This is a genomic window from Aestuariibacter sp. A3R04 (assembly GCF_018860805.1).
Taxonomy (GTDB): domain Bacteria; phylum Pseudomonadota; class Gammaproteobacteria; order Enterobacterales; family Alteromonadaceae; genus Alteromonas.
On the sequence record NZ_JAHKQR010000002.1, the window covers coordinates 1 to 230686 of the forward strand.

The 230686-nt window shown below is 47.4% G+C and carries 196 protein-coding genes and 1 other RNA gene (1 of these 197 cut by a window edge); 79 read left to right on the top strand and 118 right to left on the bottom strand.

What is annotated here, in order from left to right:
* Positions 1-105: 105 nt before the first annotated feature.
* From KO518_RS03320 to KO518_RS03345, 6 genes are all read right to left on the bottom strand, one after another.
* A complete protein-coding gene (locus KO518_RS03320) occupies positions 106-1746 on the bottom strand; it encodes a hypothetical protein (protein WP_216024419.1) in 1641 nt (546 codons plus the stop codon).
* Complete coding sequence (locus tag KO518_RS03325) at positions 1743-3608, bottom strand: hypothetical protein (RefSeq protein ID WP_216024420.1); 1866 nt, start codon at positions 3606-3608, stop codon at positions 1743-1745. The genes KO518_RS03320 and KO518_RS03325 overlap by 4 nt, the downstream gene beginning before the upstream one ends.
* Before the next feature lie 22 nt (positions 3609-3630).
* A complete protein-coding gene (locus tag KO518_RS03330; RefSeq protein ID WP_216024421.1) occupies positions 3631-5031 on the bottom strand; it encodes a hypothetical protein in 1401 nt (466 codons plus the stop codon).
* Between the two features lie 116 nt (positions 5032-5147).
* Positions 5148-6680 carry a diguanylate cyclase gene (locus tag KO518_RS03335; protein WP_216024422.1) on the bottom strand — a complete coding sequence of 511 codons (1533 nt, stop codon included), beginning with the start codon at positions 6678-6680 and terminating at the stop codon, positions 5148-5150.
* 325 nt (positions 6681-7005) lie between these two features.
* Complete coding sequence (locus KO518_RS03340) at positions 7006-8562, bottom strand: sugar porter family MFS transporter (RefSeq protein WP_216024423.1); 1557 nt, start codon at positions 8560-8562, stop codon at positions 7006-7008.
* Positions 8555-9565 carry a LacI family DNA-binding transcriptional regulator gene (locus tag KO518_RS03345; RefSeq protein WP_216024424.1) on the bottom strand — a complete coding sequence of 337 codons (1011 nt, stop codon included), beginning with the start codon at positions 9563-9565 and terminating at the stop codon, positions 8555-8557. Before KO518_RS03345 ends, KO518_RS03340 begins: the two co-directional genes overlap by 8 nt.
* 489 nt (positions 9566-10054) lie before the next feature.
* Between KO518_RS03345 and KO518_RS03350 the strand changes: the two genes are divergently transcribed.
* A complete protein-coding gene (locus tag KO518_RS03350; protein WP_371742234.1) occupies positions 10055-11317 on the top strand; it encodes a sugar MFS transporter in 1263 nt (420 codons plus the stop codon).
* Entirely contained in the window at positions 11314-13848 is a 2535-nt protein-coding gene (locus KO518_RS03355) for an exo 1,3/1,4-beta-D-glucan glucohydrolase (RefSeq protein ID WP_216024425.1), read from the top strand. The genes KO518_RS03350 and KO518_RS03355 overlap by 4 nt, the downstream gene beginning before the upstream one ends.
* Before the next feature lie 160 nt (positions 13849-14008).
* Here KO518_RS03355 and KO518_RS03360 read toward each other — a convergent pair whose 3' ends face one another.
* From KO518_RS03360 to KO518_RS03370, 3 genes are all read right to left on the bottom strand, one after another.
* Positions 14009-14698, bottom strand: a complete 690-nt coding sequence (locus tag KO518_RS03360) for a hypothetical protein (RefSeq protein WP_216024426.1) — start codon at positions 14696-14698, stop codon at positions 14009-14011.
* Between the two features lie 247 nt (positions 14699-14945).
* Entirely contained in the window at positions 14946-17885 is a 2940-nt protein-coding gene (locus tag KO518_RS03365; protein ID WP_216024427.1) for a TonB-dependent receptor, read from the bottom strand.
* 68 nt (positions 17886-17953) lie between these two features.
* The gene (locus KO518_RS03370) at positions 17954-20623 is read right to left on the bottom strand and encodes a glycoside hydrolase family 16 protein (RefSeq protein ID WP_216024428.1); all 2670 of its coding nucleotides are present in this window, start codon (positions 20621-20623) and stop codon (positions 17954-17956) included.
* Between the two features lie 349 nt (positions 20624-20972).
* On the opposite strand from KO518_RS03370, the gene KO518_RS03375 reads away from it, so the two are divergent.
* From KO518_RS03375 to KO518_RS03390, 4 genes are all read left to right on the top strand, one after another.
* Positions 20973-22568, top strand: coding sequence for an ABC-F family ATPase (locus tag KO518_RS03375; protein ID WP_216024429.1), 1596 nt, complete (start codon positions 20973-20975; stop codon positions 22566-22568).
* A gap of 110 nt (positions 22569-22678) precedes the next feature.
* Positions 22679-23533 carry a patatin-like phospholipase family protein gene (locus tag KO518_RS03380; protein ID WP_252735875.1) on the top strand — a complete coding sequence of 285 codons (855 nt, stop codon included), beginning with the start codon at positions 22679-22681 and terminating at the stop codon, positions 23531-23533.
* Between the two features lie 127 nt (positions 23534-23660).
* The gene (zntR, locus tag KO518_RS03385; RefSeq protein ID WP_216024431.1) at positions 23661-24083 is read left to right on the top strand and encodes a Zn(2+)-responsive transcriptional regulator; all 423 of its coding nucleotides are present in this window, start codon (positions 23661-23663) and stop codon (positions 24081-24083) included.
* A complete protein-coding gene (locus KO518_RS03390) occupies positions 24080-25234 on the top strand; it encodes an SO_0444 family Cu/Zn efflux transporter (RefSeq protein ID WP_216024432.1) in 1155 nt (384 codons plus the stop codon). Before zntR ends, KO518_RS03390 begins: the two co-directional genes overlap by 4 nt.
* A gap of 27 nt (positions 25235-25261) precedes the next feature.
* Here KO518_RS03390 and KO518_RS03395 read toward each other — a convergent pair whose 3' ends face one another.
* The 3 genes from KO518_RS03395 to KO518_RS03405 form a co-directional block, all read right to left on the bottom strand.
* On the bottom strand, positions 25262-28942 hold the full coding sequence (locus tag KO518_RS03395; RefSeq protein ID WP_216024433.1) for an AAA family ATPase: 3681 nt from the start codon (positions 28940-28942) through the stop codon (positions 25262-25264).
* Positions 28939-30159, bottom strand: a complete 1221-nt coding sequence (gene sbcD, locus KO518_RS03400) for an exonuclease subunit SbcD (protein WP_216024434.1) — start codon at positions 30157-30159, stop codon at positions 28939-28941. Before sbcD ends, KO518_RS03395 begins: the two co-directional genes overlap by 4 nt.
* Positions 30160-30368: 209 nt before the next feature.
* Positions 30369-32135: a DUF885 family protein gene (locus KO518_RS03405; protein ID WP_216024435.1), complete on the bottom strand. Its 1767-nt coding sequence runs from the start codon at positions 32133-32135 to the stop codon at positions 30369-30371.
* 218 nt (positions 32136-32353) lie between these two features.
* Here KO518_RS03405 and KO518_RS03410 point away from each other — a divergent pair, with 218 nt between their 5' ends.
* From KO518_RS03410 to KO518_RS03430, 5 genes are all read left to right on the top strand, one after another.
* Complete coding sequence (locus KO518_RS03410; RefSeq protein ID WP_216024436.1) at positions 32354-33574, top strand: Xaa-Pro peptidase family protein; 1221 nt, start codon at positions 32354-32356, stop codon at positions 33572-33574.
* A 52-nt stretch (positions 33575-33626) separates the two neighbouring features.
* The gene (locus tag KO518_RS03415) at positions 33627-34226 is read left to right on the top strand and encodes a YigZ family protein (protein WP_216024437.1); all 600 of its coding nucleotides are present in this window, start codon (positions 33627-33629) and stop codon (positions 34224-34226) included.
* Positions 34227-34342: 116 nt separating this feature from the next.
* Entirely contained in the window at positions 34343-35005 is a 663-nt protein-coding gene (locus KO518_RS03420) for a hemolysin III family protein (protein ID WP_216024438.1), read from the top strand.
* Positions 35006-35331: 326 nt separating this feature from the next.
* Entirely contained in the window at positions 35332-37398 is a 2067-nt protein-coding gene (locus KO518_RS03425) for a right-handed parallel beta-helix repeat-containing protein (protein ID WP_216024439.1), read from the top strand.
* 42 nt (positions 37399-37440) lie between these two features.
* Positions 37441-38886 carry an oligosaccharide flippase family protein gene (locus KO518_RS03430; RefSeq protein ID WP_216024440.1) on the top strand — a complete coding sequence of 482 codons (1446 nt, stop codon included), beginning with the start codon at positions 37441-37443 and terminating at the stop codon, positions 38884-38886.
* Here the strand turns inward: KO518_RS03430 and KO518_RS03435 are convergent.
* Complete coding sequence (locus KO518_RS03435; RefSeq protein WP_371742235.1) at positions 38881-39051, bottom strand: helix-turn-helix domain-containing protein; 171 nt, start codon at positions 39049-39051, stop codon at positions 38881-38883. The two genes, KO518_RS03430 and KO518_RS03435, sit on opposite strands and share 6 nt — an antisense overlap.
* An 88-nt stretch (positions 39052-39139) precedes the next feature.
* On the opposite strand from KO518_RS03435, the gene KO518_RS03440 reads away from it, so the two are divergent.
* Positions 39140-39370, top strand: a complete 231-nt coding sequence (locus KO518_RS03440; protein WP_252735878.1) for a hypothetical protein — start codon at positions 39140-39142, stop codon at positions 39368-39370.
* 106 nt (positions 39371-39476) lie between these two features.
* Here KO518_RS03440 and KO518_RS03445 read toward each other — a convergent pair whose 3' ends face one another.
* The 4 genes from KO518_RS03445 to KO518_RS03460 all read right to left on the bottom strand — a co-directional run bounded on the left by KO518_RS03445 (position 39477) and on the right by KO518_RS03460 (position 42974).
* Positions 39477-40316 (bottom strand): class II glutamine amidotransferase, encoded by an 840-nt coding sequence (locus tag KO518_RS03445; RefSeq protein ID WP_216024442.1) that lies wholly within the window; start codon positions 40314-40316, stop codon positions 39477-39479.
* 84 nt (positions 40317-40400) lie between these two features.
* A complete protein-coding gene (locus KO518_RS03450; protein WP_252735879.1) occupies positions 40401-41204 on the bottom strand; it encodes a polysaccharide pyruvyl transferase family protein in 804 nt (267 codons plus the stop codon).
* A 71-nt stretch (positions 41205-41275) separates the two neighbouring features.
* On the bottom strand, positions 41276-42067 hold the full coding sequence (locus KO518_RS03455) for a Stf0 family sulfotransferase (protein WP_216024443.1): 792 nt from the start codon (positions 42065-42067) through the stop codon (positions 41276-41278).
* 16 nt (positions 42068-42083) lie between these two features.
* Positions 42084-42974 carry a glycosyltransferase family A protein gene (locus KO518_RS03460; protein WP_216024444.1) on the bottom strand — a complete coding sequence of 297 codons (891 nt, stop codon included), beginning with the start codon at positions 42972-42974 and terminating at the stop codon, positions 42084-42086.
* Positions 42975-43054: 80 nt separating this feature from the next.
* On the opposite strand from KO518_RS03460, the gene KO518_RS03465 reads away from it, so the two are divergent.
* A complete protein-coding gene (locus KO518_RS03465; protein ID WP_216024445.1) occupies positions 43055-43828 on the top strand; it encodes a sulfotransferase family 2 domain-containing protein in 774 nt (257 codons plus the stop codon).
* Positions 43829-43855: 27 nt separating this feature from the next.
* Here the strand turns inward: KO518_RS03465 and KO518_RS03470 are convergent, their stop codons facing one another.
* The 4 genes from KO518_RS03470 to KO518_RS03485 are packed head-to-tail and all read right to left on the bottom strand — an operon-like array spanning position 43856 to position 48568.
* Positions 43856-44854, bottom strand: a complete 999-nt coding sequence (locus KO518_RS03470) for a hypothetical protein (protein WP_216024446.1) — start codon at positions 44852-44854, stop codon at positions 43856-43858.
* Positions 44854-45981, bottom strand: a complete 1128-nt coding sequence (locus KO518_RS03475; protein WP_216024447.1) for a glycosyltransferase family 4 protein — start codon at positions 45979-45981, stop codon at positions 44854-44856. Before KO518_RS03475 ends, KO518_RS03470 begins: the two co-directional genes overlap by 1 nt.
* A 36-nt stretch (positions 45982-46017) precedes the next feature.
* Positions 46018-47337: an O-antigen ligase gene (locus KO518_RS03480; RefSeq protein WP_216024448.1), complete on the bottom strand. Its 1320-nt coding sequence runs from the start codon at positions 47335-47337 to the stop codon at positions 46018-46020.
* On the bottom strand, positions 47321-48568 hold the full coding sequence (locus tag KO518_RS03485) for a glycosyltransferase (protein ID WP_252735880.1): 1248 nt from the start codon (positions 48566-48568) through the stop codon (positions 47321-47323). Before KO518_RS03485 ends, KO518_RS03480 begins: the two co-directional genes overlap by 17 nt.
* Positions 48569-48897: 329 nt before the next feature.
* On the opposite strand from KO518_RS03485, the gene KO518_RS03490 reads away from it, so the two are divergent.
* Positions 48898-49314: a 3-phosphoshikimate 1-carboxyvinyltransferase gene (locus KO518_RS03490; RefSeq protein ID WP_216024449.1), complete on the top strand. Its 417-nt coding sequence runs from the start codon at positions 48898-48900 to the stop codon at positions 49312-49314.
* A 106-nt stretch (positions 49315-49420) separates the two neighbouring features.
* Here the strand turns inward: KO518_RS03490 and KO518_RS03495 are convergent, their stop codons facing one another.
* The 3 genes from KO518_RS03495 to KO518_RS03505 are packed head-to-tail and all read right to left on the bottom strand — an operon-like array spanning position 49421 to position 53404.
* Complete coding sequence (locus KO518_RS03495; protein ID WP_216024450.1) at positions 49421-51637, bottom strand: polysaccharide biosynthesis tyrosine autokinase; 2217 nt, start codon at positions 51635-51637, stop codon at positions 49421-49423.
* A gap of 16 nt (positions 51638-51653) precedes the next feature.
* Positions 51654-52208 carry a polysaccharide biosynthesis/export family protein gene (locus KO518_RS03500; RefSeq protein WP_216024451.1) on the bottom strand — a complete coding sequence of 185 codons (555 nt, stop codon included), beginning with the start codon at positions 52206-52208 and terminating at the stop codon, positions 51654-51656.
* Entirely contained in the window at positions 52208-53404 is a 1197-nt protein-coding gene (locus KO518_RS03505) for an outer membrane beta-barrel protein (protein WP_216024452.1), read from the bottom strand. Before KO518_RS03505 ends, KO518_RS03500 begins: the two co-directional genes overlap by 1 nt.
* Positions 53405-53681: 277 nt before the next feature.
* Between KO518_RS03505 and KO518_RS03510 the strand changes: the two genes are divergently transcribed.
* The gene (locus KO518_RS03510) at positions 53682-55139 is read left to right on the top strand and encodes an undecaprenyl-phosphate glucose phosphotransferase (protein ID WP_216024453.1); all 1458 of its coding nucleotides are present in this window, start codon (positions 53682-53684) and stop codon (positions 55137-55139) included.
* 66 nt (positions 55140-55205) lie between these two features.
* Here KO518_RS03510 and KO518_RS03515 read toward each other — a convergent pair whose 3' ends face one another.
* The 4 genes from KO518_RS03515 to KO518_RS03530 all read right to left on the bottom strand — a co-directional run bounded on the left by KO518_RS03515 (position 55206) and on the right by KO518_RS03530 (position 58409).
* On the bottom strand, positions 55206-56126 hold the full coding sequence (locus KO518_RS03515; protein ID WP_216024454.1) for a hypothetical protein: 921 nt from the start codon (positions 56124-56126) through the stop codon (positions 55206-55208).
* A gap of 14 nt (positions 56127-56140) precedes the next feature.
* The gene (locus tag KO518_RS03520; RefSeq protein WP_216024455.1) at positions 56141-56803 is read right to left on the bottom strand and encodes a hypothetical protein; all 663 of its coding nucleotides are present in this window, start codon (positions 56801-56803) and stop codon (positions 56141-56143) included.
* Entirely contained in the window at positions 56790-57338 is a 549-nt protein-coding gene (locus KO518_RS03525; protein WP_216024456.1) for a sigma-70 family RNA polymerase sigma factor, read from the bottom strand. The genes KO518_RS03520 and KO518_RS03525 overlap by 14 nt, the downstream gene beginning before the upstream one ends.
* Before the next feature lie 162 nt (positions 57339-57500).
* Positions 57501-58409, bottom strand: coding sequence for a hydrogen peroxide-inducible genes activator (locus KO518_RS03530; protein WP_216024457.1), 909 nt, complete (start codon positions 58407-58409; stop codon positions 57501-57503).
* Between the two features lie 197 nt (positions 58410-58606).
* On the opposite strand from KO518_RS03530, the gene KO518_RS03535 reads away from it, so the two are divergent.
* Positions 58607-59584: a universal stress protein gene (locus tag KO518_RS03535; protein ID WP_216024458.1), complete on the top strand. Its 978-nt coding sequence runs from the start codon at positions 58607-58609 to the stop codon at positions 59582-59584.
* 72 nt (positions 59585-59656) lie between these two features.
* On the opposite strand, the gene KO518_RS03540 is transcribed toward KO518_RS03535, so the two are convergent.
* The 5 genes from KO518_RS03540 to KO518_RS03560 form a co-directional block, all read right to left on the bottom strand.
* Positions 59657-60928 (bottom strand): inorganic phosphate transporter, encoded by a 1272-nt coding sequence (locus KO518_RS03540; RefSeq protein ID WP_216024459.1) that lies wholly within the window; start codon positions 60926-60928, stop codon positions 59657-59659.
* Positions 60929-61210: 282 nt separating this feature from the next.
* Positions 61211-61933, bottom strand: a complete 723-nt coding sequence (phoU, locus tag KO518_RS03545) for a phosphate signaling complex protein PhoU (RefSeq protein WP_216024460.1) — start codon at positions 61931-61933, stop codon at positions 61211-61213.
* 11 nt (positions 61934-61944) lie between these two features.
* Positions 61945-62751 (bottom strand): phosphate ABC transporter ATP-binding protein PstB, encoded by an 807-nt coding sequence (gene pstB / locus KO518_RS03550; RefSeq protein WP_216024461.1) that lies wholly within the window; start codon positions 62749-62751, stop codon positions 61945-61947.
* Positions 62752-62759: 8 nt separating this feature from the next.
* Entirely contained in the window at positions 62760-64334 is a 1575-nt protein-coding gene (gene pstA, locus KO518_RS03555; RefSeq protein WP_216024462.1) for a phosphate ABC transporter permease PstA, read from the bottom strand.
* Positions 64327-66495: an ABC transporter permease subunit gene (locus tag KO518_RS03560; protein ID WP_216024463.1), complete on the bottom strand. Its 2169-nt coding sequence runs from the start codon at positions 66493-66495 to the stop codon at positions 64327-64329. Before KO518_RS03560 ends, pstA begins: the two co-directional genes overlap by 8 nt.
* Positions 66496-66657: 162 nt before the next feature.
* Here KO518_RS03560 and KO518_RS03565 point away from each other — a divergent pair, with 162 nt between their 5' ends.
* From KO518_RS03565 to ppx, 3 genes are all read left to right on the top strand, one after another.
* Positions 66658-67170, top strand: coding sequence for a glycine cleavage system protein R (locus KO518_RS03565; protein WP_216024464.1), 513 nt, complete (start codon positions 66658-66660; stop codon positions 67168-67170).
* Positions 67171-67241: 71 nt separating this feature from the next.
* Entirely contained in the window at positions 67242-69311 is a 2070-nt protein-coding gene (ppk1, locus tag KO518_RS03570; RefSeq protein ID WP_216024465.1) for a polyphosphate kinase 1, read from the top strand.
* 9 nt (positions 69312-69320) lie between these two features.
* Positions 69321-70850, top strand: a complete 1530-nt coding sequence (ppx, locus tag KO518_RS03575) for an exopolyphosphatase (RefSeq protein ID WP_216024466.1) — start codon at positions 69321-69323, stop codon at positions 70848-70850.
* 8 nt (positions 70851-70858) lie between these two features.
* Here the strand turns inward: ppx and KO518_RS03580 are convergent, their stop codons facing one another.
* The 5 genes from KO518_RS03580 to tkt all read right to left on the bottom strand — a co-directional run bounded on the left by KO518_RS03580 (position 70859) and on the right by tkt (position 77505).
* The gene (locus KO518_RS03580) at positions 70859-72019 is read right to left on the bottom strand and encodes a GGDEF domain-containing protein (protein WP_216024467.1); all 1161 of its coding nucleotides are present in this window, start codon (positions 72017-72019) and stop codon (positions 70859-70861) included.
* Between the two features lie 229 nt (positions 72020-72248).
* Positions 72249-73148, bottom strand: coding sequence for a fructose bisphosphate aldolase (locus KO518_RS03585; protein ID WP_216024468.1), 900 nt, complete (start codon positions 73146-73148; stop codon positions 72249-72251).
* A 118-nt stretch (positions 73149-73266) separates the two neighbouring features.
* Positions 73267-74445 (bottom strand): phosphoglycerate kinase, encoded by a 1179-nt coding sequence (locus KO518_RS03590; RefSeq protein ID WP_216024469.1) that lies wholly within the window; start codon positions 74443-74445, stop codon positions 73267-73269.
* A 29-nt stretch (positions 74446-74474) separates the two neighbouring features.
* Positions 74475-75488, bottom strand: coding sequence for an erythrose-4-phosphate dehydrogenase (gene epd / locus KO518_RS03595; RefSeq protein ID WP_216024470.1), 1014 nt, complete (start codon positions 75486-75488; stop codon positions 74475-74477).
* A gap of 22 nt (positions 75489-75510) precedes the next feature.
* Positions 75511-77505 (bottom strand): transketolase, encoded by a 1995-nt coding sequence (tkt, locus tag KO518_RS03600; RefSeq protein WP_216024471.1) that lies wholly within the window; start codon positions 77503-77505, stop codon positions 75511-75513.
* 341 nt (positions 77506-77846) lie between these two features.
* Between tkt and metK the strand changes: the two genes are divergently transcribed.
* Together metK and KO518_RS03610 are read left to right on the top strand one after the other, a co-directional pair.
* Positions 77847-78992 (top strand): methionine adenosyltransferase, encoded by a 1146-nt coding sequence (gene metK / locus KO518_RS03605; protein ID WP_216024472.1) that lies wholly within the window; start codon positions 77847-77849, stop codon positions 78990-78992.
* 247 nt (positions 78993-79239) lie between these two features.
* The gene (locus KO518_RS03610; protein ID WP_216024473.1) at positions 79240-79737 is read left to right on the top strand and encodes a hypothetical protein; all 498 of its coding nucleotides are present in this window, start codon (positions 79240-79242) and stop codon (positions 79735-79737) included.
* Between the two features lie 196 nt (positions 79738-79933).
* Here KO518_RS03610 and KO518_RS03615 read toward each other — a convergent pair whose 3' ends face one another.
* The gene (locus KO518_RS03615) at positions 79934-80476 is read right to left on the bottom strand and encodes a hypothetical protein (protein WP_216024474.1); all 543 of its coding nucleotides are present in this window, start codon (positions 80474-80476) and stop codon (positions 79934-79936) included.
* 134 nt (positions 80477-80610) lie between these two features.
* Between KO518_RS03615 and KO518_RS03620 the strand changes: the two genes are divergently transcribed.
* Together KO518_RS03620 and KO518_RS03625 are read left to right on the top strand one after the other, a co-directional pair.
* A complete protein-coding gene (locus tag KO518_RS03620) occupies positions 80611-81807 on the top strand; it encodes an ABC transporter substrate-binding protein (RefSeq protein ID WP_216024475.1) in 1197 nt (398 codons plus the stop codon).
* A gap of 164 nt (positions 81808-81971) precedes the next feature.
* Positions 81972-84638: an ATP-binding protein gene (locus KO518_RS03625; RefSeq protein ID WP_216024476.1), complete on the top strand. Its 2667-nt coding sequence runs from the start codon at positions 81972-81974 to the stop codon at positions 84636-84638.
* Here the strand turns inward: KO518_RS03625 and betI are convergent.
* Positions 84610-85206 (bottom strand): transcriptional regulator BetI, encoded by a 597-nt coding sequence (betI, locus tag KO518_RS03630; protein WP_216024477.1) that lies wholly within the window; start codon positions 85204-85206, stop codon positions 84610-84612. The two genes, KO518_RS03625 and betI, sit on opposite strands and share 29 nt — an antisense overlap.
* 94 nt (positions 85207-85300) lie before the next feature.
* Positions 85301-87679: a TonB-dependent receptor domain-containing protein gene (locus KO518_RS03635; protein WP_216024478.1), complete on the bottom strand. Its 2379-nt coding sequence runs from the start codon at positions 87677-87679 to the stop codon at positions 85301-85303.
* Positions 87680-87977: 298 nt separating this feature from the next.
* Between KO518_RS03635 and KO518_RS03640 the strand changes: the two genes are divergently transcribed.
* Complete coding sequence (locus KO518_RS03640) at positions 87978-88946, top strand: hypothetical protein (RefSeq protein ID WP_216024479.1); 969 nt, start codon at positions 87978-87980, stop codon at positions 88944-88946.
* Between the two features lie 134 nt (positions 88947-89080).
* Here the strand turns inward: KO518_RS03640 and KO518_RS03645 are convergent, their stop codons facing one another.
* Together KO518_RS03645 and KO518_RS03650 are read right to left on the bottom strand one after the other, a co-directional pair.
* Positions 89081-89239 carry a lasso RiPP family leader peptide-containing protein gene (locus tag KO518_RS03645; RefSeq protein ID WP_216024480.1) on the bottom strand — a complete coding sequence of 53 codons (159 nt, stop codon included), beginning with the start codon at positions 89237-89239 and terminating at the stop codon, positions 89081-89083.
* Between the two features lie 10 nt (positions 89240-89249).
* On the bottom strand, positions 89250-89891 hold the full coding sequence (locus KO518_RS03650) for a PEP-CTERM sorting domain-containing protein (RefSeq protein WP_216024481.1): 642 nt from the start codon (positions 89889-89891) through the stop codon (positions 89250-89252).
* Between the two features lie 541 nt (positions 89892-90432).
* Between KO518_RS03650 and KO518_RS03655 the strand changes: the two genes are divergently transcribed.
* Positions 90433-91980, top strand: coding sequence for an asparagine synthetase B family protein (locus KO518_RS03655; protein ID WP_216024482.1), 1548 nt, complete (start codon positions 90433-90435; stop codon positions 91978-91980).
* Between the two features lie 20 nt (positions 91981-92000).
* On the opposite strand, the gene KO518_RS03660 is transcribed toward KO518_RS03655, so the two are convergent.
* The 4 genes from KO518_RS03660 to KO518_RS03675 all read right to left on the bottom strand — a co-directional run bounded on the left by KO518_RS03660 (position 92001) and on the right by KO518_RS03675 (position 95830).
* Entirely contained in the window at positions 92001-92435 is a 435-nt protein-coding gene (locus tag KO518_RS03660; protein ID WP_216024483.1) for a lasso peptide biosynthesis B2 protein, read from the bottom strand.
* Complete coding sequence (locus KO518_RS03665) at positions 92435-92701, bottom strand: PqqD family protein (protein WP_216024484.1); 267 nt, start codon at positions 92699-92701, stop codon at positions 92435-92437. The genes KO518_RS03660 and KO518_RS03665 overlap by 1 nt, the downstream gene beginning before the upstream one ends.
* Before the next feature lie 8 nt (positions 92702-92709).
* The gene (locus KO518_RS03670) at positions 92710-94371 is read right to left on the bottom strand and encodes an ABC transporter ATP-binding protein (protein WP_216024485.1); all 1662 of its coding nucleotides are present in this window, start codon (positions 94369-94371) and stop codon (positions 92710-92712) included.
* A 61-nt stretch (positions 94372-94432) separates the two neighbouring features.
* Positions 94433-95830, bottom strand: coding sequence for an undecaprenyl-phosphate glucose phosphotransferase (locus tag KO518_RS03675; protein ID WP_216024486.1), 1398 nt, complete (start codon positions 95828-95830; stop codon positions 94433-94435).
* Positions 95831-96657: 827 nt separating this feature from the next.
* On the opposite strand from KO518_RS03675, the gene KO518_RS03680 reads away from it, so the two are divergent.
* Positions 96658-97380 carry a hypothetical protein gene (locus KO518_RS03680; RefSeq protein WP_216024487.1) on the top strand — a complete coding sequence of 241 codons (723 nt, stop codon included), beginning with the start codon at positions 96658-96660 and terminating at the stop codon, positions 97378-97380.
* Positions 97370-98734 carry an O-antigen ligase gene (locus KO518_RS03685; protein WP_216024488.1) on the top strand — a complete coding sequence of 455 codons (1365 nt, stop codon included), beginning with the start codon at positions 97370-97372 and terminating at the stop codon, positions 98732-98734. Before KO518_RS03680 ends, KO518_RS03685 begins: the two co-directional genes overlap by 11 nt.
* Here the strand turns inward: KO518_RS03685 and KO518_RS20165 are convergent.
* The 5 genes from KO518_RS20165 to KO518_RS03710 all read right to left on the bottom strand — a co-directional run bounded on the left by KO518_RS20165 (position 98700) and on the right by KO518_RS03710 (position 105014).
* A complete protein-coding gene (locus KO518_RS20165) occupies positions 98700-101651 on the bottom strand; it encodes a CHAT domain-containing protein (RefSeq protein ID WP_216024489.1) in 2952 nt (983 codons plus the stop codon). The genes KO518_RS03685 and KO518_RS20165 overlap by 35 nt on opposite strands.
* Positions 101652-102119, bottom strand: a complete 468-nt coding sequence (locus tag KO518_RS03695; RefSeq protein ID WP_216024490.1) for a hypothetical protein — start codon at positions 102117-102119, stop codon at positions 101652-101654.
* A complete protein-coding gene (locus tag KO518_RS03700) occupies positions 102106-103581 on the bottom strand; it encodes a peroxidase family protein (RefSeq protein WP_216024491.1) in 1476 nt (491 codons plus the stop codon). The genes KO518_RS03695 and KO518_RS03700 overlap by 14 nt, the downstream gene beginning before the upstream one ends.
* A 73-nt stretch (positions 103582-103654) precedes the next feature.
* On the bottom strand, positions 103655-104254 hold the full coding sequence (locus KO518_RS03705; protein ID WP_216024492.1) for a hypothetical protein: 600 nt from the start codon (positions 104252-104254) through the stop codon (positions 103655-103657).
* On the bottom strand, positions 104247-105014 hold the full coding sequence (locus KO518_RS03710) for a sigma-70 family RNA polymerase sigma factor (protein ID WP_216024493.1): 768 nt from the start codon (positions 105012-105014) through the stop codon (positions 104247-104249). The genes KO518_RS03705 and KO518_RS03710 overlap by 8 nt, the downstream gene beginning before the upstream one ends.
* A gap of 220 nt (positions 105015-105234) precedes the next feature.
* Here KO518_RS03710 and KO518_RS03715 point away from each other — a divergent pair, with 220 nt between their 5' ends.
* Positions 105235-105756, top strand: a complete 522-nt coding sequence (locus KO518_RS03715; RefSeq protein WP_216024494.1) for a hypothetical protein — start codon at positions 105235-105237, stop codon at positions 105754-105756.
* 13 nt (positions 105757-105769) lie between these two features.
* Here the strand turns inward: KO518_RS03715 and rnpB are convergent.
* The 3 genes from rnpB to zapE all read right to left on the bottom strand — a co-directional run bounded on the left by rnpB (position 105770) and on the right by zapE (position 108212).
* Positions 105770-106118, bottom strand: an RNA gene (gene rnpB, locus KO518_RS03720) — RNase P RNA component class A.
* A 100-nt stretch (positions 106119-106218) separates the two neighbouring features.
* The gene (locus tag KO518_RS03725) at positions 106219-106941 is read right to left on the bottom strand and encodes a YebC/PmpR family DNA-binding transcriptional regulator (RefSeq protein WP_216024495.1); all 723 of its coding nucleotides are present in this window, start codon (positions 106939-106941) and stop codon (positions 106219-106221) included.
* A gap of 167 nt (positions 106942-107108) precedes the next feature.
* Positions 107109-108212: a cell division protein ZapE gene (gene zapE, locus KO518_RS03730; RefSeq protein WP_252735918.1), complete on the bottom strand. Its 1104-nt coding sequence runs from the start codon at positions 108210-108212 to the stop codon at positions 107109-107111.
* A 302-nt stretch (positions 108213-108514) separates the two neighbouring features.
* Between zapE and KO518_RS03735 the strand changes: the two genes are divergently transcribed.
* The 3 genes from KO518_RS03735 to KO518_RS03745 all read left to right on the top strand — a co-directional run bounded on the left by KO518_RS03735 (position 108515) and on the right by KO518_RS03745 (position 111691).
* Positions 108515-108952 (top strand): ZapG family protein, encoded by a 438-nt coding sequence (locus KO518_RS03735; RefSeq protein ID WP_216024496.1) that lies wholly within the window; start codon positions 108515-108517, stop codon positions 108950-108952.
* An 80-nt stretch (positions 108953-109032) separates the two neighbouring features.
* Complete coding sequence (locus KO518_RS03740; protein ID WP_216024497.1) at positions 109033-110403, top strand: DegQ family serine endoprotease; 1371 nt, start codon at positions 109033-109035, stop codon at positions 110401-110403.
* A 280-nt stretch (positions 110404-110683) separates the two neighbouring features.
* Positions 110684-111691, top strand: coding sequence for a trypsin-like peptidase domain-containing protein (locus tag KO518_RS03745; RefSeq protein ID WP_216024498.1), 1008 nt, complete (start codon positions 110684-110686; stop codon positions 111689-111691).
* A 48-nt stretch (positions 111692-111739) separates the two neighbouring features.
* Here the strand turns inward: KO518_RS03745 and KO518_RS03750 are convergent, their stop codons facing one another.
* Positions 111740-111964, bottom strand: a complete 225-nt coding sequence (locus tag KO518_RS03750) for a hypothetical protein (RefSeq protein WP_216024499.1) — start codon at positions 111962-111964, stop codon at positions 111740-111742.
* Between the two features lie 373 nt (positions 111965-112337).
* Between KO518_RS03750 and KO518_RS03755 the strand changes: the two genes are divergently transcribed.
* Genes KO518_RS03755 through KO518_RS20175 form a run of 4 tightly spaced genes read left to right on the top strand, consistent with a single transcriptional unit; the run spans position 112338 to position 115496 of the window.
* Positions 112338-113186, top strand: a complete 849-nt coding sequence (locus KO518_RS03755) for a MipA/OmpV family protein (RefSeq protein WP_216024500.1) — start codon at positions 112338-112340, stop codon at positions 113184-113186.
* A 57-nt stretch (positions 113187-113243) separates the two neighbouring features.
* On the top strand, positions 113244-113567 hold the full coding sequence (locus KO518_RS20170; protein ID WP_371742243.1) for a DUF3019 domain-containing protein: 324 nt from the start codon (positions 113244-113246) through the stop codon (positions 113565-113567).
* Positions 113567-114271, top strand: coding sequence for a response regulator (locus KO518_RS03765; RefSeq protein ID WP_216024502.1), 705 nt, complete (start codon positions 113567-113569; stop codon positions 114269-114271). The genes KO518_RS20170 and KO518_RS03765 overlap by 1 nt, the downstream gene beginning before the upstream one ends.
* A gap of 1 nt (position 114272) precedes the next feature.
* Positions 114273-115496, top strand: a complete 1224-nt coding sequence (locus tag KO518_RS20175) for an ATP-binding protein (RefSeq protein ID WP_216024503.1) — start codon at positions 114273-114275, stop codon at positions 115494-115496.
* 9 nt (positions 115497-115505) lie between these two features.
* Here KO518_RS20175 and murA read toward each other — a convergent pair whose 3' ends face one another.
* From murA to KO518_RS03805, 7 genes are all read right to left on the bottom strand, one after another.
* The gene (gene murA, locus KO518_RS03775; RefSeq protein ID WP_216024504.1) at positions 115506-116768 is read right to left on the bottom strand and encodes a UDP-N-acetylglucosamine 1-carboxyvinyltransferase; all 1263 of its coding nucleotides are present in this window, start codon (positions 116766-116768) and stop codon (positions 115506-115508) included.
* A 13-nt stretch (positions 116769-116781) separates the two neighbouring features.
* Positions 116782-117039, bottom strand: a complete 258-nt coding sequence (locus tag KO518_RS03780; protein WP_216024505.1) for a BolA family protein — start codon at positions 117037-117039, stop codon at positions 116782-116784.
* A 26-nt stretch (positions 117040-117065) separates the two neighbouring features.
* On the bottom strand, positions 117066-117374 hold the full coding sequence (locus tag KO518_RS03785; protein WP_216024506.1) for an STAS domain-containing protein: 309 nt from the start codon (positions 117372-117374) through the stop codon (positions 117066-117068).
* On the bottom strand, positions 117371-118030 hold the full coding sequence (locus KO518_RS03790) for a phospholipid-binding protein MlaC (RefSeq protein ID WP_252735881.1): 660 nt from the start codon (positions 118028-118030) through the stop codon (positions 117371-117373). Before KO518_RS03790 ends, KO518_RS03785 begins: the two co-directional genes overlap by 4 nt.
* A 90-nt stretch (positions 118031-118120) precedes the next feature.
* Positions 118121-118594 carry an outer membrane lipid asymmetry maintenance protein MlaD gene (gene mlaD / locus KO518_RS03795; protein WP_216024508.1) on the bottom strand — a complete coding sequence of 158 codons (474 nt, stop codon included), beginning with the start codon at positions 118592-118594 and terminating at the stop codon, positions 118121-118123.
* A 9-nt stretch (positions 118595-118603) separates the two neighbouring features.
* Entirely contained in the window at positions 118604-119380 is a 777-nt protein-coding gene (gene mlaE, locus KO518_RS03800; RefSeq protein WP_216024509.1) for a lipid asymmetry maintenance ABC transporter permease subunit MlaE, read from the bottom strand.
* A complete protein-coding gene (locus tag KO518_RS03805; RefSeq protein ID WP_216024510.1) occupies positions 119377-120177 on the bottom strand; it encodes an ATP-binding cassette domain-containing protein in 801 nt (266 codons plus the stop codon). Before KO518_RS03805 ends, mlaE begins: the two co-directional genes overlap by 4 nt.
* Positions 120178-120657: 480 nt before the next feature.
* Between KO518_RS03805 and KO518_RS03810 the strand changes: the two genes are divergently transcribed.
* From KO518_RS03810 to KO518_RS03860, 11 genes are all read left to right on the top strand, one after another.
* Complete coding sequence (locus tag KO518_RS03810) at positions 120658-121614, top strand: calcium/sodium antiporter (protein ID WP_216024511.1); 957 nt, start codon at positions 120658-120660, stop codon at positions 121612-121614.
* A gap of 1 nt (position 121615) precedes the next feature.
* The gene (locus tag KO518_RS03815) at positions 121616-122587 is read left to right on the top strand and encodes a KpsF/GutQ family sugar-phosphate isomerase (RefSeq protein ID WP_216024512.1); all 972 of its coding nucleotides are present in this window, start codon (positions 121616-121618) and stop codon (positions 122585-122587) included.
* Positions 122587-123141 carry a 3-deoxy-manno-octulosonate-8-phosphatase KdsC gene (kdsC, locus tag KO518_RS03820; RefSeq protein ID WP_216024513.1) on the top strand — a complete coding sequence of 185 codons (555 nt, stop codon included), beginning with the start codon at positions 122587-122589 and terminating at the stop codon, positions 123139-123141. Before KO518_RS03815 ends, kdsC begins: the two co-directional genes overlap by 1 nt.
* On the top strand, positions 123138-123701 hold the full coding sequence (lptC, locus tag KO518_RS03825) for an LPS export ABC transporter periplasmic protein LptC (RefSeq protein ID WP_216024514.1): 564 nt from the start codon (positions 123138-123140) through the stop codon (positions 123699-123701). The genes kdsC and lptC overlap by 4 nt, the downstream gene beginning before the upstream one ends.
* The gene (gene lptA / locus KO518_RS03830) at positions 123670-124227 is read left to right on the top strand and encodes a lipopolysaccharide transport periplasmic protein LptA (protein ID WP_216024515.1); all 558 of its coding nucleotides are present in this window, start codon (positions 123670-123672) and stop codon (positions 124225-124227) included. The genes lptC and lptA overlap by 32 nt, the downstream gene beginning before the upstream one ends.
* 2 nt (positions 124228-124229) lie before the next feature.
* A complete protein-coding gene (gene lptB / locus KO518_RS03835; protein ID WP_216024516.1) occupies positions 124230-124955 on the top strand; it encodes an LPS export ABC transporter ATP-binding protein in 726 nt (241 codons plus the stop codon).
* A gap of 89 nt (positions 124956-125044) precedes the next feature.
* Complete coding sequence (locus KO518_RS03840; RefSeq protein ID WP_216024517.1) at positions 125045-126532, top strand: RNA polymerase factor sigma-54; 1488 nt, start codon at positions 125045-125047, stop codon at positions 126530-126532.
* Positions 126533-126563: 31 nt separating this feature from the next.
* Positions 126564-126851 carry a ribosome hibernation promoting factor gene (gene hpf / locus KO518_RS03845; RefSeq protein WP_216024518.1) on the top strand — a complete coding sequence of 96 codons (288 nt, stop codon included), beginning with the start codon at positions 126564-126566 and terminating at the stop codon, positions 126849-126851.
* 3 nt (positions 126852-126854) lie between these two features.
* On the top strand, positions 126855-127298 hold the full coding sequence (ptsN, locus tag KO518_RS03850; protein WP_216024519.1) for a PTS IIA-like nitrogen regulatory protein PtsN: 444 nt from the start codon (positions 126855-126857) through the stop codon (positions 127296-127298).
* 48 nt (positions 127299-127346) lie between these two features.
* Positions 127347-128192, top strand: a complete 846-nt coding sequence (gene rapZ / locus KO518_RS03855; protein ID WP_216024520.1) for an RNase adapter RapZ — start codon at positions 127347-127349, stop codon at positions 128190-128192.
* A complete protein-coding gene (locus KO518_RS03860; protein WP_216024521.1) occupies positions 128192-128464 on the top strand; it encodes an HPr family phosphocarrier protein in 273 nt (90 codons plus the stop codon). The genes rapZ and KO518_RS03860 overlap by 1 nt, the downstream gene beginning before the upstream one ends.
* Positions 128465-128474: 10 nt before the next feature.
* On the opposite strand, the gene KO518_RS03865 is transcribed toward KO518_RS03860, so the two are convergent.
* From KO518_RS03865 to KO518_RS03880, 4 genes are all read right to left on the bottom strand, one after another.
* Positions 128475-129617, bottom strand: a complete 1143-nt coding sequence (locus KO518_RS03865) for an ROK family transcriptional regulator (protein ID WP_216024722.1) — start codon at positions 129615-129617, stop codon at positions 128475-128477.
* Positions 129618-129694: 77 nt separating this feature from the next.
* The gene (locus KO518_RS03870) at positions 129695-130924 is read right to left on the bottom strand and encodes a glycerate kinase (protein ID WP_216024522.1); all 1230 of its coding nucleotides are present in this window, start codon (positions 130922-130924) and stop codon (positions 129695-129697) included.
* 19 nt (positions 130925-130943) lie between these two features.
* Positions 130944-132518: a sodium:solute symporter gene (locus KO518_RS03875; protein ID WP_216024523.1), complete on the bottom strand. Its 1575-nt coding sequence runs from the start codon at positions 132516-132518 to the stop codon at positions 130944-130946.
* Positions 132519-132610: 92 nt separating this feature from the next.
* Positions 132611-135049, bottom strand: coding sequence for a TonB-dependent siderophore receptor (locus tag KO518_RS03880; RefSeq protein WP_216024723.1), 2439 nt, complete (start codon positions 135047-135049; stop codon positions 132611-132613).
* A 197-nt stretch (positions 135050-135246) separates the two neighbouring features.
* Here KO518_RS03880 and KO518_RS03885 point away from each other — a divergent pair, with 197 nt between their 5' ends.
* From KO518_RS03885 to mgtE, 3 genes are all read left to right on the top strand, one after another.
* On the top strand, positions 135247-136548 hold the full coding sequence (locus tag KO518_RS03885) for a trehalase family glycosidase (RefSeq protein ID WP_216024524.1): 1302 nt from the start codon (positions 135247-135249) through the stop codon (positions 136546-136548).
* Positions 136549-136565: 17 nt separating this feature from the next.
* Positions 136566-136751: a hypothetical protein gene (locus KO518_RS03890; RefSeq protein WP_216024525.1), complete on the top strand. Its 186-nt coding sequence runs from the start codon at positions 136566-136568 to the stop codon at positions 136749-136751.
* Between the two features lie 105 nt (positions 136752-136856).
* The gene (mgtE, locus tag KO518_RS03895) at positions 136857-138215 is read left to right on the top strand and encodes a magnesium transporter (protein WP_216024526.1); all 1359 of its coding nucleotides are present in this window, start codon (positions 136857-136859) and stop codon (positions 138213-138215) included.
* 37 nt (positions 138216-138252) lie between these two features.
* Here mgtE and KO518_RS03900 read toward each other — a convergent pair whose 3' ends face one another.
* The 7 genes from KO518_RS03900 to rplM all read right to left on the bottom strand — a co-directional run bounded on the left by KO518_RS03900 (position 138253) and on the right by rplM (position 143350).
* On the bottom strand, positions 138253-138720 hold the full coding sequence (locus tag KO518_RS03900; protein WP_371742237.1) for a ClpXP protease specificity-enhancing factor: 468 nt from the start codon (positions 138718-138720) through the stop codon (positions 138253-138255).
* Complete coding sequence (gene sspA, locus KO518_RS03905; RefSeq protein ID WP_216024528.1) at positions 138717-139349, bottom strand: stringent starvation protein SspA; 633 nt, start codon at positions 139347-139349, stop codon at positions 138717-138719. Before sspA ends, KO518_RS03900 begins: the two co-directional genes overlap by 4 nt.
* Positions 139350-139459: 110 nt before the next feature.
* Positions 139460-140194 carry a cytochrome c1 gene (locus KO518_RS03910; RefSeq protein WP_216024529.1) on the bottom strand — a complete coding sequence of 245 codons (735 nt, stop codon included), beginning with the start codon at positions 140192-140194 and terminating at the stop codon, positions 139460-139462.
* Positions 140191-141456 carry a cytochrome b N-terminal domain-containing protein gene (locus KO518_RS03915; protein WP_216024530.1) on the bottom strand — a complete coding sequence of 422 codons (1266 nt, stop codon included), beginning with the start codon at positions 141454-141456 and terminating at the stop codon, positions 140191-140193. Before KO518_RS03915 ends, KO518_RS03910 begins: the two co-directional genes overlap by 4 nt.
* A 2-nt stretch (positions 141457-141458) precedes the next feature.
* Positions 141459-142088 carry a ubiquinol-cytochrome c reductase iron-sulfur subunit gene (gene petA / locus KO518_RS03920; protein WP_216024531.1) on the bottom strand — a complete coding sequence of 210 codons (630 nt, stop codon included), beginning with the start codon at positions 142086-142088 and terminating at the stop codon, positions 141459-141461.
* Between the two features lie 428 nt (positions 142089-142516).
* Complete coding sequence (gene rpsI / locus KO518_RS03925; protein WP_216024532.1) at positions 142517-142909, bottom strand: 30S ribosomal protein S9; 393 nt, start codon at positions 142907-142909, stop codon at positions 142517-142519.
* A 12-nt stretch (positions 142910-142921) separates the two neighbouring features.
* On the bottom strand, positions 142922-143350 hold the full coding sequence (gene rplM, locus KO518_RS03930; protein ID WP_216024533.1) for a 50S ribosomal protein L13: 429 nt from the start codon (positions 143348-143350) through the stop codon (positions 142922-142924).
* A 407-nt stretch (positions 143351-143757) separates the two neighbouring features.
* Here rplM and KO518_RS03935 point away from each other — a divergent pair, with 407 nt between their 5' ends.
* On the top strand, positions 143758-144654 hold the full coding sequence (locus tag KO518_RS03935) for a hypothetical protein (protein WP_216024534.1): 897 nt from the start codon (positions 143758-143760) through the stop codon (positions 144652-144654).
* Here the strand turns inward: KO518_RS03935 and KO518_RS03940 are convergent.
* The 11 genes from KO518_RS03940 to djlA form a co-directional block, all read right to left on the bottom strand.
* Positions 144644-145075 (bottom strand): MazG nucleotide pyrophosphohydrolase domain-containing protein, encoded by a 432-nt coding sequence (locus KO518_RS03940; protein ID WP_216024535.1) that lies wholly within the window; start codon positions 145073-145075, stop codon positions 144644-144646. The genes KO518_RS03935 and KO518_RS03940 overlap by 11 nt on opposite strands.
* Positions 145053-147239 carry a GTP diphosphokinase gene (gene relA, locus KO518_RS03945; protein ID WP_216024536.1) on the bottom strand — a complete coding sequence of 729 codons (2187 nt, stop codon included), beginning with the start codon at positions 147237-147239 and terminating at the stop codon, positions 145053-145055. Before relA ends, KO518_RS03940 begins: the two co-directional genes overlap by 23 nt.
* Before the next feature lie 6 nt (positions 147240-147245).
* Positions 147246-148589 carry a 23S rRNA (uracil(1939)-C(5))-methyltransferase RlmD gene (gene rlmD / locus KO518_RS03950; RefSeq protein ID WP_216024537.1) on the bottom strand — a complete coding sequence of 448 codons (1344 nt, stop codon included), beginning with the start codon at positions 148587-148589 and terminating at the stop codon, positions 147246-147248.
* A 3-nt stretch (positions 148590-148592) separates the two neighbouring features.
* Positions 148593-148979: a holo-ACP synthase gene (gene acpS, locus KO518_RS03955; RefSeq protein WP_216024538.1), complete on the bottom strand. Its 387-nt coding sequence runs from the start codon at positions 148977-148979 to the stop codon at positions 148593-148595.
* Between the two features lie 3 nt (positions 148980-148982).
* Positions 148983-149726, bottom strand: coding sequence for a pyridoxine 5'-phosphate synthase (gene pdxJ, locus KO518_RS03960; RefSeq protein WP_216024539.1), 744 nt, complete (start codon positions 149724-149726; stop codon positions 148983-148985).
* 75 nt (positions 149727-149801) lie between these two features.
* Positions 149802-150488, bottom strand: coding sequence for a DNA repair protein RecO (recO, locus tag KO518_RS03965; RefSeq protein WP_252735888.1), 687 nt, complete (start codon positions 150486-150488; stop codon positions 149802-149804).
* A gap of 12 nt (positions 150489-150500) precedes the next feature.
* The gene (locus KO518_RS03970) at positions 150501-150773 is read right to left on the bottom strand and encodes a hypothetical protein (protein ID WP_252735889.1); all 273 of its coding nucleotides are present in this window, start codon (positions 150771-150773) and stop codon (positions 150501-150503) included.
* Positions 150766-152499: a single-stranded-DNA-specific exonuclease RecJ gene (gene recJ, locus KO518_RS03975; protein WP_216024541.1), complete on the bottom strand. Its 1734-nt coding sequence runs from the start codon at positions 152497-152499 to the stop codon at positions 150766-150768. The genes KO518_RS03970 and recJ overlap by 8 nt, the downstream gene beginning before the upstream one ends.
* 2 nt (positions 152500-152501) lie before the next feature.
* A complete protein-coding gene (locus KO518_RS03980) occupies positions 152502-153275 on the bottom strand; it encodes a DsbC family protein (protein WP_216024542.1) in 774 nt (257 codons plus the stop codon).
* 150 nt (positions 153276-153425) lie between these two features.
* Positions 153426-154340 (bottom strand): site-specific tyrosine recombinase XerD, encoded by a 915-nt coding sequence (xerD, locus tag KO518_RS03985; protein WP_216024543.1) that lies wholly within the window; start codon positions 154338-154340, stop codon positions 153426-153428.
* Positions 154340-155182, bottom strand: coding sequence for a co-chaperone DjlA (gene djlA, locus KO518_RS03990; RefSeq protein WP_216024544.1), 843 nt, complete (start codon positions 155180-155182; stop codon positions 154340-154342). The genes xerD and djlA overlap by 1 nt, the downstream gene beginning before the upstream one ends.
* 355 nt (positions 155183-155537) lie before the next feature.
* Between djlA and lptD the strand changes: the two genes are divergently transcribed.
* From lptD to KO518_RS04025, 7 genes are all read left to right on the top strand, one after another.
* Positions 155538-157781, top strand: coding sequence for an LPS assembly protein LptD (lptD, locus tag KO518_RS03995; RefSeq protein ID WP_216024545.1), 2244 nt, complete (start codon positions 155538-155540; stop codon positions 157779-157781).
* Positions 157782-157840: 59 nt separating this feature from the next.
* On the top strand, positions 157841-159121 hold the full coding sequence (gene surA, locus KO518_RS04000) for a peptidylprolyl isomerase SurA (protein WP_216024546.1): 1281 nt from the start codon (positions 157841-157843) through the stop codon (positions 159119-159121).
* Positions 159122-159135: 14 nt separating this feature from the next.
* The gene (gene pdxA / locus KO518_RS04005; RefSeq protein ID WP_216024725.1) at positions 159136-160122 is read left to right on the top strand and encodes a 4-hydroxythreonine-4-phosphate dehydrogenase PdxA; all 987 of its coding nucleotides are present in this window, start codon (positions 159136-159138) and stop codon (positions 160120-160122) included.
* Positions 160119-160940, top strand: coding sequence for a 16S rRNA (adenine(1518)-N(6)/adenine(1519)-N(6))-dimethyltransferase RsmA (rsmA, locus tag KO518_RS04010; protein WP_216024547.1), 822 nt, complete (start codon positions 160119-160121; stop codon positions 160938-160940). The genes pdxA and rsmA overlap by 4 nt, the downstream gene beginning before the upstream one ends.
* Position 160941: 1 nt before the next feature.
* Entirely contained in the window at positions 160942-161319 is a 378-nt protein-coding gene (gene apaG / locus KO518_RS04015) for a Co2+/Mg2+ efflux protein ApaG (RefSeq protein ID WP_216024548.1), read from the top strand.
* Between the two features lie 39 nt (positions 161320-161358).
* The gene (locus KO518_RS04020; RefSeq protein WP_216024549.1) at positions 161359-162174 is read left to right on the top strand and encodes a symmetrical bis(5'-nucleosyl)-tetraphosphatase; all 816 of its coding nucleotides are present in this window, start codon (positions 161359-161361) and stop codon (positions 162172-162174) included.
* Between the two features lie 226 nt (positions 162175-162400).
* Positions 162401-164425, top strand: coding sequence for a methyl-accepting chemotaxis protein (locus KO518_RS04025; protein ID WP_216024550.1), 2025 nt, complete (start codon positions 162401-162403; stop codon positions 164423-164425).
* A gap of 58 nt (positions 164426-164483) precedes the next feature.
* On the opposite strand, the gene KO518_RS04030 is transcribed toward KO518_RS04025, so the two are convergent.
* From KO518_RS04030 to phoB, 18 genes are all read right to left on the bottom strand, one after another.
* A complete protein-coding gene (locus tag KO518_RS04030; RefSeq protein WP_216024551.1) occupies positions 164484-165389 on the bottom strand; it encodes a DMT family transporter in 906 nt (301 codons plus the stop codon).
* A gap of 111 nt (positions 165390-165500) precedes the next feature.
* The gene (locus tag KO518_RS04035) at positions 165501-166229 is read right to left on the bottom strand and encodes an AraC family transcriptional regulator (protein ID WP_252735891.1); all 729 of its coding nucleotides are present in this window, start codon (positions 166227-166229) and stop codon (positions 165501-165503) included.
* Between the two features lie 17 nt (positions 166230-166246).
* The gene (gene lysC / locus KO518_RS04040; RefSeq protein WP_216024552.1) at positions 166247-167596 is read right to left on the bottom strand and encodes a lysine-sensitive aspartokinase 3; all 1350 of its coding nucleotides are present in this window, start codon (positions 167594-167596) and stop codon (positions 166247-166249) included.
* Between the two features lie 33 nt (positions 167597-167629).
* The gene (locus KO518_RS04045) at positions 167630-168076 is read right to left on the bottom strand and encodes a DUF192 domain-containing protein (protein ID WP_252735892.1); all 447 of its coding nucleotides are present in this window, start codon (positions 168074-168076) and stop codon (positions 167630-167632) included.
* 70 nt (positions 168077-168146) lie between these two features.
* Positions 168147-170759: a bifunctional aconitate hydratase 2/2-methylisocitrate dehydratase gene (acnB, locus tag KO518_RS04050; protein WP_216024553.1), complete on the bottom strand. Its 2613-nt coding sequence runs from the start codon at positions 170757-170759 to the stop codon at positions 168147-168149.
* Between the two features lie 173 nt (positions 170760-170932).
* Positions 170933-171262 carry a PQQ-dependent sugar dehydrogenase gene (locus KO518_RS04055; protein WP_256444225.1) on the bottom strand — a complete coding sequence of 110 codons (330 nt, stop codon included), beginning with the start codon at positions 171260-171262 and terminating at the stop codon, positions 170933-170935.
* 14 nt (positions 171263-171276) lie between these two features.
* On the bottom strand, positions 171277-171924 hold the full coding sequence (locus tag KO518_RS04060) for a class I SAM-dependent methyltransferase (RefSeq protein WP_216024555.1): 648 nt from the start codon (positions 171922-171924) through the stop codon (positions 171277-171279).
* A gap of 308 nt (positions 171925-172232) precedes the next feature.
* The gene (locus KO518_RS04065) at positions 172233-173546 is read right to left on the bottom strand and encodes a lipopolysaccharide assembly protein LapB (RefSeq protein WP_216024556.1); all 1314 of its coding nucleotides are present in this window, start codon (positions 173544-173546) and stop codon (positions 172233-172235) included.
* A 5-nt stretch (positions 173547-173551) separates the two neighbouring features.
* A complete protein-coding gene (locus KO518_RS04070; protein ID WP_216024557.1) occupies positions 173552-174160 on the bottom strand; it encodes an energy transducer TonB in 609 nt (202 codons plus the stop codon).
* Positions 174161-174163: 3 nt separating this feature from the next.
* Positions 174164-174571, bottom strand: coding sequence for a biopolymer transporter ExbD (locus KO518_RS04075; protein ID WP_216024558.1), 408 nt, complete (start codon positions 174569-174571; stop codon positions 174164-174166).
* A 23-nt stretch (positions 174572-174594) separates the two neighbouring features.
* Complete coding sequence (locus tag KO518_RS04080) at positions 174595-175119, bottom strand: MotA/TolQ/ExbB proton channel family protein (protein ID WP_216024559.1); 525 nt, start codon at positions 175117-175119, stop codon at positions 174595-174597.
* A 3-nt stretch (positions 175120-175122) separates the two neighbouring features.
* Complete coding sequence (locus KO518_RS04085) at positions 175123-176493, bottom strand: MotA/TolQ/ExbB proton channel family protein (protein ID WP_371742238.1); 1371 nt, start codon at positions 176491-176493, stop codon at positions 175123-175125.
* A 6-nt stretch (positions 176494-176499) separates the two neighbouring features.
* A complete protein-coding gene (locus KO518_RS04090; RefSeq protein ID WP_216024561.1) occupies positions 176500-177258 on the bottom strand; it encodes a DUF3450 domain-containing protein in 759 nt (252 codons plus the stop codon).
* Between the two features lie 172 nt (positions 177259-177430).
* Entirely contained in the window at positions 177431-180073 is a 2643-nt protein-coding gene (locus tag KO518_RS04095) for a TonB-dependent receptor domain-containing protein (RefSeq protein WP_216024562.1), read from the bottom strand.
* Positions 180074-180197: 124 nt separating this feature from the next.
* On the bottom strand, positions 180198-182972 hold the full coding sequence (locus KO518_RS04100; RefSeq protein WP_216024563.1) for a hypothetical protein: 2775 nt from the start codon (positions 182970-182972) through the stop codon (positions 180198-180200).
* 302 nt (positions 182973-183274) lie between these two features.
* Positions 183275-184237, bottom strand: coding sequence for a PstS family phosphate ABC transporter substrate-binding protein (locus KO518_RS04105; protein ID WP_216024564.1), 963 nt, complete (start codon positions 184235-184237; stop codon positions 183275-183277).
* Positions 184234-185532 carry a phosphate regulon sensor histidine kinase PhoR gene (gene phoR, locus KO518_RS04110; RefSeq protein WP_216024565.1) on the bottom strand — a complete coding sequence of 433 codons (1299 nt, stop codon included), beginning with the start codon at positions 185530-185532 and terminating at the stop codon, positions 184234-184236. The genes KO518_RS04105 and phoR overlap by 4 nt, the downstream gene beginning before the upstream one ends.
* Positions 185533-185614: 82 nt before the next feature.
* Entirely contained in the window at positions 185615-186304 is a 690-nt protein-coding gene (phoB, locus tag KO518_RS04115; RefSeq protein ID WP_216024566.1) for a phosphate regulon transcriptional regulator PhoB, read from the bottom strand.
* 198 nt (positions 186305-186502) lie between these two features.
* Here phoB and KO518_RS04120 point away from each other — a divergent pair, with 198 nt between their 5' ends.
* Entirely contained in the window at positions 186503-188230 is a 1728-nt protein-coding gene (locus tag KO518_RS04120) for a sensor histidine kinase (RefSeq protein WP_216024567.1), read from the top strand.
* A 99-nt stretch (positions 188231-188329) separates the two neighbouring features.
* Positions 188330-189238, top strand: a complete 909-nt coding sequence (rdgC, locus tag KO518_RS04125; protein WP_216024568.1) for a recombination-associated protein RdgC — start codon at positions 188330-188332, stop codon at positions 189236-189238.
* Between the two features lie 42 nt (positions 189239-189280).
* Here rdgC and KO518_RS04130 read toward each other — a convergent pair whose 3' ends face one another.
* Entirely contained in the window at positions 189281-189658 is a 378-nt protein-coding gene (locus tag KO518_RS04130; protein WP_216024569.1) for a helix-turn-helix domain-containing protein, read from the bottom strand.
* Between the two features lie 159 nt (positions 189659-189817).
* On the opposite strand from KO518_RS04130, the gene KO518_RS04135 reads away from it, so the two are divergent.
* Positions 189818-190816 carry a YhdH/YhfP family quinone oxidoreductase gene (locus KO518_RS04135; RefSeq protein WP_216024570.1) on the top strand — a complete coding sequence of 333 codons (999 nt, stop codon included), beginning with the start codon at positions 189818-189820 and terminating at the stop codon, positions 190814-190816.
* 69 nt (positions 190817-190885) lie between these two features.
* Here KO518_RS04135 and KO518_RS04140 read toward each other — a convergent pair whose 3' ends face one another.
* Complete coding sequence (locus tag KO518_RS04140) at positions 190886-191458, bottom strand: helix-turn-helix domain-containing protein (RefSeq protein WP_216024571.1); 573 nt, start codon at positions 191456-191458, stop codon at positions 190886-190888.
* Between the two features lie 112 nt (positions 191459-191570).
* Here KO518_RS04140 and KO518_RS04145 point away from each other — a divergent pair, with 112 nt between their 5' ends.
* Positions 191571-192752: a benzoate/H(+) symporter BenE family transporter gene (locus KO518_RS04145; RefSeq protein WP_216024572.1), complete on the top strand. Its 1182-nt coding sequence runs from the start codon at positions 191571-191573 to the stop codon at positions 192750-192752.
* Between the two features lie 37 nt (positions 192753-192789).
* On the opposite strand, the gene KO518_RS04150 is transcribed toward KO518_RS04145, so the two are convergent.
* Positions 192790-193626 carry an HDOD domain-containing protein gene (locus KO518_RS04150; RefSeq protein WP_216024573.1) on the bottom strand — a complete coding sequence of 279 codons (837 nt, stop codon included), beginning with the start codon at positions 193624-193626 and terminating at the stop codon, positions 192790-192792.
* A gap of 354 nt (positions 193627-193980) precedes the next feature.
* On the opposite strand from KO518_RS04150, the gene KO518_RS04155 reads away from it, so the two are divergent.
* Positions 193981-195672: a Zn-dependent hydrolase gene (locus tag KO518_RS04155; RefSeq protein WP_216024574.1), complete on the top strand. Its 1692-nt coding sequence runs from the start codon at positions 193981-193983 to the stop codon at positions 195670-195672.
* 62 nt (positions 195673-195734) lie between these two features.
* Here KO518_RS04155 and KO518_RS04160 read toward each other — a convergent pair whose 3' ends face one another.
* The 4 genes from KO518_RS04160 to folB all read right to left on the bottom strand — a co-directional run bounded on the left by KO518_RS04160 (position 195735) and on the right by folB (position 197856).
* Positions 195735-196106, bottom strand: coding sequence for a histidine triad nucleotide-binding protein (locus KO518_RS04160; protein WP_216024575.1), 372 nt, complete (start codon positions 196104-196106; stop codon positions 195735-195737).
* Between the two features lie 96 nt (positions 196107-196202).
* On the bottom strand, positions 196203-197003 hold the full coding sequence (locus KO518_RS04165; RefSeq protein WP_216024576.1) for an undecaprenyl-diphosphate phosphatase: 801 nt from the start codon (positions 197001-197003) through the stop codon (positions 196203-196205).
* Between the two features lie 2 nt (positions 197004-197005).
* A complete protein-coding gene (folK, locus tag KO518_RS04170; protein ID WP_216024577.1) occupies positions 197006-197503 on the bottom strand; it encodes a 2-amino-4-hydroxy-6-hydroxymethyldihydropteridine diphosphokinase in 498 nt (165 codons plus the stop codon).
* The gene (gene folB, locus KO518_RS04175) at positions 197503-197856 is read right to left on the bottom strand and encodes a dihydroneopterin aldolase (RefSeq protein ID WP_216024578.1); all 354 of its coding nucleotides are present in this window, start codon (positions 197854-197856) and stop codon (positions 197503-197505) included. Before folB ends, folK begins: the two co-directional genes overlap by 1 nt.
* Positions 197857-197999: 143 nt before the next feature.
* On the opposite strand from folB, the gene plsY reads away from it, so the two are divergent.
* Together plsY and sstT are read left to right on the top strand one after the other, a co-directional pair.
* On the top strand, positions 198000-198599 hold the full coding sequence (gene plsY / locus KO518_RS04180; protein ID WP_216024579.1) for a glycerol-3-phosphate 1-O-acyltransferase PlsY: 600 nt from the start codon (positions 198000-198002) through the stop codon (positions 198597-198599).
* Between the two features lie 137 nt (positions 198600-198736).
* The gene (gene sstT / locus KO518_RS04185) at positions 198737-199954 is read left to right on the top strand and encodes a serine/threonine transporter SstT (RefSeq protein ID WP_216024580.1); all 1218 of its coding nucleotides are present in this window, start codon (positions 198737-198739) and stop codon (positions 199952-199954) included.
* A gap of 46 nt (positions 199955-200000) precedes the next feature.
* Here sstT and KO518_RS04190 read toward each other — a convergent pair whose 3' ends face one another.
* Positions 200001-200621, bottom strand: a complete 621-nt coding sequence (locus tag KO518_RS04190; protein ID WP_216024581.1) for a hypothetical protein — start codon at positions 200619-200621, stop codon at positions 200001-200003.
* 551 nt (positions 200622-201172) lie between these two features.
* On the opposite strand from KO518_RS04190, the gene KO518_RS04195 reads away from it, so the two are divergent.
* Entirely contained in the window at positions 201173-201853 is a 681-nt protein-coding gene (locus KO518_RS04195; RefSeq protein ID WP_216024582.1) for a PEP-CTERM sorting domain-containing protein, read from the top strand.
* Between the two features lie 130 nt (positions 201854-201983).
* Here KO518_RS04195 and KO518_RS04200 read toward each other — a convergent pair whose 3' ends face one another.
* From KO518_RS04200 to KO518_RS04215, 4 genes are all read right to left on the bottom strand, one after another.
* The gene (locus KO518_RS04200; RefSeq protein WP_216024583.1) at positions 201984-203297 is read right to left on the bottom strand and encodes a carbohydrate porin; all 1314 of its coding nucleotides are present in this window, start codon (positions 203295-203297) and stop codon (positions 201984-201986) included.
* A 396-nt stretch (positions 203298-203693) separates the two neighbouring features.
* The gene (locus KO518_RS04205; RefSeq protein WP_216024584.1) at positions 203694-204932 is read right to left on the bottom strand and encodes a beta-propeller fold lactonase family protein; all 1239 of its coding nucleotides are present in this window, start codon (positions 204930-204932) and stop codon (positions 203694-203696) included.
* 244 nt (positions 204933-205176) lie between these two features.
* A complete protein-coding gene (locus KO518_RS04210; RefSeq protein WP_216024585.1) occupies positions 205177-207153 on the bottom strand; it encodes a glycoside hydrolase family 127 protein in 1977 nt (658 codons plus the stop codon).
* Between the two features lie 198 nt (positions 207154-207351).
* A complete protein-coding gene (locus tag KO518_RS04215) occupies positions 207352-210162 on the bottom strand; it encodes a bifunctional aconitate hydratase 2/2-methylisocitrate dehydratase (protein WP_216024586.1) in 2811 nt (936 codons plus the stop codon).
* Positions 210163-210755: 593 nt separating this feature from the next.
* Here KO518_RS04215 and KO518_RS04220 point away from each other — a divergent pair.
* Positions 210756-212708: an alpha/beta fold hydrolase gene (locus tag KO518_RS04220; protein WP_216024587.1), complete on the top strand. Its 1953-nt coding sequence runs from the start codon at positions 210756-210758 to the stop codon at positions 212706-212708.
* 55 nt (positions 212709-212763) lie between these two features.
* On the opposite strand, the gene tsaD is transcribed toward KO518_RS04220, so the two are convergent.
* A complete protein-coding gene (gene tsaD / locus KO518_RS04225) occupies positions 212764-213777 on the bottom strand; it encodes a tRNA (adenosine(37)-N6)-threonylcarbamoyltransferase complex transferase subunit TsaD (protein ID WP_216024588.1) in 1014 nt (337 codons plus the stop codon).
* A gap of 235 nt (positions 213778-214012) precedes the next feature.
* Between tsaD and rpsU the strand changes: the two genes are divergently transcribed.
* The 9 genes from rpsU to tmpT all read left to right on the top strand — a co-directional run bounded on the left by rpsU (position 214013) and on the right by tmpT (position 223322).
* Positions 214013-214228, top strand: a complete 216-nt coding sequence (rpsU, locus tag KO518_RS04230; protein ID WP_012517258.1) for a 30S ribosomal protein S21 — start codon at positions 214013-214015, stop codon at positions 214226-214228.
* Positions 214229-214318: 90 nt separating this feature from the next.
* Positions 214319-214765: a GatB/YqeY domain-containing protein gene (locus KO518_RS04235; protein WP_216024589.1), complete on the top strand. Its 447-nt coding sequence runs from the start codon at positions 214319-214321 to the stop codon at positions 214763-214765.
* 83 nt (positions 214766-214848) lie between these two features.
* A complete protein-coding gene (gene dnaG / locus KO518_RS04240) occupies positions 214849-216624 on the top strand; it encodes a DNA primase (protein ID WP_216024590.1) in 1776 nt (591 codons plus the stop codon).
* 293 nt (positions 216625-216917) lie between these two features.
* Complete coding sequence (rpoD, locus tag KO518_RS04245; RefSeq protein WP_216024591.1) at positions 216918-218756, top strand: RNA polymerase sigma factor RpoD; 1839 nt, start codon at positions 216918-216920, stop codon at positions 218754-218756.
* Positions 218757-218862: 106 nt separating this feature from the next.
* Positions 218863-219753 carry a LysR family transcriptional regulator gene (locus tag KO518_RS04250; RefSeq protein WP_216024592.1) on the top strand — a complete coding sequence of 297 codons (891 nt, stop codon included), beginning with the start codon at positions 218863-218865 and terminating at the stop codon, positions 219751-219753.
* Positions 219754-219845: 92 nt separating this feature from the next.
* Positions 219846-220841, top strand: coding sequence for an N-acetyltransferase DgcN (dgcN, locus tag KO518_RS04255; RefSeq protein ID WP_216024593.1), 996 nt, complete (start codon positions 219846-219848; stop codon positions 220839-220841).
* Positions 220841-221827: an N-acetyl-D-Glu racemase DgcA gene (gene dgcA / locus KO518_RS04260; protein ID WP_216024594.1), complete on the top strand. Its 987-nt coding sequence runs from the start codon at positions 220841-220843 to the stop codon at positions 221825-221827. Before dgcN ends, dgcA begins: the two co-directional genes overlap by 1 nt.
* Positions 221828-222001: 174 nt before the next feature.
* Positions 222002-222532: an NADPH-dependent FMN reductase gene (locus KO518_RS04265; protein WP_216024595.1), complete on the top strand. Its 531-nt coding sequence runs from the start codon at positions 222002-222004 to the stop codon at positions 222530-222532.
* Positions 222533-222686: 154 nt separating this feature from the next.
* Entirely contained in the window at positions 222687-223322 is a 636-nt protein-coding gene (tmpT, locus tag KO518_RS04270; protein WP_216024596.1) for a thiopurine S-methyltransferase, read from the top strand.
* Positions 223323-223377: 55 nt separating this feature from the next.
* On the opposite strand, the gene KO518_RS04275 is transcribed toward tmpT, so the two are convergent.
* Positions 223378-226485: an efflux RND transporter permease subunit gene (locus KO518_RS04275; RefSeq protein ID WP_216024597.1), complete on the bottom strand. Its 3108-nt coding sequence runs from the start codon at positions 226483-226485 to the stop codon at positions 223378-223380.
* Between the two features lie 2 nt (positions 226486-226487).
* On the bottom strand, positions 226488-227546 hold the full coding sequence (locus tag KO518_RS04280; RefSeq protein WP_216024598.1) for an efflux RND transporter periplasmic adaptor subunit: 1059 nt from the start codon (positions 227544-227546) through the stop codon (positions 226488-226490).
* A gap of 354 nt (positions 227547-227900) precedes the next feature.
* Between KO518_RS04280 and KO518_RS04285 the strand changes: the two genes are divergently transcribed.
* The 4 genes from KO518_RS04285 to KO518_RS04300 all read left to right on the top strand — a co-directional run.
* Complete coding sequence (locus KO518_RS04285) at positions 227901-228290, top strand: hypothetical protein (RefSeq protein WP_216024599.1); 390 nt, start codon at positions 227901-227903, stop codon at positions 228288-228290.
* Positions 228291-228369: 79 nt separating this feature from the next.
* A complete protein-coding gene (locus tag KO518_RS04290; RefSeq protein ID WP_216024600.1) occupies positions 228370-229137 on the top strand; it encodes a class II aldolase/adducin family protein in 768 nt (255 codons plus the stop codon).
* Between the two features lie 64 nt (positions 229138-229201).
* Positions 229202-230386 carry a mandelate racemase/muconate lactonizing enzyme family protein gene (locus KO518_RS04295; protein ID WP_216024601.1) on the top strand — a complete coding sequence of 395 codons (1185 nt, stop codon included), beginning with the start codon at positions 229202-229204 and terminating at the stop codon, positions 230384-230386.
* A 150-nt stretch (positions 230387-230536) separates the two neighbouring features.
* Positions 230537-230686, top strand: partial view of a carboxymuconolactone decarboxylase family protein gene (locus tag KO518_RS04300; protein WP_216024602.1) — the 5' portion only. The gene runs 195 nt beyond the window's last position; 150 of the gene's 345 nt are visible here — the first part of the coding sequence; it begins with the start codon at positions 230537-230539; its stop codon lies beyond the right edge, outside the window.

The window sequence follows — 230686 nt, forward strand, 5'->3', positions numbered from 1 at the left end:
AATATCATGGGCGTTAGCGGTCTCATATCTGCAATGAAGACATAAGAGTTGTGGAAACACTCATTCAAAAACTATAGTGGACTTAGAATTACTGTATTATTCAATTTAAAAACAGCAACCATAAATATGAGTTTTCACACGGTCTGTGTTAAAAGCGTCTTCTGCATCTCGATATTTTACTCGCGCAGAGGCAACATTCTGCTGTCTCACATCGAGCTCTTCAAAATAGTTTGTCAACGCTTGTTTCTCAGTCTTCAAGGCTGTTTCCGTCAATTGCACTTCACTTTCGAGATTTTTAATCTCAGCATCTTTGGCTTTAATACGAGCGGCATAATCTTCGTAGGTAGAGGCTATTCGCTTCCTAATCCGCTGCTCAATGTTGCTGCTTAAATTATCCGTCTGTGTGCCTGTGGAACTACCAAATAACATACTCTGCGCTTGTTGCGTTGCTTGCTGCATGCCCGCCAAATTTCCTATGACATCTTCTGCCGTTGTCATGCCAGACGCTAATTTTGCGGCACTGGTTAACAGGTTAGTGCCTACTTCTTTATACGCCTTCAACATTTCGCTGGGGTCATTGTCGTAGTTTTTAAGATTCCAGTTACCAATATCGTCTTTCACAAATACCATGCTGGTTTTGCCATTCCCCTGGGCAAATGCGGTATTGATTTTCGACCAGTTGTTGTCGTTAATCAGCCTTTCAATCATGCGAGTTCTACTTTGCACGGGCCATTGGCGACTTTTTCTCGGTGTGGCATCTAGCCACTCGAAAAGGTTTAAATAGTCTGTACCTTCGGATTCCCTTAAAAACACACTGGTGGGCAAGAGTTCCGCCTTGGCTTCACCTCGCTGTTGCCGAACAATGGCATCAGTGCGAGCAAGTATTTCGTTGCCTAATTCAGCAACAGTTACCGCAGCTCTTGCAATGGCGATGCGGGTGCGTTTAGAGCTCGGCAAAATAGCCACGTGCGTCGTTGCCCAATGCTCTGCCCCTTCCGTTAAAAGCTTACCAACATTGGCAATGCGAGTAAGACAGTCTTCGGTGACGCCTAAACCCTCATCGCTTTGAGTGTCTTTGGGCGATTTCAGCAAGGTTTTTCTGCATTCCAGAATATTCTTTTTACCTTGATCAATCTGCGATGCATCTTTGTTGTAAATATAATTAAGTACGCTAAGTACGTTTAGCTTCACATCCGCCAATTGCGGACAGATTTGATGTGGTTGATCTTCTTTTTTTGTGGGTATGGTGGTGTATTCATATGGTTGTAAAAAATCGAATTCAAGATGTTCAATAACGTCAACAGCACCCGGTCGCTTTTTAATGAGCGGAGGATCCAATTTCCTTATGGGGAACAAACTAAACCAGTTGTGATCCTTTTCCGGGAAAATAGTGGAAAACAACCTGTCAACGGTTGCGGGCGACTTGTGAACAGATTCCAGAAGGTCTATTTCAGAGTCGAATTTTTCTGGGGCAGTACACTGCTTTATCATCTCATTCGGGTGTTCGGTACCAAACTCGCTGCGCGTACCAAAACAACCCAACCTGCACTCACTGATCTGAATTGCACGGGTTATATTTTCCAGAACATGGGCAGTGAGATTGATGGTGCCTATTAACTCCGCCTTTTGCACTTCCAGGGTTTTGCTAAGGGGGCCATCGTACACTTCCACATCTATTCGCATAGACCCTGCGGCAAGAGCCATAACAGGAAATAGTGATGTTGCAATTAAAGTAAGTACTTTCATAATGCCTCTCCTTGGCAAGATAAACCAGGTACGCTGACAATCTGGTTGTCATCGTGTAGCGTTGCTTCAACGGCTTTAGTCAGTTCACACAATGAAGTTAGTTGGTCACCATCCGCCGCCGCTTCAAGCAAATGCTTTTTCTGTGTCAACGCTTCTTTGGCTTTGCTCAGCCGTAACTCAGCCTCAACCACAGGCAGCAGTTGCGGTTCATTCGCTTGGTGAGCGTTTAAAACTTGCTGTGATAACTGCTTGAGTACTTGTGTAATGGGTGAATTGTCAACGTACATGGCCATAATAAGCCTTTCATCCTGATCGAAGGTACGCCACCCTTCAGGCCCAAGTACCTGGAAGCCTTTGTGTTTGCTCATCTCGCAATTTATTGTCTCTGTTTGCTTTGCAAGCATTGCTTTGGGATCTATATCTGAAGCCGAAGAAGATAATTCCACGCCTGTTGCTGCTTGCAATTTTGCGTTCATTGCGGTGCGAATTGAGGCTAATACACCTCCATAGTTGTTATCGCCATTGAGATAACTGTTTTCAGCCACTGCCGCAATTAAAACGCCGCTTTGATCTATCAGCGCTTTTGCAACATTATCTTTATTCGCGAGAAGCAGTAACTTTTTCCCTTTATCAAAGTCCAGCGAATCAGGGAGATTATCAACGCGACTTGGAAGCTGCGCAATAGAAGCCAATATTGTATCAACTCTCTCTGATAACTTCTTTTCTAACGCCTCTCTGTGCTCTGGTGTTAAATCTTTGAAAGTACCATCTGCATCACCTTTTGTTTTATCCTTTAGCCAATCTAGCACCGGGGTAAAGTCAGTGGTAATGTCTTTCAGTTTTGTAGTTTTTTTCTTAGCATCATCCACAAACACTTGAGCAAACTGTTTTGAAAAAGGCGTTGTCCCATCTGAGCCCGCTATATTCGAAATGTCTTTGTTACTAACAAGAAATGTAGACAAGGCATCAACGTAAGCATTTTCGTTAGCGTTAAAGTCCAACTTTGGGGTTAACTGCCCTGTTATCATTCCATCCCATTTTACTTGTGGTGTCGGGTCGCTCAGAAAACTGTTGGCTAAAGAAGTGGAATTAACGGCGCTGTCCAAATTTTCTTTCATTTTCTGGATAATCAGAGCTTTTAGCCATTCGAGCGACAATGCGTTGAGCTTCGCATTCAAGGCGTCTTTGTTTGCATCAATTAGCGCAGTTCTTTTTTGAGTCAACGCTTCTGCAATGTCCGTTTTAAATGCGTCGTCGAGGACATCTTTGCTTTTAAGAATGTCGTCACTTAGTGAACTGTCAAACTTTCCGTCGTCTGCAATATCCCTTTCTTCCAGCACTTTTAACAATTCAACATGCACAAGGTCTTTTACGCGGGATTGCTCACCAACGAGTTTAAGGATCCTACTGTACTCTTTCTGCAGGTTTAGATAGTCATCCCATGCTTGTGCTTTTTCTGCTTTAGCCTGGGTTTCATTTTCAGATACGTATCGATATCGCTTGATATTTTCATCATAAATCACAGCGGCCCCTAACGGGTCTATTTCCCAACTCTTTAAGCTTCCTGATTCGAACTTGATGTTGTTCATGGACGTGTTGGCTTTACCCGTCATGGTAAACCGATATAACCCATCTGATGCAGGCACATTCGGATGTTTGCCATCTTGGCCTTTGCAATAATCGAATACCCTAAAATAGTAGGTGGTCCTGAAAGCGACGTTTTTATCCTGAAACCTGGGGTCAGACCCAGTTCTGATGTGATGCTCTGGTGCAACACTGCAACCGACCAACATAATAGTGGCAACGCTAATGGCAACTTTGGGCTTTATTAGCTGCGCTAACCTGACTGTCTTTCTCATCATCCTTCCTTAGATTTTTAATAAATTAATACAACCCCACCGCTCTGCGCAGCACAGCCAAATGTTCGTTGTCGGAAGGTACTTCGGCAGCCTTCCAATAGGCCGTGTGGGTGAAGCCATCTTTTATTTTTGAATAATCCAGTACAATTTCTTCAATGGGGGTTTTAGACATATCGCTTGGGGGGGTCATGGTGCCATTTGCCACGTCAAACGATTCAAAGCTATAGTTGCGGCTTACCGGCCCTGAGATTAGATCACCTTTAATATAGCCGTCGTGTGGCATGTAAATATTCGTCCACTTCACGGCGGCGAATACTGCACCATGATGCAGGTAGTATTTATCATCGCCTCCGTAATACCAGGCACCGTGCTCGGTGAGCGGCGGAGAAGTAGGTAACTCCCTATCCAGCTTGCGCTTTACGAAATTTTCCCGATTTTTATAAAGCAACACATCGGCATAGGTAAGGGGTGAACCCAGGGTAATAAAATCTGAAATCAGCCAGTTATTGTCCGGGTCGTTGTCGGTAAGTGAACTGAAAAGTTGTCGCTGCGTTTGCCAGTACGCGCCAGCATCAAAAGCCTCTGTACCGCAGCTTTTGGCAAGTTCTGTTAACGCGTTGCAATGGTTACGCGATGCTTCGCTCAAGGGGGTGGGAATGTCGTCGTGATCTTTAAATTTATTATGCCGTGCCCACAAGTGAGTAATGATATCGTAGGCCACATACGACCCTAAGCTATGCCCCACAAGTACAATTCTGTCGTAGTCACCGGTTTGATGAATACGCTCCAGTAACTCCACACCGCCCTTTCGAATGGCTTGCCTGATGGCTATGTTGGCAGGTTTTGCCTGAATGTAACGGGCAACATCACCAAAGTAATGGGTGAAGAAGCTGCGGGCTTTCGCGACAAGGAACGCCCAACCTGCACTGGCTGCTGTGACAAACGTCAGGGTCAGGCCCGACAGATCATCCGAACTACTGGCAATATTACGCCACCACAACGCGAGAAAAAAGCCGAAGACAATAAGCCCCCACAGGATAAACCAAAGTGGCTTTAGCGTATTGGCATGGTTGTCATAGCGGCTGGGTAAACAGAAAAGCAGCGCGCTGATCCACCCCCAAAAATGTTCCCATTTTGTGCCTACTGTGCGATGCGCCCAATAGTATTCAAAAAAGTCCGTACGCTGAACCGGTTCTTCTTTGCCACTGGCTTGTGGCCTGTCTGTGGTAAGGCGTCTCTGCTCGAAAGATTCACTAACTGAACTGGGCTTGTTCCAAAAGTGGGGAGAGGTGAGGTTTGGATCCTGTTTCCAAACATGGGTAACAAACTCTCTAATGGTATCCATTGGGCGTTGTTCACCCATACCATGAATAACCACTACTGCCTGCTTTTTCGCGCTATTTGCGTTAGCTGATGACGTCGCCATTGCCTGTTCCCTTTAGCAAAATTTATCCTGCTCTAAGCAACTGGCAAGTACTTCAATTGATTTTGTTTAAATATCAAACAGAACACATTGCAAGTCAACGGCTAATTTTAGGAAATTTACAGCGTCGAAGTACCTTTGGATGCCTGCTTGTGTTCATACATGTTGGCATCGGCTTGTTTAAGTAGCATTTGGATACTGTGATGAGGTTTCTCTACAGCATAACACCCGACACTGGCGCTGATGCGTACACTACCTGATTCAGTATTTAGCATAAACGACTGGCATCGGCTTTGCAGCCTCTCAAACAAACGTTGTGATTGCTGGCGATCAGGGCAGTGGCTTAGAACAACAAATTCATCACCGCCATAACGCCCGATAAGATCCCGCTCCCGACACACCGCTTTCAAACTCGTGGCGACCTTCATAAGCGTTGCGTCACCGGTTGCATGACCGTAGCGGTCGTTAACTTGTTTGAACCGGTCTAAATCAATAAATAACAACGTGAGTACCCCACCTTCCCGGGCGTGGCGGGTAAGCATTCTGTCAGCTGCGGTTTCCCAGCCCCGCCGGTTGAGAACCGGGCAAAGACTGTCATAGCTTGCGTCCCTAAATGCACGTGTTCGGTCGATATTCAGCTGACGTACTTTTTCTGACACCGCCACGGCCAGAAGAACGGCCTCAATGGTAACGGCAATCACAAGACCATAACGATGTAAAAATGGATTAATATCATGAAGATAAACCCGCAACACCATGGAAAAAAACATAACCAAAAGTGATACAAGCACAAGCTTTGCCGCAGGCACCCGCATTTTTACAGCGAAAACGGTTGCCCCAACTATACCGGCTATGCCCGCCAGGGTTAATGTTCCCATAAAGCTGCTGTACTGCAGTGTGAGATTTTCAGGTAAAATGGCCTGCAACACGGCCAGCGCCAACACGACGATGCCCACAATACGCAACGGTATGAAAAACGGTTTACGCAATAAACGCCCAAAATCCAGAAGACGAATAATGAATCTCATTCCCGTAAACACGATAAGCCCTGCAAACAGCATTTTTACACGTAAATCGTTGACCCATATTGCCCCTGGGAAAACGATGTTCAACATGCCTTCCTGTATAAAGAAAAACATACCCGCAGACGCAATATAGGCACTGTATGCATAAAACCCGGCATTGTGCATACTTCGTCCCAACACGCCCACAAAGATAACCAAAGCCAGACTGAAGCCGAAAAAACCACTCATCATCAGTAAGTGAATGTGTTCCCGTTCATAAAAATCAGGTACTGAATCTAGTCGAGGATAAATAAAGCGACTGCGTTGCACGTTGAGAATTAATTCTACATCGTATTGCCCGGCGGGCAGGAGAAAGGCTTTACTGGCGCTATTTAACGTGACAAATTCCTCCCCCTCAGTATTTACAGCGGTGGCCTGCCTGGCAACGTCGAGCCGAAAACTTAGCACGGCCTGCTCAGACAACTGACAGTAGAGAATAACGCGGTGTTCGCCACGGTTGACGGGAATAGATGATGGCATGCTTTGTTTTGAAGCTGACGTATTACACCCAGCGATAACATCAAGGGGGAAAATGAACAACAACAGACAAAAGCCAATGCGAAACCAGTTTAAAGATATGGCGGACAATTTAGATTGTTCCCATGAATACATCGCTTCCCTACTACTACTTAAGACGAGCTATTAAATTGATAGTACTCACAAGAAGCCTAAAAATAAAATACTATTACCCCTTGATAAGATCACCAAATCACTTCTTGAAGACACTGGAAAATGTCTCGTTTTTACAAGGGTTAACCCATTTTGGCAATCACAGTCTACCGCGTCACATATAAAGTTCAGCGAAGTAAAACCCAAGGCCACACAGGCACCGGAATTTCATCCTCTTCCAACTTACAGCTTAGGCGAAAAAGCAGGTAATCACCAGGCGTCCCCAGCATATATCACAGTAATATCATTGTAGCTTTTTGCTAATCTGTTCAAGAGATAAACCCTTAGTTTCAGGGAAGAGACGAATAACCAATACCAGGCTGATCAAAGCCAGTACACCGTAAACGGCAAAGGTGAATGCCGCACCAAACTGTGATAATTCCCATGGAAAGACAAACTGAACCAAAAAACTGGCCAAGGCATTTACAACACCCACTAATGACAACGCAAGCGCCCGTGACTGATTGGGAAAAATTTCGGCGAGCATTGTCCACATTACCGGTCCTAATGACATGGCAAAAGAAGCCACAAACGCCATTATGCCAAAGAGCACAAGTGGTGCATTCATATCAATGCTCTTGCTCAATAACAATGCCTCGTGTTGTTGGAACATCGCATCACCTGCGGCTGATGCTACAGCTTGTTTAAACGCGATATCAGAATCAAACGCAATCTGGGAAACCGGACCCAAAGCCTCTGCCAATTCAGGGACTATAGCGGCCAGCTCAGCAACGGCATCTCTATCGAGATAAAACTCAGCCTGACTAAACCCGTATGTACACACAGCCATGCTCAGCGCCACCCCACACAAACCGGTAATGAGCAATGGTTTTCGCCCCCATCTGTCTATGGTGTACATAGCGACTAAGGTGAAAACTATATTCACCAGTCCTATCCAGATAGCTTGCATAAAGGCCGCATTTGTACCTACGCCACTTTGTTCAAAAATTGTTGGTGCATAAAAGAAAATAACGTTGATACCGGTGACCTGTTGAGAAATGCCGAGTATAAGGCCGATTAGGAGAGGAAAGCGCAATGCCGGTGTAAACAGAGCTCGAGCCCCCTCCCGCCAATGCCAGCTACGTTCGTTTAAGGATGTCATTATCGCATTTAACTGCTTGATGGCGTCATCACCGGAAAAGAGCCGATTGACTACCTTTTTCGCCTGCTCATCACGGCCTTTTAGCAGCAGCCAACGAGGGCTTTCAGGCACAAAGAAAAGCAAAATAAACCACGCCAGAGCAGGCACCACTTCAAGGCCTAGCATAAACCGCCACGGCGCAGAGCTAATTCCCAATGACGCAACCCACCCCGCATCACTTTCGCTCAAATTGAGAAAGAAATAATTGCTGAAATACGACAAGGCAAAACCAAGTACAATGTGCAACTGGTTTACCGACACCATTTTTCCGCGGTGTTCAGGCTCACTAATTTCCGAGATATATACAGGCGCAACAACCAAGGAACAAAACGCCATTCCACCGATAAACCGGGCTACAACGAGCATGGTGTAATGGGTAGCCAGGGCTGAAGCGATAGCGGAACAAAGATACAGCAAAGCAATGTAAAGCAACGTTGTTCGCCGTCCCAGAGCATCACTGACCACGCCAGCCACAGTCATGGCCAGCAAAGCCCCCAATGTGGGTGAGCTCACTACAAACCCCTGTTGCCATGGGGTCAGTGAAAACGCGCTATCGATGAAACCAATAGCACCGGATATCACACTGGCATCAAAACCAAAAATAAACCCGCCTAAGGCTACAACAAGGGTATAATACAAAGTAGGTGATAACTTACCCATTTGGCGGCCGCCCTAATGACCCTCTTTCAATTAATTCAGGAAGGAATAAATGGGTAATATGCTCGTGGCGCCTGATATTGTAGACCTTGTCTAACACCCAGTGCGCAGCCATCTCTCCCATGGCTTTGATCGGGTTATTAATGGTGGTCAGTTTAGGGAACAAATAACGGGAGAAAAGTACATTGTCAAAACCGATAACCGACAAACTGTCGGGAATGTCTCGCCCGGCTTCCCTGGCAGCCGTCATGGCCCCTGATGCCATTTCGTCGTTAGCGCAAACCAGTGCCGTTAACTGGGGGGATTGAGTTATCAGGGCCTGAAAACCGGCATACCCGCTGGATTCGTGATAATCACCTTCGTAAACCACCGCCTTGTCAGGGTTTATTCCCACAGTGGCTAAAGCTCGACGATGGCCAGCTAACCGATCGGAGGCATCTTTTTTAAACAGCGGGCCGCTGATATAACCAATTTCAGTGTGACCACACTGAATAGCAGCCTGGGTTGCGATGTATCCGCCCTGCTCGTTGTTTACTACAAAACACTGTGATTCCATCCCCACAACGCTGCGATTGATAATTGCAATGGGTAAATTGCTCTGCCCGAGTGCTGTCAGGTATTCGTCAGACACAGCTTCGGCATGAAGGATCAGTGCATCACAGCGTCGACTCTTGAGAAAATCAATGGCTTCGACTTCACCGGTTGCATCCACGTGGCCGGCAGAAATAATAACGTGTTTACCATGCTGCTTTAGGGTACCTTCCACCGTACTCATTAAATCACCAAAATATGAACCGTGAAGCTCCGATACCAACAACCCGACACTGTTTGTTCGGTTCGATGCTAAGGACTGAGCGATCGCATTGGGTTTGTAGCCCAGCGCATCCATTGCTTCAAGGACTTTTTTCCTGGTTTTATCACTGACACTGGCATGCCCGTTCATCACTCTTGATACGGTAGCCAGCGACACCCCCGCCGCATCAGACACCTGATAAATTGTTGCCATAATATTGAGACTGCTATTGTTTTTTACACACTGTAACGATTATTGCACCTTAACACTAGAACCGTGCTCATACCTTGCGGTTTTACAGGCCTTTAATGTACGGCCGACAAGTTTAAGTATGCCCATTAGCATAGGATAATCTACCTAGCCGTACCGCCCCTAAATATAACCAATAGTCCACTCAACGTTACCTCTATAAAGCCAAATAAAGTAGCCATTAACATCGGAACCTAACATAAAGTCCCGTTTCAACGAAGACTATATCGTGGACAAGCGAAAACTATGCATAGCAACTCAGCTTGCGACATTATGGTAATTGAGTAGATTTATCCTGGGAACGGCGCTAACACTATTTTTACATTGAAAATGTAACACCATCGTGTAATCATCACCCCATGTAAGCGCTTACAAAAAATACTTAAAATTGAAAGCGCTTCCAATTGTTAATTTACCATTAAAAATAAAAATAGCCAACAAAGGGGATACGCTTTGGAGACACCGGCGATTTCAACGAATAATAGCGAAACGGGGGCATCACCTAAGCAGCCGTACCACTTTGCCCTTTTCGCGCTCACGTCACTGTTTTTTATGTGGGGATTTATTACTTGCTTGAACGATATTCTCATTCCTTATCTGAAAGGCGCCTTCGACCTCAGCTTTACTCAGGCAATGCTCATTCAGTTTTGCTTCTTTAGCGCTTACTTTATCGTTTCGCTGCCAGCTGGCATGATCGTTTCAAAAATTGGCTATCAAAAAGGTATTGTGCTTGGGTTAAGTATTAGTTGTGTAGGGTGTATTTTGTTCTACCCTGCTGCGGCGTATGAAGTGTATGGCATTTTCCTCTTCGCCCTGTTTGTACTCGCTTCAGGTATCACCATTTTGCAGGTTTCTGCCAACCCCTATGTGAGTGCGCTGGGTGATCCAAAAACTGCCTCATCGCGGCTTACATTGACCCAGGCATTTAATTCTTTTGGCACGACCATAGCGCCGTTTTTCGGTGCATACCTCATTTTTGGCAGTTCGGGGGAACACGGAGGCACCGCAACAGCCTCGGATGTCCAACTTCCTTATCTCATTCTTGCCCTGGCCCTTTTGCTCTTGGCCATGACATTCATGTTTCTGAAACTCCCCAAACTTCACCACGAAAATAACGGTGCAGGGTTATTTTCAGGTGGTGCCTGGCAACACAAACACCTCGTTTTAGGCGCTGTAGGTATTTTTATGTATGTAGGTGCTGAAGTCGCCATTGGCAGCACGCTTGTCAGCTATCTCGCAGACACATCTGTCAGGGGGCTGTCTGAAAGCCAGGCGTCTAAAATGATTGCATACTATTGGGGCGGTGCCATGGTCGGGCGCTTCATAGGCGCACTGGTGTTGCAAAAAATCGCCGGTGGCACTGTGCTGGTTTTCAATTCGCTGGTTGCCATAGGGTTAATCGTGGTGTCAGTGAACACGACTGGGAATATCGCCATGTGGAGTATTCTTGGCGTGGGTTTATTTAATTCCATAATGTTTCCCACTATTTTTAGCCTTGCACTACAACAGCTGGGCAAAGATACGCCCCAAGGCTCCGGTATCTTATGCTTAGCCATTGTTGGCGGCGCCATTATTCCCCTTTTTCAAGGCATGCTGGCTGACAGTATGGGTATTACACTATCGTTTTTACTGCCAGCGGCATGCTATTTCTACATTGCGTATTACGGCTTATTGGGAAGCCGCGTACATTCATCTTTGCACGAGGAATCACAATGAAACTCAACTGTCTCACCTCAACCATAGCCGTGATAATACTGGCAGGTTGTTCTGACTCTCCCCAGAATACTGCTAGCCAGAGCACAAGTGAAAGCAAGGCATCTGCTGTCTGGCCAGCTTTGGATATTGCCGTCAAGCCCTCTAAGGACGTTGAAGACAAAGTGTCAGCTGTAATGGCCACGATGACACTGGAGCAAAAAATAGCGCAAATGATCCAACCTGAAATTCGCAATATCACCGTAGAAGAAATGCGTCAATACGGCTTTGGTTCTTATCTCAATGGAGGAGGATCATTCCCTAATGGTAACAAACACGCCACCCCTGAAGAATGGATACAGCTTGCTGAAGACATGTATCAGGCATCCATTGACGACAGTTTGGATGGTTCCACCATACCGACCATGTGGGGCACCGATGCCGTACACGGACACAACAATGTAGTGGGCGCTACCCTGTTTCCTCACAATATCGGTTTGGGTGCAGCAAATAATCCGGCGCTAATGGAGAAAATTGCTCACATCACAGCGAAAGAAGTAATGGCAACAGGCATCGACTGGGTATTTGCTCCTACTGTTGCAGTCGTGCAGGACGATCGTTGGGGCCGTACCTACGAAAGTTACTCTGAGAACCCTGAAATTGTCAGGGAATATGCCGCGTCGGTTGTCAAAGGTCTGCAAGGCCCGGCTGATGCAGATTTCCTGGGCGACCAACGGGTGATCAGCACGGTTAAACACTTTGTGGGTGATGGTGGTACTGTAGCCGGTGACGATCAGGGCGACAACATTGCCAGTGAACAGGAACTGTTCGATATTCATGCCCAAGGGTATGTGGGTGGTTTAACCGCAGGAGCGCAATCGGTCATGGCATCGTTTAACAGTTGGCATGGTGATAAATTGCATGGTCACAAATACTTGCTTACCGACGTTCTTAAAACGCGGATGGGGTTTGATGGTTTTGTCGTTGGAGATTGGAATGGCCATGGTCAGGTAAAAGGCTGTACAAATGATGATTGTGCGCAGGCCGTCAAAGCTGGCCTGGATATTTTCATGGTGCCAGGTGACTGGAAACAACTGTACTATACCACCATCGAACAAGTGAAAAACGGCACCATACCTTTGGCACGAATCGATGATGCTGTACGGCGAATCCTACGGGTAAAAGTGCGCGCGGGTCTTTTCGACAAACCCAGTCCGGCGGCACGGCCACTTTCCGGCAAACGCGATCTGATTGGACACCCGGACCACAGAGAGGTAGCGCGACAGGCGGTAAGAGAATCACTGGTGTTGCTCAAAAACAAGCAACAGTTGCTACCACTTAAATCGGGACAACAGATTTTGGTCGCAGGTGATGCAGCCAATAACATAGGTAAGCAATCCGGAGGCTGGACCATTACCTGGCAAGGCACCAACAACACCAATGAAGACTTCCCCGGCGGCTCATCCATTTTTGACGGAATCAGCACTCTCGCCAACGAAGTGGGCAGTAAAGCCACACTTTCTGAAGATGGTAGTTACACAGGTAAACCAGATGTGGCAGTGGTTGTGTTTGGTGAAGAGCCGTATGCAGAAGGTCACGGTGACAGAGAAACCCTGGTTTATCAACAGAACAACAAACGGGATCTCGCTTTGCTGGAAAAATTCAAAAGCGAAGGGATTCCGGTCGTATCTGTGTTTATCAGTGGCCGTCCGATGTGGGTTAACCCTGAATTAAACGCCTCAGATGCATTCGTGGCAGCGTGGCTGCCAGGCTCTGAAGGCGCTGCCGTTGCTGATGTACTCTTCGGCAAACATGACTTTACCGGTAGACTGCCGTTCTCATGGCCTGCCACACCGTCTCAGGTGGTGAATACCGGCGATGAAGATTATGCGCCCTTGTTGCCTATTGGTTTCGGTTTGAGCTTGGAAGATGCCAATGTACTTGTTGATGATCTCGATACAACGCTTGCCCAACAAGTAAGCTCTGGCCAGCCTCTTACGCTGCTTGACGGCGCGGTTCAGGCACCATGGGTATTGTGGCTTCAGTCAGGTGACCAATTACTGAGCGTAAACGCCAGTACACATACAATTGGCGCACTGACATACCGCACCAGTGATAAAGTCATTCAGGAAGATGCCAGAACCCTGACATTTGATGGCAGCGAACCTGCTGCCCTGCGCTTTGCCAGCAAAAGCTACTTTAGGGAAGACGTGAGCTCATATGTAACCGACAATACTGTATTGTCTTTGAGTGTTAAACGACACAGTGATATTACAGGGCCTCTCACTGTAAGTATGAATTGTGAAAGTGAAGGTGATGCGGCTGGTAGCTGCTCTGCCACTATTGATCTAGCTGCACCTCTGGCAGCACTTCCCATAGACAAATGGCAAACCATTACCATCCCTACGGCATGCTTCACCGCTCAAGGTATCGACTTTACTGGTTTGGTTGTCCCGCTGGAAATTGCCAGCGCGTCGGCTGTAGAACTGAGTATTGCTGAAGTTGCAATTGCACCGCATAGTGGTGACAACCTCACAATACAATGCACCGAATAAGCTGATTTAACACCTAAAAAAGCCCGCTACCGGGCTTTTTTGCATTTTGCATTTTGCATTTTGCATTTTGCATTTTGCATTTTGCATTTTGCATTTTGCAGCTCAGAATATCAGCCATTTCTGCGCGCCAATGCTAGGGAGAATACGCATGACTACATGATCAATGAAAAGGACAAGTAGGGCAAGGCCTTGACACTTCCCTTTCAAAGTGGGCCCCTGAAGCACCATAGCTTCTCCACGATTCGGTATTCACCAAAGTATCTCCGCGATAGTAGTCCACAAAGAACCTTTCGCCATTATCAAGACCTCTACTCAGCGCTTCACCGCCAATTCTGGTCCACAAACTTAGAGATTCACCGCTTCCTGCCCAGCTACACATGTTGCCACTGCATTTAATCGTTATCCTTTCAAGTTTATCATCCCAGTTCGAGGGTAATTGAGCCCCTCGTGAAAATTTGGCATACTTTCTGTGTTTCTCGTACTCAGCTTCCATTGAGGAAAGAAATAGAGATAGCTTATTAACGGGAACCCCAAAAAAATTGGCGAACTGAGATTGGAAATTATTAAATACGACTTGCCTTTCGCTTTCAGTATATGACTCTGGGTATTTAAATTCAGGCAGATGAAATATGGCAGGATGATTAGGAGAGATAATACCATTTTTATAATTAAAAAAGTTTTCTCTGGCTTTTACCATAGACAAGTCTGACATACCAAACTGCTCAGCTATATTTCTTATGTACCTGGCTGCTTCGTTTTGGTTCAAACCCTGCTCAGAAAAGCGCTCCTCATTTGCAAGCGAATTAAACGAAAAAAAAACAAACATCAGTAATAAAAAATTAGACTTCATACTCACTCTCCATGTAAGAACAGTCTTGGATATTGACGATGAACGTTAGCAACGCGCTTCAAATTTGTCAATTAAGAAACTTCCAATACAATTAGACTCAGATACTAATGAAAATGTTTTAGCCGTTCAACTAAAAATATGAGGCTCGATACTATTTAGCAAACGCAGAGCCTGTTAAACGATAGTGCGGGATGCAAAAAAAGCCGCTTCGAAAAGCGGCTTCATCCATATATACGAACTTTAAGAGTTAGAATGTGTAACGAGCACCGAGGGTATAGCGAGGGCCGTACTGACGAGCAAACAGGAACTGCTCTTCAAACCGGCCATAACCACGTTCGGTTTCATTGTTAATATTCACGCCCTCAACAAACACAGTGAAGTTTTCGTTGAAGTCATAGTTAATACTCGCATCCCACTGCCCGAAACTATCAAACTGAGTAGCCGGGTTGTCTGATGACCCCTGAGCCTGGCCTATGCCCACAACGTAATCTGAACGCCAGGCATAAGTGACTTTTACCGATAAACCTTCTTTCTCGTAGAAGACCTGGAAGTTTGCAGAGTCACTGATCCCCACCAATGGATTTTGCGGTTCCAAATCATAAGGGTCATACTCAACATCCCCATCTACGATGGTGCCGTTGACGCCCACACCAAAACCGGTGTCGCCAAAGGTATGCTGAACAGCCAACTCGATACCATCCACGGTTTTCGTGTCGTCGAGGTTTCGTGGTTTCGTCACGCGCCAGGAAATAAGCGGGTCGCCAGATTCAGGTTCTACCACGCCATTAGCATCGGCATAACCATTATCAACAAAATAGCCGTAAATTGCAGAGTCGGTTGCCTGTATACCGTCCGCTTCAAGAGCAGATACGGCTTCGTTCCAACGGGCACCTTCGTAGATATCAAATAATCCATCGAAGGTCTCCTCTGAAGACTGATAATCGATATAGTTTTTCACTGATTTCCTGAAAAGACCTACCGATGCATAGCTGGATTCGTCGTAGTACCATTCCAAGGATAAATCCAGGTTGGTAGACTCGTATGGCAGCAAGCTGGTATTCCCTTCTGACACAGTTCTGGCCCCAATTTTGGGACTACCGCTAAACGAACGGCCACCCTGCAATAACCCAATCGGTGCACGTGTGATAGATTTACCCCACGAGAAGCGGGCAACCACATCGTCAGTGACATCAACTTTTACGTCGAACATTGGCAGAAGCACATCGTATTCACCGGTAAAATCTTGTAATTCCAGCTCAGGTTGAAACTCGGTGATCCACTCAGATGCAGCGACCCAGTTTACCTGAATTGGCACTCGCACTTCTGCTGAACTCGGTACTTCTGTTTCTTCATAGCGTACGCCTGCGTTCACCTGAACGTAGTAACCTTTTACATCAAAATCCCACTCTGTTTGCACGTAGATGGAGTCGGTTGTTTCTTCCACCAGGCTTACTGACGGGTCACCGCTGAAGTACGGATCAGTTGAATATACGTTACTTTCGCCTGTGACATCCGCCGTCAGATACGCCAGCTGCCGCGTGATAGCTTCGTCGAAGCTGTAGGTATAGTAGTAATTAGGATTTAAGTCAGAACCACCACCGTCAAACGCATCAAGGAAATCACCAGTGTCATTTCTTACGAACATGCTGTCGGGGAATATTTCCGTATATGACGGGCTAAAGCCCGGGCCACCCCGCAGTCCACTCCATGCAGTAAACCCACTTAAGGTTTGTTCTGTTCTCGCTACACCAAAATCCACTTTCACAAGGGGAATATCAAATGCAGAGTTATACCAGGTGCCATCGAGCTGGAATTGTTGAATTTCAGATTTTCCTGGTGAGTAAATAAACTGGCTGAAGTTGGAATCAATCTCGCTCGGCATAAGCTCATTGGTACCGTTATTCCAGTTTACATAAACGCTGGGTACTTCTCCTGAACGGTAGTCATAGACTTTGGAAATCAGTTGATCAGAACCGAGAATGATTTGACCTGCGCTACCCAGCCCATCGTCGTGGCCGTTGTCGGTTTCATTGCTGGAATCGTGGTAGTCCAGGGAAACTTCCCAGTCGTCGTTAATTTGCCATTCGAGGTTGATACCTATGGAGCGGGCATCAACTTGCGTTGTATTCCGACTGGCAGTAAACGAACCATCATCACCACTGATATCAGCGTATACCGCGGTACCATTTTTATCCAATTCATAGGCATTAATGTTGGCACCAAAGTTGTTCCAAATTCCCCAACCCACAGTATTTGTGCCTGTGGTGGCCCGGGAGGCAGTATAATCCACTGTGGCGGTAAAGTTGTCCACCGGACGGAATTGGAAAGTGACCTGGGCATTGGTACGTTCGCGCTGGACATCGTTGATGCTGTAGTTCATGTCCTTAGGAAAGAAGGCGACATCAGTCAGGTTTGTCCTGTTGTCGATGACGTTTTCAGCATCGAGTTCAGGCAGCGCATCGTTTTCCTGCAATACCCAGCCTTGTGCGCTGGCAGCCTGTTGTTGGAAATCCCGTTCCTGATGCGAAAAAGATACGCCAATACCAAACATGTCGTCATTAAAGGTGTTGCTGAATACTCCAGCGATTTCCGGTGTGATGTCATCGCCCGCTTCATTTGACGTATCCATGATACCTTTAGCGGAAATAGAAAATTGCTGCCCAGGCCTTGCCAGCGGACGCATGGTGAGAATATTTACGGTGGCGCCCAAACCACCACTTGGGTTTTCGGCCCGTGCTGTTTTTTGCAGCTCAAGGGTGTTTACCCCTTCTGAGGAAAGGTTTTCCAAATTATAAGAACGGGTAAAACCCGTACCCGGCATTTGTCGCCCATTCAACGTTACCAGGTTAAACTCCGGACCAAAACCACGCACTGTGATTTGGCTACCCTCGCCGTTAGAACGACTAATGGTTACCCCGGTAATACGTTGTAATGCCTCGGCCAGGTTGGTATCGGGAAATTTACCCAGTTCCTCCGCAGAAATGGCGTCAACCACACCACTTGAACCCCGTTTTAAGTCCATCGACCGCATTAAGCTGCCGCGAATACCACTTACCTGGATCACTTCCATTTCAGGGTTGTCAGCTTCTGTACTTTCTTGTGCTGACACCGGAGAACTAAGCGCTGTACCCATGACTACGGCTAAGGCAGTAGCAAGAGAAGATTTTTTAAATACTGTGTTTTTCATAATAGCCCTACTGAATCTTGGTGGCTTCTCATTGCCGCCAGCCTTCTTGCTGGCGGCGGCCTCTATTTCTATTCTGCTGCGATTTCAGCGTTATCTATACGGTACACCGCGCCTTCCCCTTGTCCCCAGGCAGGGAATACCATGACAACGTTAATTGCGCTTATATCCAGACCCGCGTCATACAACGTCTGCAATGGAAAGGTGTAGGTTTGCCATTCACCAGCAACAGGATCTGCACCTTCGAGACTGGAAGAAAGTGGCAGTTCTACAGCGGTTGAAGCACCAATGGATTCAATTTTGAATAACCAGGGAGCTGAGCTGTCATTTGGCATTGCACTCACTTTCATTTCAAAGTGAACTACGCCGGTGCTCAGTAAGGCTGAAGCGTCAAAAGAAACGTCTTCGTCGGCTAAGAAACCCATTACCGTAGGTTGTGAACCAATTCTGAATTCTGCCACGGTGCCGTGAGCATCATCGTCAGTTTCTTCGGTAGGCGTAGAGCCACCACAACAGTCCCAAATTGTCCACTGAGAGGCAGCACTGTCTGCAAAGAGTGTAAGTTCAGACGATGGCAGAGCTCCGGCGTCCGGGTGATAAATTTTCATGTTATCTAGGCGATACACAGCACCTTCACCACTGCCCCAAGCCGGGAAAATCATGATGACGTCAATGGCACTGAGATCGAGCCCAGCAGCCTGAAGATCTGCAAGCGGATAGGTATAAGTTTGCCATTCACCAGCTGTCGGCGCTGCTCCCTCTGAACTTTCAGAAAGAGGGAGTTCTACCGCTGTCGCCGCGTCGTTAGACTCCACTTTAAACAACCAGCTCGCACTGGCGTCATTTGGCATGCTGACAACACGCATGTCGAATTGTAAAAGCCCACCATCTGCAAGGGCTGTGGCATCAAAAGGAGTATCACCACCGCCCGCTTCTGAACGAGTAATAAAGCCCATTACCGTAGGTTCTGCACCAATGCGGAATTCTGCGGTAAGGCCGTGTTCTTCGTTATCCATTTCTTCAGTGGGGGTTGAGCCACCACAGCAATCCCACATTGGCCAGTTCACATTCATGCTATCTTCAAAGATAACTAACTCAGGATACGAGTCCTGCGATAATTCAACGTTCGTTAAACGATACACCGCGCCTTCGCCTGTGCCCCACTCGGGGAACACCATCACTACATCGATAGCGCTCAGGTCAAGACCGCCATCAGCAAGTGCGGAAAGGGGAAACTCAAAAGACTCCCACTCGTTCGGGCGAGGTGATGTATTGCCAATATCACCCGGACCTACATAACCACTCATCAATGGCACGGAGACTTCAGTGGTTCCTTCAGCACTTTCCAGTTTGACGAACCAGTTGGCAGAAGCATCATTTGGCAACGAGGTTATTTTCAGGTCGAATTTGACACTGCCAGTATCAGCCATGGGCGAGGCATCAAATGTTTGTGCCTGTCCTTCAGGGTCGGTAATAAACAGCTCACGGCTAATGAAGCCCATCACCGTAGGCGTGGCACCAATGCTAAACTCGTAAACCTGTCCCTCGTCAGCATCTTCCACTAGCGCGGGTGTGGAGCCGCCGCAGCAATCCCATGCCGGCCAGTTTGGGTTTGGCGTATTGTCAAATATGGTGAGATCTTGCGCTATGCCAGTAGAGGGCGGCGAAGGAATGGGTGCTGCGCCTTCTACTAATGCATCGTCAAATGATTCATAGCCAGGCCGGATGGTTTCACAGCCCTTGCCTGTATCAGGGTCGGAAGCACACTGGTAAACACGAACATAATCAACTTCATAGGTGTTGCCATTAGCAAATGCGTCGGCGTCAATACCCAACTCATTTACATTTGATGGCCAATCGCCACCCACTGCAAAATTAAGAATGAGATAGAATTCTTGATCAAAAGGCGCATTGTCCCAGAAGGTAGTAAGCTCGCCAGTTCCCTGCTCATAGTACTCAGCATACCACCCACGGTGAGACAGCCCTGTAGCTTCGCCTTTGCTGTTGTATCGCACTTCAGAACGACGTTGTGTGGCGTACAGATAATCATCCATATACCAGCGAATTTCTCCCTCCTGCCATTCTACCGCATAGGTGTGAAAATCATCTGCGGGGTTAGCACCGTCGGGTAGTTTATACGCTTTGCCTGAGCTGTCATTGTTCGGCCATTCCTGCCCATAATGCAATGTACCGTGGATATAGGCTTCGGGGTTGCCGTCGGCATCCATTGCCTTTAAGTTCACCGATTCAAGAATGTCAATTTCACCAGAACGGGGCCAGCCACCGTAAACTTCATCAGTTGGCATCATCCAAAATGCAGGCCAGCTGCCCTGACCTGCTGGCAGTTTTGCCCGCATTTCAATACGACCATATTTAAAGTCTGCTTTATAGCGCGTGTTGAGTCGTGCGGATGTATAAGGTTTGTCGGCACCCTCTTCAGCGGGTAAAGCAACAATATTTAAAATGCCATCAGCTACGAAACTGTTTTCATCACTATCGGTGTAGCATTGTGATTCATTATTGCCACCGCCGTCACAGTTGACTTCGTGAGTCCATTTGTTCTCATCGATGCTGGTGCCGTCAAATTCATCACTCCATACCAATTCCCAGTCTGTGACGGGCTGGGTTGGCTCAACAATCGCTAAGTCCGTTGAGGTAGACGCTCCGCCCCCACAGCCAAAGAGGGTTGTGACCGAAATCGCAGCAGCCAGCCGTGTAAGTTGAGTTGTTTTATTAGTCATTATTTTCAGCCTGATACTAATTAAGTCGCAGTACATGCCGAGAAAACCAAGCGCCGGCATTTTGTAAGCGCTTACAAAAAAGAGAAAAATAAATGCCTTCATTTTTGAAAGCGCTTTCATTACATTAATCCACCGTTGAAGAAAGGTCAATATTGTTCTCATTTTTTTAACACTTTGGTTACGAAACAGCCAATTTTGAGTGCAGAGGACAAGCCGTCGGCAGATTGCTGCAGATTTAGCCAAAATGTCCTCGACACCTGTGTCCTGATTCTTTATATTGCGCGCCCGCAATGCATTAATCCTGCATTAATCCAGCATATAATTCACCGCTTAATACTTGGAATTTATTTTGATTACCACTGCCAACGTTACGATGCAATTTGGTGCTACACCATTGTTTGAAAATATCTCTGCAAAATTCGGCAACGGAAACCGATATGGTCTGATTGGCGCGAATGGTTGCGGTAAATCCACCTTCATGAAAATTTTAAGCGGTAAATTAACGCCTTCAGCAGGCAATATATCCCTTGCTCCAGGCACGAAATTGGGGATCCTTAACCAGGATCAATTCGCCTTTGAAGAGATGTCCGTCGTCGATGCGGTTATCATGGGTGACCGTGAACTGTGGGAAGTCAAACAGGAAAGGGACATTATTTACAGCAAAACAGAAATGAGCGAAGAAGACGGTATGCGTGTTGCTGATTTGGAAACCCAGTTTGCCGAAATGGATGGTTACACGGCCGAAGCGAGAGCTGGCGACATCCTTATTGCAGCCGGCATTGAAGAAAGCTACCACTTTGGCTTAATGAAAGAGGTCGCGCCAGGCAAAAAGGTGCGCGTTTTACTCGCCCAAGCGCTGTTCGCCGAACCCGATATTCTGTTGCTCGACGAACCTACCAACAACCTTGATATTTATACCATAAACTGGCTGGCGGAAGAGCTGAATAAGCGCAAATCTACCATGATCATCATTTCTCACGACAGGCATTTTTTAAATTCAGTGTGTACGCACATGGCCGACATTGATTATGGTGAACTGCGTATTTATCCAGGCAATTATGATGCCTACACCCAAGCGGCAGCATTAGCTCAGGAACAACTGCATCAGGAAAATGCCAAAAAATCGGCAGAAATAGAAGAATTACAGAGTTTTGTAGCGCGCTTTTCAGCCAACGCCTCCAAAGCAAAACAAGCTACCTCTCGCGCTAAACGCTTGGAAAAAATAGAGTTGACCGAAATAAAAGCATCAAGCCGTCGCAAGCCGTATATTCAATTTAAACAACACAAAAAATTGCACAGGTTAGCTATTACACTGGAAGACATCGGTCATGGATTCCCCGAACTTCCATTGTTTTCAAAAGGCAACCTGTTACTCGAAGCGGGCGCTCGTCTGGCTATAATTGGCGAGAACGGCGCGGGTAAAAGTACTCTGCTTAAATGTCTGATAGATGAATTGAAGGTTAACGAGGGTGTGGTTAAATGGGCAGAAAATGCCGCAGTGGGCTATGTCCCTCAGGACAGCAACCGCGATTTCGCCAACGACATGACCTTGTTTGAATGGATGTCGCAGTGGCGTGGCCCTAAGCACGACGATTTGCAGGTTAAAGCAATGCTTGGTCGGTTGCTTTTCGGATCTGATGATTTTAACAAGAAAGTCAGCGTATGCTCAGGCGGTGAGAAAAACAGGCTGCTCTTCGGCAAGCTGATGCTGCAGGATATTAATGTTTTGGTGATGGACGAACCCACCAACCACCTGGATATGGAATCCATTGAAGCGCTAAATATTGCCTTGGGCAATTTCGACGGCACGGTTATTTTCGTGAGCCACGACCGTGAGTTTGTTTCATCACTGGCCACACAAATTATTGAAATTAAAGATAAGCAACTCAATAGCTTTGAAGGCTCGTACGAGGAATTTCTCGCCCATTGCGAGAGTGCAGCCTGATACTCAACTACAGCTTCCAACTGCCTCCTCTCACTACAAGCAGTTGAAAGCTGGCAGTATTGTCGACTTATCAACTACACTCAAGACTAATGGGAAAATGGAGTCTCGTCTTGTCTGTATCACAATTCTTCCCCAACCAAATCGTACCTATTCTGGCTGGTGGCGGTACCCGTCTGCCAGCACATATTGGCATTTTACAAGCTTTGGAGGATCTCAACATAAGCTGTCGTCATATAGTTGGCGTATCCGGTGGCGCTATCATTGCAGCACTCTTTGCCAACGGCCACTCAGTATCAGCAATGAAAGCGTTGGCGCTCAACACCGACTTTCGTCAATTTGCCGATTTCTCATTCTGGCGACTATTGAGGCAGGGCGGACTGGCATCAGGCGACTACTTCGAACAATGGCTCGACACGCTGCTCGAAGGTGCCACCTTTGCGACTATTTCCTCCCCGCTTTCCATACTGGCTACCGATGTCAACGGCGGCGGACCAGTAATATTTAACCAAACGCACACACCGGATGTAAAAGTAGCTGCAGCGGTGCGGGCGTCCATGTCTATCCCGTTAATTTTCTCGTTTAAACAATACGAAGATAAGTTATTGGTCGACGGTGCCATTCTCTCTGAAGATGCGCTGTTCAAAGACTGGCAGGAGGACGGCACGCTGTCGGTATGTTTCCGCTTACAAAGCCGGCAAAAAAAGGAGGACCTGGATGTTAAGCGTCGTTTCGCCCTTCCCTTTTACTTGTTGTTGTTAGCCAGAACATTTATGTCAGCGCTATCCAGGGAATATGTTCATGCTGAATTTTGGCAACGCACTATCCTTATCGATACCGGCGAAGTCTCGGCCGTCGATTTTAACGCCTGTACAGACGACAAACAAAACCTGTTCGAAATAGGTTACAACACCACCATGGCTTACTTGCCAGCAAAACTTCAGCGCGAATTTGCAAAATTAGGCTAGGGACCTGGGTACTGTTACCCGCTCCCCATCTCTCTACTTTGCCGATTAATATCAGTTTCATCTGTTTTTTGCGACCACTTACAGGAAACTTGACTCTGGAGTAAGCTCCAGGGTTTATACTCAAGTTATGAATACAGAATTTCTCAAAATTGGTGAGCTAGCCAAGCGCACCGGCCTAACGGTAGATACTATCCGCTTTTACGAAGAGCAGGGCCTGATTCGACCTAGCCGTCGTTCTGCCGCCGGCTATCGCCAGTTTTCACAGCGGGACTTGGAAAAACTTCAGTTTATCCAGCGCACCAAGGCTGTAGGTTTTACATTAAAGGAAATCGGCGAACTGCTGGCACTGAAACTTCATCCCGACGACCATACCTGTATGGAAGTGAAAGAAGTGACTGAGCAGAAAATTGACGAAGTATCGAAAAAAATTAATGAACTAGAGAAGATCCGCAGTTCGCTCCGGCAACTTGCTATTGCCTGCGATGGCGGCCCGCACAGTGCAGAGCACTGCAATATTTTGCAGCTCCTTGATTCGGATAGGCCTTTATGACAGATATCACTATTTTTATTACCAACTTTCTGGCGTTGTTCGTTGAATCAGCGCCCTGGTTACTGTTGGGCTTGTTAGTGGCAGGGATCATGCACGAGCTGGTTCCCATTAGTTTGCTGCAAAAACACATGGGGAAAAGCAGTGTTGGCGCGGTGATTAAAGCCGCATTTATAGGCGCACCATTACCCTTGTGTTCCTGTGGTGTGATCCCCGCGGCATTAGGTTTGCGACGAAGCGGTGCATCCCGTCCTGCCACTGTGTCGTTTCTGGTATCCACCCCTGAAACCGGCGTAGATTCTGTGTCTGTTTCATACGCTTTACTTGGCCCGGTTTTCGCTATTATCCGGCCCCTCGCCGCGGTTATTAGCGCAATTTACGCAGGCATAATGGTGAAGTTTTTTGCAGAAAAAGACAGACCGCTTCACAAAATACAATCGTGTCGTTCAAAAAAAGTCGCTCACAACAAAGATAACGAACACTCAGCGCACCACCATGAACACAGAGGCACTGACAGCTGTTGTGAGACGACTAACACATCGAAGGGAAGACCGGGCAAATTTGCGTCATTGCTACAGTTTTCCACTGGGAAGTTACTCGAAGACATAACCCTGTGGTTGTTGGTCGGATTGTTACTGGCTGCAGCAATTCAAACCTGGGTACCCACGTCTTTTCTAACGTCCTGGGGTGACGGCTTTCTCGCCATGCTAGTTATGGCGCTAATTGGAGTGCCTATGTACATTTGTGCCACGGCATCTACACCTCTTGCCGTTGGTTTTCTCTCTGCGGGTCTTTCCCCTGGAGCTATACTGGTGTTTTTACTCGCAGGCCCGGCTACCAACGTATCAACCATGGGTATGATCGGCAAGGAAATGGGAAAACGCACATTGGCGATTTACATTTTCTGTATTCTGTCTTCCAGTATCGGTTTGGGATACCTGCTTAACCTGATCACAGACGCGTACGGTCTTGGCCGGTTTATTCCCACAGGGGAAGGCCATCATATTCACGGTGGCGGCGTTGAAATGGTTTATGCGTTGTGCGCCGTTTTGTTAGGGGCGTTGATAGCGCGCAACACGTGGCAAAATGGTATGAAAAAATGGGCGCGAGCGAAAACCACAAAAAAAGCCAACAATAATTCGTGTTGTCACTAGGCGCCACACATACTGGCGCTCTGTATTTCAAGACGGAATATGTTGAAATTCAGGCGCCAGCACGCTGAGACCCAGACCGCTGCGTTTATTCACTTTAACCTGTGTAGGAATGCGTTCTTTCATGGCTTCGATATGGCTAATCACGCCAATCATCTTGCCGGACGCGTTTAGGTTATCCAAAGCATCCAGCGCTACGTCCAGCGTTTGCGCATCCAGTGTGCCAAAACCTTCATCGAGAAACAAAGAATCAATACTGGTTTTGTGACTGACGAGATCGGAAAGGGCCAACGCCAGTGCCAGGCTTACCAAAAAACTCTCTCCTCCTGACAGCGTGCGTGTATCCCGTTCCACATCGCCCTGCCAGGTATCAACAATCACTAAAGCTAAGTCTTCCCCTGATTTTCTGGTCAGTTGATAACGCCCTTGCAATCGCGTCAACTGTCGGTTGGCCAGTACCAGAAGGTTATCCAGCGTGAGCCCTTGAGCAAAGGTCCGGAATTTACTCCCGCTAGCAGAGCCAATGAGGCCGTGTAATACCGATAATGTACTAAAGCTGGCTTCTTTGTCGGAAATTTCGACCATAAGCCCTTGATGCTGTTCACGCAATTCACTGTCACGTTGAAGTCTGGCTGTCATGTCAAAGCGCTGATTGAGCAAGATATCTCGCTGTTTGTTCAACGCATCTAACTGTTGCAATACTTGCTGATGTGCCACCTCCTGCCATCTTGTCGCTTCCGAGCGGCTCTGCCATTGACACAAGCGCTGCCGAGCTTCTTCAAGCAAAATTTCCGCTTTTCTTACGGCGGTATCCAACGTGCTCTTCAATGCCTGTAACTGCGCATATTCATCTGGTGTTAGCAAGGCATTAAGAAACAGCACATCGTTAGCATAACCTGCAGTATTTCTCGCCTCCAGCCATACAGCTTCCTGTTGCTGGCATCTTTCTTCAATTTTTCTCGTCACTTTCACCGCTTCTTGCCACACGGTTTCAGCGCGTCCGTAAGCCTCTCGCATGTTGGCTTGCTTGTCCGAGGACTCGTCCCTTTCTTCACTCAGTGTTTGCAGGTGTCGCGACAGTTCATCCATAACAGTACTAACCTGTTTATCGCCAAACAAAGCCACACGGGCATCCGTGGCTTTTTTAATCACACTTTCAACGGCCGATATCTCTTTTTGTAATTCCGTTAACTGCTCCTGGCAGTCAGCCAGCGCACCTTGTAGCGCTTTTCTGTCTGCGTGCAAAGAAACAAGGCTTTTCTCGATCTGTTGCGCTTGCTGTTGATTTTTCAGCCACTGCTCCCGCTCAGCTTCCCGCTGCGCCAGCCAGTCTTCGGCATCACTAACAAACGTAAACGCAAAACCAGCTTTTTGTACATCTTCAATAAGTGGTGTAACTATCCGCTCTTTGTCAGCCTCTAAAGAAGCGATAGTATCGTTTAACGTTTTCTGCTGCGTGACGCCATGATTAAAATTCTGTTGTTGCAGCGCTAAGTCTCCGTGCAACGCTTTGCTGGCTTGCTGACATTCTCGTGCAAGGTCGCGCTTTTCCTGCCAGCGTGTCGTCGCGTCTTTTATCGCATTAAGGGAGGCAGTCAGTCGCCTCTGCTCTTCCGTCAAATTAGTTTCAAACTTATCTAAAAAAGCAATATCCCTTAGTTCGCCATGAACACCCAGTTGCTCGCAGTAGCCAGTCCAGCGTGAAGATAAACCTTCCAAATCACTTTCACACTCTTGCAGTGTCTGTTCAATTTGCACCAAGCTTGCTGACAACACACTGCACTTGTCGCTGGCGGCAACGCCATCGCGCTCGGCTTCTGCCAGACGATGCTGAAGCTGAGCTTGTCGTTGCATGGTTTGCTCCACATCAATATGGCAACTGACATCAACGGCTTGCACTTTTTCTCCACACAGAGGACATGGCTCACCTTCCTGAAGCTGCTTGCGGTAAATCGCCAACTGCTCTTCCTGGGAAAGCAATGCCGCAATGTCTTTCAATGTCTCATTCACCTCTGCCCAACGCGCCCGCATTGCACTGCGGGTTGCCGTGGCACTAGCCAAAGCATCTTCGTCTTGCTTTTGCTGTTTACGCAGTCCGGCTTGCTTCTCAGTGAGTGCTATGGCCCGGTGTTGCAGCGCCTTAGCTTCGGCCAAAGGACGCCATAAACACTGCTTCTCAGACAACTGCTTTTCAAGGGCTACTTCTGAAGACTCGGCTAACAAACTATCGAGGTATGCCCTGGCTTCCGCGCATTGTTGTTCAGCACATTTTTCAGTTTCTACAGCTTGTTCAAACCGTTTCTTCGTCTCTGTCTGTAAAGCTTGCCATTTCTCAATTTCACGGCTCGCGTCATCATGTTTTTTCTTTATTTCAGCAATGCTCGCTATCACATCACATCCCTGTTCAATTCGAATTCGCCAGCCGGGAATCTTTTCCGCCAGTACAGCGTGATGCGCATGAACGCAGGAATATTGCTCACAGGCAGCCTTTGTAGCTTCAGCCTTTTCAACATGCATATCTGCCTCAGCCAAAGCCTTGCGGTGTTCTGCACATTTGTCTTTCGCGCGTTGTCGAGCGGTTACTAAGTCAGATAAATGTTTGTTCTCTGCTACTATCTGAGCATCCAGGGGATTGACTTTTTCCTCGATGAATACCCGTTGAGTGTCGTATTCATGTTGCGCTTTTTGCCACTTTGCATGCGCAGCTTCCGCCTGAGCATTAGCTATCGCCAAGGTCTTTGCAAGACGCGACTTTTCTTCCAGCGCCTCTGCTACCAGTTCTGCTTGCTTGTCCCGTTCGCTTTGTCGCTCCTGTAACAGCGCCCAAACCGGGCGCAACTGCTGAGCGGGTTCGCCATCAGCTAGTTTCTGCAACTTGTTGACGTTGTTCTGTTTGTCCTGTCGTGCATTTTGCAAAGCTGCAGCCGCTTGCTCCAGTGCCGTTTGTCGTTGCTCAACGCCCTCCCACCAGCGCAGCCCTTGTTGCCACACACCGATATCGTCACCCACTACCTGCAATTGCCCACTGACGGTTTCCAGTTGCTCTATGAGGCCCTTGTGTTCTGCTTCATCTAACAATTGAACCGCGTCAACTTTTGTTCGCAGCAGGGCCAATGCTTGCTCTTCTGCTTTGTAGGCTTCGTGCACCCGCTGGGAAATCAAACCATATATTTCTGTTCCGGTAAGTTCTTCCAGCAATTCTGCGCGCTCACTTTCCTGAGCATTCAAAAAAGCGGCAAACTGCCCTTGTGACAAAAGCATTGATTTAGTGAAACGGGCAAAATTCAGCCCTGTAATCCTTTCTATTTCCTCGGTTTTAGGCCTTATCTGAGACGCGAGTATTTTCTTACTGACAACTTCGGCCAGCTCAACCTCTGCCTGTTGCAAATTCCCGTCTGGTTTCCCCCTTGCCCGTCGCATACTCCAAAAAGCGCGATAGGCAGTATCTTTCACAGAAAATTCTACCTCAGCGAGACACTCGGCAGTCCCTCTTGTCATGATTTCATTGGAGGAAGACGACAGTTGACCTAATCGCGGCGTTTGGTGATACAACGCAAGGCAGATGGCGTCGAGCAATGTTGTTTTTCCTGCCCCAGTGGGACCTGTAATTGCAAACAAGCCATTGTCTGAAAAAGGGGGATGAGTGAAGTCAATTTTCCAATCGCCTTTTAAAGCATTCAGGTTTTTTAAACGCAGTGACAAAATTCTCATTCACCCTTATCCTCATCCAAAGAGGCCACCACTTCTGCAAAGCGCTGGCGAAGCCGAGTATTGAGTGCTGGGTCGAGGGAGTTGTCCAACGCCTGTAAGCGGCGCTCAAACACTTCGTGAGGCGTTAACTCTGTCAGGCTTTCTTCGCATTCACGGCCCATGGCTTGTGCCTGTGCTGACCTGATGCGGCGCAACTGCAGTACTTCCACAGGCAGAGAGGATACCATTGACTGAATTCTTTGATGAAGATCCGTCATATAGCCTTCACTGGTCACCTCAATGCACAACCAAGTTACATTTTTGGCCCCCTTGTACGCTGCCAGTTGCACTTCAATTTCAGCCAAATTGCCCCGCAGCACTGCCATGGGTTGAAAGCGGGGAACCGGCACCGGCAATATCGCGGTTCTCCGATTGCCCTGAAAACTTACGATCAATACTTGTTTTTGCGTCGATACTTCATCGAAGCTCAAAGGAATAGGCGAGCCGCTGTAGCGAATATGCTCGCGTTTAGCCACCACTTGTGGACGGTGAATATGCCCGAGTGCGATATAGTCAGCGGGGGGAAAACCGTCTGCCGAAAACCCTTCCAGTGTACCAATATAAATGTCTCTAACGCTATCTGACTGGCTTACACCTAACGCAGTAAGGTGACCTGTTGCGATAATAGGTATTGCCAATCCCAGGGCATCTCTGCGCTCACAGGCCTGTTCGAAAAGTGCGTGATAGTGGGCGGAAATAGCTTCGCCCAACCGAGCCTTTTTGTCGTCGCCTGATTGGCCCGCCTCACTGGAAATGAGGTCGCGTGGACGCAAAAACGGCACCGCACACACTAACGCGGCGACCTGACCAGTGGTGTCTTTAACTTCAATAAGCTGCTGCGACAAGTCCTCTGTGCACGCCGCTACCACAGTCGTATTTAAATGCTGTAACAAGCCCCTTGTTTCATTCAGTACAGAAACAGAATCGTGGTTGCCACCTAACACAATAAGCGCACAACCCGTTGCCTGTAAAGACACAACAAACGAGTGGTACAATTCCCGGGCATAGCTCGGTGGCGAGGCGGTATCAAAGACATCTCCGGCAACGATGATCGCCTGAATTTCGTGAGTCTGTACAATAGTTAGCAGCCAATCGAGAAAAGCCTGATGTTCATTTTTTCTGTTTTGATTAAAAAAGCTCTGGCCCAGGTGCCAGTCAGAAGTGTGAAGGATGTTCATACTACAGCAAACTAAATGGAATTCTCGTCACCTTATCACAGGAGAATAGAAAATCTCCACAGCAGGCAGGGACCTTCCTCTACTCACCATTTTTCACGCACCATTCTATTGATGTATACCGCTTAACGAGTCTCTGGTTAACCGGAACACCGGGTTAAGTGTGGGGATATTTCGCCACGACTTACTGCCTTGTAAAATGACAATGTGGCTTAATAAGGTGACGGCCCGCCTTCTTCAATGAATCGATCAATTCGCTTTTCTAGCACCGACAGTGGCACCGAGCCGAGCTGCAGCACAGTATCGTGAAAATGTCGGATATCGAACTTTTCCCCCAACGCCTTTTCGGCCCTGGCCCGACAAGACTCCATCGTCATTTGTCCAAGATAATAAGACAGTGCCTGACCTGGCCACGCGATATAGCGATCAATTTCCGTCGTCACTTCGTGCACTGAAAGCGCAGTATTGTCTTTCATGAATTGTAATGCTCGTTCCCGGCTCCATCCTTTGGCGTGAATACCCGTGTCTACCACCAAGCGCGCTGCACGCCACATCTGATAGCTCAACATGCCAAAGATTTCGTAAGGCGTGTGATACATGCCCATTTCTTCACCCAACTTTTCCGAATAAAGTGCCCACCCTTCGCCATAGGCAGAAACGTAGGTCTCACGTCGAAAAGCCGGAATATCCTCATTCTCCAATGAGAGCGGCATTTGAAATGCGTGTCCTGGGGCTGACTCATGCAATGTTAGCGCGGGTAGCGAATACAGAGGGCGTGAAGGCAAGTCGTATGTATTCACCAGATAAATCCCTGGACCTCCCCGCCCTGCCGTGTAAAAAGGAGCAATATCATCAGGCACAGGCAAAATAGCAAAGCGCGCCCGTGGCAAGCGGCCAAACCAGTCATCGGCGACGGCATCGAATTCCTTGGCAGTCCACGCGGCTCTGTCTAACAAGGCCTGCGGCGTTTCAACATAAAACTGAGGGTCGGTTCTTAGGAAAGTCAGAAATGCTGACAAATCGCCTGAAAAATTCACCTCTTCCATGACATCATGCATACGGGCTCGAATTTTCGCTACCTCCTGTAAGCCGATGTCATGAATGTCTTCCGGCGTTAAATCCAGAGTGGTATATTTCTTTGCCTGAGCTTTGTAATACGCTTTTCCATCGGGTAAATCGTAGGCTGCAATAGACGGCTGTGCATTGGGAATATAGTCGTCAACCAAAAACGTCAACAGTTTTTCATGTGCTGGGACCACAGACTTTTCAATTGCCGCCAATACCTTCTTAGTAATGCTTTTTCGCTTCACTTCATCCATTCTGGCGGGAAATTTCTTAAGCGGTAAAAAATAAACGTTGTCTTCGCCTTCATGAGTCACTACCGAACGCACAGATGACTCGCGGCCTTGCAATGAAATCTTTGGCAATGTGAATTGTCTGGCCAGCCCCAATTTCATGTTTTCAATTTGTTCATCGAAATAGCGGGGCATGTCGTTAAGCCAGGCAATGTAATTCAGGTAGTCCTGTTCTGAATGAAAAGTCTCTCTGGCGAGGTAGGTTAAATCGCTCCAGAATGCAGTATCACCTAACAGTGGTTTTTCATAGGTCTTAAATGTCTGATCAGCAAGCAGAGTTTCAATTTGATTTCGATAAACGGCGTAATTGGTCTTATTCACATCAGACAACGCGGCAGTATTAATACCGTTTAAATCTCGTAAGACCTGCTGCCACATACTAAATTTTTGATTCTGCTTGGTAATACTCACATCTGGTAGCGATGATGGAATAGCCCGGGTGTCGCTGTTTTCATCTACTGAACTCTGATTTTTTCGCCACTGCCATTCACGGGTATAGATGTCTTCAAACTGACGATTGACATCTCGTTGTAAAACCTGTGTGCTCGCCCTTGCTTGCTCGGCCAGGCCCATACCTGCCAACAACACAGCGACAACCAATATTGCTTGTAAACCTCGTTCCACGGTGATCTCCTCTTGTTATTATTTTGCCTGCCAGTCGATTTAGTTTTTATTGTCGTCACTTGTGCCTAGGCCAACGCTTTTTACAGTATGCCCAGCCAAGTAGCAGTATCACAAGGAAAGACATCATATATTCTTGCTTTTCTAACGCAAGGTTGCTGTTTCCTGTGTGTGACCTGCTATAGTGCGCGACAGACCTCGTTCACTATGCTGGAGAAAAAATGCTACCTAAAGGCATTGGCGGAAAAACCCCGGAACAAGCACTAGCAGATTTACACAATATGACATTGACGTGTAACCCTATCGGTACGCCGGAATACCTGTCGCGTATCGCTGCAGCACAAAACCGTATGCGCGAGCTAGGCATCAGTGCCTTATATGTAAACGCGGGGACAAACTTATCGTACTTTACCGGGCTTGACTGGTATGCCAGTGAACGCCTTGTTGGTGCGATTCTTCCCGAAAAAGGGGATATTCAATACATTGCTCCGGCGTTTGAACGCGGATCCATCGAAGAAAAAATGGTGATTCCCGGTGTATTTCATGGCTGGCAGGAGCACGAGAGCCCCTATGCCTTATGCGCACAGCTTGTTAAAACGCTAAACTTAGGCCACGGCAAACTGGCCATTGATGAATCTACGGCTTTTTTTATCGCCAACGGGTTACAACGGGCCCTGCCGACGATGCCCATTGTTGATGGTAGCGTTGTAACAGCACACTGCAGAATGCACAAAAGTGAGCATGAACTTGCGTTAATTCAACGGGCCATGGACATGACCCTCACGGTTCACAAAGCCGCAGCAAGTATTCTTCGCGAAGGTATGTCCACCACGGAAGTCGAAGCCTTCATTCATGAAGCCCATAAAAAAGTAGGAGCTTCATCGGGATCTTATTTTTGTATTGTTTTGTTCGGCGGCGCAACGGCGTTTCCTCATGGGGTGAAGAACGCACAAGTCTTAAAACCCAATGATTTAGTACTTATTGATACCGGTTGTCGGCTGCATGGCTACCTGTCCGATATTACTCGCACCTATTGCTTTGGCAGGGCTACCGAAAAACAAAAGATCTTGTGGCAAGCAGAGAAAAATGCACAGTTGGCAGCATTTCATGCTGCCACCCTCGGTGCCAGCTGCGGCAGTGTTGATGCTGCAGCCAGAAGTGAATTAGCAAAATACGACTTGGGGCCTGAGTATGATCTTCCCGGTTTGCCACACAGAACCGGCCATGGAATAGGTATGGACATTCACGAGTGGCCCTACCTGGTTAAGGACAATCCACACCAACTTGCCGCTGGTATGTGTTTTAGCAATGAACCGATGATTGTGGTACCTGGTGAGTTTGGTATTCGCTTAGAAGACCATTTTTACATGACAGAATCTGGTCCGGTTTGGTTCACTCGGCCAGCACACTCGCTGGACGACCCATTCCATCTTCAGCAATAATGAGAAAAGAATAATCGAGGTACAATCAGGCGAGGACATTAGTAATAATACAATGAGTTATGATATCCCCAAAGAACGACACGAAACATTACTTGAGATAAAGAAAAGTAAGTTCTACGCCTGTGCGGACTTTGTTGACTCCCGGGAGGCAGCAATGACATTTCTAGCTGATATCAAGTACCGCTATCCCGATGCAAGACACCATTGCTGGGCATATATGCTGGGAAGCCCCACTCAACCCACCAGTGCCGCCATGTCAGATGACGGCGAGCCCTCTGGTACTGCAGGCAAGCCTATTCTCAACGTATTACAGCACAAACCTATCGGCGATATTATGATGGTGGTCACCCGCTATTTCGGCGGTGTAAAACTGGGAGCAGGGGGACTTGTGAGAGCATACTCTGCCGCCGCTCAGCAAACGATGGAAACTCTGCCCGTTAAAACCCGTGTCCCCCTTGAGACCAGGCAAGTTTGTACTGACTTCGCCCACGAGCAGTTTTTACGCCACTGGGTGTCTACCGTATCCGGCGACGTGGTGGCGTGCAAGTACTCTCACGAAGTTACACTTACCCTGGCCTTTCCCACCCATGCACTAGACGCCCTGCAACAATTATCAGCGAGCATGGGCTTTAGCGTATCCCAGCCAACGTAACAAACAGGCAGATTTCCCTTGTCATGACCCGTTGTCAGATGACTCTCCTGTTGCAATAAAGGTGTACAAGTGTACGCTGAAAATTTACACTACCGAAAATCATACAGGAGACCGCCATGGAAAATGATAAAAATGCGCGTGTCGCACCAAGATTATACAACCGCGCATACAGTGCAGTGGAAGAGTGGCTAAACAGCGTAAGCCATGGTATTGGGTGTGTGGCTGCCATTGTAGGTTTGGTGTTTCTGTTGTTCCGCGCAGAGCATCCCCTCGCGGTTACTGCCGCCGCCATATACGGCGTGACTCTTATTCTTATGTTTCTCAGCTCCACGCTTTACCATGCCATCTCGCATGGCAAAGCAAAAGGAATGCTTAAGTTATTCGATCACAGTGCTATTTATCTGCTCATAGCCGGTACCTACACACCATTAATGTTAGTCAGCATCGGCGGCTGGCTTGGCGTAACGATGACCGCGGTCATATGGGCGTTGGCGCTAGCGGGAGTGGCTTTTAAGCTTATCGCTCAACATCGTTTTCCCAAAGTGTCTGTGGCTACTTACCTGCTCATGGGGTGGATAGCGCTGGGTATGATCTACCCCTTGTACATGGCATTGCCTGGTGCAGGACTCTGGCTGCTATTTGCCGGCGGCTTGTTGTTCAGTATAGGCGTGATATTTTACGTCGCCAAAACCAAGCCCTACACCCATGCAATCTGGCACCTTTTTGTGTTAGGTGGGTGCAGTTGCCATTTTTTTTCAATCTATTATTTCGTCGTCTAACTCGTTGAAAAACGGCTGTGGTTAACGTGTTTTTTTGGCCAGCCTGTTCCTGCAGCTGCTCCAGTTCCACTGCTCAACCAGGTGATGCATCGCGTGCAAACAAGACGACAAACCTTAAAAAGAGCTGTCTGCAATCAGCAACATCATTGGCTGCTGACAAATCATCCCCCCGGCACAACTTTCCTCGAACACCTGCATTGGTTTACTGTGTCCCTCGTCCGCCCGCTGTCCGCAGCCGTGTTTATCATTAAAGTTAGCGATTGGTATCAGACTTGCTAACTGTGCTCAGACAATGTTATCTGGTGCGGGAGTTGGAGTTTTTGAACATGACAAATCATTGTCCCTATCGCTTTCCTTTTTATGCCTGTTGGATGCTGTCAACATTGGTCCCCTGCCTGCTTTTTGGTTGTACTAAAGCCATATCCGAAAATCGCCCCGGCTATTTGCCTGGTCAACCCGGTGGCTACATACTGGAACAACTGCATAAGCAAACGCTCCCTACCCTCCCCAAAACGCGGGAAATAGTAGAAAATGCAGCAGATACCTCTCGCTTCGCCGCCCGTCTAGCATCCATCTCACAGCACAATTCTAACCACGCAGCCAGGCTACTCTTACTCATGGAAAGTGGCACCCTGCTTACAGATGCCGTAGTGGCATTGATTGGCGAAGAGAAAGACGAGAACGAAATGGGCAAAATAGTGGATGTGGCGATGACCTTGTTTCCACTTCAACAAAACCAGATCTATCGCGCACTACTTGCTAACTCGCCACTGCGTTCAACCTTAGTAGATAAGTGGGCCAAAACCAAAGGGGTTCTCACCGTACCTACCTATCCGGCACCAGACGAAAACGGAGTGTTTATTCAGCCCCTTATCGAATCTGCCAGTATTACGCTCAGCGGGATTTCTCAACATGCCCATGGCCAAATTTACTACAAGGAAACCCATGCCGACGGCTGGAAACCGGGTCGCGATCTGGAATGGGAGCCAGTGCAAGGAGTGCTTACAGGGCCATTAGTTCACCTGAAACCCAATACCCGCTATGACATCAAAATCACTGTGTTGCAAGACAACCAGCAAGTGCGAAACGTACTGACTCACTTCCAAACCCGGCCCGACTCCCCACCCATAGACGAAAATAAGGTTTATCGGTTATCAGACATTTACAAAGGTGGCACCCTAGACCTCAACGCACTGAATATTCAAGGCTCAGCGGGCGGATACGCGAAAATCGTTGGCGATGAGAATACCGTGATACGCCCAGGAAGAGGCGACAAATATGGCATTTACCTGGGAGACAACAGCTACATATACTTTGAAAACATTACCATTGAGGGCGCTCGGGTACATGGTGTTTACGGCGAAAACACCCACCATATTTGGCTCAACCAGTGCGATATTTCGGGCTGGGGTCGTTCGCCTAACATTCTCAAAAACGGAATCGCATACGAGCAGGAAAACGCCCAGCCAATTAACTATGACTCAGGCATTTACTTTCGCCGGTCTGGTGTGATCACTGTGGAGAATTGTTACGTGCACGGGCCTAAAGCCAAAGCTAATGACTGGTCTTTCGGACATCCCAAAGGACCAACTGCATTTTTAGCACATGCTAACCATCCAAACGTAGCTTTTAAAGGTCAAATAATCTTACGAAACAACCGTTTTGAAGGCGATCCATCCCATCGCTTTAACGATATCATTGAAGGTAGAAAAAACGGCGAGCCACTCGGTGGGTTTGTCAGAGATTCAGCCATTTACAACAACGCGCTTACCTATGCCAACGATGATGCCATCGAAATCGATGGCGGCCAGCAAAACGTGCTGGTGTACAACAATGATATTTCTCATAGCTATACGGGTATAAGCATGACACCGGTTCGCGTGGGGCCGTCTTACGTATTTAACAATTACATTCACGATCTTGGTGATGAAACAGGTAAGCAATGGGCTGCCATAAAAATGGGGGGGCTGATGACTGGCCCGGTGGGAAAAAGCATCGTCCTACAAAATTTGATCACCGTTGATCGAAACGGCCTTACTGCTTCTCGTTTCCGCGCCGACGATACCTTTTGGACATACGCTCGCAATAACGTGGTTATCACCCGAAAAAACAACAACATGGTTGGATTCAACATTTTCGATCCCCAGGGGTTTTCCGGTTCTGTCTTTTGGCAAAACTACTTATACAACCTCGCACTGGAAAAACCTAAAATAGAGAGTGATATACTGACAGATTACGAATTCGACGAACCCAAACTGAATAAACAGATAGCAGAAGCTTTATTCGCAAAAGGAAAATCTGTGTTACTGCCTAACAATGATAGTAATCACATCAATAACTTCTCGCAAACAACAGAAGATAAAGCACAAACTATTATTGGTATCACCGAGTAAACAAATCGTGCATGCAAAAAGTAAAACAGGGACGTGCCAGCCATGTCGTTAAAAGCAAAATCGCTAAAAGGCGCCTTCTTCAACCTTTCAGCCAACGGCGCTGGGCAACTGGTAAATTTTGTTGTCTACGCCATCATGGCCAGGATCCTCGGTGTCGAAGAGTTTGGTCTGGTAGCCATTTGTCTGATGGTCGTGGATTTTTGCAATTTATTCGTTACCGTGGGGGTCTCTCAAAACCTCATTCAGCGAAAGCACTGGGATACCGACTTTGCTAATGCGTCTTTCTGGTTCTTGATAGAGGTATCGCTGGCCATTACCCTACTGATGTTCACCATTGCGGTGCCCATCGCATGGTATACCTACTCAGAATTGGCCGCACAACTCATCGCAGCATTGGCAATTATCCCGCTCACCAATAGTATGCGCTTAGTTCCTAAAGCAAAAATGGAGCGGGATTTTGCCAACAAACGGTTAGCGGCTTATGACACCGCAGGCGTGGTCGTTGGCGGCTTGGTATCTGTCGCCACGGCATTGACTGGTTTTGGTGCCTGGGCGATTATTTTCGGCAAAATTATACAGACATTTGTTGCCACATTGCTCACTTGGTATGGCTCTGCCTTCAGACCCCAGTGGACACGAGGCAAACACTTCTTACCTGAAATTTTCCAGTTTGCCAAACCCCTTATTGGCATGTCGTTCCTCAACTTTTTTTCACAGCGTACGTCAAACATCATTATTGCTGCTTTTCTCGGTGCAAGCACGTTTGCCTACACGTCTGTGGCCCGCCAGGGTTTCTCTGTACTAAATAACCTGACGTTCCAGCCTCTCAACAGAATTGCACTGGCCGGTTTGTCCCGGGTAACTGATGATACCTTGCCACTTACATTTTCCCGTGTGGTGAGTATGACCGCGTTATTCGTGACACCGGTATATTTTGGGGTTGGTGCGGTGGCACACCCATTCATAGCGGTGGTGTTTGGCGATAAATGGGTAGACAGTGCCTATTTGCTGTCCATCCTTGCCTTGCAAACCCCCTGCAACGTAATGGCCTATTATTTACCCAGTTTGCTTATTGCCCGAGGTTTACCGAACCAAGCGTTTAAGCTCAACCTGATAAACCTGATATTCAACTTTGCGCTACCTCTGGCAGCGGTTCCATGGGGGCTTTTCGCAGTAATAGCCGCTTTGGTTGTAGCGAATTACATTACCCTGCTCATTAAGTTTACGCTGGTACAAAAGGTACTCAACATCAGGTTAAAAGAGACCATTTCACAAACCTGGATGTTCACATTAAGCGGTGCACTGATGTTTGCGGCTGTATTGTTTACTGAACGCAGTGGTGTCATTGGCACTGAAAACCCGTTCATCGTTTTACCTGTGTTAGTTTCCCTTGGTGCGGCATTGTATGGCGGAACCCTGTTGCTTTTCTTCCGAGGAAAAACCCTTGCTGTTATCCGCGAATTTAAAACCCAAAAGAAAACATCATAGCGCCATATTTCGCTCAAACTGCTGGCTCCACTGCTTAGGCGAATACCCGTACATACGTTTAAACTCACGGCTGAACTGAGAGGTACTGACGTAGCCGACTTCCATTGCCGCGGTATTAACCGAAGTTCCGCCAGCGATGCGCATCGCAGCCGCTGGCAAACGCACTCGTGTTTACGTGTGCCACCCTGGCGCTTCCAATACGTCGTTGATTCGTGAAAACGCCAGTTTGGCGACAAGGCTGAGCTGGAAACTAATGGTTAAACTTGGCATGGCGCAGACCGCCGAAAAAGGGGCCTACCCAGAGGTAATGTGTGCCACTGAACACGGACTGAAAACCCGAGCCTATTACGGTCCGACCGGACTGCTGAACTTTGGAGGCCCGGTGGGTGAATGCACTTTGCAGCCCTTCGTAGTAGACAAGCCTGTAATGACCAAACTATGGGCCTTATCAGAGCAACAAACCCACTGTTCCTGGATAATCTGATAGTGCCAGCAATACTATCCTATTCATGGCGGAATACGTACAAAGGGCAAATAAGACGCACCACACTTAACAAGTCTTATATGCTTAGTGTGCGCTGTATTCTTGCCTAATTCCAGTCTATCGGCATATTAGCCGGGCTCACCATAGCGGCTTCACTTTTGTGTACGGGCACATCCACTTTTCCACTGGCAATAATTTCGCCCAGTTGCCATAACCTCCACTCACCTCGCTCGTAAATGTCCCATTCTTCGTCGTGGGTCAGGGGTTCAGTAGCAATAATACTCACTACATCCTTTGGCGTCGTTTCGGCGGCAAAGTCTATTTTTACTTCCACATCTTTTAGGCACGCCGGGCCAAACGGCGCGCGACGGGTAATACTCGCCAGTTTTGTACTGCAAAAAGTGAATAGCCAGTCACCATTGCTCAAGAGGCAATTGAAGACGCCTTGCTGAGCATATTCCTGACTCAATGACACCAGTAAATCACCCAGTTGACGGGGCATGGCGTCCCGTGGCAAGGTATTGCGTACTTGATTCATTAAATCGCAAAACAGCTCTTCGCTATCGGTACCACCGACAGGCTCATACATGCCTTGAGAACGGGTAAAACCTGGGATTTGACCATTGTGCGCGAACACCCAGTAGCGTCCCCACAACTCGCGGGTAAAAGGGTGGGTATTTGAAAGGTGAATATTCCCTACGTTAGCTTGGCGAATATGACAAACAGCGGTCTTGCTCTTAATGGGCAACTTACTCACAAACTCGGCAATTTGAGAGGTGGCGCAAGGCTCGGGATCATGAAAAAGACGTACGCCCTTCCCCTCGTAAAACGCGACACCCCAGCCATCTTTATGCGGACCAGTTTCTCCCCCACGGCGGGTTAACCCAGTAAAACTGAAACACAAATCAGTGGGGGTATTGGCACTCATTCCGAGAAGTTCGCACACAGCTTGTCCTTACTACAAATCGCTATGCGAAGAGAATAGCCAACCTGCTCGCGCTATTCAACTGCTCTTGCCGGGATTTCACGGCTACCACAGATCAAAAGGGAAAGCCTGGTAGAGTTTATCTGTAATACGGGTAAAGTCTGGGGGCGACGCCAAAGTCATCGCTATCCCTTCTTCCAGGCTTGTGGCCACTGGGATCTCATACCGACCGGTTCCTTGGTAGTAATCTTCGTATTTAAACATGGCTTCACCGCTGTTTGATTTGTAGAACACCGCAGGTATGCCATAAGCTTCGGCGATAATAACACCGTGAAGACTGCTGGAAATCACCCGTTTGCTGTTCACTATGGCCTCAATAAATGACCCTGGATATTGCATTGGTGACACCAGGTGTTGTTCGAAGCCTGTATACTGCTCCATGTTGTCGTTCATGTGATTAATAATAATAAAGGGGTGTTTATCTGGCTTTTCCATAAGTCGCTTGTTGTAAAAATACGGCAATAATAAGGCTGGATCACCGTATACTTCAGGTACTTCAATACCGCGATTCATCAAGTATTGCCGTGTTAGTGGTCCTCTCACGGCCCGCACGTCCAGGTGTTCAAACTGGATAACTTTATCGCCCATTTTCTGGTTGTAGCCGGTCCCCCATAACGCATCCCCGTTGCGGGCAAAATGCAGTACAGATCCAACGCTTACCAACTTAGTGTTCGGATCGCGTTTATCACTGACCAACTTTCCCTTCATAGCCAATACACGTTTGACCAAATCATAGGCGACGTAATCCCCTATATTGGGGCGATGATCTTTTTTCGACTGCCACCAGTAAATCCGTTTCTTCTCTTGTAACAGTATCTGCTTTTCAGCCCATTGATTTAACATTTTCATCTTCCAAATACCTCAACTGCGGTGCGACGCCCAGCACAACTACCTTAGGAGACACTTTGTAACAGCACCTGTCAGGACAATTTCTTCGACAACTTGTGCCACATACTCTCGGGGTTGTAGCGCAACAACTCATTGTCGCCATCAAATTCCTGTTGAAATTTGGTCAACCACTGTTTATTCAGTTCACTTCCCTGACTTTTCGTTACTGGCACTTGGGGGATTTTTCTGGTATCCACCGCCACGCCCATAAAATCTGCAATTCTGAGTACCGCATTTGCCGTATTTGCTTTTACGTCGGAGAAGTGTATTTGCATATATCGGCGACCAGAAGCTGACAACGCATATTGCCACGACGCATTTTCCATACACACGCGGCGCAGTCCGTCGTCAATATCAGAAAACCTGTACTCAGGTTCATTGCGCGTGTCGCTCTGGCCTGAAATCCATGAACCGGTTTGTCTTGCTATGGCCAAAGACACCGCTTGCGCCATCACGTCTTCTCTGGTTAACAGCACAAAATGCGGATTAGGCAACATTTCACAAAGCGCAGAAAAACCACCAAACCGCGCGATGTGACTATAGTGAATTTTTATTCCAAAGACGCCATTTGGCGACGTGCGTTTGGCCATAACATCCTCCAATACCCCAGACAGAGAGCGCCGATTAAAGCGCTTTTTCCACTCACTTAGATTGTGCTTGTTAACGTACTCCAAGGGGAATCCGAAGGCATCGGTTTGTCTGAGCACATGGCCTAACATATGACTTCCCGAACGCACCGTTGACGCAATAACCAGGGTTTTGCTGGTTTGTGTTTGATGGGGATAATCGTATTCTGCCGAAAATTGATCCTGATACAACTCCATAACCAACTCCTCTGTCTTATGTGACGACAGTTTGTTTTTTTTGCGAACCTATTCGCTGACGCACTTTTTTCGCGGTCACTGCAATTATATGACTGACAGTGATCCGGAGCCCGGCCAGCCGAACAGAAGTCATTACCCATTTAAGCTTCTGACGCTTTAAGGGCAGGTAAACCAGTAATTGGGCTGCCACCCTTCTGCGGTAATTCTCCTCACCTAAAAATTGTTTGTGTTTCTCTGCTGATCGCAGCCTGATTAACGCAGCTTCCGGGGTCATTTTGGCGACTCTTGCGCCAATGCCATCCATGTTCATAAACCGATAGAGAAAAATAGGTTTGGGAATGTTTGCCAGCGAATATCCTTGCTGATGTAGCCGTACGTACATATCCCAATCTTGCCCATTCGGCAGGGTTTCATCAAAGCGTTCTTTTAACGCGATGTGTCTTCGAATACTAAAGCCGCTCATGCCACAGTATTGATTACCGGTACGCAAAATCGATAGCTCTACCTGCTCAGACGGTTGCACATACACTTCGTCTTTTCTACCTAAATTCTGGTACCCGCTCACCACGGCATCTGCGCCGCTTTCATAGGCTTTTTTGTGCTCCAGCAGATAGTCGGGTAACCAGACGTCGTCATCGTCGAGAAACGCAATTACGTCGCCCTGCGCCCGCTCAACACCAATATTCCTGGCTTTGTTCGCCCCCGACGATTCACTGAGGTAGTGATAGTGAAAGTGAGGCTTGTCAGAAAAACCAGCAACAATTTCCTCATATGGCAAGGAAGATGCATCATTAACAACAATAACTTCCAGCGGCTGCTCAATTTGCGCATAAACACCATCAAGCGCCTCTTTTAGTTCTGCTGGTCGGTTAAACGTTGTAATCACAACACTGAATTTGAAGCTCATCGGGATCCCTGTGAGTTAACAAGTTTCTATCGGGGAATCTATAAAGAGTACCCGGACCTGGAAAGAACGGAGCAAGAATCATGCAAGAAATGTTTAAAAGGCAATTGGAAAGCTTTTTGGAACGATATCCGAAAATATTTTTCTGCCATGTGCCTAAATGTGCCGGAGTGTCACTGTCCAACGCTATATATCGCGCAATCTATCCAGTGTTTCTCAAAGCAACACGCTACAGCGGTCATATCTCTTTACCCGGCAGCCGTCAGTGTGAATCACTGCTTGGTATTAACATGATGACAGCAAGAGAAGCTCAGCTGATATTTCAGCTCAGTAACCACAACCAGTTATTCACCACGGGGCACTGCGTGGCCAGACCTGAAGTAGTCAGTGAATTTTACAAAGACTGGCACTTTTTAACCATACTCAGAAACCCGGTTGACCGTTTTATTTCTGAGTATGTTTACAACCGTTTTAAAGCCTCAGAGTGGCAAAAAGACGACCGCGAAATAGAGGCTTACCTCGCTTCTGAAAAAGCAATTCATTCAGCTTTGACCTACGCCCGATACTTTTCAGGCATACAGGATGTGAAGGATATACTGGCTGCTCCTGAGGAAGCCATTGCTCGTTCTGTTGCAAATTTGCGTCGGTTTTCTGTGGTCGGTACGTTGGACAAGATGGCAAAATGGGAAGCGGATTTCAATCAACGTTTCAACGCCAGTTTGCAAATAGGTAGTAAAAACGCCAGTCCAAACCGACGCGCATTGGCTTCTATCACCGATGATAAAAAATTAATGGAGAGCATTACCGCACTGAGCCAAATTGATACGGCGATTTACGAGCAGGTAAGTGCCTGGTAAGGGGTAAGGCGAGTTAGTCGCGACGCGTCAAGGCGTAAGCACCACCCGCCAAGACTCCCGAATGGCTTCTTCGCCGTAGCGCTCAACGGCTTGGTTTAATACGCTGGAGGGATGTTCATATTGCAGTGTCGACAACTGCTCTGCCAAATTTTCTGCATCAATGATTTTCACAAAGGGAAACTCTCTGGCTTTCATTCTGGCAAAGGCGGAATCAAAACACAGTACGTTAGCCCCCATACTGATTGCCATATAAAACGTACCTGATGAAATCATTGCATTGTCATCGTGAGCCATAATCACAAAGCGGGTATCTGAGACCGCTTGCTCCAGCGTTTCATCCTGAACAAATTCGTTATTCCAATCCACTTGCAATCCTCGTCGTTCTATCAATTGATAAAGTAACATTGCATACTGCTTGTCTGCGCAAAATCCCAACACGCGCAGCGCTTTGTCCACCGGCCAAACCGACAGTAATTTGTCCAAACGCTTGTATGGTTTTATGGAACCAAAATACAAAAAGTCGGTATCCCGTTGAGTATCACTTGTTATATTCAGGGATTGTTTAATATCCCTATCGCGAAAATACAGTGGGTGTTTAACCACACTGCTGTCGATGTTGGATGTCATTTCAAGCGTCACTATCCGGTCTGCAACGGTTTGAAGCAACCAAATAACAAACCGGTAAAAATGTGATTTTGCGGAAATATTGTGTGGCTTGTAATTGTGCCTCACCCACACCACTTTGTTACTAAAAAGACGCAATGAAAGTAAAGTAAGTACGAAGGCAATGAGGAATACTCCTCGCCTAACTACTCCTTCCCCCTTTCTGAAGGGTTGATCTTCATACCAATTTAAAACCAGCCAGTTTTCACTGCGGGAAAACATATGAGCAGGACGGAAGAGACCTTTGAACGGATACAACTCGTAACCTAGGTCTTCAAATGTCTCTTTAAGACGGGCTATCACCCCATTACTGTGCTCAAACGGGTACAAAAAAAGCCTGGCTTTTGCTGGCATGTGATTCATTAACCTGCAGATATCGGCTGTACTGGAATACCCAATGCCAAATTGTTTGCAATGGTATAGGTATCGTCTGAAATAGCATCCCAATTGAAGGTACTTAAAAATGCTTCTTTGTTAATAGCCAGCGCCAAGCTGTCGATGTTTGTTAGTTTATTGGCGAGCGCGTCCGTGTCACCTACCTTGAAATAAGCATCATCAGGTAAACCAATATCTGTATTAGGGGTAATGTCGCTGAGCAACACTTCTGTACCGGCACTGATGGCTTCTAATGCCACAATGGGCAACCCCTCATGATAAGACGGCAACACAAATACCCGGGCAAATTTATACAGTGCAATCAGCTCAGCGCCTTGACGACGACCGGCGAAAATAATGTTCTCACTGGCTTGTTCTTCCAGACTCCTAGAATAGTCGTCTTCGTGGTCTGCACCGCCGACAACTACCAATTTGAGGTCTGTATTCGCTTTCCTGTGCGCATCGACTAAGTCGTGAAACCCTTTCTCAGGAACGAGACGCCCCACAGTAAGTACATACTTACCTGGTTGTATACCAAGGTCTTTAGGCAAGGCCTCAGCAGGTATTTCCGTATTCATATCGGTTTTCGCCCCGTTTGGCACAAACACAATACGATTAGCCTTGCCAGTGAAGCGCTGTCTTAAGCTTCTGGTTAACGACTGCCCAACCACAATGGCACGGTCAGAAAACTTCACTGCCATGTTTTCACCAAACATCAGTACTTTTTTTGCAAACTGATTCCACTTCTGACGGTCGTAATCTGCCCCATGGTGCGTGACCATCACTTGCATACCCAACAGTTTGGCCAGCGGAGTAAATAGTGCAGGGCCAATGCCATGAATATGTAAAACATCAGGTTTTACCACAAAGCGTGCGTAGAAAATGGCTAAAAAAGTATGCAAAAACGTTTCGATAAATTTGTGTTTCACTGTCCATACAGAACGAAGCTTAACCCCTTCGTACTCATCCCGGGATGCATCGACATAGGGCGAGCGGCAGATCACTGTGACATCCATGCCTGACTTGACCAACCGCGGATAAAGTTGCTGACAGTGAGATTCTATCCCACCCATAACATCCGGAATTCCTCTTAATCCAACGGCACATAATTTCATAGTATTCTCCAATATCTCAGTGAGTACTGAGAAAGATCAGTTAGCCAAACGAGACGCAAAGGCAGGCGAAGCAAACCAGTCGTTGCGTGGGAGTTTCACCGGTCCGATGGCGTTGCCAATTAAAATGGCGAAAAGAATCAGCCCCTCGATATTCCAAAGAGGCATTGTGGCAAAGTTCATAATGAGGAACCCCACCATGGAAGAACAAAGCATCAGAGAAAATTGCCTGTTCTTATTTCTGTAAGCATGCTTCAACAAACTGAGCACGGCGATCAGGAACGCGAGCAGACCCACAAGACCGTACTCATACAGATATGATACGTATGTGTTGTGTGCGTATTTAGGAAACACGCCTGCCCATGATTCAGGGCCCCAACCAATGATTTGATGAATGAGAGAACCATTGACGTAGTCGTAGATATACATACTCCACAAATAGACACGTGCAGAGAATATATCGCGCTGGGCATCTGAATAATAAAACGGGGCTTTTATCAGTTCATCCAAACTGGTCAAAAAGACAACCACATCCGCAAAGCGGTCTTGCATGGTGTAAAAGGCAACAAGAAACAGCACACTTAAACCGAATATCGCGGTGACAAAGAACACAGCTTGATGACGAGTAGGTACCCTGGCAGCCATGGCGGTATAAGCAAATAAGGCAGCGATGGGCAGAATGGCCAGCACCGAAGTCCTGTAATTCACCAGCACCAGCACAGCGCAACCAAGTATAAACAAGGGCCCGCGAAAACGAATGTAGCCAGGGGACAACAATCCAACAACGAGTATAAACCCCGCGATAATCATGGAGAACGCTGCTTCGTGGTTGTACCCGCCAATATAACTGGCAGAACCGTCTGCTTCCGTAGCTTTCACCTCCCCCAAAATCACTGACATGATGGCCAGTGACACAGGTAGGAAAAAAGCCACAAGCAGTTTTCTTAACGCAAAATCTTTGTCTGTTTTTCGAATTGCCATGAACATAGCGCAGGTCACGGAAAGGAAAAATACCCACTTAACCATGACGTTTATCAGACCACTTACACTGCCGTTGATCAGCCCACTGAGCACAATAACAGCAATAAAGCCATACAGGGGCACAAGGACGCGTAGCTGAAAAACCCTGGGCGGGAGCAACATCAAGCCGGATAACGCGATACCAATAGACGCCAGAGCGTTAATTGAAAATCCAGCCACCAACGGCGTATACGTAATCTGATGAAAAGCAGCCAGGAAAAAGCGCAACCACACTGCAATAACAACAAAGGCGAGATACTTGTTGCACTTTTTCCTGACTGCCTGATAGACCAACCACGCACTCAGCAGAGCAAAGGCGACTTTAACTAACAGAAACATGCGCGGCCCCCGCTTTGTTAGTAAGTCCTAACACTTCCTGCAAGCGCTGTTTGAAAAGCGTATTGCTGAACGTAGTAGCTCGTCCCATACTGCGTTTGGCATAGTTGTCTACCTGGTGTTCGTCAGCCATAAAATTAAGTGCGTCGGCAACGGCCTGAACATTATTGACTTCGCAAATACAGCCGAATGCCTCTGCTTTGAACCCTTTCACTGAATAGGGATACTCACCGGTAAGTATTTCGGCAGGGCCTGATTCACAGTTCGTCGCCACCACAGCTTTACCCAAACACATGGCTTCAGCAATAGCATTGGGAAACCCTTCTGCGTTGGAGGTAGACACGAAAAAAGTGCCGTGACGAATATAGGGGTACGGGTTGCTTTTAAAACCCAGTAAGTGAACCCGATGAGAAATTCCTAAAGCATGCGCTTTCGCTTCCAACTCCGACTGTTCCTCACCCTGCCCCAGTATTACAAGATCATGGGTCAACCTGGATGCCGCCAGCGCTTCCAGCAATAATGTAAAATTCTTGTTTTTCACCAATCGCCCAGTGGCAACGATGTAGGGTCGTGCAGGTAAATCATCTACCCATTCGTTCGCCATGGCATTAATGGTGTTTATGTTATAGGGGTTATAAATGGTGTGGACACGGTTCTCTGCTACGCCAAAGTGTGCCACCAGGTCTGCTTTTACTCCTTCAGATACCGCTATTACAGCGTCAGCAGACGGATAAACCATGCGAATCAAGCATTTAGATATAAGATCTTTTATGCCACCAGACAAATGGCTGCTGGTATTCACACGCTCACTAATGATGGCCCGATAACCCAGTTTTTTTCCAATTTTCACATTGAGCAGGTTAGCGCGGGTAAGAAAACTCAGGCAGATAGAAGGATTTATCGCACTCAGCAGTTTTTTTAACGCACTATACCCATTGTGCAAACTCCCTTTGGTATCAAGGACATGCTTTTGAACATACCTTGGACACTGCTGAGCCTGCGGCACGTCATCCAACAAAATGAGGTGCACGTCAAGGTCTCGAGCCGCGAAGTCTTTTTCCATAATAGACAGAAGCTTACACATAACACGCTCAGCCCCACCCCCTTCTAAGGAGTTAATGATAAACGCTATGGCGGTGTTGGCCTGGTTCATAGGTGTTCCTCGTAGACTGTCGTCGCGGCAAATAGCCAGGTTTGATACGGAATTTAACTGACTTCCTTCTTTTTTATTCATCAAGTGTGCCAACTGTTTCTATCGACCCATCAGCTATCCGAAAAGCCAAATAGAGCCCCCATCCCCTTCTTTAAGGAATTCAACTAAGCCACTGTAAATAAATAATAAAAGCAAAAAAAAAGGAAGTAGTCAGAAAGTAAAACAACTTTACACTCACGGTTTTTCTGGTCTAAGCGTTACACTTTCGTCTCCATTTCCTGGCCATAGAGAAGAATGTGTTGCTGGTTAGCTACAGTAACTCCCGTGAATAAAAGAACATCTTCGAGGCGTGAAATATGGCATTAATAGGGTATCATTATGGGTTTGCTAAACACGTAAAGAGAATCACTGTGAGCGAAGATCGCCATCCTGTACACGAATCCCAGGCAATAGAGCGTCTGTTGAGTAAAATGTCTCCCGAGACTGCTGCATCTTTCAGCGAATCGCAGCTTATCGCAATCAACAAAGCCCTTGGCGGCAGAAGCTGGGCCCGTCACAAGGTCGACGTGCGGGGCACCATAAATATTTGGCGTTCCAGTTTCTATTTTGTTTTCCTAGCCGGCAGAAACCGCCGGGAACTATCGCGACTGGAACAGCAAATAAGTCGGGCAACACTGGCCTTAATGCTCGCACTGTTTGTTACCTTCAGCACTTTGTTTGGCCTGCTGGTCCTCTATTTGATTAAATCGGCCCTGGGCATTAACTTGTTCGAAAATTTTTCCTTAGGAATTTGGACCTGGTTTAAGGCGAACATTCTCAACCATTAACCCGGAGATGAAAACGGCGCGTTTGCGCAGGACTTTAGTATTACTGTCCAAAGGTATTGCGCCGTCCGTTGCTCATACCCAATGACGCTGTGAAAGCCTTTGTCCACTAAGTTGCGCTATAGCCATATTGATCATAGAACCCACCATAGCGGGCGGAAACGTCTGACTTTTTCAAATCAACCTGATTTAACACCACGCCATCCACACGATGACCCACTTGGAGAAAGCGCCCCAGCCCGTTGTTAATCAGCTTTTCACTAGTACTATCGGCTTTCACCACGTAAAGCACAGAGTCACAGCTTTTGGAAACCACCATGGCATCAGACACCGCCTGAGTGGGCGCGGTATCAACCACCACGTATTTGTACCTGCGCTTAAGCGTCTCAATAAGGGCGTTAAAGCCGTCACCGGCCAATAACTCTTGGGGGTTGGAAGGAATACTGCCCGCACAAATCATATCAATACCCGATTGTTCATCATGCACCACACACTCCGCCAAATCGTGGGTTTGCATAATAAGATTAGAAAGACCCGGCTGATAATTAGGCACGTTAAATCGCTTTCCCACCGCCGGACGCCTTAAGTCGGCATCGACTAGTATAGTTTTGTCCAGCTGACCCAAAGCGAATGACAGATTTATTGATACAGTGGTTTTACCTTCTTTCGGTACTGATGATGTCACCAAAATAGCCTTGTGTCGCCTGTCATGATTAATCAACGATAAGCTCGTTCTCAGCGTTCTGACAGCCTCGCTAAACTGATGATGCTGGTGATTGAAAAACGTCCGCAGCGCCAGTGCCGTTTTGCGTTTCACCGGAAGAGCTGGAATGAGTCCGAGCATGCGCTGACCGAGTTTTTTCTCCACGTCATCTATAGAGCGAACACCACTGTTCATGGCCTCGAGGAAGAACGCCAGCAACACACCAAAGCCAAAACTCACTGCGAATGCGGCTGCGATTAACATGGTTTTATTTGGTGCTGTGGGATTATTCGGCACAGGGGCCGGATCCAGTACTCGGGCATTTGCCGATTCAAACCCGCCCATTTCACTGGTTTCTTTTAACCGGGTAAACATAGAGTTGTATAATTGTTGGTTTATATCGACTTCCCGCTGTAAACTTCTGCGCTCATTTTCCAGTGTCGACAGCTTCCGGTATTCAGCTTTTGCCTTGGCAACCTCCGCCTGCAAAGTAGCCACTCGCTCCTGAGACGCCTGATACTGAGTGGTAATACTTGAAATCAAATCGCGAATTTGTTGTTGCAATGTGTTACGTACAGATGACAACTCGGCGTTTGCAGCTATCATTTGCGGATGCTTGGGGCCAAAAACCTTACTGAGCTCAGACACCCGGCTCATAGCCTGTGCTTCCTGGCGCCGTACACTCTGAATGCTGGGGTGATTAAGCACTTCCGGCAACCTGGCTAAAGCATGGTAATCGGCACCGTTCTGCTGGGTCTGTTGGTAAATCGCGCGGTTCTGCTTTAATACAGTCTCTGCTTTTAGCAACTGCTCACTGCGCTGCTCCAATTCCTCAGCCGCCAGCCCTACCACGCCATTGGACAAATTAACTAACTCGTTTTCTTCGTAAAACGCCGACAAGTCAGCTTCCGCTTTTGTTAACTTGTCCCGCAGCCTTTCCATACTTTCGGTGAGGAAAGACGTAGCTTTGGTAGTCATTTCTACTTTTGCCTGCAGGTAGTTTTCTACGTACACATTGCCCATGGTAGTGGCAATGGCTGCCGCCAAGTCAGGGGATTCACTGGTCGCAGTGATGGTGATAACCTGCGTGTTTTCCACTAGTGACACTGCTATTGACTTCATCAACTTGTTTATTGCAGCGAGTCTGCGTTTCTCAGCCCTTTGCTCATCGGTTAGCGGCGGCTGATGCCTTTTGTTCTTCACAGGCAATTTGGTCACCAGCCACTGCTTGACCCGATCAACCAGCGTTGGGGATTGTTCAGCAACAGGCATGAAAACAGGGTCATTTGACAAATCCAATTCGTCTACCGCGCGGGCCGCTACCTGACGTGACTGAAGAATTTTATACTGAGTGCGCATGTAATCCTTGCGGGACGTATCCGATTTATACACTTCCTCAATAGACATCACATTGGCCACAGATGACTCAATAAGTAAACTGGCCGTTGCAGAATACACTGGCGTTAGTTTCGTCACAACTGAGGCCACCAATACCGTAAAGAGCATTGCCAGAACAAAAATCCGTCCCAGATATCGTTTTAATACCTGCCAGTAATGCGCAAAGTCAATTGTTTCATCGTCAAGGATACCCGCCTTCGTGGGATCCATCTTGCTTGATGACATCGGTATTCCTTATTTATCAGAAAAATCGTTGAGGGATAGTAATGATATCGCCGGGCTGTATGCGATGACTCACAGGTACTTCCAGCGTTTCCGTGACCTGCTGACCCTCTCTGACAATGATAATGTCGGAGTGAGACGCCCTTTCGGTGTAGCCCCCCGCCAGTGCAGCAGCTTTATTCACCGTAAGACCCGGTTGATACGGATAGCCTCCGGGCCGCTTCACTTCACCATCGATAAAAAATGGCCGGTATTCAACGATAGACACAGCCACTGAAGGTTCCACTAGGTAGTCACCTTCAAGGCCACCGTATATTAGCTTTTCAACTTCAGATAATGTGAGTCCTACCAACTTGAGTTCGCCGAGAAACGGGTAATTAATTTTGCCGATATCAGGCACGCGCGTTTCCATGGTCAACTCACTTTGTCCAAACACGCTAATGAGAATTTTATCGCCCACACCCAACTGGTAAGAACGCATATCCGGATTGACTTCCTGAGCCTGCACGATGAAATGGCAAAGCAAAAAGATAGCAACAACAAGCCAACGACTGCCCAGCACGTTTACACTCATTACAAGTTCACCTTTGCCATCACACCATATACACTTCTGTCGTACTCAATCTCCTGCCGATTGCTGTTTCGCTGGCTCAACGAATAATAAAGTCCAACAGTTAACCAACGTCTGAAGACATAGTCGGCCTGCATTGTTACTTTAGTCGCCTCGTCGTCGCGTAAATCCTCAACATCACCTACATATTCATCATTCATGAAAGCCAGGGTGGCGGTTGTAGAAAACCGCTCCAGCCAACTGTGTTCCCACATTGCGGCATAATCCCGGCTGCGAATAAAGTCAGCTTCACCGTTTGTTTCCCTGGTGTCTTGTTTCGTAGAGAAGGTGAGCTGGGAATAACTGTAGGGCAGCCAGCGCATCCCCACCTCCCAAGCCATACCGGAAAAATCATCTCGCGTTGCTGCATCAAAGGTTTTTTCTTTATAGCCCAACTTGGCAAAACTGTTAGTAGCGGCATTTACGTTCCAGGAAACGCCAGCCAGTATGCTGTGTTCGGTGCTGTCCAACGGCTTGTTGGGACTGGTGGAAATATCGTAATTAATGTCGTTTCGATCAGCATCTACAATCAAATTTGTGCCGTCGAAGAGGCGGTAGGTAAATTCCGCCCCTACTTTAGTCGCACTTCTGTCGCGAATCAGGTACAGTTCGCTGTCATTGTCGTAGTCTAACGTTTCATAAGCGGCTGACAGATCTACCTTGCCAAACGATGACACTGCACCATAGGAATAGATAGTGCTCACTTCGTTGTTTTTATACGTGTCCACGGCGGTCAACGCATTGCCAAAACCGTTTGAAAAACGCCGACCGCGCTCGTCGTGTCCGGCCTCATGCTGAAACTTTGCAACCAACCGATGGCGATCACTAATGGTGAAATTCCCTTTTATATGGGCGAAATGGTCCGTGTAGTTATCCGCATGACTAGCATGGTATTCACCTCTTTCCAACCGATAGCCCATAGTGATGTCGTGCCCATCAACAGTGGTATAAGCACTCACCTCCGGCGATATGACCGTCACCCAACTCGTCTTATTTTCGTCGTTTTCACTGGCATAGGTGACATTGTCAATGTGCGCGACATCCGTGGTTAGAACCGGCTTGAAATCGAACTTCCCTAATCGAACAGTTCCTTCTTCCTGTGCTGCCGCCGAAAGCGAGTACAAGGACATGAGAATGGCGCTTGAAGTCCGTTTTGACATAGGTTCTCCGCATAAGTGATTTAAAACGTAGAGTACGACCATGTCGCACAGCAACACCGCAGCGTCAACGTGATGAACCGCTGCGTTATGAAGGTGCGCATGCGATTTATGTGCCAGTACCCCGCAGGCGCAGTGATGACTTAACCGGCTCAATTCAATTGGTATGAGAAATGCAAAAGACCTTGTATTCAGCCATTGCGAATGTCGCAAGCAAGTACCGAAAAAAGCTCCACTCTACTGAATTTATTGGCTTTTGTTATTTTTTGGAGATACCCGGATGAAATTCAATCTACTGCACAATCAGACGCTGATAAGAGACAACACTGCTGGCACTCGTTCTCGCAACGGCATCTCGAGTTCTCATCAAAGTAGCTTTTCCACCCTATATCGCCTGATTGATCTGGCCGTCATTTCACTGTGTTTTTTCGCAGCGCTCTATTATTATTCGGTGGCCTTGTCTACTTCTGCGCTTCTACTTCTTTTCACCAGTGTAGTGGTCTATCAACTGTCTGCGGAAGGGTTAGATTTATATCGCTCCTGGCGTTCGAGCCACATAACCGCCATGATTAGAACTGCGCTGTACGCAGGTGCAATTAGCTTCTTCGTTACACTTTGTGTTGGTTTTTTTCTTCCACCAACTGGCCAGTTACCCACCCAGGAAACTGGAATTTGGTTCGCCAGTGCTCTTGTGACATTGTCTGTTTGGCGCATTGCAATGCGTCAGGTGTTGTTCTCAATCAGACGGAGCGGACTGAATAGCCGTTCAGCTATCATCATAGGCGCAAATGACGTCGCGCTGAATATGGCTAACCAAATGATAGAAAACGATCAATTGGGCATTCACTTTCAGGGAATGTACGACGACCGCCCCATGGCGCGTGTGGACGAGCAATGTCGGCAGCATTTAAACGGCAGTATTGACCAGGCCATAGAGATGGCGCGACGACGTCAGGTGGATTATATCTACATTGCCTTGCCCACAGCGGCAGAAGAACGCATTAAAGCCATTCTTGAAAAGTGTAGCGACACTACGGCGAATGTCTATCTGATCCCGAACTTTTTTATGCATACGCTGTTGCACTCTCGGTGGCAAAGTGTCGGTAACGTTCAAGCACTGAGTATTTACGACACTCCTTTTCAGGGCGCCAGTAATATATTAAAACGCGTTGAAGACGTGGTACTAGGTAGTGTAATTCTCGCGATGTTAGCCCTTCCCATGCTCGCCATCAGCGCAGCGGTGAAATTGACGTCACCGGGTCCGGCCATTTTCAGACAAAAGCGCTACGGACTAGACGGTAAGGAAATTACCGTCTATAAATTTCGCTCCATGACCACCCAGGATAACGGCGAGATAGTAAAACAAGCCACCAAAAACGATCCTCGTGTCACCCCATTAGGCGCTTTTTTACGCCGTACATCGCTGGACGAATTACCCCAGTTTATTAATGTGTTACAGGGCAGAATGTCGATTGTCGGGCCGCGGCCTCACGCAATCGCCCACAACGAACAATATCGGAAATTGATCACAGGTTATATGCTTCGTCATAAAGTGAAACCAGGAATTACAGGTTGGGCTCAGGTGAACGGTTTGCGAGGCGAAACAGAAACCGTGGATAAAATGGCCAAGCGCGTGGCCTATGACTTAGATTACATGCATAGATGGTCAGTTATTTTCGATCTTAAAATCATTTTTAAAACCATGACTGTCGGATTCAAAAGCCCCAATGCTTATTAGCTTTCATCCCCACCGCCGTGAAGCAGAACTCCTTGTGTTCTGCTTCACAATTTAATAGCTGAGTTGTTAAAAATCGTAGATATGAGCTTCAGTTAGCAGTTTGTCTGCGGATATTTTGTCCTGCACACATGCATTGACCTGGCGCTTGTCAAAGACGTATATCCGATCCTGAGATTGTCGATTTTCATCCCGCGAAAAACTTTTTAAAACAAATGTGATGTGCTGTTCGGCAGGTAGTGCCCGCATACCGCCACCAAAACGGCACAAGGCGTCTCCTACCCCCGTTTCAAAGCTACTAAGAAATGCTTTCAAAGCCTCTTGTTGCGCTTTCTCCCGAGCAGCAATTTCTTCACTGCGCTGTTGTTCAAATGCATCAGCCCGCGTCTTGAGTTTTTGTTCACGTTTGGTCAACGATGCCAGCTCTTTTTCCATTTCCTTGAGCTCGTTTTTAATCTCTTCCTGCCGCGATTTATCACCACGACTGGCTTCAAATTCAAGATCCCGTTTACGTCGTTCGATCTCACGACGCTCCCAGGCAATCTCTCTTTGATCGCTGCGCAAATCGTGAATCTTTTCAGATGTTTCAGCAAACGCTTCTTCAAATCGCTCTGCCGTCTCCTCGGCAAAGGATTCCCACTCGTGACTTAACTCAATATCTACGTCACCACCGTGTACAATTACCGGCACCTCCGGAAGCGGTGGAATGGGCGGAATTTGACTGATAAACTCAGACATGTGATTAGCCCACCCACTGCTGCCCGACGTGGTTACTGTAAACACCACACCCTGTCCTGCCAGGTAAGTGGCATCCAATGAACGGTAGCGAAGCCCCTTGTCAGGCTGTTGCTGTTTGAGTGAGGTATCAATAATACCTTTCACTATCTCAATTTCTTTCTCAATTCCTGAATACGCTTCCGGACTATCTGCAACAGATGCTCCGGCAGTGAAAAACATGGCCACAGCCAACACAGTTCGTTTCATCATCATTCTGCCTCTTTAGATTACTCGCCGGATACAGGAGGCATTATATAGCCGCCTTCCAGCGCATCGATTTCGTCTTTAAGGTGGTTCAGTTGTCTTGCCATAAAGCGCTGATCATCGTCACGTTGTTGATTGATAAACTTCACAAATTCAGCAAAGTCTTCCCGTCGTTCCTGCCTGCTCGATGACAACAAATACTGAGTAAGCTGGGCGGCGCTTTCTTTCTGTTGTAGCGCAATGGCATCAACATATTTGCCAAACATTTCCTGATTAGCGAGTTGATATTGATTGAGTTTGTCATCCACCATGGCAGCTATCTCTTGCTGACTCGGGCCCGACCTGGCGAAACCAAAACTCATACGCCCGTCATCAACCGACACCTGGAAACCGCTAAGTACCATTACTATGGCAGCAGCAGAAGAGCTAAAGGATAGCGCTGGTAAACCTTGCCATTGCCACCACCTGGCCTTTTCAGGCATGGTAAATGTACTGCTTTTATTCCACTGTGGCACAGCGACTTGCTCAAATTGCTCAGCCATCATTGACACCTGATTCGCCGCGGCGACTTGCTCAGCGAATTCACTGTCGTCAATACACAGTTTTTCAAATGCCTGTCGCTCATCTGGTGTCAGACCGTCATCCAACCACTTGGCCAATAATCGTTCTTTGTCATGCTTGGGCATGCTCTACCTCCAAATCCAACTTTAACCTGGACAATGCGCTATACAGACGCGACTTAACAGTATTCGGTGACAGCCCCATTTGATCGGCAATTTCATCGAAGGTGAACTGTCCAAAAAACTTCAGTTCTACCACAGCCTTTTGGGACAGGGGCAGTCGCTGCATGGCTGCCAGTAAAGACTGGCTCGTACTGTCGTTCAACACTTCTCCTTCAGGTGTTGCCCGTCCACATTCCGGCTCAGGCACATCGTCCATCGATTGCTCTGGTTTGCGCTTGCGATAAAACTCGATACAACGAAAATGGGCAATGCGAAACAACCAGCCTTTGAACGCACCGTCACCGCGGTAGTTAGCCAGACTGCGAAACACAGACACAAAAATATCCTGCATCAGATCCGCGGCGTCCGCCGGGTTCCCGGTCATTCTCAGGCCGTAGTGATAAATTGATTTTTCATAGCGAGTAACCAGTGCCATCCACGCCCGTTTGTTTCCCTTTAGGGCTTGGGCAACCAATTGCTCGTCGTGTTTCTCAAACACGTGTCATCCTCGTGCAATACTTGTTGTTATTGAAGCAATGGTTACGTAATCTGCCCACCGCAATGGGGTTTGGCGTTTTGGCATCACTTCCCGCGTTTCCAGTAATAATGTCGATACTTCCCGCAAGAAAGTTTGCGCTTTTTTCTATTTTTTTCTTACTGTCTATTTCAGGGCAGGAATGGGTAGCAGGGGAGCCAGAATTTCCCCCACACGACGGAACAACCTCATGCGGGTTGTGCCTGATCGCCACACCAAGCCGATCTCGCGAAATGCCTGGTCTTCAGCGGGTAAAGACACCAATTCCGTATTCTTAATGATATTTTGGTTGAGCGCCAGTTCAGGTAAAAACGTATAACCGAGTTTGCTGTTTGCCAATTGCACAAGGGTGTACAAACTACTCGCCGCCAAGGAACTAACTTGTTCCCTGTGTTGCAGATTACAAGCACTGACGGCATGGCCTGTCATACAGTGCTCCTGCTGCAAAAGGAAAATACTCTTGTCTGGCAATGCGGAAATATCGAAAGGATCGGGTAACGACGATGCCAGCGCTTCGTGGGCAATGAGGTGAAAAGGGTCGTGACCAATGACCATTTGCTTGCAGCCCGGTGTTTCCATGGGCAACGCAAGAATAAGTAAATCCAGCTTGCCATCAGATAACTGCTGAAGCAAATTTTGCGTGGTATCTTCCTGCAATTCAAGGGCGATATCCGGTAAAAACGCATTGAAGCTGCCAATCATACCTTCGAAAAGAAAAGGTGCTATGGTAGGAATAACGCCGAGTTTTAGTTTCCCTTTCTCCCAATTCCCAGCGTTTTGTGCAAACTCCACAAGCTCACCAGCTTCTTGTAGTAAGACCTTGCTTCGCTCAACAATTTCCAACCCCAGAGAAGTAAACACAAAGGTTTTGTGCTCCCGTTCCAGTAGCTGGCTGCCAAAATGTTCTTCGAGGTTTTGAATAGCTGTACTCAGGGTAGACTGACTAACATTGCAACGGTGGGCAGCACGATGGAAATGTTGCTCCTGATAAAGTGTTACCAAATAGTGGAGGTGCTTGAGGTTAGGCCACTTCATGTTGAAACCTTAATAGATTAGAAAACACAATATCAATCTAACATGCAGATTAAGTGGGCACAAGGAAACGCTGTCATAGTGATACAAACATTGCTGCTTCTCTGGATGATGTAACGAAAGATTCACCCACTCATTCGTGTTCACTGGGCGATGAGCAGTCTATAATAGGGCTATTGCGTAAACAGAGCAGGTAAATCATGAGCAAAGGGCGCTTCTCTAACATTCTTTGTATTTTGCACGATACACACGACCAGGACCCACTTATCGCTCAGGCTATGCATGTCGCCAGAGTTCACCAAGCTTCCTTAACCGTAATGCTGTCACTTGACGCGCTTCCACCCAACGCCCAAATGGTAATGCAGTCATTTGAGTATCTGGAGTCTCAATCAACCATGGCGCAGTCGGCCCAAACCTGGCTTGATACTAAAATAGCCCAATGGGGAGATGAACTCCCGATCATGGGCGTCGTTGCCATTGGCGAGCTGTTTCTGGAAGCCGTAAAGTATGTTGTAACTCACAATATCGACCTCGTAATCAAGCGAAGCCAACACGGAATCCTCAATAACCTTACCGGTAGTGATGACCGCCATATGTTGAGAAAGTGCCCGTGTCCGGTTTGGATAGTGCAGCAGAAGAAAGAGAAAAAATACTCCCAAATTGTAGCAGCGGTGGATGTAAACTATCACTACCCTACCCACGAAATTGCAATTCGCAAACAATTAGCACTGGATATACTGAACTATGCAGCGCATATCGCGCTTCTGGAACACGCTCAACTTCACATTGTTCACGTGTATGACTCTGTACCGGAAAACATTCTGCGAAATGGGTTTATCAGTGTCAACGAAAATGTCCTGCAACAAAATCTTCAGGCCATTCACGAAGAGCGGGAAACTGAAATTATGCGCTTGCTTGGTATATTGCAATTGGATATTGGAGAGGAGCAATACAAGCAACTCGCACCTTGCCTTCATCTGATAAAAGGTTATCCAAGAAGGGAAATTGCCAAAACCAGTAAACAGTGTCAGGCAGATGCAGTGGTAATGGGTACGCTTTCCCGTCTGGGTGTGCCCGGGTATATCATGGGCGGCACCGCTGAAGAGACCATCGTACAACTCGATTGTGCCGTCATCGGGCTAAAACCGGAAGGTTTCGTGACTCCCGTGGATGTTTAATGCTAAAAATAGCAGTTGCCATGAAAAAAGCCGACGAAAACGTCGGCTTTTTTCTGCGGTATAGCGCTGATATCAGACCACGCCAAACCACGCTTTAAGACTGAAGAAACAAGCAATCGCGAGGATTGCACCTGCAGGTAATGTGATGATCCAGGATACGACAATATTTCTCACAATGCCGAGGTTTAGCGCCGATACACCTCTTGCCATACCTACCCCCAACACTGCGCCTACCAGTGTCTGTGTAGTTGAAATCGGCAACCCTGTTCCAGAGGCAATAACCACTGTACATGCTGCTGCAAGCTCTGCAGCGAAGCCCCGGCTAGGTGTCAGATGTGTGATCCCCTGACCTATCGTTTTTATAACCCGATGACCGAATAAAGCAAGCCCGGCTACAATACCTAAACCACCAAGCGGGAGGATCCACGGCGCCAACTCCGCACTCGTGTTAATCTGACCACCTGATGTCACTACGCTGACTACCGCAGCCAGCGGCCCAATGGCATTAGCTACATCGTTGGAACCGTGGGCAAAAGCCATACAGCAAGCGGTAACCACCATGAGCATGGCAAATACTTTCTCCACGTTTGCGCTTTGAATATCCGCGCTGTGGTCTTCAGAAAAGTGCATTCTGGAAATGGCATAGCGGCCGATTAGGCCTAGCAACACCGAAATGCCAATAGCCAGTAGGTAGCCCATTTCAGGAGAAAGTGTTAAACCAACGTGTTTCAGGCCTTTTTTGATGGTCACGAGCGACATTACAAAACCTGCCAGAGCCATGTAAAAAGGCACATATCGTTTGGCATTTTTGAACGGGGTAGCTGTATCGAAAATGAGCTTGTGTGCACTGATAAAAATCAGGTAGGCAATAAAGCCGGATATTGCGGGCGTTACCACCCAACTCCCTACGATACCACCCACTTTGCTCCACTCAACGGCATCCATGCTCACGCCGGTGGCCGTGAAGCCAATAATCGCACCAATAATTGAATGGGTAGTTGACACCGGCCACCCCAACCAAGAGGCTAACCCAAGCCAGATACCCGCGGCAAATAGCGATGCTATCATCCCGAGTACCAGATAATCCGGTCTTTCCGTAAAGAACATTGGGTCGATAATGCCCTTGCGGATGGTACTGGTGACTTCACCACCCGCCAAATAGGCCCCGGCAAACTCGAAGATCATCGCAATAACAATTGCCTGCTTGATCGTCAGGGCTTTTGAACCAACTGACGTTCCCATTGCGTTTGCAACGTCATTGGCTCCGATCCCCCAGGCCATGACAAAGCCAACAACTGCGGCAAGAATGATTAGCGTCATGCCATAACTTTGCAGAAGTTCCACAGGTTTCGCTCCTGGATTATTCGCAGTAAAAGTCAAAAAGCGCCAATGGGCGCTCAGGGTTTATCACATTAACTTCGTCATTGTCTTCGACAATGGGTACAAGCGACATTCGCTTAAACACAGGCTACAATTTAACCATTCCAAGTTAACTGCGGCGCATAATAGCGTAACTAATCGCATTGCCATAGTGGAAATTTGCGTTAAAAGACAAATCGCAACAATTGCATGTTTGAATGCGCAAATTAGCGACAATTATTTCAATTTTGTGACAACTTATCATAGTCACGACGACAGTTGATTCAATTTTTGCTGCATGTTTTCCAGTGGTGAATGACGGACATCTGTGCCTCTTGCAAGGTACACAACGTATTCGCAAATATTCTTACAGCGGTCGCCTATCCGCTCCAGAGAACGCAGTGCCCACAAGACCTCGAGCCAATCCTGCATGTCTTCCGTGCTTTTTTGCATTTCTGAAGTGGTGTACTTGAGCAATTTTTTATATTCGGCGTCTATGCGATTGTCCTGATCATACACCTCCAGAGCAGCGTGCTCATCTTGTCGTGCAAGCGCATCAAAGGTGCCTCGCATCATTTGAATCACTCGCTCGCCAATCAATAGCATACTGCTTTTTATTATTTCCGAAGACGGCAGTTTATTCTTGGTAACTAACCGGGCGATGCGCTCAATCTCATCGCCCATACGCTCGATATCTGTAATTGCTTTTGACACCATCATAACTAACCGGAGATCAGATGCAGTAGGATGGCGCTTTGCTATAATCCGTAAACACTCCTCGTCGATTTGCATTTCCATTGCGTTAACTTTTAAATCGTTGAGAATCACTTTTTCGGCCAAGCCTGCATTATTGGACTTAATGGCGTTAAGTGTGTCTACGAGTTGCTGCTCAACTTCTCCGCCCATGGTGAGTACGGAGTTCCGCAGGTTTTCCAGCTCAGTGTTAAACTTGCCTGAAATATGGGTGTTAAGGGCAACTTGGCGCGACATGTTTGACTCTCCTATCCGTACCGACCGGTAATGTAATCTTCTGTTTGCTTGTATTCCGGCATGGTAAACAAGGTATCACTGTCGGTATATTCAATGAGCTTTCCCTGGTGTAAAAAAGCGGTGTAATCGGACACCCTGGCTGCCTGCTGCATATTATGGGTAACGATAATAATAGAACAGCGCTTTTTTAACCCCGCCATGAGCTCTTCAATGAAAAGCGTTGTCAATGGGTCGAGGGCCGAAGTCGGCTCATCTAGCAAAAGAATGTCCGGCTTCAGCGCTAGTGCCCTGGCAATCACCAATCGCTGTTGCTGTCCCCCCGATAGTACGTGGGCCGATTCAAACAAACGATCTTTAACTTCACTCCACAGGGCTGCATCTTTTAACGCCTGTTCCACTGCATCATCGAGAAAGCGCCGCACGCGAATTCCCTGCAGTTTTAAACCGTAACTCACGTTGTCGTAGATACTCATGGGAAAAGGGTTGGGCTTTTGAAAAACCATGCCTACCTGCGCCCGCAACTGGGACAGGTTTTCTTTTCTGCTATTAATATCCCGGCCATTAATAAAGACTTTACCAGAATACCGACAGTCAGGCGCCAATTCGTTCATTCTATTAAAACTGCTGATAAGCGTAGATTTTCCGCAGCCACTCTGGCCGATAAATGCCGTGATGCGATGCTTGGGAATAGATAAACTAATGTTCTGCAGAACTTGCTTTTGCCCAAAACTCAAACTGAGATCTTCAACCCTAATGGCTGTTTCTTCATCACTCAGGTTATGAACGTTCAGGGTTTCGTGTTCAAACAGTTTCAGCATAATGATTCTCAATTGGTCAAATAGCGTTTTCTCAAACGCGCACGCAACAACACAGCCAGTACATTTAGCACCAACACTACCAGCAATAGCAGTAAACACGTGGCAAACATCATTGACGCTCCCTTGGCGTCAGTCTGACTATGGAACGCGCCATCGTAAATCAGCACCCCCAAATGCATGAACTGGCGGTCTAAGTGCAAATAGGGGAACTCACCATCGAACGGCAAATTAGGAGCAAACTTAACCGCACCTACAATCATCAACGGCGCCACTTCCCCCGCAGCTCTGGCAATTGCCAGAATAACGCCCGTCATGATTCCGGGTGAAGCAATGGGCAGCACGGTGTAAATAATGGTCTCGGCTTTAGTTGCTCCCAGTGCATAACTTCCCGCACGCAAGCCGGTAGGTACCTGACGAAGGCCTTCTTCTGTGGCCACAATAACCACAGGTAACGTCAGCATCGCCATGGTCAGCGATGCCCAAAACAGTCCTGGTGTACCTAACGTTGGTGCGGGCAGACTGTCAGAAAAAAACAGCGCATCGATATTACCGCCCATGGTGTATACAAAAAAGCCCAGTCCGAAAACGCCATACACAATTGACGGCACTCCGGCCATGTTGGCCACACTAACACGGATCACCCCTGTTAGCAGGGTATTGGGTGCATACTCACTCAGGTAAACTGCGGCCAGAACGCCAAACGGGGTGACAATAATGGTCATAAGGAAAACCATTAACACTGTGCCAAACAGCGCAGGGAATACCCCACCGGCCGTATTCGCTTGCTTTGGAGACTGGGATAGAAACTGGCCGATTTTAGTGAAAGTAACGGCAATTTTGCCAACAAAGCTCAATTGACCCGGAAAAACAATATCCTGAATACGGGCCAGTGCAATTGGCACCACCGCCCCATCGGCCATTGCCACCTCAATGCTAAAATTGTCACGCTCATTCTCCATCGCAATAATTCTGCTCTGCCACTGGTGAAAAGCGTCATTGAGTTTTTCCCGTGCCGGCGCGTCCCTGGCTACGTTAAGTTGATCGAGTTCGGCGAGTTTTTGATGGATTTCCGACAACCATCGGGTTCGAATATCTGTGATGCTGGCATCAATCTCATCTACTTTTTTTCGCATCACTTCGTAGTGCTGTTCAGAAAAAGCAGCGGAGGCTGACCCGTTGATGCGCACTGGAACCCCCATCACAGACAGCCCGTCGTTAAGGGTTATATTTGCCCCGTTGGCAGATTCAATAACCGATAACGTGTCTTTTTCATCAAGCAGAATTTGTGTGCCAAACGGATTATCCTCATGGGAGTAACGCAGCCATCTAACCTGTTTGCCGTCTTCTTCAAACTCGCTGTATATTTGTGCATAAACCACGGTTGCGCGATTGTCTTGTTGAGAAACAAACGCCACCGAATAGATGGGCTCCGGCCAAAAATACGCCGTACCTCGGTAAATAACCAGTGCGAGAATACTGCCTAACACCAACAAGAGCAACGTGGAGAAAAAAGCCGTTACGCTAATGACAAAAGATTGTCGTTGTGCCGGATTAAGCAACGATTTTATTTTGTCGTTAATCATAGCGTGATCCCCGGCGCAATCGCTGACGCAACAACTCTGCAAAGGTGTTCACCACGAAAGTAAAGCCAAAAAGAATACAAGCCGTAAAAAACAGTACCTGAAAATGTACGCTGTTGACATCGGCTTCCGGCAGTTCAATTGCCAGGTTTGCGGTGAGTGCCCGAAGACCTTCCAGTAAACTCCAGTCAGCAACGGGGGTATTGCCGGTGACCATCAACACGATCATCGTTTCGCCAAACGCTCTGCCAAAGCCCATCATAATTGCTGCCAGTATCCCCGGCATGGCAATTTGAAAAACGATGTGATGCAAGGTCTGTAGTCGCGTGGCGCCCAAAGCAAATGATGCGTGCTTTAAATGTTGCGGCACACCATTAATCGCGTCTTCGGCCAACGAATAAATAGTAGGTGCAATAGCAACACCTAACGCAAGCGCAACCACAATAGTGGTTTTTCCGATGGGACTTTGGGAATGTCCGCTCAGTACGTCAAAACCGTTAATCTCAAGTACAGCGAATAACCAGTCTGGCATCCAGTGCATACTGAAATAGCCGAGCAATAGTGCACTTATCGGAAGGATTATCAATTCTGTCCCACGTCGTAGCTTTAACGGCAACCAGCGACTTACCCGATGTTGAAAATAGGCAACAGCCAGCAAAAGCACCGGTATCACAAACAAAAAGAAAGCAAAAGCAAACAGCACGCGCTCTGCCATGGGAGCAAGCCATATTGCTGCGACAAAGCCAATGAGTACAGAAGGTATGGCTTCGAGTAATTCGATGGCCGGTTTTAACCAGTATCGGATTCTGGTCTGGCAGAAATAAGCCGTGTAGATCGCAGCCCCGATCGACAGGGGAATAGCGATAATCAAAGCGAGCAGCGACGCTTTCAAACTACCCATGAGCAAGGGAACTAAGCTGTACTTGGTTTCCTGAAAGTCAGACCCGCTGCTGGATTGCCAAACCGTAGCCGCCTCCTCGTAACCCTCGTATAAATGTGGGCTAAACAAGGACGACCAGGTAGTAATGCCCGACAACCAGTGAACCTGATAAATAGATACGTCTGTTTCCGAACTGAAATACAAGTTACGACCAAACCAAAAGGCCTGTTCATATTGTTGCTCGACAGACTGGGTATTTACGATTTCCCCGGTCACCCTGTTTATAAGCAACACCTGCTTATTGTTCGTCAGCAGCATCAATGCATTAGTGGTGGCATGAACGGATACGGATGTCGCAGACGTGTTGTCAGGCGCAACAATAGACCAGCTCGGTCTGTATTTCATGCTGCCGTTCTGGTTGTGCAACACCCACCGCGTAAACACGTGGTCAGCCGTTTCAATGATCACCGAACGGTCTTTCGCAACTCTGAACCAGTTTATGACAGGCTCCCTTATTAACTGGTCAGTATGTGTGCCTCCGACAGTATATTGTTCCAACAGGGTTTTGTTATTTACAAGCATCACGCCGCTTCCCGGTAACGCAAGAACCCGATGAGCCGATGCGAAGGTGTGATCGTAAACCAGGGTCGGATTTGCTCGGTTTACCCAGCGAACAAATATAGTATCCGGGGTTTTCACCGTCGCGACTGCCCATGTATCACTCAATCCAACCTCCCACTCCATTCTGTTTTGCCAAGTGCTCATAGGCAACGCAAAGCTTACTGTGGGCGTATGCGCAGGTTGAGTATGCTCGCTGCCGGCCGGGTTTTGCGCTGGCAAACTAATGGCCTGCACTTCCAAAATGCGCAATTGTCCTGCCGCAGAGACATCAACAACGTACTGTTGTTCCTGCTCTGTTATCACCTGGGTACTGTGCTCGCAAGGACGGATGTAATCGTGAAAAGGCTGCAGAGTTAGCTGTTCAGTTAAGACAAACATGGATATGCGACAATCACCCTCCTGAACAATAAGGGGCTGATTTTCGAGCAAATCACCACTGGTGAGGATTTGACTTTGGGACAGCCCAGGTAGCCCTTGTATGGAAATACTGGCAGTTTCTGACATTGATGGACGCATAGCCAGAGGCAAAGCCTGGGAAACAAGATGAGTGACCAACAAAATCAGGGTAAACAGCACCAGAGCACCAAAGAATGTGACGGTGAATCTCAGCTGCTTATCTTTGCGCTGCCTTTTGTCATTGAGTTTGTCCGCAGGTGACTTCATTATTATAAAAGCAACTTTTGCCTGATTTTTCAGATCTCAGATAGGGTTGAACGCCAATCATGTGTTATTTTAATACTGGTAATCAAGTGAAACTTAACGTGTTTTACCAAGCATCTCTCGCACCAATGCAAGGTGCTAACCGTGACAATAACAGGAGTGCCTATGCAATCTTTGATTATCACCATCATGGGTAAGGATAAACCGGGTTTGGTTGACGCCTTAGCCAAGTGTGTTTACCGCCACGATGCAAACTGGCTCGGTAGCAGTTTTGCCCATATGGCCGGCCACTTTACCGGCTTCGTTGAAGTTCATGTTCCTTCGGAAAAGCACGACGAGCTGGTCGCGGCGTTAAACAGTTTGCCAGACCTGACTGTACAGTCGGTTTCCATCGCAGAAAAAACAGCCCCCCTCCACGACACCCTCGCTGTTGAAGTGATGGGCAACGATAAGCCTGGCATCGTACAGGAACTTACGCATATTCTAAACCAGTTTAATCTCAACATTGTGTCTTTCGATTCACGGTGTGAAAGTGCGCCAAACTGGGGCAGCCTGATGTTTAAGGCCAAAGCGGTTATCGCCGTCTCCGAAAATTTCGATGACAGCGCGCTGCAAACAGCGTTGGAAGGCATCGCTAACGATCTGGTTGTCGACATTAATACCAACCAGGAAGACTAAACGCGTTTTGTCACACTGATGTCACGGGGACGTGGCAGACTCACTCACTTTTGGAAAACGACTGTTACAGTATGGAACACAACGAACTGTATTATCCCAAAGAACTCAGCTGGCTTTCATTCAATGAACGGGTGCTACAAGAAGCCGCTGACAAAAACAATCCAGCGGTGGAACGCATCCGTTTTTTGGGCATTTACTCAAACAATCTGGATGAGTTCTATCGCGTACGGGCGGCAGACGTAAAACGACAGATCACCATTGCCCAGGACAATGGCAGCGAAGAAGAAGCCGAACATCTTATCTCGCTGATGGAGCAAATCCAGAAAAAAGTCGTACAACTGTCTAATAAGTTCGACGAGATCCACAAAGATGTACTCAAGGCACTGGCCCGTTATAACATCTTTATTCTGCGAAAGAACGATCTTGACGATTATCAACGCACGTGGGTACGAAATTTATTCGTCAACAAAATCCTTCGCCATATTGCTCCCATTCTCATCGACAAGAAAACGGATTTACTCAGCCGTCTGAATGGTACTGCCGTTTATCTCTACGTGGCATTGCGAAGAGAGGGCAGAAATACCCGTTACGCCGCGGTGCAAGTTCCAACCTCTGAAACGTCCCGGTTTATTGTTATCCCGCCGGAAAAAAGTAGAAAGAAAAAACACATTGTATTACTCGATGACGTAATTCAGTTATGTCTGGGAGATATTTTCAGGGGGTTTGTTAAATACGACTCGTTGGAAGCCTATTCGTTTAAAATGACCCGCGACTCCGAATACTCGATCAATGATGAAATTGACGAGAGTTATATGGATAAAATGTCTGAAAGCATGAAGCAGCGTCTCATTGCCGAACCGGTTCGGGTTATCCACGACCACGCCATGCCAGACGATATGGTACAAGATCTGCGCAAGCGTCTGAAAGTATCTAAACTCGATACAATCCATGCAGCGGGACACTATCGCAACTTCAAGGATTTCATTGGCTTCCCCAATGTAGGCAGGGAATATTTGGAAAATCCTCGTTTGCCAGCCATAGACAGCAAAATGTTTTCCCGTTACAACACCGTGTTTGAAGCCATCACCGCCCATGACATCCTGCTTTACTATCCGTATCACCGTTTTCTTCATTTCACAGAATTCGTTCGCCAGGCGGCATTCGACCCCAGTGTAAAAACTATTCGAATCAACATTTACCGCGTGGCCAGTCACTCCCGTATTATCAACTCGCTGATCGACGCAGTAGACAATGGCAAAAAAGTAACGGTAGTAGTAGAACTGAGAGCTCGCTTCGACGAAGAGGCTAACATTGAATGGTCACGACGTATGACCGATGCTGGGATTAGAGTTGTTCTTGGTGTGCCGACGCTGAAAATTCACAGTAAGTTATGCATAGTTACCCGGGAAGAACGAGGTTCACTGGTGCACTACGCCCACTTTGGCACCGGAAATTTCAACGAAAAAACCGCTAAAATTTATACAGACTTTAGCCTGTTCACCCGCAACCAGGAACTCGCAGAAGAAGGCGTTGGGGTATTCGACCTGATTCAGTATCCCTACAGGCGCTACAAGTTCCAGCATTTGCAAATTTCGCCGCTAAACAGCAGAACAAAGATACAGTCTCTTATACGCCAGGAAATTCAATTCCTCAAGGAGGGACATAAAGCGCAAATCACATTCAAAATTAACAACTTGGTTGACAAAGAACTCATTGACGATTTGTATCGAGCCAGCCAGGCCGGAGTGAAAATTCGCGGTATTGTCAGGGGGATGTGCTCACTGGTACCGGGCCTGCCTGGGATTAGCGACAATATCTCCATCATTTCCATTGTTGACCGCTTCCTTGAACACCCCAGAGTTATGGTTTTCGAAGGCGGTGGGCAGCGCAAGGTGTACATTTCATCTGCAGACTGGATGACCCGCAACATGGATAACCGCATCGAAGTGGGCTGTCCGGTTTATGACAAGCGTCTACAACAACAAATTGTGGATGTGCTAGAATTGCAGTTTCGCGACACCCTAAAGGCACGCGTGATTGACAAGGAACAAACCAATCGTTACGTTCGACGGGGTAATAGAAAGAAACTGCGCTCACAAATTGAAATATACGACTATTTGAAACGCATCGACGATGAGTAACCCTATTTAATGAGCCCTACCGAAACTGTCTTTGAAGCTGTTGAAAGCCGTGAAACTACCAAAGTTGCGGCTCTGGACATTGGTTCCAACAGCTTTCATCTTGTGGTCGCCCGTATTAATGCCGGCTCGGTGCAAATTCTTCACCGATTAAAGCAAAAAGTCAGACTGGCCGCTGGTCTAAATGAAGATAATATGCTGTCTGATGAGGCCATTGAGCGGGGGTTGAAGATGCTCGCCCTGGTAGCCGAAAGTCTGCGGGGGTTTGAGCCGGATTCAGTCAGAATTGTTGCCACGCACACACTGCGCAAGGCAGTTAATGCCAAGGCTTTCATCAACGCTGCGAAAGAAATACTGCCCTACCCGATAGAAATTATTTCCGGTGTGGAAGAGGCCCGTTTGATTTATCAGGGCGTGGCCCATACTAATCACAGTGACGGCCGTCGGCTGGTTACAGACATTGGGGGTGGTTCTACGGAATTTGTTATCGGTGAAGGCTTTGCTCCACTGGTGTGTCGCTCCCTTCAGATGGGCTGCGTGAGCTATACTAAACGTTTTTTTTCCTCCGGTGAACTCAAGGCTAAGTCGTTCAACCGCGCAATCACCGCTGCCAAACAAGAATTAGAGTTAATTGAGAACCGCTACAAGCGTTTGGGCTGGGTACAATGCATTGGCACGTCTGGCACTATAAAGACACTTTACAACCTCGCCCAAAGAGACAAGCCCTCCGGACATGAGCAGCCAGTAACACTCAAAAGCCTGAAGCAGTTGGCGAAATCATTTATTGAAGCCGGTCATGTTGACCAACTCACCATGGCTGAAATCAGCGAGGACAGACGCGGAGTGATTGCCGGTGGGCTGGCCATTTTAATTGGCACTTTTGAAGCACTCGGTATCGATGAGCTGGTGTATTCTTCTGCCGCCCTCCGCGAAGGCGTTCTCTATCAAATGGAAGACGAACTGAAGCACTCCGATATCAGAGAGCGAACTGCAAAAAGCCTGGCCACCCGTTACGACGTCGATACAGTTCAGGCAGGCATGGTGTTAAATACGAGTTTACATTTGTTTGACCAGGTATCAGGTGACTGGAAATTCAAAAATAAAGACTATCGCGCCATGCTGGCGTGGGCGGCGTTACTTCACGAAGTTGGTTTGCAAATCAACTCCAGAGGTGTACAGCGACATTCCGCCTATATCCTTGCAAACGTTGACATGCCAGGCTTTACCCAAGAGCAACAGGAATTGTTGTCTTGTTTGGTGCGCTTTCACCGTAAAAAGATTAAAGTTCAGGAACTGCCAGAGTTTCAACTGTTTGATCTTGGACTGGTAAAGCGCCTTATTGCTCTACTTCGTCTCGGTGCTTTACTCAACATCAAGCGCCAGGAAGGGTTTGTGCCTGAATTATCGGTTCAGGCATCCAAGCAAAAGCTCGTGTTGCAATTGCCTGAAGGGTGGCTGGAAAACCGGCCTATCATGTCTGCGGATTTACAACAAGAAGTTCTGTATTGGAAAGCACTGGATTTGGAACTGCACCTCACTTAAAGCAGAGCTTACCGTTGCGCCCGTTTCACCTGATTTCGCCCTGACGCCTTGGCTCGGTAAAGCGCTTCATCGGCTTGCCGCATTCCTTCAAGGAGGGTGTCATCTCCTATGACGGTGGTCACACCAAAGGAAGACGTAAGGCTGATCTTTGCCCCCGCCAAAACAATAACTGTCGTAGCCACAGATTCACGCAATCGCTCAGCCATGGCACTGGCTTGCGCTAAGTCACTATCAGGTAGAAGTATAAGAAACTCCTCCCCTCCCATTCTCACAAGGCTGTCTCCCTGGCGAAGGGAAGCTGATAACACGGAAGCGAAACACTTTAAGGCAATATCGCCGTCTGCATGACCAAACCGATCGTTGATATCTTTAAAATGGTCGATATCACAGACCACCATTGAAAATGGCCGTTTGTCTCTTCGACAGTGAGCAAGCATTCGCGGGGTTTCCTTATAGAAAAAATGTCTGTTGTTAACCCCCGTTAACGCGTCGATGTAAATTTGTGATCTGAGCTTCACGAACAACGACTGCATGAGACTGGTGGGAAAGCCAAGCATAAACAGTACAGTAAAAACGAAAACGCCCAGAAACGCGACATTGATGCTCACCGATTCACCCGTGTCCAGTGTAAAAAGATAGGCAGGCACGCCGAACACCACACCCGCGGTGGCTAATCCGACGATCAACAACGTCAACTCATCACCTCCAGATTGTTGAGGAATGACGTCAAAAATCACTTTCAGGGTAGACACCAACGGCACAAGAACAGACAGCATCAGAAAAACCCGACGATACAACACCACGTTGTCGCCAAGAAAGAAATAAAGTGAAAAGAGTTCGCAGATCACTAAATGGCCAAGAATCAACAAGCCTTGTGTACGCCTCAAGACCTTGCCATATCGCCTGTATACAGTTAGGGCAAACATATACATCGCCGACAGCATACAAATATTCAAGGTGGCAACGCTTAGCAAAGGATAGCCCAGTGGATGCAAACAGATAGCCGCAAAACCACACCAAATAAGAAAGAGGAAATACCGGGCAAACCGAGGAGACTGAGATTTGTATTTATCAGTGGGCGTTGGTAGCGCAAAGGAAAATCCAATACCAATACTCACCAATACACCGTGAACAAGAATAAGAAAAAGTATGTGGTCAGAAGTGCTCAAAAACCATTTCCTCACGTAATGCCGCCCGAGGTTATGGTTTCAAAACAATGTCACACCAACCATCGATACTTGTGGGTTAAACATAGTCCTATTCCGGACAAATGCAAACTTGGGAAGTATTAAACGCATCTCCCCTCTTGTTTAAGCTATAAAAACAACAGGGCTGAGAAACCTGAGTACAGTGCAGAACAAAGGGCCAGCGGGAGTTGCGCCAGCCCTAAGGCATTGACTATGTTGCGGACGCTTGGTAAATGGAAGCGATGGCACTATCGAGGGTGCTGTCGAATACTTCCTGTGATTGCTGAGCAGAAACGCCTTCGGTTAGTGCGCGGGAAAAAGAGGCAATAACACCGGTGTTTTCTGCCAGTTTAGCATTGGCATCATCGCGGCTATATCCTCCAGACAGAGCCACTACTTTGATCACTTTGGGGTGGTCAACAAGAGCTTTGTAAAAGTTCCCTTCGCTGGGTAAGGTGAGCTTCAACATAACTTTCTGACCTTCGCCCAATAAGTTAAGTTGCGACAGTATTTCCTGCTTGAGGAGAGCTTCCGCTTGTGCTTTTTGCGGGCTGTTAATGTCAACTTCCGGCTCAATAATTGGCACCAAACCGGCGGCGAGTATTTGTTTGCCAACTTCAAACTGCTGCTCAACCACGGCCTTAATGCCCTGCTGATTGGCCAGTTTTACCACTGAACGCATTTTTGTGCCAAATACGTCTTGGGCAACTGCCTTCGCCAGCAGCGCATCTAAACCAGGAATTGGCTTCATCATCTGAACCCCATCCTGCTCTTCAGCTAAGCCTTTGTCGACTTTCAGGAATGGCACAACCTGCTTTTTATCCCACAAATACCTTGCCGACGGCATACCATCGATTTCGCGATCCAAGGTATTTTCAAACAAAATAGCGCCTAAGACGCGGTCACCGTTGAACACTTCACTGGTGACAATACGCGTTCGCATGGCGTGAACTAAATCAAACATTTCTTCATCTGAGTTGTACTCAGTCTCATCCACACCATAGAGTTTCAGTGCTTTAGGTGTACTGCCACCACTTTGATCCAAAGCAGCAATAAAGCCTTTTTGGGTTTTGATTTTTTCAAGCATAGCTTGCTGAGCTTGTGATGCCATGAGCAACACTCCTTTTTGGGACGCCACCTGTCGGCAGCCGTAGGGTTTATAATTATGCCGGCGAACGTCACTGTTCGCCGAACAAGTTGAGTAACGAATTCGTTACACGAGCGCTGTTTTACTTATTGTTTTTTTCTTCTAAAACAGCGACCGCTGGCAGGGTTTTGCCTTCCAAAAATTCAAGGAAAGCACCTCCACCTGTTGAAATATAAGATATCTTATCTGCGATGCCATATTTATCTACTGCAGCCAGAGTATCACCTCCACCAGCAATAGAGAATGCATCACTGTCGGCAATGGCCTGTGCCAGTGATTTCGTACCAGCAGCAAACTGATCGAATTCAAATACACCCACCGGGCCATTCCATACAATAGTGCCTGCATTTTTAAGGATGGTTTCAAGGGCAGCTGACGAATCGGGGCCGATATCGAAAACCATGTCCTCATCAGTAATTTTGTCCACGGGCTTTAGCGTAGCCGGGGTGGTTTCAGAAAAGGCCGTGCCTACCACAACGTCTGTCGGTACGGGAATATCACCGCCGTTTGCCTGGGCCTGTGCAATAAGCTCTTTGGCTTCGCCCACCAAGTCCATTTCCACCAGTGATTTACCCACTCCATGACCTTGAGCTGCAATAAAGGTATTGGCAATACCACCACCAACGATGAGTTGATCAACTTTTTCTGCCAGCGATTTCAATACCGTTAACTTTGTTGATACTTTTGAGCCACCCACAATAGCCACCATTGGACGCCTGGGGTTATCCAGCGCTTTACCGAGGGCATCGAGTTCCGCAGCCAACAGAGGACCTGCACAGGCGTTTGGCGCGTATTTCGCTACTCCGTGGGTAGACGCCTGGGCTCTATGTGCTGTGCCAAAGGCATCCATAACAAAAATGTCGCACAGTGCTGCATACTTTTTCGACAAGCTTTCATCATCGCTTTTCTCACCCACATTAAAGCGAACATTTTCCAAAATCAGAAGTTCACCGGCTTTGGCATCTACCCCGCCGAGGTAGTCTTTCACCAGGGTCACGGGCACATCCAGTACCGCATTCAGATAATCAACTACCGGTTGTAATGAGTATGCATCATCGTACTCGCCTTCAGTAGGACGTCCTAAGTGTGACATAACCATCACTGCAGCCCCGGCATCCAGCGCTGCTTTAATAGTGGGTATAGATGCTCTGATACGGGCATCAGAAGTCACCTTTCCCTCTTTTACGGGTACGTTCAGATCCTGACGAATTAACACACGCTTACCGTCGAGTGCGAAATCCTTCATACTAGGAATAGCCATGTTGTTCCCTCTTTTATTTCAAAGTTTAGTTAACACCCCGCCTGGACCATCGCCAGCGTGGTATCGATCATTCGGTTTGCGAAGCCCCATTCGTTGTCACACCACACCAGCGTTTTTACCAACTGACCGTGACTTACTCGGGTTTGTGTACCGTCGATAATACAGGAATGGGGATCATGGTTAAAATCCACCGACACCAGCGGCGCTTCTGAATATCCCAAAATCCCGGATAAGCGCCCTTCCCTTGCCTTTTTAAGTGCATCGTTGACATCTGCAATATTGACGTTTGTGTCAAGGGTTACGCTCAAATCCATTGCCGTAACGTTGATGGTTGGCACACGTACTGCTATGGCCTCAAACTTGCCGGCAAATTTTGGTAATATGCGTTCAATTCCCGCAGCCAACCGGGTATCTACAGGAATGATAGACTGACTTGCAGCTCTTGCTCGCCGAAGGTCTTTATTGTAGGCGTCAATGACCTGCTGATCATGCATAGAGGCATGAATAGTGGTAATTGTTCCACTCAGCACACCAAACGCATTATCCAGTGCCTGTATGACAGGAACAATACAATTGGTAGTACAGGAACCGTTCGAAACCAACTTGTGGGACGATTGCAGCGATTCTTCGTTGGTACCAAAAATAATGGTGTTGTCTAAGTCGGTACTGCCGGGCTGAGAAAACAGTACTTTTCCCGCGCCAGCAGCGAGGTGTGCCATACCGGCTTCCCGGTCGGAAAAGACTCCGGTACACTCCAAGACAATGTCAACGCCGAGATCGGCCCAGGGAAGTGAGTGGATATCGGGTTCTGCAAGCAAGCGTATACTGTCGCTCGCCACCATTAATTGCTCGCCCTGAAGGGCTACATCAAAACCAAAACGGCCGTGTGAGGTATCGTATTTCAGTAAATGGGCAATGCCTTCTGGTTCCGCTAAATCGTTTATCGCAACCACTTTAATCAATTGATTGCGCCCTGTTTCATACAGGGCGCGCAGTACGTTACGACCGATGCGGCCAAAACCATTTATGGCAACTCGGACCATAAAAACCGCCTTTGTTGACGAATTATTTCAAAGACAGCGCTGCTTCTACTACTGCATCAGTGGTGATACCGAAGTGTTTGAATAAGTCTGCAGCCGGACCGGATTCACCAAACGTGTCCATACCGACAATCGCGCCGCCGAAGCCTACGTATTTATACCAAGAATCTTTGGCTAAAGCTTCTACTGCAACGCGTTTTGTTACCGCTGCAGGTAGAACCGACTCTTGATATTGTGCAGATTGACGGTCAAACGCATCCGTACAAGGCATAGACACAACCCTTGCCTTTACTCCCTTCTCTGCAAGTTGCTCACTGGCAGCTACAGCCAACTGAACTTCAGAACCAGTAGCGATCAGCAACACATCTGGTGTGCCGTCGGTGTCTCTGAGAATATAGCCGCCTTTTGCCACGTCGCTAACCTGCTGAGCAGTACGGGGCTGCTGCGGTAAACCCTGACGGGTAAATATAAGTGTGGTAGGACCATCTTTACGCAAAATTGCCTCTTTCCAGGCCACTGCAGACTCCACCTGGTCACAAGGTCGCCAGTTGTCAAGGTTTGGCGTAGCGCGTAAAGCCACTAACTGTTCTACCGGTTGGTGTGTCGGACCATCTTCACCTAAACCAATGGAGTCGTGGGTATAAACAAATATCGCAGGTGCTTTCATCAGTGCAGCCATGCGCACAGCATTGCGAGCATATTCCATGAACATCAGGAAGGTTGCACCGTAGGCTTTAAAGCCACCGTGCAATACAATGCCGTTCATCATTGCCGACATACCAAATTCGCGTACGCCGTAATAAATGTAATTGCCGGAAGCATCATTGGCATCAACGCCTTTAGAACCAGACCAAATAGTCAGGTTTGAACCTGCCAAATCCGCAGAGCCACCGAGTAATTCAGGTAGTAACGGGCCATAAGCATTCAACGCGTTTTGCGACGCCTTACGGGTAGCCGGTGCCTCGGGATTGGCCTGTAATTCGGCGATATAGGCATCGGCTTTTTCTGCAAAGTCAGCCGGTACATCATTGTTCATCCGACGAATGAACTCCGCAGCCAGTTCTGGGTAAGCTTTTTCATACGCCGCAAATGCCTCGCTCCAGGCGGCTTCGGCACTTTGTCCTTTCGCTTTGGCATCCCATTCAGCATAGACATCCTGAGGAATCTCAAATGGGCCATAAGTCCAGCCCAGCGCTTCACGGGTGGCAGCGATTTCGTCGTCACCCAAGGGCGCACCATGACATGATTCCGTACCCTGTTTATTAGGCGATCCAAATCCAATAATGGTTTTACAGCAAATTAGTGTTGGTTGGGTTGAATTGGCTTTTGCCGCTTCCACAGCTTCGCTGATTTGCGCGGGATCGTGGCCGTCGACATCGGCAATAACATGCCAACCGTAGGACTCAAAACGCTTCACCGTATCATCGGTGAACCAGCCTTCCACTTCACCATCGATAGAAATGCCGTTGTCGTCATAAAATGCCACTAACTTGCCGAGGCCCAATGTACCAGCCAACGAACACGCTTCGTGGGAGATACCTTCCATCAAACATCCATCGCCTAGGAAAGCATAGGTGTAGTGGTTGACAATCTCATGACCTTCTTTATTAAATTGTGCTGCCAGTACTTTTTCAGCCAGCGCCATGCCCACTGCGTTACTGATCCCCTGACCAAGAGGACCGGTTGTGGTTTCAACGCCCGGCGCATAACCGTATTCGGGGTGGCCGGGCGTTTTTGAGTGCAACTGACGAAATTGCTTCAACTCGTCCAGGGGAAGATCGTAACCGCTTAGGTGAAGCAATGAATACAACAACATGGAACCATGACCATTTGACAAAACAAAGCGGTCGCGGTTTGCCCAGTTGGGATTAGCCGGGTTGTGAGACAGATGATCACACCATAGCACTTGTGCAATATCGGCCATTCCCATTGGGGCTCCAGGGTGTCCAGACTTAGCTTTTTGAACGGCATCCATACTCAGGGCGCGGATGGCGTTGGCGAGTTCACGACGGGTAGGCATGCTAACTCCTTTGATAAATTATTTTAAACTTCTCGGTGACAACCCGGATAATGCTCCGGAAACGGATAGGATTTCCTGCTGCCTGCTTTTAAACTGGGTTTTTTCAAACTGCCGACTATTCTTACCTAAGCGCATAGGTAAGTTCAACGTGTTTTATTCCCTTCATCAGAATTCATAAAGGGGGTAAACGAATTCGTTACTCCTTCCGCGACGTCGGACTATAGTGTCAACAAAAGCTAACAAATAGACTTTTAGACGTCCAGATGTAAAGATGCTTTTTTTGCACAGACGGGTTAGAATACATTTTTATTTTGGTTATCCCAAAAAAGAACGGAGGATTTATGGCCGCACACTTATTCACATCCGAATCTGTTTCGGAAGGGCATCCAGACAAAATTGCCGATCAGATTTCTGATGCAGTGCTCGATGCCATACTTGAGCAGGATCCGAAAGCAAGGGTAGCTTGTGAGACATACGTTAAGACCGGCATGGTTCTGGTTGGCGGTGAAATCACTACCACGGCATGGGTAGACATTGAAGAGCTCACCCGTCAGACCGTAAAAGAAATTGGCTACAATCACTCTGATGTTGGATTCGATGCCGACTCCTGTGCTGTGCTCAATGCCATTGGTAAGCAATCACCCGATATTAATCAAGGTGTAGATCGCGCACGACCCGAAGAACAGGGAGCGGGCGATCAGGGTTTAATGTTCGGCTACGCCAGTGACGAAACTGACGTGTTGATGCCAGCACCTATTACTTATTCACACCGTTTGGTACAAAAACAAGCGGAAGTGCGCAAGTCAGGAAAACTGAATTTCCTGCGTCCTGATGCAAAGAGCCAGGTTACCTTCATCTACGAAGATCACAAACCAGTGGGTATTGATGCGGTTGTTTTATCAACCCAACACAATGAAAGCGTATCAACTGAACAATTGCGCGAAGCCGTGATGGAAGAAGTTATCAAACCAGTATTACCCGCTGAGTGGCTAACTAAGAACACACAGTTTCATATCAACCCGACCGGGCGTTTCGTTATTGGTGGGCCAATGGGCGACTGCGGCTTAACCGGACGCAAGATAATCGTTGATACCTACGGCGGTATGGCCCGTCACGGTGGCGGTGCCTTTTCAGGAAAAGACCCGTCTAAAGTTGACCGCTCTGCGGCTTATGCTGGACGTTATGTGGCTAAAAATATCGTTGCGGCAGGCCTAGCAAAACGCTGTGAAATTCAGATTTCGTACGCCATCGGGGTTGCCGAGCCTACCTCTATCAGTATAGAAACCTTTGGCACAGGCATTGTTGATGAAAAGACCCTTGTTGCATTAGTAAGAGAGCATTTCGACTTACGTCCATATGGCCTTATCAAAATGCTTGATCTCGAGCGCCCAATTTACCGTCCTACGGCTGCTTATGGCCACTTTGGACGCGAAGCGTTTCCATGGGAAGCGACTGACAAAGCTGACGCATTGAAGGCGTCTTTGTAAATCAGTTCGTAATTGTCGAGCCAGCTTAGCCCCCCGATACTAAGCCGGCTCGCTCACTTCTCTGACCCAATCGCCTCCGCCACTTTGTTGTAAAAATAAACAAATTTACTTTACACGCCACAGAAATCCGTCATAGTTATCTGGCAGAGGTATAAAAAGTCGTTTAATGCGATAAAGAACATCACAAGTTACAACCATGACGATATTTTCTGACACCCAATGCATCTAAAAACTTAAGGAACACGCTATGAAAGGTGTTTGGCTCGCTTTGCTCGCTCTTTTGCCCGTTGGCTGTGCCTGTGCCAAGGGCTTGGTGTACGCAAGCGACAAGCTCGAGAAAACCACTTTTGTAGCCTCGCCTTACCAGTCTGAAATTTCCTATCAAAGTCAGGATTTACCAGCCTGGCAGTTTGGAGTGCGTTACGACCGCACAGTGCCTTATCACACTCAATGGCTGGATAGTATCTACAGCTATCACGTCATTGACTCAGTCAAACTCTCTGCGAGTAGGCGAATCATTCAACATTCTACACAACGTATTTTTGCTGAAGTACAAACCAGTAGTAATTATCAAAACGGGCTGGTCGACTGGCAAACGCTACCGCAAAATGCCGGCAACGCCGCTAGCCTGGGTTGGCAAATTGGCGATAACCGCTCCATTAACATGGCCGTAAAATACGAATTCAGAGCACTTAGAGATATTGATATAAACTCCCTGTCACTAGGCGTACATTACTATTTTTAATGGTAGCGTAATCAGCGTGGTGAACCCGACAGTGACGGCCACAGCACTCACTCTGACAGCAAAATCCACGATAACCTGGAATGACATCCAGTTGCCGGGCTGCAGACACCATGCTTAACGCCAACGCCTGCCAGTTTCTGACTTACCCCGTATACGATTAACGACGCTGTAAGACAAATAACAGGAAATGAGAATTCTAACGAGCTAAGCCACAGACAACAGCGCCTGACGATCCTGAAACAATATACGTCTGCTGAATCAACTCTGCATCAACACTGGCTCTGTGCCGTGCCACACATTGCTGTGCCAGGAGTTTTTTCTTGACCTCGTGCCAGCATTGCATTTGCTTCTCCGACAAAATATATTCAAGTGCTGACAACCTGAAAGACATGGCTATTCTGGATTCAGCAAATAATTTAATTAGCCAGGGTTGGTCGACAACCCAACCGTCGGAATACGCGGTAGAATGTTGCAAAAAGGCATTTAGTTGTAGACAAACCGTTTTGCCATCCACACCAAACTCCTCCAGTTGTTCACGGGTAATCCCATGTAATCTGGCTGCAGAGTCATCCCAGTGCCGCCAGTGCGCGTAGGGTTTTATTAACTTACAAAACCGCGCACCATCAGCCCGCTTTACACCAATTTCAATAGGAAAGCTGTTGCTGCCAAAGCCACTGGCTTCAATGTCTAGAATCGTGGGTGGCTGTTTGATAATTTTACTCCCTGTTCCCTGTCCCATTGTCTAAAACTACGGAGGTCCGGAAGGAACTTCAAGTTTTAATTGAATACATTCTCATCCTTTGTCTAATTGCACTTTTTCGGTGCTCCAGTATGGTTTACGGGTACATTCTTTCATCAATTCCGAGTTTAACTATGCTATTTCGCTTTACCTCTCTGCTGTTATCTATAGCATTGTGCTCGCTGATGCCAGTGCAAGGCAAACCTCAGGTATCAACACCCATTGTAATTGCATTGGACGCCGATATGAGTGCAGTGGCCGTAGATGGAGGTGTTGCGATTGCCCGAGGTGCAAAGCTTGCCATTGACGAGATAAACGAGGCCGGAGGCATCCTCGGTCAGCCTCTTGAACTGGTGACGTTCGACCACAGAGGTAATCCAGCACGAGGCATAAGTAATATTAAGCAAATTGCCGCTATGAAGGGCGTTCTGGCTGTATTGGGCGGCGTGCATACTCCCGTAGCTCTGGCCGAGCTTGACGCCATTCACGGTGCCGATCTTATTTATGTCAGCCCATGGGCGGCCGGCACATCAGTGGTGGAAAACGACCTTGAACCAAACAATGTTTTTCGCGTGTCAATCAGCGACGAAGAAGCCAGTAAAGTTCTCATTCAATACGCCCGTAACAGGTCATTAACTAAAATAGCCCTTGTCCTTGAACGCACGGGATGGGGACGCTCGAATCTAGAATCCCTCACCCGGGAAGCCCAGGCGCAGAATGTGGAAATCACGACTGTACATTGGATAAATTGGCGACAAGCTGACTTCGGTTCTGAACTTGAAGTAATGTTGGAAAGTGGTGCCCAAGGGCTGGTTCTGGTAGCTAACTCACCCGAAGCAGTAACGGTAAGCCAGGCAGTCCTTGCATCGGATCGTTCTTCCCTACCGGTTATTTCTCACTGGGGCCTGGCCAGTGGTGACTATGTTTCATCTCTGGGCCTTGAGAATGTAAGTCGAATGGACGTATCCGTTATTCAAACATTTAGCTTTCTCAAACAAAACCACGCTAGAGCCAAAGCTTTGCTACAGCGCTATTTTACCCGCTACGGCCCCGACAAGCCTCAGGCCATTCCTGCCGCAGCTGGGTTAGCTCATAGCTACGACTGCATTCACCTTCTCGCCCTGGCGGCTGAAAAAGCCGGCGGAATAAATGCTGCTAAAATTCGACAATCATTGGAAAATCTGCCACCTTTTACGGGCGCGGTTAAAACTTACGCACCGGCATTTAGCGATAAAGCACGTGACGCACTTATGGCAAAGGACTTTTTTATGACAACATTTGATAGCAACGGTCATCTCGTCCCCATCGCCAATTCTGCGTCTCACTTGTGAACCCCAGACCATCTTTCTACCGGCAGCTGCTGCGGCGCATTATTCCCAGACTTTTGACGGCGCTGTGCACAGTTAGCGTTGTACTCTCACTGGCAATTTTCTTTTTTGCAAGACAGCAAATTACCGAAGAACAGCGCGATAGCCTTCAATATCTGAAAAAAGATATGTCCGTTACTATCAATAGCACACGCCAGCTTATGGAAGGAATCGCGTCACATGATTTACTCATCAACAGTTTTATTGACGTACAGCAACGCCAAAATTACCTGCCGGTTTTCTTCGATTCACTAAAGCTCACGCGAGCGAAAGAATACAGCCTCGGGCTTTTTCAATTTGACGGTACGCCACTCATTACCAAAGATTGGGAAAACCGCGTACCGGCATCACTCAGAAGCATGTGGAGAGAAACCACGCTCGGCAATTCACAAACAATGCAATACGTTGGGGCAAACGGAACACTTATTGCGGTACCGGTCCTTATGGGAGGTCAAGCCGAGGGGGCACTGGTACTTTACGTGCCCACCCTCCGTGATTTAATTTTTGAAACTACTCACACCGGGCATCAGTTAATATTATCTGAAAATGGCACCATTCTTTATGCAAGCCACGCCGATCGCTATGCGATGGAAAGCCAGTATGACGCCGCGCTTTTCACCTCCTGGCTGGTAGAATCTGAACCTTGGCACGATCTCACGCTATTGCATCAAATTCCTGCTATCGACGCCTTTTCCAATGTACTTTGGCTACTCCCCGCCCTTTTCATCACGTTAATTTCCGCCATTCTGGTAAGTGTGTACGCGTCTATGCATGCTGCGAAATTAAGTGCCGGCACACTACAAGCGTTGTTTGACTCAATTAATGGGCAATCTGACAGTCGTGACGGCCCTAGCCTTAACCCGGAGGGCGAACCTCAAGAGCTTTTTGTTATCAGGCAAGCATTCGAAAAACTACTTTCCAATCTTACCTCCATGACCCTGTCGAACACCCAATTCTCCAATGTTATCGACTCATTAGAAGAGGTGTTAGTTGTACTCGACGAAAAGAGTAACAAGCAACTGACTAATCGATCGTTTACAGAACACAAAAGCCTTTGCGCTCTTTCTGATGAAGATTTAGCCGCTATCCGTCAACAACTTATATCAGGGCCGGGCGAAGTAGAAGGCCAGTATGAAGGGACTGAGGGCGCTCCGCCAATCACCATTCGTTGGTCCATGCTCCCGCTTATTGACACACAAGGAAAACAAGTTGGCCACATATTGGTGGGAAACAACATTACCCGGCACCGGTCTTTAGAAGCACGCATAAACGTTATTAGCCATGCGATGAAGTCAGCTACGTTATCAATTCTGATTGCAGAAAGGCAAGGCGGCAGTTTCCCTATAATCTACTCAAATCCCCACTTCAGCTTGGTGACCGGATTTGGTGAACACGAGGTTCTCGGTGAAAGCCACTTTTTGCTCGATAAAATGAAAGCCGACAGAAATAAACTCAGGCAAATGAAAAGTGCCTTAAAAAATGGATTACCCTATTCAGACACACTTCAATGCTACCGACAGAACAACTCGTTTTTTTACAACCAAGTTATCATTACGCCGGTGCATGCTCAGGGCGAACTAACCCATTACGTGGCGTTTTTTCAGGATGTAACCGAACAGGAACAAACTCAACAGTTTCTGAAAGATGCCAAGCTGCGAGCAGAGGAATCAACGAGATTAAAATCGAGTTTTTTGGCCAGCATGAGTCATGAAGTTCGTACGCCACTTCACGGCATTTCCGGTGCACTGCAACTGGTAAATAATACCGAGCTAAACAAAGCGCAAGCGAGGTATATTAACCTCGCCAAAGACAGCCTGAATAACCTAAAGCACATTGTTGATGACATTCTTGACTTTTCTAAAATTGAAGCTGGTCAGCTACATCTTGAAGCCCTGCCCTTTAACCTCACTCTGCTTATTAAAACAGTTTACGATCAGTACGCGATAAGTTGCCGGGAGAAAGGCATCACATTTACGCTGAACTACAGCCCCCAAGGTCGGGATACTATCATTGGTGATCCTATCAGACTTAGGCAAATTCTCGGTAATTTGTTGAGTAATGCAGTAAAATTTACTGAACACGGTGGTATAAACCTCACCGTTAACATTCGAGAATCTTCTGGGAGACACCGCCTTTTTGCATCAGTAGAAGACACGGGAATAGGCATTTCAAAAACCAGTTTGGAATCCATTTTTGAAGCATTCAGACAAGAAGATACATCCACTACCCGCCGCTTTGGTGGCACAGGTCTTGGGTTATCTATTTGTCGGCAGCTTTGTCAACTGCTGGGCGGGGAACTGGTTGCCAGGAGCGAGAAAGGCAAAGGCAGTTGCTTTAGTTTTGATATTGCAATAGACAGTACAGACAAGCACGCAGATGACAATCTTGCTATAACTGAAGCAACCACTGTCATCCCTCATTTTAAAGCCAAAATCATGATTGTTGAAGACAACGAGGTCAATCAGCTTATTGCCCGAGAACACTTAAAACAACACAAAATCATGACCGCGAAAAATGGTCGGGAAGCCCTTGAGGCGTTAACGAGGATGCGCATCTCTTTCAATGCTATTCTCATGGATTGCCACATGCCAGAAATGGATGGTTTTGAAGCTACCAAGCGCATTCGTCGGGGTGAAGCCGGTGAACGCTATCGCAATATCCCTATCATTGCATTAACGGCGAATGCCTTGAAAGGAGATCGAGAACTCTGCACAGCAGCCGGCATGGACGACTATATCAGCAAGCCTTTTACGGCAGAAGATTTACTCACCGTTCTCGCGCGTTATTGCTCGTAGCAAACTGCAATAAAAAGCGCTGAATATGAACCTTACAACGCTTGGCATGTAACGCAAACAGTTCCTGTCGCTCAGGCTCCAAAGCACAGTGTAACCAAAGTCCGTCAATAAGTGCTGCTGTAGTTTCTGCTGCTTCTTTTACATGTTCAGCGGGGATTAATGGCCTAAAGCTGTACGTCAGGTTACTAATGAGGCGCTTCCGGTTTATTTGTTGTAACCGATGCAAATCAGCGTCTTGTGTAGATTGCGCCCAAAAACTCAGCCATGCCCGACCAGAGGCTCTGGATCGTTGTATAGGCGCGAAATTCGCGTCTACTATTCCCATCAACCTTTGCAGCGGGTCGGTGTATACCCCTTTCACCCTTAACTGAGAAACCAGATACCTGACTGTTGCATCGATGAGCCCTTTTTTGTTGCCAAAGTAGTGACTAATAATACCAGTAGACATACCGGCTTCTTTACTTATTAAAGCGAAAGTGGTTCTTGCAAGACCCACTTCATCAATAACCTTAAGGGTGGCATCAATGAGTTGCTGACGACGAAGGGGCTCCATTCCTACCTTTGGCATGTTTTGCTCCATACAAGCCATAACGAGCGGTGTGTTATTTGCAGTGAGTATGGCACGACTTCCGTAGAAATGGAAAGCCGTGCCCACCTGGGTTTTAGAACGATGCTTTTACATTGATCGCGGCAGTGCGAGGCGCGCCAATCCAGCCAGCATTTGAAACAACTGTACCGAGGTAACTTTCATCAAACAGGTTGTTGATCGTAAGTCGTACGTCAAGTGTTTTAATACCTGGAGCCACATTGTCGAGCATCATGCCAGCGTAGAAATCACTGACGATATACTCGTCTGCTTCCATGGTATTTTCAGCATTCATGTAACGAGGGCCAACGTATTTCGTACTCAGGCCTGCCAGATAGATACCTTTTGCATAATCAAGACTGATGACAGCCATGTCCTGTGCCGTACCTAACACGGTGTTCCCCCTGACAGGGTTTTCCTCGTCGTCATAGGCCGACTTTGTGTACTCAGAATTGTTGTATGTATAAGACGCAAAAATGCTGAGATAGTCCGTTGCCTGCCACTGTGCAGACGCTTCAATTCCGTCTGACTCAACGCCGCCGTCATTGACAAACCCGCCAGCAGCCGCCTCGAGGAAATCGATGCCGTCTGATTGCTCATTACTGATAAAGCGAATCCGGTTGTCAAACTCAATGGTGTAGTACGTCAGGCTGGCATTAAAGCCCGGTGCAGAGTAGCGAACACCAATATCAATGTTTTCCGCTGTTTCCGGCTCAATGAGCGAGACATCTGCATCATCGCGCTCAAAAACAGAATCTTTAATCGCGGCGAAGTTTTCTGCATAACCACCGAATACTTCCAAGCCATCAGCGATGGGCGCTACAAAACCGGCAGACAGTAAAACATCAGAGTCAGAAGATACGTCCAGATCGTTTGACGCGTCAAATAAGTCATTTTTTTCCAGTTCTACGTCAAACTGCTTGGCGCCCAGACGCACTTTTGCAAATCCTAAATCCAGTTCATCTTCGATGTAGTACATCAGCGTCTCAACGGGGAAATCACGGCTATACTGCACCCAGTAAGGAGTGTGATCGTAGTGGAAGCTCGTAGCAGCATCAATGATTTTGTGCCAGTCGCGGTATTCTTCACGGGTGTAGTCTTCGTACCATACACCGGCGCGCAGCACGTTATCCATCTCACCGATTTTAGTGTACCAGGTCAAATCAGCATTAAATCCAACGCGTTCTTTTTTATAATGCGTATGGCGATAAGAGCCTACCGGAACCGCGTTATCATCATAGCAAGCCGGATCGTATTCTGCGCCACTGCCGCCATAAGGAAACGTAAGACTACTCGTACATCCATCCTCAGCGACAAGGGTTTGCCCCGCGGGAGAGACAAAGAAAAGCTGTCCTAAACTCGCTCCGCCGTACACTGTGTTCCCCGAAACCAACTCTGAATTAGGCTGGTTAAGACCGTCATCCGTTACATCGACCAAATAAGGAGGAACCCAATCTCCTCGACCTTTGAGGTTGTGGTAATAGACGTTGGCACTAACATCCACTGCACCGACTGACGCGTCGGCTTGCAGGTATGTGAAGAAGTTTTCCCGCAGAGTCGACCATCCACGACGGTACGCCTGATCTTGGTATGGAATACCAGTCCAGTCACTGGTCAGCTGATCCCACTCTGGGTTTTGTTCAAACTGCGCCGTCCCATAAACCCGTTGGTAGTTGTCTTCGTGCGTATCGTCATAAGAAACGTAGCCGGTAAAATCAATGCCACTAACTAAACTGGTGACTTTCGCTGCGAAGTGGTCACGCGTGTTTTCTGCAGCCTGGTCCATCCAGTCACTGCTTTCCTGTGTAGACATACTTACCCACGCATAAGTATTGTCAACAAGTTCACCTGTTTCATATCGCAAGTAAATTTTCTGAGCGTCGAACTCTCCCATCGTCCCGCTCAACACCATGGTCTCTTCCTGACCTGGGTTGATGGTAGTAAAGTTCAGCGTACCGCCCAGCGCTTCATTTGACCGCGACGCAATATCCGCTGTCCCTTGAGAAACGTCAACCGAACGCAGGTTTTCTGTGTCGATATAACGATTGGCTTTCGCCCCTCCGCCGTAATTCGAATTACCGTTCGCAATTCCATCAACAGTCATACCAATCTGTTGCTGATCTAAGTCAACCTGAAAGCCACGAATAGAGATACTAGTAGACCAATCGTCTGCGCCAAACGTATCCCCTTCGTTGATAAGAACACCAGGAAGGTTATCAACAGTGGCCAACACACTCGTCATGGCTGACTGTTGATTTTTCATATTCTCGTCGGTGGCATTATTCGCATAAGACACACTGCGACCAATTACCTGAATTTCTTCAATGGTATCATTGTTGCCGACGTCAGCAGCTAAAGCTTCTTCTGCTAGCGCGTGGGTATTTACTGTCGTTGCCAACGCTGCAATTACTGACATTCCCAAAAAGCTGGGTTTGCCAAAATTCGTTTTTTTCATGTGTGTTTTCCCAAAGTATGCTTGTTATAGTGGCGTAAGTTAAAACGTTTCAAGCCTACTGAGAGAATGTGACACTTCTGTTTTAATTAATTGACCGTTCAATTAAAAGATGATGACAGTTCTGTTATCCAACATCCCCTTTTCTGTGCCTGTGAACTTCACCTCGGCTAAGCATGCCTTGAGGAATATTTCTCTGCCAACGAATTTGTCGTTATTCACAGTTAGTTCTTTACACCATGGAGATAGTGTCGCACTCTATTTACGGCGAGTTCATTACCAGGAAGAATCGAGAGCGGGAATGCTTTTAAATCAAGAATTAATCCGTTTAATCCAGCATCCATTACACGGCGTATCACTTGTTCACGCTAACGATGACAATGTCAGTACACCACATTCTCTCAGCCTCGACGAAGCACGCCTCATGCCGCTACCTCAGTCGGCTCGGATATGGACGTTAACGGATAGCGGAGAGCGATACCAATCGACGATTGAACTCAGTCGCCGAGAGCAGTTGTACCAGTTAGCCATTGATTGTGAAGGGAAAGGACGGTTCTCTCTTGATATGAACAAAAAATCCCTCACTGTAGATTGGCAAAAAGGGGGAACCGGGCCAGCGCATTACATCCAAACCTTAGCCATATCGCTATTCTTGGAACTCAACAATACCCTCTGCCTGCACGCCAATACCTTGGTAAAGGACAATCAGGCATATTTATTTCTCGCCCCCAGCAGAACGGGAAAGTCTACACTGACAAGCGCAATGACAGAACAGGGTTATCAACTCATTACAGATGACATGGCCGCGCTGTACCAAAGGGATGGTGTGTTTGTGGTTTATCCAAGTTGGCCTAAAGTGAGGTTATGGCCCGATTCTGCCGAGCATTTCTCTCGAACCGCTACATTGCAAAATACAACAAGCCAGCGGGTTCATGCGCGTTTTGCTAAAAAAGAAATCACGTTTAAAAAATCTTTATCCCACAAGGCATATCCTATCGCTGGGATGTATTTACTGGACCGTGATGAGAAATATGACCACCCTGTTACGATATCGACTTTACCGGCAAGTCACGGGCTAATTTTACTCATGCAAAACAGTATGCTCGGTGATGCCTATAAAGCTTTGAGGATAGACGCAACCCGAATGGCGCACATTGCTCGACTTCTCAATACGCTTCCTTTTCAAAAAGTCACCTACCCCACAGGCTTAAAAGCGCTTGCCCGTGTAACCTCTGAACTCGATAAAGCCATTGTTACTGCCCCGAAATAGCACGACGCCGCCCAAAAAGGCGTTGTTTCAGAACTGGCTTGCCCTATAGCCCAACGTCAGTTTTTTTTACACTCTGGATTTAACCCATAAAAAAAGCCAGTTTTTCAACTGGCTTTTCAGAGGTAATACAAAAATTAACCTTGGAAAGGGTTTCTCTTTGTTTGACCGCCTTGTTCATCAGGAATACTTCCTGCGAAACCTTCGGTCAGTTCAGCCAATGTACCTACTTTTTGTAGTTCAGGCTTTGAATAAGTTTGTTTGCTTTCAAAAGCAACAGTCTTATCAGATTTCATAATCTCTTCCTTATGCTTTTTTACGGCGGTTGAAACCCATAAAGCCCAGTGCAGCTGCAAAGATGCCCAGTGTAGCTGGTGCAGGAACAGAAATATCAGTGTCAGTAACGAACTGGAAAGAACCAGCAGTGTCCAACAAAGTTCCATTCATGCCTGTTAGCATCAAGCCACCGAACAATTCATCTTCAACATTCATGTCATACGCACCGCTTACGTTCATATCATCAGAATAGAACATGCGACCGGCGCCAGACCCATTGCCACTTACATCGCCTTCAGCAGTATCAAAAACTACATCACCTGCCCACGCATCGATATAAACTGATTCAATGCCAGAAGCCATGCCGTCGTAAGTAAATGTCCAAGCACCAAGAACACCCGGTGTGGCTGGAGGGTTTTCTGAAATAGAATCCCCTTGCTGAACGAGCGACCAAGATGATCCAGTAACACCACCAGAGTAGCCTTCCATAAACGGCAGGGAAGGATCCATGGAAATTACATCCCAGACCATTGTTTCAACGGACATGTCAGAGAAAGTTACAGTCACTTCCATACCAACCATATCTGCACCTGTTACAGTGGTAATATAGCTAGCTGAAGCCTGACTGCTTAAAAGCAGAGCAAATGCTCCAAATATAGCCGACTTTTTCATTCCATTTTCCTTGTGAGTTTAAAACTACGTGGTTGAATTATTATTGTATTACTAAATAAGCAAATAGCATACCAATAAAAAAATAACTAATTATCACAGTGAGTTAAAAACACACTATTTATTCTACTATTGAAACCACAAAATAAAAATCGCGATCTGTAAAAAAAGCAGACAGAACTTTTTGCAAACAATCGCGATTGCACCTCTCCAGTGCTATAAGAAAACAAGCTTCGAAGCCATGTGCATGTAAAGCATACAATAATTCACCTGGCTTTTGTTTGCAAAAATATCAATTTGTTCGCTTTTATAGCGCTTCGCCTATCTACTTTGCAGCCTATATGTGCATAATACGATGGATTAACCATAACACAGATAGATCCTTGTGAAGCCTTTTGTTTTTCTATTTTGTCAACCTGACGATTTTCACCTCCGGGCCCGGCGTCACCTTGCACGATTGTGGGGCACTGCGAACCACACCGTGATCGACGGCGGGCCGAAGCTTCAAGGGCACATGATTTGTGCGGGATATACAAACCAGCCAATGATCATAGCGGCCGGTTCGACAGACGATGAAAGTAAACTCAATGGCCCTGGTTGTATCGTTCAACTCCCGGATCGCGCCAGTGTTGTAACCGACCCACTCGGTTTACAAGCGCTATATTACGCCAAAATTGATAAGGTCTTGATTTGTAGCAATACCACAGAAGCCATCCTTAGTCTGTTCCGTTTATCTCCGGAGCTCGATGACACCGCACTCAGCGGTTGGCTTGCTGGTCAACCAGTTCCTGAATTATCGCTGTATCGCAACGTTTCTGTACTCCCTGCAGGCTACGCACTTCGCGTTAGCGCTGAAAGTTACACCCTCCACAAGTATTGGGACATTGATCCGGCCAACCGTGTCATCTTGTCCAACGACCAAGAATACGCCACCAGTTTCAGAGCCCTTTTTACCCGGGTTGTCGAAGAATACGTTGGTGATTCCCCTGTCATCGCCTCTCAAATGAGCGGCGGCATGGATTCGACATCCGTTACCGCACTGGCATTACACTGGCAACGACAACACAACAGAAAGTGCATAGCCCTTTCCCACTTCTACCGGCATGATGCCAAGTCGGACGAAAGCGCACTTATCAAAGATATGCGCGCACACCTAAATATTGAAGACTTTCTTTATCAGGATGTGGACCTTGCTCAATATCGCAATTTTCTACAATTATACCCGGCTCATTTTGACCACCCAGGCATCGTATTGTCGCCTCGTTACCGGGACGAAATGCACACACTTGCCAGGCACAACGTAACACTGCTGCTAACGGGTAACGGGGGAGACGAAATGTGCTGGGGACACGCCAGTACTTATACTCAGAGACTAAGAGAGGGCGAACTCAACGTTATAGGTGAAGTGAAACAGGCCTGTAAAGAAACTGACTTAGCATTCTTACCTATTGCCAAATCGCTTTTTGTTAAACCTCTCATCCCCCAGTGGTTAATGAATATGGCGAAACGTTTGAAGGGTCAGTCACCGGGTATCATACCAATGCCTCAATGGATGACGCCGAAAGGAAAAGAACTTGCCAGTGCGTCTTACGCTTTCCACAACCCCTTCGATGCGAAAAAAGACCCGGCCCGCTACGCTCGGTATTTTGCATTGAAAACTACCACGACATTTAACTCAGTGCGTTCTTACGATGCCATTGCATCAGAGTTTGATATCAGGGTGAAACACCCCTTTTTCGATTACCGCATTGCCGAGCACTCATTTGCCGTCCCCCCTGTACAACTTATCCAGGGTGCATACCCCAAGTATATGTTAAGAAATGCGATGACCGAAAGCTTACCGGACTCGGTATGCTGGCGTAAAACCAAAACTACGTTTGACCGCCATTTTGCCAATTTAGTAAGAGAAAATGCGGACAGTCTGCGGGCATGCCTGGCACACCCCTATTTGGCTGATCGGGGCTTAATTGACACGCAACAGGTATTAAAGGCATTTGACGACGCTGTGCATAACAGAAATGGTGGGATAAATGTTGATCTTCTCTTTGTTATTTTGACACAACGCTGGTTGCAGACGTTTCACAAACTATAGAAACGCTCCGTTGCGGGTATTTATGAAAGGCCCGTAAATAAAACACTGGCATTATTGGCTCTTAACTCTGTGTACGAAGACACCACCTCTTCACTATCGTTTATCAGCGTACCGTTGAGGGATAACCAACAATGGGCTTTTGTTGCGCCATCTTCAATCTTTACCCCGAAATGTATCGCGGGAAAAACGTTTATGTGGTGCAACATTTCCATGGTGACAAGGCAACGCCGTAAACAGTTCATGTGCCACAGGTGATGTCTGCCGGCCTTCTCAATGATTGCAATAAAATCCGCGGGGCATGTATTATTTGAATCATCTTCCACCGTTGGAAAAACACGATGCTGCCACTGTTGGTAACTGGTAAAGCGAATGCGAATATGCCACCAAAAAAACGCAATCCAAGCTTTTAAAAACCATTTTTTTTGGGTCGCTGTAAGACGAAAAAACGCCAGCATTACGCCACAACTTCAACTAAACCCTGTTCGTCCAGCTGTTCCAATAATGTCCGGTAATCAGCCCTGACTTCATCGGCATCAACATCAAATTTTTCTGTCATTGCCGCCACAACTTCGTCTTCGCTTTTCCCCTCTTCCAGTAAGGCTATCATGTCACTGCCAACACCGTTAACGGTGAAGTACTCACCATTTTCAGGCTCCAAAATGACCATTTCATCAACCACTTTTTGCGCCAGTACATCAGATTTTAGTTTGTAAGTTGCCATGCCTGCCTCTATTTACTTTTTAGTTGATATTCATGCAGTGTAAACACGTGATCCGCCACGTCAGCAAGTGTCGGATCATGGGAAATCATGATAATGGTAAATGTTTTAAATACTGATTCCAATTCTTCCCGAAACTGTTGCCTGCCCGTTTCATCCAACATGGACGTCGGCTCATCAAACAACAAAATTTGAGGTTTCTTCAACAAAGCCCTGGCCAATGCGATCCGCTGCTTTTGTCCACCAGACAAGCGTATGCCGCCTTCACCAACCATGGTGTTCAAACCATTGGGCAATTGTGCAAGCACAGGCACCAACCCCGCTTGTTTGCATACCCGTTGGACGTCACCTTCTTCAGGCGCTTCCACACCGTAGGTGATGTTGTCGAGAATAGAACCGTTACACAAGACAACATCTTGTGAAACATGACCAATTGCCCCGCGTACAGACGAAGTAGAAGCACTTTGGATATCTTGATCATCGATCAAAATTCTGCCTGACATGGGTTCGTGAAAGCGCATTAACAAATGCAGCAAAGTGGATTTACCCGCGCCGTTTCTTCCAACAATCAAGACTGTTTGTCCCGATTCAATAGCCATTGAAACATTCCGCAATACTGGCTCATCGGGATGGTATGAAAATGTCACCTGATCGAACTCAACCCGGCCGGCACCTAATTTCAAGGGTTTGCCAACTCCATCGGAGGGTTCTCGCTCTTTACCGTGGATCGCCAACAAGCGGGACAATGCGCCAGTCATCTGCATTGTTTGTCCATAAAGACCCGCCAGAACACTCACCGGCCGGGTAAAAATCATGCCGTACAGTAGTAATGTAACGATATCCGCAACTTCAATTTTACCCGCCTTAAACTGGATGAGGCAGACGCCAATAATTGCCATGATACACACTGACGCTAAAAACTGGATAAGGGGAGTAAGCAGGGCTTGATAGCGAAATTGTCGGGTTCTTAATGACAGGACTTCGCCTGTTCTGCTGGCATAGCGGCTTGATTCTGCTTGTTCCCGGTTAAAGGACTTGATCAGGGAGATAGTACTGATATTCTCACTGGCGATCGCCAGTGTATCCGCTTGTTTTTCAACGATTTGCCGGGAAAGAGGATGGATTTGTCGACCGATGAGCTTAGTTACCAGATACACCACAGGGATCAGTGTAATAATCATCAGCGCTACCAGCGGCTCTATCCAATACATCATAATAACCGAACCGAACAGGACTAAAAGATTCGGTACTAGTGTTGTGAGTACACTAGTTACATAGTAACTAACCGTGCCGAGGTCATGGGTTAACAGCGATAACACATCACCTTTTTTCGCATCATGGAAATAGCGAAGAGGGAGGATCTGAATATGATCATAAAGTCGGCAGCTTAAATTCGCCACCAACTTAGCACCCAATACGTTCAGTCTGTAGGTGGACACGAATTTCATCACACACTGCAGAGCAAACAGTGCGCACCAGAGTAATAAGTAGTATCCCACATCGGCAATGTGAACAATTTCGGTGTTTACCAGTTGTCCTGATTGCTTACCAATAATATAGGGAATGGCTAAACTCACCAGCGTTTCAAGAAATAAAACGCCGAAAATCAGAAGAAAACTAGCCATGTAGTTTCGAAAAATATTTCGTCCGAAATACAGGCTACGTTTCCACATTACACACTTCTTTAGTCATTCGGATTGTGATGAAAATTTAAATACAGGCCAACATATTCGCCTAGTATACATTTTTACCCACAAAACCCTTAAAAAAAGTGAAAATCACAATTTTAAAGTCGAGCCACAATGACCAATTGCGAATGTATTCAAGATCGTACTGAACGCGCATCTGCATTTTTTCTACTGTGTCAGTTTCGCCGCGCCAGCCATTTACTTGCGCCCAACCGGTTATACCGGGTTTAATACGGTGTCTCAGCATGTAGTATTTCACTGTCTTGCGATACATTTCATTGTGCGCAACAGCATGAGGACGCGGCCCGACTACAGACATCGTCCCCTGCAAAACATTGATAAATTGAGGCAGTTCATCCAGAGACGTGCGACGTAAGAATGCTCCCAATTTTGTCACCCTCGCATCTCCCTTGGTAGCCTGGGTCACCTTGTCGCCGTCTTCGGTCACTGTCATGGAACGAAATTTCCAAACCTTAATTTTCTTACCGTCAACACCGTATCGGTTTTGTTTAAAAATTACAGGCCCTTTGGAAGTCAGTTTCACCGCGGCGGCAATCAATAACATAGGAATAGCGATGACAGTGAGTATTGCAGAGGCAAGTATAATATCTTCAGCCCGTTTGATTGCCGTCATGGCACCGCGCATGGGCGTATCGAATACACTAATAGTTTGCATATTTCCAATATTACACAACCGGGAGTGCACCATGTTATACATGAAGAAATTAGGCACGAAATGCACTTCTGCATTGGTGTCACCTAACTCATGGAGAATTTGCTCAATGCGGCGGTTTGCAGTCATTGGCAACGTAATAAATACCTGATCAAGTTCACCGGCGCGAACGGCATTAACCGCATCGCAGAGGTTGCCTTCAATAGAAATATCGTCAGGCACGGCCAGTCGGGACAGATCGCGATCGTCGTAGACTCCGCCAATTTTAAACCCTATATGCGGATTTCTTCTCAGCTCACTCACCAGGGCAACTGCGTTTTCGTTCATACCTATAATACCCACTGAACGACTATTGTATCCCTGACGGCGAATACTGTACAAGAACGCTCTCATAGCAAGTCGCCATGAACAGAGAAAAAACGGCGCCACTGTTACCCAACCAACCAGAACAACCCGAGAATAATCTTCGGAAGTTTTGGTAAGGAACAAATAAGTCAGTATAACCACTACACTTACAAACCAGCTTAGCGCTGTATAAAAGATAAGTTCCTTAGTCGTACCTGACCGCCACGAGCGGTATAACCAGAAAAGCTCTGCGGAAAGCAGATAAGTCGTGCTGCCGATAAGGCCAAGCAAGTGATAATGTACCGACATGTCAACAGAATAAGCTGTACCCACAGCCAATAATGTAACTTGTATAATTAGAAAATCGATAAATCGATAAACTATCGCGAATTGATTCACATTATTTCTAACGAAACCGGTCCCCATGAAGTGCCGCCCTTGATATTTAAAAAATACTAATTAGAAACTTTAACGTTAGTAAATACGCATCGTTCACATAAGTTCACTACACCGTTACGCGACATTACATCCACCCAAAACAAAGCAACAAACGTGCCACTTACACCTAATTTTTCTACAACTTAAGATGTAAATTAACGTCTGGAAACGTGTTGTTAGGAAAACATTTCCCTCCACCTATACATAGGCAACTCATTATATATATTCATTATATTTCCTAGCTCCAAAATCGAATTAAGCTAGCCTTTTAGCAGCCATTGACGTTGTAAAGAACCTTGACAAAACCGTGTAAAATAACAATATTTTTAACACAAAAAACACATATCACTTAAAAATATCGAAGTTACGCTTTTTCCTCGTGTATAAAAAGTCTCGTTACTTTCTAATCCCTTGGCAAACTTTATTGACTATTCATGGACTAACCCGCAATAAGGTCAAACAATAGTACATTCTGAGTGAGATACCTACTTTCACCATTGATGTAAAAAAAGCAGACAACAACATAGGATAGATATCCTTTAATTAACAAATATATAGCATAAGCCAGCTAAATTTCAGGCTTTACCCACTGACAATTGGGAGAAAAATGACTTCAATGTGGAATGATTTTTGAATTGGAAACATTTGCCTGGTGACGACTTAATGTATCCGTGTCCCTGATTTAACGAGTACAACACCCTGTTACCTGTGATGTGGCATAGTTTTCCCAATGCCGAAGGCTAAACAAGGAAACGGCTGTCCGTGTCTCATATCACTAACACTTAATTTCGCAGCCATCCGAGAGTTGAATTGTTATGCCTGATAAATTTTCTGCTTTCCGTCTGACAGACACGCTACCACGTTTTTTGGGCGCGATTTTATTGTTGTTCGCTCTGAACTGTCTTTATTATGCAACACTATATGCGGATTTGCACTCAACAGCCCAACAAGTGAATCAAGCGTTTAACGCACTTTACGTAGGGAAAGAAATTCCGACTCCCCTTTCTCATCACACTGAGACAGACGTCGATATGCTTAAGGCTAAACTGCCCCATGACGGCGACGCACAAATAGCAGCTGTGAAAACGCAAATGCTCAACTGGAACCACGAGGGAATGGCCTCGCCTGTAGACGTGCAACAGGCGCTGATGCGCTTATCGAAAACGGAACAAACTCAGCCCACCCATTATCAAGCCTTTGTTGTCCGCATAGCGTTGTTGCACCATTTCAACGTCCCCGATAATAATTTTATCGATGAACTTAACAAAGGGCTGGCAATCGGACCTTTTGAATGGGAATTTCAAAGCTTGATAGCACCCGTGTTAGTGGCGCAATGGCATCGTTTACCCCCTCACGTGCAACAAAAAGCACTGCCAGTCATCCGTGGCGCGCTTCGGCAAAAGCCTACCCGAGAGCGACTAATCGCTACAATGGAAAGAGAAAAAAACGTATCCCCATTCATCCGGTTGTCACCGAGCAAATGGATAACCAAACGTTTGCGTAAAATTGAGAGTGAGCTTGCCAGCAATGAAGTTTAGCTCTGTAAAAGAGTGTGGTCTGTTAGCCATTTTATCTGTCGTTTTTGTTGTTTTTCCCTGGCTCCACGGGCTTGATCTCGTATGGGAACAACTACTTGCAGCAAGCTTCATCTTACTCTTTGCTTCTCTTGGTTTACTTTTCTGCCAATTTCATATTACCCGAAACCGCGTTATCGCATTGTCACTATGGTCTATATGGGTGGTTTACAATACGATTTACCTAATGCCACTACCAGTGAGCTTAATCGAATTTCTGTCCCCTAAAGTACCGTTCTGGTATGCCTACCAAGGTTTGGAGTCGGCACCCCATCTTACCGTTTACTGGCAAGCATCTCTCATTGAATGGGTAAAATTTCTCGCGTTAGCTCTGCTGTTTTTTGCTCTGTTGCTATTTGTAAACACTTCACGCCGCATAACAGGCGCTATCATTGTTATATTTAGCGGAGCGGCGATAACATCATTGTATTCTATTTGTAATTTTATTACCGCCGGTGAATACGAGCTGGTAAACGCCATCCCTCCTTGGAATTATTCTTGGAAAGACGGTATCAGAGGTACATTTAGTTACAAAAACCAATATGCCATTTATTTAGGTATAGCCGCACTTCTTGGTATTGGGTTACTGCTCGATACCCTAAAAGACAAGCGAAAACGCTGGCTAAGCTTCGCGCTATTATTCTTCATTGCAGCCATGGCATATACTCTCATTAACACCAGTAGTAGGGGAGCATTGCTCTCTGTCATAGCGGGTTTAGCCGCTTCGATATTGCTTTATATGCTGCGGCAGCCCCGTATTTTCACGTTACTTTTCTCAGCACGTACCGCACTAATTTGCGCCGTAGTCGTCGGCGTACTGGTGTTCGCTTTTATGCAGTCCTCTATGTACCACCGTTTCTCAGAAGACCAGCTTGATGACAACGGTAGAAACGAACTGCGACAAACGGTACAAAGCGTTATTAGAGACCACCCACTGCTGGGATCCGGCCCCGGAACCTACCCCTATATCCAACATATTTACAAACCCGTTTTGCTTGGCAATTCAAAAATGTCAAAACGGGCACACAATGACTATCTAGAAACAATAGCCACTACTGGCATCGTTGGTTTTTTACTGTTGCTCCTACCCGTCGGCTGGCTTTTAATAAGACAATTTAAAGTTACCAACACACCGCACCCCGGTATTTTATTTGGTTGTCGTGCCGCGACAATCTCATATTTGAGCCAAGCCACTTTCGATACCAATGCGGGTATTTTCTTTTTACCGGTATTATTTGTCAGTTTGCTGAGTATCGGTTTTATTCTTGGCGAAGGGAATTTAACTATAGAAGCAAACGCTCATACTGAGGTGTTGTGACCGTAAGTACAAAACCTGCCCAGTAACGAGGATCCTGAAAGCGACGATGTCGGACTAAATTTTGTCGCGCCTCAAGCATCGCTTCTGCAATGTTGCCTTCATTTTTAGACAGAGCAGCATAGAACAACGCCATAAACTCAGCCGTTGCCCTGTCGGGAACTTTCCACAATGTTGAAATTGTCGCACCCGCACCCTGATACAAATAACCATGACTAAGACTACGCATACCTATACCTTGGTAAGCTTTGCCCATTTCCGTTTCACAAGCGCTAATTACCACCAAATCATTGTGATAAGTTTTAGAAAACAGCATTTCATAAGGCACAAAACCACTTCTGTCTTCTCGTCCGTCAGACGCGGTAACAATTCCAACAACATCCGGATTCTCCGGCGAGTAATAAGCGTGACTACCGACGTGTAATAGCTTTGCGTACCTCGCAGCATCAGACATAAGATTTTCGTCCGTTGCCTGTTCACCGTTGTATGAGAGCACATGAGCTTCAGGAAACGCTTCAGCTATCGATTGAATAGCCATAGCGGTCCATGGCAATGACGGAAAACCCGCGCGCCATTTCATAGCATCTGATGATGGAGTAAGTGTTTTATCGGGGTTTTGCGGGTTGGTAAACGTCACAACGTTGTTCCTGGCACTCGATGGAACATCATCCTCAAAGAAGTCCCTGAGGGACATTACGCGGATAATGGCCATTTCCTGCCCCAAATATCTCGCTCCACGATCGCTTTTCAATGCAGAGAAAGAAACATTCCGCCACTTCCCTTCGGGCATGATATATAGGGTCTTAAAGCCGTGAAAACGAAATAATACTTCTCTGAGCCACTGTGAGATGGACTCATTTGCTGAGTCGCACGTTCCTTCAATGTATTGTTTGGTGATAAGGTAAGCACAGTCTTTTTCCCCTAAGGAAAACAGTTTTAGCATCGCTCGCTCTGTCCCGAGAAAACGTCGAACTTGTTCAAGACCGAAATCACCTTCTTGGATTTCCGGCACTACGCTCGACAATATTTGCTGCTCCCAACGTCGATTTTTAACCAGCATCTGGTTAAATGAAAGCGATTGAATTCCAAACTCCGAGTAATAGGCGTAATCTTCGCCCACGGCGCTACCTTCGATGTGCATATCGCGATTACTTGCCAGTGCCATTCTGTGTCTTCGGAACATGATGCTAGCAAAATGTTCCGACAACATTAACGCGGTTTCAATATCCGCTTCATTACTACTGGGCAATAAGTATGAAAGATACTGGTTTATGAGTGTCCGCGATTGACTTAACCAGTTCATCCCCACCTCATTGCTTTGAAACTTAGTCGAAGCCCCCACAATTTCTTCGAAGGCATGACTAAATACCTGATGAATCTGACCACTTTTTTGTGGTGAATCAGGCTGAGCGAGCAGCAATTCCAGTCTGACATTGGCAATGGCCAGGTTAACAGACAAAGGGTGTTGATCTGTCGTTTCAATATTTTCAATAAGTGGGAGGGCTAAATCCATTCTGCCGGCTTGCCGCAGAACCACCAGCCACTCACTGAGTACTTGCGAGCGATATGCCGTCGTAAACGTATTCGTAATGGTGTCAATTGCTGTGAGGTATTCGGCCTCATCGAAGGCCTCGGGGTGCTCCCGTGTCTCGAGCAACTTTTGCAGAACTCTGGCCCGTTCGAATGACTTTTCTGAAGAAATATAAGTTAAAGCTTCATTGAGGTAATACTCTCCAGCCTCAGGTTCGTCAAGTGCCAACTTGAGCCTGGCCATGTACATAAGCGTGCCAGCGTAATCTTCTTTATCACTGTTGTCTTTGCCATAAGTTAACGACTGTAAATAGTAACGTTGAGCTTTTTGAAGATCGCCAACCAAATAGTACGCCCTGCCCAAATTCGCATAGCTAACTGCAAGTTTCTCGGGTGCAAGTTTATGGGTGTGTTGAAACACCGATGCCCGCAACATGGTCAGATAAAGCGGCAAGTTTCCTTGCCGACGGTAAACCCAGGCCAGGTTGTTTATGAGATCATCCTGCATTTCCTCTTCTTGCAGCCCAGCAGTAGGTTTAAGGCACTGTAAACCGGCATTGAGCTCTCGCTCGGTACTCTGCAGATCTCCCGATAACCGATAATAACTCGCGAGTCCGTTTCTGATCTGTGCACACAACAAGCCATTCTGCTCATTAGGTATCAATGCAAAAGCTTGTGTTAGCTGATTAAATCCAACTTGAGAGGTATCGGGGGATTCGCCTTGCAAAACGCGGCTAAACCCACAATAGGTTAAAAACACAGCTGTTTGCTTGTCGTTAACGAAGGGGTCATCATCGCGTTTGCGATTGCAAAATGCGATAACCTCGTCGTACCTGCGACGAAAAAACTGACTTTCCAAGTACACCAAACTTACTGTTTTAGCGACGTTTACCGGCGCGTTGGGGTAATCATCAAAAAACTTTTGTGCAAGTGAATAGCTCGTGTTGTAATCCATTGTAGTAAGGGCAAACAACATATGCCTGACTTGGATATCCATGGCCAGGTAAGGCCCTTGATAAGAGGAAAAAAAGTGTCGCAGTTGTTGATGTTTTGCGTCTTCTATATTGGTAAAAGAAGAACGTAAATGCTGGTCAATGAAAGACAAATTTTCAACTACTCGGGCTTCATCTGAACCGGACACATGCAGCACGGTACTGCCTTCCTTCGTGCACTGAACATAGTCATCCTTCACATTGAAAACACGATAATATTGCTTCCATGTATCAGGCTCTTCACCACAGATGAAAACAGTCTCTGCCAACACAGTATTTGTGTTAGCCAGGCACAATAAAAGCGAGGCGAGATAAAGCGGTCTGCCCGCTCTACATCGCGCTAACCCGTTGGTAAATTTCGCCTTGGAGTAAACTAATTTCAAGGCCGCTAAAATCACTTAGTCGTTGTCCTTCCAGCGATAACTCGTCATGACAACCTCACCAGGATCGCCATCATTTTCTGCCGGCCCGTCTCTTAACCACGCCAGTGTAGAGCTGTATTCTCTGGATCGCTTACCATTGGATTCGTGCTCATGGGCAATGATAGACACTCTCAACGCCTTAAAGCCCTCAACATCAGTACCGTGTTTGCTATCGAGGGGAATAAGGTTGGAAATAAATATCCCAGCCGGGTCAATAACTTTAAACTCACTTTTTTCCATGATGGCTTGTGCCGTACCGTTCCACAAACCGCCTAAAGACACAGAATAGGTGTTGTCTTTTTCGTTATAGGTAAATTTAACGGGGTAGTTATTACCTAATCCTTCGGGGTGGTAACTGCTTAGAGAAGGGATAATACTGCGATGGTTAACATAGCTGACTCCTGCTTTTGCTGTCGCCCAATAGCCTGCCTTAACGTCGTTCATTATTATTTTCTCCTGTTGTCAGTAAATCAGCCATGGTGAGACGTGATTGATCACTCACTCCGATGTCTGAACAAAAAGTGTGTAAAAACGCACCGTAATCGGGAACTTCACTAAAAGAAGCCCGACTTTCTGGCGCCGCCTGATCGATCGCAAACTTCATTACATCAGCAATTATAATACTGCCCAATTTTCCAAGCCGGTGGCCAGGGTTATCCTCCTGAGCTCCGGCTTCAGCAAGTATATAGGGCCACAAGGGTAGACGTTCATCCTGGTACAACCGATAAAAAGATGCACTTTGTTGCATGGGGTCGATTTTCAACTCCTCCAACACGGCTTCCTCTTCGTGAAGTGTTAAACCTGCCGCACGTGCAAGTTCTGGATAATACGTACATAGACGATATTTACATTCATGGACGGTGGCTAGACTGGCCTTTATTCCTGCGCTAATGTTGCGCTCAGCAATATTCCTGGCAATGGGTATATTCCCCATCCCCGCCACGATAATGAGATTAATCGGTTGAATTTCCTGGGCAAATTCGCCAAAAAAAAGTCCCCAATCGATAGGGGGAATCGCCTTGCCCTTAAAGGGTTGATGAGTAAGAAGCGCATGCAAGTTAAAAGAGTCATTTCCTCTCAACTTGTAGGTTTCGCGAACCATACTATGACCAAATCGAAAGGCTGCATGACTAAACTCAAAGGGGACGCGGTCGACATCACAATCAGGTTGCATCAGCACACTGCCATTGAGTGTGCCAGAGAAATAATATTTATAAACAGCTTTGTCTAATATGGCCGGAAGCCATTCATTCAACACCAACTGATGAAACAAACAAGTGGTAAAATACCTGGCAGTATAAAAAACAGTAGGGTCTGCATGCAGAAAAGGCGGGGTGGCACCACCCAACATGCGTAAAATACGATTGTGTACTCGTTGCCATTGCACGTGAAATTGCAAAATAATGGCGTTGTCGTTGTTACGCGGTTCCGGAAGCAAAGGAGCACCACCACAATCTCGCAGGCAATCCCAGCCATTGTCCGCAAGTTTAAACATACCATATTCGTCAAAGAATATATGAGACGGTAGACCTTGTGCACACCCATATAGGCTATCGAGGTTAAGTATGGGGGTAACCTGTCGGCTTGAATAGTGATTTTGCAACGGATGGGTGGGGGTTATAATGTCATGAGCAATCCACTGCCCCCAATACGTAAAACCAGCGGGTAGCTTATCCCCTAAGGGAATCTGAGGTTTTATCTCTACGCCCTTAACTGAATTTAATTGCGAAACCTCAGGCTCGGGAAACAGACTTTTCATTTTCGCAGTCGAAAACGGTTCTTCCCTATCGGCTGGTAATGGCTCAGACCACGGAATAATAGCTTCTACCATTTCCACAATCTCAGCCTCGGTGGGCACTTTCCTTGTGGATCTACCAAAAAGATAATCCCTATCTCTCACATGCATGACCTGAACTCTTTGTTATAATAGGTATTGAAAGTTACATCTCAGTGACTATTTATAGCATGGTTTTTAACCGTTATTCACGAGTAACTTTCAGTTCGAAACGGTTTATTTCTTTGCTGTTGGCTGTAAAAATGAGTGTGTACAACCCCGAGTCAACCATATCGCGGTCAATAATTAGTGAAACCTCATTGTTACTATTTGGTTTTATTCGGATTTCAGACACCAACTGACTACTGTCAGAAATCAATTTCGCACTAATAGTGTCTCGTAATGTCGGTGGAGCATCACTCACTACCACTTTGAATGCTTCGTCTCTGGCAAAGTTGAGATTAACAGCTTCCGTTGTATGGCTTCTGAAATCTTCCAGGTATACGATCCCCGGACTAACGGTTTCCTGCTTCACTAAAAGGGCTGGCAACCACAACCAGGCCACAATACCTGCGGCAATAGCCGATAATGCCACAGCACTTCGTTTTACGCGGCCGTTTTTCATTGTGCTTACCGCCGGCACACTTGTCACACCACTTTTCAAGCTATCTGTCAGTACCACTTGCTCGGTTTTTGATGGGCAAGCTAACATCTCGGTCTCAAAGTGGATTTCTTCTTCCGGTGAGAGCCGCTTATTGAGGTAGTCTCGAACGAGGTCATCATCAAACAGTTTACTTTCAGACATAGGAATTATTCTTTAAACCTGGATTGGCAGGTTTCGCCAACCCATTCTGGTTATATGAGTGAACCGGCCCGACGAATTCTCTCACCTCAGATTGAACATCCTGAGCAAATTGTTGTATTCGGGTATCCTGCCACTGAGCCGAATGGGCCAGAGCGGTAATGAGCGCCAGAACAACCGCGTTATCAATGGCATCTCTGACATATACAGTAGCATCTTCACTATTTTCAATCAGCGCTCTAAGACGTTGCCTAGCGCGAAAAAGGACGCGATCAAAGTGTGCGGTAGTGAGCGCGTATTCTTCGCACAGTGTCTGTTTATCTTCGTCGTATAAATAGTAACGCGTGAGGAGATCTTTATCGCGTTTAGTCGACAATTGAGCTAACAACCGCCGAACCAAATCCACGTTGTTTTGTTTTTGTACCTGTTGAAGCAGGGATTCCTGCTCCGATTCGAAAGCGTCTGCGTGTTCAGTGTTTTCAGTTTGTCGTCTGGCCTGCTGTCGACGATATGCAATAAGAGTATTGATGCCGGTTTGCCGAATGAAGGAAGCCAATGCATCTGGATTGCGAAGATCGCCATTGCGCAGCTTTCTTATCACAATGACAAAGGTATCCTGCACCAAATCCTCGGCCAGGCTAAAAGTATCTGTTTGACGATAGAGGATAAACAGCAACCCTTGATAGTAATTTTCAATGAGTTGTTTTTCTGCTTGTTTATCGCCGTGAACGATACGGTCAATGAGTTCAGCTGCCGGCACCACTCAGGATTCCACTGTAATAAAGTTGTTGTAAAAGCACCGTCCAACCTTAGCGGGTTACGCACATCAGATCAACGCTAATATCCCCGATATTTCGCACTAAACCTAATAAAAAAGAATCACATAAGATCTAAAGATATTATTTCATGAATGTAGTGAGAGAATTCCAACCGCCAGAACACTTCCTAAACAACAATGAAAAATACCAGGATCAGAGGGAAACATGTCTCAGAAAATTATTGCAGTGGTGCTCCACGGCATTGATGCGCATCAGGAACACAGCGCGGCACAACTCAATACGCACATTGAAAATTACGTGAAAGCCAATGATCTGCAAAACACATCCGTGACCTGGGTTCCTATTCACTGGGCGTGGATCCGCGAACTACGGGGCCATGCCAATGGCACGCTAAACAGCGAAATGAACTATACCCGGCTGTTCAACTATATCAAAACTGCACAGTCAACCTTTACTCTCTATCAAAACGACACGCTTATTAAAGACGAATGTCTGGTTTTGCATAAAACCATTGAACTGCGTTTAATTGAATTGCTCAATCAGCCTCAGCGGTCCTTTGACAAAAACGTTCCTGTATTGGTACTGGCATCTACACCAACAGATATTATTGTCGAAAAGTTTAAATGGAACTCCACTCATCCCGCAAAACGTGCGGATGCAAAACCCTTGCGATTAGAATTGAGTAGTGCCAACGACCACGTCAATCCCAGCAAAGTGTTTAAGTAGCGGTGAAAAAAAATGAGGGAGCTGGCCATAAGCCGGGTTCTGTCATGGGCAATCATTCCTCTAGGCCTGCCATCGCTGACAGGCTCAAGCAACCTACCCGCCTTCCGTGCGGGCCGCACGTATAGAAGGCCTATTTGGTCTTGCTCCGGGTGGAGTTTACCATGCCACACACTGTTACCAGTTGCGCGGTGCGCTCTTACCGCACCCTTTCACCCTTACCGGCGCCGAAGCGCTTAGGCGGTTTACTCTCTGCTGCACTTGTCGTCGGCTCACGCCGCCCAGACGTTATCTGGCACCCTGCCCTGTGGAGCCCGGACTTTCCTCCCCTCTCTTGCGAGAGCAGCGATTGCCAGGCCAGCTCCGCCAAGCATTTTACAGCAGTTTTTTAGCTTTAGCGACACATTCGCAACGACGCCAATAAAAAAGGGGCTCAACGGAAGCCCCTTTGTTAGAGTATATTGCTCAGTTTGGCGTTATGGCGTTGTGGTACACGTCCTGAACGTCGTCACAGTCATTAAGCATGTCCATAAACTTTTCGAACATGGGCATATCTTCTTCACTAATTTCCACTTCCGTCTGTGGAATAAAACTGATTTCTTCGGCGTCGAAGTTGATATCCGGATAAGCATTGGTCAGGGCGGTTTTCACACTGTAAAACTCAGTGTGGGGGGCATATACTGTTATTTTGCCCTCTTCACTTTCAACTTCAGACACATCGACATCTGCGTCCATAAGCACTTCTAATACCGCATCTTCGTCATCGCCCGCAAACTGAAATACAGCCTGGTGATCAAACATGTGGGCTACCGCACCAGGCGCGCCAATTTTCGCATTGGTTTTGGTAAAGCAGTTGCGTACATCAGTAATGGTGCGATTATTATTGTCTGTTAAACAATCCACAATAACCATGCAATTTCCCGGACCAAAGCCCTCATAACGGGCAGGGACGAAATCCTCCCCGGCGCCACCAATTGCTTTATCAATGGCTTTTTCAATTACGTGGCTTGGCACCTGATCTTTCTTCGCTTTCTCAATTAAACGCTTAAGTGAAAGATTTGTATCGGGATCAGGCCCACCGTTTTTTGCACATACGTATATTTCTTTGCCGTATTTAGAATACACTTTGGTTTTTGCGCCAGCCGTTTTGGCCATGGCGTTCTTTCTTACTTCAAATGCTCTACCCATTTTAGGTCTCTGTATCGTACTTTTACCCGACAATGCCCGTGAAAATACAGGCACAGTTTAAAAAATTATTGCGCAGTTTACCGGCTTTGCCGATGAGATAACAGCGTTGTGTTTTTACCGCCTTCTGGGAAGTGAGTGCTCCTGCTAAAGGACATTCGTCTTACCACTTAAGGCAAGTGCTCCCGCGCCAAATAGTCTCTCGACTGCATTTCTTTGAGCCGGCTTAAGCAGCGGCGGAATTCAAAACTCAGTCGACCTTCCGTGTAAAGCTTCTCCAGTTCGACTTCTGCGGTCATGATAAGTTTGACGTGTCGCTCATAGAACTCATCCACCATAGCGATGAAACGGCGTGCAGTATCGTCATTATTCGCCCCCATCTGCTTCACATTTGCAACCAATACGGAATGATAACAACGGCTGAGTTCAATATAGTCGCTCTGACTACGCGGCCCTTCACACAAAGCGGAAAATTCAATTACCAACACGCCATCGGCCTGCATTCGAGTAGGAATACTGCGATTGTTTACTTCGATATTCTGCCCTTGTGTTCCCTTTTCAGGCGCTAACTGTTCGAAATATTCATTTAAGTGCGCATCGCCGTTTTCATCGAGGGGAAAGTGAAAAATTTCAGCCTGTTCGAGAGTTCGCAGGCGGTAATCAATTCCGCTGTCGACGTTAATCACATCGGTATAACGGTTAATGAGGTCGATGGCCGGCAGAAAGCGCGCCCGCTGCAACCCGTTTTTATAGAGATCATCAGGAATAATATTTGACGTTGCCACAAGGGTAATGCCCCTGGCAAATAATTCTTGCATCAGTGTACCTAGAATCATCGCATCGGTAATATCTGATACAAAAAACTCATCAAAGCAAATAACGCGAGCTTCACTGGCTAAGCGATCTGCGACGATTTTCAACGGGTCTACTTCATTGGGTAAAGCCTTTAGCTCAGCGTGCACCCGATGCATAAACCGGTGAAAATGAACCCGCATTTTCTTTTCAAAAGGCAAACAGTCGAAAAACGTATCGACCAAGTAGGTTTTCCCCCGTCCAACTCCGCCGTAAAAATAAAGGCCCTGAATTGGTTCCACCGCCCGCTTTTTACCAAGTAACCCTCTGATTTTACCGCGCACTCCTTTGCGATGTGCCGGTGTTGACGAAATGAACTCGTCATATAACCGCTGTAATGCCATCACGGCATTTTCTTGTGCGGGATCGTGTGAAAACGTGGGAGACTGGAGATCTTGCTGATATTTTTCCCAAGGCGTCATCGACAACACTACTCCTGAAAATTCTGCCTGGAAGGTCGCGGCTGCGCAGACCTCCTTGAAAAATGAAAATATGAACTTAAATTCCGGATAAATACCGGTAAAATCCTCTTCGAGGATAATCATACCGCAAGGGGCGGTAGCAGATGAAGTTTTTACATTGCCAATGTGTCCGATTGTTACAAATCTCAGTCCGATAGCACCGCGTAAAAGGGGCATTTGTATTAAGATATTGCTATAGTCACTTTGAAGTTTTTGCATTTCAGTACTCTCGTTCACCGTACTGTTATCTTTTGGAGAAATTAATGGACGTACTTATTCCTGTTGCCTTATTAGTTGTTGGATTGATCATAGGTTTTTTCATTGGTCGGTTTATGTTTTCGGGCAAAGGCAACACAAAGGCGAATAAACAAGCTGAGCAGAGTATCAAAGAGCTCATGTCTCAACAGGCTGAACATCATATTCATCAAACCCGTCAGGCCGTTGAGTCAATAGAGAAACAGTGCGATGCCCTCAAGCAACATATCAACGAATATGAAGGCTTGCTTAACCAAGGTGAAGACGATACTCCACGCGTGCCGTTTTACGGTGAGCAGGCTACTACTTACTTACGTAATAATATCCAGGGCAGAGAAAAGGCAAAACCCGCCGCTGTGCCTGAAGCGCAACCCAGAGACTTCGCTAACGAAGGTTCTGGTCTGTTTGTCGGCACAACTGGGCAGTCTACCGCAGAGAAAGACTAAATCAGGAACTTTTGCAAACCGCCCGAGTCTGTCAGTGAACGTAACCATATCGCATGTGACATGAAGGAGTTTAAGCGAATATGAAGAAATCTCTACGCCAGATGTTTGTTGTATCGAGCGTTGTAGCGAGTAGTTTAGGCATGTCTGCCAATGCGAATGCCGCCCTGCCTTTTTTCGGAGAAGAAAAAAAGCAGGAGATGCCGACATTAGCGCCAATGCTGGAAGAAGCCATGCCGGCTGTGGTCAGCATTTCTGTGGAAGGCACCCAAACCGCCACCCAACGCGTGCCGGAAATGTTTCGTTATTTCTTTGGCGGCCCTCAAGAGCAAGTACAAGAGCGTCCGTTTAGAGGCTTGGGCTCTGGCGTTATCATTGACGCCGATAAAGGCTACGTTGTAACTAATAATCACGTTGTAGATAATGCCGACGAAATTACAGTCAAGTTAAGTGATGGCCGTGAATTTACAGCGAAGAAACTCGGTGCTGATGAACAGAGCGATATTGCCCTGCTAAAAATTGATGCGGAAGATCTCACGGCACTGCCACTCTCTAATTCAGATAGCATGCGAGTTGGCGATTATGTAGTCGCCATTGGGAATCCCTTCGGCCTTTCTCAAACCGTGACCTCGGGTATTATTTCTGCTATGGGTCGCTCCGGTTTGAACATTGGAGGCTATGAAGACTACATTCAAACTGATGCCGCTATTAACCGCGGAAATTCAGGTGGCGCTTTAGTTAACCTTCGCGGTGAACTCGTGGGTATCAACACTGCTATATTTGGCCCCAACGGTGGAAACGTGGGGATCGGTTTTGCCATACCCAGCAATATGATGAAAAACCTCGTTGATCAAATTGCTGAGTTCGGTGAAGTTCGTCGCGGTCTGCTGGGTATTATGGGCAATGATGTAGACGCCGGCCTGGCTAAAGCCATGGGTGTGAGCTCCAACAGAGGTGCATTTGTCAGGGAAGTCACACCGGAATCTGCTGCTGAAAAAGCAGGGCTCAAAGCCGGTGATATTATCACTGAAGTCAATGGCCGAGAACTCACTGGTTTCCGCGAGCTTGCCGCTAAGATTGCCAGTATGGGCGCAGGCGCAGAAGTGGAACTAACCATTGTACGCGAAGGTGACGAACAAACCGTCATGGTAACGTTGGACGATGCAGCCAACAGCCAGGTAACCGCAGAAACGCTACATCCTGCGCTGGAAGGCGCAACGCTGGTGAACGGTAAAGACGCTGCTGGTAACGATGGCATTCAGGTTTCAGATATAGAACGCAACAGTCCGGCGGCGCGGATCGGTTTGCAAGCCGAGGACGTCATTATAGGCGTAAACCGCCAGCGAGTGAAAACGGTAGCTGAATTCCGCGAAAAGCTTGACGATTCTAAGGACAATGTCATAGCGCTTAATATCAGACGGGGTAATGCCACTATCTACTTACTTATCCGTTAATCTATTCAGCGCCGCAGCCTTTGCTGTGGCGCTGTTTTCATTCAATCTTTTTTGCTGCCGACATCCCCCTTTTTGGACATACTTAGAATCTTTCTGTTCGTCTTGGTGGCACATTACTTATCCCAATTGATATGATAGAATTCTTTTATGAACTTCGCCTCGTTCATCATTTGTAGAGGCAATACGGAATGATACAGGCGTGGCAGGCAAGCAATTCTTCAGTTTTATTTTAAAATCAATTCTTCTTGGCGTAACAGCAGGGGTTCTTCTGTTGTTTTTTATGCCTAATTTACGCACCGGTGCGGGCTTCGCTGATTTCGTGTTTTCAGCCGATAGCACTTTGCCACCGAGGCAAAGCCACTACGCGGCAATTAGTCGCTCTGCGCCGGCAGTAGTGAATATCTACAGCGTGAGTATCGAAACCGACACAGGCTTATTCCGCAGTCGCCCTCGAGAACGCACCAGTTTGGGTTCTGGAGTAATTATGACGGAATCAGGCTATTTACTAACGTGTAACCACGTAGTGGCAAACGCCGACAGTATTTTTGTGGCAGTTCAGGACGGCAGAATTCTCGAAGCGCAAATTGTTGGCACAGACCAACTTACCGACCTGGCTGTTCTCAAGGTAAATGCAGAAGACTTACACGTTATCCCCCAAACTGATGAGCCAGATCTCCACGTCGGCGATCTCGTGATGGCCATAGGAAACCCCTTCGATTTAGGTCAAACCATTACCCACGGCATTGTAAGTCGGGCAGGTAGAAATGGCCTGTCAAATTACGTAGATTTCATTCAAACCGACGCCGTACTCAACCAAGGAAACTCCGGTGGGGCATTAGTAGACAGTAACGGAACACTGGTGGGGATCACCAACGCCAACTTTCAGGTCAGAGATTCACGCAGTGGGGTGAGAAATGTCGATGGAATAAATTTCGCTGTTCCTTATGAGCTTGCGAAACGAGTGATGGACGAAATAATCCAGAAAGGCAAGGTTATTCGCGGTCAATTGGGCTTTATTGGCAGTGAAGTAAGAGATCGCCCAGGTATTGAAGTTACCGCGGTTGCCTCTACCAGCCCGGCTGATCAGGCAGGGTTGCGGGCTGGTGACGTGATTGTTGCAATAGACGGAATTCGCCTTGAAAGTGCTTCAAAAACACTGGATATGATTGCCGAAACCGAACCGGGTAAAACCCTCGAACTTGAAATCAGCCGCAATGGCAATAGCATGAAAATTAAGGCGACAGTCGCTGAGTTAGGGCAACCGGGTGGCAACGGTAGTACACGCTAGTTGTGACTTGCCTGTTACAGGCAAAAGCCTCTGAGACAAAAAAACCGGTTAGCCCCGGTTTTTTCTTGCATTACACTTATCTTTGCTTTGACAATAGTGTTCAGCTTTCGCCGTATTGCCAGGTTTAACACCTTCCGCTACTGCATAAGGTGGCTCACCAAGAAAGATAATTGTAACCAGCATCAGTGAAAAAAGTACCGCAGGGATAGCATTTTTCGGATCTGACGCTAGACGATTTAAAATGTAACGATGTAAAGAGAAGAACTTTCTCACGCGCACACCCCACCCGATAACCTTACTTTAATGTTTATTATTTTTATATTTTCGACTACAAAATCTGTAATAAAACCACAGATCAAATGAAAGCTAATGTATAACATACATTGCAGAAAGTTGACACCCACATCGCATTTCGTTCTTTGTTTTTTCGAATTTTTTCTGTTATTTCCTGACCATTTGTACATGCCTTCAACACCTTGTAAACACGTTGTAAAATTTTCAGTTTAATGACGTGTTTATCTTAAAAGAGGATAGGTTGTCGATCAGATCAAAAGCGTCATAAATTGTGTAAAATTGTAACCTTCTCTTTTTTGCACTCCTTTGACACGGTACTCTATGTGTGTGTTTTACGCAGGATTCTAATTTTTTGAAGCGCTCGCTTGTTTTCCTTTATTTCATTTTCGTAACTTTTCGGGGCTACGCCGACGATACGTGTGAACCTGATGCGTGTGTTGCGGCAGACTCATTCCGTTTCGCCTTGGCCATTGGTTATGGACAACGCACAAACCCGCTGCGTAATGGGGACAATCAAAACCTCGTTCTCATTGGAGACTTTGCTTGGTATGGCAAAGCGTTTTACATAGACAACCTTGAAATCGGTTATCAGTGGCACGAAGGAAATGCGCTAAGTGTGAATACCTATATCACTTATGACCGCGAAGCCCGGCCATTTCATTTTTTCGACGGCTTCGACGCAAGTCCTCTGGACATGTTCACCGCCAGCGAAATCATATCCTCGCCAGGTGGCGTCACTTCTCGCATTAGCATTGAATCACTAGCAAGAAGGAACAATGGCGTCCATGGCGGAGTAAGACTCAACGCAAGCCACGGCGACAATGTTGTTCGCTTAGCTGTTGAACACGACTTAGCAAATGTTCACCAGGGAATAAAAGTTCAGCTTACTTATCGCTACCGCATGAAATTTGCTGACTGGCTAGTCTCAGTTGGCCCTCAAATCACCTGGCACGATGCCGCTTTTAACGATTATTATTACGGTATATCTGCTCGTGATACCGCAGATTCCCGTTTGTGGTACACAAGTAGCAGCGGGTTTAGGCCTGGCGCCAACTTTTCCCTGACGAAGCAGTTAAATTCACAATGGGGAGTCTTGTTCTTTGCAAGGTACCAGCATTTGCCATCCTCCCTAACTCGAAGTCCAATCGTTGACCAAAACCATATCCGCACGGTTTTCGCTGGCTTAACTTACGCGTTCTGAGGTGTTGCATTGACAGGGAAGAAATTAGCACTGCTTGTAACGGGTATCACATTGCCTTTGTGGGCATTCGCTGTACAGGAAGAATGGCAGGTATCACCGCAAACTTGTATCACGGCCTATTTTGGCGACCAGTGCAACATGGACGTGTCAATTCACTTACCTTCGGATCAGAGATTTCCTCTATGTCTATACTTAGAATCGGAGCATCTGAGCTGTTTTCAGCGCAAAGGCAATTTCACTCAACAAGTTAACCTGCGCGAAGACAGTTTGCTATATATAAAAGATAGGACGGGAAACACAGTTTTCTCACAAAAACTAATGGTGAAATGGGAGTATCGACAAGACAAACGTCGGGTTAGAGATCCTTGGAGTCTGTTTTAATGCCGCATATTATCCTTGTTGAAGACGACGCCAGATTAAGAACGCTGGTAAGACATTTTCTTGTTCAAAATCAGTTTGATGTCACTGATATGCCAGACGGCAACTCGCTGCTTTCCACAGTCAAAGTGTCGCCGCCTTCCCTTGTTATTTTGGATGTCATGCTACCCGGTGATGACGGTTTCTCCCTGTGTAAACAGCTACGCAGGCACTATCAGGGCCCACTGTTGTTCATGACGGCCAAAGACGATGACTTCGATCAGGTTTTAGGACTTGAAATTGGGGCCGACGACTACATCACTAAACCTATAGAACCCAGGGTTTTACTGGCTCGAATAAATGCCATACTGAGAAGAGCGTCGGTGAATCATCACCCGGCACAAAGCGAATCTCCTCCGGTGTTAACCTTTGGCAAACTCACTATCGATAGAGCTGCGCGATCTGTTACTCTGGCTGGGGAAACAATCAATTTAACCAGCCATGAATTCGACATGTTGTGGCTGTTGGCCGAAAATGCGGCTTCTGTCGTAGACAGAAATACCATCTACGAAGAGATCATCGGTCGCGAATACGATGGTCTCGACCGCTCAGCCGATGTAAGAGTATCGAGATTGCGAAAAAAGTTGAAAGACAATGCAAGCAACCCATACCGAATAAAAACCATTTGGGGTAAAGGCTTCTTCTTTGTCGCCGATGCCTGGAACTAGTGTGACCCGACTTTTCCTGAGCTTTTACTTATTTATAGCCATTGCCATTGTGGGCCTCAGTGCTGCGTTGGAGCCTTTTTTCTATGGTAATGACAAACAACTTCCCCCTTCCGCCAAAGAGATCAAAACACAATTAGAAGGTCTCTCCGGCGAAGCACGGGCACACGTAGTCGCTCAACTTACCACCCATCAGCCGCAGGTACTGCCGCTGTCTTCACTCGCATTTAGTGAAGAGACCCTCACCGACCTGCTCCATGGCGAAGTCATCGCTCTGTTTTACCAAAATACAGTGCAACTGTATGCACGTGCGGATGATGAAAGCTTATACGAATTTACTTTTCCGGCTGGCTCGGATGCGCCGCCAGCCACCTTGTACAGCCTGGTTTTCTTTATTGCGCTAGGTCTTGTTGTGGCTCTTTGGATCTGGCCTCTTTGGCGCGATCTTTCCAACATCACAAAAGGTATCAAAACGGTGGATCCGGATGGATCTATTCCCCCCATTGTTGTGCCAAAACGCTCTGTGGTTGCGCCTATAGCGTCGGCGCTAAACGCACTGAGTCAACAAGTTTCTGAACTATTGGCACGGCACAAAGAGATGACAGGCGCGGTCGCCCACGAGTTGCGTACACCACTGGCACGACTGAAGTTTACGCTGGGAAGCAATGATACTCCAGACCAGGAAAGCTGGTTTGCCATGCGTGAAGATGTCAATGAATTGGAAAGGATGGTCCAGGAAATGCTCGACTATTTGCGGCACGACGGCAAGCCCCCAGAACTAAATGTCAGTCACATTCCCGTTGCCGCGTTGCTCGAAAATATTGTACAACGGGTAAAGCCCCAATCAAAAAACATAAACATCCATATCCTACCCACCTCACTAAACGTGATGGGAGATGGCTACTTTATTGAACGCGCTATTGAAAACATTGTGCTCAATGCAGTCAGACATGCGCATTCGAAGGTGTTGTTATCTGCCGAGCAGAGCAAGGGGTTTGTGGTTATTCACGTAGAAGACGATGGCCCGGGAGTCGCACCTCAGGATGCCGAGAAGATTTTTACTCCCTTCTTTCGCCCAGACAGTGCCAGAAGCAGAGAACGCGGCGGTGCCGGATTGGGCCTGGCGATTGTAAAGCGTATTCAAAGCTGGCATCACGGCTATTGCTCTGTAACAAAGAGTAAGCTGGGGGGGGCGAATTTTTCCATTAGCTACCCCACCCGTACTTAACTCATTTTGCTACTCTTTCTCTCTGCGGATATTTGCCCCCAATGCACTGAGTTTTTCTTCAATACGCTCATAACCACGATCGAGGTGATAAATTCTAGTGACATGGGTTTCGCCTTCGGCAATTAATCCGGCAATGACCAGACTGGCAGAAGCCCGAAGATCGGTAGCCATTACAGGAGCTCCTTTGAGTACTGAGCTTCCTTTAGACACCGCACTATTAGCTTCCAACGCGATTTCTGCCCCCATGCGTTGAAGTTCAGGTACGTGCATAAAACGGTTTTCAAAAATAGTTTCTGTTATTACGCCCGTGCCGTTCGCAACACAGTTTAAGGTAACAAACTGAGCCTGCATATCAGTAGGAAACCCCGGATGGGGTGCGGTTTTAACCTGTACAGCCACCGGTGTTTTCCCTTCCATATCAAGCGCGATCCAGTCTTCACCGGTAGTTATTGTTGCCCCGGCCTGGCGCAATTTATTCAGTACCGCTTCTAGCGTTTCCGGTGCCGCATGAGTACAGGTGATCTTTCCGCCAGAGACAGCTGCCGCAACCAAAAAAGTACCCGTTTCAATGCGATCGGGTAATACTCGGTAATCACAACCATGCAAGCGTTCAACGCCTTCAATGGTAATGTGATCCGAGCCCGCGCCTTTGACTTTCGCCCCCATCTGATTCAGGCAATTTGCCAAATCAACAATTTCCGGTTCCCGGGCTGCATTTTCAAGCTCCGTTGTGCCATCCGCCAATGCAGCAGCCATCATCAGATTCTCAGTTGCGCCCACACTCACCACGTCCATGAAGATGCGTGCGCCTTTCAACCGCCCCTCAACTTTTGCCCGAATGTAACCTTCGTCAACCTCAATATGGGCTCCCATTTGTTCAAGGCCTGACAAATGCAAATTGACTGGTCTGGCGCCAATAGCGCAGCCACCGGGCAGGGATACATTCGCCTGTCCCTGCTTTGCAAGCAATGGACCTAACACCAGAATTGAGGCGCGCATGGTTTTCACCAATTCATAAGACGCGGTTACACTTTGCAAGCTGGCAGCAGAAATACGAATTTCGTTGTTGTCAGGCTTGCTTATCTCGGCACCCAGCTGCTTGAGCAACGCAGTCGTCGTATTGATGTCCCGCAAATTTGGCACATTGGTAAAGCGACAAGGTTCGTCGGTGAGCAATGGTGTCATAAGGAGTGGCAAAGCCGCATTTTTGGCTCCACTAATGCGAACTTCACCTTGTAGAGGCGGACTTTGTTTAATAACTAGTTTATCCACGTAGCAACAACCGTCATTGAGGTAAGTGAAACTGGCGCTCGCGCTGCCAGTCGGCTTCGGAAAAGGTTTTGATTGAAATGGCGTGCATAGTGCCGTCAGAAATTTTATCTTGCAATGGGCCGTAAACGGCTTGTTGACGTTGCACCCGACTCATTTTATTAAAGCTATCGCTGACGGCAATAACAGTGTAGTGCGAGCCTTCGCCTTTGACATAGACTTCAGTAAGTTCCAACTTGTCTTTTAACAAGGCTTCAATTTCAGATATTTCCATGATTCTTCATTCTGCCATATGGAGGATTAGGTTACGGGTAAAAGCGTATCGACTTCGCTGATCCTGGCGAGTTTCAGAAGTTTATCTGGTACCTGTGCTAATGACACATCAACATTGTGTCCTTTGCCATCACGCACTGCGTTAATTAACCAAGCTAAACCTGCACTGTCAATTCTCTCAACATCTCCTAGATCGAGAACACACTTACCCAAATTTGCCAGTGAGGCCTTTTCGGCGGAGTTTAGCATACCCCACCAATTTTTGGCGAGGGTATCACGGTCAAGATGACCGTGAATATGCACAACGCCGGTATCGTTTAGCTGAAAAAGGCTCACGAGGCGTCCTTTTCTTTAGCTTGTTTGACTTGCTCACCCACCGGTTGTTCAATTTTTTCCCGCATCAGCTTAATGACCGCGTCAATGCCTTCCTGTCTTAAGATGGGTTCAAACTCAGCGCGCTTACTGTTCAACAAGCTGATACCCTCAGCAACCATATCATAGGCTTTCCACTCATTGGTACGACTGTCTTTGCGCACCTGGAATGCGACTTTAATTTCCGGACGCCCCGGGTCCTGTACGACGGCACGTACGGTGACAGATTTCTGACCTGCGAAATTACTTTCCGGTTCAAACACCACATTTTGGTCATCGTAATACCCCATGGCCACGGCGTAGGTGGTAATCAGGTACTGACGAAATACCTGCACATACTCGGACAACTTCTCTTTGGGAACGGACTTAAAATATTTTCCCAGTACTTTAAATGCCGCAAACTGATAGTCGATGTGAGGCAATAACTCCTCTTTCATTATCGTGCGTAATAGCTCAGGATCTTGCTCAATTTGACTCTGACTGTCCTTAATTCGGTCAAAGGTTTTCAGACCAACGGTTTTAACCAATTGATACGGATTTTCCTCATTGACCTCCTGTGCATTCACAGAAGTGACCACACTGGCGAATAAAAGACCGGCCAAAAGCAATAATTTTTTCAATGGAAACTCTCCTAAAGTTACAAATTTGGTGCTCATCTCATTTTGTAGCGCTGAACAGACAGACCAGAACCGCAACGAAATGATTTCAGATTACTCGTCTTTACCGCCGCGGTTGAACAAGAACTGCCCTATCAGATCTTCCAGCACCAGTGCTGATTTGGTGTCCTGTAGATAGTCTCCGTCTTTGAGTTCTTCAACCCCATCAAAAGAAAAACCTGGCTGAAATCCGACGTACTGCTCACCAAGCAGGCCAGATGTCAGGATTGACACAGAACTGGTGTCGGGAAATCCTTCATATGCCGTGGAAATACTCAACGTAACAACGGGGGTGTAATCGTCCTTGTCCAGGTGAATATCTGCAACACGTCCAATGGTTACGCCACCCACCTTCACCGCTGAGCGCACTTTCAAGCCGCCGATGTTGTCGAATTTCGCATAGAGATTGTACGTGTCTCCGGCATTCGTCATTGTTTGATTTGCGACTTTTAGCGCCAGCAATAAAATAGCGCCAATGGTCAGGACAATAAAAACGCCAACCATGAGTTCAGTCTTGTACTTATTCATTACTTTCCCCTACTCAATTCCGAACATCAGGGCGGTGAGTACGAAATCCAACCCCAATACAGCTAAAGATGAAAAAACAACGGTTTCGGTTGTCGCTTTACTGATCCCTTCCGAAGTGGGGATTGAATCATAGCCTTTAAAAATGGCAATCCAGGTCACAACCAGGGCGAATACGAGGCTTTTTATCACCCCATTTATAACATCCTTCTCCCATTCAACCGTTGATTGCATCAACGACCAATAGCTACCGGCATCCACTCCCAACCAGTCGACACCTACCAGATGTCCGCCTAAAATACCCACCGCACTAAAAATAACAGCCAGGGCGGGCATGGAAATCATTCCCGCCCAAAAACGGGGCGCCACCACTCGGCGCAGCGGGTCGACCGCCATCATTTCCAGACTGGACAATTGTTCAGTGGCTTTCATCAAGCCAATTTCCGCCGTGAGTGCAGAGCCTGCCCTACCGGCGAATAGCAGAGCAGTTACCACCGGCCCGAGTTCTCTTAACAGAGACAACGCAACCATGGGTCCAAGACTTCCCTCTGCCCCATAATCCACGAGAATCGTATAGCCCTGTAACGCCATTACCATGCCAATAAATAATCCTGACACAACAATAATTAACAAAGACTGAACACCCACGACATAGATCTGACGAACAGTCAAATACACATTTTTCAGTTTTGGAAGAGAGGCCAGCGCACCAAACAACATCAACCCTGCTCGGCCTATGGCAGCCACTTTGCCGATGGTTTCGCGACCAATGTGTTGGAAAAGATTCATGATCCCTCTCCCAGCAAGCTGTCTTTCAACGGCGGCGCCGGATAGTGGAAAGGCACGGGACCGTCGGCTTCTCCATTCAGAAACTGTTGTACAAGGGCGGAATCACTGTTGCGGATATCATCAGGCGTGCCTTTACCAATGATGCGTTTATCAGCAAGAATGTAAATGTAGTCTGCAATCGTCAGCACTTCAGTTACATCGTGGGTAACAACGATACTGGTAACATCCAAAGCGTCATTTAATTCGCGGATGAGTTTCACCAGCACGCCCATGGATATGGGGTCCTGCCCGGCGAATGGCTCGTCGTACATAATGAGATCCGGATCAAGAGCAATGGAACGGGCCAGCGCAGCGCGCCTTGCCATGCCGCCAGACAACTCACTGGGCATCATATTGACCGCTCCTCGCAGCCCCACAGCCTGTAGCTTAAGTGCGACAATAGTGTCGATAATATCGTCGCTCAGACGGGTGTGTTCTTTGAGTGGAAAAGCGACATTGTCCCCTACCGTCATATCAGTAAATAAAGCACCGCTTTGAAATAGCATGCTCATTCTTCTGCGCGCGGCGTACAACTCGCCCCGACTCATGGAAACAACACTGGTGTTGTCAAACAGAATATCGCCTGAATCGGGTAACAGTTGACCGCCAATGAGTCTGAGCAAGGTGGTTTTTCCGATACCGCTGGGTCCCATCACCGCCGTGATTTTTCCTTTCGGTACTTCAATGGAGACATTGTCGTAGATCACCCGATCGCCGCGACGAAATGTCATGTTATCTATCTCGACTAAATTTCCCATAAAGTTTGAAATTACGTTTCCTTTCAGTGTCGCGAGAACATCGCGTTAGCTGACTAAATTAAAAACTACACACTACAGTGTAGTTTTTTTTGCAATTGTACGTGTTTTCAATCACGAGGCAAAAGCGAAAAAGTTACAAGTTATGTTCGTTTTTATCGAACTGCGGGTCTGGGATAGCAAAACACAGGCCAGAAGTAAAACGCCCTCAAGCCATACCACAGTGCTAGACGGAACTTACCTCCAACAATTGGCGATATGGAAAACCTCGGGAGAGACAATGCCTCCCACTATCGGGTAAATTGATGGGGAAACGTTCAGACCGTTCCCTTCAACCACTTATTGCACCTCGCTTTTAAACCCACAACGCGATTTGTGCATATATGCCTGTACAGGAGTGTATTATTTTGATTCTACTGAAATCATGGGCAAAAGCCCTAGTTTTTGCGACAATCAGAAAAAACAAAGGATGAATGGTTTATTGTGTTTCTTTCTGTCTGTATTTTTCTGCTCGGTTTAGCAGTACTTAGCTGGAGCGCGGACCGTTTTGTTTACGGCGCATCAGCATTGGCGAAGAATATCGGCATTTCCCCAATGATGATTGGCTTAACCATTGTTGCTATGGGGTCGTCAGCACCTGAGATAGTCGTATCCGCCATTGCGTCTGCCAATGGCAACATGAATACTGCTGTGGGCAATGTACTCGGGTCAAACATAACCAATATCGCCCTTGTGCTCGGCGCAACGGCATTGATCTCTCCACTGGTTGTTCGCTCCCTCACCTTGAAACGGGAATTTCCCGTGCTCTTGATGGTAACCATGCTGGCCATGTTATTTTTACACAATGGTTCTCTTACGTCAGTAGAAGGGATTATACTCTTGGCGCTGTTTATTTTCGTGTTGGCCGCCATGGCCTGGATATCACTTGAGGTTGACAAGGAAGACCCTTTAGTAGCGGAGACAAACAGCGAGATCCCTTCAGATGTGCAAACTAAGCACGCCGTGCTGTGGGTTGGCGTTGGCATACTTCTACTGCCACTCAGCGCCCAGTTTATGGTAACCGCTGCGGTGGATATTGCCCATACTTTTGGGATATCTGATCTTGTCATCGGGCTTACGATTATCGCTTTGGGAACCAGTTTACCTGAACTGGCAACAAGTATTGCCGGCGTGCGCAAGGGCGAAAGTGACCTGGTGTTGGGAAACATCATTGGTTCGAATATATTTAACTTACTGGCAGTACTTGGCATGCCGGGGCTGATAGCACCAGGATTACTGGACGAAGATGTTTACAATCGGGACATGTGGGTCATGTTCGCGCTAACCGTTATGCTCTTTTTCCTCAGTTTTAATTTTATTGGCAAGCGAGAACTGGGCAGAATTGAAGGTGGTATCTTCGTTCTGTGTTTTGTTGCTTATCAATTTTGGCTTTTTGGATAATATGAACAGCAACGCTTATATTGAATCCGCAAAACGGGTTATCAAGATAGAATCGGACGCCGTCAGCGCCCTCACAGACCGCTTAAACGAGCATTTCACTGCAGCCTGCACCTGTCTTGCAGGGTGTCAGGGAAAAGTGGTAGTGAGTGGAATGGGAAAGTCGGGCCATATTGGCAATAAGATTGCAGCTACCTTAGCAAGCACGGGCACACCCGCTTTTTTTATGCATCCCGGAGAAGCCAATCACGGTGATCTCGGCATGCTCAGCAGCAGTGATGTCCTGTTGGCCATCTCCAACTCTGGGGAGACCAACGAGTTACTAAGTCTGTTGCCTGTGGTAAAAAGGCTCAATGTACCCGTGATTGCCATGACAAACAGCGCCACTAGCAGTTTAGGGCAATACGCCGATATTTTTCTCGATATCAGTGTTAAACAAGAAGCCTGTTCATTGGGGCTTGCTCCCACATCCAGCACCACCGCGACCCTGGTAATGGGCGACGCGCTGGCTGTGGCTTTACTCGACGCCAAAGGCTTCACTCCGGATGATTTCGCTCTCTCTCACCCCGGTGGCAGTTTGGGGCGGAAATTGCTGTTAAAAGTGAAAGATATTATGATAACTGGCAGTGAATTACCTCTGGTTACTAAAGAAGCAACAGTAACCGAAGCACTGCTTGAAATTTCAACCAAAGGCCTGGGAATGACGGGCATTATCAACAGTCGGGGGGAACTGGCTGGCATATTCACAGACGGCGACTTGCGACGTATTTTGGACGCCAGAACAGACATTCACACCACCTCGGTAGGAACAGTTATGACCGAAGGAGGACGCGTTACTCAACCAGATACCCTGGCGGTTGAGGCGCTTAATGTCATGGAAACCCATCGAATCAGCGCACTGATTGTGGTAGACGAATATCACAAGCCAGTAGGTGCGTTTAATATGCATATGTTGCTAAAAGCAGGAGTAATTTAATGGGCCATGAAGTCACGTTTTACGGTGTTATCAGCGAAGAGCGGTTCGAAAAACTAAAATCACTCAAGTTATTAGTGTGTGACGTTGATGGTGTTTTTTCAGATGGACGGATTTACCTTGGCAACGACGGCGAAGAACTCAAAGCCTTTCATACCCGCGATGGTTATGGGGTAAAAGCACTGATCAACAGCGGTGTTGACGTTGCTATCATTACCGGCCGCGACTCAGCCATTGTGAAGAACCGCATGACATCACTCAGTGTGTCTCATATTATTCAAGGACAGGAAAACAAAGCCGAGGCTATCGCCGGGCTTTGCAATAGCCTCGGTTTGGCGTCGTCCCAAGTCGCCGCAATAGGCGACGATATGCCCGATCTCGGTATGTATGCATATGCGGATACAAAAATTGCCGTGAAAGACGCTCACCCTGCGGTGACGCGAGAAGCAAATTGGATCACCACCCAACGAGGCGGATTTGGCGCAGTACGCGAAGTATGCGATGTGATTATGCAGGCGTTGGGTACGCTGGAGACCATTCACGGAGCCAGTATATGAACCGATTAGGCATCAGTATTTCAGCATTGTTTGTATTGGCATTGTTGATGTACATGCCTGTGTGGATGGCAGAAGACAACAGTGAAAAAACCAAAACCGGCTCAGATGCATTGCGCCCTGCCTATAAAGCGAAAAACCTCACTACCACGCTTTACAACAGCGAGGGAAAACGCAATCACGAAGTTTTCGCCACCGCCATGGAACACTATGACCAATTGGGCTTTGTACTTTTCGCCAACCCCAAATATACGGTTTTTGTCGACGAGGGCAGCCCTCCCTGGCAAGTTACCGCAGAAGAAGGCACACTGTACAACAATGATTTGATCCAACTGGAAAACCAGGTGGTCATTAAAAGTCAAAATAAAAATGAGTTTATCCAAACCATTACAACTGACTTTATCAAAGTAAACCTGAACGACAAGACCATGACCTCTGATCAACCCGTAGAAATCCGCGGTGCTGATACAGTGATCGAGAGCCATGGGTTTAACGCAAATCTGCGCACACAAAAATACGAGTTGATAGACCATGTTCAAACAACGTATTCCCCTGGCAATTAATGTTCTAGGGCTGTCTGTATTCCTTGCCACAGCGCATGTGGCCGCTGATACCGACGATTTTGATCAACCCATTACTGTAGATGCCAATTCTCAGTTCATCGATGGCAAGAAAAAAACCTCTGTTTTTAAAGACAACGTTAAGATTACCCAGGGGTCGCTTGTTATTGAAGCCGATGAAGTGGAAGTCATTGCATCTGAGGGCGAGGGAAAAGAAATATTTATAGCCAGAGGGCAGCCAGCCAAGTACTCTCAAACACTGGACGACGGCGCACAAGTGAAGGCCAGTGCCGAGACAATTCGCTACGAAGTGTTCAGGCAATTGATATCCCTTAACGGCAGTGCAAAAATCCAACAAGACACCAGTATGGTTCAGGGCGAGAGCATTACCTACGACATGGCAAAAGAACAGCTGCAGGCCACCGGTGGTGAAAACAGTGCAAATGGAAGGGTAACGACAGTTTTCCGTCCAGACGCCATAAAAGCAAAAGATAAAAACGACACCGATAACGACGGAGAAAACAAGTAGTCATGGCCACATTATCAGCGTCGCATCTCGCTAAGTCTTATAAATCCAGACAAGTAGTACGGGATGTGAGTCTGTCGGTATCAACCGGACAAATTGTCGGTCTGTTAGGGCCTAACGGCGCAGGGAAAACCACTACATTTTACATGATTGTAGGGCTGGTTCCTTTGGATAAAGGCAAGATAACTATTGACAGTCAAGAGCTTACCCATCAACCCATGCACGAACGGGCGCGTCGGGGAATCGGCTACCTTCCACAGGAAGCGTCCATTTTTCGCAAACTCACCGTGCATGAAAATATCATGGCCATTCTGCAAACTCGTAAAGATTTAAAAACGCACCAGCGGGAAGCAGAAGCAGATTCTCTGCTTGATGAATTCAATATTAACCATATACGCAATAGTACAGGTATGAGTTTGTCGGGTGGAGAGCGCCGAAGAGTGGAAATTGCACGAGCGTTGGCAGCGAACCCACAATTTATTTTACTCGATGAGCCCTTCGCCGGTGTTGATCCTATTTCGGTTAATGATATAAAGAAGATCATTCAGCATTTGCGTGACAGAGGTATTGGTATACTTATCACTGATCACAATGTGCGCGAGACACTGGACGTATGCGAAGAAGCATATATTGTCAGTCATGGGGAACTCATTGCTCAGGGCACTGCCGAAGAAGTATTGAGTAACCAAAAAGTGCGAGATGTATACCTAGGCGAACAATTCAGGCTATAGTTAAGATAGCCCGGATAGAAATGCGAATTAGCGCAGGCACGACAGGCATTCTGTCGGGTATCCTTTTTAAGAGTTATAATAAGACGTAGATGAAACCATCTTTACAATTAAAATTTAGTCAACAACTCACCATGACGCCGCAGTTACAGCAGGCCATCAAATTGCTGCAACTGTCTACGCTCGACTTACAACAGGAAATTCAGGAAGCTCTGGATTCAAACCCCTTGTTGGAAATCGATGAAGGCGCAGATAACGACGTTGTTGAGAAAAATAATATTGATAACGACGACAGTATGCAGGAATCTGCGAGCGCCTCGACGTCAGATAATATGGACACGGGCGAAGCACTGGAGAAAAACGACTTACCGGATGAGCTTCCCATCGACAGTACGTGGGATGAATACATTTCTGCATCATCAGCTCCAGCTCCTGGTCCATCGTCTGGCGGTGATGACGAACAGGTTTTTCAAGGTGAAACCACCGAAAATATCCAGGACCACTTGTTGTGGCAAATGCGGTTAACGCCCTTCTCTGAGACCGATCGTGCCATTGCCATGGCCATTATCGATTCCATTGACGAATCTGGTTACCTCACCGTTACCGTTGAAGACATTCTGCAAAGTGTTAACAGTGACGACATGGAAGAGCCCGTAGAAGAAGATGAGGTAGAATGTGTATTGAAGCGCATTCAGATGTTCGACCCCATTGGCTCAGGCTCCAGAACGCCTCAGGAGTGCTTACTGGTGCAACTGAATCAGTTTGCCCCGGAAACACCATGGTTAGAAGAAGCCAAGCTGATTTTAAAAGATTACGCCGATTTGCTAGGCAGCAAAGATTACCGCACACTAATGCGCAAAACTCGATTGAAAGAAGACCAGTTGCGCGAGGCAATGCGTTTATTGCAAACCCTTAATCCACGTCCCGGCAGTGCGCTTATCACCAAAGAACCCGAGTACGTGATACCCGATGTATCAGTAGCGAAAAAAAATGGTCGCTGGGTTGTTGAACTCAACCCCGACAGCCTGCCAAAGTTAAGCGTGAATCAGCAATACGCAGCTATGAGTCGCCGTGCGAAAAACAGCAGTGATTCTCAATTTATTCGCTCACATATGCAAGAAGCGAAATGGTTTATTAAAAGCCTTGAAAGCCGTAACGATACCCTGCTGAAAGTGGCAAACTGTATTGTGCAACAGCAAATGGGCTTTTTTGAACACGGCCCCGAAATGATGAAACCCATGGTATTAAATGATGTTGCCGAAATGGTAGACATGCATGAATCCACCATTTCTCGGGTTACCACACAGAAGTATATGCACACGCCACGGGGCATTTTTGAGTTGAAATATTTCTTCTCCAGCCACGTTGCGACTGAATCTGGTGGGGAGTGCTCATCAACGGCGATTAGAGCGCTTATCAAGAAGCTGGTGGCGGCTGAGAAGCCAAGTAAGCCACTAAGCGATAGCAAGATTGCTTCATTGTTAGCCGACCAAGGTATCATGGTAGCGCGGCGAACAATAGCAAAGTACCGGGAATCACTATCGATTCCACCGTCTAACCAACGCAAAAGCCTTATTTAAATAAGGCAGTTCACAATAAGGAAGACGAAATATGCAAATCAACCTTACCGGTCATCATGTTGAGATCACTGATTCTTTGCGTAATTATGTCGACACTAAATTCAGTAAACTTGAGAGACATTTCGATCACATATCGAATGTACACGTAATACTGAATGTTGAGAAACTCAATCAAAAAGCGGAGGCAACTGTTCATTTGAGCGGCGCAGAAGTATTCGCATCGTCACAAAATCAAGACATGTACGCAGCAATAGACAGCATGATTGATAAGTTAGACAGGCAAGTACTTAAACACAAGGAAAAGCTGAAAAAGCATTAAACCATGGATATACAAGCCATCGTTAGCCTGGACCGCACCGAGTGTGCGGTTCAGTGCAATAGTAAAAAACGCATTCTGGAAATAATCAGTGGTATTGCCGCGAAGAATAACCCGGAAATAGACGAAGCAGTCGTACTCAGCAGCCTCATGTCCCGGGAGCGGATGGGCAGCACGGGGATCGGAAACGGCATTGCGCTGCCTCACGGCAGACTGGAAGGTTTGGATCACGTCATTGCCATTGTTGTTACCAGTAAACCCGCCATTGACTTTGATGCTATCGACAGCAAACCTGTGGATATATTCTTTACTCTGCTTGTGCCTCAGGATCAAACAGAAGGCCATTTGCAAACCCTTGCTACAGTTGCCGGCAAGCTAAGCGATAAGGAAACCATCAAAACAATACGAAAAGCACAGACAAGCGATGATATTATTCGTGCATTACAGTAACTTAACGGTACAGGATCTGCCTTACACGTTCGTTTAGGAGAAACGCCCGTGAAACTCATCATCATCAGTGGCCGCTCGGGCTCAGGCAAATCGGTAGCGCTACGCGCACTGGAGGACTTGGGCTATTATTGTGTCGATAATATTCCCGTCAACCTGTTACCCGCACTTACCCACACAGTAGTCGATGAATACGACCAGGTTGCAGTTAGCATTGACGTGCGTAACTTACCTAAAGATCCCAGTGACTTGGTAGAAATCCTCGACTATCTTCCCGCCTCCTGGACGGTTACTATTGTCTATATTGATGCCAGTGACGATATGTTGCTAAAACGCTTTAGCGAAACCCGTCGCCTGCACCCGCTAGCAAAGCTGAATAAATCGCTCTCTGACGCAATACAAACGGAAAAGGAACTGCTAGCGCCCATCGCGGAACGCGCTGATCTCAACATCGATACCGATACCCTTAGCATCCATCAGCTGGCCGAGTTAATACGCGAGCGGATTTTGGGTAAAAAAAGTTCCCGTTTAGTATTAGTATTTGAGTCATTCGGATTTAAACACGGTATTCCCAAAGACGCTGACTACGTCTTCGATGCCCGGTTTTTACCCAACCCCCATTGGGAACCGGATTTAAAACACCTTACCGGCTTGGATGCGCCGGTTCAGGTATTTCTTGGCTCCCAGCCCATTGTCACCAAGTTTATCTACCAAATACAGAATCTGATCATCACTTGGTTGCCCCATTTGGAAAGAAATAACCGCAGCTACGTAACCGTAGCCATAGGTTGTACAGGTGGTCAACATCGCTCAGTTTACGTGGCGGAATCTCTCGCGAAAAACTTACGTGACAAGCACCCCGATATCCAAATACGTCATAGGGAGCAAAACAAATAATGCGCTGTGAAAAATCTGTCACTATTGTTAATAAGCTTGGCCTTCACGCCCGGGCCGCCACCCAACTCGCGCAATTGGCGAATCAGTTTGACGCCGAAGTTACACTTCACAAGGGCGATAAACAGGCCAATGCGAACAGTGTATTGGGTTTGATGATGATGGAAAGCCATCAGGGTGAACAAATCACAATCGTGTCTGAAGGACCTGATGCAAAAGCCGCACTTGAAGCCGTTGAAACACTCATAGCGAAGCGTTTCAACGAAGACGAATAAGCCCCTCCGGTCAAAGAAACCAGTCTCTAAGCGGTAAGGTAGCTGCGCCCACTGCAACTGGGCAATCAGTGACACCGGCACAAACGATTTCAGGCATTGGTCGTTTCGCTCCGCGCCTGAATTGTGCGTACACATCAATTCTCGGTATCACTTTTTCAGCCAGCTTAGTGGGAATATGCCCGCCAATAATAATAGCTTGGCTATCCAATAACGCAGAACTTGCTGTAGCAACTAAGTCAAAAGAGTCCTGTACCTTGTAAATCCACTCGTCAACGCCGGGCCATTCCGGATCAAATACCTCATTCAACCGGTACATAGACGGCACATCCACACCGTGTTTAAGCAGTATTCTTTCAAGCAATTTGAGATTGGGATGACTGTACAACTTGGCGGGCAACATATCGCCAAGTTCACCGGCGTTGCCGTGCGTTCCTCGGATCATATCACCGTTATTTATCAGGCCGCCGCCAAAGGCACTGGATACGAAAAAATAAACAAAGTTCTTGTACTTGCGACCTACGCCAGCAATTCCCTCCCCTGCCGCCGCACCGGTGCCGTCGTTGACTACCCATGTTGGTAACAAAAACGCCTCGGCGACGGTTTCAGCAATGTTGATTTCTGCCCATTCTTCGATTGCGTGGTGGGTATTCATTTTTCCGTCACTGGAACTGAAAAAGCCGGAAATACCCACCCCTATCCCCAATACTCGTTCTTCGTTAATACCGTGTTCGGTAGCCATGTCCTGTGCCAACTTTACCGCCTTGTTCAGTACCGACGAGATACCCATGTCATCCAATGACACATGGGCAGTGGCTACGACTTCACCTTTAAAGTTCATCAGCGCAACGGCAATGGCGTCTAATAGTATCGACAAACCATAGCAATACGCATATTGCGGATTCGGTTCAAGACCCGATGAGGCTTTACCAGATCCGCAGGAAGTGCGCACCAGACCGTCTTCGAACAACGAATTTACCAGGCGCGACACGGTCTGTTGGGGAATTTTCGTACGATCAGATATTTCTCGCTGAGTTACGCCGTGGCTCCAGAATATTTCGCGGACAATAGCCCTAGGGTTGTCCTGCAGTAGCTTTTCTCCCTTTCCAAGAACAAAAGCCCCGCGTAACAATGTATTATTTTCTTTTGATGTCAGCATATTTTTAACAGTGGTTGCGGCATATTTATGCCCTACCTATTATACTCAGTTCCCGGCGAGGCTCTAGCGAAGCTTTACTCGATACAAATAACTCGAAAGTCATTCACATTGGTTCGTGTTGGCCCAATTATGACGTGATCGTGCAACTGATTAAAAAAGCTAAAACTATTGTGCGCGGTAAGCATGGCTTTCACGTTGAGACCAACAGCCGATGCCCGTTTAAGCGTGGTGTCGTCAATAAATCCCCCCGCCACGTCCCGACTGCCATCAACACCATCCGTATCTGCAGCCAATGCACTTACTCCCGGGGCTTGTGAGAGTGCATGAGCAAGCGCCATCAGATACTCCTGGTTCGGCCCACCATCTCCTTTAGTATTGCCCAAAGTTACCGTTAACTCGCCGCCGGATACAAGTAGCACCCGCTTGCCCTGTTTCTTATACTCAAGCGCGAGTGCAGCATGACGCTTTGCCACAGCTTGTGCTTCGCCTGTTTCGGTATACGAAATAACCTCAGTGACCCAACCTGCTTCAGTGGCTTTTTTCACCGCCGCGTCAATGGCGTGGTTCGCATTGGCAACCAATTTGTAGCTACCAGTGACAGATGGCAGTGGAGGCGCATGGCGAAGGTATTGCACAACAGTAGCATTGGTATCAAAGCCGTATTTATCGAGTATACTCATGGCGTCGTCGGGGGTAGTGTGATCTTCCACTGTTAACCCAGAGGCGATAAACGCCGGATCATCACCCACCACATCTGAAATCACAAGGCTAGTATTATTGCCTTTCGACGCCGCAGCCAACCGACCACCTTTGATAAGGGATACGTGCTTGCGCACAGTATTCACTTCTTCAATACTCGCGCCGCTTCGCAACAGAAATTTGTGCAATGCCAACTTCTCATCCAGCGTTACGCCCATCGGCGGCGCGCATGCCAGAGCAGAGCCACCACCTGAAATAAGAAAAATTACCTTGTCAGACGAAGACACCCTGGCGGCCATCTCCAACAGCGCTTTTGCGCCTTCGACACTGTTTTCGTCGGGCACTGGGTGCGCCGCCAGTCGAACCTCTATCCTGCCGGTAGGCTCTTTACTTTCGTAACCGTAACGCGTGACAACCATGCCATAAGCGTTGTCACCGAAATACTTATAGGCTTCAACTGCCATGTCTGCTGCCGCTTTACCTGCCCCTAATATGCATACGCGATCCGCGGGTGAAAAAGATGAAAAGTGGGTGGGCAAACAGTATTTTGGTTTGCTGACTCTTACCGCCTCTTCAAACAACGATGTTAAAAATGCTTTGTTCATAATTAACCCTTTTTACAGCCTATGAGAAAAGTGATGGCAAAGTGAGACAAACAGCCAGCATGGCTGCAAAGAAGCCAAGTAAGATCAGGGTATCGCTCATAGTAAGAATGGAGTGGAACGCAAAGGTTTGGCGATATTCGGTGTAACCTTCCTTTGCAGGTAACAATGTGCGGGCCAATAGCGATATCATACAGGTAACCGCAAACCCAATAACATTCCACCAGAACCAGAAGATCTCGGGAGCAAAAAGCCATACTGCAATATTGCTGCCCACACCAGCAATTAACCCCAGGTTCACATGTTTACCCCGCAATGTACTGCTGGCAACGGCCAATAGGAAAAGCGCTAGGATGGGGCCATAAAACACAGACCCCACTTTGTTGATGGCTTCTATAATGGTAGGCGCAATGTTACCCGCGAAAAGGGAAAGCACTAGTGTAACAACGCCCCAGATCAGCCCCGTGATTTTGGCCACATTTAAGTAGGTTTTGTGATCCAGTTCCCGGTTAGCAATTCTACAATAATCTTCCACGGTGACCGCAGACAGTGAATTAATGGCAGAGCTAAGTGAAGACATCGCTGCCGACAAAATGGCTACGATAAGCAGACCGATTAACCCGTGGGGAAGGTAATTTAAGATGAACGTGGGCATCAGCCAATCAGGGTTGTCGTTTGGAATTTTACTAAAGAAATCGGCGTGAGTAAGGGCTAAAGTACCGACGATTAGACCAGAAAAACAATACAACAATGTAATAGGAAAGCGAATAATGCCGTTAGCGACTATCATTTTACGCAAATCGTTTTCATTCTTTGCCGACAACGCGCGCTGCGCCTGAGTTTGGTCGCAGCCATAATAGGACGCGTACAATACGATGCCGCCAAACAACATAGGTAAGAAGCCAAAGCCATCACCACTAAAGCCGAGGGAAGAAAAATCAATCGCAGTGAGCCTTTCTTTAGGTGCAGACGCAATAAGTACGTCCAACCCGCCTAATGCGTGTAATCCAATGGCAATACACGCAATAGTGCCCAACACGATAATGACCATTTGAATGGCATCAGCATAAACCACCGCTTTCATACCGCCCTGAAGCGAGTACAGCACAGTAATGATACCGGTCAGGACAACGGCCTGCCAGGCCTCAATTCCCATGGTTCCCTGTAGAATGATTGACACAGCATAAATCATGATCCCCGTTGCAAAGGCACGGCTGAACTGAAAAACAATACTGATTAAAACACGGGTTGAGCGCCCAAAGCGCTGCTCGAGAAAATCGTAGATACTCACCACACCGGATTTATATAGAGAAGGCAAAATCGTCCCAAGGAGTAGGATCATGGCAATGGGAATACCCAGTTCGTAGGACAGCCAGATCATGCCTCCACCATCGCGAAGCCCCACAAAAGCGGGCGCAGAAATAAAGCTAATTGCAGAGAGTTGGGTGGCCATCACCGACAGAGTTAGTGGCTTCCAGCCCAGAGATCTTCCCCCCAGGAAATAGTCGCCTTTATCTTCCTGCTGACGCAGAGCAAAGCCCATATACAGCAACACACCAAGATAACCGATGACCACAATATAATCTAAAAAATTCATAGGCTGTTCTTATTCGGTCGAGAAACAGGATGCTGACGCCCCCCTTTGAGGCCATCAGCGCTAGTGAGTATTCGTCATCGAATCTCTTAAACTTAAAAATCGTACCGCACACGGAAAGACACGCGACGGGGTAAAATTGGACGACCAACAAAGTACGATTCACCGGCAGTCTGGTTGTTGCCTAATCGCGGTGACCCTTCAGTAATACCATCTGAGTCGAACAGATTCCATACCGCAATGCTTGCCCGTACCCTTTCATTGTCACCAAACTCCCACGTATAGCCCGTGTCCAAACGGAACACATGGAAATCATCAAGTTCAACAGTATTGGCGTCGTTGGTATAGTTCTTTCCATGGTAATTGTGATAGAAAGAAATGTCCCAGTCGTCCAGCGTATAACGCAACGATGAGTTAAACATGACTTTAGGCTTTCTTCTCAACTCGTTGCCAACAACGGTCGGATCTGAGTCGTACTCCGTAAATTCGTGGTCAGTATAGGTAAAGTTTGCGTCGAAGATGAGGTCATCAGTGATATTATAGCTACCTACCAATTCTACGCCGTACGCTTCCGTAGACTGAAACACGGGAACTTCTACGGCAACACCATTCTCGTCATTAACAAAGTCTACCGACCGTCTATCCTCTAAATCTGTCTTAAACAGTGCTACCGTACCTATGAAATCTTGTGTGAAGAATTTAGCTCCTAATTCAGCCTGTTTGACGATCTCACTTTCGTAGGAGCCCGGAGCACCACTGGGATCAAATGCCACACCACGCAGTTCCGGAAAGAAAAACCCCCGAGAGTAGTTAGCATACACATTAACGTTGTCTGTCATCTTGTACAAAGCCGCTACCGAGTACGCCACTTCTGAATTAGAAACTTTCCCGTGGGTCAAAAGGCCGTTGCCCGTGACATTCATTTGCAGATCTGAATAGAGTTGCGGATCGTCATTAACTAAAACAGATTCACTACCTTCACGGGTAATCGTACCGTCGATGTTTTCCCAACGTAAGCCAATGTCAATTATCCAGTCATCATTTTGCATTTGGTCGGCAATATAAAACGCGGTTCTGCGCGCTGAAATGGTTGTATCAGAGAAGCTGATACCCGGGCCACTTACGCCATTTTGGCTTGCGATAACACTGTTGTTTAGCTCATCGGTAATGGTAAGGTCCACCAGTCTTGCCTGGTTATTAAACTCACCCAGGTAGCGGGTAATGACATTGTTGTCTTCTGCTTCTGCACTTGAAAAGAAAGTACCAACGGTAACACTGTGAGAAAAATCAGCAATATCCAGGTATTTCACAATATTCAATTCGGATGAGAAGTCCGTAGCCGGTCTGTCTCTGTCTAGGATCCTGTTGGCAAACAGCAAATCTCCCTCTGGCAATGCGATGTCTGTCCCAGCGTAGGTAAACTGTGCTGTTCCAAGTTCATCCAGACCTCGGTTTGCCAGGTACTCACTTTGGGTTTCAGGTACATTAATTATTCCGTCACCATCGAGGAAGAGGTTAAACTGATGGTCATAGCTCGCGTACTTTGCCCTTGCTAACACGCTGAAATCATTGCCCAGATCTTTTGAAAACTCCATTGACACAGAGCCGCCTCGCGTCGCCGCCCCCTCTTCGATCGGTGTGCGATAGCGCCCATCAGCGGTATCGTAAGACAGGCCAGAGGCATAAAATGTTTGCGTCGACTCAACCTCTTGACCGTCATTGCCTACAACCCGGTTGCGACTTTGCGAATCCAGTGGAATAGGCAGGAAAAACTGAACCTGGTCATCAATTGCCTGACCATACAGTGTGAAGTAACCGCTGCCATCGTTAAACTCTTTGTGGATATTGCCACGGATTTGGTACCCTTCTGTCGGCAATCCCGTATCAATGGGACCCTCGTCGTAACGATAGAAACCGGACATGGCGTAATACAAGCCCTGTTCGTTTAGCGGGCCACTGGTAGCAAAATCAATGCGTTTGCGGTTGTTATCTGAGAGCTCCAATTGAACAGTACTTTCCGAAACGTCAGTACCCTTTGAAGAAATGTAGTTAATTACGCCAGCTACCGAACCCTGACCAAATAAGTTAGACACCCCACCACGCACAAATTCCACCCGCTCAATACCCAGATCATTGCGGAAGTAAACATCATAGGCCGACGAGTTCAAGCCAAAGGCACTGAATGTTGGAGAACCATCGTACAATAATGGTGTGAATTGAAACTGGCCCGATGATGGCAAGCCTCTCACCTGCAGATTTGTCGCTACTTCACCACCGCCCCCTTCTACTTTAACGCCCGGTACATACCGAAGTACGTCAGCCTGGCTGCTCATCGAAAGTTTGGCAATTTCCTGTGCCCCCATTGAAGTGGTCGACTGAGGAGTTTCGGCCATGAGACGGGCTCGACTGGTGCCAGTTACCACAATCTGTTCAAACTTGGCATCAGACGTTTGATCTCCCGTGGCCTGGCTGCTGTCCTGAGCGATAGCGTTACCAGACAGTAACGACGAAATAGTAGTAGCAAGAAGTAGCATTTTCACTGTGTTTCTCCGACATTTTTTATTCGTATCTGATGTTGTATCCCGGCTTCCCACACGCCGTATGCGACACCGTCGATTAACTTCATATTTACAATAAAGCAAAAATTAACCGCCTTCAACCCAAAATGGGTTTTAATTATAAATTTATGTGGCATAATCCGTATAAACTAAACTCATATTGGGTAAATTTAATGTCAAAGATTGAACAACGCGACGCGCAATTAGCTGCGGACGCCAAAGCAACCCTCATTAAGAACGATCTGGGAGGCTACACAGTTCCCACCCACGGACTCTACCCGTTTCAATGGAACTGGGATTCCGCTATTGTCGCCTTGGGCTGGCTGCCGTTTGACGAGCCCCGTGCATGGGAAGAAACAACCTCATTACTGAGTGCGCAATGGAAATCAGGCATGATTCCCCATGTAGTTTTTCATCAGCATTCAGATACGTACTTCCCCGGTCCGGATATCTGGGGCGTAAAAAACTCGCCAGACAGCACGTCAATTACCCAGCCACCTGTATTAGCGACTGTGATACGGCGCTTGTTTGACGAGGCTAAAGACCGAAAGCTCGCAGAATCCCAGATCCAAACTATCGTTCCACAACTGCTTGATTATCATCTATGGTGGTACAAACAACGCGACCCGGAAAACACCGGCTTGGTAGTGAGTTATCATCCTTGGGAATCTGGGATGGACAACAGCCCAGCATGGGACGCTGCCCTTGAAGCGGTACCGTGTGTTGACTGGCACTACACCCGCCGCGATACCAGTCATATTGATGCTTCAGAGCGTCCACATAAAAAAGAGTACGATCGCTTTTTATATTTGGTGGACTTTTTCCGCAAAATGAATTTCGATGACACCTTAATTTATCAGGATTGCCCATACCGAGTTAACGATGTCAGTATTATTTCCATTTTGCACCGCGCTACTAAGGATTTACTGGATCTGTGCGCAGAGCTGGGAATTAGCAATGCACAAACCCGCTATTTGGAAGATCGTCTTGCATTGACACAATGTGCAATTGGCAAGCTATGGAACGTTGAAACCAACCTGTTTCACAGCTTTGACACCCGAAGCAATACTATGTGTAAGGCGCGCACGTCGGCTGGTCTACTGCCATTTTTTGCAGGTTTGGTTACTGACAACCAGGTTACCCCAATGACCTCGGAGCTTGATCACTGGCTAAAACACAGTCCGTTCGCTATTTCTTCCACTCATCCGGACGATCCGAATTACGAGCCTCAGCGCTACTGGCGCGGCCCTATCTGGCTACATATTAACTGGATGATTGCATTGGGAATGGAAGAGTACGGGTTTACAAGTTACGCAAGGCGTATCACTGAAGCAAGTCGTGCATGTATCTATACCAGTGGCTTCAACGAGTCCTTTCACGCAGAGACAGGCGCAAGAAGTGGCGGTGCGGACTTTTCGTGGACAGCTGCAATGGCATTGTATTGGTTGCTTCCGGCGCCAACCAATGACAATTAAAGTCGTACGTTGTCGGAATGTCACAACGGCTAGAGGGGCAATTGCGCGTCCTTCTTACCTGCTATAGCGACAAGGCGCCTATATGTGGGCGCTTTGTCGTCGCAGCCTTAAATGACGCAGATAGCGCGTTACCGGTGTCTGAGCGTCAGCACATGGGCATGTTGTTAGCCATACACCCATGGGAAACCTTCTTGTTTGAATAAATGCACAGAGTTCCATCTCAGGACTGAATCTTCATGACAGGCATTTGTTGGTAATGTATCCTATGCCTACCCTCTCTTTTCATCTTGTTTCTCAAGGGAATTTTTGTGGCAGAGACCCTCGAAAGTAAGTCAGCACAAAGTCAGCTATGGGCACTGAACAGTGCATTAAACGATGGCCGTTTTGTTTCCGTCAGGAAAATGCTACACGAGCTGCCTTCCAGTGACGTTGCCCTAATTCTTGAATCGAGCCCCACCAAAACCCGTGATGAGTTGTGGGAGCTCATTGACGCCGATTTTCACGGCGATGTATTAGAAGAACTGTCTGAAGACGTGCGCAACGGTATTATCAGCAAGATGGTACCGGAAAAGGTTGTTGATGCCCTGGAAGAAATGGACACCGATGACCTGGCAGAAACCCTGAGCAGTCTGCCTGACGAAGTGTTGCAGGGTATTTTACAGTCCATGGACACCCAAGACAGAATGCGTGCTGAGCAGGCGATGTCTTACGGTGAAGAAACCGCTGGTTTCATCATGAATACTGACACAATTACCCTGCGACCTGATGTTACTGTTGATGTTGTTCTGCGGTACTTGCGTTTAAAAGGCGATTTGCCTGAAAACACCGACACCTTTTACGTAGTCAACAGAACCGATAACCTCGTGGGGCTTGTGCCCGTAGCCCGTCTGCTCACTGCCGATCCGGAAGACAAAGTGGCTGAGGTAATGGACGACGACGCCGAAGCTGTACCAGTCAATATGCCGGATAACGAAGTCGCAAGCCTGTTCGAACGCTACAACTGGCTTTCAGCCCCTGTTGTCGATGACAAGCACAGACTGGTAGGGCGTATAACCATCGATGACGTTGTCGATATTATTCGTGAAGATGCTGAGCACTCAATGATGAGTATGGCCGGTTTGGACGACGAGGAAGACACCTTCGCACCTGTGTTGCAAAGTACCCAAAGACGTTCGATCTGGCTGGGCGTCAACCTGGTTACCGCGTTAATGGCAGCAGCGGTCAGTGATTTATTCGAAGCCACGTTGAGTCAGTTAGCCGTGCTGGCCATACTTAATACTATCGTTCCCAGTATGGGAGGCGTAGCAGGTAACCAGACCCTGACCCTGGTGATTCGCGGTATGGCATTAGGACATGTAAACGGAAGCAATGCCCGCTGGCTGGTAAGTAAAGAAATTGCCATCGGATTTTTAAACGGCATGATATGGGCGCTGCTTATCGCCACTGTCATCGGTGTATGGAAGCAAGATTTAATGCTCGGTATCGTTATCGCGTTCGCCATGATGGTTAACATGATTGCCGCAGCATTATCAGGGGCAACGCTGCCGATGATAATGAAGCGACTTAAGATAGACCCAGCCCTTGCCGGCAGTGTCATTCTTACCACGATCACCGATGTAGTTGGGATATTTGCGTTTCTTGGAACGGCCACATTATTGTTAATGTGAATCAAGGAAATAAAAAATCGGCATGCGAGCCGATTTTTTATTTAATAACTTTAAGGTTGGGTTTGCCTTTCTTCGGCGGTACAGGCGCTTTCTTTGCGTCGCCTTCGGAAACATCACCGGATGGTCTGCTTCGTGTTCCGTCATCAGTATCAACTGATGACGAGGTAGTTTCAGATGCACTGATATCCTCCTCAACGGCGAACACCGTACCGGCTCCATTTTCTCTGGCGTAAATTGCCAAAACAGCCTGACAGGGAATAAACAACTGCCGGGGTTGTCCACCAAACCTTGCCTGGAACGACAACGCATCTAAATCCAACGCAAAATTCACACAGGCGGCCGGAGAAACGTTCAATACTATCTGGCCATCTTTGACAAATTCCCGTGGCACATCAACCCGCTCTATTGTGGCATCAACAACAATATAAGGCGTGAGCTGATTGTCTACAATCCAATCGAAGAATGCCCTAAGCAAATAGGGCTGGTTTGGCGTCATTGTATTCATAACGGATTGTGGATTTCGCGTTCCTGATCCGTCAGAGAAGCTTTGAAAGAACTACGGGAGAAAATCCTGTTCATATATGCATTCACTTCCTTGCTGCCATTGCCGGTAAGGGTGATACCCAAAGCTGGCAAACGCCACAACAAAGGAGCTAAATAGCAGTCGACCAGACTAAACTCTTCGCTCATGAAATAAGGCATCTCAGCAAAAATAGGACCCAGGGCCAATAAGGCTTCACGCAATTCATTGCGTGCAGCTTCCACATCACCTTCATTGCGGAAGATGCGTTTTGCCAAAGAATACCAATCTTGCTCTACGCGATGCATCATTAAGCGGCTCTGGCCACGGGACACAGGATAAACCGGCATCAAAGGCGGATGTGGAAAACGCTCGTCGAGGTATTCCATAATAATATGGGATTTATAGAGCACTAACTCTCTGTCTACGAGTGTAGGCACTGTACCGTAGGGGTTCAGATCAATGAGATCCTCAGGCAAATTAGTAGGATCAGTATAACTAATTTCAACACCTACGCCCTTTTCAGCCAACACAATACGAACCTGGTGACTGTAAATGTCGATGGTATCTGAGAACAACGTCATGATTGAACGCTTATTCGCGGCTACGGCCATTCATTTTCCTCCGTCGAGAGTATTTCGCCGACAATCAACTATTCCCGGCAACACATGCTAAAAAAGGGGGCGGAATGCCCCCTTGCGTATTATACACAAATTCGCACCGTTTAGTGCACTTCCTTCCAGTATTCTTTTTTCAATAAAAAGACAAAGAAGAATAAGACAATGATAAACACCAGGACCCACTTGCCTATACTTTCAGACTGCAGACGGAAAGGTTCGCCACTGTAAGCGAGGAAATTGACCAAATCAGCCACGGCCTGATCATATTCTTCTGTACTGAGCGCGCCGTCACCGTCAGTCTTAATACCGACAAACTGCTCTTTCATTTCACCGTCTATCATGGTTTCTTCATGGGTTAGTCTGGGCGTTCCCTGAAGGGGCTGAAGGACGTGGGGCATACCTACATCCTTAAACACCGCGTTATTCACACCAAAAGGTCGACTTTCATCCACATAAAAACTGCGCAGGTAGGTATATATCCAATCTGAGCCTCTAACGCGATTCACCAGCGTTAAATCCGGTGGCGCGGCACCAAACCAGGTCGCGGCATTATCTTCGGGCATAGACCTGGTTATGTAGTCGGTAACTTTCTCACCGGTGAATTGAAGGTACTCTTGACCCAGTTCATCAGGAATACCTAAGTCACTGAAGGTGCGCTGATAGCGCTGATATTGCATAGAGTGGCAACCCAAACAGTAATTCATAAAGATTTTAGCACCGCGTTGAAGCGACGCTTTATCTGTTAAATCAACTGGTGCCTTGTCCAGGTGAACATTACCTCCAGCAGCAAATACTGCGCCGGGTAGGAGAAAGGCTAGCGCGATTATCAACTTTCTCATTTAGGGATCCTCGCTGGTACAGGTTTTGTTTTTTCGTTTTTGCTGTACAGGAACAGCGCAACAAAGAAGCCAAAATAAAACACTGTGGCTATTTGCGACGCAATAATTTTCCAGTTCTCCTGTGGCGTACCACCAAGGTATCCAAGGAAAACAAACACCGCGGCAAAAACCAACAGGTTGACTTTGTGCAACCCACAGCGATAACGCCAGGACTTCACTCTCCCCCTGTCTAACCATGGCAAAGCGAACAGCGCAGCAATAGCACCAAACATGGCAATAACACCAAACAACTTATCGGGTACGGCTTTCAAAATCGCATAGAAAGGCGTGAAATACCAAACTGGGAAAATGTGCTCCGGTGTTTTCAGCGGGTTGGCAATTTCAAAATTTGGATGTTCGAGGAATTTACCGCCCATTTCCGGCGCGAAGAACATGATGTAACAGAACACAAACAGGAAAACACTAAAAGCCACCAAGTCTTTCAAGACAATATGCGGGAAGAAAGGCACTACGTCATCGGCGATGTCGTATTTGCTAGTGTAATACTCATGGATTTCATAAGGCGTTTTTTCACTTTCTGACAATGAGCCTTTTTTGTGCTTAATTGCCACACCGTCAGGGTTGTTAGAACCCACTTCGTGTAAAGCAATAATATGCAGGAATACCAGAATAACGATCACTAGCGGGAGAGCGATCACGTGCAGGGCAAAGAAGCGGTTTAGCGTTGCGCCCGAAATAACGTAGTCACCCTGAATCCATATCACCAGATCAGGCCCAATGACGGGAATAGCACTAAACAAGGACACTATTACCTGAGCGCCCCAATAAGACATTTGTCCCCACGGCAATACATAGCCCATGAAGGCCTCTGCCATCAATGCAAGATAAATGAACATGCCAAATACCCACAGCAATTCACGGGGTTTTTGGTAGGACCCATAAATCATGCCGCGGAACATATGCATGTATACCACGATGAAAAACGCCGAGGCACCAGTACTGTGCATATACCGGATGATCCAGCCAAAGTCCACTTCGCGCATGATGTACTCTACCGAGAAAAATGCCCCTTCAGCGGTAGGGTTATAGTTCATAGTAAGCCAAATGCCAGTCACGATTTGATTCACTAGCACAATGGTGGCAAGAAAACCAAATACATACCAAAAGTTCATATTGCGCGGGGCCGGATATTGGATAGCGTGCATATTCGCCACCCGCATCATTGGAATGCGCTCTTCAATCCAGTTCAAAAAAGCATTCATAATTAAACAGCCTCCGCTTCTGAACCAATGATCACAGTGGTGTCATCAACAAACTGATAAGGGGGAACAACGAGGTTCAATGGCGCGGGTACACTCTGGAATACCCGTCCAGCCATATCAAACTTAGAGCCGTGGCAAGGGCAGAAAAAGCCATCAGGTACACCCTCAACAGCCTCTTCGAATGCACCGTCTTTCAGATATTGGGGTGAACACCCCAAGTGAGTACAAATACCCACAAGGATGAGATATTCTTCTTTTAACGAACGATAGCGATTTTTTGCGAAGGCAGGTTGTTGTTCAGCTTCGGAGTTTGGGTCACGCAGAATGTCTTCGTGGTCCGCCAGCCCTGCCAGGGTTTCTGGCGTCCTTCTTACAATCCACACCGGCTTACTGCGCCACATCACGCGTATCAGTTGTCCGGGTTCGATTGCACTAATATCAACCTCGACGTCTGCACCAGCAGCTTTCGCTTTCGCACTCGGGTTCCAAGATGTTACAAAAGGAACAGCGGCGCCCCCGACTCCCACTGCACCAACAACTGATGTCGCTACCGTCAGGAACCGGCGGCGGGTGTTGTCTGGCTGGGTTTCGCTGAGTGCAGAGTCTTTTGCATCAACTGATACGTTACTCATCCACATAATCTCCAGATTCGGATTAAGAGCCCGTCACATTATTTTAACAACTTTAATGAGATCAGAGCTCGGTTCGGCCTGTTTTCGTCTACTAACACTGCTCAACTTGGGCGTTGAGTTGGTGTCTTTTGTTATTTTAGTCAAGGATGATAAGGGAAAACCCCTTAGAGTTACAAGGTTTTATCACTTTAAAAAAAAGATGTAATGCGCTCGATCAATACCAGCGATATTTCCGGTCATCACACTCGCCCAACGAAAGTATAGACCAAGGCTTCCTGGATGGCAGATAGGTGATAATTATTTAATGGCGGTGATTGTCTTCACCAAGGCTATGGGGCTTAAGTGCCAGCGATTTCCAGTCGCCAGAATACAAGAGAATAAAAAAACCCGGCATATACCGGGTTTTTTGAAACAGTGGTAAGCGAAAATTAACGCTTTGAGAACTGTGGCTTCTTACGTGCTTTATGCAAACCAACTTTCTTACGTTCAACGCGACGTGCGTCACGTGTAACAAAGCCTGCTTTACGCAGTGAAGGACGCAATGCTTCATCGTAATCCATCAGTGCACGGGTAATACCGTGACGGATTGCGCCAGCTTGACCGTTAGAACCACCACCCTTAACAGTGATGTAAAGGTCAAACTTTTCAGTCATTTCTACTAACTCAAGTGGCTGACGAACAACCATGCACTCGGTTTCGCGGCCAAAGTACTCATCAAGAGCACGTTGGTTTACTACGATGTTACCTGTACCAGGACGCAGGAACACACGAGCAGTAGAACTTTTGCGGCGGCCTGTGCCGTAGTATTGAGTATCTGCCATGTCAAACGCTCCTTAGATGTCCAAAACTTGTGGCTGCTGTGCTGCGTGCTTATGTTCAGCACCAGCGTAAACTTTCATTTTGCGGAACATTGCTCGGCCCAGAGGACCTTTTGGCAGCATTCCTTTAACTGCTTTCTCGATAACCATTTCAGGTTTGTGAGCAATCAGTTTTTCAAAGTTCGTCTCTTTCAGACCACCTGGATAACCCGTGTGGGCGTAGTACATTTTACCTTGCGCTTTGTTACCTGTTACGGTCACTTTCTCAGCGTTAATAACAACGATATAATCGCCAGTATCAACGTGAGGCGTGTACTCAGCTTTGTGTTTACCGCGCAGACGGCGCGCAATTTCGGTCGCAAGACGACCTAAAGTTTTGTCAGTGGCATCTACCACGTACCAGTCACGTTGTACCGTTTCTGGTTTAGCAACAAAAGTTTTCATTTCAAAATCACCCGAAAAATTCTTCGTTACAGATTACCGGAAAAGCCGGAAATCTAATTAAAATCAATGACCGGACCCCTTCGAGCCCATTGATTCTTCCACCTTCCCAAAGGTGGGTGTAACTGGGCAGGGCGCGAATTATACAGGATTTGGGCAAAAAGCGAACCCCAAAGTGATAATTTGGCTAAATTAATTGAATTATTGCCGGGCTTTCTACCCATAGATTTTAGTCTTGGGCTCCGGCTTGGTTTCTGACGCCTCCGAGATTCTATGCAGGGATTTACCGCCCGCCCTATCAATAGCCCCTTTGGGCTACTATGAGTCTTGTTGCCTAAATAAAGAAAAATGCAGTTTTTGTGCAATACTATGGCAATAGTTTCTCTCGTTACTTTTTTTGGAAGGGTTCGATGTCTTTTCGCGACATTTTAACAGTTCTGTTATTAGCTCCCACGCTTATTGCTCATGCTGCCAATAGAGAATATACGCTAACAACATCTTTTGCTGGCGAGAATTACGGCATCTACCACATCGCCGTGTTAAATGCGGCCATGGACATAACCGAGGAAGATTTTGGTGAAGCAACCATCAAACATCACCCCCTGCCCATGTCTCAAGGGCGACAAATAATGACACTGCGTCACAAAGAAGCCGATATTATGTGGAGTGTCACTACCGACCAGCTCGAAGCAGATTTACTACCAGTGCGATTCCCCCTGATCCAAGGCCTCGGTGGCTATCGCGTTTTCGTTATTCACAAAGACAGGCAACCGGATTTTATGCCCAATCAGACACTGGACAACATTAAGCTCATGTATGCCGTTCAGGGCGGTGACTGGCCGGACACTCGCATCTTGAAAAGTCATGATTTTCGCGTTTCGTCAGCAAACTGGAGCGACTGGTACTCCACAATGTATCGCGGTCTTGAGGAAGGTATCGTTGATTATTTTCCCCGCAATGTGGTGGAAGTTTACCGCGATTTAAACCATCACAAGCGCCCGAATCTGGTGATGGAACAAAATCACCTCCTCGTGTACCCGAGTTACGAATATTTCTTCGTCGGTCCTCACCTACCAGAGTTGAGACAAAGATTGAAAGTCGGGCTGACGCGATTATTAGAGACAGGTGAGTTAGCGCGCTTGTTCAACCAGTACCCAAACCACCAAAAAGCAAAAGCCATGATTGCCGATCCCCGTCGCCAAAAGCACTATTTAACCTCCCCCTTACTGTCTTATGAATTGGAAGGTACTAATTGGTCTAGCCATCCGGAAATCATGGTCAACGCGTTAAACGCTATTACCGACTAATTTCTGCACCAGCCTGTTTTGCCTTTTCCCACAATTGTTCAAGCTCTGGAAGCGTGTAATCTTTAACTTTCCTGTCGGCACCAGCTGCATACCGGCAGACTAGCTCAAAACGCCCCTTAAACTTTTCACTGGCAGTGTTGAGCGCTCGTTCAGCATCCACATTGCAATGCCTGGCCAGATTTGTCAGTGCAAAAAAAGCATCACCAATTTCTTCCTCCAACCGCGCCGGTTGAAGTGTTTCCCGGGTTAACTCGGTCTTAACTTCGTCTATTTCTTCTTTGACTTTGTCTAAAACCTGCATGGGTTGAGACCAGTCAAACCCCACTTTCGCACACGCTTGCTGCAGAGCAAGGGCATAAGCCCATGCCGACTGCGGCTCAGACACATCAGCAAAAAAATCAGTGGGTTTTTCTTTTGACATCTTCTACGCCTTTTAGCTGTAACAAACGGGACATCACTTTGGCCAGCACTTCGCGGTTAGTCACCTCAACAGACACAGTAATTAGCGCCGTTTGCCTTGACTTGTCGCTCAAGCTATTTACCCCGAGTAACGCGACCCCTTCATTGGCAAGTACAGTCGTAATATCCCGCAATATCCCCGTTCTATCCGTACAATAGATATCGATGGCGGTTTCAAAGCCCACCGACAAGCCAGAAGACCAGCTTACTTCAATCTGGCGTTCCGGGTGCTGCTCTAACAAATGCTGCAACTGGTCGCAGTTTTCCTTGTGTACACTCACGCCCCGACCCTGAGTAATATAGCCAAGGATGGCATCGCCCGGCACTGGTTTACAGCAATTTGCCAGCTGACTCATCAGATGCCCCACACCTTCAATGACAATGGTGTCTTGCTTGCCTTTTGCACCAGCACTGCGTCGTTTTTTTACTTTTGGGCTAATGTCATCCTGGGCTGGCGCCGATTCAGGCTCCAGCAATTGCTGAATATGATTCACCACTGTCATGACGCGAAGATCACCTGCGCCAATTGCCGCGTACAAATCATCTACATGCTGTAAATTGTATTTCTCACAGGCTTGCGGTGGCACTTTAGCCGGCAAGTGTGCGCGGCTGAGTTCCCGCTCAATAAGCTCTTTACCAGCTTGCTGATTCTTTTCTTTATCTTGCTTTTTAAAGAAGGAATGAATAGTAGCCCGGGCTCGTGATGAGTGCACATAACCAAGGCCTGGATGCATCCAATCCCGGGATGGATTTAACGCCTTACCAGTGTGGATCTCAACCTGATCACCACTTTGCAATTGATATGTAAAAGGCACAATCCGGTTGTTCACTTTCGCACCAATGCAACGATGCCCCACATTGCTGTGTATGTAATAAGCAAAGTCCAGTGGTGTCGCCCCCAGTGGCAGGTCAACCACATCGCCTTTAGGTGTGAAAACATAAACGCGGTCATCAAATACCTGACTGCGCAGTTCCTCAACGAGGTCACCGCTTTCCGCAACCTCTTCTTGCCATTGTAAAATGCGTCTGAGCCAGTTAATACGCTCGTCGTATCCCGATGCTTTTCCGGTTGAGCCTTCTTTGTATTTCCAATGCGCCGCTACACCCAACTCCGCATCCTGATGCATTTGCTGCGTGCGGATCTGAATCTCAACCGGCTTGCCTTGCGGCCCTATTATAACGGTATGAATCGATTGATAGCCATTGGGCTTCGGTGTGGCGATATAGTCGTCAAACTCATTGGGAATATGTTTGTAATGCGCGTGCACTGTGCCCAGCGCCGCGTAACAATCCTGAAGCCGTTCAGCGATAATCCTGACCGCGCGAATATCAAACAGTTGTTCGAATGTCAGGTGTTTTTTCTGCATCTTTTTCCAGATGCTGTAAATGTGCTTTGGGCGACCGTAAACTTCAGCTTTAATATGATTGTTGTCTACCAACGCTTGTAATTCGGTGACCACATTTGAGATGTAATCGGCTCTGGCTTTGCGTTTACCATCGAGCTGCCGGGCAATATCTTTGTAGGTTTTCGGATGTAAATAGCGAAAAGCCAAATCTTCCAGTTCCCACTTTAATTGCCCGATGCCCAACCTGTTTGCCAACGGGGCATAAATAGTCGCACACTCACGGGCAACCATCACCCGGGTTTCTTCGTCGGCTTTCTTCACCTGTTGAAGTTCGCATATTCGCTCGGCCATTTTAATAACCACAGCGCGAACATCTTCCACCATCGCTAACAACATGCGGCGGATACTGTCGATATGTTGTTCGTCAGGCACTGATAATGCCGATTCTCCCCGCCTGCGAGTGTGAAGGGTTTTGATAGCATCCATGCGCCTGACACCACATATCAAATCGCTGATATCGTGCCCAAATTCAGATTGAACCGCTTCATCTGAAAGCTCGTGCTGCTCGCAATACGGATAAACAAGGGCCGCCTGTAACGTGACGTCATCCATGTTCAACTGATGCAGAATTTCAACCATTTCCTGACCGATGAGCAGGCGCTCAGGCATATGGGATACCGCTTTTAATTTGTCTTTGGTGGTGTCACTGAGCGACAAACTATCCAGCCACACATCAAAAGGAGGCCGATCGGGTTCGTGAACTTTTCGTGTTGATACCATAAAACATCAACTCGCTTTTCTGGTGTTTTTATTGTCCGTGAACAGCATCATCATTTCAAGATGCCGGGTTTGAGGGAACATTTCAATAAGCCCCACTTTTTCCATGTGATATCCAGCATCCAAGAGGCAGCGAATATCACGGGTTAACGTACTTGGATTGCAAGAAACATACAAAATTGATTTTACCTTGTACTCCGCCAGTGCTTCACATACCGCCAGCGCCCCTTCTCTGGATGGATCAATGAGCACCTTATCTATACCGTGGCGAAGCCCTGTTGCAATGGCTTGTTGGTCGAACAAGTCTCGGTGTGCCCAATCAATGGACGAGATGCCCTGTTTTAGCGCATTGTGTTTTGCGCGCTCTACCATGTTGGCGACACCCTCAACTGCAAACACAGAAGCGCCGCGCTTTGCCAATGAGAGTGAAAAATTACCCAGCCCACTAAACCAGTCAGCGATCCGCTCTCCAGGCTTAGGTGCCAACCAAGCCATTGCTTGTTCTATCATGCGTTGATTGACAACTTTGTTTACCTGCACAAAGTCGTTGGGTGAGGGACTGAGAAAAAGATCGCCTTCAGTCGTCACTCGAAGCGGAGCTGCCTCATGAAGTACCACTACTTTTTCATTGTGTTCCCACTGCATGTTTACACCGTGATTACAAGCAAATTCTTTAAGCGCATCCTGTAATGATTGAGACGGTGGACGGGTAAAGCGAAGTGCTACACTGGCAACATTGTCTCCCGCCAGCAAACTGACATGCCCCAGGTGACGTGTAGCCGGATGAGGCAATAATACTTGCTTTAAAGGAAGAATGAGCGACTGCAGTGACGCAACCAGTACCGGGCAGGTATCAATATCTACGACCTGACTACCACTGGCCTCACGGTATCCAATTTTTGGTTGTTTAACATTGCGTACATCAACGGCAAGTCTGGCCTTTCGCCGATATGCCTCTCGCGTACTTTTTACCGGGGGTTGCCAAGGAATGGTACTTACCCCCAATTGTTTCTGCCAATAAGAGGAAATAGCCTGTTGCCGCCATTGTAGTGCATCGTCTGCGTTGACATGTTGCAGTTGACATCCGCCGCACCGCTTCGCTTTATCGCAAAACGGCATTACCCGGGAGGCACTCGCGTCAACTACCTTTTTAACACTCGCTTTAGCACGGTTTTTCTGACTTTGTGTGACAGTTACTGACACTGTCTCACCAGGAAGCGCGCCGTCAACAAAAAGCACTGGCTTTTCATCTTTACACACCCCCTGCCCCTGCATGTCCCATTGATGAACATACACCGTTTTAGTACCAGCAAGGGGTTTACTTTTTTTTCCCGGCTTGTAAAAACTCACCATACACTAACCCTTCGACGACTCTAATATAACGGTGGCGGTTGCGTAGTGTTGCTCATCAGAAATTGAAACATGACTACCAGTCACCCCTTTTTCCTCACACAGTTTGGCAAATGCGCCATTAAAGGTGAGAAAAGGCGCGCCAGATTCCTGGTTACCGACTTCTACCTGGTGCCAGCCGATTCCCCTGCCAATACCAGTACCCAATGCCTTCACCGCAGCTTCTTTTACTGCAAAACGCTTTGCCAGATAACGGCAGGGCTCACCACTTTGCTGAAACACACGCATTTCCCGAGCAGTTAATACCCGGGCAGCCAGTTTTTCAGAGCGCGCCAGTGCAGACGCAATGCGGGCAATCTCCACAATATCTGTTCCCATACCTACGATTGCCATACTTTACAGCGCGCTTCCCAATCTCGCTTCTTGCATGAGTACACGCATATCCGTGACGGCTTTTTCCAGCCCGTCGAAGGCTGCACGGGCAATAATTGCGTGACCGATATTGAGCTCAACCAACGTGGGAATAGCGGCGATGGGTTTGACATTGTGATAATGTAAACCGTGCCCGGCATTTACCTTTAAGCCCTGTTGATGGGCGTACTCAATACCGGTTTTGAGCCTTTGTAGTTCAAATTTTTGGCGCTGTTCTGTGGTTGCATCAGCATACTGGCCGGTGTGTATTTCAATATAAGGCGCACCGCATTCAACTGCTGCGTCAATTTGTTTTTCTTCTGCGTCTATGAACAAGGAAACCTGAATACCCGCCTCTGCCAATACATCACAGGCACGTTTGATACTGGCTCTGTTGCCGGTAACATCAAGACCGCCCTCGGTAGTGAGTTCTGCTCTTTTTTCCGGCACCAGGCAACAAAAAGCCGGTTTCACTTCCAGCGCAATGTTGACCATTTCATCAGTCACCGCCATTTCCAGATTGAGACGTGTATTAATTGTTTGTGCCAACAACTTCACATCACGGTCTTTTATGTGCCGTCTGTCTTCGCGCAAATGAACAGTAATACCGTCAGCGCCAGCGCGCTCGGCGATATCCGCAGCGTGAACCGGATCGGGATAACGGGTTCCCCGCGCATTTCGAAGGGTGGCGATGTGATCGATATTAACGCCGAGAAGAATTTCTTTCATTCCACGTTCTGCCTGTATTATTGCTGTGTGATGTGCATCTACTAATAAAAAATGTCGCAGCGCGTTTGTCTGCAACTATCGAAATAACTCTCTGCTTTTAAGGGGCTTGCCACCAAGCATAACATTTAGCGCCTGACGGTTGATTAACTTTGCTGCCCTCCGGGCCTCCGACGACCAGGTTCCCTCCCCCAGCGCCAATAATGCGCTGCCTGGGATCCTATATTTGTGATCTAACTGCTGACTTAACACATAGCCCTGCTCAGCGGAATATATATACCATGCTCCCTCTCGAATCGGCTCGCCAGACGCACCGTCTGAAAACCAGTCTGCCAGCATACCCATTTCTTCTAACAAGGAAAACTCAAACTCTCGTAATGTGAGCTCGAGATCAGCGGATGTCACAAGGCTATCCAGTGCCTGTTGATAGCGTTCAAACATCCACTCGCATGCCAGCCCCTGGGGCAAAATGCGATTGATGACCTCGTTGAGATACAACGCACAAAACAACGCTTTGCCGTGTAATACTAACGCATTACCGTTGTCTTCCAGCAATTTTACGTTTTTTAAATCTGTTTTGCCCGTTAACTGAAACCGCAGCGGGCGGAAGGGCTGAAGCAGGCTTTTCCTGTCTGACTTACTGTTGCGAATGCCTTTGGCTACCGCACTCACTCTGCCGGCTTCAAACGAAAAAAAATCAACGATGTAGGAGGTTTCCCGATATGCTCTTCGGTGCAATACATACCCCCGTAACCAATTATCCATCAACAGAAGGCCTTAGCTACGCTTTATGCGAACGACTTTCATAAATTCAAATGCAAGCCCGGCAACTGACGTTTGCTGGGGATAGTACGTCAGGTTAACCCGCGCCCCTTTTAACGACCGATAAGCCTGCTTGCGGCGAAAAACGAAAGGAACATCCACATTTTCTATCATCAGCGTATGGCGAATCCAATCGCCTTCCTCGCGCTGCACATGTGACACCACCTTACACTGCTCGCTATGGGTCAGTGCTGGGTGCTTTTGTGTCAGGAATTGACCTTCATTCAACGGGTTCAATCTCTTCAATCAACAGTTGCAGCGACTCACGCCCTCTAAACGTATTTATATCGAGTCGATATGCAACCTGTACACGCTTACAAATACTACTTGGCCAGACGGTGGTATCCACACTAAATGCAATGGCATCGACTTCTTCACCGTTGCTTTTACGCAGCACGAGTTTGAGATGATTTTTATTTTCGCCCACCATGCGCTGATCAACAACGTCCATAATGCCATCGAACAAGGGCGCGTCGAAACCCTGCCCAAAAGGACCTGCCTGACGCAATGTATGCGCCAGATCAAGTGCCAGGTCATCGGCGGACAACTCGCCGTCTGAGAGTATCACCTTATCACTATCAAGTCCGTTGAGGTGTCTGCGGGTTACCTTGTGCAATGCCGCTTCAAAAACTGGCAATGATTCCCGTGTCAAGCTCAGACCCGCAGCCATGGCATGACCTCCAAATTTGTCGATTACGCCGGGCCAAGCGGTATTCACTTCATCCAGTATATCGCGAATATGCAAACCGGGTATAGAACGAGCTGAACCTTTAATTTCACGCTCATTCTGATTAGCAAATACAATCACAGGGCGGTGATGTTTCTCTTTCAAGCGCCCCGCTACAATACCCACTACGCCCTGATGAAAATGCGGTTGATACAACACCAGAGCGGGAGGAAGTTCACCTTCCACACTGATAGAAGCCAGGGCGGCTTCCGCTTCTTCCTTCATTTCATTCTCGATTGCCCGGCGCTGAAGGTTTAAACGGTCAAGCTCGCTTGCCATGTGTCGCGCTTGCAGGGGGTCATCACACAGCAGACATTCAATACCCAGGGCCATATCTTCCAACCGGCCTGCCGCATTTAGCCTAGGGCCTATGACGAAACCGAGGTCCGTCGCTGTCAGATACGCCAGCGGTTTATTCCTGTTGGCCACTTCAAATAGCGCTTTAATGCCCGGACGACACTGGCCACTGCGAATGCGCTGTAAGCCTTGGTAAACCAGCACACGGTTGTTTTTGTCTAAACTGACTACGTCTGCCACGGTTCCAACTGCCACAATATCCAGCAAATTGGCCAGATTGGGCGCCGGGCGTGAGGGCGTGAACCAGTCCTCTCGTTGCAGCTTTGCCCGCAACGCCAACATGAGATAGAAAGCTACGCCCACGCCCGCAATACTTTTGGAGGCAAACCCGCAATCTTTGCGGTTTGGATTCACAATGGCGTCTGCGTCAGGCAGCGATGGGGCAGGCAGGTGATGATCGGTGACAATAACACGCAAGCCCAACGCCCTGGCATGGGCCACGCCGTCAAAACAGGCGATGCCATTGTCGACGGTAACAATGACTTCCGCGCCCTGTTGCAAGGCGACATCAACAATTTGTTTGCTAAGCCCGTAACCAAAATCGAAGCGATTTGGCACAAGGTAACTGATATGAGCAAACCCCATTTGCTTTAACGCCAGTATACACACTGCGGTAGAAGTAGCTCCATCCGCATCGAAGTCTCCCACTATGGTGATTTTCTTTTGTGTTTTCAGAGCATCAACCAACAATGTCGTTGCTTTGTCGATATCCCTAAGTTGCTCGTAGTGCAACAACGCTTTTGCCGAGGTGTTTAACTCGTTAATATCATTAATGTCACGCGCGCGATAAACCCTGTCCAGCACCGGGTGTAAATCGGCACTCAGGCGGGTATCAGCTCGCAGCGCGCGTCTGACGATTGGTAATGTCATGGCTATTCAGATTCAAAAACATCCTGAATCAGTACACTTGCCGGCTTGTAACCTGGCACCATTTTTCCATTGTCGAAGATGATCGCAGGTGTGCCCCGAACACCTAAATTGCGGCCTGCGGTAAACTGCTCCGCTACCGTGTTTTTACAGCTTTCTCCACTGAAGGTGGGATTGGAGATAGATTTCGCTTTGGTTAACGCAGATTTAGGATCATCTGAGCACCAGATAGACACCATGTTTTCATAATTCTCAGTACCCAGCCCCGCCCGTGGCCAAGCGAGGTAACGCACCGTTATACCTGCCTCGTTTAGTTCGTCGACTTCGCGGTGAAGTTTTTTGCAATAGCCACACGTATAATCGGTGAATACCGTAATTACGTGCTGCTCGTCATCGGCTTTAAATTCTATAGCGTCATCCTTAAAGGGTGCAATGGCATCTAATCTAACTTTGCCCAACGCAACTTCGGTGAGATCTTTCATACCTGCGTTCAGGTCATAAATATGGCCGAATAACATATAGTTGGCATCTTCGGACATGTAGAACACCTGATTGGCAGCAGTGATCTCTAACATCCCATCAAGTGGTGCGTTAGCGATAGTATCAGGCTCAATACCCACAATCGATTTCACCCTGGACACAATTGTCGCTTGCTCAACAGACGGAGTTGCCGCCGCTGTCTGTGTCGACGGACTAGCCTCATCAACGGTTTCTGCCGTACAACCTACAGACAAAACAAAACCCAGTGCCATCAGCACTGCATAACTCACTTTTTCCACGATAACTCCTCGATTCACCAGACGTTTCCAACACTAGATTACATGACCGGTGCAATGGATAAAAAATAACAATGTCACGATAATACCACAATAAAACCAGCCAGAAAGGTCACTGATGCGTCTCAGCTATGCGTTCATCGCCGCGGAAAATCACCCTCTGGGGTGGTGACTATGGATAAGATTTTGAAGCCGCTCCGTGGCGACGTGGGTGTATATTTGCGTGGTCGAAAGATCACTATGACCCAGTAACATTTGCACTACCCGTAAATCGGCGCCGTGATTGAGTAAATGGGTTGCAAAGGCATGACGCAATGTGTGGGGGGATAAATGTTGGTCAATAGCCGCCCTTTGCGCATAGATTTTAATCCGATGCCAGAAGGTTTGTCGGGTCATTTGTACGCCACGCAAACTCACGAACAATACGTCTGTCTGATGCTTAAGCAAAGCAGGACGAGACGCCTTCACATAGGTGGTAATCCAGTCCATAGCATCTTCCCCCAAAGGTACCAGTCGGTCTTTATTTCCCTTTCCAGTAACCCGGACTACGCCCTGTTGTAGACTAACCTGTTCCATGCGCAAGCTGATGAGTTCCGATACTCGCAGCCCTGTGGCGTAAAGCACTTCAAGCATACAGCGATCGCGACACTCCACTGGGTCGTTTGTATCAGGGGCTGCCAGCAAATCCTCTACCTGCTGCTCGCTAAGGGACGAAGGCAGTGCCTTAGCTGTTTTAGGGTTGGCAAGCTGGGTTGCCGGGTTGTCGGTGCGCACCTGTCGGCTGATTAGAAATGAATAAAACGCCCGCATGGCAGAGAGAGCTCGTTGAGTACTGCGGGCAGACAAGCCCTGTTTGTGACGCTGGTGCAAATAGGTTTGCAGTGACTCAGTGGTCAGTACCCGGCAGTCACGCATACCTTGGGTCTGAAAATAAAGGGCCATTTTCGTCAGGTCGGTGCGATAACTCTGTTGCGTGTGTTCACTGAGCCCTTTCTCCAGCCAAAGCATGTCGATGAATTCATCAATAATTGCCGTATTTACAACCGAAAGCGGCTCTTTTCTCGCCATCAGAAACCGCGCTTCTCTTTGATAAGTTCGTATGCGGCCTGGATGTCCTGCGCTTTGCCTTTGGCAATTTCCATAGCCTGTTGTGGCAAGCCCTTTGATGCCAGTTTGTCGGGGTGATGTTCTGACATTCTTTTACGATACGCCCGTTTTATGGTCTTTTCATCGTCAGACGCAGTTACCCCTAAAATGCGATAAGCATCATCGAGGGTTTGTGAATCGCTATAGGTCTGGCTGCGTTGCTGGTGCTGCTGCCCATAAGCACCTCCTCGCTGCCTAAAGCGAATTTCGGCTTCGTAAGCTGAAATGAGAAAATCCAGTTCCTGGCGTTTGAAGCTCAACGCCTGCGCCACTTTTTCCAGCACCTTATACTCTGGCGTCGATAAAGTGCCGTCTGCAAACGCGGCCTGAATCAGAATTTCCAGAAACATCTGCAGGATATCCCGACGTCCATGGCACGACTCTACCAATCCGCGCAGTGTATCGGTTAAGGGAAAAGCCGTCGATTTACCCTCTCTGAAGGCTTGTTGGGCTTCGCTGCGAGCATCGCCGCGTAGTTGCATATCGTCCATCAGAAGGGTGGCAATTTTTATTTCGCGCTCGGTCACCTGACCATCGGATTTGGCGAGGTGACCAAGGGAAGAAAATAGTGCATGGAAAAAAACAGCCTGTTGTTTTACTCCCGACTGGTCTGTGAAAAAGCGGCCGAATCCACCCAGTTGATTGAAATCCTGGCTGTATGCCTTATCGAAAAAATGCCCGACTATTAGCCCCAGGATAGCACCAGGTATTTTCAGAAACATAAACCCAAAAACAAACCCGAGGATTTTTCCCCAAAATAACATCGTCACACTCCCGTTTATGTCTGACTACTTTCGCCTTGCGCACACCAATACCCATGGCCTTGACCCTACACCCGTTATATCTGTCAACGGTACAATATTCTGAGATATATGGCATCTAACAATGTAGTTTAAAGGCCTGATAGTGAATAATGGTGGCACACTAATGCAAAACTTTGTCACTTTTTTGGTATTGACGGTTGGTTCTTAACGCAGAAGTGCTTAGAATTACCTCTTTTATCTGGCAATACCCGCAAATCAATGGGGAAATGCCCTGACTCAGGACACCTTCGCACCGCTTGTCTGGTAAATTGTTCAAACTGCGGTGCGATGAAAGAAACAGGCCATCCGTCAATACATGAATAAAACCTGTGCCTCCATTCTTTTAGCCGCGCTTAGCAGCGGTACTGTAGTGGCTCAACAAAACAAAACGATAAGCCCCGACAATGCTGCATTGTCGGGGTTGTGTCCCGTATCACCCGTCGCATTTTCAAGCGATAAACTCATGCCTGCTGGAGAGGTACGGGTAGAAGCAAATCGAGCAGAAATCATAGAGCGGGAAGTGGCTTTATTTTCGGGCAATGTGGACATTACTTCCGATTCAGCCAAGATCCGGGCTGATCAGGCACAAATCAACGACAATGGCCAGCAGCTTTATGCCAAAGGCGATGTAGAATACCAGGACAAACAGGTTCAGGTATCCTCAGACAGCGTCGACATTGATTCCGCTGGCGAGACCCTTACCATGGCCAACACCGTATATCACTTGAACGGCTCTCTTGGGCGCGGGGATGCCAGTACCATTGCGGTAAACAGTCAGGATGGACTGGTGCTCAGGGACGTCAGCTTTACCACTTGTCCTGAAGGTGAAGAAGAGTGGATGATTCGCGCTTCTGAAATTAGCGTTAGGCGCGGAAAAGCCTGGGGGGAAGCAAAACACACACGGTTTTACTTGGCCGATGTGCCGGTGTTCTATCTGCCCTATTTTGCCTTTCCGCTTACAAACCAGCGGCAAACGGGGTTTCTCTTCCCATTGATTTCGAACTCCTCTAATACCGGGATTGATTACGAACAGCCCTTTTATTGGAACATGGCACCAAATTACGATATGACGCTGTCTCCCCGCTTGATGACAAATCGGGGCTTGCAGTTAAAAACGGAATTTCGTCATCTCTCTAAAAGCAGTTACACCCAACTCAACCTAGAGTATTTGCCGGAAGACACAGATATTTCCACCCGACCTGACAGATATTTTTATCGGTTTTATCACCAAGGGCAAATCAATCAGAACTGGAGCACTTCGGTTAACATCAACGGCATCAGTGACGACAATTATATCGTCGATTTAAGTTCCGATTTTTATAACCGTGCTGACACCCACTTACAGCGTTCAGCCAGCATCAATTATGCGTCGGATAACTTGTTGTTTTCTGTTCATGCCCGTGACTTTGAAATTATTGGTGACTACACCGATGTATACCGCGCATTGCCGGAAGCAAAGCTCAATGTCACATATCCGTTAGCAGAATTACTTGAATTTCGGCTGAATTCTGAACTGGCCTGGTTCGATAGCACTTCACCTGACACCCCTACCGCCATGCGTTTTCACGCAGCTCCCACGCTGGCTATACCATATCAGCGACACTGGGGTGAATTCACCGCTGAGTTCAGTGCGCTTAACACCTATTATCGACAGGACAACGTGGAAGGCACAACACTGTCTGAAAAAGTAAATCGCACCCTTGGGCAGGCTAAACTCTACGGCGCGCTTTACTTCGAAAAAGACCAAAGTTGGTTCAGCGAAGACATGTCGATGACGTTAGAGCCGAGAATGCAATACCTTTACACGTCCTATGAAAATCAATCAGACATTGGGCTGTACGACACTACCTTGTGGTTGACCGATGTGGAAGGTCTGTTCAGAGACCGTGATTTTACTGGCCTGGACCGCATTACCGATAACAATCAGCTTACCGTAGCGCTCACCAGCAGGTTTTTGGATAAAGCAAACCGGGAACAATTCGTCTTTAGCGTTGGTCAGATCTTTTATCTCGATGACAGCAGGGTGATTACCAATGCACGGGAAGATGACCGCTCGCTGTTGGCGGTAGAACTCGATTGGCGATTCAACGGAAACTGGACATTTCACAACGATTTTCAATTGGCAACGTCAACGGAGAAAGTTGAACGCAGTAGTACAACCTTCGAATACCGCAGAAGCAGTAGTAAACTATTGCAATTAACACACCGTTACGTTAGGGAACTATCTGGTGAAACCATTGACCAAGTAGGACTATCAGCCAGTTGGCCGTTGTCAAATCGCTGGCAACTGGTAGGACGAACCTATCGTGATTTAGACCGAAACCGCAGCGTTGAAAACTACTTTGGCGTGCAATACGAATCGTGTTGCTGGGCAATCCAAATTGTTGCCCAACGTCAAATCAGCAACCGTTTTGCGGCAGATGGGGCCCAGTCTCTGGACGAGTATGATTCCGGGATTTCCATGAACTTTATCTTTAAGGGCATGGGGTCTTCATCGATAAGTCAGAATATGCTGACGAACGGATTGTTTGGCTACCGACAGCCATATAGTTTAAATTAACGCGCCTGGCATTAATGACAATGCTGGTCTGCAAACAGTAAACCTAGAAAAGAGTGATTATGAAGTTCATTATCCGCGCGATTTGCATCAGTGCCCTGTTCTCATTTATGAGCATGGCACAATCTGTTTCCCTGGACCGCACAGCGGTCATTGTTGACCAGGGCGTTGTTCTTGAGAGCGAAATTCAAAACCTCATTGAAGAGGTAAAACGCAACGCCGAAGCACAAGGTCAGGCGTTGCCTTCAGACCGGGTACTGCGTACACAGGCGATTGAGCGACTCATCATCAAAAGTCTTCAAATGCAGATGGCAGAGCGCATGGGGGTACAGGTCAGTGACCCACAGCTGGAACAAACCATTGCTAATATCGCTCAACAACAGGGTGCCACGGTAGACGACTTGCGAGCAGAGTTGCAACGGGAAGGGATCGCCTACGACGACTATCGCGAAAATGTACGGGAAGAGCTGATAGTGGGAGAAGTGCGCCGTGCCAATGTTCGCAGAAGAGTATACATTACCCAGCAAGAAATCGAGAGCTTGGTAAAACTCATGGATCAACAGGGTGCTGAACAGGCCGAATACAACCTTGGCCATATTCTTATCGGTTTGCCGTCTGATCCAACTGACGAAGATGTAACCAATGCCCGAGCCCGCGCTGACAAGGTAATCGAAATTCTTGAAGGCGGTGCAGACTTTGCCAAAATTGCAATCACCTCATCTTCCGGTACGAATGCCCTTGAAGGAGGGGATTTGGGTTGGCTGAATATCAACTCTATGCCGACGCTGTTTGCCGAAGCGGTTCAGGGCAAAGAAAACGGCGCGCTAATTGGTCCTATACGCAGCGGAGCAGGTTTTCACATACTCAAAATTAAAGATACAAGAGGTATTGAAAAAGTCACAATTGAAGAAGTGAACTCACGTCACATATTGATAAAGCCTTCCATTATTTTGAGCGATGAGAAAGCCAAAACCATGTTGCTTGAATTCCGTCAACAACTCATCGACGGCGAAGCAGACTTTGCTGAACTGGCCAAAGAATATTCAGAAGATCCCGGCTCAGCACTCAAAGGCGGAGAACTGGGGTGGGCAGACCCAACTATCTATGTACCGGAATTCCGTGATACCTTGGCGCAATTAGCACCTGGTGAGTACAGTCAGCCGGTGCGCACGGTTCACGGCTGGCACTTGATGCAGTTACTAGACCGCCGCTTTGACGATGCGACGGAAAAGCGCAAAGAAGACAGAGCTTCACAACTGTTATACAACCGAAAATTCAAAGAAGAATCGGAAGCCTGGTTGCGCGAAATGCGCGATTCTGCTTATATCGAAGTCTTGGAATAAGCAACGCGAGCCCCATCATGAAACCCATACGCATAGCGGTGACACCGGGTGAGCCAGCCGGAATAGGGCCAGACCTCATTCTTGCCCTTGCACAGGAAACGTGGCAAGCACAGCTTGTCGTGTTCTGCGACAGAGCAATATTGGAAGATAGAGCCGCCCAACTCGGTTTGCCCATTACCCTTGTCGATTTCGAAAAAGACAATACCGTCATCCAGCCACCTGGCAGTTTGTTCGTTCAGCAAATTGACACCGCGGTGAAGGTGATACCAGGAGAACTGGACAGTGACAACGGCCACTATGTGGTGGAAACACTGCGCCAGGCCTGTCAGGCAAACATGGACGGCGGCTTTGATGCCGTGGTGACTGGCCCTGTCAACAAGAGCATTATCAATAAGGCCGGTGTTTCTTTTAGCGGTCACACTGAATACTTTGCCTACCAGTCAAATACCATGGATGTAGTCATGTTGTTGGCAACGGAAGGGCTCAATGTGGCACTGGCAACCACGCATATACCTCTGGAGTATGTATCTAAGGCCATCACCCGGGATCGCTTGTACAAAGTTATTCATATTATCAATACCGACCTGACACTGAAATTTGGTATTAAGTCACCGCGTATTTACGTGTGCGGGTTAAACCCTCATGCCGGTGAAGGCGGACATCTGGGCACGGAAGAGCTTATCACTATTATTCCTGCCCTGGACGAACTTAGGGCCGAAGGACTTGATATTATTGGGCCGCTACCTGCTGACACCATATTCCAGCCAAAATATCTCGACGATGCAGATGTCGTCCTCGCCATGTATCACGATCAGGGGTTACCGGTGCTCAAGTATAAGGGGTTTGGAGCCTCGGTTAATATTACCCTGGGGTTGCCCTTCATCAGAACTTCAGTTGACCACGGTACGGCCTGCGATCTTGCGGGAACTGGGCAAGCCGATGCAGGAAGCTTCAGAAAAGCGCTGGAAAAAGCCATAGAGTTAGCGAATAAACAGCAATGAGTAAAACACATTTAGGACACACTGCGCGAAAGCGATTTGGTCAAAACTTCCTTCACGATGATTATGTGATTGGCAATATCGTCAGCGCAATTAATCCGCAGGACGGCGAGAACCTCGTAGAAATAGGGCCTGGTCTTGGCGCATTAACCGACCCAGTTTGCGAAGAAGTTAGCAAACTTACGGTGGTCGAACTGGATCGGGACCTCGCAGAACGCTTGCGGCATCACCCTTTTCACGGCAAAAAACTCACCGTGATTGAGCGGGATGCCTTGAAACTGGATTTTAGTAGTTTGCTGGCCGATCTGCCCAATCCAATGGGTAAACTAAGAGTTTTCGGCAATTTGCCGTACAACATCTCCACCCCCTTGATGTTTCACTTATTCAGCTTCGCAAGTATTGTGCAAGACATGCACTTTATGTTGCAAAAAGAAGTAGTAAACCGTCTTGCTGCCGGTCCGGGCTCGAAAAGCTATGGGCGCTTGTCAGTGATGGCGCAATATTACTGTGCCGTGGTGCCTGTATTGCACGTACCGCCCGGTGCGTTCAAGCCCCCCCCGAAAGTAGACTCTGCCGTTGTCAAACTTATTCCACACCCTGCCCCGCCAGTGGAGGTTTCATCGGTCAAATTGCTGGAAAAGGTATGTGCCGCAGCGTTTAATCAGCGCCGCAAGACCATTCGAAACAGTTTATCAGAGTGGGTCAGCGAAGAGGAACTAACCGCTGTTGGGTTAAGCCCAACAGCACGGGCCGAAACCCTGTCTTTAGAAGATTTTGCCGCGGTGGCTAACTGCGTCTTCACGCGGGACGGAGAGAGCTGATATGACAGGTGTTTCTGACATTCTAGTGGCGGTTTCAACTCGTCATTTACCGGACCATCCAGCGAGTGGTAAAGACAAGTACGCCTTTGCCTATCGCGTCACAATCCGCAACCACAGCCAGCAGCCAGTGCAGTTGCTCCACCGCTACTGGCTAATTACCGATGGCAATGGCAAAAACACGGAGGTAAAAGGTGAAGGAGTGTTGGGCAAACAGCCTGTGATAGCGCCTCACGACGAGTATCAGTACACCAGTGGCGCACTTCTGGACACGCCGGTAGGAAGTATGCAAGGCTATTACGAAATGGAAAACGAAGACGGCGATCGTTTCCGTGTGCCCATCGAGATATTTAGTCTTCGCGTGCCAAACGCGATCAACTAGTTTCTAACACATCTAATTCAATTCATTCCGGGGTATGCCATGACGCAATCCAAAACACTCATTGTTGGGGATATTCAGGGCTGTTTCAGCGGGTTAATGTCCCTCCTGGCAAAAGCACAATTCGACGAGCGTAAGGACACCCTGATCGCTGTAGGCGATCTGGTCGCCAGAGGAGAAGATTCGCTGGCAACACTCAAGTTTCTCATGAGTCTGGGTTCTCGCTTTCGCACTGTACTGGGAAACCATGATCTTCACCTCCTCGCAGTTTCCCAAGGCATAAAACCGGCAAAAAAAAATGATCGGCTTAGCAATTTGCTATCCGACAAACACCTGCCCGACTGCGTTGATTGGCTGCGCCAGTTTCCACTTGCACTTAAAGTTGATACCCAAACCGTAGTTGTGCACGCCGGGCTATACCCCCAATGGTCTGTGTCAGAATTGCTGTGTTATAGTGAAGAAGTCAGCCATAGCTTGAGAGGCCCAAACTGGCGGATTTTGTTGCAACAAATGTACAAAAACAGCCCCCAGATATGGTCAGACAAACTTCAGGGCATATCGAGACTGAGGTTTATCATCAATGCCTGTACCCGTATGCGATTCCTAAAAGCCGATGCGGCTTTAGAGTTTGCCACCAAACATCATCCAAACGATGCACCGGCCGGCTTTCAGCCCTGGTTTCGCGTCAATAATGACAAACTTCTCCCCAATGAAAAGATTATTTTTGGTCATTGGGCAGCACTCGATGGCGAAACTCACAGTGACCGTTTTATAGGTTTAGACACAGGTTATGTATGGGGAAACAAAATGACCGCACTTCACCTAGAATCCAATTCTGTGGTACAGGTATCACCTTAAATACATATTGGCGCACTAAAATACGCCCTAACGGGGTTTTCCTATAGCAGTTTGCCTTATCTTTTGGGTAGAATCCCATTAAACCAATATACTTAAGTCTAAAGTATAGCCATTGCTTGTCGATAAGTATTGGTCGAGAATAAAGGTTATACACGGCACTCGCGTTTGTAAAAATGAATGGGAATGCTAAGAATTAAAAAAACAGCACAGTGCTTCAGGAGTTCGGATGAAAATCACGGTAGCAATGCGGATTATCGGTGGATTTATAACTATAAGTTTGCTTTTGATAATTATCAGCGTCTCATCATTGGTCAATCTCAACTCTGTGGGTGCAGGGGTAGATGAAGTTAACCGCGTAGCAGTACCAACATTAAGTGGTAGTAACGCCCTTAAGGCGAGCTTTCTTAATATGGGTCGGGTGACATTCGAAGCCTATATCGAAGACAGCCTCAGCGAGCTCGACGCCAAGTATCAAACCTTCACCAGCAGCAAAACGCAATTTGAAACTGAAATGCGCAAGCTGGAAACCGTACTGGCAGACGACAAAGCCATGAGTGCGAGCCTGGCAAATACACAAGGAGCGTATGAAGAATACGTGACCAACGTAGAAGCCATGTATTCCAACCACAAACAATCAATGGAAATGCGCAACGCAATTGATGATCGCGTGGGCGACCTTGAAGACAATGCTGACGACGCCTCAACCTACTTACTCGACTTTTCAGAATCAGATCAGGTTGCCCGCAGCAAAGCGCTGCAGCAATCGGCGGAGATTGGCAACAAGCTTGAAACTGCGCTGATGGCACTTATCACTGTTACCACCGAATACAGAAAAACAGAAACTCAGGTAAGAGCACAGGTCATCGGCAACGAAGTTGAGCTTATTGTAGGCAATGTTCGCGAGTTGATGAATTCAATGCAGGGTACTGCGGCCGGCAATGACACAACGGGCACACTGGACGAAATTGCATCTTTAGTTAATGATGCGCTAGATGCGGTAAACGGCAGTGATGGCGTGCTGCAATTGCAGAAGTCCCGTCTCGAATTTCGCAGTGCAGCTGAACAAGCCCTGGCACGCTCAGATGAGAACGGACAACAAGGGATCCAGGAACTGGAAAACCTGTTAGCACTGGCAGATCAAAAAGCCTCTGAAATTGACGAGCAGGTTTCATCGAAAGTGACATCGGGCAACACCATCGTCATTGTTGTGGCTATAGCGTCTCTGTTGGCCGCCATTGGCATAGGTTACTGGACAGTAATGGCAATCACACGTCCCCTCAACCGGGTCAACGAATTGCTAACAATTGCCTCATCCGGTGATCTTACACAAACACTAAATATTTCTACTGAAGACGAATTTGGTCAACTTGCCGACAACTGCAACAAGCTAATCGCCAACCTCAAAAGTCTGATTGCTGGGATTAACAACCGTGCAGAGCAGTTAGCTGCTGCATCAGAGCAAACGTCTACAGTCACTACACAAACGACCCACTCTATTCAAAACCAGAAATCCCAGATAGCTCATGTTGCGACTGCAACTACAGAAATGCACAGTACGTCTCAACTGGTTTCTCAGAGTGCAGAAGACACCCTTAACGAAATCAAAAACGCCGACACTGAAGCGGAAAAAGTGCGGGTTATTTCACTGGAAAACAAACACACCATTGAAGTTTTGGCTCAGGATGTTCAGCAAGCTGCCGACGTTATCAACAAGCTGCATCAGGACAGCGCTAGCATCGGCGGTATTCTGGACGTCATTCGCGGTGTGGCAGACCAAACCAACTTGCTTGCCCTTAATGCTGCTATCGAAGCTGCCCGGGCTGGAGAGCAAGGCCGAGGCTTCGCTGTGGTTGCCGATGAAGTGCGAACACTGGCTTCCCGTACCCAGCAATCCACCCAGGAAATTAACGCCATGATTGAAGTTCTTCAGGCTGGTGCTGAGAAAGCCGTGGCAGTAATGAATCAGGGTAAAGAACAAACTGCTGTTTGTGTAGAACAAACGGACAACGCAACCAAGGCCCTTGATGTCATTTCTGAAGCCGTACGCAAAGCCTACGACGTCAGTACGCAGATCGAACAATCTGCGCGGGAACAAAATACCGTGTCTCAGGAGATCAGTGAAAAACTGGAAACCATTGTGGGCATTGCTGAGGAAACCAGTGTCGGTGCTCAGCAGACATCAGAATCTAGCGCTGAAGTTGCTCGACTGGCTGAAGAACTGCAACAGTCCATCCGCCAGTTTAAAGTCTGACCTTGTTTGCGCCATCGTTTTGATGGCGCTTCCCTCCACCTGTTCCAAAAACTTTTTCCTATGCTTTTTTCTTGGTTCTCATCATTTGCACCATGATACAAAGTGAGATGAGTAATATTCCTACCCAGCCTCTCGGGGAAAAGCGTTCAGCCAACAACCAAACGGCCAGAAGCGTCGCGACGACGGGTTCAAGCAAAGTAATAAGGGTGGCAATACTGGCATCGATTCTTTGCAACCCGTACCCAAACAACACATAGCCCAGGAACATCGGAATAAACGCCATGTACAGAGCCACTGATATATTTGTATCACTGGCCAACAAATTTTCGCCGGTAAAATAAAGAGACGGTAAGAGCATTACCGATGCCACGCCAAATTGTGCTGCCATCGCGGCACTGGCATTAATCCCGCGAACAATCATTGCCTTGCCCGTCCACGAATAAGCCGCATAGGTCAACCCGGCGACCAAACCAAGCATTATCCCCCATTCCCTGTCAAAGCCCATTGAAGGTTCATGCATGGTATCGGGCTTTGCCAACGCAAGACACAGGATGCCGGCAACCCCCAAAACAAAACTCAGTAGCCACTTCACGGTCACGGGTTTGTTGTTGAATTGCTTTTCAAGCAACACCGCGAACAGAGGGGCACTGGCAATAGATACCACGGTACCAATGGCCACACCAGCCAAGCGCATGGATGAATAAAACGCCAGGGGGTACACGGCCACGCACAAACCACCGTACACAACCAGGTGTTTGTATCGTAGCAGCGAAGACCATTGTTTACACAAGTGCTGTAGGGCTCTAAGAGACATCAGAAAACCACCACCACCGGTAGCAATGGCACCAATCGCCAATGGACTAACATCTGGAGCAAAGCTGGCAGCAGCGCCTGTTGTTCCCCACAAAACACTGGCAACCACGACAGCGGCTACGCATGTGAAAGTACCTTGCTGTTTAGACATATCACGCTTTTCAACAGATTAATTTGATAGCATTATAAAAAGAGTACAAACACTTTTCTTGGCAGAAAGGACGCTTTACTGTCTTATTAAGACGCAAGTCACCTGCCGTGTTTATTGTAAAATCCGGGACGGGGGCAAACCAAAAAACTGTGAAAAACGCCGACTAAACGCAGAAAAATCCTGATAGCCCACAGCTTCTGCAACACGCTGCATAGGCATATCGGTATGGATAATCAGTGCCCGGGCTTTTTCCATTCGAAGCTGAGTAATATAGCGGGCTGGCGTTTGCCCCATTTGTTCGCGAAAGGCCTTTTTAAACTGGGTAGCACTGATGCAGGCCACACTCGCCAGTTGAGACACAACAAGAGGCTGATCCAACCTGCTGTCTATATACTCAATAACATTGCGAATGCGAAGATCTAAACTGTGTCCCTGCTGCTGCTCACTCAATACGGCGATAAACGTATGCATCATTGACACTTCTACTTGTTTGCTCACGCGATATTCAAGTTGAGATGCGACAAACTCCAACAAGGCGGACATGGGCTTGCTCACACTGAAGACGCTGGCTTTTGCCGGCGATAAATTGTCTGGTAAAGCATGTAAATCTGCGACCACAAACCGCGCCTGCTCTTCAGCGGTAAAGTGATGCTCGGTTCCACTGCGGATTACCACACATTCTCCAGGTGCAACTTTCCCGCTTACCTCGCCTGCACGAATATTAATAACGCCGCTTAAGGGCAACACCAGTTGGTGAAAGTCATGGGAATGCCCAACAGTCTGACGACTGTAAGAACGAATGGAAAGTGAATCAGACATGTGAAAAAAAGGGGAAAACATTCCCCTTTACAGCTATTTTATTCAAACAGTACTTTATGCAATTTCTGCACGATGTCATCACTGTCTCGTTCATTTACCAAAAAAGACATATTGTGAGGGTTGGCACCAAAGCAAATCATGCGCAGGTTGTAATCGTGCACAGCAGCGAAGATCCGGCTGGAAACCCCTTTCGCAGTTTGCATGTGATTACCTACCACCGTGACTAAATCAAAGCCATTCTCAACCTTAACATCACAGATAGTTTCCAGTTCTGCAATCGTTTCTTTGTTGAGTCTGGAAGCGACAGAGTTCGCAGGGTTGTCCAAAGTAAAAGATACTGAAATCTCCGATGTGGTGACCAAATCAACACTGAGTTTGTGTTTAGCGATTATACCAAAAACCTGTTGTAAGAAGCCCTGAGCGTACATCATTTTAGGCGTTTTTACCGTCACCATCACCTGCTCTTTACGGCGGGTGATCGCGCGATAAGGGGGTTCTTCTTCGCAATCGCGCATTATCCAGGTACCGCCTTTTTCAGGCGCTTTACTAGAGCCCACAAACACTTTTATATCTTTGCGTAATGCAGGTTCCATAGTAGCAGGATGCAGAACTTTCGCGCCAAATGTCGCCATTTCCGCGGCTTCTTCAAAGCTGAGTTCAGGCAATGGATAGGCGGCGTGTACAATACGAGGATCTGTGGTGTATACCCCGGTGACGTCGGTCCAGATTTCACAAGTATCTGCCCCCAACGCTTCGGCAAGTAGTGCCGCAGTGAAGTCGGAACCGCCGCGTCCTAACGTCGTCGTTTTACCTTCTTCGTTCGCCCCCACAAACCCCTGTGTTACTACTATGGCATTTGCAAGTTCCGGACGCAAAAGCTGCTGGGATAACTGGGCGATGTCGTCAAGCTGCGGTACAGCCTCACCAAACTCACTGTCGGTGCGCAGCACTTTGCGCACATCAAAATTCAGAGTAGATACGGACTGCTCAGCCAACACGGCTGAGAATAAGAGCGAAGACATGCGCTCGCCCATAGAGAGAAGCTGATCTTTGAGATCGTCGCGATGCAGAATTTCTTCGTGATTCGCAAGACCGCGTAATTCTTCAAACAAATCGTCCAGCTTCGACGCTATGCTGTCTTTGTCTTTAAGTTGGCGAAACACTGCCATTTCGATGTCAATGATCGCCTGGCATGTATTTTTGATTTGTTCACTTGTCATGGCGGTGTGAGCAATACTTACCAAGTGATTCGTCACGCCAGCCTGAGCGCTGACCACCACAATACGGGTTGCCTCGTTGCTCGCTACAATACGCGCACAATTTTGCATGGCCTCATAAGTAGCAACGCTTGTACCGCCAAATTTGGCGATATTAAGAGAATTAGTCACGGTTTACTCCGGTTTTCCCAACACGTTTTCGTGTTACATTTTGACATTAATGTGGTCACCCACGCGAACGTTATTCGCGGCAAACCACCCTTGATTCATTTCCAGCGCGAACATCACTGCTTTTGACGCACCCACTGAAGTCAAATCATGGGGTGTCAGCGGTTTTATATCTGTTATCACGCCATTTCTGTCGATAAATGCCACATCCAAAGGTATGAAGGTATTTTTCATCCACATGCTGGCCTGCCGTTCGGGCAAAAACTGGAACAACATGCCGCAATCTTCGCATAACGCCTTGCGGAACATCAGTCCGCGGGCTCGCTGCTCGGGTGTTTTTGCAAACGCCACAGGCAGGGTTTTGCCACCAATAATAATCGTTGCAGATTCAAATTCAACGGGCTCTTGAGCTGCAGTCTGACAGGCCGCCAACACCACACACAACAGCAACAGCAGGTTTCTTAATACCATGAAAATTTTCATTGTGTCTTCCTTGTAAGCACAAAAAAAGCCGGACCCTCACGGTGCCCGGCCTGCTAGTTTATACGCCAAGTCAGGCAACATTCAACGTTGGAATGATATTAGCTCTGGCATCGGCCTCTGCTTTCTTGAAACTTTCCATTTTATCGAAGTTCAAATAGCGGTATACATCTGCTGCCATAGAGTCGATTTTACCGGCATATTCCATGTATTCCTCCGCAGTAGGTATGCGACCAACAATAGCGCCTACAGCAGCCAATTCAGCTGATGTAAGGTAAACATTCGCCCCATCGCCCAACCGATTAGGGAAGTTACGAGTCGACGTCGACAGTACTGTCGCACCGGCTTCTACCCGTGCCTGGTTACCCATGCACAATGAGCAACCTGGCATTTCAGTGCGCACACCTACGCGACCATAGATGTTGTAGTACCCTTCTTCCATTAACTGCGCTTTATCCATTTTGGTAGGCGGCGAAATCCACAAACGAGTAGGAATGGTCTTGTTGTATTGCTCGAGGAGTTTACCCGCGGCACGGAAATGGCCGATGTTCGTCATACACGAACCAATGAATACTTCATCCACTTTGTCACCGGCCACTTCAGACAGGGTTTTTGCATCATCTGGGTCATTTGGACAACAAACGATTGGCTCTTTAATTTCAGACAAATCGATTTCGATAACCTCTGCATACTCGGCATCGGCATCGGCGCGCATAAGCGTGGGATTGGCAAGCCACGCTTCCATTTTCTGTGCCCGGCGTTCAAGGGTGCGCGGATCGCCGTAACCTTCGTTGATCATCCAGCGCAGCATAGTAATGTTTGAGCGCAGGTACTCAGCAATGGACGCTTCAGACAAGTTGATGGTACATCCCGCCGCGGACCGTTCTGCTGAAGCATCAGACAGTTCAAATGCCTGCTCTACGGTTAGGTCTTCCAAACCTTCAATTTCAAGAATACGACCTGAAAAGGCGTTGATCTTGCCTTTTTTCTCCACCGTTAACAAACCTTGTCTGATGCCGTAAAGTGGAATGGCGTGTACCAGATCTCGCAGAGTGATGCCCGGCTGACGCTCCCCTTTGAAGCGAACCAGAATTGACTCTGGCATATCCAGAGGCATAACCCCTGTTGCAGCCGCAAAGGCCACCAAACCAGAGCCAGCCGGAAACGAAATTCCCAGAGGAAAACGGGTGTGTGAATCACCGCCGGTTCCCACCGTATCAGGCAACAACATACGATTCAGCCAGCTGTGTATGATGCCGTCTCCGGGTCTGAGTGAAACACCTCCCCGGTTCATAATAAAATCGGGCAGGGTGTGCTGGGTTTCGATATCTACAGGTTTAGGATAAGCAGCTGTGTGACAGAAAGACTGCATGGTCAGATCTGCAGTAAAACCAAGACAGGCCAGGTCTTTCAGTTCATCACGGGTCATGGGACCTGTGGTATCCTGTGAGCCAACCGTCGTCATCTTCGGCTCACAATAAGTGCCCGGACGAATGCCGTCTACGCCACAGGCTTTACCCACCATTTTTTGAGCCAGTGTATAGCCTTTGCCACTGTCAGCAGGTTGTTCGGGCTTGCGGAACAACCCTGACGGGCCTAAGCCTAACGCTTCACGGGCTCGTTCAGTTAAACCACGGCCAATAATAAGGTTAATACGGCCACCAGCGCGCACTTCGTCCAAGATCACTTTCGATTTGTAGCTGTATTCAGCCAGCACTTCCCCCGTATCGTGATTGGTAATTTTACCCTCATAAGGGTAAATATCGATCACGTCGCCCATATTCATTTTTTCTACATCGGCTTCAAAGACCAGTGCACCAGCATCTTCCATGGTGTTGAAAAAAATGGGAGCCACCTTGCTACCAATACACACACCGCCACCGCGTTTATTCGGCACGCCAGGTAAGTCTTCACCAAAAAACCACAGCACCGAGTTGGTGGCCGATTTACGGGATGATCCTGTGCCTACGACGTCCCCTACAAAAGCAACTGGATAGCCCTTCGCTTTCACCGCTTCGATTTGTTTCATCGGCCCTTTCACGCCGTGCTCTTCCGGCTCCAGCCCATCGCGGGTCATTTTGTAGGCCGCCAGTGCGTGCAGTGGAATATCAGGTCGTGACCACGCATCTGGCGCAGGAGACAAATCGTCAGTATTCGTTTCACCGGTAACTTTAAACACTGAATAAGTGATTTTATCTGCCATTTTCTTGCGACTTGTAAACCACTCTGCTTCCGCCCACGAATTCATGACATCAGCGGCAAATTCATTGCCAGCTTTGCGCTTTTCGTCGACGTCGTGAAATGCGTCAAACATCAGTAAGGTATGCTTCAGCTCTTTTGCAGCCAGCGGGGCCAGAGCTGCATCATCCAGTAACTCCACCAAAGTTGCTATGTTATAACCACCGTGCATATTACCCAGCAAAGCCACGGCTTTTTCTTTGCTGATAAGTGGACAGCTGTCTTCACCTTTTGCGATTGCACTCAAAAAACCTGCTTTCACATAAGCCGCTTCATCCACACCCGGTGGTACGCGTTCAGAAATGAGTTCTAGCAAAAAACGCTCTTCTCCGGCGGGTGGGTTTTTAAGCAGTTCAACTAATCCGGCAACTTGTTCCGGATTCAATGGCTTAGGGGGGATACCTTGGGCAGCACGTTCTTCAACATGTTTGCGATAATCTACTAACACGATTGCTTCCTCCTGGTTTTAGGCCCTCAGAGGGAACGGTCTTGTGGGCCTGAAATGACGATTGTTTCGGCAAGATTATAGCGATCGACTGTACAAATTAACAATGTCAGACCTGGAATTACGCTTATAACTAGTATTCACAATAGTTATGAATAACAAAATTAACAGTAGAACTATTTATTTTTTGGTGCAATGCGTAAGAGGGCTGCATTGTCTCCATCCGTTAAAAGGTATATGTTGCCCTGGTTATCCGAATCGATGTCTCGCAGAAGCGTTTGAATAGTGGGGAATGGTTCTGTCTGTGTTGGCGGCGAGTCCTGTACATTCACACTAATCAAGGATTTTGCTTTTAGCGTTGTAATGAGCAAGGTTTCAGCTAAAGCCTCAAATGCACTGTTGTGATACATAATCATGGCCGAAGGCGCAACCGATGGGCTCCAGTTGAACAGAGGGGCACGCATGCCTTCGTAGTCCGTAAAAGGAGAAATGCGGGCACCGAACAACGGGCAATGGGCCCCTATAATTTTGTCGTCTTGAGAAAAATACAGTTTTGAATAGTATCAGCTTCGTCCAACCGCAATCCTAACTTGGGTAAACTATCGAGTACTTCCTGACGGCTGTATGGACGGTTTAAAATACCGGTTCGCTGCCCGTAGTCATTGACTTTTTGACTTATTTTATTCATAACGCCTTCGCCGGGATACAGTAATACATTCATGTACAAGGTACCGCCGGGTTTAAGCACGCGACAGATTTCTACCATAGCTTTGTCGATATCGGCAATAGTGTGATACCCGTTTGGCAAGTTGGCAGAATCGAAAGACCCATCCGGAAAACTCATATCCCGGAGGTCTTCGATGGCCAGTTCAGCACCTTTTAGTTTTTTCTTAGCTCCGCCCATCAGGGCTTTTGAATAATCCACTCCCACGAGAGAAAAATCCTGTTCCGGATGTTTTTTTCGTGCGTGCTTCATGCATATTTTAGTAAAGGTGCCGGTACCAATTGCGCATTCCAAATGCCGCCCTTTTAAATTTTCTGCAAAGAAACGCACTTGTGAACCCAGTGTATTGCGATAGGCGAGGGTAAGAATAAAGAATCCGCGAATGTCATATAAAACCGGCGTCAGATTGTAGCTATTTTCGTTAATAATACTTTGGTCAGACATACGTTTTGCCTTTTAAACTGGCTTTCGAGCTGATGATCATCAGTGAGCCCTGATAAACCTTGATTCTCATGACCACATGAGCTGTTACTATACCTCAACCGGTTTTTCATCACAGAATGAGTGACAATACCTACGCTGCGAAATGAATACTGATACGGGCTGAGATCATGCTGTCAGCATAGTTGCCAGATGCCTGATAGTAAAGGTTGCAGGCCCCTTGCAACACAAAAAAACCGGTTTCACTAACCGGCTTTTATTGTTGCACAACGCGTTGAATCTAACCACACAAAACGCGCCTTAGGCGACGTCTATATGTCAGCTTGTAAGCGCTCTTTCTGAGTTTTCTCAGTCGCGACAAAGCGCTTCCACTGCTGTGCCATTGCCTTGCTCTTCTGATGCTTTTCAGCTTCGGCTAACTCATTGAGCGCAAGGGCATACTGCTTTTTATTGTAAAGCGCCATGCCTTTAATCAGATGTACAATACCGGGATTTCTCAGATCGCCTTTTTGCACCGCGTTATCTGCCGCGCTTATGGCCTCGTCCCAACGCTCCGCATTAAGCAGAATTTGAGCAAGCTGAGCGTCCAGTTCCCCATCTTCAGACATTTCAGCTGCAGATTGCATAGCGGGAATGGCCTTATCCTGCTCCTTGGCCAGCGTCCAGCTTTGCCCCAGAAAACGAAGGTTGCGCAGGTTTTTCTCTAGCGTGCCTTGTTCCATAGCCTGTTCCATCAGCAATGCACCTTTATATGGAACCTTGTGGTAATAGTACAGCTGAGCGAGGTTAAAGATATCGGCCGGCGACTCGATATAACCTCGCTGGTACGCCGATTCCATAATCGCTAACTGCTTGCGCTCTTCCCCTAACTCACCGTACATGCCTGCCAGTTGGATCCAGTACTTGGGTTCATCAAACAGTTTTACCAGTTTTATAAGCACATTTTTGACTTTTTCCGGCTGTTTTAGCTCGTAGTAAATGGCACGTTGCAAAATCAGCCAGTTTTCGTCGGGGATCATCCCTTCTGCTTCGTGATCAGCTATGGCTTTCGCTATGAACGGTTCTGCCTTCGCGTAATCTTTGTTTTGGTAGTAAGCCTGGGCTTTCAGAATAAGATTTTTCGGCGGCACAGGGCCAGGATTCAGTGCTTCCCAACGTTCGAGATACTGAATACTCTTATCGTAATTGCCCTGCATAAGGTTGAGCTGCGCCAGACTAAACAAGGTCGTCATCTCAAACTTTTCAGGTATGGGTTGCTGTTCTACCACTTGGGCAAAGGAATCCAGCGCTTTGTCGTACTGCTCAGCGTTGTAGTAGATGAAACCGTAAAAGTTATACATCATGGCCCGTTCATAGCTATTCATGGAATCCATTTTGTCTTCCACTTCGCTGAGGATTTCTATTGCTTCGTCAATCTTGTCCTCATCGGCAGCAGCCTGGGCTCGAGCAAGTTGCTCGTAGACCTTCGAACGCAATGTAGGCACTTTACGGGTTTTCTTATCACTGGCTTTCACTTCCTGCGCCTGAACACTGGTTGATACCAGTGCAACTGATATACAAGACACCAGTAAAGCAGCGGAAAGGGAAACCGCAGAGAGTAAACGTGTAGATAATATCATGCTCATATTATTTATCCGTCAATCTGGAAGGTGATACGGTTCTGCACACCAGACACTTCTGTGGCTTCACCATTGACAACCCGGGGCTTGTATTTGAACTTCATAGCGGCATCCATTGCAGCCTGTTCAAATATTCCCTGAGGGTTCGCTTCCACAACAATAGGGTCACGGACTGTACCTAGTTTGGTTACTGTAAACTCAACAATAACAAAACCTTCTATTCCCCGTTGTAATGCACGTCGTGGGTACACTGGTGCTACTTTGACAATGGGCAGATATTCTCCGTCACCAGATTCCAGGGCTAAACCGCCATCCAATGCGACTTCTGCGCCAACGTCTCCGCCGAAGTTCATGGAGGTACCGGACGCATCCGGAGAGGGTGAGTCCATTTGCGGTTGACTCATTTGAGGCGGTGGCTCTTTCGGTGGGGGTGGCTTGCGAGGTTTGCGGTCTTTTTGCTCGACCGTTTCCTCTTTTTTAACCCTTACGAAGTCAAGCACACTGCCTTTTGGTGGCTCTGTTAACGCGCTGCCGCCCATCTTGATAAGGGATTGCATCAAGAAGAACAGGCCCAGCGTAATGGCCAGCGAAATGACAAATGCGATGATAAATCGTGGCATGGCTTATGGCTCTTGTGCTGCGATTGAAACTTCGTATACGCCTGCCGAGCGGGAGGCATCCATCACTTTAATCAGTGTATCTGTGGTAGCTTTCTGGTCTGCCTGAATAACCACAGTGCCCTGTGGGTTTTCAGCGTGCAGACGCTCGATGTTCGCCTGTACCGCGCGTACATCAACTCGGCGCTTATTAATCCAGATTTCACCCGTGTCAGATATAGCGATAAGAATGTTTGCTCGATCCTGCTTAACCGCTGTTGCCGCTTCAGGACGGTTAACATCAATACCTGCTTCTTTTACAAACGAGGCGGTTACAATGAAGAAGATAAGCATGATAAACACCACGTCCAGCATGGGTGTCATATCAATTGTTGCTTCTTCTTCGTCTATCAGATTTTGAAAATGCTGCTTCATAATAGGTTTCCTGACAGAAAGGCCTAGCCTTTGCGATCAATAATCAAGGCGTCTTCTAAGTGCGTGCGCTCTGTTTTAACCATGCGGTTTAACCAGGTAGAGGCAAACACCCCTGACAACGCTCCTACCATACCCGCCATTGTCGGGATGGTGGCTTTCGACACACCAGATGCCATAGAGCGGGCGTTACCCGAGCCTGAAATGGCCATTACATCAAATACTTCAATCATACCGGTTACGGTACCCATCAAGCCAAGCAGTGGACACAGTGCCACCAGCGCCTGAATAATGGGGATGCTACCCTGTAACCGTATGGTCAGACCGGAAATCGTCTTCTGGCGAATTTGCGCTGCAAACCAGGAAGAGCGATCCTGACGGGCTTTCCAGCTCGCCACGGCCTGCTTTTTGAAGTTTTTGTGCCAGATCAGCAGGTACATCGCACGCTCGAGAATAAGTAACCACATGATAAATATCAGCAGACCGATGACCAGGAGTACCTGGCCTCCTGTCTCTGTAAAATCACGTATGGCTTCGAGAAATGCGATCATGGCTTAGCCCCGCTCAGCGCGCTCTGCGATAACACCAGACGCCTGCTCCTGCAGCACGTACACGATATTCTTACTACGGGTATTGAGCATGGCGTAGAGCAATGTCATAGGAATTGCGACAACCAGACCAAGTACCGTAGTGACCAATGCGGTAGAAATACCACCAGCCATCAGTTTTGGGTCACCGGTACCAAACAAGGTAATTGCCTGGAAGGTGTTGATCATACCGGTTACTGTACCCAACAAACCCATCAGCGGTGCAACAACCGAAATAATCTTGATAATGGTAAGATTGCGTCCAAGTTTAGGAACTTCCCCGAGAATGGCTTCAGTCAGGTGCAGTTCCAGCGCTTCCACATCAGCCTTAGGGTAATCTTCACGCACTTTCAACACGCGACCTAGCGGGTTGTCAGTTTTGATTTCTTTACTCTTCAGTTGCTTGTTCACTTTGCTGTTGATGAGTGTCAGGCTAATTAGCCGCTCCAACGCCAACAGTAAACCGATAGCACCCACAATGAGAATGATGTAACCCACTTCACCGCCCTGCTCAACACGCTCTTTCAAGTCGGGAGCCTGAACGAGGAGGCCAAGAATAGAACCACCTGTAGGGTCGATACCGAATTGTACGAGGTCGCCATTTGACGCTTGAAGCTCAGCGGCAGAGCTGCCGTAGCGGTCAGCAGGCTGACGAATAAGTTCAGCTACTGTGCCTGTGATGCCGTTGAAATCCAGATACTTGCCGTCAGAAACCAACGCGAATGGTCCTACGCGAACCACGTCTTTATTGACTTTCTGGCCACCCGCTTCAACGACAGAAGTGTTAAAAATCGTTACCTTGCCCGATTCGGTCATTTCCCGCTGAATTTCAAACCATACCCGCTCAATTTCTTCAATTGAGGCCAGTTTGGAGCTCTTGCCCATTTCCTGTGCCATATTGTCAAGAAAATCAGCACGTCCGGGAATTTGCGCAGAAACTACTGAGTTCTGGAATTTACTCTTAGTGTCGCCAGCTACCTGCTGAAGTACACCAAACAGTTCTTTTAACGAACCCAAGCGCGTGTCCAGCGCCTGATTTAAATCAGCCAGCTTAAACTCGTTTTCTTCGAACTGGGTTTCCAATGCCTCTGAATTAGCCAGCATCTGGTCACGCTTTTTGCGAGTATCAGCAAGAATTTGATCCTGCTGCGCGCGTTGTTGTATGAAGTTCTGTTCCCGCTGTTTATTTTGTTGAGACTGTGCAAACTGCCCTTCTTCAAGCTGCTTTAAGAGGGCGTCCAAATCCAGCGCGCGCTCATTTTCCGCTACCGCGCCGAAGCTCAATGTTGCCGCGGTTAGACCTGCCGCGAGCCATTTAATTTGTTTAAACATGATCATTACCTCTTAGTCCGTGATCGCTACAGGCAGCATTAACAGGTCTGGCGCCAACTGTTTCTTGGCCATACGCAGACCTTTTGTGATCTGTGTACGATAACTGCTGTCCAGCTCTTCCCACTGACGTGTCTGCTTGTTCCAAACGCCTTGACTGCTTGCATCACGTGTTTGGTAAATCAGCGCTGTACGACCCAAGCGCAAGAATTCAACATCGCGCTCAGAACCGTCAATTTTGTGAATACCGCTGTATGCTTCCATTGTGCGGCCGTAATCCATTTCAACCTGATAGGCTTCCATAACGCGGCGGAACTTCTCTGAAGGCGATACGTCTGCACGATCCATCATAGATTTGAGATCTTCAATACGTTTGCTGCGCTCTTCTGGCAAGAAAGGCACGTCCAAGGCAACAAACTGCTCCAGACCATCAATCATGCGAATCATCAAAGGCGTAATCTGACGCTCGATAACGGAAACTTCATCAATTGAAGCGTTCAGATCAGCCATTTCCTGTTCCTGGTTGGCAATCTGTTTACGAAGCTGGTTGTTGTAAACTTCCAGACCTTCGATTTCCTTATTCAAGGTTTTGAACGCCTGGAGTTTGTTATCGATTTGGTCAGCGATGTTGTTAATTTTGTCTTGTGACTTAGCCGCACTTTCATTAATTTTTGCAGCCTCATCGACAACGGGTTTCAAGACATTATCGTCTTGTGCCATGGCGGAAGTGGCCGTCAGGGCACTCGCCAGCAGCAACGAGTTGAAAAGCTTCATACATTCAAACCTTACTGTTAAAAGAAATCGGCAGGTGCCGACAATAAAAATTCTGCGCGTAGGATAGAAAGTTTCCGTGACAGTTTTATTACATAACTGTCATATTTCCATTGTCATAATTAGTGTTAGAACGAATAGAAAAAGAGCCGCATCAGCGGCTCTTTTCGAGTTTTTAGAAATCGTAGCGATACGACAAACTAAAGGCTGTGCCCCGTGTTTCACTTCGAAGAAGTGTGTCCTCAAACTCAATTTTCTTTTCCTGATCAAGCATATTCTGAACTTTTAATGTGACAGTGGTATTAAAATCAGGATAGTACTTATAGACCAGGTCCAGAGAGTGGAAAGGTTGCTCAAAGCTGTCATCGAAAAAGTCGATACCAGGAATGAGGATCCTTGGGCCAAACACGTTGTAGACCAAAGAGGCGGAGTGCTCGCCGTTATCGGAATCATAACCCAACTGCATGTTAACCACATACTTGGAGTGGCCGGTAAGCCTACGCTCCGTGTTTGTAATTGCAGCTGAGACGCCAGTTTGTTCAACGATTTTCTGGAAGTCGAGCTGAATTTCAGAATCAGACAAGGTCACGTTTCCGGAAAGGAAGAGGTTGTCCCAAACGCCGTCCCCGAACACTTCCAGGCCCTGTAAAAACTCAATCTCCACACCGTACAACTCACCAGATTCAGCATTGGCAATACGCACTAATGGCGGACCATCCTGTGCAGGCGACTGCACTGATTCAATAGGGTCGGTCATGTCTTTGTAGAACAAACCTACAGACAGGTTGTTACCCGCTTCACGATACCACTCCCAACGAACGTCGTAGTTCTTAATGGCAGTGGTGCGGATACCTGGCGTACCGCCTATAGGAAACTCGGTTAGTGGATCGATATAAGTCGCAGAAGACACTTCACGCAAATCTGGCCGCACTACGGTTTCACCGTAGCTAAACCTGAGCTGCATATCGTTTTCCATAAAATAAGTCAGGGCCAACGCGGGGTATAAATCATCTTCCTGGAATGCCAGTTGCAATCTGTCTTCATCGTCCGCGATATCAATCTGATTGGTACGGGGGTCAAAAGGCACAACCGCCTGACGGAAGTCTTCGTAACGAACACCACCGCTTATGCGCCATTTGTTATCAAAGAACAAATCAGCTTCGAAATAATAAGCATCTACTTTTTGCGCAGCAGCGTAATCATCACCGGCAATTGTTGTATCTCGAAGAATGGGCACATTAGTAAAGGTTGCACTATCCAGTACGCTGTCACTAACGATATCAGCAAATTGAGAACCTACAAGGTCATCACTGGATTCAAAAGCACGGGTATTAACGTCGAAACGGCGGTTTTCAGCATTACGGAACTTGCTCATGAAGTTACCACCTGCTTTGAACTCCATTTCCCACTTGTCTATGGTGTAAGGGAGATTGAAGTTATAACCATAATTTTCTACGCGATCGTGCAGTTCCTGGAAAGTATAACGAGCAGCAGTGAATGAGTTACTCAAACTGCTTTCCGTTTCCTTGTCATAAATGCCGTCTAGATTGTCATCTTCCAGCAAGAATAAAGCATTCATATTCCCAGGTGCATCACGTAGCGAGCGCCCCAGTGAATATTTCCAGTCAAAGCCTAAAAACCCTAGCTCAGGGAATGTGTGCGTTCCGCGGACCTGATTGGTAAACAACTTACGCTCTTCGTATTGAATGTTGTATTCACGAATTCGCTGGTTATCAGACAAAGTTATGTTTGCGGTATTACCAACACGCTCCTGAATTTGATCGCGGGTGTCGTTCAGTACCACTACGCTATAGTCGATACGGTGTTGACGATTATAATCAATACCCACATTCAATAAAGTTGACCATTTCACTGACGCTTCTGTGGTATCTACTTCATCGAAAAAACGCACCATGCGAATTTCGTCGCCATTGCGAAGTGGTTGTTCACCGATATACTCTTCAGATACGTCTGTGTCTTTGTTATAGCCGACAGAAGCGAGAAAACCAAAGCGCCAATCGTCGTTGTAATCAAAACTGTTACCCAAAGACAGATTTGCACCGAAATCCGGACCAACGCTTTCAAGGCGTGGGTCGTAATCGCGATTTACGTCCTTCAGTAGGCTGACAGCTTCGTCCTGAGATAAGTTATCAAGAAAGTTTTTCTCGTCCCAACGTTCGGCGATAGAAGCGGGAACCGCACGGGTACCATCGTCTTCGCCCATCCAATCATCACTGCCACCTGAATATGTATAGGCGTCGTCGAAATTATTCGTGTTTGAACCAATACTGCCCTGCATGTTGAAAACAAAATCAGACGGGATGGTTTTAAGTCGAATATCTACGTTACCACCACCAAAGGAAGCAGGCATAGAAGGCGAATAAGACTTCTGTACAGACAAGCTTTCAATAATGGAAGCAGGGAACAAATCCAGTGGTATAACGTTTCGCGTTGGGTCAGGGCTTGGTACGGCCAACCCATTTAACTGTGTTGATGAGTAACGCTCACCAAGACCACGTACATAAATAAACTTGCCATCTACCAGAGTCAAACCGGTCACACGACGCAATGCTGATGCAGCGTCCGAGTCACCAGTACGGGAAATTTGTTCCGCACCCATAATATCAGCAACGAAGGCCTGGTTTTTACGTTCTTCCATAACGGCGGTTGCCGTTCCTTTTAATCGGGTTCCTGTTGCAACCACTTCCTCTATGACATCTTCTTCCTGGGCGATTGCAGGTGCAGCAGTGGCTGCAACAGAAGCCAAAATGGCAAGGCTAAGTGGTTTAAGCGGAAACCTGTTTGCAGGCTTTTTCATTGTAAACCTCGTGGAAAAGCGTTCTTTCATGGCAGCGGGAGATCCTGCTGCCCGTAATACTTAAAAAGCAAGCACGCCACTTCATACTGCAACGTGCTTGCTTGCCAGGTGAGATGTGGAGTGATTACTCCAGACCAACAGTCCAGCCAGCAGTCCAGTCGTTGTCGGCAGATACCGCACCTACGAAGCCTGCATTGTCGAAGAACGTGTCACCAGTCCAGTCTTTAGGTGTTACCGCATCAGTGGCAGAGAAGACACCGTTAACAACGTCAGCTTGTGTAGCAACTACCGCATTACCCGTCATGGTATTCTGGAACCAGTCAGACAGGTCAACCGCGCCGTCATCATTCTTGAAGTTTTCGCCATTTTCACACGCGATAACTGAGTTAGTGAAGGTGATAGTACCATCAGCAAGGTTCGCTTGAGACTCGGCTACGTTTTCAACTTCAAAACACTCACCCATGCCTGCAGGACCTGTAATGATGACATTAGACAGTTGTGCACCCGTACCTTCGCGCAGGTATACACCTTCTGAATCGTCGTCACCGTCAAAGGTATTACCTATGATAGTCAGGTTAGAAATAGTTGGGTTAGACTGAGGCGTAATGTCTGGCGTAGAGCCATCATTATCAGCTTCAATTCCGCGGTTTGCATCAGAGTTGTCTGTGGCCTGACGAACCAATACATACTGCATACGGCCCATGAAACCATTGTCCCAGTCGATGCTGTCATCCTGAATGTCAGTTAGAACAAGATGTTTAACGTCCACGTTACCACCGAAGAACTCAACACCATCATCCGCGTTTTTGTGCACTTGTACGTATTCAACAGTTGTACCAGAACCTACACCACCGAAGGTAATACCGTTGAGTTCGTTATCAGGGGCAATTTCATAACCGCCATGCATAACGCGAACATAGCGCAATGTACCTGAATTATCTTCTGTGTTCGTACCGCCAAAGACAGCACCTTCCTGAACACCTTCGACCTGCAGAGCACAATCACCTGTGGCAGGGCACTTGTTAGACGGCGCATTACCAAGAATGACCATACCGCCCCACTGACCTGCCGCACCTGAGTCAGATACAATATCGTCAGCAGAAGTGAAGGAAATGGGTTTTTCTGCAGTACCTTGTGCGTCAATTTTTGAACCACGGCTTATAACCAGGTAATCATTACCCGATGCGCCGTAGACAGTGACGCCTGGTTCTATTGTCAGGGTTGCGCTATCTGTGTTATCGCCACCGACGAAAACCGCGCCAGACAATGCATACATGTTACCTTCAGTAAGGGTAAGGTCTGATGTAATGCGGCCGTTAATTTCACACGTAGTGGTGTCGCCATCAACAGATGCAATAGTAGTCGTACCTGCAGGACAACCAGACTCCGAAGCAACTACGCCTACTGTGCCGCCACCGAAACCAAACGCCCAGCCCTGACGCCAATCGTCCGTACCGATTGCGCCAATAAAGTCAGTCGCGTCGAAGAATCCGTCAACAGCAGAAGCATCAGTACCCGCCCCCAACAGAGGGCTGTCAGAAGTTGGAGAGCCGTCGTTATTAAGAGAAATTGCTTCAGAAACACTGTTGCCAGTTTGAGTATTCAAGAACCAGTCTTCCAGATCTACAGCACCTGCGTCGCTCTTGAAGTTTTCGCCGTTATTACACGCCATAACTGAGCTGGAAATAGTAATTGTTCCATCAGTCAGATTGGCTTGTGACTCGGTGGAATTTTCCACTTCAAGACACTCACCCATGCCGTCAGTACCAGTGATCACCATGTTGTAGATTTGTGCACCAGTACCTTCGCGTAAATAAACACCTTCAGAATCATCATCACCGTCGAAGTTATTACCAATGATAGTCATATTGGAAATCATAGGGTTAGACTGAGGAGTGATATCTGGCGTTGAACCGTCGTTATCAGCTTCAATACCTCGGTTCGCGTCACCGTCAGCACGGTCGTGCTGAATGTAAACGTATTGCAACTTACCCACGAATCCGTTATCCCAGTCAACGCTGTCATCCTGGTTGCTGGTCAACACTAAGTGTTTAACGTTTACGCTACCACCAAAAAACTCGACACCGTCGTCCGCATTGGCATGTACTTGCAGGTAATCAACTTCAGTGCCTGAACCTACGCCGCCAAAGGTCACACCGTTTAATTCATTATCAGGCGCAATTTCATAACCCGCGTATTTAACAACCACGTATTTTAAAACACCAGAAGAGTCTGAGGAATCTGTACCGCCAAACACGGCACCTTCTTCCACACCTTCCACTTGAAGAGCACAATCGCCGGTTACCGGACATTTATTAGATGGAGCGTTACCAAGGATAACGATACCACCCCACTGACCTGCACCCACTTCGTCACCGGTTACATCGGCGTAAGAAGTAAAGATAATTGGTTCCGCAGCAGTACCTACTGCTTCGATGTCAGAGCCACGGCTGATAACCAGGTAGTCATCACCAGAGCGACCGAACACAATGGCGCCTTCTTCAATAACCAATGTCACGCTATCGGCATTATCACCGCCAATGAACACTGGGCCTTCCAGTGCCCAAACGGTGTCGTTTGTCAGAGTAATATTACCTTGGTCGTCTGCATCAGACGCATCCAGTGTGCCGCTTAAGGTGCGAACTTCAACGTCGGTACCCAGCGCAGCGGAAACCTGTGTAGACAAGAAGGAACTAGCTTCACCAGGCGCTGTATCTGTATCGCCACCCGTGTCACCACCGGTATCGCCACCCGTGCTACCACCATTACCGCTATTATCAATGTTGGTCGTTGTGCTGTTGTCGATATCGCCTTCGCTGATATTGATATCACCACCACAGCCAGCTAATACGAGTGCGGTCGCGATCGCAGAAGCCTGAAATAAGTGCTTGAGTTCCATTTGTCTCTCCAAGTGCAGATATAATTATGGATTTAGAAAACGCAGGAACTTTACCGAAGCAAAATGACACATTTGTTACACCGCGCCGCTGTAACAAAACTTTCATATGAAAACGGGTTAACATTTACCGCTTTTTGTACTTCAGTGCACGAATAAGCCTTACCCATTGATTTTGTTATTATTTGTAATCAGGGTGAAATAAAATGCGCAATCTGCAACGTCAAACCGTTTTTGTTAATTAACCAATTGACATGGGTGTGTCGAACGAGGAATGTGACGCTAATATGACACCACTCGGCACGTTAGTTGTGATCTAACATCCTTAGCTGACGAAGCAAAACATCTTCACGCACGGGGAAGTAGCCGTCGCGCTTAACCTGCTCCTGCCCTTGCCTGGACAGCACATAGCGAATGAATTCTCGCTCGAGAGTGGGCAGTGGTTTACCAGGTGCTTTGTTTACCACCAGGTAAAGATAGCGGGTATAAGGATATGTTTCGTTACGCACAGTTTCCGTGGTAAGGGGAATTAGCGCATCGGAAGTTACGCCAATAGAGAGCGCTTTGACTCCAGCGGTTTTGTATCCATAGGCGGCATACCCCATGCCGTTTTTACTGGTTGCCACACTCAGAACCACTGACGCAGAACCAGGCTGTTCGTTTACTGTGGCACGGAAATCACCATCACACAACGCCATGAGCTTGAACAAGCCGTAGGTACCTGAAACAGAATTTCGGCCAAACAACCTGATTGGCGTTTGATAATCCTCGCCGGGAAGATCGAGCTGAGACCAATGGGTCACAGCAGTATGCGAACCACAATATCGCGTGCTGGAAAAAATGGCGTCAATTTGCTTGAGTGTCAGACCGTCGACTGGGTTCCTTCTTTCCACAAAAATCGCAATGGCATCCATTGCCACGCGCAGCACGGTGGGCGGATAACCATGTGCACGTACAAAATCGCGAACTTCACTGGGTTTCATTTCCCGGCTCATGGGGCCAATCGTAGCGGTTCCTTCCGTAAGCGCTGGCGGCGCAGTAGAAGAACCCGATGCCTGGATTTGAAATTTGACCTGAGGGTACATTTCACGAAACTCCTGTGACCATAATGTCATCAGGTTGGCGAGGGTATCTGAGCCCACGGAAGTGATTTTCCCAGCCACACCAGGACTGCGTTGGTATTCTGGCACGTCATCAGAAGACGCTGCATATGTGAAAGCGGAAATGAGCGCCGTACTTATTGCAATCAAAACCCACTTGAAATTCATACTTGCTCCGCAATTAACTCATGATCGAGTAAAAAAGAAAAACGACTCCCCTGCCCCAGGGAACTTTCTATTTCCAAGTGAGAATTGTGATGGCTAAGCACGTGTTTAACAATAGACAGCCCAAGACCGGAACCTCCTGTTTTCCTGGAACGCGCTTTGTCTACTCGATAAAAGCGCTCTGTTAGCCTGGCGAGATGACTTTCTTCAATACCGTCGCCATTGTCTACCACGGCAAACCTGACATCGTCGTGTTCACGCTGCCAATAAACATTTATTTCACCACCTTTAGGGGTGTAATGTACAGCGTTGAAAACCAGGTTTGAACACGCACTTCTCAGTTCAGTTTCCACGCCAAACACAGTGAGGGTATCGTCAATGTGAAAATGGATACTGTGTTGTTTTTCTTTGTTGAGGGTTGCCGCTTCCTTTTCAAGTTGTCTTAACATAGCTGGCATGTTCACTACGTTCTCGTAAATTCGCTCCGAACTGGCTTCAATACGCGACAATACTAAGAGATCTTCAATGAGGCTTTGCATGCGTTTCGTTTGCGCACTCATCTCTTTTACTGCTTTTGTCAACAACGGATTTTCCCGCTCTTCAGGCAATATTTCCAAATAGCCGGAAATTACGGTAAGAGGCGTGCGTAGTTCGTGAGACACATTGGCAACAAAATCTTTTCGCATCTCTTCTAACTGCGACACCCGGGTGACATCCCTGGCGATAAGTAACAAGTGCTCATCGCCATAAGGCATAATACGATACTCAAAGGTTTTACTTGGATTTGCCGGCGCAGGAACTTCAATGGGATGATGAAAATCTCCAGCGTGAAAGTAGGCAATGAAATCGGGGTGGCGGATAAGATTGTCCAGCCTTCTTCCTGCATCACTTGGCCATTTTAGCCCCAACTCAAGGCGAGCCAGGCGATTACACCAGATAATACAAGCTTTGGCGTCAACCACAACAGCGGCATCGGGCAACGCTTCTGAGCCTTCGCGAAAGCGTTTTACCAGCTCACCCAACTCTTTTCGCTTGTTGCGGTTTCTGCGCTGAAGGTAATAAATCCCTTCGTATATGTGCTCCCACACGCCACTGACCGTGGGCGGTGACATCTTGCGACTGTGCCACAACCAGCGATTGAGTTTATACAATTGCCAGTAGTTGGTAACGAGCAGCCCTACGGCCCCCAGGGAAACGGCAAATAGCATGTCATCCATGTACAGCCCTACCAGCGCGAAGATAAACAAATACGCCAACAGGCGAACTGCACTTCTAAGCCAGGAAAATGGATAATACATAGTAACGAGCGCGCCTGATGTTGAATTGGAAGAGCTATTGTGTCAACGGAGTCAGATGTGCGCAATGCGCACATCCCACAAATTACATTTTAGTCGAAAAACGGTAACCTGCACCGCGCACAGTCTGAATCATGGCATCGTGACCGTGTTTCGAAATGGCTTTGCGCAAACGACGTATGTGAACGTCAACCGTGCGATCTTCCACGTAAACGTTTGTTCCCCAAACGTTATCCAGCAATAACTCCCGACTGTAAACCCGCTCCGGATGTGTCATGAAGAAGTGTAAAAGCTTAAACTCCGTGGGCCCCATGTCCAATGGATCAGTGTTTGCCATCACCCGATGGGAAATCGGCTCAAGCTTTAAACCGTTAAACTCTATTGGCTCTTCACTGGAAGTTGGTGTAACACGGCGCATCACAGCTTTAATACGCGCAATCAGCTCTTTAGGGGAAAACGGCTTGGTGACATAGTCATCTGCGCCAGCATCCAGGCCGCGTATCTTGTCTTCCTCTTCACCTCTGGCAGTGAGCATAATAACCGGTATATCTCGGGTAAACTCATGTTGTTTAAGGCTTTTTGCAAGTTGAACACCTGAACCTCCTGGCAACATCCAGTCCAGCAGTATTAAATCCGGATAAGGTTCGCAAATTTTCTGCTGGGCCACATCGAAGTCTTCTGCCTCAATGGTCTCGAAACCAGATTGTTCGAGTACAAATTTTAACATTTCGCGAATAGGGGCTTCATCTTCCACAATTAAGACCGTTCGAGACATGACTATTTTCCTGCTCATACCAAAATCGCCGCTATTATTGATGTGCTGTGTGACAGTTTTATTAAAACGATTACATTTATGTGTCAAGGAAATTACTGCTTTTTATGCTTTTGTCGATTGGGTTAGCGCTTGTTAATTCGTTTTATTGCGCCTATTCTTGTAGATAAATTCACCATACATTAATAAGGGCAGCGCTGCATGGCCTCGGTAAAGACAGGGTTGTCGCGAAAACTCCTCACACGTGTGCTGTCTGTTTACTTCATACTCACGCTAATTGTGACTGTGGGCCAGATTTTCACCGAGTATTTGAGCACCAAGAATCACATCGAAAGCGAGCTTCGAACCCTTAAAAATACCTTTGCAGAAAGCCTGACCAGAGCCAATTGGGAGCTCAACAAAGTACAAGCCCGCATTATTTCAGAGGGACTCACAAAACTTCCCATCGTCGAAGGCGTTCAAGTCAGGGATGAAAATGGTGATATCATCGCTGACGAAGGACAAACCATTCCCAGCAGCGGCGCCCCTGTTCACGCCGGTATCATGCAGGACCACACCGGCGGTATATTCAGCTACAGTTTCCCACTTATTTTCGAATTCTCAGGGCGTCAGTCTTACGTTGGGGATGTCACCCTTTACTCCAGCTTTGATATCATCTTGAGCCGGATAGAAGTCGGTATTTTCTTTCTGATTGGCAATGCAATTGTGAAAACCACGTTTTTGGTGTTTCTGTTTATGACGGCTTTTAAACACATGTTGTCAGAGCCGCTCAGTGAACTCACCCAGCAAATGACATCTTTCGATCCCAATCACCCGTCCGAATCGAAAGTTAAAATTACGGCAAACGACGACAATGAATTGCGACTACTGCAGGAGTCTTACAATCAGGTAATAGACGACCTAATTGCCTCACAATCTTCGTTGAAAGGGGCTCAGAACGCCCTGACTCACGCCAATAAAAAGCTAGACGACCAAAACCTTATCCTAGAACAGGAAGTGGCGAAAAAAACCGCATCATTATCACAAATCATGCTCGATTTAGAACTGCAAAAAGATGAACTCATTGCCAATCAGCGCGAGTTGCGACAGGAGAATGAAAACCGTCAGTTCATAGAAGATGAACTGCGCAAGCGCAACAGTGAGCTGGCCAAGAATATGGAAGTGATGGAGTTGATGAAAGATCAACTCGTTGAGTCGGAACGAATGGCATCCTTAGGTGGTCTTGTGGCCGGCATTACCCACGATGTGAACACGCCATTAGGGGTTAGCGTTACGGCAGCCAGCTTTCTTCTGGAGCGCTTGAACAACCTACGAACCAATTTTAACGATAAGACGCTGTCGACAAAATCGATGAACGAGTACGTTGATGAGTCAGAACAAACACTGACGCTCTTACTCACGAATCTGAATCGGGCTTCGGATTTAATCGCCAGCTTTAAACGGGTCGCCGTGGATCAAACGAGCGAGGCAATACGCTTATTCAACCTCAACAATTATCTGCATGAAATATTGCAATCACTTCACCCTACACTAAAGAAAACTCAACACACAGTTACCCTGAACTGCCCTGCTGACTTGGAAATAAATTGTGCCCCAGGCGTCATTGCACAAATTACTACAAATATGATCATCAATTCACTCACCCACGGCTTTAATGACAGGAATAAAGGCCGCATCCAGATAGATGTAAAACGTGATCAAGATATGGTGGTATTTGAGTATAGCGATGATGGCAAAGGGTTAGACGCACAAGCGCTAACCCAACTCTTTGATGCGTTTTACACCACTCGTAGGGAAGAAGGCGGCAGCGGGCTGGGAACGCACATTATCTATAATCTGGTAACGCAAACTCTCAATGGCACCATAAGAGCCTTCAGCGAGCCTGGCGAAGGTCTGAGGTATGTCATAACGTTTCCAAGATCGCGATAAATGAGACAGTTAAAACTATCTCTGTGATTGCACAGTCACGCCGGCATTGGTACGCTTGCCACCCGAAATATTAGCCGTGACATGCAGGAACAATTTCATATGTGGTTTAAAAACCTAAAAGCTTACCAGCTTACTCAACCCCTCTCCCTGAACGATGATGACCTTTCACGCGCGCTGATGGACAACGGGTTCAGACCTTGTGGCAAGCAAGATACTGCCACCATGGGGTTTGCATCCCCATTTGCCCAGGCGGGCAAAGAAGGCGTTATGTTTCACAAAGTACAGGAACGCTATTGGATTACCGTTAAGAAGCAAGAAAAAATACTGCCCTCTACCGTAGTGAATGCTGAACTGGCTGATAAAGTCGCACTTATTGAAGCTGAAACGGGTTCGCCGGTAGGTAAAAAGCAACAGCAGGACCTAAAACAAGAAATCATGTTTAACCTGCTACCCCAAGCATTTGTGCGCAATACTTTTACCCATGGCTTCATTTCCATTCCTGAAAAGCTTGTGGTGGTTGACGCTTCAGCTGATGGCAAAGCGGAAGCCTGGCTGGCACTGGTGAGGAAAGCCATCACTTCCCTCCCTGTTGTCCCACTGGCGCGCCGAAGTCTGCAATCTGAATTAACCCACTGGCTCACAAACGGCGCCCCTGAAAATATAGAGCTGCTAGAAGAAGCAGAGTTGAAATCAACAGATGAGTTGGAAAGTGTCATTCGTTGTAAAAATCAGCCTCTGGACAGCGAAGAAATATCCATGCACCTGGATAACGGAAAGTTGGTGCAGAAAGTTGGGTTTGCTTATAAAGACGTTCTTACCGCGACAATTTCCGAAGATGGCTCTTTCAAACGCGTAAAATTCACTGATCGGATAAAAGAAGAGACCGATGACGTGCCAAAAGACCAGGTTGAAGCCCGTCTCGACGCTGAGTTTGCGTTAATGTCAGCAGAGCTATGTGAATTTTTAGACTTCATGCGCACTGCACTGGCGCTAAACGATGGCCAGTAGTATTTAACGGCAATGACTACACGTGCATGAGCGGGAGGCCGTTTACCCGGCCTTCTTCTCGTTGTCATTCCTGGCGGCGTGATTATTGTGATAGTTTCGCCCCCAATCACAAAGCTGCTGCAACATAGGTTGTAAACTGGCCCCGCGTTCAGTTAACGAGTATTCAACTTTCGGCGGCACTTCAGCATACACTTCCCGGTGAATTAATCCGTCCTTTTCCAACTCGCGTAATTGCTGGGTGAGCATCTTTTGAGTTACGCCCTGAAGCCGCCGTCGCAATTGACTAAAACGCAGGGTTTTAAATGTCAGGTGCCAGAGAATTACCCCTTTCCATTTCCCACCGATCAAACTCAATGCTACCGCCACCCCACACAAATAGTCGGGTTGACAGGGTGATAGCTCACTGTTTTCAATTGCCATTACAACTCCAATAGTATCTTTTTGGTAAGTACCTTACAAAAAAGTGCATACTAGCCATATAGTTTGTTAAATGCATAATAGCCTAACTGCTCAGTTTTGCCTACTTCCGGAACGGCTGAGTAATCCATACCCTACAAACTGATAAAAGGTGGCGTATTTATGACTCAAGAATTTACCGCTCTATTAATAGAACAGCAGGACAAAAAAACGTTCACACGGCGTTATGTCACCCGAACACTAAGCGATTTACCCGACGGTGATGTAGTGATTAAAGTCTCCTATTCGTCGTTAAATTATAAAGATGCTCTGTCTGCCACTGGCAATCCCGGTGTATCGAGGAACTTTCCGCATACCCCTGGTATTGATGCTGCGGGCATCGTGGAATCATCTCAATCTGAACGATTTAAAGCCGGTGACGCCGTATTGGTAACCGGATACGATTTAGGAATGAATACCCCCGGTGGATTCGGCGGCAAAATACGCGTCCCGGCAGAATGGATCGTACCATTACCCGAAGGTTTGAGCGCCCGTGAAGCGATGACTATCGGTACCGCCGGATTTACCGCAGCCATGTCTGTGCAGGCTTTACAAGATGCGGGGATTAAACCCGATGACGGCGAAATTCTGGTAACTGGTGCAACGGGCGGTGTGGGTTCCGTGGCCGTTGCTCTGTTGAGCCAGGCGGGCTATAGCGTCGTTGCAGTTACCGGAAAAGCTGACAAACACGACTTCCTTACCTCGCTCGGTGCCAGTAAGGTAATTGAGCGCAATGTATTGCTCGAGAACAACTCCCGCCCTATGCTCAAAGAAACATGGGCCGGATGTGTAGATTGTGTCGGCGGGGATTACCTCGCTGCAGCTATAAAATCGACCTGTTATGGTGGCGCAGTAACGTGTTGTGGACTTACCGCTTCGGCAGAGTTACCCATCAACGTTTTCCCATTTATCCTGCGCGGAGTTTCACTATTGGGGATCGATTCGGTTCAGTGCCCGATGACGCCACGCTTAAAAGTATGGGGAAAACTCGCTGGTGAATGGAAACTGAACTGCCTTGACACCCTGACAGAAGAAATTCCTCTGGACGCCGTAGATCGCTATATCGATAAAATTCTACAAGGCCAAGTCTCCGGACGTGTTCTGGTTCGCGTCACTGACTAATCCGTCCGCACTGCGCAGCGGGTAACTGCGTAGTGCAATATCCGCCGAACATTCATTTAGTATAAACACTTATATCAGTATGGGCGGGTAATAGATTATATCAATAAACCGGGTTATTCCCGTTTTATCCCTGTAACCGTGCGGCAAATCTGCTTTTAATACTACCTGTTCGCCCGCGGCCACAATCTGCCAGCAATCCCCTTGCTTAATTTCTAATTGTCCTTCCAACACGTGAATATACTCTTTTACGCCCTTTTGATGAGGCGTCGACAATTGCTCGTGATAGTTAAGCAATGTAACTTCAAAGGTTTCAAAATGCGTGTCAGGAGCGAAGGGAAACAGGGTTTTCACCTTCATATTTACATCGCATTTTTCACTGGCATCCAGCGAAAAAGTAAGATGTGGCTGCGGTGCATTTGCTTCATTGGCTGTGATAAACGAGGAAAAAGAACATTGCAATCCGGTGGCTATCTTCCACAAAGTGGCTATGGTCGGGCTCGACTCCTGCCGCTCAATTTGCCCAAGCATCGCTTTGGAAACCCCCGTTGCTGCCGCGGTTTTATCTAATGACCAGCCCTTCATTCGCCTTTGCTCTTTGAGCACGCTGGCTATTCTTTGGGTTATCATTTCGTTGTTTGACATTGAATTGGCATGACTCCTTGGCACTGAATTCCCATTGTGCGCTATAACGCACAATGATACACTCCCTTTCCGTACGCTATAACGCACACTATCACAATCTCATTTGGAGTGCATGGTGAAAATCTCAGAACGTCCTCAGCTCAGTCATATTGCGGCTGGTATCACTGCTGTCGTGGTTGGCTACAGTAGTGCTGTCGTCATCGTAATAGAAGCCGCAAAGGCCGCCGGCGCAACGCCAGACATGATTATTAGCTGGCTTCTCATGCTAGGGCTGGGCATGGGCGTCACCTGTATTGTGTATTCGCGGTTGTATAAAATCCCCGTAGTTACCGCCTGGTCTACCCCAGGCGCAGCATTTCTCATTGGAGCGGTAGACGGCTATTCTATCAACGAGATCATCGGTTCATTTGTGACAGCCGCAATACTGGCGTTGGTCGCCGCGCAAAACAAAACCCTCACCCGATATTTATCCAAGACTCCACCCGCCATATCATCGGCTTTATTGGCCGGGATTTTACTGCCTATTTGCCTGAACATTTTCGTCGACGGTGAATCATACCCTTATTTGGTTGCTGGCTTTCTAACCGTGTATTTTATCGGTAGTCTATTCTTTACCCGCTATCTGATGCTGGTACTACTTGCGCTGGCCATGGTGTTCAGTATCCTCATGCAACCGGACACGCATTCATTCACAGACATTTCATTGCCTGAAGCGGTATGGGTAACCCCTCACTTCACCTTGTCTGCTACTGTTAGTCTAGCCATCCCGCTATTTATCATTACCTTGTTATCTCAAAATTTGCCCGGCATCGCCATAGCCAAAAGTCATGACTACGAACCAGGTGTAAGAAACGTGCTTTCAGGAGTGAGCGTGGTAAATATCGTCACCGCTCCCTTTGGCGGATTCGCCTTTAATTTTGCCGCTATTACCGCGGCTTTGTGCATGGGAGAAAGCGCAGGTGAAGACCGGGCACTGCGATACTGGGCAGCAATTATGGCTGGCGTTGGTTACATATTTATGGGGCTGGCAGCGCCAGTTGTCGTCATGTTTTTCAGTCACATGCCAGCCGTCATCGTGCATCTGCTAGCAGGCCTAGCACTATTGGCAACCTTACAGGCATCGCTGCTCAAAAGCATGGAAAACCACAAGCACCGAAAGGCAGCCCTGGTAACATTATTGTGCACCGCATCGGGCGTCACTGTGGCGCAGTTAGGAGCACCAGTTTGGGGATTGGTACTCGGATTAGCAGTTGTCGCTCTCGACAACGTCGTTGCGCGCAAACAATCACTTTGAAAAAGGGGCTCCGAGCCCCTTATAGATTGTGCTTCCCTTAAGCAAACACTTGCTTCGCGCTGGCGCACATTTCCTTAAATTCATCAGTAGTCAGCTCACTAACTTCTTCTAACGCACCGCGCTGAATGGCCAGATTTAATACTGCATCCTTCTGCGAATCCATTTTTCCGGCCAGCGCCGCGCCAATGCGAACAAAATCCACGTAAGAAAGGTTATCGGGTAATACCGATAGATCTCGCCAGTTTTCAGCTACGATAGTGAATTCTTCATCAAACCCCCAGGCGCGCATGATACTGCCTCCTATTCGGCCGGAAAGCTTGTCAATGGCAACTTCCAGGAACGTCGGGTTGGCGAAGACTTCTTCGTGTCGTTCTGCTTCAGTAAGAATTGGCAATACACCGATATTGTGCACCAAGGCTGCTAATGTCATGGTGTCTAAACTCAGTTCGCGCTTTTTAGTACGGTTAACATATAGCTGCAACGCTGCCATAGAATAGGCAACAACATTAATGGTCGTGCCCCACTCCCGCTTCATATAGTTGCCTACGACATCATTTTTAGACACGAACAGTTGTTCCATTGCCAGCGCAGTAGAAATATTTTTGATTTGACGCAAACCAATGCGCGTTACAGCCTGACCAATAGACGTGACTTTTACCGTCCGCCCCAAATAAGCACTGTTAGCGATTTTTATCATTCGCATGCTTAGGGAAGGATCTTTACCAACCACATCACCCATGGCATTGAGGTTTACGTTTGGATCGTCTGCCGCTTTACGAACCTTCAACGCCACTGCAGGCAGTGTAGGCAGCACCAGAGTGTCATTGTTAATTTTCTCGACCAGAATAGTGAGTAGCGCGTTTTGTGTAGACATATACCTACCTTTTCATTTTCAATGAGTCGCCGGCAACTAAGGCAAGCAGACTATGAGGTATGAGGAAAAATGCAATCCGTTGATAAAAATGGGATGTGCTTGTTTTTATAGTTACGTAAAAATATATCAGCAGAACGGGTATTCTGCACCCCGGAATTTTGATTTTTTGATTTACCGCCTGTACCGGTGTAGCTCAGTCAATACCATTTACAGACAATCGGATAGCTGTAACTGGCTACTGATACCAAAGTCGTGGGAATGCGCACTCGTCGTGTTACACTTTCTGACAACATATGACGACTGCCGCTCTAATTGCGCAGACGACTTGTTTTTCGCCACTAGGAATCGACATAAATGATTAATAACAACATTATTCGCCGGGCCATTGCCGGCACCCTAACGGCCTCCGCTATCGCGCTCACTGCATGCTCACCAGCGCAACAACCATCGGCAGACTCTCCATCGGGTCCGGCGCGATCAGAACCCGGCCTTCTAATAGCGCCATCACGGCTGGACATTTACCGTGAAGTAGAATTAAACAGTGACCTTTCGGGGTTGTCAGAGAACCAAAAAGCCATGCTAGGTTTATTCATTGACGCATCGTCAATCATGGACGACTTATTTTGGCAACAAGCGTTTAGCGGTGATAAAAACACTTTTCTAAACAGTTTTAACGATGAAAAGGTAAAACGGTTTGCCACCATCAATTATGGTCCCTGGGACAGACTCAACGGGGATGCGGCCTTTTTAACCGGATACGACAGTAAATTTGAAGGCGCAGAATTCTACCCCCACGATATAACCAAAGCGGAATTTGCCAGTGCATCCTTTGCTGACAAAGACGGCCTGTATTCACTGGTAAAGCGCGAACAGGACGGTTCACTTTATACGGTGCCATATTCCAAAGTTTACAAGGCAGAACTCTCTAAAGCAGCGGCGCTGTTGAGAGAAGCGGCAACGCTAGCGGAAAACGAATCGTTTTCCAACTATTTGCGCTTACGGGCAGAAGCACTATTAACCGACGACTATTTTGCTTCTGATATGGCCTGGATGGACATGAAAACCAACCCGATAGAGCTGGTCATAGGCCCCATCGAAACGTACGAAGATCAGCTCTTTGGTTACCGGGCGGCATTCGAATCTTATGTACTGCTGAAAGACATGTCCTGGAGCGAAAAACTAGCCAAGTATGCCCAGTACCTGCCAGCGTTGCAAAAAGGGCTGCCTGTGCCTGAGCAATATAAAGCAGAAACACCGGGTTCAGATGCGGATCTCAACGCTTATGACGTGATTTACTATGCAGGTCACGCCAACGCAGGCAGCAAAACTATTGCCATTAACCTGCCCAATGACGAGCGCGTACAACTGAAAAAAGGCACTCGCCGACTACAACTAAAAAACGCCATGCGGGCGAAATTCGATCACATTCTGGTACCCATTGCAGATGCACTTATCAACCCTTCGCAACGTGACCACATTACCTTTGATGCATTTTTTGCCAACACCATGTTCCACGAAGTGGCTCACGGCCTGGGTATTAAAAACACACTGAATGGAAGCGGCACGGTTCGCGGCGCTTTGAAGGAACACGCCTCGGCTCTGGAAGAAGGCAAAGCCGACATCCTCGGTTTATATATGGTACAAAAACTACTGGAACAAGGGGTCATTACCGAGGGCGAGCTAGAAGATTATTACGTTACGTTTTTAGCCGGAATTTTCCGGTCAGTTCGCTTTGGTGCGTCCAGCGCCCACGGCAAAGCCAATATGGTGCGTTTTAACTTCTTTGCACAACAAGGGGCTTTCGCTAAGGATGAAGAAGGCTATTACAGTGTAAATATGGAAAAAATGGGTGATGCCATTGAAGCATTGTCCCGACGTATCCTGATGTTACAGGGCGATGGTGATTACAAGGGTGTGGATGAGCTCGTCGCCAAAATGGGAATAATTAAACCCGACCTAGCCAGTGATCTAGCCAAACTCCAAGCTGCCAACATCCCCGTAGATATTACCTTTAAGCAAGGGAAAACGGTGCTGGGCCTAAACTAACCCTTACTGACAACCAGCCCGTCGCGCCCGTGAGGCGTGATGGGCTGACTTTCTCTTCCCACTCACTCTAGTGCTGATTTGAGTTTATCTGTATAAGGTGGCCAGCCCAGCGGTTTACCCGCCAAAACATGCAGATGAATGTGATAAACGGTTTGCCCACCAAACTCATTGCAATTCATTACTGTACGAAAGCCTTCCTCTGCAAAGCCTTTTTCTGCAGCGATCTTCGCTGCAACATAGCTTAAATGCCCCACCACGTGCCTGTCTTCCTCTGCGATGTCATTTATCGTGGCAATGGGCTTTTTAGGAATCACGAGAAAATGAACTGGGGCCTGAGGATTAATATCGCTAAACGCCAGTGCTAGCTCGTCCTCATAAATAATTTCAGCCGGGATCTCCCGGTTTATGATTTTCGTAAAAATAGTGTCAGACATAACCTTCCCTTTTATTTCGATAAGCAAGTATGCCAGCCCCGGTAAGAGGCCTTAACATAGTGTCATTTTGCGTAACCGACAGTATTTCCCTCAGTATTAACCGAATACGAACCACAAAAGTACACCGCCGAGCACTAAACGGTAAATGACAAAAGGCAACATACCAATGCGGGAAATCCAGCTAAGAAAAAGAAAAATACATAAGTAAGCACTTACAAATGAAAAAGCGGCACCATACAAGAGCGCGCTCCAATCAACCGGTTCACTGGCAGCTAGCAAGTCGAATGTTTTTAAAGTGCCGGCGCCTAGAATAACCGGGATCGACAGTAAGAACGAAAAACGTGCACAGCTCTCCCTGTCCAGGCCAAGCATCAACCCAGCCGTCATGGTAATACCAGAGCGAGAAGTCCCCGGAATCAAAGCCATCACCTGGGCAACACCAATAATTACTGCCTGCTTTAGCGTAATCTTGTCAAGAGATTGTTTATGGGATGCCGTCGCGTCGGCATACCAAAGTAATAAACCAAACAGGATAGTGGTAGCAGCAATTACCAGTGCTGTGCGAGCGTTCATTTCAATCCAGTCGTCAAGGAGCAGGCCAACGGCTACAGCAGGTATAGTGGCAAGAATAACGTACCATGCTAACTTACTATCTGTGGTTTGTTCTTTACTAAACCCTTTGGTTAACCATGCCACCGTCATCTGCGCTATTTCCTGACGAAAGTACAGCATCACAGCCAGAAGGCTGCCCACGTGAACAGCGACATCAAACGCCAGGCCCTGGCTATCCCAGCCAAGCAATTCGGCGGGCAACAACAAATGACCGGAACTACTGATTGGCAGGAATTCCGTAATGCCCTGAATAAGGGCTAGTATGATAATTTCAAAAAGCGTCATCCTTAAGATTCACTCCATGTAAAGTCGATGGGCCACAGTTTTTGGGAGGTATTATCAAAAGCCTGCCATAGCTGCTGATACGTTTTCTGTTTTAGCGGGTGTACCTCTTCAGGAACGAGTTCTGAGAGTGGTTGTAGCACAAATGCATTGTAGAGTATTTCTTCTCTGGGCAATACAACGGGTTGCGCGCAAACCCTACTGTCGTAGGTTAATAGATCTAAATCGAGAGTGCGAGAGCAAAACTTTTTTTCGCTGTGAGTTCGCCCGTTTTTTCGTTCAATTGATTTCAATGTAGTGACGACATCTTCAACGCTCAACGCCGTAAAAGCGCGAACCACACAATTGTAAAACGGTGAGCCCGGAAACCCCACGGCTTCACTTTCGTACATACGCGAGCACGTAATGCTGGAAAATGCGCTCTTGAGCGCATCCAAACCACTGCGCGCATGGTGAGCACGGTTAATATTTGTTCCCAGACTAATTAATATACAATGTTGCATTACTGACGAGACCGGTTAAATACTACAGTGACTTTTTCTGCGTCGGGGAGAATGCCTGGTTTGGTAATTGCCAAGCGAATACGGGTCACGGCAAACTGAGCAAATACGTCAGCCATAATACATTCACCCAAGGCCTCCAGCAATTCGAACTGCTGCACTGCGGCTTTTTGCTGAATACAGGCGGCCAGCTTTGCGTAGTCTATGGTGTCATCGACGTTGTCGGATTGCATGGCACGGGTCAGATCCGCTTCAACGGTAACGTCAAACAACAAGGTGGTTTTTTGTGTGCGTTCCCAGTCATAAACACCAATCAGGGTATCGACTTTCAGGCCGGTTATAATGATTTGTTGCATAGAAATGAAAGAACTCTGGTATTGATAGCGTAATGTCGGCAACAGACTACCACATAAGCAGCGTTACGCAGCACATTCTCTGGAAATTTAACTACAATTCCTGCTAGTCTGCGTGAATTGTTCTTCGCCAATAAAAAATGCCAATGATAGCTCTTGTCATCCTGATGGTTTGTATTGCGTATTTAATCGGTTCGGTATCCAGTGCCGTCTTAATATGTCGCCTGTACGGCCTGCCTGACCCAAGAACGGCGGGCTCAAAAAACCCAGGAGCAACTAACGTTTTCCGATTAGGCGGGCGGGTGCCTGCCCTGTTTGTGTTGTTGACGGATATTCTCAAAGGCACTGTGCCTGTTTACACCAGCTACTGGCTGGGCATCGAACCTATTGCCCTGGGATTGGTTGGTATTGCCGCCTGTTTAGGCCACATTTTTCCTCTGTATTTTGGTTTTAAAGGCGGTAAAGCTGTAGCCACAGCTTTTGGCGTGCTTTTACCCCTCGGACTTGAGTTGGCCGGCCTGCTCGTTTTAACTTGGTTGCTGATTGTATTTATCTTCGGCTACGCCTCCCTGGCAGCCATTGTTGCGGTTAGCTTGGCTCCGCTTTTTACCTGGTTTATAAAGCCTGTTTACACGCTCCCTGTAATCATGCTCTCTCTGCTTATTATTATCCGTCATAAAGACAATATCTGGCGTCTTATTCGCAAAGAAGAAAGTAAGGTGTGGGACAAAGTCAAGCTGAAATAACCAGTGTCAATTGCCAGTGTTCACCAAAATATACATGTGTGTTCACACTTTTTTGAGGCCGATACACAAAAGCGGTTCATTTCTTATCAACAATCCATTATTGTGCCGCGTCAAGAATGACAACGGACAACTGATTTATGGCCTTACAGCACCGCCCCAGCATTTTACAACGATATTTTTCAGGCAGTTTGGTGCTACAGATAAGTACAGGGATTATACTCGGTATTGCACTAGCACTGCTCGCCCCGTCTGCTGCTCAATCATCCGGCTTACTTGGCGACCTATTTGTGAAATCCCTGAAAGCCATCGCGCCATTGCTGGTTTTTATTCTGGTGATGGCATCCATTGCCAGCCACAAGAAAAACGAACAAACTCACATCAAGCCAGTGTTGATACTGTATTTGGCAGGCACCCTGATTGCTGCCGTTACAGCAGTGGTGATTAGCTTTGCCTTTCCCGTTGAGCTTACTCTGACCCATGCCAGCGTAACGCAAACCGCTCCAAATAACGTATCCGATGTACTCCGGACGCTGGTGTTTAATATGGTTGATAACCCCGTCAATGCAATGGTGACAGCAAACTACATTGGTATTTTAACCTGGGCTGTAGGGCTTGGTCTTGGACTGAGGCACAGCGCGGAAAGCACTAAGGCCGTTGTACAAAACATCGCAGACAGTGTTACTGCTGTGGTGAAATTTGTAATTCGCATGGCCCCGTTTGGCATTTTCGGCTTAGTCGCAAACACAGTGGCAACAACAGGTATCACCACCCTGGCCAGCTATACGCATTTGCTCACAGTATTGCTTGGTGCCATGCTTTTTGTCGCGCTTATTGCTAACCCATTTTTGGTTTACTGTACCACCCGTCAAAATCCCTACCCACTGGTTTTTACCTGTTTAAAAGAAAGCGGTATCACTGCTTTCTTTACTCGCAGCTCGGCCGCCAATATACCCGTGAATATGGCCCTGTGTAAGCGTCTTGAGCTAGATGAGGATACTTATTCTTTGACGATCCCACTAGGCGCGACTATTAATATGACGGGTGCAGCTATTACCATTACCGTGCTAACGCTGGCTACAGCCAATACACTTGGAATCAATGTTGACATCCCTTCTGCGGTATTGCTCAGTGTCATTGCTGCGGTGTCCGCATGTGGCAGCTCGGGCGTGGCTGGCGGCTCCTTGTTACTTATTCCGCTGGCATGCAGCTTGTTTAATATCCCCAACGAGGTTGCCATGCAGGTAGTGGCGGTTGGCTTCATTGTAGGCGTTATCCAAGACTCTGCAGAAACTGCGTTAAACAGCTCAACCGATGTACTGTTTACTGCTGCTTCCTGCCAAAAACGCACGGGGTAATACACTTTGCGCTCCCAAAAGCCCCAAGCGTGCGTTGTGAAGACACTTACTTACTCACTGATTCAATCACCTTGGCCGTGTGACCTTCACTACTGAACCCAAATGTATGGCTGTTGAAACGCAGTGTATTATCTTCGGTCACAACTTGCCGGGTGGCCTTGAGAAAGGCCTGTATGGCTGAAGTTTCCGTGCCCTGCTCTTTCAACTCAGAAGCATAGGTTGTCGCTTCGCTCCATTCAGAAAACTGAGATAATCGGGAGGTTTGCGCAATCAGCGAATTGAGGCGTTTGTCTTTGTCCAGGTAGGCCTGCAGACGTGGATCAGCATCTTCATGCGCAACGATATGCTGATTTTTTATGGTCATTTGCACGGTGTCTTCGATACCAAACCTTGCCGCCACCTCACTCAATTCATCGGCAAGTCTTTGCCTGTTAAAGGCCAGATAATTAGCGATGTTTCCGCCTTCCAATACCGCCTCTCCTTTTTCCATTTTATCTAGCAACTCATCTACTTTGTCACTGCCAATCTGTATGTTAAAAGCGGCCACAGAATCTCGTAACACTTTGGATTCATTTGCTTTATCCACTACGTGTTGCAAATCGTTTTGCGTAGCGGATGTATTGTCTATGTAATCAAACAAAGAAGGTTTGGAATAGGTGACATCCATGAAAGGAAAACTCTCCTCAGTAGGCTAATATTCTAAATGAGTTCAACTAAGCAAAAGTAACGCCAATTATCTTACACTCCGGCCACACAGCCTACACTCCAGCGTTTGCGAAGCCATAAAACCCAACCTTGCAATCAACGAAATCATTTGCTCCGCATCTTCCAACTGCTATGCCATAACCAGCTTTAGACAATTTTCCATTTCACCAATATTTAAAGCCATCGCTTGGGCAACATCTGTCCGATACTGTTGCCGCTATTCAACGATCTCAGACTCGGCCCCTACCCGTTCTCTCGTGTCAGCATTTTTTACAACCTTACGCATAATTGTATCTACAGCGTCCATACAATGGATATAACTCATTGTTTAAAAAGGAATTTTAATAAGTCGGCATGATTAATGCTTATGGCGGCGGAATGAATTTTGCAGAAAACTCTCTAAAAGGTTGTAATAGCTGAAAAAATTCATAAAGTGACAAGTCAAACAAAAATAATTAATCAATGATTGTTGTTTATTAATAATATCTAATATAAATCTGTAGGATGATTAAAATGAAAACTTTGTTAACTGCTGGCGCCCTTCTTTTAGCAAGCTCTCAGGCTTTTTCTGCCGTTATAGTCGAAACAGCTAGCTTTGGTACTCAAGGTTCTGTTGCAGATCAAGCTATTGGCTTTGGTCTTAACGAAACGGTTACGATTAATGCATTTGACAGTACGTTAGGCAACTTAACTGGCGTTAACGTTAACGTATACAGCCAAATTGACTCTGAAGGTCAATCTACTAATACTTCTGGTCTTGACGGCCAAAGCCAGTTCAACTTTTTCTTAACTAGCGATTGGGCTGTAACTTCAAGTGTAGGCGGAGCTACTTTTTCTGGTCCTGGTGTGTTATTTAGTGAAAGCGATCTGGACCATCAGGTGGGTGAAGTTTTTGACTACGGTCATGTTTCTGAGTATCAAAGTTCTTCCATCGCAATTTCAGATATTTCTGCATTTTTGAGCGACGTAGATTTTTCTTTTGTCGTTAACGCTTTAAGTACTTTCACAAACACCACAGCTGGTGGTAGTGCTGTATTTGAAAATATCATCGACTCTGCTGCGTGGGGTAAAGTTGAAGTCGTTTACACTTATGACGCTGTTGTAACTTCAGTTCCAGAGACTAGTTCTTTAGCTATTTTAGGTTTAGGACTTGCTGGTATTGCACTGAGCCGTAAAGCAAAGAAATCGGCTTAATTTTCTTTCCGATTAAGTGCATATAAGAGCCTCTCATACCTGAGATGTTTTTTTCGGCACCCGACAAGGGTGCCGTTTTATATGGCCATAGCCCTCACTCCCGATGAACTGTTCTTTCATTCCAGGCTGCTCAAAAATTAAGGCTTACCTGTAACCCCACTATCAACGCATCGCTGGCTTGGTTATTACCATTGGGGTTGATCACGTATTGAAGACTGGGCATGATTTCCACAGCTTCGGACACCACATAGTTATAGTTGAGCTCAATGGGATATTCGTGTTCTTGCACGAAGGCACTTTCGTCAATCCCCTTTGCCAGGTAGCGTTTTTGTGCAGCAGTAAGTAGCCCACTCACACTGTTTCTGCCAATGGCCAAGCCTATGCGATCATGGGGCCTTGATGTCAGCAGTCCCCGATAATAGCCTCCTAAAGCAATAACTCCGCCGACAGCGCTCACTTCATCATCGCTTTGAATGAGACTAACAAACCACCTTAACCCGCCTCCCTGGTTATTGTCTGTAACCTGTTGCTCCATGTTAATGTAATACGCGTACTCTGTATCTAACATTGGCGTCGCACTGGGATCTGTATATACCGGGTACCCGGTTTCATTCACTTGCTTTTGCTTGTCAAGACTACTTCTTAACATACCAACACGATACTCACCGGGTAGTCCTTTAAAACCCGTCGTGCGATAGGCTATTTCAGCCACAGCAGTTGTCCCTCGCTGGCCGGAAGACGTTCCCAACTTTAATCCCTGTCCTAACGACAGGGTAGCTGGGTTCGCATCGTAACTGCCTATTTTAAGATCCAATTCGGGAGTAAGCGAATAAGTAACCTGAACCCCCAATGCACTTAATGGGTCGCCGTACCAGCTACTGCTAATATAATTTGATGAGCCACCACTGCAAAACGTCAAGTGCTGAAAAGCACAGCTCATAGCAAAGAAGTCTGCACTGGGGTAAATACGGCCCGCTTTTATCCGTAACGTATCGTTTAAAAGGTGTTGCGTAAGGGAAAATTGCGTTAACCGCGTAACGTTACCGCGTCCAAAAATTTGCTGTGATTGAAGCAAGAATGGCATATCAGCTTCCTGATTAATCAATGTGCCATTTCGATTAGTTATTTCAATTGAAAAGGTCGCTCCCGGCCAATCAACGAGCTTGTGTAAATCTACATAACCGCCCCAAAAATACTGATCAGCATAAGCCACTTCACTACTTTCACCGCCCTTCGCGTTGTACGCGGTTTGACTAAAATACCCAAGACGTAAATTCACACCTTGCTCGCTGAGCATGGTTCTTACTCCCCCCCAATCACCAAATAAGTAGTGGGGCGAATCAACCTCCGTTTTTCCGTAACTCAGAGAAGGCAACAAGCTCATTATCGCCCCCGCGAATATTCCTCTTGCGCACTTATATCTTACCCCTTCGTGAATATGCATGTTTTCCACCTCGCTAACCGCCGCACGTCCGCGCTGCCCTAAGTCTGCATTGAACTGGATTTAGCCGGATGCAAAAATGGGCAATTGACCATATAGCGGGCATATTCCCTTGCCGTTAAAACATTGTCAACAAAAAAGTAAATCCAATGTTAACCTATACGACATATTCCACTCTACGTTATTGTAGAATCGGGCAATTAACTACATTGGATGACCAAGCCGAATGCGAAAGGGCGGAAAGGGCGGGTACATTGAGGAAAACGCAGGGGGTGGGGTCAAATAGCGCAGGGAAAAAAGCAACAACCAATGCACTGTTGCTTTTGCGAGGTTCATTCCCGTGAACACAATGTTCATATCGCGGCTGAATCAACGCCGCGCCATTGAAGAAAACCTGTGTTACTCCACGCCTTGAAATACCAGTTTTTGTACTCTGCGTCCGGTATTCACTTCTGTGGTAAATAAGTTCCCTTCGCTGTCTGTATCGATGCTGTGCAACCAGATAAACTCACCGGGATAACGGCCGTTTTTGCCTATAGAACCCAACAATTCATGGGTTTGCCTATCGTAAATCCAAATCCGTCCATTCATCATATCGGCAACATATAAAAACTTGCCATCTGGGGAAAACGCCACATCCGTTGCCGTGCCCAGTCCTCCTGTTTCAGGTCTGACGGCAAAGTTTTTAACAAACTCAATGTCGCCATTGTCGTTCCTTTTAAAAATTTGTAGCCGGTTGTTGCGCCTGTCACACACATAAATAAAACCATCGCGATCCTGATTTATACAATGGACAATATTACCAAACAGGGGGTTTTGTGGATCTATTCCCTGTTTTTGTGGTTTTGTTGCCTGAGACTGGTCGAAATCTCCCTCCCTTGTAGGACCCAAAGGCGGCTTGCCATAAGCGCCAAGTACCTGCGTGGCAACAACGTTCGTCGAAGATACATCAAAGCTGGCAATTCGCGCATTGATGTAACCATCAGCCACCACTAATTCATTGTGTATGGGGTCCATATACATGTCTGCAGGATTCCCCAGTGTTTTGCGATCCATATTGCCATTGGTTTTGCCCCGCACTCCTGCCGCTTTAATGAACTCGCCATCAAAGGTAAAGCTAACGGACACATGGTCTCCTTTGCCATTCCCTGCAATCCATACACTGTCGTTGTCATCGACATACAAGCCATGTACATTCGCTGGCCACTGATTTACCCCGTCAATAGCAGGCGTATGCGCCTCCCCTCCCCAGGCTTTATCCACTTTGCCCTCAGGTGTAAAACGAATTACATGAGGAGCGGGTTCACAGCACAATGCGGAAGGCGGCGAAGCCGCGAGGCCGATGTCCGTTCTCCCCAGGGAATTCGGACGCTGGAGAATCCACACGTAATCGTATTGATCCACGGACAACCCCGACACCTGCCCTAAAATCCAAGTTTCAGGAAGGGTTGGCCAACCAGCATCAACTTTAAAACGGGGCATTGCTTTACCGGAAACCGGATAACTCACAATGTCCACCAATGGGCGGACAGCATTTGCATTACTTTCACTTTCTCGTTCAGGAGAGCCGGCATATGCAAACTGCACCGCGAATATGGCGCTAACGAACAGTGGTATCTTCAATCTGTTTATTCTCATAACAGGAGATCTTCTATATTGCTTTGGATTAAGGAATAATCTGATCAAAATACACACAAAATGCAACGTTATACGTTCTATAAGGTAATTTTCAGGTTGAACTGAAAAAACGATAGGTTTTGCGATCTCTTTTCAGAAGATTGCGACTTGCAACAACCGCTACGTACATCACTAGAGAAAAAGAAAGCCCGCGCAAAGCGGGCCTTTATGGGTCGTATATTCAGCCAATGTTAGAAGCTATCGCCTATTGCCAGATCACCGGCAAAAATACACTCATTTCCGCTTCGCCGCGATTGCTCCAGGCAAAGTAGGGAACAAACTGCGCTGTATAAGGTACAAATTCTGGCTTTGTTACGTCGCGGTACATACCCGGAGCATTGTCTTTACGCAACATAACCTCACCGTGAATAGTCGTAATGCCACCTAATAAATCCGGCTGATGTTGAGATGTAAGCGCAGTGGCACTAGGCAAATACACATCGGTAATACTCGTACCGGACGGTAAATCCGGTGATTCAACACAATACACCACTGGGCCGCGTTTAACGGCCACCTGGTTTCTAACCTCTTCGATTCGATGATGACCTTCAATGAGCTTTACTGACATCGGCATATCGAGTTCGATGGTATCGCCGGCTTGCCATTGGCGTGATAACACCGCAAATTTTCCCGACGTGAGAGTCACGGCTGCATCTTCACCATTAATTTTCAAGGTACTTTCTTTCGACCACTCGGGTATGCGAAGCATGATATCAAAAGCACTGTCTTTACAGTTTTCAATTGTAATAGTGACCAAACCGTTCCACGGGTAATGGGTTTCCTGCTTCAGTTCAAAAGGCGATCCATCAAGCATGGTGGTTTTCAGCTTATTGCTGCCATAGAGATTCACCGCAATGCCATTCTCGGCGAGGTTGTATGCCCACAAAGTGGATTTTGCAACTGTGCGAACCAGATTGGGCGGACAACAAAAACAATGCAGATATGGTTCGCGATCCGGCGACTCTGTATTCATGTTGTCGTAATCCCGGGCACCATTTATTTTGCGCAATGGGTTTGCGTAGTAGTATTTTGTTCCACAGACACTAATGCCAGACATCATTGAGTTGTGAAGTACCAACTCCATGATATCAGCATATTTTGATTCACCGTGAATACCCAGCATGCGATGACTAAACATAGCGTTACAAATGTTTGCGCACGTTTCGTTGTACGCGGTCAGGTTAGGCATCATATATTCATCAATAAAACCTTCTTCAATCATGTCTCTGCGGGGAGACGCGCCGTAGTGGGTCTGACCCACGGCTCCTGTGGCATACATCTTTTTCTGAGTCACGTTTTCCCACAAGCGATCTAAGGCATCAATCAGGGCTTTTTCACCGGTTTCCGCATACACATCAGCTGCACCCGCGTAATAATACAGTGCCAGCACAGCATGACCTGCAGCTTCCGTTTCCTCCCGCAGTGGCACGCGCTCTTGTACCATATCACCGATTGGATACCCTACGGTGGTATCGTCATGGACCATTTCTGACTGACCGCGGTTGTTTATAAATTGCTCGGCCAGGGTGAGATATGCTTTCTTACCGACGGTGCGGTATAGCTCTACCAGCCCCATGATCTGCGTTTGGTTAAAACCAAAACGACGTAGTTGTGGAGGATTGGGACCAAATATTTCTACCAGTAAATCCGCATTCTTTATCGCAATATCAAGAAAATTGCTTTTACCCGTCATGCGATGATGGATGCACGCTGCTGTATACAAGTGACCGCAATTGTACATTTCGTGATATTTGCGATTAGAGAAGTGAGGGATACCATGGATCTGAATGTAAGCGTGAAGGTAGCCGTCATCTTCCTGCGCTTCGGCAATAACAGCAATGATCTCATCCATTTCCTGTAACAGCTTTTGATCACCATTTAGCCCGTACATATAACATGCGGCTTCCATCCACTTAAAAAAATCGGCATCATGCCAATATTCACCGTCGAATTTTCCGTCAAAATCGCCGTTGACAATTTTGAAGTTATTTAATGCGTGACCAATTTCACCGGTGAGCAAACTCCCCATGTAAGGGATCATAGATTCTTCGCACAGCTTTGTCTTTTCTGCCCAAAACCCGGTTGTCCATTTACAGTCCCCCATAGAGATTGGACGAAGTGATACATGTGGGCTTTTGGACGTATCCACTTCCGTTTTACTGTGAGTACGTTGTGATGACATGGGAAACCTCTTTACCGTTATAAATCCAACATTATAAATTCCGATCAATATAAACATATGATGTTTAATTTTTCAATAAATTTTAACATTTATGCACACCATTGTGGGCCTTTAGAAACCTGGAGATATATGTCAGTGAACATAAAAAAAGCCCCAACATGTGGGGCTTTTCGCTATGTAAGAATCTGAAATTAACGCTTAGATGTTCTTAACCGCCACGCTTGGCTCAAACTTCGGCTTCACTGCTAAGTCTTCTGCAGGTGGCGCGAATTTAGTTAGGTCAATGCCCGCCACTGCCTGCTTATACTCTTCTGTTGTGGGGAAGCGTCCAAGTACTGTTGAAAGCACTACAAGCGGAGTTGAACCAAGTAGTGATTCACCTTTTTTGTCGTCAGCATCGGCAACAACACGGCCTTGGAACAAGCGAGTTGAAGTAGCAATTACCGTATCACCTGGTTCAGCTTTTTCTTGGTTGCCCATACACAGGTTACATCCAGGACGCTCCAGATAAAGGATATTCTCGTACTTAGTACGCGCCGCTTCTTTTGGCTTGGCATCATCAAACTGGAAACCGGCGTATTTAGCAAGAATGTCCCAATCGCCTTCGGCTTTAAGTTCATCAACAATATTATAAGTTGGCGGTGCAACAACCAATGGCGCTTTAAACTCAACAGAACCATTCAACTTCTCAAGGTTGCGCAGCATTTGTGCAATTATCTGCATATCGCCTTTGTGAACCATACAAGAACCGACGAACCCTAAATCTACTGGCTTACCATTGTAGTAAGAAACCGGACGGATAACATCGTGGGTATAACGCTTGGATACATCTTCGTTGTTTACGTCAGGGTCAGCGATCATTGGCTCATCGATTTGATCCAAATCCACAACCACTTCTGCGTAATACTTGGCGTTGTCGTCTGGCGCGAGTGCTGGTTCTTCACCAGATTTAATTTCAGCGATGCGCTTGTCTGCCAGGTCAATCAGGCCTTGAAGCATGTTAGCTTCGTTGTCCATGCCCTTGTCGATCATAATTTGAATACGACTCTTGGCAAGCTCAAGTGACGCAATCATGGTCTCATCGTTAGAGATACAGATTGACGCCTTCGCTTTCATTTCTGCTGTCCAGTCAGTGAACGTAAATGCTTGGTCAGCGAGCAATGTGCCAATTTGCACTTCGATAACACGGCCCTGGAATACGTTCTCGCCAGCGAACTGCTTAAGCATTTGTGCTTGCGTGGCGTGAACCACATCGCGGAAGTCCATGTGATCTTTCATGCTACCTTTAAAGGTCACTTTCACAGACTCTGGAATCGGCATTGCAGCTTCACCTGTCGCTAATGCCAGTGCAACCGTCCCTGAGTCAGCGCCGAAGGCAACACCTTTAGACATACGGGTGTGAGAGTCGCCACCAATGATAATAGCGCGGTCATCTACTGTGATGTCATTGAGCACTTTGTGAATAACGTCAGTCATGGCGTGGTAAACACCTTTAGGATCACGGGCTGTGATTACCCCAAAGTTATTCATGAAAGACATCAACTTAGGGATGTTGGCCTGCGCTTTTTTGTCCCAGACCGACGCTGTGTGACAGCCTGACTGATACGCACCATCCACGATAGGTGAAATGGTGGATGCCGCCATAGATTCCAGTTCCTGGCATGTCATTGGGCCTGTAGTGTCCTGAGAACCGACGATGTTCACTTTCACGCGAACGTCAGAACCTGCGTGTAGCGGTGCATCGGAGCTAACCCCCACAGCATTCCGGTTGAATATCTTCTCAACAGCAGTAAGGCCTTGGCCTTCATGAGATACTTCTTTTGAGGGTGCGTATACTTCTGGCGCTTCAATACCCAGTGTTCTAGCCGCAAAGGTCTGTAACTGCTTACCAAATACTACCGCGTATGAACCACCCGCTTTCATAAATTCAACTTTTTGCGGTGTGAAGGCGTCGGAAACGTCTACTAGCTCTTTATCACCGTTGTAGAGTTTTTTCGCTTTAGTATCGATGGTCAGCACAGTACCGGTTGCCACTGAATAAGCTTCTTCCAGTACCGGGTCGCCATTTGCATCGCGAACAATTTCACCGTTCTCGTCAGTCTTCTTAACCCAGTTTTTAAGGTCAAGACCAATACCACCGGTTACACCTACTGTGGTTAAAAAGATTGGCGCAATACCATTTGTCCCTGCAACCACAGGCGCTTTGTTGACAAACGGAATGTAAGGACTGGTTGGCTCGCCTGCCCAAAGTGCCACGTTATTTACGCCTGACATACGAGAAGAGCCCACACCCATCGTGCCTTTTTCAGCGATAAGCATCACTTTTGCGTTAGGGTGCTTTTTACCCAATTCAACAATCTCTTGCTGAGCTTCTGGACTAATCATGCACTTACCGTGAAGTTCACGATCGGCACGGGAGTGCGCCTGGTTACCTGGAGAAAGCAGGTCAGTGGAAATATCACCCTCTGCAGCGATATAAGTCACCACATCAATTTTTTCAGGAATGTCTGGGAGCTTTGTAAAGAACTCCGCTTTCGCATAACTTTCGAGAATATCTTTTACAATCGGGTTACCAGCTTTATAAGCTTCTTCTAAGCGCTCGGTGTCCGCGTCGTACAAGTAAACCTGGGTTTTTAAGACTTCAGCAGCCGGTTTTGCCACAGACTCATCGTTTGAAAGCGCAAGGTCTAACAGAACTTCTACAGACGGGCCGCCTTTCATGTGAGAAAGCAACTCCAACGCAAATTCAGGCGTAATTTCTTCTACTTTTTCTTCGCCAAGCACTATTTCTTTTAAGAATTGTGCTTTTACGCCTGCGGCGCTGGTAGTGCCTGGAAGGGTATTGTAAATAAAGAATTTCAGAGAATCTTCGCGGTGCTCGTTTGTGGTGTCTTTAATTTGAGCGATGATTTCAGACAGCAAATCTGCACTGTCGATAGGCTTAGGGTGAAGACCAAGTTCCGTTTTACGGGTCTCGATCTCTGCCAAATATTCTGAATACAAACTCATAGGGTTCTCTCGGTCTTAGATTTACGTGGGCGTAGTGTTAAGTCGGTCTTAGCTATACGCATATAAAAATGGCCGATAGTTTAACTGATTTTATCGCTGTGCGTAATAACTGAAGAAAAAGAGACCTAAAAAATCCCAATAAAAGAGGAGAAAATGTTCATTCTACGCGCATGATAGAAAGCCTTGCGCTATTTCATACTCGCTTCATCCAACAAACGCAGAAGTTGCTTCTGTTTTTCCCGGCTTGCATCTCACTGCATTTTGCGCTTCTATAGGTGACGTCCAGGCAGTATAAGCGCGTTACAAGGTAGTAGCGTAACGAACAGATAAATCACCTATACACAAGCGAAGCATGGTTATCTCAGGGATTGCACATCGTCGTTGTCACACCTCGTTGGCGCTTATCACATTGCTAAGCGCACATGACAGACTTTCTCTGTCACCAAGTAACGTTCAGCTCGATTGTAACAATCTCCTCTGGAACTTCACGCTTTGCGCGCAGTTTTTTACCCCTTCTAATGATGTACTAGCGCAAGTCGGCATGAGCCTATTTGCCCCCACTCAAACACCTAACGACAACAGGGATTAACTTCATGACACCTATAACGCAAACAGGCGCTATCTGCCTTGCAATTGCATTGGTACTCAGCGGATGTAGTCAACCGCACAGCGGTACTGCACAAGAAACACAATCTGAAACAAAAACTGTGAAACCAGTCACAACCTACAGTGCAGAAATCTTCTTTGATACCACCTCCATCATGGGCAGTAGCTTGTCACCCGACGGAAATAAAATACTCGTCAGTTCTGATGAAACAGGCATATTTAGTCTCTACGAAGTAGACATCGCCACCGGTACAAAAAATCAACTCACGGAATTTGAAGATACAACATACCCAGTGCGCTATTTTCCTAATGATGAGCGCGTGTTATTCACCAAAGACGCTGGCGGCAATGAACGCTACCATCTGTTTGTCCGGGGAACTGACGGAGAGGTTACAGATCTCACCCCCGGCGAGGAAACCCGAGCAAACTTCAACGGTTTTAATGACGATGGCAGCGCTTTTTATATCACTACAAACCAGCGTGACCCAAAGTTCATGGACTTATATAAGGTGAATAGTGAAAACTATGAAATCACGCCTGTGTATCAAAACACTATGGGGTTGGATGTCGGTGCAATCAGTCCAAACGGTCGCTACATTGCGTTGTTCAAAAGTAACAGCAACCGCGACAGCAATACCTATATTTTAGATACGCGTTTAAAGACCTTAAAGCCGCACCTTATTACCGCTCATGATGAGCCTGCTCAATATACGCCTGAAACCTTTTCCAAAGACAATCGTTACCTGTTCTACGCTACGGATGCAAAAGGTGAGTTTGCCCAGATATGGAAATACAACTTAGAGACAGAAGAACACAGCCCTGCCATTGAGGATGAGTGGGATGTTAGCTTTGTTTATTTTTCCCATTCAGGTCGCTATCGGGTGAGCGGTGTAAATGCCGATGCCAGCACCAAGGTAACGATATTGGATATGGAATCGGGCAAAGAAGTTCTGATGCCTCCTCTGCCAAATGGCAGTTTGCGCGGTGTCAATTTTTCAAAAGACGAGCGTAAGATGTCTTTTTATCTGAACGCTGATACCTCTCCCAGTAACCTTTTTGTGTGGGAAGTGGGCAGCAGTAAAGCCAAGCAACTCACGCAAACACTCAGTGATGCCATTAACCCCGATGACCTGGTAGAAAGCACGATTGTGCGATTTAAGAGTTTCGACGGTTTGGAAATCCCTGGCGTGCTGTATAAACCCAAGCACGCCTCACCCACCAATAAAGTGCCCGCGCTGGTGTGGGTCCACGGCGGACCGGGCGGACAAAGTCGCACCGGCTACAGCGCCACGCAACAACACCTGGTTAATCATGGCTACGCCATATTTGCAGTGAACAACAGAGGCAGTTCAGGTTACGGCAAAACCTTTTTCCATCTCGATGACAAAAAGCACGGCACTGAAGACTTACAAGACATTGTGTATGGCAAAAAATACCTGCAAACCCTCGATTGGGTTGATCAAGACAAAATTGGCATTATTGGCGGTAGCTACGGTGGTTTCATGACTGCTGCCGCCCTCGCCTTTGAGCCTGAAGAATTCGAAGTGGGTATCAATATCTTCGGGGTCACCAATTGGGTTAGAACCTTAAAATCAATTCCGCCTTGGTGGGAGAGCTTTAAAAAAGCCCTGTATGATGAAATGGGCGATCCGGTCACTGACGAGGCAAGACATCGGGCTATCTCCCCGCTCTTTCACGCCAGCAATATCACCAAACCGCTGATGGTTATTCAAGGTGCAAACGATCCAAGGGTACTTCAGGTGGAAAGCGATGAATTGGTTGCCGCGGTCAAAGAAAATGGCGTACCCGTTGAGTATGTATTGTTCGATGACGAAGGCCACGGTTTTACGAAGAAAGAAAACCGCATCACAGCATCAAATGCGTACGTGACTTTTCTCGATAAGTACCTAAAAGACGTCAAGCCAGAAAAAACACAATAAAAGTGGCTGATGATACAGCTGGCGTTTGCCGGCTGTATCGCTATTCTCTTTCTTCTTATACCGCCGGCAGTGTTTCCAGGGACCACCTCGGTTTAGCGGCAGCAGATAGATCACAGGTATGGCCGGCTTTGAGCCGCTGCATCCCCGCATAGGCGATCATCGCGCCATTGTCCGTACAAAACGCCAGGCCAGGGTAAAACACTTCGCCCTTCATATCTGACATCAGGGATGCCACAGCGGCGCGCAAATAGGAGTTTGCACTCACCCCGCCGGCTATAACCAACCGCTTCAGGCCAGTTTGTTTCAGTGCGCGGCGGCACTTGATGATTAATGTGTCCACCACGGCTTCCTGAAAAGCAAACGCTATATTGGCTTTGCTTTGTTCGCTGTCATCGGCATCCCGTATGGTATTGGCAGCAAAGGTTTTTAAACCGCTAAAACTGAAATCCAATCCCGGTCTGTCAGTCATGGGGCGAGGGAATTTATAATGTCCCCCCTCGCCTCTTTCAGCTAATTTGGCCAACAGGGGCCCGCCTGGGTAATCCAGCCCTAATAGTTTTGCGGTTTTGTCGAACGCTTCGCCAGCGGCATCATCAATAGATTCGCCCAATACCTCGTACTGCCCAATGCCTTGCACATTTACCAACATTGAATGCCCACCAGACACCAGCAATGCTATAAAGGGAAACGCTGGTGCATTGGCCTCAAGCATGGGAGCCAGCAGATGCCCTTCCATATGATGAACACCCACCGCCGGAATATTCCACGCGTAAGACAATGCCCGACCAACGGAAGATCCAACCAACAAAGCGCCTACCAGCCCGGGGCCTTGGGTGAATGCAATGCCGTCCAGTTCGCTACCTTTTGTGTTGGCATCGGTGAGAGCTTTCTGAATAAGAGGGATGATTTTTCTCACGTGATCCCGGGATGCCAGTTCGGGGACTACACCGCCGTAATCAGCGTGCAACTTTACCTGGCTGTAGAGTTCGTGAGACAATAACCCCTGCGCATCATCGTACACGGCCACGCCGGTTTCGTCACATGACGTCTCAATACCCAAAATTCGCATATTTTTCCCCACTGGCTGATTGCGGCGGCAAGTTTACCGCTAAACCGCCCCCCTGAAAATGGGTGATTAAGGCACAAAGGGCATTTTTAAGTAATATTGTCTAATTTATTGCCAGCTTCTGCTTTACAAAGCGCTCAGAAAAGAATAGAATTTCGCACCATTTTTAACCCGGGTGTCGATTTATCGCACACTTTTCACGCCCGGCTAATCAGTAAATTTTTGAGGTGAGAATTTAATGCCTATCGTTAAAGTCAGAGAAAACGAGCCGTTTGATGTCGCTCTTCGTCGTTTTAAACGCTCTTGTGAAAAAGCAGGTGTACTGTCAGAAGTTCGTCGTCGCGAGTTCTTCGAAAAGCCTACTTGGGAACGTAAGCGTAAAAAAGCGGCTGCTAAGAAGCGTCATCTGAAAAAGCTGGCTCGCGAAAACGCTCGTCGCGTAAAACTCTACTAAGATAGTGTTGGCTTTAACAAAGGTGCCTTAGGGCACCTTTGTTGTCTCAGGCCATCGGAAACTTGCTTTCATCAAAATAGAGAATAAATCATGGCATTGATTGACGAATTAAAAAACGCACAAAAAGATGCAATGCGTGCTAAAGAAAAACTTAAGCTTGGCACTATTCGCATGGCACTGGCAGCTATCAAACAAAAAGAAATTGATGAGCAAATCACGCTGGATGACACAGCTGTACTGGCTATTTTAACCAAGATGGTTAAACAGCGCGCCGACGCTGCAGCACAATACGATCAGGCTGGTCGTGAAGATCTCGCATCCACAGAGCGCGATGAAATCACTGTACTGGAATCTTTTCTGCCCCAACCCCTTACCGAAGAGGAAGTATCTGCGCTCATCGACGAAGCAATGGCTTCTACCGGCGCAACCGATATGCAAGGCATGGGTAAAGTGATGGGCTATTTGAAACCCAAAGTTCAGGGCCGCACCGACATGGGCGCCTTAAGCGGAAAGATCAAAGCGAAACTAAGCGCCTGAGAATTTTACGGCGCACGAATTCTTGTTGCGCCCTCATCTCTCCCTGATAAAGTACTCGTTGTTTATCATGAGTTCCAAGTGACATGTCTGGAAGAATACCCCGCGATTTTATCGATGATCTCCTTGCCCGCACCGACGTTGTCGATGTTGTCGACAGCCGGGTAAAGCTGAAAAAAGCAGGCAAAAACTACCAGGCCTGTTGCCCTTTTCACAATGAAAAAACCCCTTCGTTTACCGTAAGCCAGGACAAGCAGTTTTACCATTGTTTCGGCTGTGGCGCCCATGGCAATGCTATTTCTTTCATTATGGAGTTTGACCGTCTAGATTTCGTTGAAGCCGTGGAAGATTTGGCTAGGTTACACGGTTTGGAAGTGCCCCGTGAGCAAGGCAGCCGCCCGGCCATGTCGGAAGAGAAGCGTCAGCAACAACAAGACGATTATGCCTTAATGGAAAGCGTAACTCGCTTTTTTCAACAACAGTTACGTCAACATGCCAATAGCCCTAAAGCGATTGAGTATCTAAAAAAACGCGGGCTGTCTGGTGATATCGTCAAACGCTGGGAAATTGGCTACGCCCCTGGTGAATGGGACGGCTTGCTCAAAACTTTTGGCACGGACACTCCCAGGGTTAAACAACTTATCGAATTAAAGCTGGTCAACCAAAATGATCGCGGAAAAACCTATGACTTTTTCCGCGACCGCATCATGTTTCCTATCAGAGACAGACGGGGTCGTGTCGTTGGCTTTGGTGGTCGCGTTCTGGATGACGGCGGTCCTAAATATCTGAACTCGCCGGAAACCCGTATTTTCCATAAAGGCTATGAGCTATTCGGCTTTTATCAAGCCAAACAAAGCCAACGGCATTTAGATAAAGTTATCATCGTCGAAGGGTATATGGATGTCGTGGCACTGAGCCAGTACGACATCAATATTGCGACGGCGGCCTTGGGAACGGCAACAACACCTGAACACCTGAGCATGTTGATGCGTAGCACATCACACATCGTTTGCTGTTACGACGGTGACAGAGCAGGGCGCGAGGCAGCTTGGAGGGCACTTGAAAACGCCCTGCCGGCGCTTAAAGACGGAGTTAAACTCACCTTTTTGTTTTTGCCCGACGGTGAAGACCCGGACACCATGGTTCGAAAGATTGGCACTGACGCCTTTCTCAAACTCACCGACAACGCGTTACCACTGTCGCGATTTTTCCTAGAATCACTGTTAAAAAATCACGAAGTGGGTACGCCGGAAGGAAAAATGGCAATGAAGGCTGCGGCGCAACCACTTATCGACCAGGTACTTGGCGATAACCAGCGCGACATGCTGCAAGAAGAGCTAGCAAAACATGTCGGTGAGTATGATCGCTTTCGCTTGCAACAGGATATCCAGCAGGCCAGACAATCCAGTCAACGACCTGTTTATACGGGAAAAAACCAGCAGAAAACCCAGATTTCTCCTGTGCGAACTATGGTAAGGTTGCTGCTGGATAACCCTGCCCTTGCCCACAAGCACCCCTCGTGTACGCCTAAAGTTCTGGCAAACAGCGGGGTATCTGGTATTCACGTACTGATTGATATTCACGATTTTTGTTTGCATCACCCAAGAGCAACGACGGCACAGGTACTTGAAAACTTCCGCAACCATCCCCATTCTGCTGTCATTGCGAAACTACTGTTACAGGAACACCTGATAAGAGAAGACGATGCTGACACTGTGTATTGCGACAGTTTCGCAAGGTTACTGGACTGGCATTTCGACAGCCGAATTGAAACGCTCATTTCACGCTCTCGGGTTCAGCCCCTCTCGCAACAGGAAAAAACGGAATTAACACTGCTGATGAAGGAACGTCAAAAGTCATAAAAATTGGCGCGTTGTTGAAAAAACACGCTGAACATCTGGTCAAAAATGGTGTCTATCTGTTATACTGTCTAATTCGCTGCAGGCAGCTTTATCAATACACACATTGGTTTTTTGCGAACCCGAATAGCCCATGAGGCGCGATGAAAAGGTGTATTGTCATAGCGGGGGGAAGAACAGCAGCCATTGTTCTGACAGGTGCGGTAACAAACGAACAGCAAGCATGTACAAGACGGCACAAGCCGGTTTTGGCGTGCTTTTTTGCTTAATAATTAAATGTGAGAAGTGTAGGTTATATGGCGCAAAGCAAGCAGTCTCAGATTAAACTCCTGATTGCAAAAGGTAAAGAGCAGGGTTACTTAACCTTTGCAGAAGTAAATGACCACCTGCCGCAAGATATTGTCGACTCTGATCAAATCGAAGACATCATTCGCATGATCAACGACATGGGCATCACCGTTTCTGAATCAGCACCAGATTCCGACGAACTGCTGATGCAGGAAACCACTGCCGATGAAGACGCTGCGGAAGCAGCTGCTCAGGCGCTGGCAACCGTTGAAAGTGAGATCGGCCGAACGACAGACCCCGTGAGGATGTACATGCGGGAGATGGGTACAGTTGAACTGCTGACGCGTGAAGGCGAAATTGAAATTGCCAAACGTATTGAAGACGGTATAAACCAGGTACAGTGTTCCGTTGCTGAATACCCTGAAGCAATTACTTATTTGCTCGAACAATGGGATTTGTACGAAGCAGAAGAAATTCGCTTGGGTGACATTATCTCAGGGTTTGTAGATCCGAATGAAGAGCAGGATTTAGCCCCAACGGCCACCCACATTGGTTCTGAGTTACCAGCCGAAGAACTGGATGACGAAGACGACGATGAAGACGAAGACGACGATGACAGTGATGACGACGATACTGGTGTAGATCCGGAACTGGCCCGTGAGAAGTTTTCTAAACTTCGCGAGCAGTATCTGAAAACCCGTGCCGTTATTGAAGCGCATGGTCGTGCCGACAAGAAGTCCCGAGAACAGATCACCATACTCAGTGAAGTGTTCAAAGAATTCCGCTTGGTGCCTAAGCAGTTTGACCGCATGGTTAAAAACATGCGTGACATGATGGACAAGGTGCGTATTCAGGAACGTCTTGTCATGAAGTACTGCGTGGTGAACGCAAAAATGCCGAAGAAAGATTTTATTAAGGCATTCGCGGGCAACGAGACAACAACTAAGTGGCTGGAAGCCACGTTGGCTTCAGGCGCGCCTTATACCAACATGCTTTTAAATTACAAAGAAGACATTGAGCGCTCCGTATCTAAGATGAACCAGGTAGAACAGGAAACTGGTCTGGTTATTTCAGATATCAAAGATATCAATCGCCGTATGTCTATTGGTGAGGCGAAAGCCCGTCGGGCGAAGAAAGAAATGGTTGAAGCGAACCTGCGTCTAGTAATTTCTATCGCAAAGAAATACACCAACCGCGGTTTGCAATTCCTGGATTTAATTCAGGAGGGCAACATCGGCTTGATGAAAGCTGTAGACAAGTTCGAATACCGTCGTGGATATAAGTTTTCAACCTATGCCACGTGGTGGATTCGCCAAGCGATTACTCGTTCAATTGCTGATCAGGCGCGGACCATCCGTATACCGGTTCACATGATCGAAACCATTAATAAACTGAACCGTATCTCTCGCCAGATGCTTCAGGAAATGGGTCGCGAGCCTACGCCGGAAGAATTGTCGGAACGCATGGCTATGCCGGAAGATAAGATCCGCAAGGTACTCAAGATAGCTAAAGAACCTATCTCCATGGAAACGCCCATCGGTGATGATGAAGATTCGCATTTGGGTGACTTTATCGAGGACAGCACAATTATTCAGCCCCTCGATTCGGCCACCGGCGGCAGCCTGAAAGATGCCACTCAGGAAGTATTAGCTGGTTTGACCGCGCGTGAGGCCAAAGTGCTGCGCATGCGTTTCGGTATCGACATGAACACTGATCATACCCTGGAAGAAGTGGGCAAGCAGTTTGATGTTACCCGAGAGCGCATTCGTCAAATCGAGGCCAAAGCACTGCGCAAGCTCCGTCACCCGAGCCGCTCAGAACAGCTGCGCAGTTTCTTAGACGAGTAATCTCGCCTAACCATCGCAAAAAGCCACCTGACGGTGGCTTTTTCATTTGCAGTACTCCCCACATTTGTTTTACCGTTATCAGGCCTTTCGCTCCCAAGGATTGATAATGCGCCTACGCCATATCGAAGTTTTCCATGCCATATACACCACAGGCTCCATTACAGGTGCCGCTAATATGCTCTATGTTTCTCAGCCTTCCGTATCAAAGGTACTGGCTCATGCTGAACAACAATTAGGTTTTTCTCTGTTTCATCGCAACAAGGGCAAGCTATCGCCTACTGCGGAAGCTGAGATGATGTTTCCGGAGATAAATAAAATCTATCAACAACTCAACACGGTTAAACAACTCGCACAGAACATCCAGCGGGGAAAAAGCGGGATGATAAATATTGCCGTTACACCCGCATTGGGCTTCGATGTGTTACCCAAAGCGATGCAATTGTTCAACCAAGCTCATCCTGAAGTGGCAATTAACATTAAGACCGTACACAATACAGAGGCACTGCAGTCGTTACTGGAACACAAATGCGACGCTGCCATTTTATATTCTTCCCCCAGTCTCCCCGGCGTCGTTGAACGCAAGTTATCGAGCCAGGAAATGGTCGTCATGTACCCGAAAGATGCCTTTGACGACACGCCTGAATTTATGACCTTAGAAGATTTACAAGCTCAGGATATAATCGGTATATGGGAAAGTGGTCCCCTTGGAGAAATGGCTTGGCGCCACATTGAACAGTCGGGCCTGAATATCGAAACCCATATTCAGGTTGATACCTACTACATTGCCGCCCGAATGGTAGACGCTGGCTTGGGGTGTTGTCTTGTGGACCGACTGACGGCAGAGGGGAATAAGACGGAAAAAACCGGCATTGCCCGCTTTGAACCGAAGCTGCGTTTCGACGTTAAAGCACTTTCACTGAGTAGCCGGTCGTTGGCAAAAGTCTGCGACAGCTTCCTGGACACGCTCACTAACGTGATTGCCTGCCATGGGCAATAACCTTACGTTATAGGTCGCCTAAAGGAAGCTAATTATCATTCACTGCCTAACTTTTTAAGATGGATAACTATTTTAAACTGTTAGGAAATCACATGGTTTTATCCCCGCCATATTTGCTTTTTATCGGCGACGCCACTGATCCATTGAGCATAAAAATGGCTAAAAGCGTTGCTGATTGGAATCCGGCGGCCTGTGTCGGTGAATGTAAACTTCCAGGTTGCACCGTTTCGACAGGCTGTTCACCAATGAGCATTCAGGAAGGTGCCAAGGCAGGAGCAAATACGTTTGTTTTGGGTTTTGCAAATAGCGGCGGCATTATTGACACTGCTTGGATCCCGACCATTATTGAAGCCATTGAGGCGGGCATGCATGTGGTAAGTGGGCTGCACGACAAACTCACAGACATTCCTGAGGTGGTGGCCGCAGCAAAAAAACATGGTAAAACACTTACTGATATCCGTCATCCAACCACGCGGTTTAACACTGGGAAGGGGCTAAAACGCAGTGGTAAACGACTTTTGACTGTGGGGACCGATTGCTCAGTGGGCAAAATGTATACGTCTCTCTCTTTGGCCAACGCCATGAATAAGGCTGGCAAAAAGGCAACGTTCAGGGCAACCGGACAAAGCGGTATTTTGGTTGCCGGTGAAGGCGTTGCTATTGACTGCGTAGTAGCTGACTTTATCTCAGGCGCAGTAGAAACCCTTAGCCCGCACAACGATGACGATCACTGGGATATTATTGAAGGCCAGGGTTCGTTATCGCACCCGGCATTTGCAGGAGTTAGTCTCGGCCTGTTGCACGGTTCCCAACCTGATGCCCTGGTAATTTGCCACGCGCTAAATCGCTCGCACATGCGAGGATTACCGCACTACCCTCAGCCGACTCTGGAAGATGTAATAGCGATGACAACTAAAGCAGCCAGCCTGACCAATCCCCATGTGAAAGTAGTGGGCATTGCCGTTAACACGTCCAGTGTTTCTGAAGACGACGCGCGACAATACTGTGCAAAAACCAGTGCAGACCTCGGTTTACCTTGCACGGATCCGCTGCGATTTGGTGTCGACAGCATTGTGGAGCAACTGTGATGGCGTTGACGTTCACGGTAAACCGGGAAACCTTTCCTCTGGCTCAGGTGTTTAGAATTTCTCGCGGTGCGAAAACAGCAGCAGAAGTTATTATTGTCACCGTTTCTGACGGTACACATACCGGTTGGGGCGAGTCAGTACCCTATGCTCGCTATGGGGAATCTCTCGAAAGTGTCACCGCACAAATTGAAGCTGTTATACCGTCATTGGCAAACTTAACGGACCATAATAAACTGCCAGACTTACTGCCGGCGGGTTCTGCCAGAAACGCTCTGGATTGTGCGTTTTGGGATTTAACCGCCAAGGTATCTGGTAGCCCCGTATCATCGTTACTCGCGCTTCCCGTGTCGCAACACTGCTTTACTGCTCAAACCATTAGTGTAGACACCATTGACAATATGCGTGCATCGGCTGCTAAACTGCAAGGCGCACCACTTATTAAAGTGAAGCTCGACCCTGATTCCGTCGTCGAAAAAGTTCGTGCAATCCACCAAGCGAGTCCCCAAAGCCAGCTCATTGTGGACGCCAATGAGGGATGGACTGTTGATGCATTAAAAGCTGTAGCCAATGATCTCAAAGCCTGTAATGTCGTTCTGATAGAACAACCCGTGCCAGCCAATGAAGACGCTGCGCTAGAAGGATACCACTGCCCTGTTCCACTGTGTGCTGACGAGTCATGTCACACCAGTGATAACCTGGAAACCTTGCGAAAGCGCTATCAGGCTATCAATATTAAATTGGACAAAACAGGCGGCCTCACAGAAGCAGTCGCCCTTTACAAACGCGCCAAGGCCATGGATTTCTCCATCATGGTCGGCTGTATGGTGGGAACGTCACTTGCTATGGCACCGGCATATCTGCTTTGCGATGGCGCCGATTTCGTAGATCTCGATGGCCCTTTACTCATAGCTAATGATCGGCCAAACGGCTTTGTATTTGAAAACGGAAACATGACTTGCCCCAAAAACTTTTTATGGGGGCTGTAATCGCCCCTTTCATGCGCGTTCTATTGTGTATAAGACCGCCTTTCATTATTACATTTTTTTGTAGGCATTCTATAAAATAGAACGATTTGTCTTCATTTTATCGCTTATTTACCGGCTCAAGATGACGTATCTTATCAATACACATTTGTTGAACTCGTTTTTATAGGATTTGTCATGAAAATTGTTGCTTTCGGTGCCAGCACCAGTCAAACATCTATCAATAAAGCCCTCGCCACTTATACTGCGCAACTGGTTGAAGACGCTGAGGTTCAGGTATTGAATTTGGCCGACTACTCTGTACCCATATTCAGTGAGCAAACTGAAAAAGACATTGGCCAGGCAGAAGGGGCAAAGCGTTTTTTGGCTGATATTGCTTCCGCGGACGCGCTGGTTATTTCTTTCGCAGAACACAACGGGCACTACCCTGCTGCTTATAAAAACCTGTTTGACTGGGCGACCCGCATTGACCGCAAAGTATACGCTGACAAGCCAGCGGTATACCTGGCTACTTCACCGGGCCCTGGTGGCGCTAAGTCAGTTTTGGGTGCCGCTACGCAGTCCGCCGGCTTCTTTGGTGGTAACATAAAAGCGTCGGTGTCAGTGGCTAATTTTTATGATGTTTTCGATTTAGAAACAAATACAGTGAAGAATGAAGACATCGCTTTGCAACTCAAGCAAGCAGCAGCGGCGTTAACAGGCAAGTAATCCTCCAAAGGGCAGCAACCGCTGCCCGCACGTCAGCCCCTTGCTTTTCTGGAGGTGAATTCTTTCAGCACTGATTGCAAGACTTAAAGGATGGTGTTTTTGCAGATGCGTCTAGGGTAAAATACCATTTTATCGGTAAGACAAGGGCAACTGTGTGGACCGCGAATTTTGGCTGCAAAAATGGCAGAATAATGAAACCCATTTCCATGAACCTAATGCTAACCCGTTGCTCACCGGAAATTTTCATCATCTGAATATAAAAGAAGATCAAACTGTATTTGTTCCACTGTGCGGAAAAACCCTGGATATATCATGGTTGATAGCCCAGGGCTTAAACGTGGTGGGTGCGGAGCTCAGTCAACTGGCAGTAGAGAATTTATTTGAGCACCTCGGAGCCGAGCCTACAATCAGCCATATGGGTAATGTCCTTCGGTATGAAACCCATGGCGTCACTATCTTCTGCGGCGATATTTTTGACCTCTCAGCTCCAGTAATGGGGAAGGTTGACGCGGTTTATGACAGAGCGGCATTGGTAGCCCTGCCCCTTGAAATGCGTAGGCGCTACTCTGAACACTTGCGAATGATTTCAGGCTGCGCCCCACAATTGCTAGTTACCTTCGAGTACGATCAGGAAAAGCTAAATGGCCCGCCTTTTTCTGTACCCGACAACGAGGTTGAACAACATTACCTTTCCAGCTATTCACTAACGCTGCTACACAGGCACGCCATCGACCTCAAGGGAAAAGTACCTGCAACAGAGGACGTTTGGCTCTTGCGCCCGCGGCCCTGATGCTATACTCATTTATCAACGGGCACTAAAACGTGCCCGTTGTTATAGGCTCTCCCTACTCAGGTTCACCTTTGCGGTACGGAATTGCACTGTCTTGCTCCACCAGCCTTTTCTCCCGCGCTTGTGGTGAACCTGTGTGTCTGGCAAATGCAGCATAAGCCGTTGGCACGATGTACAAGGTCATGAAGGCGGACACAATAACGCCAGCAAAAATAACCATACCAATGACCATGCGGCTTTCCGAGCCCGGCCCACTTGCCAATACCAGTGGTAGAGCACTAAATACGGTGGTAAATCCAGTCATCACAATAGGGCGAAGTCGCTGTGCCGCAGCACGGCGCAACGCTTCTTCGAATTCAATACCCGCGTCCCGCAGCTGGTTGGCAAACTCAACTATCAGGATCCCGTTCTTGGCTGCTAGGCCAATTAACATTACCAACCCAATTTGGCTGTAAATGTTCACAGTCATACCAGATAAATACAAACCAATAAATGCCCCCACCAGGGCCAATGGCACCGTAAGCATAATCACTAACGGGTGAATCCAGCTTTCAAACTGCGCAGCCAAAATTAAGTAAGTGACTGCCAGAGCCAGCGCAAACACAAAAATGAAAGAATTGCCGGCCTCGTGATATAGCTGAGATTCCCCTTTGTAATCAATAGATACCTGATCGGGTAATTCAGTGCGAACAATTTGCTCCAGGAAACTCAACGCTTCGCCGACAGTATATCCAGGCGCAAGGTTTGCTGTAATAGTTATCGCCCGCATGCGGTTGTAGCGATTGAGCAATGCCGATGTTGCCTGCTCTTCTACGGTAAGCAGGTTATCCATGGGAATAAGTTGACCAGTGCGCTGAGAGCGAACATACAGATTGTCGATGCTGCTCGGGCTGCGATAATCCGCCTCGATACCTTCCATAATAACATCGTATTCTTCTCCTCTGTCGAGGTAGGTAGACACCCTGCGTTGCCCTAGCATAACTTCCAATGTGCGACCAATATCAGAAATCGACACGCCTAAATCTGCGGCCCGGTCGCGTTCGATATTTATGAGTAACTGGGGGGAGGTATCCTTGTAGTCAGAATCAAGACGCACCAGCCCAGGGTTCTCTCTGGCTTTCTCCATAACAATATCTCGCCAGGCCACCAGATTTTCGTATGTATCACCTTGTAGCACAAATTGAACTGGCCGACTTGTTCCGCCACTTATACCACTGCGCATAATGGCAAATGCCCTGACATCAGGCACAGCTTCCAGTTTCTTCGAAATTTCATCCATCAGTTCAAAAGAAGTAAATTCTCGTTCATCCCAGGGAATGACCCCCACAATGGCCACGCCTGCATTGGTACCAAAGCCAGGTGTTCTTACCAGCAACCGGTTAATAACCCCTTCCTCGCGATACGGCATAAGAATGGCTTCAATTTGGCGTAGGTTTTCGGCATTACTTTCAAAAGACGCCCCCTCCTGGCCTTGCATCAGAATAAAGAAATTTCCGCGGTCTTCTGTGGGTGTGAACTCGCTGGGTATTTTCGCAGACAATTGCCAAATGAGTACCAGGGCAATAATAAACAACAAAGCCATGAGCCAGGGTTGATGGATGGTTTTATCCAGACTGTTGTAGTATCCGCCCTCTATTCGTTTAAACCTGCTATCGAGCCACTTTCCAAACCCTTTAGAGCGTGACTTCTTCTTCAACAGCTTAGACGCCATCATCGGCGACAGCGACAGCGCAGTGAAGCTGGAAAATGCCACTGCAGCAGCCATGGCTAAGGCAAACTCGGTGAATAATCTGCCTATATTTCCCTCCAGGAATACCAATGGAACAAATACCGAGATAAGCACTAGTGTGGTAGCTATTACCGCAAATCCTACTTCCTTGGCACCGCGATATGCGGCCAACAACGGCGGCTCTCCCAACTCGATTCGACGATAAATATTTTCCAGTACCACAATAGCATCATCGACTACCAGGCCAATGCCAAGTACCATCGCGAGCAATGTCAGCAAGTTGATAGAAAAACCCAGCATGTACATCACGATGAATGCGCCGATCATAGAAATCGGTACGGTAACGGCTGGAATTAGTGTCGCCCGGACGTTGCCGAGAAAGAGATAGATCACAACAACCACTAATATCATGGCAATGATCAAGGTGTTGTACACCTCGTTAATAGATTCTTCGATGAATACCGAGGAGTCGTAACTCGGCACGATAAATATGTTGTCTGGCAGGGTTTTTTCAATGTTGGCAATTTGCGCTTTTGCAGAACGCACAACTTCCAGGGTATTGGCTTTCGACTGCTTAATAACCCCCATACCAATCATATTAACGCCGTCACCGCGGAATTCATTCTCATCGTCTTCAGGGGCCAGCTCCACCCTGGCAATTTCTCCCAGTCGCACTAAATAGCCATCGGAACCCACACCCACAGTAAGCTGAGCAAAGTCATCCGGAGTAAGGTATGAACGCGCCACCCGGACTTCAAAATCACGGTCGTTAGACTCCACTTCCCCGGCAGGCAATTCCACATTTTCAGAGCGAATAACCGATTCAACATCAGTCACGGTTATGCCTCGCGCAGCCATGGCGTTGCGGTCGAGGAACACCTTCATGGCGTAGGTGCGTCCACCGCCCAAACGAACTCTAGCAACGCCGTCGGCGATAGATAAGCGATCCACCAGGAAGCGTTCGGCATAATCGGTGAGTTCCATGGCATTGAGGTTGGTGCTGCGCAAATTAAACCACACAACGACGTCCTCGTCGGAATTCTCCTTCGACACCTCGGGCGGATCCGCCTGTTCGGGCAAGTTGTTTAATGCCCGGCTTACCCGCTCTCTGACATCGTTGGATGCCGCGTCAATATCGCGACTTAACTGGAACTCGATGGAAATGGAAGAGCGGCCGTTTCTGCTGGTTGAGGTAATATTCTTGATCCCCTCAATGCCGCTTATGCGGTCTTCGAGTAGCTGAGTAATACGGGTTTCAACAATATTGGCCGACGCCCCGTCATAATTGGTATTTATAGATACGATGGGCGGATCAATATCAGGGTATTCACGCAGCGACAGCATGCTAATAGCCACAATACCAAAGATGACTACTAAGAGGTTTATCACCGATGCAAACACCGGTCGTTTCACAGATACATCAGATAGCCACATGATTACTGTCCGCCCTGATTCAGCACGCGCACTTTAGACCCTTGCTGTACCCTGAGTGTCCCTTCAGTGACGACAACTTCACCTTCAGATAGCCCACTGACAACTTGCACAATACCCGGTTTTCTCTCACCGATGACGACTTCCCGTTGTTCTACCGTGTTGTCACTGACGACAAAAACATACTGCCTGTCCTGCACGGGCACCAAGGCTTTTTCCGGAATAATGAGGGTCTGAAGCACCCGCTTTTCCAATGTGATCTGCAATAACATCCCTGGCCGTAACTGCTTGTTTTCGTTTGCGATGAGCGCTCTTACTAATACAGATCGCGACACCGGGTCAATACGGGTATTGACAGCACTGATCGTTCCCTCAAACGTGCGCCCGGGATAGGCCACTGAACGAGCCACCACCCGCTGCCCCGTTTTCAGACTGGCCAGCTGCCCTTCCGCTACGCTAAAATTCACTTTAATTACGCTAATATCGTCTAAGGTTGTGATCACATCTCCGGGCTGAATCAAGGAACCTTTGCTGATTTCGCGAATACCTAATACGCCGGCAAACGGCGCTTTAACTTGTAAATTGTCAAGCTGAGCCTTAGCGACATCCAACTGGGCCTCAAGACTTTTCACCCTGGCCTGTTGCTCGTCGACAATCTGCTCTGACGCCGCCCGTGTTTTGACCAGATTTTCAACCCGTTCCAACTGTCTTTTTGCTTCACTGATGTTAGCTTCCAGTTCCGCGATTCTGGCCCTTTCTTCAGCGTCATTCAGCTGCACAAGGCGCTGACCAGCTTTGACTTCTTCGCCGTCCTCAAATAGCACACTGGTCACTCGTTCTGTTTGCTGTGCGGTAATCGTCAACGACTCGTTGGCATTGGCTGTACCCAGTGCTTCAATCGTCACCGGAAAGGTTTGCATGGTGACTGATGTCACTTTCACGGGAGTAGGAAGCTTGGCTGCTGATTGCTTTTGTGTAGTATCTGGTAAATTGATGTAAACCAGAAAACCTCCCAACGCAAGAACACCTAAAACAAGTGGCGAGAGAAGAGCTTTTTTAAACATGTAATGATTCCTATCAACAAAATAACCGCCTAAGCACAGTACCTTCACATGCGCGGATAATACGCCTGCGGGCAGCACGTGAGGAAATACGTTGTGTCTTGGCTGGAAATATCATGCGAGCACGGTACGCGACTCGTTTTTTCTTGTTATACTGCCGAGCTATTCCCAGGGCGTTGGAAATCGCAGCGATCTTATTATTGTATGTTCTTTATTCTACCTACTCTTGTGTGTTTTAGGGCGCGCTTATCAGTCGTATTGTTGCTTTTACCGCTTTTCGGCTGCTCCCAGGCTCCGGCTCCGGCAACTTGCAGAAGTCAGCTCCCGCCACAGCAAGTCAATGGCACCGCCGCCTGCTTGCTGATCGCAAAAGACGGGGTGCTGTTACTGGAAAACGAACAATACCTGTTGTCACTTCCCGCACTTGATACCACCGACCACCCCGACGCCCAATGCGCACTTCATCAACACATCTGGCATCAAACCGGTATCAATGTTGAAGTAGGCGCTCGACTAATTGCAACAAAGAAAGGGCTGACCATTTACCATTGCGAGGAATCTGCCGGGCTGGCCGGTATCACCCATCCTTTTTCGACCCCAGACTGGACTCACGCGTCCTTAGCCTGGGTTTCACGAGACCCCTTCGCTCTTACTATTAAAGCCATGGCTAACCGGGATGAACTAATACCGCTGCGCGATGCATTCACGCGCTGGAAAAAGACAACGACAGACAGTAAAAAAGAATAACTCAGACGATTTCTGTGATTGTTGAGCGCGATGTCGTCTGCTACTTTGTATGAATGAGATTCAATAAGGAATCACTCCCATGTTTGAACTTGAACACAGTAGTTTGAAAGGTAAAGTGTCTGAGGAAGAATGGCAGACCCGTGTAGATTTGGCCGCCTGCTACCGACTCGTCGCCGATATGCGTTGGGGCGATCTGATATATACCCATATATCGGCAAAGGTGCCGGGTACGAATCACTACCTGGTCAACGCTTTTGGCCTGACGTTCGATGAAGTTCGCGCCTCCAATTTGGTAAAAGTCGACTTAGATGGCAATGTCCTCGACGGCTCGCCATACTCTATCAACCCTGCTGGCTTTACAATTCACAGTGCCATTCACGAAGTTCGTGAAGACGCCAAATGTGTTATTCACCTGCATACCAAAGCCACCATTGCCATCGCATCTGTAAAAGGCGGGCTCAGGCCTTGGAGCCAATATTCACTGTTCTCATTATCATCGTTGAGTTATCACGGATACGAAGGGCTAGCAGTGGATAAAAACGAACGAAAACGCTTGCAAGACGACCTCGGCAGCACTAACCACATGCTACTGCCAAACCACGGAGGGCTCACCCTTGGACCGACAGTAGGCGACGCTTTTATGCGCTTTTACGACCTAGAACGCGCCTGCGATATACAACTGGCATTAATGCAGTCCGGGCAAGACGTAATTGAAATTCCCGATGCTATCATCCGCGGCATATACGAACAGGCCAGCATTGTTCATTCCGGGGAAACCGGCGGTCAGAAAGCCTGGCCTGCCATGCTGAGAAAAGCATATAAACTTGACCCTACGTTTTGCGAATAATCACCAAAAGGTAAGCGTGCACAGCCGCACGCCCACCCCTTGTTTTCAATTTCAGGATACAACCATGAAAATTACCAAAGTTGAAATATTTGATATTGAGTGCCCAGAGCGCCCGCCGTGGAATCCGGTATTTGTAAGAATTTATACCGATGAGGGAATAACCGGGGTTGGCGAAGCAGGGCTAGCCTATGACTGGGGTCATTCAGCTGCTGCCCACATGATTAAAGAAATAGCTGAAGCCATGCTTATTGGCTGGAACCCGTTCAACACCGAAGGCCTGTGGGCGAAGATGTTGCGCGAAAGCTTTTGGGGTTTAGGTGGCGGCCCTGTAATTTACGCAGCAATGAGCGCCGTGGATACTGCCCTTTGGGATATAAAGGGCAAAGCCTTGGGATTACCTGTATACGAACTGCTGGGGGGTAAAACCAATGGCAAGCTGCGCTCATACGCCAGTCAGTTACAGTTTGACTGGGACAAGGAAATCACCAAACTCATTAAGCCAGAAGAATACGGGCGGGCGGCAGAAAAAGCCATGGCTGAAGGCTATACCGCGGTTAAAGTAGACCCAATTGTCTATGACAAAGACGGCAACACGCACTTTGACCGAACCAAAATCATTTCCAAAGCTGAAATGAAATTGTTCCGCGCGCGTTTGCAGGCCATTCGTGATGCCATGGGTGACGAAGGTGACATTATTTTTGAATGCCACAGTTTACCGGGCGCCACTACTGCCATTCAATTGGGAGAGCTGGTAGAAGAAGTTGGCTGCATGTACTACGAAGAACCGGTAAATTACTTGAATTCAAAGCTTCACGACAAAGTGGCCCGCAATGTAAAAGCACCGATTGCAGGCGGCGAACGCTTATATAACCGCTGGGGTATTCGTCCTTATCTGGAAGATCAGTCACTGGATGTCTTGCAGCCCGACGTGGGCTTGTGTGGTGGATTTACCGAAGCGAAAAAGGTGTGTGATTACGCCGATATTTACGATGTGCGCATTCAGGCTCACGTATGCGGAGGGCCGGTAGCCACGGCTGCCAGCTTACATTTGGAAACCGCTATCCCCAACTTCCTTATACACGAACACCACACGTATGCGACGAAATCGTGGAACCGTGAATTGTGTATTCAGGATCCACAGCCGGTAAAAGGCTTTATTGAAGCGCCAGACACACCGGGAATCGGTATCGAACTCAACGATGAGATCGTGTACCGCTCGCCCAACATGTCTGTAACTGCGCTTAAATAAGCACGTTGTCGATTGATGTAACAGTAACTCTTACTGCCGCTTAAGACATAGGGGCGGCATTTGTGCCCCAGGGTTACTTGTGTTTTAGTTCATACGTCAAGAGACACAACAATTACCGCAATTCATTTTTTGATTGTTCCTGGAGTAAACATGGCTAAGTCTTATAAAACCATTACCGACGATTTGAATCCGTACCTAGCAGAAGTAAAAAAAGGCGTCCCTGACGTAATGAAAGGTTTTTCGCAAATGGCTAGAGCTGCCACCAGCGACGGTGCGCTAGACAAGAAAGCCAAGGAATTA

Coding starts and splice junctions, on each gene's coding strand:
- KO518_RS04145 (WP_216024572.1), top strand. CDS start 191,571: ATGGTGAAAATCTCAGAACGTCCTCAGCTCAGTCATATTGCGGCTGGT.
- KO518_RS04030 (WP_216024551.1), bottom strand. CDS start 165,389: ATGTCTAAACAGCAAGGTACTTTCACATGCGTAGCCGCTGTCGTGGTT.
- KO518_RS04105 (WP_216024564.1), bottom strand. CDS start 184,237: ATGAATTTCAAGTGGGTTTTGATTGCAATAAGTACGGCGCTCATTTCC.
- KO518_RS04165 (WP_216024576.1), bottom strand. CDS start 197,003: ATGACGCTTTTTGAAATTATCATACTAGCCCTTATTCAGGGCATTACG.
- KO518_RS04075 (WP_216024558.1), bottom strand. CDS start 174,571: ATGAAGCAGCATTTTCAAAATCTGATAGACGAAGAAGAAGCAACAATT.
- KO518_RS03625 (WP_216024476.1), top strand. CDS start 81,972: ATGTCCGTTACTATCAATAGCACACGCCAGCTTATGGAAGGAATCGCG.
- pdxJ (WP_216024539.1), bottom strand. CDS start 149,726: ATGAAAGAAATTCTTCTCGGCGTTAATATCGATCACATCGCCACCCTT.
- KO518_RS04220 (WP_216024587.1), top strand. CDS start 210,756: ATGACACCTATAACGCAAACAGGCGCTATCTGCCTTGCAATTGCATTG.
- KO518_RS03745 (WP_216024498.1), top strand. CDS start 110,684: ATGCCTAATTTACGCACCGGTGCGGGCTTCGCTGATTTCGTGTTTTCA.
- rplM (WP_216024533.1), bottom strand. CDS start 143,350: ATGAAAACTTTTGTTGCTAAACCAGAAACGGTACAACGTGACTGGTAC.
- KO518_RS04035 (WP_252735891.1), bottom strand. CDS start 166,229: ATGTTTTCCCCTTTTTTTCACATGTCTGATTCACTTTCCATTCGTTCT.
- KO518_RS04090 (WP_216024561.1), bottom strand. CDS start 177,258: ATGAAGCTTTTCAACTCGTTGCTGCTGGCGAGTGCCCTGACGGCCACT.
- kdsC (WP_216024513.1), top strand. CDS start 122,587: ATGGGCCATGAAGTCACGTTTTACGGTGTTATCAGCGAAGAGCGGTTC.
- KO518_RS03680 (WP_216024487.1), top strand. CDS start 96,658: ATGCCTGATAAATTTTCTGCTTTCCGTCTGACAGACACGCTACCACGT.
- zapE (WP_252735918.1), bottom strand. CDS start 108,212: ATGACGCCTTGGGAAAAATATCAGCAAGATCTCCAGTCTCCCACGTTT.
- KO518_RS03470 (WP_216024446.1), bottom strand. CDS start 44,854: ATGAATCACATGCCAGCAAAAGCCAGGCTTTTTTTGTACCCGTTTGAG.
- KO518_RS04150 (WP_216024573.1), bottom strand. CDS start 193,626: ATGTCTACACAAAACGCGCTACTCACTATTCTGGTCGAGAAAATTAAC.
- KO518_RS03640 (WP_216024479.1), top strand. CDS start 87,978: ATGCTTTTAAATCAAGAATTAATCCGTTTAATCCAGCATCCATTACAC.
- KO518_RS03590 (WP_216024469.1), bottom strand. CDS start 74,445: ATGGCTATTCCTAGTATGAAGGATTTCGCACTCGACGGTAAGCGTGTG.
- KO518_RS04295 (WP_216024601.1), top strand. CDS start 229,202: ATGAAAATTACCAAAGTTGAAATATTTGATATTGAGTGCCCAGAGCGC.
- KO518_RS03860 (WP_216024521.1), top strand. CDS start 128,192: ATGCGCTGTGAAAAATCTGTCACTATTGTTAATAAGCTTGGCCTTCAC.
- KO518_RS03670 (WP_216024485.1), bottom strand. CDS start 94,371: ATGTGGAAACGTAGCCTGTATTTCGGACGAAATATTTTTCGAAACTAC.
- KO518_RS04080 (WP_216024559.1), bottom strand. CDS start 175,119: ATGATCGCATTTCTCGAAGCCATACGTGATTTTACAGAGACAGGAGGC.
- KO518_RS03415 (WP_216024437.1), top strand. CDS start 33,627: ATGAGTTATGATATCCCCAAAGAACGACACGAAACATTACTTGAGATA.
- KO518_RS03900 (WP_371742237.1), bottom strand. CDS start 138,720: ATGAATACAATGACGCCAAACCAGCCCTATTTGCTTAGGGCATTCTTC.
- KO518_RS03650 (WP_216024481.1), bottom strand. CDS start 89,891: ATGAAAAAGTCGGCTATATTTGGAGCATTTGCTCTGCTTTTAAGCAGT.
- rpoD (WP_216024591.1), top strand. CDS start 216,918: ATGGCGCAAAGCAAGCAGTCTCAGATTAAACTCCTGATTGCAAAAGGT.
- KO518_RS03365 (WP_216024427.1), bottom strand. CDS start 17,885: ATGAAAAACACAGTATTTAAAAAATCTTCTCTTGCTACTGCCTTAGCC.
- acpS (WP_216024538.1), bottom strand. CDS start 148,979: ATGGCAATCGTAGGTATGGGAACAGATATTGTGGAGATTGCCCGCATT.
- KO518_RS03360 (WP_216024426.1), bottom strand. CDS start 14,698: ATGAAGTCTAATTTTTTATTACTGATGTTTGTTTTTTTTTCGTTTAAT.
- KO518_RS03355 (WP_216024425.1), top strand. CDS start 11,314: ATGAAACTCAACTGTCTCACCTCAACCATAGCCGTGATAATACTGGCA.
- KO518_RS03620 (WP_216024475.1), top strand. CDS start 80,611: ATGCTATTTCGCTTTACCTCTCTGCTGTTATCTATAGCATTGTGCTCG.
- recO (WP_252735888.1), bottom strand. CDS start 150,488: ATGGATAATTGGTTACGGGGGTATGTATTGCACCGAAGAGCATATCGG.
- lptC (WP_216024514.1), top strand. CDS start 123,138: ATGAACCGATTAGGCATCAGTATTTCAGCATTGTTTGTATTGGCATTG.
- KO518_RS04250 (WP_216024592.1), top strand. CDS start 218,863: ATGCGCCTACGCCATATCGAAGTTTTCCATGCCATATACACCACAGGC.
- KO518_RS03585 (WP_216024468.1), bottom strand. CDS start 73,148: ATGGCATCACAAGCTCAGCAAGCTATGCTTGAAAAAATCAAAACCCAA.
- KO518_RS04280 (WP_216024598.1), bottom strand. CDS start 227,546: ATGTTTAAAAAAGCTCTTCTCTCGCCACTTGTTTTAGGTGTTCTTGCG.
- tsaD (WP_216024588.1), bottom strand. CDS start 213,777: ATGCGAATTTTGGGTATTGAGACGTCATGTGACGAAACCGGCGTGGCC.
- KO518_RS03655 (WP_216024482.1), top strand. CDS start 90,433: ATGATCATAGCGGCCGGTTCGACAGACGATGAAAGTAAACTCAATGGC.
- KO518_RS03440 (WP_252735878.1), top strand. CDS start 39,140: ATGGTTAAACTTGGCATGGCGCAGACCGCCGAAAAAGGGGCCTACCCA.
- KO518_RS04160 (WP_216024575.1), bottom strand. CDS start 196,106: ATGTCTGACACTATTTTTACGAAAATCATAAACCGGGAGATCCCGGCT.
- KO518_RS03320 (WP_216024419.1), bottom strand. CDS start 1,746: ATGAAAGTACTTACTTTAATTGCAACATCACTATTTCCTGTTATGGCT.
- KO518_RS03565 (WP_216024464.1), top strand. CDS start 66,658: ATGCAATCTTTGATTATCACCATCATGGGTAAGGATAAACCGGGTTTG.
- KO518_RS03410 (WP_216024436.1), top strand. CDS start 32,354: ATGCTACCTAAAGGCATTGGCGGAAAAACCCCGGAACAAGCACTAGCA.
- lptA (WP_216024515.1), top strand. CDS start 123,670: ATGTTCAAACAACGTATTCCCCTGGCAATTAATGTTCTAGGGCTGTCT.
- KO518_RS03815 (WP_216024512.1), top strand. CDS start 121,616: ATGAACAGCAACGCTTATATTGAATCCGCAAAACGGGTTATCAAGATA.
- KO518_RS03325 (WP_216024420.1), bottom strand. CDS start 3,608: ATGATGAGAAAGACAGTCAGGTTAGCGCAGCTAATAAAGCCCAAAGTT.
- KO518_RS04120 (WP_216024567.1), top strand. CDS start 186,503: ATGGCCTCGGTAAAGACAGGGTTGTCGCGAAAACTCCTCACACGTGTG.
- phoB (WP_216024566.1), bottom strand. CDS start 186,304: ATGTCTCGAACGGTCTTAATTGTGGAAGATGAAGCCCCTATTCGCGAA.
- phoU (WP_216024460.1), bottom strand. CDS start 61,933: ATGTCGCGCCAAGTTGCCCTTAACACCCATATTTCAGGCAAGTTTAAC.
- recJ (WP_216024541.1), bottom strand. CDS start 152,499: ATGACATTACCAATCGTCAGACGCGCGCTGCGAGCTGATACCCGCCTG.
- rpsU (WP_012517258.1), top strand. CDS start 214,013: ATGCCTATCGTTAAAGTCAGAGAAAACGAGCCGTTTGATGTCGCTCTT.
- KO518_RS04095 (WP_216024562.1), bottom strand. CDS start 180,073: ATGAAAAAGCCTGCAAACAGGTTTCCGCTTAAACCACTTAGCCTTGCC.
- KO518_RS03560 (WP_216024463.1), bottom strand. CDS start 66,495: ATGAAGTCACCTGCGGACAAACTCAATGACAAAAGGCAGCGCAAAGAT.
- KO518_RS03520 (WP_216024455.1), bottom strand. CDS start 56,803: ATGCCCAAGCATGACAAAGAACGATTATTGGCCAAGTGGTTGGATGAC.
- KO518_RS04135 (WP_216024570.1), top strand. CDS start 189,818: ATGACTCAAGAATTTACCGCTCTATTAATAGAACAGCAGGACAAAAAA.
- KO518_RS03635 (WP_216024478.1), bottom strand. CDS start 87,679: ATGAAAAAAACGAATTTTGGCAAACCCAGCTTTTTGGGAATGTCAGTA.
- KO518_RS04060 (WP_216024555.1), bottom strand. CDS start 171,924: ATGTCTGACCAAAGTATTATTAACGAAAATAGCTACAATCTGACGCCG.
- KO518_RS03460 (WP_216024444.1), bottom strand. CDS start 42,974: ATGAGCTTCAAATTCAGTGTTGTGATTACAACGTTTAACCGACCAGCA.
- KO518_RS03685 (WP_216024488.1), top strand. CDS start 97,370: ATGAAGTTTAGCTCTGTAAAAGAGTGTGGTCTGTTAGCCATTTTATCT.
- KO518_RS04155 (WP_216024574.1), top strand. CDS start 193,981: ATGATTAATAACAACATTATTCGCCGGGCCATTGCCGGCACCCTAACG.
- KO518_RS03660 (WP_216024483.1), bottom strand. CDS start 92,435: ATGCTGGCGTTTTTTCGTCTTACAGCGACCCAAAAAAAATGGTTTTTA.
- KO518_RS04275 (WP_216024597.1), bottom strand. CDS start 226,485: ATGTGGCTATCTGATGTATCTGTGAAACGACCGGTGTTTGCATCGGTG.
- pstA (WP_216024462.1), bottom strand. CDS start 64,334: ATGATTAACGACAAAATAAAATCGTTGCTTAATCCGGCACAACGACAA.
- KO518_RS03330 (WP_216024421.1), bottom strand. CDS start 5,031: ATGGCGACGTCATCAGCTAACGCAAATAGCGCGAAAAAGCAGGCAGTA.
- KO518_RS03450 (WP_252735879.1), bottom strand. CDS start 41,204: ATGAAAATGTTAAATCAATGGGCTGAAAAGCAGATACTGTTACAAGAG.
- KO518_RS03870 (WP_216024522.1), bottom strand. CDS start 130,924: ATGAACAAAGCATTTTTAACATCGTTGTTTGAAGAGGCGGTAAGAGTC.
- phoR (WP_216024565.1), bottom strand. CDS start 185,532: ATGTATTATCCATTTTCCTGGCTTAGAAGTGCAGTTCGCCTGTTGGCG.
- KO518_RS03940 (WP_216024535.1), bottom strand. CDS start 145,075: ATGTCAAAAGAAAAACCCACTGATTTTTTTGCTGATGTGTCTGAGCCG.
- KO518_RS03455 (WP_216024443.1), bottom strand. CDS start 42,067: ATGGAGTTGTATCAGGATCAATTTTCGGCAGAATACGATTATCCCCAT.
- KO518_RS03480 (WP_216024448.1), bottom strand. CDS start 47,337: ATGTTTCTGTTAGTTAAAGTCGCCTTTGCTCTGCTGAGTGCGTGGTTG.
- KO518_RS03725 (WP_216024495.1), bottom strand. CDS start 106,941: ATGGGTAGAGCATTTGAAGTAAGAAAGAACGCCATGGCCAAAACGGCT.
- relA (WP_216024536.1), bottom strand. CDS start 147,239: ATGGTATCAACACGAAAAGTTCACGAACCCGATCGGCCTCCTTTTGAT.
- sspA (WP_216024528.1), bottom strand. CDS start 139,349: ATGGCCGTAGCCGCGAATAAGCGTTCAATCATGACGTTGTTCTCAGAT.
- KO518_RS03340 (WP_216024423.1), bottom strand. CDS start 8,562: ATGGGTAAGTTATCACCTACTTTGTATTATACCCTTGTTGTAGCCTTA.
- KO518_RS03485 (WP_252735880.1), bottom strand. CDS start 48,568: ATGAATAAAAAAGAAGGAAGTCAGTTAAATTCCGTATCAAACCTGGCT.
- ptsN (WP_216024519.1), top strand. CDS start 126,855: ATGGATATACAAGCCATCGTTAGCCTGGACCGCACCGAGTGTGCGGTT.
- KO518_RS03495 (WP_216024450.1), bottom strand. CDS start 51,637: ATGTCATCAAGCAAGATGGATCCCACGAAGGCGGGTATCCTTGACGAT.
- KO518_RS04190 (WP_216024581.1), bottom strand. CDS start 200,621: ATGGATGTCACCTATTCCAAACCTTCTTTGTTTGATTACATAGACAAT.
- KO518_RS04265 (WP_216024595.1), top strand. CDS start 222,002: ATGAAAATTGTTGCTTTCGGTGCCAGCACCAGTCAAACATCTATCAAT.
- surA (WP_216024546.1), top strand. CDS start 157,841: ATGAAGTTCATTATCCGCGCGATTTGCATCAGTGCCCTGTTCTCATTT.
- KO518_RS04215 (WP_216024586.1), bottom strand. CDS start 210,162: ATGAGTTTGTATTCAGAATATTTGGCAGAGATCGAGACCCGTAAAACG.
- KO518_RS03675 (WP_216024486.1), bottom strand. CDS start 95,830: ATGGGGACCGGTTTCGTTAGAAATAATGTGAATCAATTCGCGATAGTT.
- KO518_RS03510 (WP_216024453.1), top strand. CDS start 53,682: ATGAAATTCAATCTACTGCACAATCAGACGCTGATAAGAGACAACACT.
- KO518_RS04130 (WP_216024569.1), bottom strand. CDS start 189,658: ATGGCAATTGAAAACAGTGAGCTATCACCCTGTCAACCCGACTATTTG.
- KO518_RS04065 (WP_216024556.1), bottom strand. CDS start 173,546: ATGAGCATGATATTATCTACACGTTTACTCTCTGCGGTTTCCCTTTCC.
- KO518_RS04205 (WP_216024584.1), bottom strand. CDS start 204,932: ATGAGAATAAACAGATTGAAGATACCACTGTTCGTTAGCGCCATATTC.
- KO518_RS03610 (WP_216024473.1), top strand. CDS start 79,240: ATGAAAGGTGTTTGGCTCGCTTTGCTCGCTCTTTTGCCCGTTGGCTGT.
- KO518_RS03780 (WP_216024505.1), bottom strand. CDS start 117,039: ATGGAAATATCTGAAATTGAAGCCTTGTTAAAAGACAAGTTGGAACTT.
- KO518_RS04025 (WP_216024550.1), top strand. CDS start 162,401: ATGAAAATCACGGTAGCAATGCGGATTATCGGTGGATTTATAACTATA.
- KO518_RS04235 (WP_216024589.1), top strand. CDS start 214,319: ATGGCATTGATTGACGAATTAAAAAACGCACAAAAAGATGCAATGCGT.
- rpsI (WP_216024532.1), bottom strand. CDS start 142,909: ATGGCAGATACTCAATACTACGGCACAGGCCGCCGCAAAAGTTCTACT.
- KO518_RS03505 (WP_216024452.1), bottom strand. CDS start 53,404: ATGTCAAAACGGACTTCAAGCGCCATTCTCATGTCCTTGTACTCGCTT.
- KO518_RS04070 (WP_216024557.1), bottom strand. CDS start 174,160: ATGCCACGATTTATCATCGCATTTGTCATTTCGCTGGCCATTACGCTG.
- KO518_RS03395 (WP_216024433.1), bottom strand. CDS start 28,942: ATGAGAATTTTGTCACTGCGTTTAAAAAACCTGAATGCTTTAAAAGGC.
- KO518_RS04290 (WP_216024600.1), top strand. CDS start 228,370: ATGTTTGAACTTGAACACAGTAGTTTGAAAGGTAAAGTGTCTGAGGAA.
- mlaE (WP_216024509.1), bottom strand. CDS start 119,380: ATGAATCTTTTCCAACACATTGGTCGCGAAACCATCGGCAAAGTGGCT.
- ppk1 (WP_216024465.1), top strand. CDS start 67,242: ATGGAACACAACGAACTGTATTATCCCAAAGAACTCAGCTGGCTTTCA.
- xerD (WP_216024543.1), bottom strand. CDS start 154,340: ATGGCGAGAAAAGAGCCGCTTTCGGTTGTAAATACGGCAATTATTGAT.
- KO518_RS04020 (WP_216024549.1), top strand. CDS start 161,359: ATGACGCAATCCAAAACACTCATTGTTGGGGATATTCAGGGCTGTTTC.
- KO518_RS03535 (WP_216024458.1), top strand. CDS start 58,607: ATGAGCAAAGGGCGCTTCTCTAACATTCTTTGTATTTTGCACGATACA.
- tkt (WP_216024471.1), bottom strand. CDS start 77,505: ATGCCTACCCGTCGTGAACTCGCCAACGCCATCCGCGCCCTGAGTATG.
- KO518_RS03615 (WP_216024474.1), bottom strand. CDS start 80,476: ATGGGACAGGGAACAGGGAGTAAAATTATCAAACAGCCACCCACGATT.
- KO518_RS03515 (WP_216024454.1), bottom strand. CDS start 56,126: ATGATGATGAAACGAACTGTGTTGGCTGTGGCCATGTTTTTCACTGCC.
- plsY (WP_216024579.1), top strand. CDS start 198,000: ATGATAGCTCTTGTCATCCTGATGGTTTGTATTGCGTATTTAATCGGT.
- KO518_RS03700 (WP_216024491.1), bottom strand. CDS start 103,581: ATGCATGTGAGAGATAGGGATTATCTTTTTGGTAGATCCACAAGGAAA.
- rsmA (WP_216024547.1), top strand. CDS start 160,119: ATGAGTAAAACACATTTAGGACACACTGCGCGAAAGCGATTTGGTCAA.
- KO518_RS03420 (WP_216024438.1), top strand. CDS start 34,343: ATGGAAAATGATAAAAATGCGCGTGTCGCACCAAGATTATACAACCGC.
- sstT (WP_216024580.1), top strand. CDS start 198,737: ATGGCCTTACAGCACCGCCCCAGCATTTTACAACGATATTTTTCAGGC.
- KO518_RS03705 (WP_216024492.1), bottom strand. CDS start 104,254: ATGTCTGAAAGTAAACTGTTTGATGATGACCTCGTTCGAGACTACCTC.
- KO518_RS03910 (WP_216024529.1), bottom strand. CDS start 140,194: ATGAGAAAGTTGATAATCGCGCTAGCCTTTCTCCTACCCGGCGCAGTA.
- zntR (WP_216024431.1), top strand. CDS start 23,661: ATGAATACAGAATTTCTCAAAATTGGTGAGCTAGCCAAGCGCACCGGC.
- KO518_RS03885 (WP_216024524.1), top strand. CDS start 135,247: ATGTCAAAGATTGAACAACGCGACGCGCAATTAGCTGCGGACGCCAAA.
- KO518_RS03370 (WP_216024428.1), bottom strand. CDS start 20,623: ATGACTAATAAAACAACTCAACTTACACGGCTGGCTGCTGCGATTTCG.
- mlaD (WP_216024508.1), bottom strand. CDS start 118,594: ATGAATAAGTACAAGACTGAACTCATGGTTGGCGTTTTTATTGTCCTG.
- KO518_RS03430 (WP_216024440.1), top strand. CDS start 37,441: ATGTCGTTAAAAGCAAAATCGCTAAAAGGCGCCTTCTTCAACCTTTCA.
- dnaG (WP_216024590.1), top strand. CDS start 214,849: ATGTCTGGAAGAATACCCCGCGATTTTATCGATGATCTCCTTGCCCGC.
- betI (WP_216024477.1), bottom strand. CDS start 85,206: ATGCCAAAGGTAGGAATGGAGCCCCTTCGTCGTCAGCAACTCATTGAT.
- rlmD (WP_216024537.1), bottom strand. CDS start 148,589: ATGGTGAGTTTTTACAAGCCGGGAAAAAAAAGTAAACCCCTTGCTGGT.
- metK (WP_216024472.1), top strand. CDS start 77,847: ATGGCCGCACACTTATTCACATCCGAATCTGTTTCGGAAGGGCATCCA.
- KO518_RS03805 (WP_216024510.1), bottom strand. CDS start 120,177: ATGGGAAATTTAGTCGAGATAGATAACATGACATTTCGTCGCGGCGAT.
- KO518_RS04210 (WP_216024585.1), bottom strand. CDS start 207,153: ATGTCATCACAACGTACTCACAGTAAAACGGAAGTGGATACGTCCAAA.
- KO518_RS03735 (WP_216024496.1), top strand. CDS start 108,515: ATGGACGTACTTATTCCTGTTGCCTTATTAGTTGTTGGATTGATCATA.
- rdgC (WP_216024568.1), top strand. CDS start 188,330: ATGTGGTTTAAAAACCTAAAAGCTTACCAGCTTACTCAACCCCTCTCC.
- pstB (WP_216024461.1), bottom strand. CDS start 62,751: ATGCTGAAACTGTTTGAACACGAAACCCTGAACGTTCATAACCTGAGT.
- KO518_RS03840 (WP_216024517.1), top strand. CDS start 125,045: ATGAAACCATCTTTACAATTAAAATTTAGTCAACAACTCACCATGACG.
- KO518_RS03915 (WP_216024530.1), bottom strand. CDS start 141,456: ATGAATGCTTTTTTGAACTGGATTGAAGAGCGCATTCCAATGATGCGG.
- KO518_RS03765 (WP_216024502.1), top strand. CDS start 113,567: ATGCCGCATATTATCCTTGTTGAAGACGACGCCAGATTAAGAACGCTG.
- ppx (WP_216024466.1), top strand. CDS start 69,321: ATGAGCCCTACCGAAACTGTCTTTGAAGCTGTTGAAAGCCGTGAAACT.
- KO518_RS04100 (WP_216024563.1), bottom strand. CDS start 182,972: ATGGAACTCAAGCACTTATTTCAGGCTTCTGCGATCGCGACCGCACTC.
- KO518_RS03530 (WP_216024457.1), bottom strand. CDS start 58,409: ATGAAGTGGCCTAACCTCAAGCACCTCCACTATTTGGTAACACTTTAT.
- KO518_RS04200 (WP_216024583.1), bottom strand. CDS start 203,297: ATGCATATTCACGAAGGGGTAAGATATAAGTGCGCAAGAGGAATATTC.
- KO518_RS03695 (WP_216024490.1), bottom strand. CDS start 102,119: ATGAACGACGTTAAGGCAGGCTATTGGGCGACAGCAAAAGCAGGAGTC.
- KO518_RS04085 (WP_371742238.1), bottom strand. CDS start 176,493: ATGATCATGTTTAAACAAATTAAATGGCTCGCGGCAGGTCTAACCGCG.
- sbcD (WP_216024434.1), bottom strand. CDS start 30,159: ATGAACATCCTTCACACTTCTGACTGGCACCTGGGCCAGAGCTTTTTT.
- KO518_RS03645 (WP_216024480.1), bottom strand. CDS start 89,239: ATGAAATCTGATAAGACTGTTGCTTTTGAAAGCAAACAAACTTATTCA.
- folB (WP_216024578.1), bottom strand. CDS start 197,856: ATGCAACAAATCATTATAACCGGCCTGAAAGTCGATACCCTGATTGGT.
- djlA (WP_216024544.1), bottom strand. CDS start 155,182: ATGTTATTTTGGGGAAAAATCCTCGGGTTTGTTTTTGGGTTTATGTTT.
- KO518_RS03500 (WP_216024451.1), bottom strand. CDS start 52,208: ATGAGTGTAAACGTGCTGGGCAGTCGTTGGCTTGTTGTTGCTATCTTT.
- KO518_RS03875 (WP_216024523.1), bottom strand. CDS start 132,518: ATGAATTTTTTAGATTATATTGTGGTCATCGGTTATCTTGGTGTGTTG.
- lptB (WP_216024516.1), top strand. CDS start 124,230: ATGGCCACATTATCAGCGTCGCATCTCGCTAAGTCTTATAAATCCAGA.
- petA (WP_216024531.1), bottom strand. CDS start 142,088: ATGAGTAACGTATCAGTTGATGCAAAAGACTCTGCACTCAGCGAAACC.
- KO518_RS03935 (WP_216024534.1), top strand. CDS start 143,758: ATGTCTTTTCGCGACATTTTAACAGTTCTGTTATTAGCTCCCACGCTT.
- lptD (WP_216024545.1), top strand. CDS start 155,538: ATGAATAAAACCTGTGCCTCCATTCTTTTAGCCGCGCTTAGCAGCGGT.
- dgcA (WP_216024594.1), top strand. CDS start 220,841: ATGGCGTTGACGTTCACGGTAAACCGGGAAACCTTTCCTCTGGCTCAG.
- KO518_RS03465 (WP_216024445.1), top strand. CDS start 43,055: ATGCAAGAAATGTTTAAAAGGCAATTGGAAAGCTTTTTGGAACGATAT.
- hpf (WP_216024518.1), top strand. CDS start 126,564: ATGCAAATCAACCTTACCGGTCATCATGTTGAGATCACTGATTCTTTG.
- KO518_RS04140 (WP_216024571.1), bottom strand. CDS start 191,458: ATGTCAAACAACGAAATGATAACCCAAAGAATAGCCAGCGTGCTCAAA.
- KO518_RS03390 (WP_216024432.1), top strand. CDS start 24,080: ATGACAGATATCACTATTTTTATTACCAACTTTCTGGCGTTGTTCGTT.
- dgcN (WP_216024593.1), top strand. CDS start 219,846: ATGGTTTTATCCCCGCCATATTTGCTTTTTATCGGCGACGCCACTGAT.
- folK (WP_216024577.1), bottom strand. CDS start 197,503: ATGCAACATTGTATATTAATTAGTCTGGGAACAAATATTAACCGTGCT.
- KO518_RS03890 (WP_216024525.1), top strand. CDS start 136,566: ATGTCACAACGGCTAGAGGGGCAATTGCGCGTCCTTCTTACCTGCTAT.
- KO518_RS03740 (WP_216024497.1), top strand. CDS start 109,033: ATGAAGAAATCTCTACGCCAGATGTTTGTTGTATCGAGCGTTGTAGCG.
- KO518_RS03345 (WP_216024424.1), bottom strand. CDS start 9,565: ATGGCAACAATTTATCAGGTGTCTGATGCGGCGGGGGTGTCGCTGGCT.
- KO518_RS03665 (WP_216024484.1), bottom strand. CDS start 92,701: ATGGCAACTTACAAACTAAAATCTGATGTACTGGCGCAAAAAGTGGTT.
- apaG (WP_216024548.1), top strand. CDS start 160,942: ATGACAGGTGTTTCTGACATTCTAGTGGCGGTTTCAACTCGTCATTTA.
- KO518_RS03475 (WP_216024447.1), bottom strand. CDS start 45,981: ATGAAATTATGTGCCGTTGGATTAAGAGGAATTCCGGATGTTATGGGT.
- epd (WP_216024470.1), bottom strand. CDS start 75,488: ATGGTCCGAGTTGCCATAAATGGTTTTGGCCGCATCGGTCGTAACGTA.
- KO518_RS03880 (WP_216024723.1), bottom strand. CDS start 135,049: ATGCTACTTCTTGCTACTACTATTTCGTCGTTACTGTCTGGTAACGCT.
- KO518_RS03425 (WP_216024439.1), top strand. CDS start 35,332: ATGACAAATCATTGTCCCTATCGCTTTCCTTTTTATGCCTGTTGGATG.
- KO518_RS03715 (WP_216024494.1), top strand. CDS start 105,235: ATGTCTCAGAAAATTATTGCAGTGGTGCTCCACGGCATTGATGCGCAT.
- KO518_RS04195 (WP_216024582.1), top strand. CDS start 201,173: ATGAAAACTTTGTTAACTGCTGGCGCCCTTCTTTTAGCAAGCTCTCAG.
- KO518_RS04045 (WP_252735892.1), bottom strand. CDS start 168,076: ATGAAAATTTTCATGGTATTAAGAAACCTGCTGTTGCTGTTGTGTGTG.